Below are 230,686 nucleotides of genomic sequence, written 5' to 3' on the forward strand. Positions count from 1 at the left end.
GGGTCGCAATATTCGACTAAGTGGCGGTTCGCAGTTCCTGTCCGTGACGCAGGCGGGCAGGGGTGAGTCTATGATTGTGAATGCCACCGATCGCCTGATCGTCACCGGAGCCTCTGATCAAGGAAATAGTTTGCTGTATACGGAAACCCAAGCAAGTGGTTCTGCTGGCGACATTCAACTTTCTGCCAGACAACTCCAAATCAGCGATGCCGGGTTTATTACGTCTCTGTCGTCTGGAAGCGGCAAGGGCGGGGATGTGATGGTGAATGCCGTGGAGACCATTGAGGTGATTGGCAGACCCAGCAGCTTGGTAACGTTGGCCGATGGAGACGGAGCGGCCGGAGATTTACAGATTTCCACCCGACAATTGCATATTCTTGAGGGTGGCGAAGTGGGATCGATCGCCAGTGGTACTGGACGCGGCGGGAATGTAATGGTCAACGCTTCAGAGTCAGTGAATATCATTGGCATTTCTACTGCTCCTGAGTTGACCGATGACGATCGGGGGGGCAATTTGTTGGCCCAAACCCAAGCAAACGGTGAAAATGCGGGAGCCGCTGGAAATATTACCGTTACAACCGATCGCCTGTTGTTACAAAACGGTGGACAGATTGCATCATCGACTGTAGGCGGTGGGGATGCGGGACGGCTAACGGTACGGGCTAGAGACATTGAGTTAACGGGAATTGCGCTAGACGATGACGGGTCTCCGTTTTTGTCGTCGCTGGAAGATGGGAGTTTACCGTATCCCAGCGGTCTGTTTTCGGGAACCGGGCCGGGATCTACGGGCAGCGGAGGACAGTTGCGCGTGACAGCCGATCGTTTAAGCTTACGCAATGGGGCTGTGCTGCAAACTAACACCTTTGGCAGTGGCAATGCTGGCAATATGGAAATTCGCGTCAGAGAGTTTATTACAGTCAGCGGTCGTGCTCCGGGTAATTTAATCCCTACCGGAATTACCGCGATTTCTGGCGGATTTCCTGGATCGGGATTTCGAGAAGTGCGTCGTGCGACAGGCAGCAGCGGTAATATTCAGATTACAACTCAAGATTTGCGCCTTGAAGACGGGGCAGTCATTGCAACTAGTAGCATTAATCCGGCGGCAGCGGGGGCCGGACAGCTACAAATTCAAGCCCGATCGATCGCCCTCAGCAACAATGCCCAACTCAACGCTCGCACCGAATCGGGAGGTCGCGACAGTGCCACGATTGATCTACGCGGCTTAGAGCTACTGAGTTTGCAAGGCGGCAGCCAAATTACCACTCGTGCTGGGATAGAAACTGGCGGCGGCAATGGGGGCACCATTCGCATACAAGCCCGTTACATCGTGGCAGAACCTGTTGGTGATAACGATATTTCTGCGGATGCAGGTCAGGGGGATGGAGGAGATGTCGATATTACAGCAAACATTATTGGATTGGTTCAGCAAGATCGCCCCACCTCTCCGCAAAGTGGGATCACTGCCAGTTCCGAGCAAGGCGTCAGCGGCACAATTACCATCCGTTCACCCGAATTTGACCCCACTCGTGGATTACTAGAATTGCCAACGGATATTGTGGATAGGTCGCGGTTGATTGCTCGAACTTGCCGTCCAGCCAATCCGGATGCTCCTCAAAGCGCGTTTGTCATCACTGGGCGCGGTGGATTGCCCTCTAGCCCTCGCGATCCGGGCAGCAGCAACCCCGTAGAATCAGATTGGGTGACCCTTCCCCCTCAAACGGAACCGACGGAACTCTCCACAACAACAGCCATCTCTCCAGAAACTGCAATGCCAGAATTGGCAACGGGTTCACAGCCTCCTAACTCACAGACAATTGTAGAAGCCCAAGGTTGGCAAATCGGAACACAGGGTGAGATTGAGTTGGTGGCTTACTCTCAAAATCGCTCGATCGCTCCAGCAATCGAACAAAATCCTCCTTGCCCAACGCCCTAAGCTTGTCTATCTCGACTCAATAAAAAACCCCCGCAACGCCTTGCAGGGATTGATGAAGCAGTTAAACGTCTGTTGAATGAAGTTTGTAGAGGAAACTTGATCCTACATTCGAGTGACTGAAAGTGTCACTTCGCCTTCGTTGTCCTCTAAATAGGTATCGTAGAAGAAGGCGCAAACAGTAGCTGGTTCCAGCACATCCAGCAGTAACGTGTCACCATAACCATTCAGCGACGACCAAGTCGCCCCGACCGTCACACCTGTCTTACGATTGATCACGGTTCCGCCATAAATCCACAGCAGCACGATCGGCTCTCCGGCAAACCCAGAATTAGCGCGATAGCCAAATGTACCACTCTTGAGCCTAATCGCATAGGTTCCTGGTTGCAATGTCTTAGAAACCGAAACCTCTTGCTCTAATTTCCGCATCGAGTCTGGATCGATGAAGTAACAGTTGCGCCGGCTATCGATCGTCAAATCTTCACTGTAGGTAGGACCTTCGATCGTCACTACCACTTGTCCTTCGTTGTCCTCTAGGTAAGTATCAAAGAAGAAGCCGCAGAGGGTGACTGGTTCCAGTACCTCCAGTACCAATGAGTCACCAATTCCATTCAGAGTGGACCACGTAGCACCAACCTCAACGCCCGTCTTGCGGTTTACGACCTTGCCACCATAAATCCAAAGGAGAACCAAAGGTTCGCCTTCATGCCCCGACTCGATGCGATAGTCGAACGCACCGCTCTTGAGTTTGATCGTATAAGTACCAGGTTGCAGCACTCTAGACACTGACGTTTGATGCTGGAGGCGACCCATTGCAGCCGGGTCAATCAAGAAGCAGTTGCGCCGGCTATGAACAATCAGATCCTCTTCCGAAAAGGACGACTGATACTGCGGTGTCGATTGGGGGCTGGTGGAATAGCCTTCTACCGTAGCAGTTTGGTATTGAGCGACTGGCTGAGCAATGACTGGTTCAGGTCTAGGCTCATAGGTTGGTTGTTCCGTAGGCTGGTAGGAAACAGCCGGCTGAGTTGTCGATCGGTACGGTGCTGTGGGGTATGTAACCGTCTGATTGACAGTTGTCTGCGTCGTTGTGGACTGCTCTGTAAAGGGGTTAGACGACATAGTTTCGCTCGTAACGGGGCAGGAGAGTCCGGCATCGATCTCTTCTACTTTGCGAACCTTGCGAACCAGGGTAATTTCTTCTTCGCGGCGAATGACGGTGCGGATAGGAGCTAAGCACACGACATCGCGACGGGCATCCCGTCCAAAACTATCAAAACTCAGGGTGCTGATATCAGTGGGAATGATTGAGGGGTTTGACTGATCGCTCATATCTCTCTCCAATAGGGACGACTAGATGGCGGCGGCGGGCATAGGTTGGGTATGGGCAGTGGACTGTCCGGCTGGCTCAACTAAGGGATTGGTAGATAAGGGGGCGCTGCTGATAGGGCAGGAGAGTCCGGCATCGATCTCTTCTACTTTGCGAACCTTGCGAACCAGGGTAATTTCTTCTTCGCGGCGAATGACGGTGCGGATAGGAGCTAAGCACACGACATCGCGACGGGCATCCCGTCCAAAACTATCAAAACTCAGGGTGCTGATATCAGTGGGAATGGTTAAATCACTCATCGCAGAACAAAAAAGCATCAATCTTGAATCTGAAAAATGCCACGTATCTTGGTGGCATGGAAAAATGATGGTCAGGCATTCGAGATACAATCACCAAAATGCCTAAACCACCATTCTCAGCAACCAGCAGCAACCTGATAGTTCAAGTTGCTGTCTCTCAGTTGCTATTGCACAAACGGATTAGACGACATGGTTTCGCTCGTAACGGGGCAGGAGAGTCCGGCATCGATCTCTTCTACTTTGCGAACCTTGCGAACCAGGGTAATCTCTTCTTCGCGGCGAATGACGGTGCGGATAGGAGCTAAGCACACGACATCGCGACGGGCATCCCGTCCAAAGCTGTCGAAGCTCAGGGCGCTGACATCGGAGGGAATAACATAACCGTTTTGTTGTTCGCTCATGAGAGTCTCCAAGAATATTGCAAGAACTAAGAACTAAATTGCAAAAACTAAATCGTAGGCATTAAGCGATCGCCTTTCGAGGCGAAATCGATCGACTATTGCACAAACGGATTAGACGACATGGTTTCGCTCGTAACGGGGCAGGAGAGTCCGGCATCGATCTCTTCTACTTTGCGAACCTTACGAACCAACACGATCTCCTCTTCGCGGCGAATGACGGTGCGGATAGGAGCTAAGCACACGACATCGCGACGGGCATCCCGTCCAAAGCTGTCGAAGCTCAAAGCATTGATATCAGCGGGAACGACATAACCACTTTGCTGTTCGCTCATGAGAGTCTCCAAAAACTAACGTTGGCAACTAAATAAAACCGACTAAACAGAACCTGCTTAGAAAAGCTGAGACAGAACAGAGTTGCAACTCAAGTTGAACAGATTAACCAGTTCAAACCATTGAGCAGGATAGAAGTTGAACGAGCATCACCCTATTTGGCAACTTTAATTAAAACCAGTAATAGAGTAAATCAATCGTTAAAAATACCCCTTGAAATCTCTGTTCTTTGTAATACCTTTTGGTATTAACAACGATTTATAGACTACCCTTTATTTGCTCATTTGTAAACCCTAGTTTTTGATTTCATCTATTAATTTTTTGAGAAATTCCTGGTAGCTAACTTGATCAAATTATCTACATAAAAAACTAGATAACAGCGCAATTAATAGGCAATAAAGAGTATTGTGAAAGACGATCGTCAAACAATCAAGCATTCACTGAATCCTCAATATTACCCACACTATTTTATGGGTATTACCGCTATTACCCTTACCAAATGCCGCTTTTGACAACATTTAGTATGTTGAAACTTATGAAATTCCTTTTTACAAATTAACTAATCATGAGAATTAATGGCTGGATGAGATCGATTTATATGATCGCCTTCAATGAAGCAAAATATTGACCGTTTGAAGTACATGACAATCTGCTTAAAACCAGTCAACTGCCTACATGGCTATGTTTCTATTCTTCTTTAATCTCAAATTTTTCAATCTCATATCTATTTCAACCGACATAGCATGATCCACATTCAGTGATAATTCACAAGCACACCTTGATCACTCACCAAAGATCACTCACCAAACACCGCACAAACATCGAACTGGGAAATAACTTCGCAGTTCGCTACACACAAGCACATGGCTTGCCAATATTTCAACAATTCCTGAGATGTAAACTCTTAGGACAAGAGCTAGGAATGATAAGGAAAATTGACCTAATTATTAAAGTCAAACCCAAATACTATTGACGATCAACGTTGTTACAATCGCGACTATGTAACAGCCTACCAGGTGCACCTCCATAGAACTTGGAATCTATAGAGGCCATTCATAAATTCCTGCGATCTACAGCCTTTACAGTCTACAGTTTCGATTCACCACCAATTTTTGTAAGAGTTGTCGATCGAACCAATGAGAACAATGCTTGTCTGGAAACCCAACTTGATGATTCGCCAGTCAGTTTGTTGTTAGGAAACCCAATTTTCTCTGTCTACTCTGTCTGATGTCTAAGCTGAACCTCACACTCTAGGCGATGAGCCATGGCTCCAATTAGCGCAAAATCCAGTGAAGACATCCGGAGGAAGCTCGTCTATCTATGTACTGGCTACAGTATCAAATTTTGTTGCCCTTTTGAAGTTATCTGCTAGACATTTCCAATTTTCTTAATTTTTATCCGTCTAATAATTAGTTTCTGTCGTAAAATCCGTAATTTATTGGCGAGTCTTAGCAAAAACCTGGGTATTTATAATTGGAGCCTTATCTCTACTCTGTCTACCTATAGTGTGGTTTCGATCGGCAACCGCTTGATTTGGGTTTCGATCGCAATCTCTCCATGGTCAGCCATCGGGTGCTGTCGCGCTGACCTTTGACATTATTCATCCAAAAGGAGAACCGTCTCTATGTTCGAATTCAAGCCACTATTTCAGAGCCGCCATCGTTATCTTGTCAACTACACCGCCTACGCTGGACACAAGAACGAAATTGAGATTCAAGGCACTCGCTGCCGAGTGATTAGCGATCGGGCTTTAACTGGACAAGAGATTGCCGAAGAGGTTGCCTATCATATTCGTGAGCAAGATAGCCTGCCCGTTAGTCATATTGTGATCCATTCGCTAGCGCAGCTAGGAGCCTAATTTCGGGTTCTTGGTTTTCACGGGAATCATGACTCAAGCCGATCGGGAATGCCCTCGCACCCACCCGGAATTGTGCTGCGAGTTTTTGGCCCACCCCATGCGCAGCAGTAGTAGCGCTGAGCCGGTGATAGCCGTTTAGCTCCCGTGAAATCTGCCCCCTCGATCACGGCTCCGGTAAACTCACCATTGGCGTAATTGGGTTGATGGATGGCAGTGCGGGGGGTTGCAGTGGTTGACTTGCCATAGAAGAAGCGAACGCGGTGTAAGTCGGCTCCGGCAAAGCAGGCCTCAGACAAAATGCTACGGGCTAGGTTGGCACGAACTAGGTCACAATGGCTGAGATTGGCGCGGATCAGATTGATATCGCTGAGATCAGTCCACCGTAGATCGGTACCTGCCAAATCAGCGCCTGCTAGCATCACCCCCAAATGAATGACACGCAACCCAGCCTGCCGATCTTCTGAATAGACTCCCCTGCCGTCTAGAATTGGCCGTCCCAATAACTGATCGCGTTTGAGGGGAGTAATTAACCCCGATCGCGACAGAAACCGTAATACCTTCGCTTTGCCACTGGCATCGATACTACTCAAAATGGCAGCAGTCCGTCCCTCGGCGATGGCTCGTTCCATCGGAAAATCTTCTAACAGTCCATCCTCCGTCAACATGAGTTCTGCAATGCCATCAAAGTAAGCATCTATGGTTTGCTGTTGAGTGATAGTATTTGAGCGAATGGTCAAATCTTTAGAAATGACATATTGCTGCCAAGAGACATAGACGGCTAGCATAGCGATCAGAATTTGCCCTAATGCTCCCAAAATCGATCCGAGGGTGCTGACTTTTTGCCAATCTAGCTGCCAAAAAGTAGCGATCGCGCGCTGCCCAATTGGACTCATGAGGAACAAGCCGCTACTAGCGACAACAATTCCTAGGTGAGCGGCGGTCGATCGCCACTGTGATGGTGTCAGCACATTGCGCAGAGCCGGCAAGCCAACCCGTCCAATGACAGCGGTAGATAGGATCAGCGCGATTCCAGTCCCAATTAAGCTGACTCCCGTGTTGCCAGCCAGCCACCCCACTACCGTTAGCGCGATCGCAAACAGAATCGTTAACTCTACAGCAGCTTTCATAGCAAGGGGCGTATCCCGAATCGAGGAGGAGGTCTCTGCTAGGGCGATCGCTCCCTGAAACTGACTCAGAGAGGACAGCCGTAAGATTATGGAAATTTTGCCGACTGTTGCTCTGTGCCATCGGGGAGTACCGCTCCCACCAGCAGCGCATCAGTTAATTTGGCATCTTCAAGATTCGCTTCAAACAAAAATGCATGACTCATGTTTGCCTCCACCAACACCGCACCAACGAGCCGTGCCGAACTCAATTGGCTTTCGGTTAAATTGGCCTTCAGCATAAATGCCCGACTTAAGTCAGCCTCGGTCAAGTTCACCCTGGCCAGATTGGCTTCCTGAAAACTGGCTCCACTCAAGTTAGCGCGACTTAAATTGGCTTCCACCAAGTTGGCGCGATCTAGATTAATGCCGCTTAAGTTGGCTCCTGCCAGCGAAACCCTCGCCAAGTTTACCGCTTCAAAATGACGTTCACCAGCAGCATACCGCGCTAAAAGCTCTTCAGCGTTCATGTCGATCGTCCTCACAAAACCCAAGATTGAACTGCTAGCTAGAAGCTCTGGCGAAGTTCTGCTAAAAGTTCTGTTATCCGTTGCATTCGCAGAATGCGTCAATATTATCGAGAATGAGACGATGGCAGGTCAATAGTCTTTGTTTAAAGAGAATAAAGAGAATTATGCCTGGGTTCGTGCGATCGCGGCTACGACGGTTGCAAATTCTACTGGATGGACGTGTTTTGACAAGTAGACCTGAAATCCCATAGACAGCGCTTGCAGCCGTTCATCTTCACTGCTTTTAGTCGTTAAGGCAATCAATGGCAGCGGTCGCCCTTCAGCCGTTGATAGAGCCTTGACTCGCGCAATCAACTCCATATCGCGCTCCGTCAGCGTTGTGATGTTGATCAGCAGCACATCGGGGCTAAAGTGCTCAACCAGCCCAGCCGCATCGGACACAGAGGCTACTGCAATCACCTCGGCCCCATCGTTTTCCATCTGCACAGCCAAGGGGTCACGTGAATGAAATTTCGCATCGATCAATAAAACTTGCAGATTGTGTAAGGGGCAAAGCTCGATCATGCTATCGGTTATGGGATCTGGAACGTTACCTAGACTAGGGTCTGGGTTGCTATCGAGTGGCCCATTCTGATGATGGTTCATCAGTGGATTGGCGTCTGCATGAATTTTGGCTAGAGGGATTTCAACCGTGAAAGTGGCTCCTTGCCCTTCGCCGTCGCTGACCGCTGCTATCGTCCCCCCATGCAGTTCTACCAAGTGTCGCACCAGCGTTAAGCCCAGCCCCAACCCTTGCCCCGATCGGGTTGAACTGCCATCGGCTTGACGAAACGGCTCGAACACGTGGGGTAAAAATTCAGGCGTAATCCCCTGACCTGTATCTTGAATCTGGAGTTGCACCCGATCGTGGATCTGCTGAAGGTAGATGGTAATTTGCCCATGCCGAGGGGTAAACTTCATGGCATTCGACAGTAAATTCCATACGACTTGTCGCAGGTAGCGCAAATCTCCCCGGACGGGGCCAACGGTTGGGTCTAAATTGAGGCTCAGGTGCAAGTCCTTGGCATCCATCGCCAATTTCAGAGATTCCGCCGTCTCTTGAACGATCGAACTCAACCACAGAAAACTTGGTTTCAGTCGAAACTGTCCAGTAATTACCCGCGAAATGGTCAGCAGATCATAGACAATCTGCGTGAGTGCTTTCGCCTTGCGTTCGATTGCATCCAGGGCTTGATCCAGTGTGCGGGCATTGAAGGAACGCAACCGCAGCATTTGAGTCCAACCAACAATGGTATGCAAAGGTGTGCGGAGTTCGTGAGATAGGGTGGTTAAAAACTCATCCTTGAGGCGATTTGATTCTTGCAGTTGTTGGTAAAGACGGGCATTATCGATCGCCATCGCCGCCCGTTGAGATAAATCCGTTGCCACCGATAGGTCAAGCGGGTCATAGTCGCGATCGGACTCGGCAATGGCTAACACCATTGTGCCAAGCTTTTGTCCACGCGCAATCAACGGCACAATAATCAACGCCCGAGGAGCTAGTTCGACAGAAATTCTAATGACCCGTGGGTCTTGAGAAATGGGATGCAGTGTGAGCGGATCGGTCACTAACACCGGACCTGAGGTTTGCAGGGCCCGAGCTAGCAAGTTGTCAGGGGTCTGCATGGAGGTTTGATATAAATGGCTCAACTCATCCACAAGCGCCTGTTTGTCTGGGTGGCGATGGACGGCTGCCACCTGTTTCAAGACCCCATCCACTTCAAGCTTGTGAATCAAGCAAAAGTCTGCCAACACGGGCACGGTTAACCGCGCCACATTACTCAATGTCGTTTCATAATCTAAGGATGATGCCAAAATGTTGCTGGCCTCTGACAAAAATGCACATCGCTGATTTGCCAATTCTGCCCGCCGCCGCGCCATTTGCTCTTGTTGTAGCAGTTGATCACAAATGCGCTCGATTTGCTTGCGGGATGTGATGTCTTGGAAGTAGGCAGCAATCCCATCTCGGGCTGGATAGAGATTGATCTGAAACCAGCGGTTTAAGGTGGAGCATTCGTATTCAAATTGAGTTGAGACCCGACTACGAGCGGTTCGATCGCAGTGATAATACAACCGAGTATTCACTACGTGGGGGTACACCTCCCAAACATTTCGTCCTAATAATTCGCTTTGGTGGCGTTCTAGAATCCGTTCAGCCCGCTGATTGATGTATGTAAATCGCCATTGCCCATCAATCGCGCAAAAGCCGTCGGTAATGCTTTCAAAAATTTCGGCTAACTCTTCATTGGTAGCTCGCAGCGCTTCCTCGGCTCGGCGACGGCGCGAGGTTTGCTGTTCTAATTGAGTGTGCGTTTGTTGTAGCCTGGCATTGAGGGCAACTTCGGCTTGCTTCCACTCGGTGATATCTTCATACAGCACCAGCATGCCGATCGGCAAAGGATAGGCCCGTACCCCCAGCCAAACATTCAGTGGCTCGTAGAAAATCTGAAACCGTGTACTGTCTCCGGTCTCAAAAACAGACTGTAACTTCTGGTAGAACTCAGTTTTCAGCGCTTCCGGGTAAACCTCCCAGATGGGTTTGCCTAGCAGGTCGGTTGTAGATTGTCCGGCCAGTTGGGCCCCCCGTTGATTAATAAAGGTGATGCGCCAATCGCGATCGTAAATGGCAACACCATCGGTGATACTCTCCAGGATTGCCGTCATTGATCATACTCATCTGAAGGTTAATATGTGAAACGATAGTTTTAAATGGGCTAGGGGAAACAGTGAAACCCTAGCCTAGAATGAAACCCAGTTCCATATATGCCACATAGACCATTCGGGGCAGGTTGCGATCGCATCTCAAGGGAGAGCGTAATGAAGCAAATTCTAGAAAGTTTCGGAAGGACTGTGGATAGAAAGTTCTAGAAAAAGTTTCAACTAGTTCAGCGATTATGAATGAACCGCACCCGAATGTAAGCGTTACCCAAAAGCGCTTGACTCAAGCGGTTACAGGAACGCTGTCGCGTATACCAAAAGTTTTAATATTTGTCGGGGGATTTGCCATCATCCTCTAGAACGAGTCGAACCGTTGCCAGCCTCCTCCTTAGTAAGTACGACAAATTGTCCGAATTCAAACAAGATGAGAATAAATAACACACAAATCGCTCAGCTTTTTCCACGGTTCATTCCATCATTTCGCCATGGCTTTTAGGTACAGTTTCCAGGGTTTGTAAGATTGAGAGAGGGGAGGATCGTTAGAGGATGTGTGAACAGTATCAATGCTGGCTCAGATAGCCTGCACCCGCCGGAGAGACCCGGAACCTCGCTTCAAACAACCTCTTGTAGAGCGAGGTTAGTGAGAACGAGAGGCTAGTCTGTGGCTCGTGTTCATAACTTGGTCGATCGTGTGAATCAACTGATGCACCTCAACGGGTTTGGTAAGATGAGCATCAAACCCCGAAGCTAAGGCTTTCTCCTGCTCTGCTTCACCGGAATAGGCAGTGAGAGCAATGGCTGGTAACTGTGCTAGGTGCGGCTTCGATCGAATTTCCTGCATTAACGTGTAGCCATCCTGTCCGGGCATAGCAATGTCGCTAATCAACACATCGGGGTTAAATGCTGACAACAGAGTCAGCGCTGCTTGCACTGAAGGCGCAATCTCGATCGTAGCTCCATACTGTTGCAGCACAAAGCTGAGGAAATCACGAGCGTCTGCTTCGTCTTCCACCAACAAGATATTGATGCCGGATAACGAGACAGACTGAGTTTCTGCCGCAATCGGATCGACCGTGACAGCCGGTTGAAACGTTTGACGGATTGGTAATTTGACGGTAAAAGTGGCTCCTTGTCCCTCTCCATCACTAGCCGCTTCGACCGTGCCCCCATGCAGTTCGACTAGATGTTGCACAATGGCTAAGCCCAATCCCAGCCCATTGTGAGAGCGCGTGATGGTACTGTCAGCCTGGCGAAATCGATCGAACACATGCGGCAAGAACTCTGGGCTAATGCCAATGCCGGTGTCGGTGATCGTAATCTGCATATGACCAGTTTCTTGGACTGACGAGGAACGATCGGGCGGTGGAAGGGAGGCGGTGGTTAAGGCTGATTGAGTGTCTGGTGATGCGTTACTTAAGGAATCATTGGTTGCTGCTGGCGATGGGGACTGGTCTGAGGAGAAGCAGTCTAGCCGCACCGTCACCCGTCCCGCTTCGGGCGTGAACTTAATAGCATTCGACAGTAAATTCCAGACGACCTGCTGCAACCGCACCGCATCTCCCCAAGTGTGGTAAGCCGACTCCGAGGTTAAAAAGTTCAGATCGATCGATTTTGCTTCGGCTTGGGGGCGCACCGAATCGATGGCTGCTTCAATCACGGATACCAAATTCACAGGTAGCCAGTTCAGTTGTAGCTTGCCACGAATAATTTTTGACACATCGAGAATGTCTTCAATCAGTTGGGATTGGGCTGTAGCATTGCGCTCAATAGTCTCCAAGGCCCGATCGATGGTTTTTTGATCGAGCTTACGAGTTCGCAGAAGCCGTGACCAGCCCAGCATGGCATTGAGGGGGGTACGTAGCTCGTGGGATAGCACCGCTAGAAATTCATCCTTCATGCGGTTGGCGGTTTCAGCCTCGCGGCGGGCAATTTGTTCGCGCAGCATTTGTTCACGTACCAGATCTGCCTGTTTGCGAGCCGTAATGTCTTCGATCGTGCCCACATGGCCAATCAGTTCACCGTGGGCTGAATACATGGGAGAAGTGCGCACATGGGTCCAACGTACCGCCCCTGTGGGTGGTTGAAATCGATACTCATGGGTCAGTTCTTTCGACTCTTGAATGTACCGTTTCCAAGCCGCCACTGCCCGATCGCGATCGTCTGGGTGCAAAAACTGTAGCCATCCTTCGCCTAGCCCTTCTTCGGCAGTAAACCCACAAATTTCTTGACAGCGAGGATTGGTATAGGTGCATTGCCCATCGATATCCAGCAGAAAAATGCCAACTGGCGAACAACTGCTGAGCAGGCGAAATCGTTCCTCGCTTTGGCGAAGTTGGGCATTCATGCGCTTCAGTTGAGCCGACTGTCGCTCTACTTCTAGGCGCTGCTGTTTGATCATTTCGGTTTTACGGAACAGATCCACAAACACCGTCACCTTCGAGGAAAGAATGATCGGGTCGATCGGTTTGTGAAGATAATCGACTGCCCCCAACGAATATCCCTTAAACATAAGGTCATCGCTAGTGCTAAATGCCGTCAGAAAGATAATCGGGGTTTGTCGAGAGCGCGATCGATTGCGAATTAAGTTTGCCGTCTCAAAGCCGTTCATTCCCGGCATCTGCACATCTAGCAGAATGACTGCAAAATCTTGATGCAGCAAACAGCGCAGGGCTTCTTCCCCAGAATTTGCCTTCACCAAATTTTCTCCCAGGCTGCTTAAGACGGCTTCAAGGGCGAGTAGATTTTCGGGATGATTGTCAACCAGAAGGATGTTGACTTTAGGATCTGAGGACATGAGCTATCTCCGAACAGAAAAACAGAGATGCGTGAGGTAAGGCGCAATGTCAGACAACGGTAAGATTTGATCGACGGGTATCGATTGAATGGCGGCTTGGGGCATGGTCGCATTTTCAGCCGTTGTTGGATCTTGCACGATCGTATGGCCATTAACCGCTGCAATCCGGGCTAGGCCCTGAACGCCATCGCGGTTGGCTCCTGTGAGTAGCACCCCGACCGTCCGTTCATGATAGCTATCGGCGGCCGATTCAAACAGCACATCGATCGACGGGCGAGCATAAGACACAGGCTCGTCTGTAGACAAGGACAGATAGCCTGGCTCAACGAGCAGGTGATAATCGGGTGGTGCGAGGTAGACATGACCCGGATGAAGCAGGTCTTTATCTTCGGCTTCTTTGATGGGCATGGAACTGTGCTGTTGTAAAAATTGACTTAATTGGGCGTTCGACTCTTTGTGACGATGCTGAGCAATGGCGATCGCCGCTGGAAACTGGTGGCTTAAGTTGCGAAGGATGACCTGTAATGCCGATAGCCCTCCTAACGATGTTCCAATTACCACAATTTCAACGGCTTCCACTGCCATCAGTGCAACCTCCGATACAGCCGATTGTCCCGATCGAGTTCTTCGTAGTGCTGTTCAAACGGCGTGAGTTTCAGCGTTTCTTGCCGCCCTAAACCCAAGATCCCAAACGAGCACAAACTGTCATAAAACAATTGATGCACTCGTTTTTGCAGGGTGGAATTAAAGTAGATCAAAACGTTACGACAGAGAATAACGTTGAATTCATTGAAGGAGTTATCCGTGGCTAAATTATGTTGCGAAAACACAACGTTTTCTTTAAGAAACGATCGAAAAATGGCATTTTCATAAGCGGCTGTATAGTATTCCGAAAACGATCGGGTTCCACCCGCGCGAAGATACAAATGCGTATATTCCTGCATCAGCCTTAGGGAATATATTCCACTTTTGGCTTGTTGCAAAACATAGTCATTCATATCTGTGGCGTAGATGCGGCAGCGGTGATATAACCCTTCTTCGTGCAGCAAGATTGCCATCGAGTACACTTCTTGCCCCGTAGAGCAACCAGCATGCCAGATACGAATGAAAGGATAGGTACGCAAGAGTGGAACGACTCGTCGCCGAAAGGTGACAAAAAAACTGGGATCTCGAAACATTGCAGTGACGTGAACGGTTAACCCAATTAAAAACCGTTCTAGACAGTTAGCATCATGCAAAATCCGATCCTGCAAGGCAGAAATTGTGCTGACTTCCTCAGATTGCATAATTCGGCGCACCCGTCGTTTTAAGGAAGCGAGAGCATAATCGCGAAAGTCAAATCCATAGTACTGATAAATCCCCTCCAACAGCAGTTGAATTTCAATGTCCTCTAAGGTAGATTTAGCTGCTGGCATGACTGGAATGAGAGGAATGGACATGGAGAGTAACAGCAGTCAGGAGAACGAAACCAGTCGGATTGAGCACACCGATTTTCGCAAATTTAAAATCCCGGTTCGTTTAGCTTAATCCGTTAGAGTCTAGATAAAAACTATCAGAAGGCTGATTTTTGCGTTGAGGGTTTTATTCATTTTCATAGATCGGTGTTGATGGGTTGGTTTTAGTAGGGTTTGGTTGGAATGGAGATGGCGAGGGATAATTAATCCCATTAGTGATACAGCCAAACCCGCAGCAGCGATAATAATTGCTCGGTATCAACTGGTTTGGTGATGTAATCCGAGGCTCCGACGTCTAAACATTTCTCGCGATCGCCCTGCATCGCCTTTGCGGTCAGTGCCACGATTGGTAACGACTTCAATTCCTCCATTTGGCGAATGGCACTTATTGCTTCATAACCATCCATTTCCGGCATCATGATGTCCATTAGTACTAAATCAATATCGGGGTTAGCTTGCAGTAGACTAATGCCATCACGGCCGTTTTCGGCATATCGGACGTGCATTTGATATTGTTCTAGCAGACTTGTCAGGGCAAAGATATTGCGCACATCATCGTCTACAATCAACACAGTTTTTCCAACAAGGATGGGGTCTTGTTGCTGAGACTGTTGCAACATTTGCCGTTGTGAATCCGGTAAGTTTGCTTGAATACGATGCAAAAACAGTGCGGTTTCATCGAGGAGGCGTTCTGGTGACTGCACATCTTTTACGATAATGGTGTCTGAAAGCTGCCGCAGCCGTGTTTCCTCGGAGGCTGTCAGTTGCCGACCTGTGTAGATAATGATGGGCAAGTAAGCAAGATCTGCTTGTTGCTTGATTTGCTCAATTAGGGCAAACCCATCTACGTCCGGTAAACCCAGGTCTAACACCATACAATCAAACCGATCGGACTTCAGTGCAGCCAAGGCTTCGGCTCCGCTCCCCACGGCTGTACTTTGAACATCGCCGTTGCCAATCAATTCAACAATGCTGCGTCGCTGCCGTTCATCATCTTCAACAATCAGCAAGTTTTTGACCGGCCGCTCGACAAAATCTCGAAGCCCCATGAGGGTTTGGGTTAGTTCTTCACGGCTGATGGGTTTTTGCAAATGCGCGATCGCCCCCAGTTGCAGGCTGCGTTGTCGGCCTTCTTCTACCGACATGATGTGAACAGGAATATGGCGTAGCGTCGGATTATGCTTAAGTTGATCTAACACCATCCAACCGTCATAGTCTGGCAGGCGGACATCCAGCATAATCGCGTCTGGGTTAAACGCTTTGGCTAGCGCCAGTCCGTGGCTGCCACGAGTTGTGACGATGCCCTTAAAGCCCTGTTGACGAGCCAGATCCAGCAGCACTTGCGCAAACTTGAGATCATCTTCAATAATTAGCAGGATTTGATCGTTAGCGGTAATGGAATGGCGATCGTCTGGGATTTCAGCCGTTTCTTGCAGGGCTGTGGTTGGGTGAATTGGTTGGGGTGGAAGGGCAGGGGCCTCGGAGGGGACGGGCGAAACCGTTGCCAGCGGTTGTGGCAAATTCGACTGAGGCAAGTAGAGGGTAAAGGTGCTGCCCTTGCCTACTTCACTTTCTAGCCGAATTTCTCCTCCCAAGAGATGGGCAATTTTGCGGCTGATGGATAACCCCAACCCAGTGCCATCATACTTACGCGATGTGGTGCCGTCTCCCTGTTGAAAGGCTTCAAAAATGACCTCGTGTTGATGGGGCGCAATGCCGATCCCGGTATCCTGTACGGCGAAGGCAATTACCCGATCGGCCGATTGAAGAGAGTCTCGATCGGGACTCCACCCATCACGGGCTGGATAGACCCGCAACTGCACCTGTCCTTGTTCCGTGAACTTAAATGCATTAGCCAGTAGATTTTTCAAGACCTGCTGAAGCCGCTTTGAGTCAACATAAAGTGTTGAGGGCAAGTGGCTATCTAGATGGAGATGAAAGTCTAGATGACGCGCATTGGCAACTTCACGAAAGGTTCGCTCGAGTTGGGCACAGAGATCGGGCAATGATGTCTTGCTGGGTTCGATGATCATCGTGCCAGAATCAATTTTGGCTAGATCCAGCACATCGTTAATGAGTGACAGTAAATCGGTTCCTGCTTCATAAACCGTGCGAGCATATTCCACTTGTTTGTCAGTGAGATTGCCCTCATTGTTTTCTGACAGCAGCCGTGCCAGAATTAACAAGCTATTCAATGGCGTTCGCAACTCGTGCGACATATTAGCTAAAAATTCCGATTTGTATTTGGAACTAAGAGCTAATTGTTCGACCTTGAGTTCAATATCCTGTCGAGCTTGTTCTAGGGCTAGATTTTTCTGTTCAACTTCTCGGTTTCGCAGCGTCAATAATTCTGATTTCTCTTCTAGTTCCTCATTCAGTTGCTGTAACTCTTCGTTGCTTTGCCGCAGTTCTTCCTGTTGTTGCCGTAATAGTTCTTCTGAACGCTGAAGCGATCGGGTCTGCTCTTCTAGGCGTTGATAGCTCTCGGTGAGTTCTTCCTGTTGTACTTGTAGCTCTTCTGTGAATCCTTGGGATTGCTTTAATAGCTCTTCAGTTCGCATCGTTGCCGAAATTGAATTAAACAAAATGGCGATGCTATCTGCTAACTGATCGAGGAATTGTAGGTGAATTCGATCGAACACATATAAAGACGCCAATTCGATGACTGCAACGACTTGATCTTCAAACACCGCTGGTAAGACAACGAGATTAAGTGGAGTAGCTTCCCCAAGACCAGAACTGATTTTGATATAGTCTGCTGGCACTTGGGTAAGCAAGATCCGCTGTTTTTCAAGGGCACATTGCCCCACCAATCCTTCTCCAATTTGAAACCGATTCGCTAAGTGTTTGCGCTCTTGATAGGCATAGGTGCTGAGCAATTTCAGGTAAGCTGGTTGATCGGCATCTTCCATCATTAGGTAAAACAAGCCCTGTTGGGCATTTACCAAGGGAGCTAGCTGCGACAAAATCGATCGGGCTGCCGTGTCTAGGTTGCGCTGTCCCTGAAGCAATTGAACAAAGTGATTGAGGTTGGTTTTAAGCCAGTCTTGTTCTTGGTTTTTTTGGGTTGTTTCTCGTAAATTGATTAACATCTGATCAAAGGCTTGAGCCAATTGACCTACCTCATCGTGACGATTGGGTACAGGTAAACGCACCGAGAGATCGCCAGCGGCCACGCGCTCAGTAGCGGCGGACAATTTACGCAGGGGGTTCGAGATATTACGAGCCAACACCAAGCCAATCAAGCTGAGAAGGATGGCATACAGCGGAATTCCAATCGTGAGGGCATACACCATTCGTCGCGAGGATGCATTGGTTGCCTGCGATCGTTCTTGTAGCAATCGTTGTTCCTCGGCTCCCATCTCTTGCACAATTTGGCGGACAGAAGCCATGGCTTGCCGGCCTTGTTCTAGCAACGGGGCCAAGCTGTCAACCGAGTCAGTTGTGTTGCGAATTTCAATAGCGTCTTGCAGAATTCCCAGTCGCCGCTTGATTACCGATTCTAAATCGTTCAACCGCGCCTGTTGCTCTGGATTATCTTGAACCAATGGACGTAGATCGCGGATTTGCTCGTCAACGACCTCTACCGCTGTGGTGTACGGCTCAAGAAAGCGTTCATCTTCTGTGAGGAGGTATCCCCGTTGTCCCGTCTCGGCATTGATGACCGTTACCAACAAGCTTTCTAGCTTGGACAATACTTCATAGGTGTGGGTTTCCCAACGCGATCGGTTTACCAATTGCAGCGCACTGGTGTAAAATAGCAGCCCCAAGGCACTAAATAGCAATACGCCCAGAGCAACGCTCAATCCAATCTTAGAACCGATTTTTAACCGACGCAGCATGAGTAATACAAACGTGAGTGCTCCGTTGAGAGCAGGATTCAATTTTCTAGTTTATCGCTAGCGGTACAACCAAACTCGCATCAACGATAGCAGTTGCTCAATGTCTACTGGTTTAGTGATGTAATCGGACGCTCCTGCTTCAATGCATTTTTCGCGATCGCCCTGCATCGCTTTGGCCGTTAGAGCAATGATGGGAACTTCGGCAAACGCTTCCATCTGGCGAATTGCCTGCATGGTTTCGTATCCATCCATTTCTGGCATCATAATATCCATCAGCACCAAGTGAATGCCTGGGGTGCTTTGCAACATGCGAATGCCATCTCGACCATTTTCAGCATAAAACACCTGCATTTGATACTGTTCCAACATACTGGTGAGGGCAAAGATATTGCGAACATCATCATCGACAATCAATACCCGTTTGCCGACCAACACGGGGTCATTTTGCTGTAACTGCTCCAGCAGCGACTGCTTGGCTTCTGGTAAGTTAGCTTGAACGCGATGTAAAAACAGCGTGGTTTCATCGAGGAGACGTTCAGGTGACTGCACATCTTTGACAATGATGCTCTCTGATACGCGCCGCAACTGGGTTTCCTCTTGAGGCGTTAGTTCTTTGCCGGTATAAACAATAATGGGCAAATAGTTCAAGTTTGGGTCTTGTTTGATTTGCTCCAGTAGATCAAATCCATTCATATCTGGCAGTCCCAAATCCAGGACCATGCAATCGAAATGTTCCGATCGCAGTGCCTTCAAGGCGTCTGCTCCGGTTCCCACTGCCAGTGTTGAAACATCGCCATTACCAATCAACTCCATCAAGCTCTGGCGTTGTAGTTCATCGTCTTCGACAATCAACAGGTTTTTGACTGGACGTTCTACGAATTGTTTGATGGCATTCAGAGCATTCAAGAGGGCTTCATTGCCGACTGGTTTTTGTAAATAAGCAATGGCTCCTCGCTGTAAGCTGCGCTGAAGCCCTTCTTCCACCGACATAATGTGTACCGGAATGTGGCGAGTTGTCGGATTGTGCTTGAGCCGATCGAGCACCATCCAACCATCCATCACAGGTAAGCGAATATCTAACACAATGGCAGAGGGTTTGAACTCTTGCGCTAGTGCCAAGCCGACATCGCCCCGCAGCGCCACCAACCCCTTGAAGCCTTGTTCGCGTACCAAGTCCAACAGAATGCGAGCAAAGTTGAGATCATCTTCAATAATTAATAGCGATCGATCGCCAGGTTGAATTACAGCCCGATCATCCGCAAGCTCGTTCTGCATGAACTGATCTATTGGTTGAGACACAGGAGAAGTGGCAGAGGACGGTTCCACAGACGCTCGACGAAAGACGCGATGGGTTTCCGATCGGGCTTTTGAGGGTATCGTCAGTGGATAGGATTGCGGCAAATACAGTGTAAAGGTACTGCCCTGTCCTAGTTCGCTGGTCAGACGAATTTCACCGCCTAGCAGATGTGCAATTTCGCGGCTAATCGACAATCCCAAGCCAGTGCCACCAAAACGTCGGCTAGTGGTACCATCCGCCTGCTGAAAGGCTTCAAAAATAAGTTGCTGTTTGTCTGAGGCGATACCAATGCCTGTATCTTGTACGCTGAAGGCAATGACGCGATCGGCTTGGTTCAAGGTTTCTTGATCACGGGACCAACCGTGGGTGGCAAGGCTCACATCCAACGTTACCTGACCTTGTTCGGTAAATTTGAAGGCATTCGCCAACAAGTTTTTCAGGACTTGCTGAAGCCGCTTCGAGTCGGTTTGGATGGTGGGTGGTAGGTTAGGGTCAAACTGAAGCACAAACTCCAAGTGTTTATCGTGGGCAATTTGGCTAAAGGTGCGCTCCATTTGTTCTCGCAAGTCGCGGAACTGCACCGCACTTAGATCGATCGACATCGTGCCCGACTCAATCTTCGCTAGATCTAAAATGTCATTGATCAACAACAGCAAATCATTTCCAGCCGAAAAAATTGTGCGGGCATATTCGACTTGTTTGTCAGTTAAATTCCGATCGCCGTTCTCTGACAAAAGTCTTGCCAAAATCAATAAGCTGTTTAAAGGCGTTCGCAGTTCATGTGACATGTTGGCTAAAAATTCCGACTTATATTTTGAAGTCAGTGCCAACTGTTCGGCTTTTTCTTCTAGCGATCGTTTCGCATATTCAATCTCACGATTTTTCCGCTCAACTTCGCGGTTTTGTATCGCTAATAGTTCCGCTTTTTCTTCTAACTCTTCGTTGGTTTGTTGTAATTGTTCTTGCTGATTCTTCAATAATTCTTCAGATGCTTTCAGCGTTTGCGCTTGCTGCTCTAGGCGTTTGTTGGTTTCGGTCAGTTCTTTTTGTTGAGTTTGCAGTTCTTCTGCCAATGACTGGGATTGCTTCAGCAGTTCTTCGGTGCGCATACTAGCGGCGATCGTATTCAGCACAATGGCAATACTTTCAGTCAGTTGATCAAAGAAGGTGAGATGAATTTCGCTGAAGCGCTGAAACGAAGCCAGTTCAATGACGGCTGTCACCTGCCCTTCAAACAACACCGGCAACACAACCGCATTTAAAGGCGTCGCTTCGCCCAGTCCAGAACTGATCTTAATGTAGTCAGAGGGAACGTCTGTTAGTAGAATGCGCTCCTTCTCTAGGGCACATTGTCCCACCAAACCTTCACCCACGTGAAAGCGATTGGACAGATGTTTACGCTCTCGGTAGGCATAGGTGCTGAGCAACTTCAGGTAAGGAGCATGATCTTCGCTACTCTCCATCAAGTAGAAGACACCGTGCTGAGCAGATACAAGGGGAGCAAGTTCGGACAGAATCAACCGAGAGACCGTTTCAAGATCGCGCTGTCCTTGCAACATACGAGTGAATTTAGCGAGGTTCGTTTTCAGCCAGTCTTGCTCGGTATTCTTTTGCGTTGTTTCCCGCAAGTTAGCAATCATTAAGTTGACATTATCCTTGAGGATCGCCACTTCGCCCTGCGCTTCCACGGCGATTGATCGAGTCAAATCGCCCTTAGTAACAGCCGTCGCTACTTCCGCGATCGCCCGGACTTGGGTCGTCAAGTTGGCAGCCAGTTCATTGACGTTATCAGTGAGATCACGCCAGGTTCCAGATGCGCCCGGCACTTTCGCCTGACCGCCCAGCTTACCCTCAATACCCACTTCTCGCGCCACCGTCGTCACCTGTTCCGCAAACGTTGCCAGTGTTTCAATCATTTCGTTGATCGTATCTGCCAGCGTTTCAATTTCGCCCTTAGCTTCTAGCATTAGCTTCTGTTTCAAATTTCCGTTGGCCACTGCCGTCACCACTTTGGCAATGCCCCGGACTTGGGCTGTCAAGTTCCCCGCCATGAGGTTGACCGAATCGGTGAGGTCTTTCCAGGTGCCTGCCACGCCTTTGACATCGGCTTGCCCCCCCAAAATTCCCTCAGACCCCACCTCTCGCGCCACCCGGGTCACTTCCGAAGCAAACGAGTTCAACTGATCCACCATGGTGTTAATGGTGTTCTTCAACTCCAGGATTTCGCCCTTGACATCTACGGTGATTTTCTTCGATAAATCCCCATTCGCTACAGCGGTTGTCACTTCCGCAATGCCCCGGACTTGGGCTGTCAAGTTCCCCGCCATGAGGTTGACCGAATCGGTGAGGTCTTTCCAGGTGCCTGCCACGCCTTTGACATCGGCTTGCCCCCCCAAAATTCCCTCAGACCCCACCTCTCGCGCCACCCGGGTCACTTCCGAAGCAAACGAGTTCAACTGATCCACCATGGTGTTAATGGTGTTCTTCAACTCCAGGATTTCGCCCTTGACATCTACAGTAATCTTCTTCGATAAATCCCCGTTCGCCACGGCTTTTGTCACTTCAGCAATGTTGCGCACCTGTCCAGTCAGATTGCCCGCCATCGAGTTGACATTATCCGTCAGGTCTTTCCAGATTCCTGCTACGCCACGCACATAGGCCTGCACGCCCAGCTTGCCTTCCGACCCCACTTCCCGTGCCACGCGCGTTACCTCTGAGGCAAAAGCGCTGAGTTGATCCACCATGGTGTTAATGGTGTTCTTCAACTCTAGGATTTCGCCCTTGACATCTACGGTGATTTTCTTCGATAAATCCCCATTCGCTACAGCGGTTGTCACTTCCGCAATGCCCCGGACTTGGGCTGTCAAGTTCCCCGCCATGAGGTTGACCGAATCGGTGAGGTCTTTCCAGGTGCCTGCCACGCCTTTGACATCGGCTTGCCCCCCCAAAATTCCCTCAGACCCCACCTCTCGCGCCACCCGGGTCACTTCCGAAGCAAACGAGTTCAACTGATCCACCATGGTGTTAATGGTGTTCTTCAACTCCAGGATTTCGCCCTTGACATCTACAGTAATCTTCTTCGATAAATCCCCGTTCGCCACGGCTGTCGTGACGGTAGCAATGTTGCGCACCTGCGCCGTTAAGCTACCTGCCATAAAGTTCACTGAATCGGTGAGGTCTTTCCAGGTACCTGCCACGCCACGCACGTCTGCCTGCACGCCCAGCTTGCCTTCCGACCCCACTTCCCGTGCCACGCGCGTTACCTCTGAGGCAAAAGCGCTGAGTTGATCCACCATGGTGTTAATGGTGTTCTTCAACTCTAGGATTTCGCCCTTGACTTGAACTGTAATTTTCTTGGACAAGTCACCGTTGGCGATCGCCGTTGCCACTTCAGCAATGTTGCGCACCTGTCCAGTCAGATTGCCCGCCATCGAGTTGACATTATCCGTCAGGTCTTTCCAAGTGCCCGCCACACCGGGTACTTCTGCTTGTACTCCCAGCTTGCCTTCAGTGCCCACTTCCCGCGCCACGCGCGTTACCTCTGAGGCAAACGAGTTTAACTGATCCACCATGATGTTAATGGTGTTCTTCAACTCTAGGATTTCGCCGCGCACGTTCACCGTAATTTTCTTGGACAAGTCACCGTTGGCGATCGCCGTTGCCACTTCAGCAATGTTGCGCACCTGTCCAGTCAGATTGCCCGCCATCGAGTTGACATTATCCGTCAGGTCTTTCCAAGTGCCCGCCACACCGGGTACTTCTGCTTGTACTCCCAGCTTGCCTTCAGTGCCCACTTCCCGCGCCACGCGCGTTACCTCTGAGGCAAACGAGTTTAACTGATCCACCATCGTGTTAACAATATGAGTGGTTTGCAGGAACTCGCCCCGTAAGGGTCGCCCATCAATTTCGGTGGCGATCGTTTGCGTTAAATCTCCGTTGGCAACTGCCCGAATGACCCGTGTGGTTTCCGTCATCGGTTGCACCAGATCGGTGATCACCATATTCACTGAGTCAATGCAAGCCCGCCACGATCCCTTCGCACCGCTGCCCAACGTGGCACGTTCATTGATTTTGCCTTCCTTCCCCACCACCGTACTGATGCGCTCTAGCTCCGCTGTCATCTGTTCATTGCGTTCAATGATGTCATTGAGCGTATCAGCAATCTTGCCTGCAATCCCCACTTGGTCACTGGGCATTCGGACTGAGAAATTGCCTTTTTTAACGTCTGTCAACGTCCGTAGCAGTTGTTTGAGGTCAAGGCTATCGGTATCTGGAGTGGCTTGAGCGGTTGACATTGGAAAACCTTCAAAGGATAGGTTGACGCAGGGGATCGGTGTAGTGCGAGAGTGGAATCTCTAAAACTAAGCAAAGAAATTTAAGACGATCGCCATCACTCGATAGAGGTGTGCCTAGACAATGCCACAGCATAACCCTCTACTTATAGATAGATTCCTAAATAGTTCATTATATGAGTGATAAATCAAGCGCGGCTCTCTATCTTGAGATAGAGTCCTGTAATAGCCACAGCCTTGTAGTCTACCAACTGGTTCTATTTTGACGATTGTGAATGATGAATCATCCCTAGCATGTTCCTAAACGATTGCTTCCTTTGCTGGCGTTGTTCCCAAAAAAATCCTGCGACGTTCGCCACCTGAGACACAATGAACAGTATGCTGAGGAGTAAACGCGATTGTGACGTAGGCTGCGAGAACGGGTAGATTAGCAAGTGATAGTAAAACGACCACGGTTCCACGCGAATTTTGCCAGCCGATCGCTGGGCCCGCAGTTGATGAAAATGATAAGCTCCGCGTCCATAGTTAACGTGTTGTCGCCAAAATTTCTTCAGTGTTAACTCATGGGCATGGTGAATCTGTGCGGCGGGTACGTAGCGCATGGTGTGGCCGTGGTGCAACAACCGATCGCACAGTTCCCGATCTTCGCCGGCCGCTAGCGGAAACGTCGTGTCAAACCTGCCGATGCTATGAAACAGATGCGTAGGCAAGGCAAAATTGTTGGAGGCAAAAAACTGAGCCTGATCAACCTGAGCATTGTAATAGTCGTATAGGTAATCAATCAGCAATTGGCTTGCCGTTGAATAAAGGTTATGCGGCAGTGCATTCAACGCTCGTCCACCCACGATCGAGTCTGGATACTTTGTAAAATGAGCTTCTAATACTTGCAACCAGTCTGGCAACGGGGCACAGTCATCATCGGTAAACACGAGATATTGCCCTTGGGCCTGAGTTGCACCCACATTGCGGGCTGTAGCGGGTCCCGCATTGGCTTGTTGAATCAATGTGAGATTAAGCGATTCCTGAAAGGGAACGGTTGTTGGTTGAATCGGAGGATGACTGCCATCGTCTACGACCACAACTTCAAATCGATCGCGCGGATACTCTAACTGAGTAATGGCAGTTAAACACTTGGCTAAGCGATCGGGACGATTGTACGTGGGAATGACGATAGAGAAAAGCAGGTGATCTGAAATCATTGGTAAAGGCGAGTGAAACAATAAAGGTAATAGATAGTGAATCAAATGCCCGCATTCGCCCAAAATAACGAATCAGCTTGGCAACCCCAAGTGTGAATGGCTGACCCAATCATCACAACTATTTTGAATGACTAATCAAAGACGTGGTAGTCGTCTGAGAAGAGATATCATGCGATCGATACTTTTGGGTTTGCCTAGCGTGGCGATCAGTCAGATACCGATTCAGCAGATGCTCTAAGCGCATCAGTCCCTGTGATAGCAAGCCACTGCCAATTCCAAACGTTGCGCGTTTCACAAATGGATCAATAATTGTGCCATAGCGTCGCCAGCCTAGTTTTTTGTATTTTGCTTGAAAATAACCATCTTCTGCTAAATTCCATTTTTCGCGGAGGCGTTGCAAACTGCTCAGCGTCCAAGCATCACTCCAGCGCAGCATGTAATAGTGTAAATCGCTCCATTCTAGGGGCGGTCCCGGCACATAGGTCACTAAACTCGCGGGTTCAAAATAGACTGTGCCGCCCGCTTCCCGGACGGTCATACAAAAGTCTAAATGCTCTTTAGTGTTGAGCATTTGTTCATCTAGTTGTCCAATACGATCGAAAATCTCAGTGCGCACCAACACACAGTGAAATTCTGCCAGTTCTGTTTGTTGACGCTCTAAATCCTGGCGCAAGGCTGACACCTGCTGTCCTTGACTATACATCTTCTCGCGAATCCGTCGTCGCCCAGTATTATCTTGCCAAACGTGCGATTGTCCGCCTGCAAAATGCACAATTTCATGAACAGGTTCGTTTTGACACATCAATGGCCCAACGACAGTGGCACCAGTCTCTTCGGCACATTGTACTAATGCCTCTAACCAACCGGGGGACACAATCACATCATTGTCTACAAACACCAAATATTTTGTCTTCACCTGTGCCAAACCAATATTACGTGCCTGGTTCGGATAAAGGTAATATTCAGTACGAATTAAATGAAAGTTTTTTTCTTGGGATTTTTGTTTTAAATAGTGTTGAACGTTCGCAGGTGAATTGCCATCAACGTATACCAATTGAAACGGCAACGTTGTATATTGATAAATACTTTCGAGGGATGCTTGAGCACAGCTAAATCGTTCGCGTGGCACAACAACGAGGGTTACTAATAGTTCATTCATCGTTCTTACTCCTTGTAAAAGATTGATCTCACTATGTTCTTTAGTAGATTTCAAACTGAAGGTCACTGATTCATATTGGAATAATCCTATTGGTTAGAAGTAGATTGAAGTACCTGTTGGTAAATGGAAACTAGGCGATCGTTAAGGGACTGTAAATCAAAATGAGTTTCTACGTACCTGCGCCCCGCCTGCCCCATTGCCGCCCAGCGATCGGGGTGCTCCACTAAATACCCTAATGTTTCAGCTAGGGCATTGACATCACGTTCTGGAACCAACAGTCCTGATACACCATCTTCGACCAGTTCGGGAATGCCACCATGATATGTACTGACCACTGGTAAACCCATGGCCATCGCTTCTTTCAAGACATTAATCGGTGCATCTTGATCCCCGGTATCAGCGGTAATGCTGGGGGCAATAAAAAGGTGGGTTTGATCCAAAATCTCGATGATCTCTTGCTCGTTCTTCCACCCCACGAGTTTCACAACGGTGCTCAGGTTGAGGGCTTGAATCAGATGTTCCAACGAGTGCCGCAGCGGCCCGTCGCCAATAATGGTGTACTCCAAGTTGGGATACTGCTCTATTCGCTGAGCGATCGCTCGAATCACATACTCAATTCCTTTTTTTTCTACTAACCGCCCTGTAGTTGCTAGGCGAATCGGTTCGGCAGGTTGAAGATAGCGGGGCTTAAAGGTAAATTTATGTACATCCAGCCCAGAAAAATGCACCAAAATTCGGTCAGGATCACAACCTAACTGAATAGCTTTTTGTCGAAAGAATTCGCAGTTCGCTAAAAAGAAATCTCCTTGTTGGAACAGTTCGTGATACACTGTTTCGCCACGTTCTTTCACAAATTGACTAATATCATGCCCTCGAAACATCGTGATCAGTTTTGCCTGAGGAGCGTTCACTGCTCGAAACCAAAGGCCGCGAAATCCTTGTGTGCCAAACTGACAGTGAACAATATCATAAGGCTGTGTCATAGACGGTGCTATGCTGTAAAACAATCGCAGTGAAGCGGCTAACAGTCCATATTGAAACACATTGAGCGATCGCAGCCACCGTCTTGGAGTATAACCCTGGAACAGTAACAGAACACCCTTCAGAACTCGCACTAACCCGTGAGTCGGAATCGGTGTTAAGTAATAGGTTCGCTGCAACAACTGATACTTTTCTACATCGGGGTGCAGTTTCGCTGTTTCGCCTTCATATTCAGCGTAGATATCTACCTCATGCCCACGATCGATCAATCCTGTAATTTGATTGAGGATGAAAGTTTCTGATAGGCGAGGAAAATGACCAACGATGAAGGCAACTCTCATAATCACACAGCCATAATTACACAGCGCAACTAAAAGATAAGACAAATCGTGCAAACAGTAATGCTAACCACAATAGCAGTAAGACAATCAGCGGTTCTAAACTTATCCTCTGGTAGATATCCCTCCTAATTTCAGCCGAATCTTTTCAGCCGCTCGCACATAGCGGACAAACGAATTAATGAGATAGATATTGATTTTTTGATCGAAAGTGTCTAATTTTGGATCAAAAAAGATATCTGCTACCGATAACAGCGGTGTAGCCAAATCTTCCAACACGCTGCGCACAAACAACTTATTGCGCTGAACGGCTGTGCCGCATCGTTGAATTTGAGCATCATAAATGCCGCCTGCCAAACGCACGGTGCGTTTATAAAGCTGCGCAAATGAATGTCGGGCTGGATGGTCAATGCAAACATCATCGGCATACAGTTGCTTGTAACCGTGGGCATGAATGCGGCGTCCCCACTCAAAATCTCCATTCGATTTAAGCGAAGCATCAAAGACTCCGACGCGATCGATCACTTGCTTAAAGGTAAACACATTTGCCGTCGAGCCATAGTTGTACAGTTCCAGATGTTCCTTTTGCTGAAACGCCATGACCTTTTCATACTGTTCTACCAGCGTCAGTCGATCGGGGTTTTGAAAAAAGATATTGATGCGCCCTACCAACAGCCCGCAATCTGGGTGGTTTTGCAAATGGGCTACCCCTCTTTCCAACCAGTCTGGGGCGGGGATGCAATCGGCATCGGTGAAGGCAATGATTGCTCCTTTGGCTAGGGAGATCCCTTTGTTGCGAGCCGCATAAGACCCTGGTTGCGCTTCCTGAGCCACGATCGCCTGCCCGCATTCTGCCACCGCTGCCTGAACCGCCTCTGCTCGATCGGAGCCATTGTCTACGACAATCACCTCATAGTTTGCCCGAGGATAGGTTTGCTGTTCCAGCGCTCGCAAACAAAGCTGTAGGGAATCTGCGTCATTGAATACCGGAATCACTACCGACACAAACGGCTGCATTGGCTCCAGAGTCGGCTCCATGCTTCCTCTCCTTCAATCAATACAAACTGATGCATAATGATTCCTGCTTTTCTTGATTCAACCGCTCACCGAGAGCGAATCCTCCAACGAACCATTTCTCTCCGACTCCTATGGAACGCTTGCTCCCAATTGCCAAACTCCCAACCCCTAATCCCGCATGGACGTACCGCCCAGTTTCAAGCGGATCAGTTCACCCGCGCTGACATAGCGCACAAACACCATCACAGCAGATACTTGCAGCTTTTGCTTCCATCCTGGCAGTGGAGAATGGAAAAATATGCGTCGCACAAAGTTCACCGGAGGCACTAGGTTCTCGAGTAACTGCTTAGCATAGACGCGATTGCGATCGATCGCCGAGTCACCCTGTCGTTGATAGAGGTCATATAGTCCTCCTGCCAAGCGCACCGTTCGCTTAAACAATTGGCTCCAAGAGTACCGTGCCGGATGGGATACCTGGGCATCGTCAGCATACGCTAGTTGATAGCCATGGGCGGCGACGCGCTGACCCCATTCAATATCTCCGCTCGACTTTAAATCGGCTTCAAATCCGCCCACTTGTTCCAGCACCCGCTTGAAGGTAAAAACATTGGCGGTGGCCGCGTACTGGTGACGCTCTATGAGTTCCTGTTGCGGAAAGGCAGTGATACTTTCATATAACTCAACCGCCGTGGCACGATCGGGCTGACGAAAGAAAATTTCCACTCGACCGCCTACTAATCCACAGTTGGGCACCCTGAGGAGAGTATGAACTCCTGCTTCTAGCCAATCGGGCGCAGGTACACAGTCTGCATCGGTAAAGGCAATCACCTCACCAGTTGCCAGCGTAATGCCCTTGTTGCGAGCCGCAAAAGAACTGGGATAGCTTTCGTAGGCGGCGATCGATCGTTCAAATGTTTGCCTAAAGTCAGCGACCACCGCGGCCGTATCCTCTACCGCGTCCGAGCCATTGTCTACCACAATAATTTCATAGTAGGAGGCTGGATAAGTTTGCTGAGCTAGGGCCTGGAGGCAAAGCCGTAATCGTTTGGCGTCATTGAGAACCGGAATAATGACAGAAACGAATGGCACTGTTGGCTCTGATGGTGTATTGGCAGGAACCACCTCGGCACTTGGAGATGGATTATTCATCGTTTTTGCCTCATCAACGTATGAACATCCAGTAAAAATGAACTACGAACTAGCGAAGACATTAGAGTGTTAACTTAAGAGTGTTCACTTAGGATGCTGCTGGTTCTAACTGTGCCGCTTGGGTAGGGCTTTCCTGCGGTTTCATCTCGTCCCGGGTGAACTCTTCATGATATGAGCGTTCGGTGTTAACATCCCAGAGGTTGTGATCTTCGCCCAGAATGTTTTTCACCGCCAACATCGCTGTCAGCATCGAGTGATCTTGGTTATTGTATCGGTGCATTCCGTTGCGTCCCACCGTTTGCAAGTTCTCGAAGGTTTCCAGGTACTCTTGAATCACCTTCAAGTGCTTGCGATACTCACCGTCATATACAGGATAGGCTTTATGCTGCCGAATCACTGTGCCGTCTTGAATTAAAGAGAGCTTATCAACCAACCCTAAATCAACAGCTTCACGGCTGGCCAGTTTGATTAACTCAGGTTCCGTCATTTCCCACGTGGCATCCCCTTCGCTACAGAAATATTCCATTCCTAGACAAGTTTTGCCCTCATCGGGAACCATCGCCGGACTCCAATTCTTAAAGTTTTGAATCCGTCCCACCTTAAACTCTGGGCTATGGATGTAAATCCAGTTATCAGGGAAGAGATTGTCTTGGTCAATAATCAACGACACAATCAAAAAATCGCGATACTTGAGACCTTTCGCCGCTTCTAGTACAGGTGCCGGAGGAGCAGGGTGCATTTTACGCAGCAGCGCTGTGACGGGCAAACTAGAAATGAATTGATCGCCCGTTAGCTCAAGCATGCGATCGCCCTGTTTAGCAATCACTCGCGTGATGCGCTTTCCATCACGCTCTACCCGCACTACCTCTGTATGCAAGTGCACTGGCGATCCGTTGCTGTCTAGAATTTCTTGACAGCGTTCCCACATCATGCCAGGTCCCAAGATTGGATAGTCGAATTCCTTGATCAAGCTTTTGGCATTTTGGCTACCAAATACAGCATTAATGACTGCCCGCTTTAACGACATGCCTTGAATTCGCTGAGCCGCCCAATCGGCGCGAATTTTACTGCAAGGAATGCCCCATACTTTTTCAGTGTAGGTCTTGAAAAAAGTACGATACAGGCGCTCGCCAAAACAGTCAATTACCCATTCTTCAAAACTTTCTGGCTCACGTCTTAGCCCTAGTCTAGCCTTGAGTTTGGCTTCTAGATAACTCACCAGAATCAAAAAGCTTTGAGCAATCCCCAAGTTCCTCAATGTATTGAACAGCGATAGGGGATAGTCATAAAACTTCCCCTGATAGTAGATCCGCGAGAGCCGAGGGACCTTGATAAACTCATCGCCTAGAATCTCTTTCCAGAATTTTTGAACCGCATCCACCTTGGTGAAAAACCGATGTCCACCAATATCAAATCGATAGCCTTTATAAACTTCGGTGCGGGAAATACCACCAACTTTGTCTGCCTTTTCTAGGACGATCGACTGCATCCCTTGCTTAAAGAGTTCATAGGCAGCGGTTAAACCAGCCGGGCCAGCCCCAAGAACAACTACTGGATAATGATCTTTCACTGCGCCTCCCAATCTTTGCATAGATTAAGTATCAGGTAATGCTGCTAACCAGCGTTAAGGAAATTGTGAGCGTTAAACTCAAATAAACAAAGTGAGATCTACACTCAACTCGATGATTTATTCAGGGATTAGTTAGATGATTGAACTCGCAGTTGATGAAGACCGATCGACTGCATCCAGTGACGAATCAACCCAATGCCAAACGCCAAACCGCTATAGCCATAGTAAAGCCAGTGCCAAGGAACCACTTGTAGAGCAAATAACACCCCCCGCTTTCGATAAAAAAACTGATAAACAGGCCAATTAAGCACACCTAGCGCCACAAGCAACAGCAGGGCAATTGCCAAGGCCATTGGCAACCACCAAGCAACCATCGCGGTCAGAAGTGCACTAAACAACAAGAGAACGCTGACGCGACTGGAAACTTGTAGGTTTAGATCGTTAGTCATTTGACGCTCTTGCAATAACAAGGCTGTCCAGGGTAGGGCCCGGTAGAAAATATCTGCCCGCAGCATGGAAACAACATCCCAGCGCTTGAGATGTTTTACCTGAATAGACTTGTGCAGTTCAATTTTGTGCCCGGCTTTCCGTAACCGATAGCCTAATTCAATATCCTCAATGCAAGGTCGCCGATAGTGCTCATTAAACCCACCAATCGCCAGAAACACCTCACGACGAATAGCACCACAAGCACCCCAGAAGGTAAAAGCGTCGCGCTGTCCGGTTTGATGAACGTAGTGATGCAGCAAGTTGCGATATTGCGAAAGAAAATTCGCGGCTCCAGGAGCATCGTCGTAAGAGCCAATCAAAGCGGCTAGCGATAAATCCTGCTCAAAGGCCGAGGCTACTTGCTCGATCGTCTCTGGGCGGATTTCTACATCGGCATCCACAAAGAAGAGAATGTCTCCTTTTGCCACGCGGGCACCCACATTCCGCGCCTTAGCTGGCCCTCCAGAAACTGGCAATTGAATCACAGTCGCTCCAAATTGCTCAGCCAGAGAGCCAGACCCGTCGGTATCACCATCGGCTACGACAATAACTTCCAATGGGGCTGGTGAAGCCTGACGGATCTGAGTTAAACACCTTCGGAAACTCTCTCCCCCGTTGTATACGGGTATAACTACTGAAACACCTAATTGTGAAGTTTTGCCGAAGCTCATTGGTTACTTCTCAGCCCTTTCAGTATTTACGCTGCATTCTTCATGAATCGTAAAGGGAAATCCTGAAAAAAATAAGTGAACCTGTTTGTACTTCACTGGAAATTTAATCAGTCGCCCTCTTTCTAAGCTGGTATTCATGAGAAAATTCTCATCTTTTTCTCATGATTTTTCTGTTCAAATATGTGTCAAAACTCAATCACCACCTTGCTGATTTCAGTCTTTAGTGATGCCGGTCACAATCCCTTGGCTGCTGACAAGCATAGCAAGCGATCGCCTCTACTTACACCCCCAGATCAGCCGAGTAATTTGGTGCAAATATCTGTCTAACGGTAGATTGATTTATTGAGGTATTTAACTGTTTGAGCAGCTAAGTTTTTAATCTCACTCCTACGTCATTCAAGCTACTAATTAAACGAATCAAATCGTTGCGATCGCTTGAATCAATTTAGGATGAGATGTTGCGGTTTTTGGCATAGAAATCTGCGCTAAATGACTAAAGTTTCTGTTGCTTACACTACTTCAGTCCTATAAAGAAACTGTAAAGTTAGTCTGGAAGGCTGCTAAAATCCCTGGGGGCATTTATACTAGCAACGCGAAGTCGAAGCGAACTGCAACCCTTTCGGCTCTGGTCAACGCTTTGCTACCATTCGATACATTTGCCAGTAACCGGTATGTACACCGAAGTTTTGCCTGCCAAATGGCATGACACTAAGGTCTGACCACCAGACTTCTCTGATTTGGGTGAACTTGGTGCGTTTAAACTTGATGCCTTTGTAGCTCCATGCGTCTATGTTGTATTTCGCCACTATCTGGACTCTTCTATTACTTGTTTGTGGGGTCATAGGAACAGGATTGCGACACTGGAGCCGGAGCAATGCGTTTGTCCGTGTCGGCGATCGGCTCATAATCTCTCAGTGGCTTGGCGTCATTGTACTGGCTGTTACTTTGCTGGCGGTGTCATTGCTGGCTCCGCTTTCGTTGCCGATCGGCGTTCTTGTTGCCAGTGTTCTATGCAGCCTAGCCTTAATGTCTCCATCTGCTCGTCTAGAATTATTGGGTCAATTTCAGCAACTCAAAGGAGTTATTTTACTAGGCTACAGTGCCGTTGTTCTCTCCTTGGCAGCCTTGCTTACTCGTCCTGTCACTTGGTTGGACACAGGACTGTATCACTACAGTGCGATTCAGTGGTTGGCTCAGTATGGCAGCGTCACAGGCGTAGCGCTGATCTTCAACAACTTGGGGTTTGTTTCCGCTTGGTTTGCTCTCTCGGCTCCACTCAATCCAGCCATTTTGGGCGCACGAGGGGCGGCTGTACTAGGAGGATTTGTGCTGTTGTTGGCGGTTTTGCACTGGCTCGTTTGTCTGCTGCAATGGATTGACAATTGTGGTCAAGCTAGCGATCGATTTGGTCTCATTTTTTTGTCGCTGTTGTTACCGATTGTCTTGTTGTTTCGGTTGTTTACCCAAATTTTGGTGTCTCCTTCGCCTGACATGCCCGTGGCGTTTTTGATTGGCATAGTGCCATGGGCGATTTTGGTGATAGACAATGCCGAGATCAAACCAGAACCACCGAGGCGACGAACTAACCATGCGGCGATCATTCCATTGATTCTATCAGTGGGGGCTATGACCATTAAACTCACTACCTTCCCGCTGTTGGTCATTGGTAGCCTTTACTACTTGACGCGCAATTTTCGATCGGGTCGGCAGCTTGGAGTTGGAGGGGTCGTGGCGGGTCTCTTGCTGGCTCCGATGCTCCTAGCGGGAATTAAAATGTCTGGCTGTCCACTCTATCCGTCGTCGGTTCTCTGTTTCGACTTACCCTGGTTGCCCTCTCTAGAAAAAATTACTGAAGTAGAACGAGGAACCCACGGTTGGACAACGTGGTTTGGCTCTCCTCCAGACAACGAGAACCCGTGGCTCTGGCTATTGAGAAGTTGGCTACAGTCAGAGCGTAGCAACTTGGGCATCGTTCTACTGTCGCTGCTGTCAGCGACTGCGATCGTCGTCTCTCTAAAACCACTGCTTGAAAGCTCCGTTCGTGGTAAATATTGGGTGCTAGCAACTGGAACTCTGGGATTTAGTTTTTTGATGGCAACGGCTCCGTTTCTTCGCTTTGCCCTTCCCTACTTGCTGGTTTTGCCATCCCTAGTCTTGCTAATTTGGTATGAACGCATCTTTCCTCGCGCTGCATTGTCTGGCGATGAATCTGGTGTGGCTCTTCAATACTTTTTCGTTCCTCCCTCCGTTTCTTCCTCTTACCTATCCAGGCTGCTAGGGATTCCTCATCAAATCATCGTCAGTATAGCCTTAGCGGTCATAGCTGTGGTACTCACCATTTTTTTGCAACGAAATCCAATCGCTCACGTGTTTCTACCGCCGCCAATGAGAACTACGGCTTTCGTTACCAAACAAGTCAATGACATTACCTATTTCTCTCCTGAAGTTACAGGCGAAGTTTGTTGGGATATTCCGTTACCATGCGGCTTCATTATTGATCCGGATGTGCGATTGCGAAATCCCGATCGGGGTGTATCCAGTGGATTCGTGCGTGACCAAACTATTCGCGTTGAAGACTATTAGTGAAAGTAGTGAAAGACAATCTGGCGCTGACCAGGGGTGAATTACCCTCCCGTTGTCCTCCATTGCCGTCGTTCATTTGTTTTGATAGCTGAGACAGTATTCTTGGGCACTCTAGCTACAGAAACTACGGAAACGTGCTGGAGCGGCTGTCAAAGCAACATGCTGGCTAAAATTTGGAGTGCTTCGTTGATTGGCATTGAGGCCGTCAAAGTAGGGGTGGAGATTGATATTGCAGGCGGCTTACCCGGCATTGTGGTGGTGGGTTTGCCTGATACGGCCGTGCAAGAAAGCCGCGAACGAGTGAAAGCTGCTTTGAAAAATGCGGGCTATGCTGTGCCAATGCGGAAAATTGTCATTAACCTAACCCCAGCCGATCTGCGCAAAGAGGGTCCCAGCTTCGATCTTCCCATTGCTATTGGTATTCTTGCTGCTTCTGAACAAGTCAACACGCAACCACTAGAAGACTATCTGTTTCTTGGTGAAGTTTCGCTAGATGGTGGACTGCGACCAGTTGCAGGGGTGTTAGCCATTGCCGCAACAGCCCAACGGCTTGGTATCAAGAGTTTGATTGTTCCGGCAGATAACGCTGGCGAAGCCGCTGTTGTTCAAGGCTTGGCTGTCTATGGTTTTCCGCATCTGTTAGAAGTGGCTGATTTTTTGAACAATCCCAACCGCTATCAACCCATCCAAGTTAACGGAGTAGAAGAACTGCATCGATCGCGCTTCCCCAGTTTAGACCTCAAAGATGTGAAGGGCCAAAGCTATGCCCGTCGCGCCCTCGAAATTGCCGCCGCTGGTGGGCATAACTTGATCTTTGTCGGCCCGCCTGGCAGCGGTAAAACCATGCTGGCCCGCAGACTACCGGGGATTTTGCCACCGCTGACGTTCGAGGAGGCGTTGGAAGTAACTCAAATTCACTCAGTCGCGGGTTTGTTAAAGGATAAGGGATCGTTAATGGGCGATCGACCCTTTCGCAGTCCACACCATTCTGCCTCTGGGCCGTCGTTGGTAGGTGGAGGAAGTTTTCCTAAACCAGGCGAAATTTCTTTAGCTCATCGAGGAATCTTGTTTTTAGATGAACTCACAGAGTTTAAGCGAGACGTGCTGGAATTTCTGCGCCAGCCCCTCGAAGACGGACACGTCACTATTTCTCGTACCCGCCAGTCGGTTTCCTTTCCAGCCAAGTTTACCCTTGTTGCCAGCACAAACCCGTGTCCCTGTGGTTACTTTGGCGATTTGGTACAGCCCTGTACCTGTACCCCCCGCAGCCGAGAGCAGTATTGGGCCAAGCTGTCGGGTCCATTGATGGATCGTATCGATCTACATATTATTGTCAGTCGCTTGAAACCGGAGGAAATCACACAATCGACTGGGGGTGAAGATTCCCTAACAGTTCGACAACGAGTGGAAGCTGCTCGACAACGGGCGCACGATCGACTTCAAACGGATTCGCTACACTGTAATGCCGAAATGCAAAGTCGCCATATTCGCCAGTGGTGTCAACTGGACGACGCCACCCGCAATTTGCTGGAAGGGGCAATCCGCAAACTGGGGCTTTCTGCCCGCGCCACCGATCGCATTCTGAAAGTGTCGCGCACCATTGCCGATCTGGCTGAACAGGACACTATTCAAATGCCGCATGTAGCCGAGGCGATCCAGTATCGCACGATCGATCGCGTGCAGTAATGGCGTCTAGGGGTAGATTTGGAGCAGATGGGTGGACAGGTAGAACCTGACCTCAAAGACTGTTATGCAATCTTGACCAGCAAATTGCGCTGTTTGCTTCCATCTTCGGGAGGTTTGTTGGAAAATAGGAGATATCCTGAGGACAGTCCAGAGGATAACAGGACAACAATGGGCAACGGGGAGATCAATCGGCTACCTGTCAATCAATTAGCAGATCGATATAAAGTAGCGCGTAGTGCGATTTATACCAGACTGAACGCGCTAAACATTGAGCCGGAAAAAGTCGGCAATCGGGCTTACATCAATAGTGAGCAATTACAGCTATTGGACGATTTGCACCGCTATCTGCAAAGTGGCGGACAAACGGCAGAATTTTTGGAGATGAGGGGGCTTGAAAAAGCCGAAGACAAATCCGAATTGTCCTCTGGACTGTCCTCTGGACTCAATGTGAATCAACCGGACATTATCCGCTTAGTAGCGATGATTGCTTCGGAGATTGCCGCCAAATTTCAGCCACCTCCAGCAGAGCGCGATCGGTTTGCCTATTTTGAAACCCTGGAACGGGCGGCTCGTAACGGTTGGTTGTTACGATCGTCAGAAGTGGCGTATTTACTAGAGTTACCCGAATCTGAACTGCGACACTATGGCGATCGGTTCTCGGAAGCAGGCTTTATGTTCACCAAAGCGGGCTATCGATCGCGAGGAGAGGTAGCCTGGAGAGTCTCTAAACCCTTACAATGAAAAAAGCCAGCGGTGCAAGCTGGCTCGATAGGATGACATACGATTACTAAGTTAAATTGTGTTCTGTTTCGTTAGCGTCGTTGACGGTGATGTTGGTGTTAGCACTGGCATCACCTCAATTTTTGGGTGATGGACTGTTAGCCGCTCTGGCAATGTGCGCCAGCGGGAGTTTACCTACCAGCGGAAGCGTTTCTCCCTAGACCCTTCAGCCTTTCTGGATTTAGTTTAGCATGTCCACAGGACAATCCGCAGGACAATCCGCAGGACAATATAAATTTTTTTGCTTCTAGGGATTTCTTGCAGGTTAATCGTAGTAGCAAGTCCTTAGGGCGCGGCTTCTTCTGGAAAAAACTGGTCATAGCGATCTAGCCACAGTTTCAAACGAGTCAATAATCGGGTGGTTTGCCCAATATCAATCGCTCTCGATGGAGTAGGCTGCTCAAAGTTAGGTTCATCCTGCCATTGAGCAACAGATTCAACCTCGATCGCATGGGCTGGTGTGTTGCTTGAATTCGGTTCTAGATAGTTTTCCTCATTGTTGGTCGAACACGACCGAGCGGTTGTACAGGGAGTCGCTGAAGCAGAAAGGCTCAAGGTCGCAATGGGAGCTAGCCACACAACCAGCAACGTCAGTAGAAACCAGGGGCAAAAATAACGGCGAGCCATGAGTTAATAGGGTTGCTAAAAAATGAAAAAGAATGAAAAAAGAATAGTTGCCTAACACCAAATACTGAAGGGGGCTACCTTTAAACATCTACGTAACGGTTGCCAATTCCGCATAGCACTGATAGCAGGATTGCTTATTCACCTACATGTTGGTTTCGTTAGAGATTGGCAATTGGGGGTTGGGGGTAGGATAACATAAGCCATTAGCCGCGGAAGGTGCTGTTAGCGTCAGCAAAACGCACCACCGAGTCAGATGCCTTGAATGAAGACAACACGAATAAGAACTGGAACATGGTTTGTTAAAGAATTTTGAGCCAGTGGGCATACTGCTAGTACCCATCCACTAGCCGGATATTGAAGAATCAACCAGACGCCACTGAATAGGCACTATTTAACCATGTCCCAAGTTCTAACCTCTGTTATCCTGCAATCCGATCGGCTAGCTGAATATACGCTCCAGATTGTTGAAGATACGTGGCTGAAACAAACACCTGTTCACAGCGATCGCTTAACTGATTCACAAAAGCAATTTGTTAGAACTGGAACTGTCTATTCTGTCAGCAACGTCCAGTTGGTTGAGGACGATCACATCAAGATCACCTTTAATACCGATAAAACTGAAAGGGATGTCCAAAATCAGGGGTTAGACACGTGGTATGTGAATTGGCCGACTGTGCAACTCTGGAAAGATGGGCAAATTGTGTCACAGGAGCAACTGGCAAGTATGACCTTTTCACCGTCATCTCCGTCTGGGTCGATCGTCTCTACCTATACCCTGAAAATCGTTGAAGATACGTGGTTGAAGCAAAGTACAGCCCAGGGCGCAACGCTGCCAGATGATCAACGACAATTTATCAGAGCAGGGACGGTGCTTCCAGTTTCCAGTTTTCAGCAAGTCGAGAATGATCACTTGCGGGTGGCCTTTGGATTAGATGCGCAGGGAAACCAAATTTCCTTCAAGGGCCGCAACACCTGGTACGTCTATCGTCTAGCGGTGCAGCTTTTGAGAAACGGACAGGTAATTGTGGGAATTGCCAATCCGCCGCTGCCAACACCAAGACCAACCCCAACGCCTGCCCTAACTGCATCCTACAGCGTGAGGCTGCTTTCAGATACCTGGCTGAAACAAAGCACCGCTCAAGGATCAAGCTTGCCAGATGCACAACGTCAGTTTATCAGTGGCAGCACGATCTTGCCGATCGCCAGCTATGCTACAGCCGCAAACAATCACCTAAGAATCACCCTAGGACGCAATAATCAGGGGGAACAACTGCAATTTAAGGAGCGCAACACTTGGTATGTTTATCGTCCTGTTGTGCAGGTTTTGCGCGATGGCCGAGTCATTCTGGGCCCAACCAATCCACCGCCTACTCCCCGCCCCACCCCAAATCCCATCCCCAGCCCTAGCCCCGTCCCAATGCAATCACCCTACTCGTTCCGAGCCACGATCGATACGTGGCTGAAGCAAAGTACGGCTCAAAGCACGGCATTATCCGATGACCAAAAGCAGTTGATTAATGCGGGAACTGTCCTGCCGCTGGCAGCCTTTCAATCGGCTCCAGATAATCATTTGAGAATTACATTAGGAGTTGACACACAGGGCAATCAGGTGCAGTTTAAGGGCCGCAATACCTGGTTTGTCTATCGCCCGGCAATTCAATTACTTCAAAATGGCAGACCGATCGATTCCCCCACGCCTTCGCCTACCGGAAGACGCCAAATTAACGCAGACGGGTTGCGGCTGCTGAAATCGTTTGAAGGGCTGCGGCTAGAAGCTTATCAAGATCCGGTGGGGGTTTGGACGATCGGCTATGGCACAACCACAGGCGTTCGCCCCGGCATGGTAATTACTGAGGCAGAAGCAGAATCCTTATTGCGGCGAGATTTGGCACGATTTGAAAATGCGGTTGCCGATTTGGTCAATGTGCCGGTCAACGACAATCAATTTTCGGCGCTGGTGTCGTTTACTTACAACGTGGGCGAAGGAGCACTGGCCAGTTCAACCCTGTTGCGTTTGTTAAATCAACGAGATTATTCGGGCGCGGCTGACCAGCTTTTGCGTTGGAATCGGGCGGGTGGTGCTGAATTGCCTGGTTTAACCCGCCGCAGACGAGCCGAACGTGCCTTGTTTCTGGGACAGGACTACACTGTGTTTCTTTAATGGGGAATGGGGAATAGGGAATAAGGAGGGGTAGGCTTGGGAAAATGGCTGACTGAGGTGTGGAGGCATTTATCCTTTTTCTGGGCTGATTTTATATTTTCTGGGATAATTTGCTTACTGATTTCTCACGTTTAGGAGCTTTGCTATGTCTCTTCGCCAAACCCTAGAAGCGATCGTCGCCCAGAAGCATTTGCTCACTCATCCGTTTTATGTGGCGTGGACGGAGGGCAAGCTCGATCGCGATCACCTCAAAGAATATGCCAAGCAATATTTCCATCATGTGTTGGCATTTCCGACCTACATCAGTGCCATTCACTACAACACGCCTCATTTGGCGGTGCGGCAAGAACTGCTGGAAAACTTGATTGGAGAAGAACGAGGTGAGAAGAATCATCCAGCCCTATGGCGCAATTTTGCCTTGGCGCTGGGTGCAACCGAGGCAGAACTGGAGACGGGACCACTGCTGGATACCACAGCTAATTTGATTGAAACCTTTCGCGATCGGTGTTTAAACTCGCCGTTCTATGCCGGGTTAGCGGCTCTCTATGCTTATGAGTCTCAAGTTCCTGAAGTAGCGAAGGTAAAGATTGAGGGCTTGCAGCAGTTCTATGGCATGAGTAATCCGACCGATTACGAGTTTTTCACGGTGCACCAAGAAGCGGATGTCTACCACACGGAAGCAACAGTGCAACTCATTGAAGCTCATGCCACGACCGAGGCTCAACAGGCAGAAGCAGCGGCAGTCGCTCAAGCGGCGGTGGATGCGCTGTGGTCGTTCTTAGATGGCATCTATGAAACCTACTGTCAAGATGTCAAGGCGGAGGCAATAGCTGTTTAGAGAGGAGCGGTTTTCGAGTTGCCCTGATGGCTTAATTCAAGGAGTTAAAGCGGTTATCAATGTCAGGAGAAGATGAAAAAAGGGCTGTTGTTTGCAAGTAAGAATGGAATCCACAGCCCTCTCCTGACATTATCCTGCGAGAAATTCTTGATTCCGTCAAAAGACAGGCTGTCAAAGATCGTCGTTAGAAATCGTAACAGCCCATGGTTAAGCCGTAGGAACGAGAGCAGAGTCTAGGGTCAGGATTTCTACGCCATCGTCTGTCACCGCGATCGTATGTTCAAACTGAGCAGACAGCTTGCGATCTTTAGTGACAGCCGTCCACTTATCTGCCAACACTTCCACCTCCCAAGTGCCTTCGTTAATCATTGGCTCGATCGTGAAAACCATCCCCGATCGCAGCTTTTTGCCCTTGCCGCGAGTGCCATAATGAGGGATCTGAGGAGCCGTATGGAAAATTCGCCCAACTCCATGCCCAACAAAATCTCGCACGACCGAAAAGCCATGGGCTTCGGCATATTCTTGAATGGCTGCACCAATATCCCCCACTCTGGCTCCGGGTTTTACCTGCTTAATGCCGCGCCACAAACATTCCTCTGTCACCTCAACGAGTTTGCGCGCTAAGGGAGATGGTTCTCCAACAAAAAAAGTTTTAGACGTGTCACCGTGGTAGCCATCGAGCAAGGGCGTCACGTCAATATTGATGATGTCACCGTCGCGTAAAATTTGTTTAGCGTTGGGAATGCCGTGGCAGACGACTTCGTTGACGCTTGTGCAAATCGATTTGGGAAAGCCGTGATAGCCCAAGGGCGCGCTTTTAGCATTGTGTTGCTGAGTCCATGCCTCGGCTGCATCGTTTAACTCTAAGGTTGATACACCTGGCTTCACCATCGGTTCTAGGTACTTGAGGAGTTCGGCTGCTAAACGCCCCGCCTGCCGCATTTTTTCCAGTTCCCGCTTCGATAGCAGGACGATCGGTTCGTTGTCCATGTATGGCTATGTTGCTCTACGTTTCATTCTACTTCTACCTATACCTACTTTAGATGAAGTCAGGAAGTGTGCGTCGGTCTAATGACCGAGGGTAGCGCCAAGGGTTACAATCGCCTCTTAACCAAGTTCAGTGAACTCAAACACATCGTATGCGCTACCCCGCAGCACCGATTCCGTATGTTTTCCCTGCAATCGCTTATTTAGGATTTTTTCTAGAGCACCCCAAACGGCTCCTAGGGTAAACGTACATTGACGAGTAGATCCCTGTGGTTCGCCTGCCGAACAGATCGTCTCTTTGACATAGACTTTAATGCAAGTACCATCCTGGACGATTTTTTCAATAATCAGCAAGCGAGTTCCTTCAGGGCCCAAAGCCTGAGACAAAGCTTGTGTGACGGTTTCAAAGTCTGTTACTCCCACAAGCCCTAGAGACTCTGCTAATTTTTTGCCACGGGTACGACCAGCGGCAATTAATGAAATGGCGGTGGCTTTCTCACCTAGCGCATCTTCCATTCCCGTAATAATCGCTTTGAGGCAAACGATGCTGCTGAAGTCTCCCAACTGTTCGCGTAGTCGTTCAGACATTGAGAACTCCCTTGAGTGGATAGAAAAGTCCATAGAGACGCTTGATAACCAAGCTTCACCTACCTTGACAATGGACTCGGTCAACACTCCGGAGAAAAAATCTTAAGAAACCAATGAAACAATGGAGAAGACTTAATCTTTGTTAGTTTGTTGGAATATGAGTGGTGGGATGTGGTCGCTCTCTAGGTGCTCCGTCTTGACTTGCCAAAAGACACCCCGATCGAGGTGTCCTGTTTAGCTAACTCATTTTTGCTGTAACCGATTCAAGTGCCTCTCAGAAAGTGGGTGTGAACCACGATTGAGGACTTTAATACAGCTTTAAGAGGCTTTAACCAAATTCTCTGCACGAACCGCAGCAGTGGCGATATTTTCGGGAGTTGCCGCCATTGGATCTAGAGCCGTGAAGGCGGATGGTGCCAATAGGGATTGGGCCATGAGGCGTCGGTATAGGTCACTGAGTTGAACCGCAACGCCTGTCCAACTAAAGTTTTGCTGTACCCGTGCCGACGCCTGTCGCCGCACCTTGCGAACCCAAATGTCGTCCGTCAAAATTCGTTCGATCGCATTGGCAAAGGCAGTCCCATCTTGGGGAGGAACCAACAGCCCTGTTTCTTCCGGTACAACTGTAAACTTCAACCCACCCACATCCGAGGCAACAACGGGTGTGCCGCACGCCATTGCTTCAATGGCAACTAATCCAAACGGCTCGTAGTGGCTGGGAATAACACAGACATCGGCGGCTGTGTAGTACAGTGGCAGACGATCGTGTCCAATTTGTCCGGCAAATAAGGTTTGGTCTGTAAGGCCCAAATCTCGCACAATTTGTTCAATTCGCTGGCGCTCTTGACCGTCTGATTGGGCTGGGTCGCTACCTCCTACAATCACTAACCGCAAGGTTGGTAAAGGCAAGCTCGGATTGAGAATCAAGGTATCGAGATCCGTTGCCCAGTTGGCTTCTAATTGCTGCTTGACTTGAGCGAAGGCCCGTACCAGGGTCTCAATACCCTTACGCCGATCGAACCGTCCTACGTACAGTACAATTTTTTCGTGGGGCTGAAAGCCCAATGCAACTCTTGCTTCCGACTGAGGCATGACATGAAATTTGTCAATGTCTGTCCCACAGGGAATGACTTCGATATACCCCTGTTGGGATACGAGCGATCGCAAATGCTCTTTTTCTTGAGGGCTAGTTGCAACAATGCAATTAGCTTGTTCTAGAATTTGTTTCTCTACTGCCAACCGGGTTTCAGCGATCGCAGGCTTTTCAGCAACAGCGCGATACTTTACTGCCCCTAACGAGTGATAAGTATGCACTAATTGAATGTTGCTTTGCTGTCTAAGCTGTAAGCCAATCCAGGCTGACATCCAATAATTGGTATGAATGAGAGGATAATTCGTTCCTTCCTTCGCTTGAAACTTTTGAAAGGCTTCAACAAACTCTGGTAGATACTGAAATAACTGATCGCGAGGGACAAAGGATTCAGGTCCAGCCTGCAACCGAATCGTCCGACAATGGAGCGAGTGCTGGACAATCGCAGGGTCATCTGGATGACTTTTGCGGGTGAACATGTCCACTTGCCAGCCCAATTTAGCTAAGGCTTCTCCCACTTGACGAACATAAACGTTTTGTCCACCCGCTTCTTCTCGACCAATTTCAGCGGCTGGATCGCCATGATCGGAAATTAGGGCGATCGCCTGGCGATTTGGAATGGCTCGCTTACTGACTGCAAAAGAAGAGGATGGCAGCACAGAAGCCTTAGGGGTTGAAATAGATGCAAGGGACTGTGCATCAGAGTGTGACATATTCTTACCTCATTATGTTTGAGATCGGTATGCCATAGAGACACAGAGACTGAGTCGGGTTTAACCTTTCACTTGCTTTCAACGAAACTGGCTTACCACTTCCGTTGCAGAAGCTGCCATCAATCACAGAAAGCAGGACAAGATGGGTTAAACCATTAATTCGCTTGCAGGTCAAGTCCAGGGTCAAGTTGATGTCTAAGGTCCTACTGGCAAAGTCTGAACTGGATCTATGGACTAGCTGTGTTAGTTACTAGAGTTTCCGATACTGGGACATCTACGCAACAACCCTAGATACCAGATCAGGGAAAACCACCGAAAGAAAAACGTTACGCTACGGTTGCAAAATAACCGAGTGATGGAAATGACCATTCCGAGTGACGCGGTTTGCCAAAATCTGCTGATAAACAGCCTCATACCCTTTCACCATCTGTTTAACGCTGAAATGGTTGAGCACGTGTTCTCGGCAAGTGCGGCGATCGATCTCTGCAATGCGATGAACCGCAGCAATACATTCGTCAACGCTGTCACAGAGAAATCCTGTTTTTTCGTCATCAATGACTTCGGAAGCTGCCCCTAATCTCATCGCTACCACAGGAGTACCGGCTGCCATTGATTCGACCATGACGAGTCCAAATGGTTCGCGCCAAGTAATGGGAAACAGGGTGGCTACGGCCCGTCCCATAAGATTGTTCTTTTGCTCGTGGTTCGCTTCACCTAAAAACTGAATTTGCTCGCCATCAATATGAGGCTTCACCTCAGTTTCAAAGTATTCAACATCTACCACATCAACTTTGCCAGCCATCTTGAGCGGCAGCCCAACCGCTTTAGCGATCGTAATGGCATGGTGGGGGCCTTTTTCAGGTGACATTCGCCCCAAGAACGCCAAGTAAGGAGGCTCGTCTGGCTGTGGAAAGAACTTGTGGCTATCGACATCAATACCGTTGTAGACGGTAGCAACACAGTTCAGCCCTAGATTTAAGTCGCGTTGTGTATTAGAAATACTGACGTAAGGTTGCTCTTTAGCATGAGAATACAGCTTACGATTATCAGGTGTAAAAATTCCGTGTAAGGTATGTACCGTCGGCGTTTTTACCAGTTTAGAGTAGGGAAGCGCAGCGCAGCCCATGTGAGAATGAATCACATCAAATTCACTGGCTCGTTCGTACACTTGCGCTAATTGCAGCATTTCGTAAATTGCATACTCCTTGACCGACGGATCAAGTCGCAAAGCCCGAGGATGAACCGATTCTAGTTTAGCCAGCGTCAACGAATCTCCAGACGCAAAGAGTGTCACCTCATGACCTTGCCGGACTAACTCATCCGACAATAGGCTAACCACCAATTCAATGCCGCCATAGGCCGGTGGGGGAACTCTTTCCCACAAAGGAGCGACCTGAGCAATTCGCATACATTAACCTCCTAATTGAGAGGAAGATTCAAAAATGGATTTTTCTAAACTCTACGGGTTGCTTCCGAGTAGCACATCCCGCTTAAGAGTTACCTCTAAGTAACTAAATGACAAGAACTGAATGAAAATTTAAGAGAAGTTCACTTTTTTCGACAATGCGGATTTTTCACCAAAGGTATTAGGGATATCCCTACCTTTGGAAGCTAAAAAATGTATTTGATTTGACTGATTTTTATTACAAGCGTATATCCAACAAAATGTTTGCGTTCGCCTTTGCACAGCTTGCGCTTAAGGGGACGCTATGGTCACTGCTGCCTGCGAAACTCTCTTGTTACAAACGACTTACCTTGTCATAAAGAAAACCTTAACAAGGTTGAAACACGGGTTGGTTGCTTTACCCAGCTGCTATCTATGCAAACTGGCTGTTAGAAATGCTTCACTCTTCCTTGCCCCTACGGATCGGTAGGAAATTCTAATCATTACTATCAGCTTTTCCTAGGTGAAGCGATCGAGCCGATGATTCCAGGAGCCACTAGAAAAACAAGCAAACAGCATGTGATCGTCTGCCGCATTTGAGGGGCTTGCCGCTAGTTACTGCTCTTGAATGAGGCGTAAATAGTTCTGCTGTAATTGCACATGACTGGCAGCCATTTGTTCGGTGAATTGTCGTTCAATGTCGGAAAGCTGTTCCCAAAAACTTGCCGATCGACGGGCAGAGAGCATTTCATCCCACAACAGTTCCAGCATTTTCGCGGCTAAGGGGTCATCGGTTGCCAGTCGCTCTTTTAATTGGGTAAACGCCTGATTTGCTTCGGCATAACACGAGCGATCGATAACCAACGAGACACATTCTTGAAGATGAACGATCGGATCTGCGGTGACGGACTCAGTCATAGCTGAAAAATGAGGGTGTGTGCTGAAGTCAGCAACAGGTCATTGTGGATTACTTTGTTTGATTGTGCTGTGTCGAGTTTGATCCTGCCAAGCAATCATGGTCGAGATTAATCAAGTCTTTAAATCCTGCCCATGGTGACGCGAGATCAATTAACAGACAAGATAGTTTCAGGCAAAATGGTTACAATTGCTTGTGAAAAAACTAGCAACTACCTATGGGCAAGCCTCGTGTTCTTTCTGGAATTCAGCCAACAGGCGAACTGCATCTGGGCAACTATTTGGGTGCAATTCGGAATTGGGTTGAAATTCAACAGGATTATGACAGTTTTCTGTTTATGGCTGATCTTCATGCCATTACAGTTCCGCATGATCCCACCAAACTCGCCGACAATACTTATAAAGTGGCTGCCATGTATTTGGCTTGTGGTATCAGCTTAGAGCATGCCACTGTCTTTGTGCAGTCGCATATTCCTGCTCACACAGAACTTGCCTGGCTATTTAGCTGTATTACCCCGCTAAACTGGCTAGACGACATGGTGCAGTTTAAAGAAAAAGCCATCAAGCAAGGCGAGAATGTGGGGACAGGGTTATTGACCTATCCGGTGCTACAAGCGGCCGACATTTTGCTGTATCAACCTGACAAGGTTCCCGTAGGCGAAGACCAGAAGCAGCATTTAGAATTGACACGAGACATTGCTGCCCGGCTCAATTATCAATTTGGCAAAGAAGAACAGCCGATTTTGAAGTTGCCAGAGCCGATGATCCCCAAGCAAGGGGCACGGGTGATGAGCTTGACGGACGGCACTCGTAAGATGTCGAAGTCTGATCCGTCGGATATGAGTCGAATTAATTTGCTTGATCCACCCGACTTGATTGAGCGTAAGATTAAGCGCTGCAAAACCGATTCTGTGAGGGGTCTAACGTTTGATGATCCCGATCGCCCAGAGTGCAACAACCTGCTGACGCTGTACATGATTTTGACCAACCAACCGAAGGAAACCGTGGCGGCTGAAGCGGCTGAAATGGGTTGGGGACAGTTCAAACCACTGTTTACAGATGCTTTGATTTCGGTGTTGAAACCAATTCAGAAGCGTTACGACGAAATTATGGCTGACGAGCACTATCTAAAAACTGTGTTACATGATGGACGCGAAAAAGCAGAAACGATCGCTAATCAAACACTGGTGAAGGTGAAGCAAGCGCTGGGCTATTCCATGCCAGTTTAATCTGTAAGTTTAATCTGTACAATAGCCCCGCTACAGAGCAATTTCCTCGATTGTGTCTACATCCAGCCGGGCGAAAGTGGGTCGATCGCTATTCTCTCGCTGGCAACGCACCGCAAAGTTACATGTTTCACAGAGATGGTTCGACGCTGGAATTTGCGGGAAATCTTGCTCTGGATACTGCTGCTTCCAGGCGGTTAGCTGCTGGAGTAACCGCATTAGATCCTGCTTGGTTTGTTGATGCAAAATCGAACTATAGGTGAACGTCAGGCTGGTTGGTTGGTTGGTGCGATTGGGATCTGCCTCCACGAACCAGTAGATCATAGACAGTTGTTCGGGCGTATAGTCACTGGTTTCTGCTAGGACAAACAGGTAAAGGCGAGTTTGCCAATGTTGCGCTAGCCAGCGAGAATGGGGCGGACGGGCATAGGTTTTCCAATCAAGAATTTGCGCCTGCTGTGGCTGCAAAATCAGCAAATCATAGATAACGGTCAGCAGGTAGTTTTGGAGCGGCAAGGTGCGGCGATGTTCACTTTGGCGAACCTGTGCTTCGTTGGGTTCAAATAATTCAGGGGCGGCTTGAAAGAGCGCTGACATACTTCGAGACAAGGGTGGCTCGATACCGGATAGCTCATGGATGGGTAAGCCGAGTTCTCGTTGCTGCATCAGTCGATGAAAGCGATCGCCCCAGTTCAAGCGTGCTTGCTGCTCAAAAGACGTTGGAACGCTGAGTTGCTCTAGATAAACGTGCTGAAATTTGCGCGGACAGGTTTGCAATAGGTTGAGATGCCCTTGGGAAAGGTGAAACATGAAGGAAAGGCTAACGGAGAAAGGATGAGGTTAGTTCGCTTTTGTGAGCACAAATACATTACCTTCATTACCACGACCGATGCGCAGGTCGTCATCTAGATAGGTAATATCGAGCCAGCCTTTTTGGTCTCGATTGGTGATGTTAAAGTCGATCGCGGCGAATTTTTGTCCAGATTCAATTCGTTGTATGAACTCATTGGGCGATCGATACTTCACTAGTCGCTGTAATCCAATAATGCCCCGTTCAAAGTTAACCTTAACGCGCTGCTGTGACAGGGGTTCAAACCGAGCCGCAACGCTGACCAAACCTTCTAGGTAGGGTAATCCCGATACTTCTGCAATGTTATAAATCCTGGCAGCTGAAGCTTGAACGAATTGATAAATTTGTCCAAGTTTCAGGAATGGTAGGCGATCGATCTGTAGTAGCTCTTGGCTAGTGGTATAAAGAAGTCGCCAGTTCCCGTTCAATTTGTCCAACGCTTCAACAGGGTGCGGGGTTGGGTTTCGGTCTTCTAATTGGGCGATAGCAGACAGAATTGCCTGTTTCTCGGCTGCGGTTGCCGAAATCCCCCGATTTTTTCCGGCGATCGTCTCTAATAAAGTTGCTTTCCCCAACATTTTTGTCCACCTCGCCATACACTAAATACATAAGCCGTAACAGATCTTGAGGTTCAATCCAGAAAGATGCTTTTACACTAAACAGACGTTGACGGTTCGCTGTTTACACTCAAGCCAATAGATGTCAATCATTCTCTTGACATCGAATGGTTTCCACGCTATTACTATCCCGTGTTAGTTAGCTTCTGCCATTGGATTAACATCGGGTGGGCTGAAGCTAGCTCAATAGTTTTGATTCAAGCCTTATGGACTGGTTATCACCCCAACGTATTCCCTAATTGTTGTTTAACATAAGATCTGCTGCCGATTAGGTTTAGATCTGTTTACCTAGTTAGGTAGAGACAGCATCCAACTTTTACTACAACCAACACAAATCGGAAACCTATGCGTAATCCAGCCTTACATGAACAACCGCGTCATCAACCTGCTACGGTGATTCCAGTGCAGCGCGATGCTTCTATTCTCGATTGGTTAGAGGGAACGGGGCGATTGTTATCTCGTGAAGCCAGTGATTTTGATTTCTCAAACGACGAAGAAGAAATTACGGAACTGATGACGGGCGACGACAGTAGCTTTGATCTTGACGATGATGATGACGATTCTCTTGATTTAGATGAGTAATTTTTCTTATAGTGTCAGCAGTGGTGATGTGCGATGGCACTTTCTCGAAATCATCCGGAGATGAAGTGCGGGTTCGTGATTATTAGCGTTGAAGTCTGGGATGACATTCTCGATTTTGAAGGACTGCTTTGAAGCTCTAATTTATATGTGGTGTGGAGTGTAGGACGCTGTGGATGCAAAGTTAATCCCCGATCGGACGGTCGGTCTAACGGGCAATCAGCTTTTTATCGGATTGGGTGCTGGATTAAGTACAGCTGCATTGATTTTGGATTGGTGGGCAGGGCGATCGCTCCTGTCTAGTGTGAGCTTAACGTTACCATTAGTAGCCTGTTTCTTGCTGACAGCTGGGTTAGGCTACTGGGTGATTCCATTGCTGCGACAACTAAAGGCTGGGCAGGTGATTCGCCAAGATGGTCCCCAAGCTCACTTGAAAAAGGCGGGAACGCCGACGATGGGGGGCATTTTCTTTGTGCCAGTGGCGGTAATTATGGCCACGCTGTGGTCTGGCTTTTCTCCGATGGTTTTGGCGGTGGCTGCTTTAACAACGGCGTATGCAGCGATCGGTTGGATGGATGATTGGCAAATTCTGCGCAAGAAATCAAACAAGGGCATTTCTCCGCGCATGAAGCTGACCCTGCAAATTTTGTTTGGGTCAGTGTTCTGTCTTTGGTTGTTTTTAACTCAACCGATCGATTTTTCCACAATCGCGCTTCCCCTGGGCATTACGTTGCCGTTGGGTGGGCTGTTCTGGCTGTTGGCGGGGTTTGTGTTGGTAGCTGAAAGTAATGCAACCAACCTCACTGATGGCTTAGATGGGCTTGCCGCTGGTACGGGGGCGATCGCGCTCATGGGCTTAGCAGCGTTGATTGTCTCAAACTCTCCGGATTTGGCAGTATTCTGCGCTTGTATGGCGGGCGGCTGCTTAGGCTTTTTGTCGCACAACCACAATCCGGCTCGCGTGTTTATGGGAGATACCGGATCGTTGGCGTTAGGAGGAGCGCTGGCAGCCGTTGGCATTGTCAGTCATTCGCTGTTCGGGCTACTTGTTCTCAGCGGTATATTCCTCGCCGAATCGCTGTCGGTATTGGCGCAGGTTGGATACTATAAAGCAACCAAGGACGATCGCGGTGTTGGGAAACGCTTGCTGAAAATGGCTCCGTTACATCATCATTTTGAGCTAACTGGTTGGAGTGAGACCCAAGTCGTATTTCGGTTTTACTTGATTGGAGGGCTGCTGGCGTTACTGGGTTTGCTGGTAGCCTAATCGCCTCGGGTAAACGTCTCGATACGACCTCGATACCGCACAACTTGCACCAATATTGAGGAGGGCATGGATTTTATGTCTGTGCCCTTTTCTAGGGTCTTTTTAGATATTCTCTTTAGAGTCAAGGAACTTGGTTTAGCTGGCGGCTAATTGCCTCGTCCAACCCCGTCTGTAATTTGGCTCAAAAAGATGGAAAACAATCTTGACACTTCTACGACTTCAACTGCTAAGATAAGATGGCTGATGCGATGGGGTGTCGCCAAGCGGTAAGGCAGCGGGTTTTGGTCCCGCCATTCCTAGGTTCGAATCCTAGCACCCCAGTTAGAGACATAAAATATGCAATTGACGCCGCAAGAGAAAGACAAGTTGCTCATTTTTACGGCTGCACTGTTGGCCGAACGCCGCAAGAACAAGGGATTAAAGTTAAACTATCCGGAATCGGTCGCATATATCTCGGCAGCTATCCTTGAAGGCGCTCGAGAGGGGCGATCAGTCGCAGAGTTAATGACCTATGGTACAACGTTGCTATCTCGCGCTGACGTGATGGATGGTATTGCCGAAATGTTGCACGAAGTACAAGTAGAAGCTACCTTTCCTGATGGCACAAAACTGGTGACTGTGCACGATCCAATTCGGTAGCCACATAACATAATCTAGCTAGACAACTGATTGCTAGCAATGATGGTTTGAGGGGATGGATTTTGCCCCCCTCTCCCTCAAACCGCAAGAGGTTGTTTGATCGATATCAAGAAATTTCGCAAGAGTGCCTTACCAGAGTGAGTTAAAACGCTCTCTGGATGGAACTGTACGCCTTGAATATGGGGAAACTGGCGATGGCGAACCCCCATAATGGTGCCATCTTCTACCCAAGCCGTAATTTCTAGGATGGCAGGGCAGGTTGGGCGATCGATCACTAGACTATGGTAGCGTGTGGCTGTGAAGGGATTCTCCAAGCCTGCGAACACGCCTACACCTGTGTGGTGTACTGGTGAAGTTTTACCGTGCATCAGTTCAGGTGCAGCGGTAATTTTACCGCCAAACACATGTCCAATGCCTTGATGCCCTAAACAGACCCCAAGAATGGGTATGGTGGGTCCCAACTCGCGAATCACGGCTAGTGAAACGCCAGATTCATTCGGGTGTCCTGGTCCCGGAGAAATGACAATGCCATCTGGGTTCAGTTGACGGATTTGGTCTAGTGAAATCCGATCGTTTCGATAAACCTCCACCTCGGCAGCAATCGGTAGCTCTGTGCCAAGTTCTCCTAAGTATTGGGCTAGGTTGTAGGTAAAACTGTCGTAGTTATCGATAACAAGAATCATGGCAACCAGGGAGATAGGTTTCAAGCAAGATGAACAGCGCCCACAAGAGGCTAGTTGAATCGGCGCTTAAAACCAACTTGTCTGTACCCGCTCAATTAGCGGTGGAATCAACAGAAAGCAAGCGACGATCACCGACGCAAAGGCTGAAATCAAAACTGCCCCAGCCGCGCAATCTTTGGCGATTTTAGCTAGCTCATGGTAGGTTTGCCGAACCGTTAAATCTACAACAGATTCGATCGCCGTATTTAATAATTCCATGGTTAGCACTGCACCAATGGTTAAGCCAATAATGGCAACTTCTACCCGGCTCAGGTTTAAGAACACGCTCAGACCAATCGCAATTGTGCCCACAAACAGGTGAATGCGAAAGTTGCGCTGCGTTTGAAACGCATAGCTCAGTCCTGTCCAAGCATACCGAAAGCTGACAAACAGGTTGGATGCAACACGCCAAGATAGCGATCGACTGGGCTTGGCAAGGGCACTAGAACACCGTTGCGTTTCTTGTGGGAGTTCTTGAGTCGTTGGCGACATACTCGTACTAATGAAGGACTATTCTTGACAGCAGAAGCGATTGACGATCAAATCATAGAGGGAGAAAGAAGCAAGAGACCATTAGGCAGTGCTAAAGCGGCAGTGGACTACACAGGAGTTTAAGCATGAATGCATTACAGGTTGCATAAGTCTGTATCTGAAGGAGTGTCTAAATAGTCTTGCCGAATTAAATTTTCTATTTGATGGTAATCGATCGATAACCCAACAGTTTGTAGCAAAGTTTCCTGCTGTTTTAACATACGCAGCAGGCAGTCTTGATCTGGATGGTCCCAACCCAGCAGATGAAGAAGAGCGTGAGCAGCCAGCCATGCCAACTCCTGTTGCAACGAGTGCCCCAGTTGAGCCGCTTGTCTTTGGGCGGTTTCGACTGAAATCACGATATCTCCCAGATACAGAAAGTCATCTGCTGATGCTTCAAGGTCAAACGCTTCAAGTTGAGGATAGTCTACCTCTAGGGCAGCGAATGCTAATACATCTGTCGGTTGATTTTTGTGACGATATTGCGAATTGAAGGCTTGGATCTCATCATCGTCCGTTAGCCGTACTGTTAGTTCATAGCAATGTTCATCGCGATCGCCAGTTGGTAAATAGGAGTAAAGCTCGTTGAGCCACCGATTAAACCAATGCTTCCACAGGTCGGTAGAGATGGGAGCCGTTGATCGATCGAAACAGGGAACCAGTCGATGGGAGGCATCAGCTGCCTCAATAAAAAAGTGATCTTGTATTGTCACTTCAACTTCTAGGATCGAGTGGGGCATTGCTCTCTCCCTTAGCGTGTTAGATAGGCAAGACCAATCAGCACCGCTAGCAGCCCGATCGTCGTGAGCGCAAAGTGATAAAGTGATTTTCCCCGCTTGCGAACCATATTCCGCATAGCAAGCTTCACATAGCTGGGTTTGGGTTCTGAGAAATTGGACTCTTGAGGAGGCGATGATGACTCAGAAGCGTTGGGCATTGCAGGACTATTGGTGGGTAAACCCGGTGATGGCGATGGTTGAGTAGATTCACTCATAAAAAACTGGAGCTAGGAATATGTCCAGTTCTATGTTATTCCGAATGTAACAATTCGGTAATGGATAGATGATAAAAGTCCAGTGAAAGGGAATGATTCTTTGGCTGTTTTCTCTGGCAATCTCAACCAATTTTGTTGATCCATTCAACACGATCGATCGGACACAATAGAATGGCTACCCTCCATCTCAACGCTCTGCTGTATGTCAACCGATTCATCTGAGAGTTTTTCTGATAACTGGGCATATTTGAAAGCAGAACTGCGCTGGCTTGATCAGATTTTGATGGTGGCGGTGGCGCGGCAACGTAAAGAGAATCATGATCTAGAGCGAGTGACTCAATCGAAAGCCGATCGTGTCACGAGTGCTTGGTGGAAGGGCATTATCGTACCCGAAGGCAAGGTCTCTTATGATGAGCATCGTCAGTTGTCACCGGCTGGAACCGGAGGAGCCAAGGCAACCTACCAGCAGCAGCTAGAGCACAAAATTCAGGTTAGCCATCGACACGGCGTTCTGTTGGGTTTACCAGCTTTGCGCGATCGACTGGGACTGACGCTGTTTGAAAAAAATTTGGTGTTAATGAGCCTGGCTCCGGAAATCAATCGGCGCTATGCTCGGTTGTATCGCTATCTTCAGGGGGATGATGCTCCAGTTAAAACCGACTTGCCCACGCTCGACTTGGTGCTGCGGTTGCTCTGTCGGAATGATGAGGAATGGCGATCAGCACGGCATCGATTAGTAACGGCTTCGCCCTTGATGCAGTATCAATTGCTGCGGTTGCATCCAACGGTGGATAGTTTGTTGAACTGTCCGCTGAAACTGGTGGCACCACTGGTCAATTACTTGCTGGCAGCCCAGCCCAGTCTAGAAAACTTAGAGCAGTTGTTACGGCTCCCCACAGTTACGGCTGTCCCATCGTTCCCATCGTTCTCTATCCAACCGATTGAGTTCTTGCCGTCTCCAGTTCCCTCTCAGACTTCCAGCCTCGACTGGTCACGTCTGGTATTACCTGATGCATTAATTAAAACACTCCAGGGATTAGTACAACGGCAGCAGAACTATGCCAAAGCGGAAACCCACTGGGGACTCTCGTCTATTCAAATAGGAGCGCGACCGGGGACGATCGTTTTGTTTACAGGAACAACGGGAACTGGCAAGGGCACAGCCGCTACTGTGATAGCTCAGGCATTGGGGGAACCGCTCTACCGCATTGATTTAGCAACCATCAATCCAGATGATTATGAACGCTGGCTAGAGACGATTCGATCGGTGGCTCCGGCCGTGCTGCTGCTCAAATCAGCACAGATGTGGTTTGGGCGATCGGCATTGCTACTGGCTCATCAGCAACATCAGTTGTGGCAGCTACGACAACGAGAACAGGGGCCAGTCCTGACCATTTTGAGCACCCATTCCCTTTCAGCGATGCAAATTCAGTGGCGGCAGCAAGCGGATCAAGTGTTGAGCTTTCCCAAACCTAATGCCAGCGCTCGAATTCGGCTGTGGCAGAGGGCCATTCCACCCCAAGTTCCCCACAGTCCTGAGATTGACTGGCAAAGCTTGGCACAGTTGGCATTGAGCGGTGGTGAGATTGCGGCGATCGTGCAAAATGCCATTCTTCAGGCAGCTAGTGCCGAGGCAGACGCGCTGGAAATGCAGCATTTTCTGGAGGTGTTATCACAGCGGGGCACGTTCCTGGTAAACAAAGCAACGATTACAACAACTACAACCAAAACTCGTTCAGCCAAGACAGCCAAACCCTCAAAACCTCTGGTGAGGCGGCGAAAGACAACCCTGCCTGACAATGAGTGAGAGCAAAATGAGTGAGGGAAATGAGTGAGGGGTCTGTCCGTATTGCCATCCCCTGACAGTGGATCTGAATATAGAAAGGAAGGCTAAGCTGGAAGGGCGATCGACTCGGGTTTTATTACGATCGCCAACGGAAAACCTGATTACTATAACGGGACAGCGATTCGCTAATGGGTTCGATCTTAGCAGGGCATTACCACGTTGTTAGACCGTTGGGTAGTGGTGGATTTGGTCAGACATTTCTGGCGCGCGACAGCCACCTACCTGGACAGCCACTTTGTGTGGTGAAGCAATTTAAGCCAAGACTGAGTGCCTCCAAGTCGCTTGCGGTTGCCAAACGGTTGTTTGATCTAGAAGCGAAAACGCTGTATCGCTTGGGCAATCACGATCAAATTCCCCGTCTGTTGGCTCATTTTGAACAAGATGGCGAATTTTATTTAGTACAAGAATATGTTGAGGGCTGGTCGCTGGAACAGGAGTTCGATCGACAGCCGCGCCTTAGTGAAGCCGAGGTGGTGGAGCTACTGCAAGATATATTACAGGTGCTGGCGTTTGTCCATGAACAACAGGTGATTCACCGCGATATCAAACCCTCGAACCTGATTCGTCGCAAGCACGATCGCCGCATTGTTTTGATTGATTTTGGGGCCGTGAAGCAGGTTAGTGCCCACTATGATCCGAGCGCGGGACAGAGTAGCATTACGGTGGCGATTGGTTCTCCGGGATACATGCCTGTAGAGCAGCAATCGTCGATGCCCCATTTCAGCAGCGATGTCTATGCAGTAGGTATGGTAGCGCTCCAGGCGTTAACTGGTATCAACCCCAAAGAACTTCCTAAAGATGAGCGATCGGGCGAATTTAGCAGCGAGTCGTTGGGGATCAGTCTAGGATTAGCACAGGTGCTCGATAAAATGGTGCGCTATGACTATCGATACCGTTATCAAGATGCGTCGGAAGCGCTGAAAGCCTTGGCATCGGCCTTTTCTACGTCGGGGATCGATCCGTCTACCACCGCTGCTCTGATGGCGTTACCCTCTAGTACCGTGCTACAACCCGTACCCGCCGTCGTCGATACACATGACCAAGACGAAACGATGCCGCCGAAACGTGCACCGCAGTTGGTCAAGTCCTTAGCGCAGTTTAATCGAATGCCGCTGACTGGGAAGCACGATCGCCGCCGCAAAGTTGCCGTTGCTAGCCATTCTTCAGCTACCCCACTAACTCGGCAAGAATACCGCAATCGCCAAGCTCTGCTGACTAAGGTGAAGCACTACTGGGTACGGGGAGTTCTAGACACCTCGCTGCACGATCAGCTTCTAATTGTTCTGGGGTTAGAAGAACGCCCCGAGGCTGTCACCTCGCCTTGGAATTTGGCTTGGCAACCCCACCAACAAGAAATGCATACCCTGCCCCAGGGCACACCGGTCATTTCGTTGTTTGATCAGTTGGGAACGGGGCGCACGCTGCTAATCTTGGGAGAACCGGGGGCTGGTAAAACCACTACATTGCTGCAATTGGCGCGTGATTTAATCGATCGAGCAGAACAGGATGTTTCTCAACTAATTCCCGTAGTCCTGAGCCTCTCGTCCTGGACGGGCACAGATCAAAACATTGCGGCTTGGCTCGTGGAAGAACTCAACAAAAAATATCAAGTTCCAAAGAAAATTGCTCAACCTTGGGTGGAACAACAGCAGTTGTTGTTGCTGCTAGACGGGTTGGACGAAGTGCAGGCGGAATATCGAGAGTCCTGTGTGCAAGCGTTGAATCAGTTTCAGCAGCAATATAGCACTGAAATGGTGGTTTGTAGCCGCCTCAAAGATTATGAGGCGTTGTCCAATCGGCTCGATTTTCAAAGTGCTGTTTATTTGCGATCGCTGACCCAGGCCCAAGTTGATCAGTATCTCGATTGTTTAAATGCTGACCTTAGTGGCTTAACAACCCTGCTGCAAGACGATCCCTCCCTGCGGGAACTGGCCCGATCGCCGCTGATGCTCAACATAATGGTGTTGGCCTATCAGGGAGTGGCAGCTGAAGATGTCACGGAAATTTTGGTGATTGAAGAACGTCGTCGCCAGTTATTCAACGCCTACATTCAAAGCATGTTGCAACGGCGCAGCGATCGGCGCTACTCGGAGGTACAGGCAGTCGATTGGTTGTCGTGGTTGGCCAAGCAACTAATGCGGCAGTCGCAAGGAGTGTTTTTCATTGAGCAAATGCAGCCGTCTTGGTTGCAAACGGTTCGACAGAAGCGGCTATATCGTTTTGGCGTAGCGCTGTCTGGCGTGCTGATGGGAGTTCCTTTTGGCATCATCACGGGTGGGTTCACCAATGGCATTCTCGACGGTTGGCGCAGCGGAGTTGTCAAGGGGCTGATGAATGCGCTGATTTTTGGCGTGGCGTTTGGCGTAATTGCGATCGTCAGCAAACCAGATATTGAAACGGTGGAAACGCTAAAGTGGTCTTGGCGAGAAGCTCGAAAAAGCTTGCTACTGGGGCTGAAGAACGGCATTCCGTTGGGATTGGTGGCAGGATTCATTTTTGGCTTGCTCAGCGAATTGAATCCGGGAGTGACTCCATCGCAGATTAATCAGCAGGTTAGCAGCGGCATGTTTTTGGGAATGTTGGGTGGCACATGCGCGGGAATTGTTGGTGGTATTATCTATGGCTTAACGCATGGGCTGCGAGGTTCCACAATCGAAACTAAAACGATACCCAATCAAGGTATTTGGCGCACCATTAAAAGTGCTGGGCTGGGTGGCCTCATGGGTGGAGCAATTGATGCCGTTGTTATTATGGTGATTTATGGGCTTATCCTGGGCTGGAAGTTAGGCGCGCTCTACGGTCTCAGCTACGGCTTTTTTGGAGGCGCCATCGCCGGATTCATTTTTGGTGGTGGACAAGCTTGCCTTAAACATTTCGTACTGCGATCGATTTTGTATCGTAATGGCTATATCCCCTGGAACTATGCGCGATTCCTCAACTACGCGACGGAACAAGCTTTTCTCCAGCAAGTCGGGGGGGGCTATATCTTCATTCACCGTTTGCTATTAGAACACTTCGCCCGCATTCGCAGTTAATTGTTCCAAGCAACAACAAACCTCAGAAGACCTCGATCGCCTTTGTAAGTCGATGGACATACTTGACATACCTAAAATAAGTAAATACTTACATCTTAATCCCTTGCCTTCTGGAAGAGGGACTTTCGAACCAGCTTCCCCTCTCTTTTTCTGGGAACAGGGGCTGGGGGATGAAGGGGGTTCGGAAGGCAAAATCAAATAAATAAGTCTAGACAAATTTTCCTTTTATCTATAAAGTGCAACGAGAGACGATCGTTGTCTTGATAGTTTGCGCCGTCCGACACCAACAAGGTGACAAAAAGGATGGTGACAAAAAGGATATTTATATCTTCTTAGAACAATTGCTTGAAAAAAATAGCCGAGCCATTGTATATCTATCCTTTCTATATTCCATCCTTTCATCGTCTCCTTTCAATCGTTTCCTGTTCCCTTGCAGCTTTTATAGCAATCCGAGGGATAGTTAAGTCATTGTGTAATGTCTCCTACAGCGCTGGCCCTGTCCCAAGTACTTCATCCGTTGCCACGATCGATTTTGTTCTTGACCGATTCTCCCGGTTGTAATTGTCAAGTTTCGTAGATGCAATCAGAAATGGTGGACGAATTTACGGAATCTCTAGGGTAATTGATTTGGTTGAGAGGGATTCTGCCATTTCTAGTTGACGGTTCTATTCCACCAAGGAGACTTATGGTTAACCCCATGACAGCAATGTCCGCAGGGACAATCGTGCAATTAGCATTCCAGGCGTTTCTCAATCCGGAAGTGGGGAAAGCTAGCATCAGCAAAGCCTCTGAAATCCTAACTGAGAAAGTGCTGACCCAAATGGATGTCCTGCGCCAGAAAATTTGGGGGCGGTTGCGGTTCAAGTCTAGAAAAATGCAGGAATTGGAAACCACAATTAAGCGATCGCAACAGGTGACACCTAACCAACTGGAGAATATCGCTACTTATTTGCAGATGGAGATGAATCATGATGAGAAATTTGCCACTGAGGTAAAGCAGTTAGCGCAACAAATCCATCAGGAAATCAGCACGATGCAGCAGGGACAAAACGTGCGGAATGTGCCTGGTGGACAAGAACAGCCGTTCAATAACCAGAACATTAACAACCAGAGTACTAGTGACAAGACTTCAGCTCAACAAGGAACTCTGACAAACCACAATCATTCCGGTGCACCACCGCAGCCTTGACCACAGTCGCCCGATCGGGAACGGGCAAAGTTAACTCCCCCTACCAACCTGCCGCGCAGTAGAGCCGTCAAGTTTGTCGGGCGTGAAACCGACTTGAAACGGCTGCATTGGCTATTGCAACAAACCGATCGCGTGGCAATTACCGCTATCGCCGATATGGGCGGCATCGGCAAAACTGAGTTGGCGTTGCAGTATGCCCACTTTCACTATGAGCAGCAATCGTATGAAGGGGGAGTGTGCTGGCTGCGGGCAACAGCACCAGACATTGGCAGACAAGTGGTGAACTTTGCCAAAGTCCAGTTACAGCTAGAACTGCCAAAGGGACTGGATTTAAAGCAAGAGGTGGCGTTTTGCTGGCAACAGTGGCGCGATGGCGATGTCCTGATACTGTTAGATGATGTCAGAGATTACGACTCGATCGCCCCGTTTCTCCCCCCCGCCGATCGCCGCTTCAAAGTGTTGATCACTACGCGCCATCGGTTGGGTCGATCGGTGCAGTCGTTGGAAATTCACGTTTTAACCGAAGCAGCCGCCCTAGAATTGTTGCAAGAGCTAGCAGGCGCAGCGCGAATTCAGGCAGAACTACAGGGAGCCAAATCCCTCTGTGCTCAATTGGGCTATTTGCCATTGGGATTGGAACTGGTGGGACGTTTTTTGGCGCAGAAACCGGATTGGTCGATCGCCAAACTACAGCAAGAATTAATTAAAAAACGCTTGGATGCCCGTGCTTTCTATCGACCCGAACCGGCCATGACCACTAGCTACGAAAGCCTGGCCGCTGTTGTCGAGTTGAGTTGGCATGAGTTAACTCCAGCCGCGCAACGGTTGAGCTATTGGCTGAGCGTGTTTGCCCCTACCCCAATTCCCTGGAACTTGGTAAAGGTCTGCCTTGTAACCATGGATGCTAATGACTTGAAAGATGTTCGCGATGATGAATAAACTTGAGGGTTACCTAAGAAGCAACCCGCCACTCCCGTTGGATAGATTCCAGCCCAATTTGCTATGAATGAAGAACCAATCCCAGGGCTTGTGTTTAAAGTGACACATCAAGACTGGGGTGACTAACGTCTAGTGAATGGAGGTAAAGAGCTTTGAAAAAGGACTTAGCTGGTTGGGCAGCAATCATAGCAGCGATCGCAGCAGTGATGACAGCGATCGGTGCGCCTGTTCTTTTCCCCGATTTGGTGAAACGAATATTCCCTGAATCTCCCACGGAATCTGCTTTACAGACTTCGCAAGACAATACGCCTTCCGCGTCGGGGCCCAGTTCTGTTGACACATCTCCACTCCCCCATGCTGATTCCGTTCCTACGTCTCCATCTTCAACGTCTCCTTCCATGCCTGCTCCTGTCGATACTGACATTCCTCTAATTCGCTGGAGTGATACTATCAACGGCAAGTTGGGTTTGCGAGGAAGTATAGGGCAGCAATTCACATTTCAATGCCCTCCCAGTAGAGACCCAATCAATCGCCTATACGGAACTGACATCTACACAGGGCATTCTAGTGTTTGTGAGGCGGCAGTTCATGCTGGCGTCATCACCCAAGCAGAAGGTGGGAACGTCACGATCGAAGTGCATGGCGAGCAGCAAGCCTTTACAGCCAGCCAGCGCTCTGGAGTGGTGAGTAAAGGACACGGTCGATACTCTTCCTCCTTCACCATCATTCGCTAAGTTGCTCGCTCATTCCCAATTTCTACATCAGCCCTGCCAGCGATACACAAACTCAAACTTCCTCAACACCTTTACTCCTCCAACTGTATTGTTGAATTAACCACTGGATTAGTCACTGGATTAGCCACGATCGGCGGTGTCTCAGGGGATTGCCATTGGCGCTGATGTTGTATCCACTCAGGGCGCGGCTTGCCAACGCCATACGTCAGCGCATAACTTTGGGACAGCAACCAGAACCACAGCGCTGGATTTCGAGGTTCGAGCCAAGTTTGCAGCGATCGCACCCTATCCGGTAGCCAGCGCAACAGCCAGCTAATCATAGCACTGACGGTAAAGTTGATATAACTACCCACCCAACGAATTAGATCGCGCCTACCGGCCATATCCCAAATCCACAGCAGCAACGCCGGGTTTTTGGCCGCCGCTTTGATTGCCATACGATTAAAGGGCAACCAACCCGCCCGGTCTTTGATGAAGCGATCGGCCACCTGCGGCGACTCGCTGGCCAAAATGCCGAAGAATGTATTCAACATGGCATTCACTCGCTCAGGTGGCAGAGTGCGCCCTGTGGGAACCATCATGCCTTTGGAGAATAGCCAAGTGACGGCAATGTTACTTTGATAGGCACGAATTTGGTTCAGGTATTTAGCCTGGGTCAAGTTATGTCGCAAGGCCGTGTCCAGCAATTCAGTGAGGCGGGGCAAATTGCGTACCAAGGAACCAAATCCGGTAAACACCAGCGGTGATTGTAGCGAAGCCGCATCTCCTATGGCCACCAATCGATCGAAGGCAACGCGCCGATCGTTGCCCCGAATGCTGAAATGTCCAGGGATATAGCCAAAGGTTGCCTTCTTCCAACGCAGCTTCTCTACCTCACAGCGACGGTACTCTGGCAGAATAGTGAAGAAATCTTCGTACATTTCTAGCAGCGAACCGGGATTATCTGGATGCACCTGATGGTAATGGAATAGATAAAACGTTAGTTCTTCACCTTTGCCGGGAAACAGTTCCCAAATTAATTGCCGTCCTCGCGAAATGTCGCCATGACTGTTGAGCACATCCCCATAGCGCGAATCCCAAACACCCGGCTCGAATCCACCATCAATCACCGCCCCAACAGTAGGGCAAACGCTGTCAAACGCTCGACCATGATTGAGTTGCCAGGCGATCGGCGAAGCAGTTCCCATTGCGTCTACTAAAATGCGACCAATGGCAACGCGAGTGGTTTGGGTAGGCAGATGCACCGTTTCTACCGTGACGCTGTTGGGGCTAGTTTCTGCTTGGTTAAACTCGGTTTCATCCCAAATTTCCCCCCCCGCCGATCGCAACTTTTCGCCACATAGCTGCAAGAGCTTCTCGGCATCTAGAGCAATATTTAACACTGTAGGAGTATGTAATACGGGCGCTTTTGCCTGTGGTGGATTGTTGGCATCAAAAAATTTATTGAATCCGTCTTCATATTCGCAGGCGATGACAGTTTCAAATTCGGCTGGGGTAAATAATCCCAAGTCAATCAACGTTTGAAACTCTTGGCGCGAAATATTCCATTCTCGGTTCATGCGCCCAAAGGGCAACCGCTCAATTAGCAGCACCCGATAGCCCAACTGCGCCATCACCGCCGCATGAATCACACCTAGGGCACCGCCAATGTAGATCAGATCGTATAGATGGGACGAATCCAAAGATACGGGTGTAAGCCGATCGGCGGGGCTGCGCTCGTCAGCCTTAAAAATGACTTGTTTGGGCGATTGCGGCTGCTGGACTCCTGATCGCCAGCGCTGTTCCCACCAATAGACTCGTGTCAGGTCATATTCGCCATTGGGAATTGATCGAAAATATTTGGCGGTTTTGGGATAGTACGGAGCCAGTGCTTCAAAAATCGATTGCTTGGTTAAATCCAAAGTTGGCGGTGCAGGATAGCGTTGGGGAAACTGCGATCGTAGCTCTTGGGTCAATTGCGCTAAAAGCTGAGCTTCCTGTGCAACAGACTGCTCTGACCATCGAAACACCTTCAAATAGGTGGTGCGCTGAACCGACCACGTAAAAATAGAGAGTTCCTCCGGTGAAAGTTTTTCAGCTAACGGCTTCCGTTTCTCAGAAATTTGAGTAGACTGATGGGTATTTCTTAGAAACCTGAGCCGACAACCATCCGGTGTCACTTGCTTCTCGGTCGATCGAGACGTAAGGGCAGGTTGAAACTGCTGCTGTAGCCACTGGCGAACAGCCGCTGTATCTGGTGTTGGAACCTCGAGATAAAGAATTTGTTTCATCCCCGAATTCTAAAGCAACAATAAATTTTCTGTGGAAATAATTAAACTTCCGATAAAAACAGGGTTGACAATCCTCCAGAGTGCGTTAAACTTCCGAGTACATTGGAAGTTCTCAAAAAACTTTACATAGTTCTCATCTTATCTAGAGAAGGTTCTTTTATTCTGGTTAGCAATGAATTATCCTATTCCTGTAAACTCTCAAGAGATTGCTGCCTTGCGACAAAAACCGATCAACGAAGAGTTGATTGCCACGGCGATCGCGGGTGTTGTCCACATTGCCCGCTCCAAGGGACAATCGCTAGAAGATTTAACAGCCGAGGTGCTGGCCGACGACAGCTTGCTGGATTTTGAATCGCGGCGATGGCTTAGCGATATTGTCTCCGAAGCCTGGAAAACGCTCTAGCGTTTGGGCGTAATTAGGGAATTAATTTTAAGTTGAGTGAGCTTCTATTGTTAAGAGACAATTACAAAGGCAGGTGAGCAGGGCCCACCTTTGCCTCGATAATTTGATTGAACTAAAATTTGGTTGAACTAGGCTGTTAGATAATGGTTTTACACTCGCACTAATTGCTTTGTCTCAGTTTCGATCGGCGCGTTGAGGGCATCTTCTAGTTCTGCAACTCCCAGGCGCTCTTCTAAAATTTGCATGACCTCCCGACCAAAATCATCAGGGTTGCGCTGCCATGCTTGCAGACAGACCTCGCCGAAGAAAGAGCCAAGCGGTTCTGGATTCCACAAGAGCTTCTTCGCTACCCAGGGCAGATGAATATTTAGGGGATTATAGCCGCGCTTCAAGATGTTGTGTTTGAAGGCGTACTCTTCTAAATGGGTGTGTGGCTGTAGCCCAATGAAGAAAATGGCTGGCTCAACCTTGTCTGCTCCAAAAATTCGCTCTAGTTCTCGATGGTAAGCAATCGTTTGTCGCACCGTATCGAAGGTTTCGTCAATCACATTGAACGAGTAGTTAACTGACACCAAATCGTTGAATCCGGCAGCCTTGAGATCGCGGCAATTTTGCAAAACGGTACGTAAGTTATAACCCATGCGCATTTTTCGCACTAACGCTTGAGATCCACTGGTGATGCCAATCTCAAAATAATTCATGCCCGTCTTCACCATCAGGTCGCACAGTTCTGGCGTCAAATTGTCAGCGCGGATATAAGCTGCCCAATGAATATCTTGCATTCCATCTGCCAAGATCTTTTGCAGCAGTTCTACCACATCATCCATGAATCGCCGTGCCGGAATAAACTGAGCATCGGTAAACCAGAAATTACGCACTCCCCGATCGTATAGTTGGCGCATTTCCTTTACCACTTCATCGGCAGGATTAATCCGAACTTGTTTGCCTTCTACAACCGTATAGATACAGTAACAACAGTTATGGGGACAGCCACGTTTCGTTTGCACCCCAATGTAGAAGTCACCGTCTTGGATGTAGTAGTCTAAATCCGGCCAAATCTGGGCAATGTAATCATAATTACAAGCTGATTTCTCGAATGGTGTAGGCTGTTCGTGAATCATGCGCTCGCGAGGAGTCGTTTCGCCAACCACATAGCAGCGCTGATCGGAAAAATCTTGCCCCTGAACCAACCGCTCTAATAACGTCTCGCCTTCGCCCACCGACACAATCGTCCCCTTCGGCAGCATCGTATTGAGTTGTTCATAAAAGACGCTGACTGCCCCGCCCCCAACCACAAGTTTCACCGTTGGGCAATAGCGCTTGGCTCGCTTCAGTCCTCGCTTAATCAAGCTGAGGTTGCGCCACAGTTCATCGAGATAGGCTGTCACCATGCGCAGCCCGCCGAATGCTCCCCGCAGCCGCTTCAAGGGATTGCGAGCATATTGAAACTCAAACGCATTTTGTAACGGATTGCCACCACGCCCCCCCACCGGGGCAAAAATTTGAATGTCGCGCCAGGAAAATACAAGCAGAGTCGGGCGAAATTGATCAATACAGCGATCGAGCGCAGCAGCAAAATCAAGAGGAGGAACCGTACCCAAGTCAAAAATCTGCTGCTCAATGTGTGGAAAAAGCTTATGAATATGATCGGCAAGATAAACAACCCCGATGGGAAAAATTGGATTGCAAGGCAGGCGGACGTAGAGGATGCGATCGTTCATTGGACTAGAATCTCGTGGCGATTCAATCGAAGCTAGTGTAAGCGGCTTCAAAGATTTGAGAAATGATTTGTTTTTATATAACTTCACAATAGCATCGACGCTCAATCCCTGCATGGCGAGGTGAAGGATTCGTAGGCAATCGAGGTGAGATCGCGCCGCATTACCTGAGTATTTCTGCTCATCTAAATTAGAGGGATCATCTGGGTTGGTAATCGGGTTTACAGCTAGCAGGGATCAGGGAATGATAGGGTCGGATAAACCTCAGTCCAATTCATAAGGCTCCTCTACCATGGCTCAACTCTTTGATCCCGTTCCGTCTGATGCGTCTGATCCCATTCTCTGTTGCTATGTCAATGCCACCAGCAAAATTCAAATCGTTCGAATCACCAATATTCCCAACTGGTATTTTGAGCGGGTGGTTTTTCCAGGACAACGGCTTGTGTTTGAAGCAATGCCCCAAGCTCAACTGGAAGTTCATTGCGGCATGATGGCCAGTGCCATTCTGGCAGACACCATTCCTTGCGATCGCTTGCGCCTAGAGGCAGAGCTTGAAGCGGATTTGCAATTAGAAGTGGTAGCAGACATTCCAGACTGTGAAGTTCGAGAACCAGCGGTAACCACGATCGAATAGCCACTTGATTCGTTCAAACAGTTAACATTCCATCATTAAATTAAGCCGCTTAACATTTGGCGAGGACTAAGGCAACCGCCCTACTGCCTCTGTGGCAAAACAATCCTGATTCAATCTCCTTTAATCTCCTAACTATACGCAATCCGTCAAGCAGCCTAGGGTAAGTTCTAGGCTCCTGACGGCTTTCTGTTTGTGTGTCCTAACCCTGCATACATTTTGCCAGTTCACCCCATTGCTTGCGACAATAGGCAGTATGCCGCAAGTTGTTTTAGTTCACCCCCTCATCCCTCCTAATACAGGAAATATTGCTCGAACCTGTGCTGCAACAGGTACTCCTTTGCATTTAGTTGGGCCCCTAGGATTCGAGATAAGCGATCGCTATCTGAAACGAGCCGGACTGGACTATTGGCCCTACGTTAATTTGCACTATCACGAGACATTGGCTGATTTTCAAGCGCATCACCAAACGCAAGGCGGACGCTGGATAGGGTTTAGCACTTCAGGATTGTGTAGTTATGTAAAGTTTCAGTTTCGCTCGGATGATTGGCTTTTGTTCGGCAGTGAAACCAATGGGCTGCCGCGTGACCTCTTGCAAACCTGTGATGCCACCGTGCACATTCCCATGAGTCAACCTCAAGTGCGCAGCTTGAATCTCTCGGTGAGTGTGGCGATCGGTCTCTTTGAAGCGCGTCGTCAACTTGGATATTTTGCTTGAATACTGGCTGAAGGGACTAACCCCTATGGGGAATTGCCCATAAAACTCTTTATTTTCATATACATATCTAAGCATCAATTTAAAGAGGAAACTGATCCTGTTTTTCAACAATTGAGTTATCCTTTGGTGACTCTAAGAGTTAACTAATCAGCCGTTAAATTGGCTGCGATATTCTTCAGATCTTCAGTCTTCCAAACTACAAATTCTGTAGGAATCCTATAAAAAATTTATATAGAATGATTTCTACGGTTGAATTGGATGAGTAGGGTGCGATCAAACCCGTAATTTCACGATCGGGTGCCTCGTTTAAAAGCGACAAGACCGCTTAAAGTTGATATGTCAACCGTATCGTTCATCTCTTTACAGAGTTTTTGAAAAGTGGAATAACGGAGCCTTTTTGTGACATCTCTACGCTAGAGTTAAGTCCAAAAAATAATTAAGTTCAGGGATTTTTACACGCCAAAAGGCTTGACAGACAGCGGCTTGAAGGCTTATTAAATTTTTCTATGAAGGAACAAAGGCAGATTTGCTGTAACTTTCAATTGGTTCGCAGTTTAGTTACAATATCGCCTTGTCTGAGTCAATTCTCCTGCTCTTGGTTAGGAGTATTGCAGGCTACCATGTTAGCCATTCAGGTCATAGACTCGCCCAATCAACAGCACAGAAATATCAACTTGACATTAAGAACAATCTGATAGATTAGCTTTCCTTAATGGTCGAGCCTTGAAATTTTTGTTAGGTGGTGTAAGCTTGTCTAAGTCAAAAAAGCAGGGTATTGTTGCCTAGTCATGTCCAATGTATGTGATCTGGATCTCTGCTTAATGTGATTCGAGTCATTGATTGGCAATTGGCCAATAGGCAGAAGCCCAATAGATTCGAGGACAGTTGAACGCTGGTCATCAGGAGGTCATTCTTTGAAGCGAGCACGTTTGCGGAAGGAAAAGCCTGTGTCGCCTTTCCCAGGGGAAGCTGCCGATTCCCTCTCGGCTCAGTCCGAGCTTCCTCACCCAGGAATGAATCGTAGGACACGAACTTCTGCCGCCATGATAGGGCTAGCCCTCTCGATGGGCACAACTAGTCTGTTGCTCCCTCGGCACAATGATGGAGCCGCAGCGGCCGAACCGAAAGCGCCTGATACTATTTCAGCCGCTTTTTCTGATACCGCTCCCGAGTCAGACTCTCAATCTTCAGCACCCATTCCAACCGTCCGCATGGTTGAGCATATGGTGCAGGAGGGACAAACTCTTCAACAATTAGCCGATCGCTATCAGGTCAATGTTTGGAGCATTGCCGTTGCCAATGGGTTAACGCCTAACTCTGAGTTAATGGTTGGGCAAGTTTTGAAGGTTCCTGTCCGCGGTGAACTCAGTCCTGCGCAAGCAGTGGCAATAGAGAGTCTGGTAGGAGGCTCAGAGTCTGGTGATTTGGTCGCATCAGCTCATCTCAATCAAGTTGAGATGAACGGCCCCGTGGCTGCATCTGAAAGTTTGGGAACCGATCGGAACGATGCCCTCAATCGCTTGCGACAACAGCGCGATCGGTTGCGGGATAGTCTGGCGGAGTTGAGGGGTGAGGAGTCTGAACCTGCGGTTAATGTTCTTAAGCGCGACTTTACTGATTCCAGCCGCAGCGTCGTTGCGTCTACACTCGGTTCAGTGGTTCTAGAGGCCAGTTCGGAGCAATCGACCCTAGCTGCGTTGCCTACTCAGTCCTTGTCTGGAGAGGCTGTATCCGCAACTCAGGATACCGATTCTGTTCAAGTCGCTCGTGTTTCGGCAACCCAAGATGATGAAGCGGCTGTTCCCTCCCTGCCTGTAGGCGCAACAACCGCCCAAGTTTATCGCGTTAATCCTGGGGATACGGTGGCGGCGATCGCTCGTTCTCACAATATTCCTCAATCGCTGTTGATTGATGCCAACAATTTGAGCGATCCCAATGTAATTTTTGTGGGACAAACGTTAACGGTTCCAGCCATTCAACCAACCTCACCCGCCTCTCCAGTGCAGGTTGCCTCAGAAACATTATCGGCTGCCATTCTGCCGGCCATCCCCACAGGAGGAACAGCCCCAGGACTGAGCACTGTTGATACGTCTAACACCGTTACCACAGAGACCGTGAATACTGAGGCTCCTGCGGTTCCGTCGCTGTTGGCACAATCAACGTCCGAGAGCTTGCCCCATCCAATTGCTTCTCCAACGGTTCAGCAGCCTAGACCGCAGATTGCCGTTGCTCCGCTGCCTGAAGCATCAGTAGGTCCATTGGGTGTTGATTCAGAGCCAGGCCTAATGATGGAATCCAATCCAGGCTCTCAAGTTAACCCCTATGTGGCTAGCTTGCTGTCGGAAATTAAGACCTTGAGGCAGCGCAATCAACCTGCAACTGTTTCAGAAGCGCAATCAGTTCCAGCCCAAGAGCCACCGGAACGCGCTGCTGCTGTCGTTTCCCCATCGAGTGCCAGTGAAGTTGCAGTTTCGCCCCACTTCAACCCAGCGGCTGTCGAGCGTCAGGTTGGGGAAACTCGTCCCATTAGTAATGCCACGCAAACAACACCTGCATCACCAAATTTGGTGGCAGCGGCTCCGTTGGGGTCAGAAAGTTACGATCCATTGCTTCAACCCATTACAGGGCGGATGGTATCGCCAGATTTACCCCCACTGCCGGGCGCTGATACATTCTTGCCTGAAGATGGATTGTTCAACGGATACATTTGGCCATCTACGGGCTTACTAACGTCAGGCTATGGCTGGCGGTGGGGTCGGATGCACCAGGGCATTGATATTGCTGCCGATATTGGTACTCCAATCTATGCGGCTGCGACTGGAGTAATCGAATTTGCCGGGTGGAATTCTGGCGGCTACGGCAACATGGTTGAAGTGCGTCATCCCGATGGCAGTATGACTCGCTATGCCCATATGAACGCTGTTTATGTGCGGGTTGGTCAAGCAGTCAGACAGGGTGAACAACTCGGTGAAATGGGTAGCACTGGATACAGTACTGGCCCCCATCTACACTTCGAGGTACATCTGCCCAATCAAGGTACGGTCAATCCGATCGCTTACTTACCGCCTCAATAGTGTCTCAATAGCAGCCATTTTCCATGGATATCGTTTGGGGAGTCGTTGTTCTCCCCTTTTTTTGTGCCAAAATCTATTACAATGCCACTCAAGCCATATCATCAAGCAACCTAGGCGGCGCTATGATTCCTGGAGAATTATTGGTAGAACCGGGCGATATTGAACTGAACGCTGGGCGAGAAACTGTGACCCTTTCCGTAGCAAATACGGGCGATCGACCTATCCAAGTTGGCTCTCATTTTCACTTCTTTGAAGTAAACCAAGCCCTGATCTTTGATCGATCCCAGGCACGAGGGATGCGCTTAGATATTCCAGCAGGTACAGCGGTTCGGTTTGAACCTGGCGATGAGAAAACCGTAACGCTGGTACCATTGGTGGGCAAACGTGAAGTATATGGCTTGAACGGACTTGTGAACGGTGCACTGGATGATCTATCGAGCTTGAAAGAGAAGAAAAAAGCTGAAAAGACAGACAAAAGAAAGAAGAAATAGAAGCAAGAGATAGGAGTCGGACAGATGCGACTCGAAGATTTGCGCAAGTTAAACCTTGATATGCTGATTACGTTGAAAGGACTCGTTTCCTTAATGCGTGATCCAGAGCAAACCAATTCGGTGTTTGATGTTGAAGATGGGTTGCGCCACACCAAAGCGGCTCAACTAGCTACCGACTATGCCAAGTCCAAACCTGGTGTAGCTGACATTTTTGCGGAGCGGTATTTGGCTCCTCCACCCGATGTTCCATCCTTGCTCAAGCTGCCAGATGATTCGCTGGGTCATGCCTATGCCCTTTACATCACCGAAGCCGGGTTTGATCCCAATTTCTACCGCAAAACTGAGATCGAAGACGATGTGACGTATCTGTTTATGCGAATGCGGCAAACCCATGATATTTGGCATGTGGTTACAGGTTTTGGTGTTGATGTCAATGCCGAATTAGGATTAAAAGCCTTTGAAATTGCTCAAGTTCACCGCACTCTTTCGGCGATGCTAGTAGCAGGTGGGTTGCTCCGAACTCTCTTCAAAACCCCCGAAAATTTGGATGGATTACTAGAACAAGTGGCGATCGGGTATCGTATGGGTGCCAGAGCTAAGCCATTTTTGGCTCAAAAGTGGGAAGAGCATTGGGAAAAACCTGTGGCGGTTTGGCGCCGCGAACTGAACGTTGAACCCGCTACGACCTATATACCGTAGTGTACGCGCCCTAACTATGTATCGCATTACGTATCGCAATGTACCGTAACCGAAAGCAAGAGAGTTTCACGCAATACTGCCACGTTTTCGGGCTTCTTTATAGGAAGTCCCAATATTTTTAAGTCCAGCGCGAATCATTTGTTGCTCTAACAAGGCAAAGAACCGGGCCCGATCGCCCCCTCGCACCACGGCTTGATTGTGCGCCTCTGCCAGGGCAACTGGATATCCGTAGCCTTTCTGCACTTGAGTCAGCGTCAAGCTAAGGGCAATCGTCAGTAAGGTTGGATCGGTAGCTACCCATAACGGAAATTCTACTCGTGCAATTTCTGACCCCATATGGACGTAGCAGAAGCAAATGGTGTGGTCGCCGTAACACTCCAAAATTTTGGCTGAACTGCGCCAAATCGGGCCGCGCTGTCCTGGCTCTAGTAGCAGTTCCCACAACGCTGTGTCCCGCAGCGGAGCGAACACTTGGCAAGGAGCTTGATCGGTTGCGCCAGGGCAATGAGTGAGGCAATCAGGAGCCGAGTATGGGCAACTGTGCAATCGCAGAAAATTTAGAGCCTCGCCACTGCGGGCAACGCTGAGATATCCTACCAGCGGAATTCTAGCCGCCTGTAGCTGATTCCAAGCGTCCAGAATAGGAGGCAAAATTCGATCGCGGGCTTCCATGGGCAATGGTTCCAGAAACCAGTGAATCAGAGAACCATCGACCATGGCTAGACAGGGATGAGCAAGGAGCGACGAAGGAGCAAGAATACCATCCAGCGTTGTTTGTTCATAGGTTACTTCGGTGACTTCAGCGGGTTCACGTTGAGACCAATGGCGGGGATTGGGGGCAGACTGAAGATTCGATCGAACACTTGTGCCAAGTTCCGCTAAAACCACAGCCTCAGACACCGTGCGACGATACCCCATCCATTCCTCGGTGCGAATGCCCCACTGTCGAGATCCATATAAATCATCGGGACGATAGAACACTTCTGGCAGGCTATCTAGTATCGGATGGCGATTTTGCCCATAATGCAGCACCACACGCCCCACATTGATGAGATAACAGTAGGCAATTTCATGATGACTGGGGGCAATTTGGGAGCCGTCGGTAGCAATTACTGTGTGCACAGGCGGAGCGGCGGTTAGATCAAGGCGTGTGTCCAACGGTTCCAGTGGAGTAGCAGCCGTAAACCCCATCCGATCGCGCCATGCCTGTTGTTGCTCAACCAGTTCGGTTTGACGATCGCGGGCTTGCTGAAGCAAGGTTTGGGCCCGCTCTAGCCGTAATCGTGCTGCTGTCGCCTCATCATTAAGATGTTGACCAATATCTTGAAGTTGCCGAGCCAGTTTAATCAGATCGAGCATAGTTTGGCGGTAGGGGGTAAACGTGGGAACATCCTAGAACCGTTAATACCTACTTAAGTCGGAGAATGGATTGCCCGTTCCATCGCCTGTTGAATAGCCAGTCGTTGCTCGGCATCGTAGCCCCAACGATCGAGAAATGGTTGATAGGGCCCTGCGCCTGTAGAGGCACTTTGTTGTAACTGACTTGCTTTTTCAGCTACTTGCGGCAGTTGAACAAGCTGAATTAATTGCGTCGTGCGCTGCTGCACTCGATCGGAACCATTGGCCATAGTTTCATTGTGATTGCGACGGTGAGCTAGGCCCATCGCTGTAGACATAGCCAAGTTTTTCACCAGTAGCTCTGCCACAATCTCGGCAGACGTTTTGAGGGCATTAACAACCGCTGGTGAAGGTTGGTCGGCTAAGGGACGATCGTCGGTGAGATAGGTGACAAAGAAGCCACGTGCACCGTTTTCGCTGCTGACCAACTTTGCCAACGTGGCTTCAATAGCTGAGTCTGGCAAGCTTCCCGCTTCTATCTGTGCCAGCAACGAATGAGTTAAATCGATTGCTTGGTCAAAGGTAATGGCATCGGGGACAGCGAAATTGAAATCAGCATTTGAGTGCGTATGAGCATCAGACATAACAGCAACCCTTTCAATCGGCTCTTACTATTCTGCCTATTTTGCTGATTCTGTGACGGGTGGCGATGAGTCATTTGTTGTCAGTGGTGCCGTATCGTTGGGCGATCGACCCGTGAAAAGCTGGACAAATCCTTGAGTCGCAACATGGGACAACAACCCCAACGGCCCAGCAAACAAACAAAGCACCAGCGAATGCACGGTCCAAAGACCTGTGCGCTGCCCTTCCCAATAAATCCAGCGACCCACAAACAAATCTGCTACCAGAAAGTGTACCCAGCCCGTCAAGGTTACTTTTTCGTCGGCGAACAGACGAGCTAGCTCAGCAAGCTGGGGATTGGCAAACGATCCTGCCGTATCCGGATCAAGACTATTGATGAATAGATACAGATAAAGTCCTGCTAGCGCTACAAACGGCAGCAATGAACTCATGACTTTACGAGTGATGCCCCAGTTAGGCAACACAATCATCAGAACCCAGAAGGGTAGCACAAATAGATTTGCGGCACTAAACAAAAATTCAAGGTTCATAGCGCACTGTCTGTTCCAGAACGTGTCTTGCAAGCCAAATGGCTCTATTCTCTGTATTGTGACACAGGGGCTAGCTGGAGAATTTCCTCATTTTCTCGCTTCAGCCCTGCTCGGTGGTTCAAACTTTACCTGTGGGTTGGAATAATGGCGCTACGGTTTCACCACACCGAGATCAAGATTTATAGAAGCAAGATCAATAAAAGCAATAAAAGCAATAAATAGGTGAAAATTGCATCTCTTTATACAAAATTGTTGCCTACCCAAGCGAAATTTATCCTGTCTTGATGGTCTGTAGCCCGCAACGCTATAGATTTTTATCTATGTTCTCACATAAGTTTCGCAGTACAGAACGATGAGTGGTACGTATAATTTTTCCCTTGTTATTGTTTCGGCATTGATTGCGATCGTCTCTGCGTATATTGCCCTGGAGGTAGCTAGACGGTTACTTCACTCTAGACAAGACCAGCAGCAAATTTGGTTGTTTGGCGGTGGTGCTGTCATGGGAACGGGCATCTGGGCGATGCACTTTATTGCCATGCTTGCCTTTAACATCCCACTGTATGTTAGCTACAACCTACCGCTTGTCTTCCTGTCTTTGATACTAGCGATCGGAGCAGCAACTCAAGCATTTTACATCGTGAGTCGCCGCCATTCACCCATCTCGTTGCTAACCGGCAGCATCATTATGGGAATTGGCATTGCCCTAATGCACTACACCGGAATGGCAGCAATGCACATGCCAGCTAGTTTGCAATATCAGCCCATTCTGTTTGCCGTTTCAATTCTGGTTGCAATTTCAGTTTCCTATGTCGCGTTGCAACTGACTCGGCGATTTCAAGATGAACAACGATCGAAACAGGTGGGTAAAAAACTAGCAACGGCCTGCTTGATGGGAGGAGCTGTCCTGTCAATGCATTATACAGGGATGGCAGCGGCTGTATTTGTGCCGCAATACAACAAGGTAATTACGGCTTCTGGGTTAGATAATACCTGGCTAGCATTCATCGTCTGTGGGTTTGTGTTTTTGACCCTAGTACCAATGGCGGCCGCGCTCTTGAGTGACTCGCTTGAAACTCGAAGGTGAGGCACGCAGGCAGACAATGGGGGTGTATCTACCCACCTCACTCAGCATTCAGTTTTTGCTGAAGCAACTGATTCGTCAGTTTGGGATCGGCCTTGCCGCCCGTCTCCTTCATCACCTGTCCGACAAAAAAGCCCAACAGTTTAGTTTTGCCGCCGCGATATTTTTCTAACTCGTCGGGAAACGCCGCCATCACCTTGTCGATCGCCGCTTCAATCACCGTTGGATCAGAGACTTGTAGCAGCCCTTTCTTCTCGACGATCGCCTTAGGAGAACCGCCTTGGCTCAGCAAATCCGGCAAGATATCTTTAGCGATTTTGTTGCTGATGGTGTTGGCTTCAATCAGTTGAATCATCTCCGCCAATCCGTCTGGCTTCAGTGGAATATCGGTAATGCTTAGCTTTTCGTTGTTAAGGTGAGCGCTGATATCACCCATGATCCAGTTAGCTGCTAGCTTGGGATTAGCCCCGGCTGCTACCACTGCTTCAAAGTATTCAGACACCGATCGATCATCGGTTAGGACGCGGGCATCGTAGGCCGATAAGCCTAACTCGTTTTCGTAGCGATGACGCTTAGCGGCTGGTAGTTCCGGCAATTCAGACTTCCACTGCGCCAACTGCTCTTTCGAGACTTCGATCGGGCCCAAATCCGGTTCGGGGAAATAGCGATAGTCGCTGGAGCCTTCTTTCACCCGCATGGTAAAGGTGCGCTGCGAACCTTCATCCCACAGGCGTGTTTCTTGAACAATTTTCTCGCCCGCCTCAATAGCAGTGATTTGCCGATCGATCTCATAGTCGATCGCCTTTTGAATGGCGCTGAAGGAGTTCATGTTTTTGATTTCTACCTTCGTGCCAAATTTCTCGGAACCGACAGGACGCACCGAGATATTCACATCGCAACGCAACGAGCCTTCCTGCATATTGCCATCACTGACGCCCAGATAACGCATAATGCGGCGCAGTTCTTGGGCATATTCGGCGGCTTCTTGCCCCGATCGCATATCCGGCTCTGAAACAATTTCTACCAATGGCACACCTGCCCGGTTGTAGTCTACTAGCGAGTGCGTAGACCCCGATAGCCGATCGCTACCAGCATGAACCAGTTTGCCAGCGTCTTCTTCCATATGCAGACGAGTAATGCCAATCCGCTTGGTCAGAGCTTTGCCGTCTTCACCCACAATCGGCTTGCCTTTGTCGTCGGTGAGTTCAATCTCTAGCCAACCGTGCTCGGCAATTGGTAAATCGTACTGCGAGATCTGATAGTTTTTTGGCAAGTCTGGATAGAAGTACTGCTTGCGATCGAATTTGCTGTAGGGAGCGATCGTACAGTTGAGCGCTAGACCGGCTTTGACGGCATACTCGAGTACTTTTTCGTTTAGAACCGGCAATGTTCCGGGCAACCCCATACAAACCGGATCAATATTGGTGTTGGGATCGGCTCCAAACTTAGTGGAACTGCTCGAGAAAATCTTCGTTTCGGTGCTGAGTTGGCAATGGGTCTCCAGTCCAATGATGGCTTCGTATTTAGTTTTAGCCGGAGTCGCAGTAGTCATGGAAATTGCTGTAAGCGCTATAAGCAACGATCGAATGGCTCTATTGTAGTACTGATTCAAAGCGACATTGTTACGGACAACTCTACCGTCACGCTTGAATATGAGTGATTGACCGATCGCCCCTACGGCTGCAACGCCTCGATCGCTTCATCACACCAGGCAATCCAATCTTGCTCATTGCGGATGCCGCGCCGCAGTGTCAAGTATTGGCAGCGTTGCTCAAAGGTGAGTTGGTCGGGGGTGGGGAAATAGTCCGCGGCGATCGATTCATAAGTAGCCAACCGCTTTAGGTGTTGACGGCGATGATGCTCAAGCTGCCTCAGCAGCACTGGCGATGGCACCAAATGCCCTGCAAACACTTTCACCAAAATATCTTCCCGCAGCGGCCCCAGTTCGGTTTCCTCATCGATCCACTCGGCTAGTTTTTGCTGACCCAGCGGCGTCAGGGCATAGACTTTTTTGTCTAGCGACTTTTCTTGCGGAATCACTTCCACGCTGACCCACTGTTGTTCCTCTAGCTTTTTTAATTCCCGATAGATTTGCTGATGTGTCGCTTGCCAAAAATAGCCCACTGAGCCATCAAACGCTTTGGCGATTTCATACCCACTAGAGGGCTTGTGCGATAACAACGATAGAACTGCTTGCGCCAGTGCCATAGTCTCTCTTCCTGTATTCCGCCCCCTCTCTTGACAGGCGTTGTTCATTCACTATAGAGTAAAAGGTGTATGCAAAAAGTTGCATAAAACTAATGGAATTTACGCAGTAGAAATGAAAACTCTTGGAGGTGAAATGATGTCCTTTGTTTCAGTAACCCGGCTGAGATTACGATCGCCCCTCTACCTGCCTGCGTTTTTTACCCATGCCGTTTCCAGCTTCAGGCAAGCTAAGCAAGCAACAGGCAACCTGCAAACTACAATTCGGCGGCAGGGAATTCGGGTCTTTTGGACACTAACAGTCTGGCACGATGAAGCCTCAATGCGGGCATACATGACCTCTGGATCTCATCGCCAAGCGATGCCCAAGCTAGCTCAGTGGTGTGATGAAGCCTCTGTGACGCACTGGCAGCAGGAAAGCGCCGAGCTACCCTCCTGGCAAGAGGCAGAACAGCACTTACGACAGTTCGGTAGATTAACGAAATTGCCCCATCCCTCTCCAGCCCAGGCGGCAGGCATCATCGACGTATAATCGACTGACACGGCCATTCCTAATGAGACATAGCGATACAGGAAGTGGCGTGGCAAGGTTGCCATGAATCAAAGAAGGGCTGTTGTTTGAGAACCTTCACTACCAAGATCCACACATAGCACAACCGATCGCCACAAACTGTTCACCGCAAGTAATTAGCCTCGTCGAGTTCTCTTGCAGTAGGCGATCGGGCTTCGCTCAATCCTTCCGCCTCATGTCGAGGGTAACGGAGCTTCGTTGCGCAAAATTTGTCCAGATTCGTCAATTAACAGAGGCGTTACCGGGAAATCGCTTTCAATCAAATTGCGAATGAAGCTCACACTAGTGAAGTTGTCGTCAATATAGGGAATGCCTTGCCCATCTAAGCGCACCGGAATAATTCGACCCGTAAGAAACTCGCCCTGATTGCTTAACTGCGCATCCAAAATCAGCGAATAGCCCAACACGCCCTCGCTCGACAAGGTGCGATAGCCAACAAAATTTCCCAATGAGTAAGCAATCAGCCGACTGTTGTAAAGTTCTAAGGCGCGAGGTACATGCGGCCCATGCCCTAGAATTAAATCTGCTCCCTGATCCACCATTGCCCGAGCAAATTCCACCATATTGCCGCGATTTTCGCCAAAGAAAATTTCCGTCTCGTTGCGGGTACGGCTAGCGTCGGACCCTTCGGCTCCGGCATGAACTGAAATCACGACAATATCTGCTTCCTGTTTGGCTCGATCGACCAGTGCTCGGCCACTGTCTAAGTCCAGCAGAGAGTTGTGGTCGGGGAAATAGCTAAAGCCAATAAACGCCACCCTGACGCCATTGACTTCGGTGTAAACAATGTCATCTTTCTGCCCCACCGCTTCCATTCCAGCTTGACGAATATGGGTAACAGTATCGGCAAACCCCTGATCGCCAAAATCAAAGGAGTGATTGTTGGCCACGCTCAGGACATCGAATCCCAGTTGCTTTAATATATTGGCAAAGGCAGGCGGCGATCGAAACGCAAACGTTTGACCTTGGCTGATATCTTTGGCAGCATTGGGATGATCGGTCAGTGTACTCTCAAAATTGCCGAATAAAATATCCGCGCCATCAAAAAACGGCTTGACGTTGTCAAACAACCAAGCTCCATCGCCATCCGGCAGTCGATCGTTGGGAAAGTTGGTTCCTGGAATGATATCTCCTACAGCTTTGATGGTGAGAGCAGGCTGCGCTTGGTTCGGTACAGTGGAGACCAACGGGTTGACTGAAGATTCTACTGGAGCAATTGCTGACGGTGATTCCACACTGGGGGTGAGGGCAACCGAGGAATCAGCTTGCGATCGGGAAATGGCTGGATTCGCCGCCGAGGAATTCAGCGACGCATCTAAATCGGACTCAGATGGCGCCATGTCTGGCTGATCAAATAGCTTATTCCAACTAGCTCCAGCAACAAATCCAGCCGAAAAGGCTAGGGGAACCAACAAGCCTGCCCGCAATGCGGCTATTCGTTGCCACGGTGGAGCAGACGTTCGCCGCGTTTTGATCGGCGCGGGTTGGGGCACAGGCGCCGCTGGCGGTGGAGCAGTTGCCTCAGCCCGCGGATCGGGCGACTTCAAAGAGATAGAACGGGAGGGGACAGCTTGTCGTGGAGTTGTTGCTTGGGAGGCGGCCGACGGTACGATCGTGGGCGCCACCTCCGACTGCAATCGCCATTCCTGGGTCCAGGCTGGAGACAAAGTTCCCAGTTGCCGTCCGTATACCCGGAGTAGTTTGATCGACTGCGTACCCAAGCAAACAATTCCTCCCCGCACAAACCGGGCCAAATCGCGCTTGGGGGGTTGATCGGCTTCTAGCAATACATGCAAACAGGCTTGGTCGCGTCTAGCCCGTACCTGAATCCCTCTGGGCTGCAACGCCTGATTGATCAGAAAAGCAATGGCTTGAGCATCTCCTTGACGGGCTAACCTCAGTGCATCCTGGCTCATAACGTCCTATACCTCACACCACCAGAACAAATCGCTTAATCATAGTCCTTGCCCACGAATTTTTGTCACGCAAAATTTAAACCTTGACTCATTGACCCATTGCTGAAGGTTGAATGCGATCGCGTGGGGGACGATCGATTCAGTTAACCGGAGGCTTAATACCATCACGCCGAGAAACCATAACTGGATGAAGCTGTAAATGACTGACTTGAATGATTCAGTTGACAGTGCAAGGATGGCAACCCCTGCCCCTCTATTCAGACCTGACATCCCTATTTCTTGACAAATATGGACGCATCTAGCCAGAAATATGTGAAGAATTATCACATTCACGTCTGGCAGCGGATCTGCCTCAGCGATGGACTCTGAGTGACTTAATCAAGTTGCGTTGCGATCGTCGGGCATCGCTTCGTCATAGCCATTAGAAGTTGCTTACCAACCGCCGTTCAAAATAATGTGTACCCCCCCTAGTGCCGCGCCGCTCGCCACCAAAGTCAGCAGAATCGGAGAGCCGCTGCGAAACACAGCGCCCTGTTTTGTCTGAATCGTGTCCACATCGATCCAAACCTGTGCGCCACGACGGAACCAACCCGTTACGATGACAGAGTCGTGGAGTTTGAGCAACTCGGTGGGACGTGGTGCTTGCGAGACTATGCTGCCCACGAATCCGGTTCTGGAGGTGAAGTGCAGCCGAATCAATCCGGTTGTTGTTTGCAGCAGTAGATCTTGATACAGGCGATTTTGAAAACCACGTCGCCCCAGCAATGTTCCCTGTATTCGCACAGGCATACTGTCAATTGGCAGCGCATCAGCCTGACGCAATAACGTCTCTAGCGCCGGATCAGCCAAGCACGCCGATCGATGAATAGTTGGAAAATGGGGATTAATCGACAGTAGCAACCCTACCCCAAACCCTAGCCCCAGCCACCCCTGCCACAAAGAACCGCGCTCCAGCCACAGCCAATCTAGGCTAATCCAATTTGCTTGATAGGAAATCCAGCCAACTGCACCTAGCAGTAAGCTGATCCCAAGCCCGACCGCGCTACCCACCAACGGAGCCATTTGCAACAGCATGGTTTGAACAGATGGAGAACGAGGAGCAGAGGAGGTTGGAGGATCAAATTCCGAAGCTAGCTGCCAGCGGTTGGCATACCCAGCTAACTGCTTCAGTCGATCGCCCAGCAACGGATGACTGTGCCAAACAGCAAACCAACGACGATACGGGTGCAAGCAATCCCAGCCGAACAGGCTAGCAGTCGGCGATCGAGAATAAACACTGCCCACGCTAGTCGCTGCTCGTGCATCCACGGGTAATAGCAAGGCAAAACTTTCCAGTACAGCAGGGGTCTGTCCTTGGTGTTGTAGGGCTTCGGCCATGCCAATTGTGATTTTTAATAAAGCACGAATGCGCCCATTGGGATTACCCGTTCGCTCGGTGGCCCAGCGATCGCCGTAGTATTGCCGTCTCTGCGATAGCCACCGTCCTGCCCACGCGCAGCACCAGTACGCCCCATACCCAATTGACGAGACCAGCACCGCCATTGATTGCAAGACCCGATCGGATTGGCGATCGCCCCATATAGCCACTGTTGAATACATCCAGTAGGGGAGTTGCGCCACTAAAACCAGCCCAGAGAGCACGCTAATGCTCCAGGTGTCTATTGGCTCAAGTTCGGCGGCACACATCGTAGCAATTTCATCGTCGCTGAGTTGCTGCAAGAGACCTCGACTGATCGCAATGCGCCTATAGCGGGGTAGATGTCCATAGCTGAAAATTAGGGGGGCTGTAGTTGGCAAAATTCCTAATCTAGGCATGATTTGGGGTGAGCAGCGACGCTGAAACAAACGGGCCGACTCTGGGCTATGGATTGCCAGTTCTTGCAAACTCAACGGTTTGAGCCGATAGCAGCGCTGCAAAATTCGATCGAACAACCAAGGCGATACGCTAAACAAAATGCCAACTGTCAGCACCGCCACCCCGGTAGAATCAACTTCGACATAGAGCGATCGGACAAAGGGAATCCAAGCAAAGAAAAAGATTAGCCCATTAATTGTCGTTTGGGCGATCGTTAGTAGGGTTTGCAGGACCCAAATCAACAGCAGTACCGTTAAACCTTGTAAGCCCCACAGGGGCCAAGTTGGTTGAGGAGCTAAGCGCTTTGGTTGTCGTCGTCCTGCCTGCCGCCATTGCAAGCTGGTTGAAGGCGGGGCTGTCGTTACATGAGACTGACTTCGCTCGACCGAAGCAGTTGGCATCGGTGAATCTGTATTGGTATAGGTCAATAGTGCAGCAATGATTTCTTCGTCTGATTCCTCAGCCACCAATTCTTCAATGGCCTCTGAAATCACATCCGATTCAATTGCATAAGAGGGGGACAATCGCTGAATCCTCGTTTCCCGGTTGACATTAAGCTCGGTGGGTGGAGTAGATGGCTTCTTCTTAAGAGGCGAAATAGCAGAACATGCAGGGTTGGGTTGCTTGGGAACCGCTGCCAATGGAATGAAGCCCGTCTTATCTAATCGATCTTTATCTAATTGATCTAATTTGTCTAATTGGCTGGAATCGTTAGAACCAGCCGTTGCTGGCACAGATGGCGGTTGCAATCGCCGTTCCAATCGCTGTAGCTGCACTAGCGTTCGTTTGGCCCATGTTTGGATTTGCGGCTGTGGATGGTGACACAATGGATGACACTGAGCTTTAGCGCGATCGAGTTGCCCGGTAATCCCATAGGCTTTGATCAATCCCATCTGCGCTTTGAGCCGCTGGGCTGGATCAAGGGTCATCCGCTCAACCCTCTGCAAGTTCTCGATCGCAGTTTGGTAGTTTTTGTCCTGAAGGGCTACCAATCCAGCGTGGAGGACCGCCGTGCTTAATTCAGTCGGGGTTCGATCGGCAGTGGGGTCAGCAAAATTACTCATGAGGCGTCTGAGGCGTGGTTGAACTCCTGTCCAATCGGTAGAGTACCCGCGTTGGCTGGTTTCAATACCGCTGAAATCTTTCGCAGGTTCAACCCCAGACGATCGGGAATTTTCTAGGATAAAGATAGTGACGCAACTTAGGTGAACCGAATGGCGACAAATCAGCAATCGACACAGTGGGATCTAGGCAGATTTGTCAAAACCTTGTCCTACTTTGGTGCAATTCCCTTTCTCAGCGATCTAGACTGGTTCCAACAGTGGCTTGGCAGTCGTGCCCATCCCAGCGTAGACAGCACTGCTTTATCGAAGTCAAATTCCTCTATGCCTACTCACAAGCTGATTTTTGATTTCACCCAACCCAGTAGCGACTTAGGCGAAGTTTGGGGGGCACTCGATGATGTGGTGATGGGGGGGGTTAGCCAAAGTGGGCTGCAACTAGGAGCGGCTGGGGCTTTTTTCTCTGGCACAGTGTCTACAGCGAATTCGGGCGGATTCGCTTCGGTACGCACACGCAACTTTGAACCACCAATCGATCTATCTGGATTTGCCGGCATTGAACTACGCGTCAAAGGAGACGGCAACCGCTACAAGTTTATGCTGCGCACTGAAACCCGCTGGGATGGAATAGCACACTGTTATTCTTTCGATACCACACCAGATACCTGGATAACGGTACAAATTCCCTTTACAGCCTTTGTTCCAGTTTTTCGCGCGAAAACGGTCAACAATGCTCCTCTCGACCCTAGCCGTATTCACGCCATGCAGTTGATGCTCAGCAAATTTGAATATGACGGTGGCTTGAACCCTCACTTTGAACCGGGCTTCTTTCAACTACAAATCGAATCGATTCAGGCTTACTCAGGCTGAGTCAGGAGAGCAGGTTCAGAATTTGCCTCGCCACCGCTTCTGCAACGGGCATCACCGACAGACGGTTGCCTGGCCGCACAACCCACAGTTGTTCTGGAGTGAAGCTTTGCCGTAGTACGTCCAGCGAAATCGGTGTTGGAAATTCCTGCACAAATTTCACCTTCACGGTTTGCCAACGAGGATGATCTGGTGTAGATTTCGCGTCGTAATACTTGCTTTTCGGATCAAATTGGGTGGGATCGTCGAGGTTAGCCTCACTGATCTGCATTAATCCCACAATGGCCGGCGGTTTGGTGTTGGAATGATAAAAAAACGCTTGATCGCCTACAGCCATCGATCGCAGGAAATTGCGCGCCTGATAATTGCGAACACCATCCCAAATTGTGTGTTTATCGCGAGCCAAATCAGCAATGCTATAGACGCTTGGTTCCGACTTCATCAGCCAATAATTCATTGGATGGAGACTAAAAAACAACAAGCAAACCAACAAGTAAACTAATGCGAGTTTGAAGAATTGTGATTGTTGGGCAGCCAGGGATCGGAAGAAGCAGATTCAGGCGAAGGCGACTCCCCATCCCACTCAATGGCATCGAAGGATTGCAGATCCTCTTCATCTGTTGGATCGATCGATCGATCGCGGGGACGATCGCGGTGGGTTCCGCTTCCGAACGCATCCGACAACAAATCCTCCTCGACCTCAGATGACCAAGGGTCAGCTATCGAGTCTGAATCCATATAGCCCAGCAGATCATCATCCGCCATTCCACTACCTGCTTCTCCTATGTCCTCTAAACGGCGAATCAAAATCCGCTCTAATCGAGGGCCATCGGCCGATTCCACTGTCATTTCATAGCTGGCATAGCGCATTTGTTCCCCTTCCGTTGGAATCTTTTGCATCTGGTAAATTAAGAAGCCGCCCAACGTTTGATAGTCCTCTGCCAAAGGCAACTCTAAATCTAGTAGTTCATTGACTTCTTCCAAGTCTGTCTGCGCTTGCACCAGAAACGTGCGCTCGTCCAAAATTTGCAGTGTAGGTTCTTCGTCGTCTCCTTCAGATTCCCGCGTGTCGCCAATAATTTCTGCAACCAGATCCTGGAGCGTGACAAGTCCAGCAGTGCCTCCATACTCGTCTACCACTACCACCATTGCCTGCCCCGATCGCCGCATTAGCCGCAGTAATTCATCTAACGGCACCGTTTCAGAAACAAACTGAGCGGGTCGCACCCAGGGCAAGATGGAGCTATCCAACTTCAGTTGCTCTTGTACGACGGGTTCTGCTAACTCCTTGAAGTGAATAATGCCTTGAATATCATCTAACGATTCGCCCATGACCGGATAACGCGAATGGCCTGAACTAACAACCTCATGCAGTAAATCCTGAAAGGTAGCCTCCCCGGAAATGGCCACAATGCTTGTGCGCGGCACCATCACCTCACCAGCCGACACCTCAGCAAACTCAAACACATTCGTCAGTAATTCGCGCTTTTCATCTTCTAAACCAGGGGTTTCTGCGGAGGTGCTAATAATCAGTTGCAGTTCTTCAGGGGTCACTCGGTGGGCCCACCCCTGACCGGTATACTGCACACCCACCAATCGTAATAATAGCCGAGTTGATTGATTAAGAATCCAAATCAGCGGATTGAATAAACGGGCGATCGCCAGACTGGGCGCTCCCAAGATTCTGGCTAGTTGCTCAGGATACAGCAATGCCATCGACTTAGGGCAAAGTTCTCCTAACACAATTTGTAAATAGGCAATTAGCACAAAGGCCAGCGGAATGGCCAGCGAGTGGGCAGCAAACTGCTGATTGGTTGCCGATAAGGGTAGCCGCGACAAAACTACCGCCAGCAGCACCGCCATCGTGCCTTCTCCAATCCAGCCCAGTGCCAGGCTTGACAGCGTAATGCCAAGTTGCGTGGTAGACAACAGCCGATCGAGACCGCGCTGAAGATCTTGCACTGTTTTTGCCTGCACATCACCTGCCGATACCAGTTGAGCAATCCGCGATCGCCGCACAGAAACGATCGAAAATTCAGCCGCCACAAAGAACGCATTAATAGCAATCAAAACTAAGACCGCCAGCAGCCGTAGGAAAACATCTGACCCCGACAATAGAGGCACAGGAACAACCGCCAGAACACCAATGGCAAGGGAAATCATCTACGAGCAACAATAATTGGCAAATCCATTTAAGGACTAACTGGAGCCACATCTGCTGGAGGCACACCGCCCCCTTCAATTTGAGCTTTCACATTTGCCAAAATATCTTCTTCTTTTAGAAAAACCAATTCCTCGCGACGAAGATGATTTTCATCGCCATCAGAATTGTTAATCGGTCGTGTATTCGGCTGGGTCACGCCTTTAAGAGAATCGCGCCCCAGACTGTACCCCCAGATGGCGCTTGCCAAGCCAGCACCCATCATCAGGGTTAACAACACTAAGGTTAAAGCAACGGTTGAGTTTACTCTCATAGCTGCGGATTGGTACTGCCTCAAGATACAATAGGAGCCTAGCAATTAGAACTACCAGGGTTGGCCGAGCGGTTTAGGCAGCGAACTCATAATTCGCCTTAGGCAGGTTCAACTCCTGCACCCTGGACTTTTCCCTGTTGAACATTGCGGTCTGAAACACTGCTAGTAGGCTAGATACTAGCATTTTGCAGCCACAGTGGTACTCTTTCCGGGAAAGCGCGATCGAGCAATGGAAGCTAGATACTTTTCTCGCTTAAGGAAAATTAATGAATACATGGACTCTGGTATGGGAGCGCGGCTAGACTAGAGATCTGACCTAAACTGTGACTAAACTGTAAAAAGTTTAGTTGGAGAAGCAATTGGAGAATTTTGGAACACAGTCATGAGCCAAGACAGTAGAAATACTATCTTCATCCCCACTGATCCACGTTGTTTCTCCTGGTTTTTCCGCCTAAATTCTTATCAAGAAGGTCAAAATCAAGAATGTCAAAGCCATTTCCCAAAATGGAACTTTGAAAGCTAGGATAGGTCAAAGAAAAAACCAGCCTACCTTTCACTCTGTAAAAAGTTCATTAATCTTGATATTAAACTCCTTGATAGCAACCTCCAGTTCTAGTAATCCCAGTAATCCCAGCCCGATGACTTCAGCACCGCATCAAAGCCACCTACTGATCATTGAGGATGATAAGGGACGGCGGGAATATACCCTGGATAGCCCAGTCTATTCCATTGGTAGAGACCCCAAATGCGATATCCGGCTTGTATCTCAGTTTGTCTCTCGTCGCCATGCTACCCTAGTGCAGCTTCCCAACGAAGACGGAAGCTTCTACTATCGGATTGTGGATGGCAACCTAAAGGGAAAACCCAGTGCCAATGGGCTTTTAATTAATGGTCGCAAGTTACAAGCTCATGATTTGCAAGACCAAGACAAAATTGTTTTTGGACCGCAAGTTCAAGCCATTTACTATTTGCTAAAGCGAGATGCCATTACAACCGTGCCTCCAGACGAATATGACATCACATTGATTAGCCCCAATATGGTTGATGATCCGGAAGACGCCGATGGGAACGAATCGTCTCGCCCAACTCGTCCTGCCCCTAGTCCGCGTCCCTACGATTTGTAGAATGAATGGCAGGAGACCCAAGCGTAATCCTTGCAACGGTAATTTCAACGGCAATTTCTAATAAACACACAATCTCTTATTTTCTCTTTACAAAGAGGAAATAAAGAGGGGATTAGCATGAGTGTGCACCTTCTCCCCTCACCTGTATTCGTCTTGTATGGAGCGAACCGGCAATGCACCCGGTAGATGCAACAAGCTTGTGTAGGTTAACAAATCTTGCAACGATCGGTCGCTAACGTTGTGCTTGTGTTGGCAAGACTCCCGGCGCAACTGATAGACGTAGGGTCTCACCATTACGGCGAACTTCGATCGGCAAGTCTTGACCAATTTGACTACGCTCTACGGTTGCTTGAACCGTACCCACATCCGTCACAGTTTGATCTCCAATCCTGAGGAGAATATCTCCAGCGCGGAGTCCGGCACTGGCAGCTGGAGACCCTTCCGCCACCCGTACAATTAAAACGCCCTCATCGTCCGTTACGGTAAAATCCGTACTCGGATCAGCATTAATTTGCTCTTTCAGTTCTGGCGTCAGTGGCATCATTTCTACCCCTAAATACGGGTGATCCACTCGACCGTTGGCAACCAATTGATCGGCAATGCGCTGCACAGTGTTGATGGGAACCGCAAACCCTAGCCCTTGAGCGCCGCTAATAATGGCCGTATTCATGCCAATTACTTCCCCTTGCTGGTTCAGCAACGGCCCACCCGAATTGCCCGGATTGATGGCAGCGTCGGTTTGAATGAAGCCTACTCGGCGATCGCTAACCCCAATATCGGCACTCGAGCGTCCAGTGGCGCTGACAATCCCCACTGTGACAGTATTATCTAGTCCCAGAGGGTTACCAATCGCAATGGCCCATTCTCCCGGCTGCAACTGCTCAGAATCTCCTATTGGCACAGTGGGTAGATCGGTCGCCTCAATTTTGACAACCGCCACATCGGTGAGAATGTCTTGCCCAAGAACTTCACCATCAAAGCGACGCCCATCGGTGAGCACGACCGTCACCCGATCGGCCCCGTCAACCACGTGAGCATTGGTGAGAATAATGCCGTTGGCATCGATAATAAAGCCAGATCCGGTTCCTTCCTGTACCCGCGAGGAAGGGGGAAGGCTATCGCCAAAGAAGCGACCAAAGGGATCTTGCACACTAGGGCCACGTCTTAAAACTGTACGCTGCGAATCAATACGTACTACGGCCGGCCCTACTCGTTGAGCCGCGTCTGCAATGAAGTTTGAATTTTGGGGCACAGCTGCACTCGAGCGATTGTTGGGAACCTCGGTGCGGACGGCTGTTTGTTGTGGAGCAATGGGGGATGCTAGGGTAGATTGCTGAGGCGGCGGAGCAGATTGAGCATTGAGAAGACGATCGCCCACTACCACCCCACCTGCACCCAGTAGCAGTAAGGATAAATAGGTCAAGGTTTGTTTCATTCGGCTAGCCGAAGCGGGGCGTCTCGACTCACTTCGATTGAACTCACCGTCTGAAAACGAATCATAGGTAGAACGGGGATTGGTCTTCATACGCAGCTATCCTTGTCTCCAAGAATTATAAAACTATGGAAAAAGCTGAAGCAGCAATCAAAGCAACAATACAACAAAGCAACTATTCGGAACTCGGCAGAAAACCACTAGTAATTAACGTATGGTGAGAAAAAAAGAATCTATACGACTATCACCTACTTACAGTTGTCTACTTTCGTGTAGCCTCATTCATTGTCACCTTTCCTCAATAGTAGTCTTACATCTTTGAGTACTGTGCCCACTGCTACGTCGATATCTATAAATACAATTAGGAAATACGATTTTTAGAATAGCTAACCGATATGGCGCCTTAGTGACAGTCTCGTCACAGTATTATGAAATTCCTGGGTGATAAAATAGCGCTTTACGACTGTGTATTTCCTACTCCCGATCGCCCCACCTTTTTGTCACTGAAAGTTCATCTCAAGAAAACAGCATTGACAAACCCGGTTGATATCTTGAAATCACAGGTGAATGAATGCTGCGGAGGAGCAGTTCGCAAACAAGCTTTAGGAAGTCCGAATGGTTTTCCTTTCTGCGACTGTTCCTCTTTCCCATTTTAAACGCTCGTCAATCGACCCCAGTTTAACCTGGGCTTGTCTCAGGTACGAACAACAAAGGACGATCGAGCTTTACCACAAACCTTATCGCTAATCATGCCTTAACTAAGCTTTACACACTTTGGCACGGGTAAAGGAACCCACGAGTAGGTTTTCACTGTGTTCCTTCACCCGTTCAATGAAATTGATCACTGACAAGATTTAACTAGTACTGCGGCACTGAGGGATCAACCTCCTGGCTCCAAGCATTGATTCCACCCTTGACGTTGATGCCATCTACACCAGCCTCTTTGAGGAGAGAAATTGCTTTTGCCGATCGGCCTCCCATTTTGCAATGCACAATGAGTTTGTGCCCATTCAGCAGTTCTTTGATTTTGGCAATTCCGTCACCATTTTCAATCTCTGGTAGTGGCACCAACACTGTGCCTGGAATCTGGGCAATTTCATACTCGTTCGGGTTCCGAACATCTACAACGACGTAATCCTCAGCCCTACTATCTAAAATTTGCTTGAGTTCTTGAACTGTAATTTCTTCCATGGCAGCTTGTTGTTGGGCTTCAGCGGCTTTTGCTTGCGGAATTCCACAAAATTCTTCATAATCAACCAGCTTTTCAATCACCGGACGCACTGGATTAGGACGCAGCTTGAGTTCGCGAAACGTCATATTCAGGGCATTATAAAGCAACAGCCGACCGCTCAACGTTTGCCCTTGTCCTAGAATAATCTTCACCGTCTCAGTGGCTTGAATTACCCCAATGATCCCTGGCAAAATTCCCAATACGCCTCCTTCAGCACAAGATGGCACTAAACCAGGCGGAGGTGGTTCTGGATAGAGATCGCGGTAATTGGGTCCACCTTCATAGTTAAACACTGTTGCTTGTCCCTCAAACCGAAAAATGGAGCCATAGACATTCGGTTTATTCAACAGCACACAGGCGTCATTAACCAAATAGCGAGTTGGAAAGTTATCTGTACCATCGGCGACCACATCATAAGGCTCAAGAATGCTAAGGGCATTCTCTGATGAAAGCCGAGTTTCATACAAATCCACCTGGCAATAGGGATTAATTTCCAAGATGCGATCTTTGGCGGACTGAATCTTAGGTTTCCCCACCCATGACGTGCCGTGAATCACCTGTCGCTGTAAATTAGAGTAGTCCACTACGTCGAAGTCTACGATCCCAATACGCCCAATTCCAGCAGCGGCTAGGTAGAGCAACAACGGAGAACCTAGTCCTCCTGTTCCAATACACAAAACGCTTGCGGCTTTTAAGCGCTTTTGTCCATCTAAACCAACCTCTGGCAGGATCAGGTGACGGGAATAGCGTTCATATTCTTCTTTACTAAGCTGGATTTCATCCAGATTGGGATTTAGCATGGCAATCTTGACTAACCACGTGTAAGGTTTGAGAAATTTGAGGGGATGAGAGTGTGGCTTACTTCTATCTTATTAGAGCAGTGTGAGAGACGTTTGAGGTTATTAAATTTTAGGTTTCACTAAAATACTCTACTCAAGCGTCCCTCTCAATGCTAATCTGATTGAACAGCGTTGCTAAGTTCACTCTGTTTTTTGAGCAACAGGTTCTTTAGCAACAGGCTCAGTGTTATCTACCTGATCTGGACTAAGTCTGGGCTTGAATTCTAGATTAAGTTTAGTGTATGCTAGATAAGCGCTTGTTAAAAGACATGCCGGGATAGCTCAGTCGGTAGAGCAGAGGACTGAAAATCCTCGTGTCGGCGGTTCAAGTCCGCCTCCTGGCATTCAAAGTAAATCAAGAAAAGCTACGGCTAGTAGGGGTTTTGCTTACCCAAGATTTCTTTACCGGAGATCTTGGGTCAATTTTTTGGGGGCTTTTGGGGGACTTTGGGGCAAAAACTGGTGGAAAACTGGTGGAAGTGGTGGAGGTGCTATAACGTAACTAGCCACTAGGAAAAGGAGAGGATGATGTTCTCCAGAACGCCTACGGGTCGAGCCTCCAAAGGTTCTGTCTCTATCATCAATACCCACGATCGCCTCCAGCTTCGCTTCAGCTATGGCGGCAAGCGTCACTATGTAACGCTGGGACTACCTGATATCGCCACCAATCGAAAACTGGCTGAATTGAAAGCAGCGGAAATCGAAAAGGATATTCTTTACGAGCGGATTGATCCCACCCTCGAAAAGTACAAACCTCAATCTGCTCTCAGTACAATTACACCCACTACACCTACTACCAAAGCCAAGCCGCAGTTGGATGAACTGTGGGCAAAGTACAGCGAGTTTAAGAAGCCCCAGATCAGTCCTAGCACCTATGTCAAGGACTACATCAAGTGCCGTAACCACATTAACCGCCTGCCCGCTCGTTCTTTGGACGACGCTCTGCTGATCCGCGACTACCTACTCGAAAATCTCACGCTGGATGCGGCAAAACGCTGCCTGAATTACTTGAAAGCCTGCTGCAACTGGGCAGTAGAAGATGGGCTAATTGATACGAATCCTTTCGTCAGCATTGAAGATCAAGGCTCCCAAAGGCTTGAGTGAAGATGAGGATATCAATCCCTTTACCAAAGAGGAACGCGATCGCATTATTCAGGCGTTTGAGACCGATCGCTACTACAAATACTACGCTCCCCTGATTGAATTCCTATTCATGACGGGCTGTAGACCTTCCGAAGCCGTTGCCCTGCAATGGCAACATATTTCCGCCGATTGTTGTTCTATTCGGTTTGAACAGGCAGTTGTCGATTCCGAAACAGGGCTGGTTTTTAAGAAGGGACTCAAAACCCAGAAAAAGCGAGCATTTCCTGCCAACGACCGACTGGCTGCACTTTTAGCATCGATCAAACCCGCTCATGCGACTGGGGAAACCAAAGTTTTTCCATCGCCAAAGGGCACCTGGATCGACGTTCATAATCTGACAAATCGGGGATGGCGCGCTGTTTTATCAAAGTTAGAAGGCATTGAGTACCGCAAGCTTTACCAGACTCGGCACACCTTTATCACGGCTGCCTTAGAAACAGCAGTGACGATGCCTGATGGCAAAATTAAAATGCTGGATGCCAAAGATGTAGGCAGGCTGGTTGGTACAAGTCCTAAAATGATTTATGAGCATTATGCTGGACAGGCAAGAGAATTGTTTGTACCTGAGTTTTAGAGATGAGTTGAGGGACGATCGCATCCTAACTGGAAGTCATTTTCACAATTCACGTCACGTTTCGCTAGAGTTGGCTTCATTCTGTTGCCAGTCCCGAATCCAGGCTCGAACATAACGTACTACGCCAATATCATCGGTTGTCTGGCGTTGCTGCACAAACTCTGCTAAAACCGCTGGCGAAATCATTGGGAAGGTGGGGCTAAACTCGCACTCCACATACCCACCACCTGACCAGCGAGAAATCGTGATGCCTTGCTTGGTGTATCGCCACACTTCCGGCACCTGCAACTGCTGATAGATGCCCATTCGACGAGTTGAGGAACTGGTGATGTCCACCTCTACGGCTAAATCTGGAGGCAAATCCTCCGGTAGTTCCGGATCTAGCCCTTGCAGTCGATCGGCATTCTGAATAAAAAAGCAGGAGTCTGGCTCCACGCCCTTCTGCAAATCTTCGCGATCGAGCGTCGTTGAACCATAGCCCTTGATACTCAACCCCAGTTCCTCCACTAGTGCAGTAATAATCAGTTCCAGCAGCCGATTGATAATTTCATGCAGCTTCGACGGCATCTTAATTTCCAACGTCCCCTCGTCATAAGTCAGGCGGGATGCCCGATGATTGCCCAGATCTGCCAGCAATGCCTGATAAGTCTGCCAGCTTACGTTTTCTAGCACCACCTTCTGGGTCACTTTGCCTTGTAGATCGTCTACCTGGAGGTCATCAATTTGAGCCGGAGTTGTCACCATGCCGTTTCTCCATCGCCGTCAGCCTATTTCAACTTTAGCCGACTTGGGTAGTGTTCTAGACCTGTGGATGGTGCTACATAGAAAGACCAAATTCATAACGGTTTACGAATAATCCAATGACAATGTCGTGCATCCACTCCGACTTCGAAAAACATATCGTTTTACGTGCTAATCGTTTAATCCGAGTTCGTAGTGTTAGATGTTTCCGCTCAATCTTCTGGGTGTAATGCTTGCCGATCTCATGCTGGTTCTCCGCCAATATCCGAGTGTATCCACCCCAACCATCTGTGTAGAACCGCTTAATGCCAAAGGGCATCAACAACAGCATTAACGATTCCAGCGCAGCATCGGTGTGGGGAGCCAATACATAAGCCAAAACTTCTCCAGTCCTATGGTCAATTGCATGCCACAACCAGCGTTGCTGTTTCTTGTTGCCCACAAAGCTCCACATTTCATCCATCTCGACTTCATCGACCCGCTTAACCAAAACTTCGATTGCCTTTGACTGAGATGCTTGTTTTAGCAATGTTGGGTTAACCTGCTTCAAGTGCCGGGATTTTTTTTAATTCCTCGATCACCGTTGTCGGGCTAATTTTCAGCACCCGAGCTGTATCCCGGATACCACTGCCATTGACTGCCATGTCCACAATTTGTTGTTTCACCTCTGGCAGGTAGCCTTGGTAGCAATAGTGTCGAATGAAGGTGCTACGGGAGCACTGGGGATTACGACACTTGTAGCGTTGTTTGCCCTCCTGAGATTTGCCATGTTTGACCACATCAGAGCTATTACAAGCAGGACACAAAATAGGTTCTTGAACCATAAAGCATTTGCAGGTAGAGGCAAAACTACTCTATCTCAGTTCCACAGGTCTAGAACATTACCCACCAGTGCCAGAACGCTGATCCAAATTGGCATCGCTCCCTCAAAAATTTTCTCTTGGGCTTCAATGCCACGCCTGGCTCGTACTTGTGAAGCCACATCAACGTTCTTGAACTCGGTAGCACGATGCGTTGCGGTGATATTTTGCCGCGTGAGTCGTTGCAGAGTAATCCGGGTCATCATCCGGTCTGCGGCAGCTAGCTCGCACACCACCTCACAATCCGGAACATCTGAAAGCGCTTGCCAGAGGTAGTAAAGCTGGTGTTCTGGTGAAACAAAGCCAGTGGGTTTGGACCCAGGGCTAAAGCGCCTACAAACTTACCTCGCACTCGCACCCATTGGCGATCGGCTTTGGGATGAGAAGGATGACCGTGTTCGCCTCGAATCAGCACTGAAACGGCATGGAGATCTGCTTGGATCTCTTCTTCCAGGGAGAGACCACCCTTGTTATCCTGCAAGACCAAGCATTGAGGAGGAGGAGGGGGATGCAACGTGTTAAATTGCTGCCATAAGTAATTCCACAGATCATCAGCCGTCATTGGGGAAGCCTGAAGCCCCATACGGGAATTAATCAAATTCTCCCAATGCAGATAGCCGTAACTGAACGCGCGTTCTAGCATTTGCTGGTAGTGTTCATATTCCTTACGCTCCTTCATGCCTTTGAGCGTGTCGTACTGCTCAATCATCCAGGCAAGGAACTTCTCTAACCGATCGGAACTCATTCCTTTACCCGGTTCGATCGTGTATGTCGCAAAGAGGTAGAGCTGTTTCGTTTGTCGTTCACTATTTTCGGTTAGCGATCGCGTGGAACGCTGTTGCGCCAGAAGTAAAAATTGTGTTTCCAAGCTGTCAGTTGCATTGATTAGCGGTTCTAATTCCTGCTGACGCTCCCCATCATCCGCAAACGAATGTAGATGGATACGAAGCCGATCGCCTGAACGAAAGCCTTTCAGTCCAGCTTCGATTCGTGTCAGGGTTGCTTCGGCTTGTTCTCTGGAGAGCATGGTGTGAATGCCTGGTGCTTTAAAGCCAAACACAAAGCTAAATTGTTGTCCTCGTTTGAGCAGGTAAGCGCCGACATTTCGCCCTCGCAGAGCAAGTTTACAAATGCACTCCAAATGCGTTTCGTCTTCAAACGGCTTGAAGTGGTAGCGTTGATTTCCAGTCCGTGGTTTAGTTGTCATCATGGTTCAAACAGCGGGTGTAGCGAACGTGTCCTCGTTTCCAATCTGGGACAGCAACAAACTTGTTCGTGAACTTCCAGGTTTTCTCTCCCACCACAATCCACCAACTACTGATGCCCCAAGCACTCACGACCATGAACACCGCAAAGCCCAGATGTAAAAGGATTTGAGTCAGGAAATACGCGAGAACCAGAATGATACCGGATGGAGCCAGTAGGTTGGCAGGAAGGGGTCCTAGGGTGGGTTGTTGTCCCAGGCTTTGATTTACTAGTCGAAAGGATTGCTCATGTTGCTGGGTCATGATGGCTAGCTCCTGAGAAGGAACGGAAGCATAAGTTTAGCCACCGGCTCCCCCACCTGCACCTCCGCCTGCTCCCCCACCTGCGCCATCTCCAAAGAACAAGGCACTCAATCCCTCTACCAAGACAACAGCCGCTACAATGATGAAGGCATTTTGAGCCAGGGGTTGCCATTGTTCTCCCCGTTGAGCTTGGTAGATGGCAAAGAAGACAGAGCCCACAGCAGACACCCAAATGACAACACGGATTAGCCCAAATAGGAAGGTAATGATCTCACTGTCCAGATATTCCCCGAAGATAGTGTCTACCTCGTCTTCAGCCGTATCGAATATCTGAGCCAGAGCTGGATTGGCGTTAGCAGTGATGTCTAGGAATAGGAGTGTACCCAACAGAAGCCCCAGTGTTCTATACCCTCCCAAGCGTTGAAAACAAGGATGAGAAGCAATCGCTGCTATTCCTTGATTAACAGCACCTGGAAAGCGCAAGCAAAGACAACCGATAGCGACTGCAAAATGAAGTGCCAGTGGAAACTGAAATACCAGAAATAATCCACCAATTCCTAATGACATGAATGCTGGAAGAGACAGCGATCGAACAAAATATCTACCTTTGCTAGAAGGCTTGGGAGAAAAACGAGTATTAATCATATTGAAAATTCCTGAAACGAAAATCAACAATCAAGTTGAAAATCAACACGAATTCACACAAAGCAATGTGTAGCCTTGCATTGAACCTTGTATAGAAAATTCTCCTCACGACCTAACCCGAACTGGGTCGAGCGCAGTCAATCGCAGTAACGATTCAATTCCTCAACCGACAAAAACAAACAAGCTTTCTTTCTTGAGGCGGTCAGCAGCGTAGAGAATTGTACCGGAACACTCAAGATAACCTGCATAGCTGCTACCCCTTCAAATACTCAGATACTTAAAAGGTGGTAGATTGCGCCCTAAACGAAATCAGTCAAATGAGGATGCAGAGAAAAGATAGAATCACGAGAATCCTAGTCGTAACCCTTGAAGCAGTAGGAGCAAAAATCAATGTCCTACGAAAAGCTATTTATGTTGTACTTAAGGTAATAGTCCAACAATTTGCAGCAACCCGCAAGAGACTTTAAACTTACTTAGGAATTCGGTGTACTTTCTTAAAGTCTATGAGCTAACCTGTGGGTTACAGCATCAGTCATGGCTTGGAATATAGCTTCCTCATTCCGAGTTTATGGGGAACAAACGGATCGAGTATGCCAAGCAGCAAGTTTAATCTTGAAGTCTTCTGGTGTAACCAAGCTGGCATCTTTATCCTACGAAGTAGGACAATCCTACAATAAAGTCAATATAAAGTGACCTTAGCTTCCAATCCACGCACCATAGGGTTTCTATAAAATCGCTATCACGTTATTTACTTCCCCAGCAACGAGATTTACGATGACATCAGTTGCACTGATGGATATTCGGCTAGATGTCAAGCTCCAAGAGTAAAGATGGAGGAGCACCTTCCAATCCCAAGCCAGGACAAGATGAGAACCCAGAAGGGGCTTGTCGTCCTACTTTTTATATGAGTACGGATCTGTTAGCTGCGATCGAAGCCCAATCGGTGGCGGAGGATAAAAAACGATCGCCCTTTGTGGCTGAGGTATTAGAGTTCCTGCTGACTTCTCCGGTGGGTGAGCAATTGCGGGAGAATGCTCAGAAACATCGTCGTAGCCTGATGCATGAACTAGAGAGCAGCCTGGTGTTGTTCAATGATCATATTCCAACGGCTCGGATTGTGGAGTTGGCAGAAGCCAGTCAACGACATCCCGATCAGATGCTCGTTCGGCTCATATTGTTAGGACTGCGAGTGTATGAACGGGCGATCGATCGAATGGAAGCAGACATTGAGGGCAGCAACGAGTTGCCTTAATCTTGAAATTGCTTAATCTTTTTCAACAAATATTCCGGATAGTTAAGAATCTTAATGTATCAATAGACAAATGAAAACTACTGATACTCAAAGTCTCATTCATCTGTGAACTACTGACTGAGGTAATTTAGCTCCGTCGCAGAGCGGATTGCCTGATGTTTGCAATTTAAGACAAGTACAGTTTGACAATATCGCTGTGTTTAGCAATTGATACAGCTTGGGGCTTGAGAACTTTGCTTTTCAAGCAAGTTGTTAAGAATTCCGTTTTGCTTGTCTTCGACCGTTCGGATTTTAAACTACGATGGGTCGATATTTGACTAGGCGCTATGTGGCAGTCGATTGGGATGAGGTAGTCAGGTTAGCAGGTCTCGACCAAACGCCGATCGCAGAGATTCGTTACACTGCTGACGCGGAACTGATTCATCGCACTGAGTGGTGGGCATGGTGGTCGGATGAGTTGTTGACAATAGCGATCGGGCTACCAGAATCGCTCCAGCCTGAAGGATTGTCTCCAGATGCAGTAGAGTTGATTACCGACGTTTGGGAAAGTAATTCTCTAGCCCCTCAATGTGAATGGACACTGCTAGCACAGGTGCAACGTATCTTCAACATAGAGTTGGTGGTGCCATCCAGCCAAGGAAGTGATCGATCGCAAACTTGGGAGCGGCTAACAGTTGAACTGGGTAATGGGCAACAGAGAATACTATACCGGGTCTGGATGCGAGCGGATGAAGGGTATTCGTGTCAGATTCGTACAGAACCACCAGAATAACAGAGTGAGTTAGTCAAACTTCTCCAACAGCATAGGCATGACACGCGATCGGGTTGAATGCCAAGATAGTGGAAATTCTAGACCTATCTTCCCTACCCGATTTTTGAAGGAGTTTAAGCATCTTGCTGCCGTCTATTTTTGATACCTGTATTCCCAGAGAAGAGATTCTGGCTGGAGAATTGTCGCTTGATCTCTTTGCCGCGAAACTCCGACTGGTTGTGGAGGGGAGTGCTCCCAAAGTTTATCAAGATCCTCAAGTCTTCTTTGCCAATACGTTCCCCACCGATGGCTTAAAAACCTTGATTTCAGAGGTGTTTGGTCGGTTGATGGGAGCATCCGTTGGTTCCCCGATCATCCGCTTGGAGACTAGCTTTGGGGGTGGGAAAACCCATGATGAAATTGCGCTGTGGCACATTGCCAAGCATGGACGGCACATTGCAGGATTAGAGCGCTTTGTCGAGCATTTGCATTGGATTCCAGACCATCCGATTCAAGTCGCGGCGATCGCCTGTCAGGATCTTGACCCCGTGAATGGAGTTTATCACTCTGAAACCGGCATCACAACTTATACGCTGTGGGGTGAGATTGCCTATCAAATTGGTGGAGTTGAGGGCTATAGCCTGTTGCGGGGATCGGACGAGAAACGGGTCAGCCCTGGCACCGTTGTATTGGAACGATTGACAAAAGGACAACCAACTCTGATTGTGCTCGATGAGATTGCTCGCCATTTACGTGCCGCAAAAGCAACCCCGGTGGGAAATAGCGACTTGGCAGCCCAGGTCGTCGCCTTTTTGTTCTCGCTGATGGATCTGGCGGCAGCTTGCAACAACCTGGTTTTTGTCTATGCCCTGGCTTCGTCCTCCGATAGTTTTGGAGAAGAAACGATCGAGATTCGAGAAGCCATTCAAGCCTCTGCTCGGCAGGAGCGTGTCCTTAGTCCGAGTACAGACGTAGAAATTTACAACATCGTCAAGCAACGAATTTTCAGCAGCGTTAACGATAAAGCAGCAGAAGCAGCGGCACGGGAATACCTGGGAACCTATCGAGCCAGTCGCCTCACGTTGCCAGATGGTTGCAAGGATAGTCATTACGCTCAGGTGATTCAGGACAGTTACCCCTTTCACCCAGAGCTATTCAGCCTGCTGACGAAGAAGATTGCATCCATCCCCAACTTCCAGCGCACGAGAGGGGCTTTGAGACTGTTTGCCAGAGTTGCCCGCTTTCTCTGGAGAGACCCATCTGTGTGGACTCCGTTGATTCATCCTCATTGTTTGCCGGTTGGAGTTGACGAGGAGATCACGAGCGACTTAACCTCTCGCTTGGAGCGTCCTTTGATGCGGTTGCCCATTCAAGCAGATATTTACAATCCAGATGGACGAGAGGCCCACGCTCAACTTCAGGATCAGGAATGGTTGGCGGCAGGCAAACCTCCTTTCTCTAGTTGGGTGAGCAGAACGATTTTCTTGCACTCGATCAACCAGGGAATTACGGCTGGGATTCGCCGTCCTGAATTGAACTTGTCCCTGCTGATACCAGGAGTTGAAGTTGGGTTTATGGATATCGCTTTGGAGCGGCTCAGTTCTGTGGCCTGGTATCTGGACAATGACCCGGTGACTTCGATCGCCCGCTTCAAGGAAGAACCTTCGATCAACAAAATTATTGCTGAAGAAAAGGAGCAAGTCGGGCGCAGTGAGGCAAAGGATGACTTGCGATCGCGCCGTGACACCATCTTTGCTGATAAGTTCTTCAAGCTCATTCCGGCTCCAGAGAGTCCAGGAGATGTGGATGATGTGGCTGAACCCGTTGCGCTTTGTCTGATTGACTTTGACGAGGATACCGTCAAGAGTTCCACCGATGAACCACCTGGAGTCGTAGAGCGCATCTTCAATAACACCGGAGATTCTGGCAAGTTTCGCACGTTTCGCAATCGGCTGCTGTTTCTGGTGGCGAATCGGTATGAGTTGGAACGGGCGATCGAGAATGCCAGGGAGTACCGCGCCGTTAAGAACATCCTCAACTCTGCCAATCGACTAGAAGACCTCTCAGAAAGCCAGCAGAAGCAGCTTAAGGATAAAGCGGGCAGCATGGATCTGAGCGTGCGAGTGTCGCTTACGAATGCTTATCGCCATTTGTTCTACCCGTCCAATGATCCGGTTAAAGCAGCAAAGGGACTGATGCACTATCCCCTTCCAGCTCAAGATGTTGGAGATGTGAAGGGCAAGAATAACCAGCAAGAAGTGATCCTGAAAGCCCTGAAGGATTGCCAGAAGGTGCGCTCGGAGGATGCCCTGCCTTTTGCTCCTGCCTATGTGCTGCAAAAGGTTTGGCCGTCTGGATTGGACTCCTGGACGACAAAGGCACTGCGGGAGGCGTTTGCCAAAGATTTGGGGTTGAATATTTTGCTGGATGCCGAAATCTCAAGACTACGAGATACGATTCGGCAGGGTTTGCAGACGGGGCAATGGGATTTGAAAGTCGGTGAGCGGGTGTTCATCAAAACGGATGAAGGCTTGCCTGCATTGCCAGAGACGATCGAATTTTCCGAGCGCATGGTGCTGTACCGTCGCGGTATTTTGGAACCTCCCAAACCGAGGGAAATTGAATTGAGTGCCCAGGTGATGCCCAGTACCGAAGCGACCAAACCTGTGCGAGTACGTTGGCGGGCACAGGGAGCACTGACCGTTAGTTTGTACCAGGATGGTAACTTGTTGGGGCAAGCTTACCGACCTTCTGATGAGTACGAAGGGACGATCGCTCAAACCACTGTGTTTCGGGTTGTGGCAGACTACGGCAATGGTGAAACCGCACAAGCAGAGACAATGGCAAAGGTTGTGGTTTATAACAACGGCGGCACGGGTGGTAGTCCAACGGTTAGCAACGGTTCCACCCTTTTCGCCATCAAGCCAGAGCAGTTTGATTTGGAAGGAACCCCGAACAGTGTGTTTAGCGGATTAGGCGATCGTGTCCACGATCACAAGGTCAAGGGGATTACGGCGTTAGAACTCTCGGTCAGTCAGGTGATGGATTACCGGAAGCTCACAACCGCCCTGCCTTTACTAGCAAAATTCCCCATCCAGATTGATCAAACCGTCACAATTCAAACCGGAGATCAGTTTGTCCGGCTGGAGTATCAGGGAACGATGCGAGGCTTTCAGAGTTTTTTGACTCCGACCAATGCTTTGTTGAGCAGTCCCGATGTGCAGGCAAATGTCATGCTGAAGCTAGTAGTGGAGTTTCCATCCCCTGTGGAGCCAGAAGGGCAGGAAATTCGAGCGATCGCTCAAACATTGAGTCGAAATCCAGTCGATCGCGTAAACTTGATAGCACGAGTAACATATTAGTTCTGTAGGGCTACTGCCCATTGTCTGTCTGTTGTGTTGCCTCCCGTCTATGCAGGAATTTCAGCTTCGCGTTGTTCCAACTGACAATAACAACTTTGCCCTGGAGTTGTATCAGTGTGCCTATAAGAAGGCAGGCGAGAAGAAGCGCCCTGCGGCGAAGCGGATTGGGCGACTGAGGGGGCAGGCATTAGTACAGGCACGACAGGCAGTTTATGACTGCTTAAAAACAAACGGCTATGATCCAAAAACGTTGACCAGTTCCCGACAGACCCCTTATACCCTGAGTGAGGAATCGGGGGTGAATTTGGCTTTACTGTTTCAGACCTTGCAACCACTCTCGAAGCCTGAGCGAATTGCCAATATTGCTGCTGGGGTGCGATCGATGAGCAATGAGGAATCGCACTATTGGTTTGCGAAGGTATCGAATGGCAAGCGGAGCCAAGCATTAAGAGCAATTCGGGTATTGCTAGGAGATTGAGCCATCAACTACCGTCGTATTCTGTCCAAGTAGACTTCAACGAATGGCATATTCTTTCCAGGGAATAGCGTGAATTGGCACTCTTGCCAGAAAACGAGTAATGTCTTTACGTCCGTAGTAGGTTGGAATTCCCACGGAATCCTGTGCCATCAGCACTATGGGTATTCCTGGGAAATAGGGTTGAAAGGATCGAACCATCCGCTCTGCCTCAGATGATTGATTAAGGATGTGTCTTTTAACGATCACGATAGCAAAAGTAACCCCTTGCTCTTTAAGCATCGCACCTTGAAATTTCATTCATACCTCCTTGACAAAAACATTCCATAGTGGCGGCTGGAAACTTTTGACGACTATTGAGTAGAGGAGTGGCACGAGTTCAAAAAGTTGATGCCACTCCTCCACCGACCAATAATCCAATCTGAGCTATTTAGAGCCTTTGTGTTTTGTTGGATCAACGAGACGGTAACGTTGACCTGCCTGTGGAGTGGGAGGCAAAGGTTCACCCTTAGTGACCGTCCTTTCCTCTCCGGTGCCACCACCACGGGAACCCGTAATCTCGTATTGCCCGGAGCGTTGAGCAATTTCGCCAGGACGCTTCAGTTCTTCAGGCATCGTAATTCTCCTAAATTGAGAGTAAGTTATCAAACTAAACAAATTTTGTCTCGTTCGATATTCATACGCTAGCATAGAAAAAAGAAAAGTTGTCAAATTCGGATAGGATGGTTTTGGATGCGTTTGATTATCGAAAGTCAGGAGGGTCATGAATTATGCAGAACTAGGTCGCCGGATTCGCCAAGCTAGAGAGGAGGCTACCTTGTCTCAAGATGTTGTGGCACAGCATCTTGGATTGACTCGTTCTGCTGTGTCGTTAATTGAAAGCGGCAAACGGAAGGTAGATAGTCTAGAGCTTCGTTCTTTTTCTCAGTTAGTTGGTAGGAGCGTTGCCTTCTTCCTGGATGATGAAACAGCTACAGTTAAGGCTCAGTCTTTAGATGACGAAGATCCAACCCAGATTCTTTTCAGCGCCAATCAGGTTGTAGATATTTCACAGGATCGTTCTCAAATCGAACGATTCGCACAGTTTCATCGAGAGTTCGTGCATCTTGCTCGAATGCTAAACCGAATGCCAGGTCAATGTTCTACTCAGCCGCGTTATAACGTCTACAAGCCGACTCCAGCGGCTGCAAGATGGATGGCAAATCAGGAACGTGCTCGGTTAGGATTGCCGCTTTCTAGTCCTATCCAGGATATGCGGAGCATCCTGCAAAGCCAGGGTGTGAGAGTCATGGGATGGGAGCTGGTCACACCAAAGCTCGGAGGATGTTTTATTTTTTCGCCAACGCTTGGTTCATTTGTCCTGGTTAAACGCAATCTGAGAGACTATTCAGCCAATATGGTCAACTTTGTATTGGCTCATGAGTATTGCCACGACCTGATTCATCGGCAGCAGAAGGGGATTACTTGTGATCCCAGCAGGCATTATCGTAAGCCTGAGGAGTATTTTGCTCAATGGTTTGCCGCCAATTTTTTGATGCCAGAAGAAGCTTTGGTTCCTCGTCTACAGAGATATCTGGAGCAGGGTGAAGGGGTGATTACGCCTGAAACTGTGATGAACTTGGCGCTTGACTTTGGTGTGAGTTATACAGCGATGTTGAATCGGATGTCGAGTAAGGGGGTGGAACTGATTGATGCAGAGACTCGTAAGCAATTAGAAAAAGCAAAAGTGACCAATCTACTCGTTCAGATAGGGCGTACTATTCCACGCTTTGAAATCAATCAATTTCCTGTGGAGTATGTGGACATGGCATTTGAAGCATATAGCCTGGGGCAGATTAGTTTGGGTAAGTTGGCAGAATTGTTAGACGTACCGATCGAGGAGGCAAAGGCGCAATTAGAGAAACGTGGCGTGCCAATTGATCTAGGTGTGAGCAGTGAGGATGATTTGTTCCGTGACATCGAGAACGCCTGAACCTGAATCGTCACCCATCATTTTTGATAACACTGTCCTGAGCAACTTTGCTCTGGCGCAGTCTTTTGAAATATTACGGAGGCTCTACGAAGGTAGAGCCTTTATTTGTAGAGCGGTGTTGCAGGAAATTCAAGCAGGGATAGAAAGTGGTTGGAAATATCCTCAACTGCGGAGTAGAACCCGACTACAGGCAGTTAATCAGGCGATCGAAGCAGGTTGGCTACAATTTCCGGATAATGATGTAGATCCCAGTGATGAAGTTTTAGAGTTGAGACTGGCTTTGGAGTATGGTCAACGGTTTGGGGCAGGAGAAGCAGAGGCAATGGCGATCGCTCGTACTCGTGGTTGGGTATTGGCAACGGATGACGGTGCAGCAAGAAGATTTGCTCAAGAGCGAAGTATTCGCCTTACGGGAAGCTTGGGCATTCTGATCAAGGCGGCTCAGCAAGGAGTTGTTCGGTTAACCGAGGCGGATGCACTCCATGCTCGAATGATTGATGAAGGCTATCGCTCGCCTCTCCCCTACGAAAACGGTATTTCTGGCTATCTCAATCGGCAACAAACAAGGGATAACTGACCCATGACTGACTCCACTCCCAAACGCAAACCCGTCTTCATCGAAAAAATTATGCCTGTGACGCTGCTGAATGAGCAGGTGTATTACGAGCATGGGGGCAATCCCTTCAAAGGCTTGCATCGGTGGTATTCACGGAAGCCGTTGTCGTTTAGTCGAGCGAGTGTGTTGGGATCGCTGCTACCTCTGCGGATGTGACGATCGAGGAGTTTGAGTATCTGCTGGGGCTGAATCGTCGGGTGGCGGGAATGCAGGACAAGACGACGAAGCTGTATAAGACTCCGCCTTCGCCCGATCGCATCCAGAAGGTGCAGGAACTCTGTGAGCAAATGTGGGGCACGAAAACGCCAACGGTGTTGGATGCGTTTGCGGGGGGCGGCAGCATTCCGTTTGAGGCGGCGCGGTATGGGTTGAATGTGCTGGCTTCGGATCTGAACCCGGTGGCAGTGGTGACAATGAAGGCGGCGATCGAGTATCCGCTGAAGTTTGGGGCAGATCTTCAGGTGGAGATTGATAAGTGGGTGAAGTGGGTGGGGGATGAGGCAGAAAAACGTCTTGCCCCGTTTTTTCCATCATTGCCAGGGGAGAAAGTTCAAGCTTACTTCTGGGCACATACAGTCATGTGTCCTAACTGTCAGTCTGTTGTTCCTTTAAGTCCTACCTGGTGGGTTGATAAATCTCCTGCCTCTGCAAAAAAAGGTGAATGGTGTGCTGTTTACCCCATTTCTGATCTAGAAAACAAACGAGTTTGTTTTGAAATGATTCGAGGTAAAAAGGGTTCAGCAACAACCATACAAACATCTACTGGAGAATATGATCCATTAACACAAGCAACAATTAGTCGAGGTACTGGAAGATGTTTGAACTGTGGAAATATTATTGAGGACGAGGCTATTAAATCATTTGCTCAGTCTTGCGGGTTGGGTGATCAATTATATGCAGTAGCTTTTAAGAAGAGTAATGGGTCTCTTCAATTTAGAATTCCCGTAGACCTAGATTTTGAAGGTATCCAAAAAGCTGAAGAGTCTCTATCTAAAAAAAGGATTGAGTGGGAGTTATCTGGTTTCATTCCTACCCAGGAAATTCCTTCTAATACTCACAGGGGTACAGATATGTATCTCTATGGAATCTACCATTGGCAGAAATTATTCAATGACCGCCAACTTCTGACATTAGCAACCTATGTAGAGCTTATTAACGAAGCAAAGGAAGAAATTCAAAAAAGTTATGAATCTGGAGTAGCTCAGGTTTTGTTAGCCTATTTAGCCCTTGCTTTTGATCGTTGCGTTGACCGCAATTCTCGTTTGGGACATTGGAGTTCTGCTTCTAATATGTCTTTTCATGGTGCTTTGGCACAGCATTCCCTGAACTTAATGTGGAATTATTATGAAACTACAGGAAGCTCTAGATTGTGGCAATCGTATTCTCAGAGCATAAGAAATGAATATAGTGATCTATGCTCTTTATTAGATGTCAGTAGTCAGTTTAATATTCTTGTTGATAAAGACTCTGCTGTTGATATTCAGGTTTCTCTAGCGTCTGCTGATAGCTTAATTCATATTGCTAACAAATCTATTGATGTAGTTGTAACTGATCCTCCTTACTATGACGCAATTAGGTATGGTGAAATTTCTGATTTCTTCTATGTCTGGCTGAGAGCAAATCTGTTAGATATTTTTCCAAATCTATTTTTCAATGAATTAACTGATAAAGATAATGAAGCGATCGCCAACCCTGGACGATTCCGCAACATGGGAGCCTCGCCCGAAGAACTTGCCAATCAGGACTATGAAGCAAAAATGGCACTCGCCTTTGCCGAATACTACCGAGTCCTGCGCGACGATGGCGTGATGACCGTCCAGTTCAACCATAAAGACTCCGGCGCATGGGATGTTCTCGCCAAATCCCTGATTGATGCCGGGTTTGAAATCACCGCATCCTGGGCAGTCAGCACCGAAAACCCACAAAACCTGCACCAGGCACAGAAAAACTCTGTCTCTAGCACCGTCCTCCTCGTCTGCCGCAAACGCGCCCCCAACGCCGGACAAGCCTGGTGGGATGACCTCCGCCCCGATGTCGCCAACCTCGTCGAACAACGCGCCCCCGAATTTGAAGCCAACGACATCACGGGCATCGACCTCTACCTGAGTGCTTTCGGTCCCGCCCTCAACGTCTTCTCCCGCAACTATCCCATCCTCGACTCCTCCGGTAACGAAGTCCGCCCCGAAGAAGCCTTTGCCGAAGCCCGTCGCGCCATTGCCAACTACCGCTTCCGCAAACTCGCCCAAACCGACACCGCTGGATTCGACCCCCTCACCACCTGGTATATGCTCGCCTGGGATGCCTTCCGCGCCCGCGAATTCCCCTTCGATGATGCCCGTCAGCTTGCCTTGGCAGTCGGAGGCTTCAACGTCGCAGACCTGGCAAAAACCTACAAACTGCTCGACTCCACCAGCGGCACCTGCAAATTCCTCACCCCCCAACAACGCCACAAAAAACGCGCCTTCTCCCTGGTCGAAGAAGAATTTTCCGCCCGCTATCTCATTGATGCCCTCCACGCCATCATCACTCTGTACCTGGAAGAACAGGCGATCGAACCCGTCCGCCGCTTCCTCAAATCAACTGGGTTACTGAGTAATGACTTATTTATGCGATCGTGGGAAGTCGCCCTCAAAGTCATCCCCCGTATCGGCGACGAACGCAAACGTATCCCCGAAGAAAAAGCTCTCGCGGATTTGTGGTTGGCAATGGATGAGATCAAAGCCAAAGTCGTCTACGTTCAGCCCGAACTAGACTTAGGGTACGGGCAGCAAACCCTGAATTTTGATGCGATCGCGGAGGATACCTAAGATGAAATCTCCTGTATTTCAAAAAAGAGATTTTTCTCAGGTCAATCTGAAAGAGGCATTTGAGCGGCTTCAACTCACTCGCCTCATTCCCTGGAAGATTGATTGTTCGGCAATCACTCCTACTGATTTCTTTTGGCAATATCTCGATCGCTTGCAGTGTTTTAGCCTTCATGAAGGAAGAGAGGCAAAACAACCCTTCATTGATGCAATCTGCCAGGAGGCACTATCGGGGTTCACTAGTCTTAAATGTTGGAAGGGTGCAGTCCTAAAGAGCAACGACTTACGCTGCAAGCTTCAATATTTGTTTACTTCAAAGAAAAGTGGCTTAGAACCCCCCTTTCTTCTTTCTATTGCTGAAGCCTATCAGGATGACTTTGAGCAGGGTTTAGCTCGATGCCTGGTTGAGATGCAAGTCTGTCAATGGCAGAACCGTCAAGCCAATCATGAAATTGATGTGTTTGGAATCGTCACCAATGGCGAAGGTTGGCGATTCTATCGACTGACTATCACTGGAGAGGTTTACGAAACCCCAGTTTATTCGGTTGGCGACATGGATCTTTTACTTGGGCGATTACGCCACATTTTTGAACGTTGTGAGCAAAACTTGCTTCAAGACATCACGCCGTAAAAACTGACTTTACTATCTGAGACTTCACATGACTAATATCATTGCGATCGCAGAAGGCATTACAACATTTCGACAGGTTGAAGAAAAATTAGGGTTAACCCTGAGTGATGCCCGTGAGTTTTTTACTGAATGGATGGATGAACAACCTCAATTAACGGAATACGAACAAACTCGTGTTGACCAGATACGTTCTAATTATCTTTATCAAGTCTCAGAAGGGATTCTTCTAGAAGAAACGATTAAGATGGTTGTTCTTTCTCCCGTACTGGAACTTGCTGGCTTCTACCAAGCTCCCTACCGATTTCGGGCAGAAGTACCCGTCGAAATTGAAGCGCTGGGTGATGACGATGAAGTTTTACGAGGTCGGATTGATGCCCTGGTGCTGCAAAATAAGCTGTGGATTGTTCGAATTGAATCAGAGAAAACAACGTTTGATTTGGAATTGGCACTTCCTCAAACCTTAGCTTACATGGCAGCAAATCCAAAGCTCGAACAAGTTCTCTACGGCATGATCACCAACGGAAGCAGCCATTTGTTTGTTAAAACTTCAGGCAAACAATATGGAACCTCTGATGTGTTCTCAACGCGATCGCAGTATCGCAACACACTTGGCGAAGTCTTGAAAATTCTGCGACATCTAGGTCGTTTAGTGGTGAGTTAAATTGCAGGAGAAATTATATGAAAGTCAGAGGCATTAAGCGTGGACAAATTATTGAATTAGTTGAGGCGATCGATATTCCCGATGGCACAGAGGTTTCTGTTGAGATTGACGATCGCCAGTTGTTAACACCTGAGCAACTTCAGAGAAGAATTCAAGAGTTTTTCAACTCACCTAAAGATCAAGCAGATCTCAAAGACTTAGCGACAACAATCGCCAAAATGGAAGCGGAAGAACGAGAAATGCTGGAACTCTACTACGGCAGTCGTGACGAGCTAGCTGATGGCGATCAGCGCCCTTTGACCAGCTTCATTGGATCTGCCAAAGGCAGTTTTGCTACTCCCGAAGACGTTGATCAGTTCATTCGTCAGGAACGTGATGCATGGGAATCTTGACGGCAATTCAAAAGTCTGTCGAATCTCCCTATTGTGATTCTGTCTGAGGTCACTCCGTGATGATTAATTTCCCCAATTGTGCCTAGGCTATGCCCTATCTCCTGCGTAATCACCCCTGGAAAATCAGCTACTCGAACGACGAAAACAATCCCGTCGCGGACTTCTACATTCCTGCGTTGGAATGTGCGATTCAGTACGATCGCAAATCTGGCTTCTTCAACAGCACCATTCTCAGCAAAGTAGCACGAGGACTGGGAGCCATGTTGCAAAACCAGGGACAGATACGGCTAGTTATGGGTTGCCAGTTCAGCCCGGAAGATTTGCAGGCAATCAAGCAGGGATACCAATTGCGAGAGGTACTGACTCAACGACTGGATGCCGATCTTCAGCCACCTAAAAACTTTGCCCAACTCAAACATTTCGAGATTCTCAGTTGGCTAATTCAGAATCAATACCTCGATATTCGCATCGCCATTTCCCTCAAGTCAGACGGGACACCCGAAGAGAGCGAACGCCAACTTGATCCTAACCGTATCTTCCACGAAAAGGTTGGCATCATTACCGACGCAAACGGTGATCAGCTTGCCTTCAGTGGCTCTAATAACGAGTCGATCGGCGGCTGGCAAGCGAACATTGAGTCTTTCCACGTCTATCTCGCTTGGGAAGGTGGGCGAGATCTAGAACGGGTGCAGCTTGAGATTATCCGGTTCGAGAAACTTTGGACGAATCAGATGCCAGGTGTGCGAGTGTTTGAAGTGCCTGAAGCCGTCAAACATAAGCTCCTACGTTACACCCCCTCTACTCAGCCTACTTGGAACCAACAAGTCGAATTTGATACCCGCCCTTTGAAGGACGTGGAGAAGGGGAGCGCAAAGGACACTGAGAGTGAGGAAGAGCAGATCCCCGCGTCTCCGTGTCTCCCTGTCGCCATGTCCTCTGAGGACTGGGAACGGGAGCATTCAGCTTTCGTGAAACTTGCCAACCTTCATCAAGAAGCAGGCTGCCTTGATTTCTCAATCAAATCTATACCCGTCAACCCATGGCCCCATCAACTCAAAATTCTTCGTCGTGTTGCTCAAGACTTTCCTCGTAGCTATCTGATTGCCGATGAGGTTGGTTTAGGAAAGACGATCGAAACTGGGCTAATTCTCCGCTACCTGCTGCTTGCCCAAAAGGTCAAACGAGTATTAGTCTTGGCTCCTGCTAGCGTTCAACCTCAATGGCAAACTGAATTACGAGAGAAATTTAATCTCCATTTCTGGTCGTTGATTCAAGGTGAACTGAAAGATCCTTACGGTTATTCGTCAATCGTCAATCGTCATTTGTCGTTTGCAGATAGCCAAGGTCAAGTGACAAATGACAATATCTGGAATACCCAAAATCTGATTCTTGCATCCAGCCATCTCATTCGTCGCAAAGAGCGGATGCAAGAACTCCTCCAAGCCGAACCTTGGGATCTCATTGTTCTTGATGAAGCCCATCATGCCCGCCGCAAAAGTCCTCAAGCTCGAAAAGACACTCCCAACCGCCTACTCGAACTGATGCGCCAACTGCGGAAAAGAACGAAAGCATTACTGCTCCTCTCCGCCACTCCCATGCAAATTGATTCGATCGAAGTCTTTGATCTACTCAGCCTGTTAGGACTAGAAGGACACTGGCAGTACAGCGACAACTTCTGCAACTACTTTGCTGCCCTGACCGATAAACCCGACCGTTTCATTCTAGAGTTCTGGCAGCAAATGTCTACGGATTATTTTGCTCTTGGTGGTCAAGCCTGTCCTCGATTACAACAGCATTTAGAAAAGAAAGACCGTCTGCTGACCTATCGCCTGCAAGACATTTGGAAAGACGGACGAAAAATCATCAATAGTAAACAGCTACTTGAAGATGAACCGTTTCTCGCAACCTCCCGCCAATACCTGACCACCAACACCCCACTGAAGGACAAAATGTTTCGCCACACCCGCGATACCCTGCGGCAATACTATCGTCGGGGACTGCTAGAGCGCGATATTCCTGTGCGGGAAGTGTGGGACAACGCAATTGTGCTGGAACCCAACCGAGAAGCAACACTTTACCGCGCTGTCAGTGATTACGTTCGTCACTTCTATCGATTGGCACAGAAAGAGAATCGCAAAGCGTTGGGCTTTCTCATGACCCTCTACCGCAAACGCCTGACCAGTTCTTTCTACGCCGTGCAACAATCTTTGCAACGCCGTCTAGATGCGCTACTCACTCAACAAGGGAACGGACTCACCGCTGATGATCTTACGGAACTGGATGATGCAGAGGATGCCGTCATTGAAGGATTAGAGTCTTATCTGGAACCGATTGACCCAAAAGAAATTCAATATCTTGAAGACCTACTGCGTCAGTTTGACAACACCGGAGAAGATACCAAATGTGCCCGCTTCATCACCATGCTACGGCGAGAATTGAACGAACGAGAAAGTGCGATCGTTTTCACCCAATACACCGACACAATGGACTACTTGCGGGACTTTCTCAGTTCTAGTTTCGGTAGCTTAATTGCCTGCTACTCTGGTCGCAGTGGCGAACTGTATCGAAACGGGAAATGGCAGACCGTGCCCAAAGAAGACATCAAACATCGCTTCCGAGAAGGAGACATTAAACTTCTACTATGCACCGAATCTGCCAGTGAAGGCTTAAACTTGCAAACCTGTGGGGTGCTGTTCAACTATGATATGCCCTGGAACCCGATGCGAGTCGAGCAGCGGATCGGACGAATCGATCGAATTGGGCAGCGGTACACTACTGTAAGAATTCATAACTTTTACTACGACGGTACAGTAGAGGCAAAGGTGTACAAGAAACTGCGCGATCGCATCAATGCCTTTGCAACGGTTGTTGGCAACCTGCAACCCATCCTGGCAACAGTGCCAACCTTCCTAGAACGTGCGGTCATGAGCGCTGATCCGCAAGAAGAAGATGTCCTGCTCTCCGAATTTGATCACACTTTAGATACCCCACTCCTTCGTCCTGCCTTGGATGAAATGGTAGTTATGGATGTAGAGGCTGATCTGACCGCAATCAGAGAACCCATTCCTCCTACACCCACAACCCCTGAGGCGATCGAACACCTGTTCACCACTTTGGCTCTGGCGCAAGCCGTTGGAGCAGTCTTTGAGCGACAAAGCTCCAATACTTGGAAACTTATGTACAGGCAGCAAACCTACGCTGTCACCTTTTACCCCGATCGCTTCGATGAGTTTCCCTCACTACGACTCATGAGTTTTGGTGAACCGTTATTTGAAGAATTGCTTCAGCACATCATCTGTTACACACCGACATCAAGCTCTGACCTTCCCTAAAGCCGATCGCCTTCTACCTGGAAAAAATAAACCCAGCAAGGTTCGCATCTGCTCTACTCATTGACATTCACTTATCCAGATCAGCCATGCGGACGAGCAATTCCAGCAATGGCATTTCCAGAACTTCGACTGGCGTGAGATTCAGTTTTGCCAAAGTTTCAGGACTCATGAGCTGCTTCACGGGTTGACGTAAATCGATCGCCCCTCGCCCCAAAGACTCGACTAGTTCGCTAGCCGATAGTCCCTTAGCACCCGTTCCCCGTGCTCCATCCGCAAGTGTCTGAAAGCCTTTCCAACCATCATCGGTAACAGTAATAGCGCGAGTTTTCTTCGGCTGGTCATACGCGAGTGGCCTGCCCTCGTGGGTCAGGTTTGCTAGGGAACGTGGATTCGTTTGGGGTTTCTTCCCTCGACGATCATCCGGATCTTTTTGCTTGGGGGTCATGACATTGCCTATTAGGATGAGCTTTCTACATTAAGCTTCTGTCCTCAGCAGATCAAGCAAGCACTCTATTTTCTATATAGAAAGTCGATAAAGAATTGTGAAATTACTGGTTTTTTAGAAGCAAACCCTTCCCTTTTATCTATTATACACATATAATATAGATAAAGCGATAGATGGATGCCGGAGCCGACAAAGTACGGGGAACCTGCTGTTACCGCAGAACTGGAATCCGGAGCAAGCCGCCCACTTGGGAGAGCCGCTATCAGGTCGATAGGAACTCCGCCAGCCGTCACGAGGAGTGTCAATAGTTTGAACTGCCCTAAAAACGCAAATGCCCTGGACGAGCTACCAACTTCCCCAGGGCAGTTTGCCTGTTCACAACAACACAGGAGGTTGTTATGACCCCATTTGAACTTGATTGTATCAGAGCCGAATCGGAAGCGAAGACCGATGCAGTCTGCCAGGATCTCTACCTAGATGGTTTAACTGATGGGGCAATGGGAGCGAAACCTCAGCGGAACGAGGAGCCTTACGTTCTAGGGTATGCCGAGGGTATCCGCCGTACCAGAGACCAGGGAATCGGTGAGATCCGCTGGAGCAGTCCCTATCAGAAGTTTGCCTTTGGCTTTGTCGATGGCATTGGCAACGGCACCGATGGCGAGAGCAACTACGAGTTTTAGACCTTGAATATTCGATTGCAACGGGGTTAAGAACAGAATCTTAGCCCTTTTTCTTTTATCTCACTACATCTACAAGGACACTCACTATGGCAACGACAACACTTCACGACAACGCTCAACAGAATGGACATCAGCGCCCCGCAACACCCATTCAACCCTCCACCACTGCTCCTTTGCCCCAACGCGATGAGTTTGATTCAGAAGCGTTTGAAGCCCAACGAGAATCCCTGCCCTATCTGCAACTGCTGAATTCTCAAGACCCTGATCAATCTGGATTCTTCATCACCACTGAAAACAAGGAGTTGGTGAATTTCACTCCCACTGAGGAGTGGACACCCCACACAGCCACGTTTCAAAATGGCACGATCGCAGAAGGCTACCGCTCTTTACTGGCGCGGTTTTTGATCCTGCACAAGTCCAAGCTGATGATGTTCGATCGCGATAACAGTGAGTTCATCGGGGTGTACCGCAAGTCTCAATACGATCGCAGCATCATGATTCTCAAGACCCGCTATTTGGTCTATGCCATCAGCAAAGACAAGCGCTTGCTCCATGATTCGCCCCTACTCCTGACGACCAAGGGTTCGTTCTCCGGTAGCTTTGGCGAGACGGTGGAGCAATTCCGCAACGACATGAGCAAAGCCTATGGTGCGGCTACTGGAGCCAAGAAGCCGAGGGGCGATCGGTTTATGGCACTGAGCATTCTCGCCGTTCGAGTCCAGCCCGAACTCAAGGGACAGTCGAAGAAATCCTGGGTCTGTTCTGTGGCGGACTATGGCGTTCCAACCGTTGAGAACTGGAAGTCCTTCTTCATTGGCTACAGACCCGAACTCAAGGAACGGATTCTAACCCAGTTCGATGAGTGGGCTGGTTTTGGCAACCCGGAACGAGAGCTTGAGGCACAAGCCCAGCGGCAACCTTCCCCTCACTCTGCCCAAGCGGAGAGCGATCAGGAGCATGAAGAGAACTTTGACGACTTTGACTACGGCTATCCAGAGGAGATTTAGCGTTTAGCAGCCGTAGTCTATCCCCAGGCTCTCCCGCTTGGGGGTTTCTTGTTCCAAGCAGCTTCAACTAGCGAGTTCAACTACCGCAAACGGCTCTACCGCAATGAAATCTGTTTTCTCTTGAGAGGTTTGACCTATGACATCCACTCCGCTTTTCATCGATCGATCCCACCCATCCGCCAGCTATCAGCAAGCCCTTTGCGATTTTGGCATCGCTGAGCTGATTGAGGCGCTGAGCAACTTCTGTGATCCAGACTTCGATGTGGGACGGATGCATTTGGAGGAGCAGGAACTAGAGCATCTCGCCACCCTCCTCATCCAACAACTCTGTGTCAGTCTCAATGGCAAGATGATGGCTGGCTACCTCAACGTCGTGAGAAATGCGGATGCTTGGACAATCACAGATTTACCCAGGCTGGAGCTAAAACCACTGCAACATCTGCTTGTCCTCCCTAAAAGCTTTCCCCACCAAACCTCAGCCCCCCGATTTCTTGATGGCGACTCGGTGTGCTGGCTATCCTTGCCAAACTGTTCCCAAACCGATCGTGGTATCGTCATTGGACGATTTTTTGCCTTTGCTTCCCATCATGGGCAGTGGGAGTGGAAGTATCTGATTTGGCTCAAAGACACTTCCAGTGGAGTCCTTGCTGATACGGCTTGGGAAGAAGATTTGGAATCACTGGAGGAGGAGAAATACCCATGACTCGTCCTCGTCCCTTGAGCGATCGCGACCTGGCACTAATCAACCTCTATGCCAACTGCCAACTGGGACTTTCTCCTCGTCGCTTCTATGCCAAGCGGGAAGTGAGCCATGAGGCGATCGCCAGCATTTGTTCCCGTTCTCCCTCCACGGTACGTCGCTGGTTTGGCAAAGGCAAACACTACCGTGCCCCAAGTTCTGATGATTTGCGACATCTGGCGCTGATGGACTTTTTATTGGAACACTATGACGAAGTTCCGCCAGACCTATTCGATCGCTTGTGTGGTTCTCCTCAACGTATCCAGCCACAGAATCCAGACTCTTCCAGCACATAAGTCGAATTTTTTCAATTGCCAGTGGCGCTGTCTTTGACAGGTACGCTACCAGTAGGCTGGCAAGTTGTGTTTTCTACAGCTCTATGAACGCTCAACCTTCCCTTTCCACTTGCGCGATCGAGGCTCGTCCTTGGGTGATCGTTTTGATTCAGCCCAATGCCCAGCGCTCAGATCTGGTTCGTTTTCGCAATCGCTCCGATGGCGAAGACCATTTGCGAAAATTGCGGCGATTTATGCCCAAGACTCAATTCGAGCTAGTGTTCGATCCGCCTGCTCAGTCACCCTTGAATTAATTGGAAGAGGTAAGCCAAATGACTCCAGTTTTGATCCGCCTGTGTGCTGCCCTATGGGTTTGCCAAGAAGCCGAGCAGAAGCGACCAGAATTTGTGGATGATTTGACGTGGCTGCGGGAGTTAGATGGCACGATTACTGCCCTCTCGCATGTTCCCGCCCCCAACACCACGATTGTTCTGAAGAGCAACTACGGTGATATTCCGACACGGGTCATCACGGTGCGAACAGAGGCGACCTCTAATGAGTTAACAGGTAGCGTCATGCCTGTTATCTTCGTTATTCCTGAAGATCACCTTTAGGAATCTACCCCTAATCTTCCAGAGTTGTTTGATCGGTCAATCCGAAAGAAGGAACCTGGATATGCGCGATCGCTCCTGCATAATGCTCCTCAATGACCGCTACTGAAGTACCGCACCAATCTGCCACTCGCCTGGATATAATCCCACTTTCCAAACAAAGTGTAATAAATGTGTGCCGACAGTTGTACTGAGGCAAATATTCCTTCACCTTGCCTGCTTCCACCAATTTTTCCACCACGGGTTTCCACACCCGGTTGAGGAAGTTGTGGGTGTCAAGCTCCTTGCCCCTTCTAGCCGGAAATACGAGGGAATTTGGATCGGGATGCTCTGGTCTGACTGCCTCAAAGATAGCTCTTAGCTCCTCATTGATGGGAAAATTGATGGGAAAGTAGCGAGGTGTGTCGGTTTTGGTTGTTTTCCGAATGCGAACATCAGTGGCGACAGCTTCGCAGATGTAGATCTGGTTCTTCTCAACATGCTTCCACTTAAGGGCGATCGCTTCTTCAGGTCTGCAACCCGTATGAAACAGAAATTTGACATAGGGAGCATAGTAGGAATGGGAAATCGGAGAGTATTTCGAGCAGTAAGTGTTATGTTCAAACGCTGAAATAATTGCCGCTACACACTCTTTGGAAAACGGTTTGCGAGACACTTTGCTCGCCTTTTTCGTCTTCACTTCCTGAGCCAGTTCTTTGAATGGATTCTCGGAGATCAGTTTTTTTCGGATTGCCCAGTTGCAACAAGCACTAAGCTGCTTCAGGGTTCGCTTGGCTGTTTCTGCGGCAAACTCACTCAGCAAGTGAGCTTGAATGGCAATGGCATCCTCTAAATAGGGCTTGGGGAACTTCCGGATGCGTTTTTCAATCTTGCCGTAGTCTCTAATAATTGTTGTCTCTTCCAAATGCGCCTGCTGAAACTGGGTGTATTTCTCCCACAGGTCAAGCAGTGATGTTTTGGGGACGGGAAGCGGTGCAGCAGTGTTGGCAACACTCAAGGCATTTTGAGGCTTGTACTTCTCCAGGGTTGGATCAAAGCGCTCATAAATGATGTCTGACTCAATAAGCTTGGCTTTTGCCTCTGCCACTTTCCGATTAACTTGAGTGTCTGCCAAGCCGAGTGTTAAATAATAACGCCTACCCCCGTAATGAAACCGAAGTTGTAACCGATCGTGGGTGGAAATGACAGAAACCATTCCCTTGCTTTGGCGTTTCCTGGGTTGCATAATAGCGCCTCCGAAGTAGTCGGGTTATTAGCAATCTACAAAGTCCATTTGCAATTTCAGGCTGGGTTACCATCATAGTAGTTCATCTGTACTGATTTTTTCCACCAAACTTCCACCACTTTTTACCCCAAACTCCACCGTTTTACCCTAAAAAAATTTCAGGAGGTCTTGGAATGACCTCCTGAAATGCCTTTCAGAACTTGATTTGGTTGATGGCTCAGGCGGGATTTGAACCTGCGACCTTGGGCTTATGAGTCCCCTGCTCTAACCACTGAGCTACTGAGCCAAAAGTTTTAATGTGTACTTATGCCATAATTAATTGTAACTAAAAGTTTAACTAAATACAAGCTTCACTTGAGCAAATCAGCTATTCTCATTTTCAGGCACCAAGGAAATCACCTGAGCCTGCACAAGTTCTTCAAGGTTGCAACTGACAGTAAAGATTGGTATTGCGTCAATGATTATTCCACCGTGACTGACTTCGCCAAATTGCGCGGCTGATCCACATCTAAGCCCCGATGGGCAGCAATGTGATAGGACAGTAACTGTAACGGCACAACCGCTAGGATTGGAGACAATAATTCTTCTACATCCGGCACAGTCAATACATCATCAAAAATTTCAGTTGCGTGTGGATCATTGACGGGTGTAACTCCAATTAGGCGAGCGTCACGGGCTTTGGCTTCTTGGGCGTTGGAGAGTACTTTTTCATACACGCTGCCAGGCATTGCGATCGCCACCACCGGAACTTTTTCATCTAATAGAGCGATCGGCCCATGCTTCATTTCACCAGCCGGATAGCCTTCCGCATGAATGTAGCTGATCTCTTTGAGTTTTAATGCTCCTTCAAGTGCAATAGGAAAGTTGATACCACGTCCTATAAAAATGAAATCTTGAGTTTCTGAAAATTCGTGTGCCAATTCCTCAATTTGTTTCTCTTGAGTTTCCAGAATAGCTTCAATCTGTCCTGGTAATTGTCGCAATTGCAGAATGATCTGTTCCAATCGATCGATCGACAAGGTTTGCCGTCGATAGGCTAAATCAAGCGCCAAGCCGTAAAACGCCATCAATTGAGCAGTAAATGATTTGGTCGCTGCCACGCCAATTTCAATTCCTGCATGCATATCAATTGCATAATCTACCAAACGAGCTAATGTGCTTTGCATACGGTTGGTAATGCCTAGCAAACGTGGTTGAAACCGATCGTCCAAATCGGCACGACGCTGTTTTTCCATATTCAAAGCAGAAATGGTATCAGCGGTTTCTCCCGATTGCGTTACACCAATGGTTAGGGTATTCGGTGTTAAGGGCGGCGGCGCATAGCGAAACTCTGAAGCATATTGGACTTGAGCGGGGATTCCAGCTAATTGTTCAATCAAGTATTTGCCAATTAAACTGGCGTGCCAACTAGTCCCGCAAGCAATAATTTGCACCTGTTCCAAATTGGTATAGAGTCCGACAGGTAAGCCCAGGTTAATGGGATTTGTCGATCGATCGGTCACCCAATCAAGATTGAGGTAATGATCCAAGCATGTTCGTACTACGCCCGGTTGCTCATAAATTTCCTTCAACATGAAGTGGCGGAATCCATGCTTTTCGGTGGCAGTTGAAACACCGCTAAGCAGATAGGGATGTTTGCGTAGGCGCGTTCCCTCAAAGTCATAGACCGATACACCCAGCGGCGTCAGCGTGGCCATTTCGCCGGTTTCCAGCGTCACTACCGCTTGCGTGTGCGGCAGAATTGCCGGAATATCCGAAGCGCAGAAAAACTCTCCTTGCCCAAAGCCAATCACCAACGGGGCCGACTCCTGTCGGGCAATCACAATTTCATCGGGATAGTCTGTACAAATGAGAGCAACCGCAAACGAACCTTCCAGTTGATGTACTGCACGGCGCACCGCTTCTGTGAACGGAGAAAGATACTGCTCCAATTCACAATTGGCTTGCATTTGGTCAAGTTGATTAGCAACTAAGTTGGGAATGACTTCGGTATCTGTTTCGGTAACAAATTCATAACCTTTTTGCTTCAAATCTTCCCGCAATTCTCGGTAGTTTTCTATGATGCCGTTTTGTACGACCGCCACTCGTCTAGACATATCGAGGTGTGGGTGCGCATTGTGTTCTTCAGGCTTCCCGTGTGTAGCCCAGCGCGTATGCCCAATACCAATCCAACCGGGATAATCATGTCCTACTAGTTTAGTTTGCAGATTGTGCAGTTTTCCCTTCGCCCGCACACAGTCAATTTTCCCCTCAAACAGTGTGGCAATTCCGGCCGAGTCGTAGCCTCGGTATTCCAGCTTCCGTAGCCCCTCCAAGAGAATTCCGCTAGCTGGCTGTGTTCCGATGTAGCCGACAATTCCACACATAGGGGCAATACCTCCACTCAGGACTGAAATTGAGACCGAAATTGACTGACCCTTATTCTAGTCCCTGATCGTTTTGAAAACCATGTCACGGCAAACCGATTGTATCCCGATCGACCTCCGTTCGTTCTTATCCCTTCATCACTCACCACGTGGGACTCACTGCACTCTGGACATTGGTTGACTGGAAAATCTTTTCCGGCGTTGCTGAATTCAAGTCGGATTTGCCTTCATCCCCGTATTTCTTCTCCTACACGAGGCGAAGGGACTTCAACTCCAAACCCCGATCGAAAGCCCCTTGTCTGCTCTGGACGGGATCGAAATGAGGGCAGTTTGAGGGTTGTTAGTCAATCAACTCCAGGACTTGATTTTCAATCTACTGTAATTTCTCATAAGCAATTACATGAGATGGTGAAGCATTCGATACCATAGGAAAGCAAATTTGAATGTTTGTTCATGCCAGTTGGACATAAAGATCGTAAAATCGCAGCCCTGCTTGCTCTCATCAGTACCATTCCGCCGTTGCCTTCCGGACTGCACAAGTTCTACCTAGGGCAAATGCGTTGGGGCGTTGTCTACTTGCTGCTGTCTTGGACTCCTGTCCCCAAGATAGCTAGTGCGCTAGAGGCATTCTGGTATTTATTTCAAGATCCAGAGGAATTCGATCGTTACTTTAATTCCAACTTACAATCGATGGACACCATTGATGTAGCGGCTGTGTCAGCACAGTCAGTTACCACGGTGGTTCCTGCTCACGTGAATGCGGTAGCTGAGGCTCTACGCCAACTCGAGCAACTGCGCCAAGATGGACTGATGTCTGAATATGAGTTCGAGCAGAAGCGCCGGCAACTACTCGATCGACTGTAAGAAAGGATGAAGGATGAAGGACAAAGGATTTCTGGGGCGATGGCGTCCATCTCGATCGCGGCGATTGACTGATCCCTACTATCGGTTTCAATCGCTAGAGGAAGTGCAGATCGCAGCTAAGCAAGGCGTGCGAATTGATGTCAATCAGGCGAGCGTGGACGATTGGTTGCGCTTACCAGGGCTATCGATTCATCAGGCTCGAACGTTGGTCGAATTAGCGCGATCGGGGGTAGCATTTCACTGTACCGATGATGTAGCCGCGGCGCTGAGTGTGCCAGTTCAGTCATTGCGCCCATTGGAACCGATTCTGCAATTTTGCTACTACGATGCGGAGAGTGTGAGCACCTTTCAGACGGTGAATCCCAATACCGCTTCGATTGAACTGCTGCTCCAGGTTCCGGCGATCGATTTGTCTTTAGCCCAGGCAATTGTGCAAAATCGGCAGCAACAAGGAGCCTATCGATCGCTGTCGCAATTCCAACAGCGTCTTGGACTAGCGGGGACACTCACCGCAGAAATAATGCATTATCTTCGGTTTTAAGGGGTCCAAGGCGATTGAGTGGAAAAAAGCGAAACACGGCTCGACCGATGATATTTTCTCGAGGCAAAAAGCCCCAAACATGAGAATCGTTACTATTGTTGCGGTTGTCTCCCATGACAAAATACTGCTGGGCTGGCACGCGAACTGCTGGCATGTCATAAGCCGGAGGCTCTGCTACATATGGCTCGACTAGGGGGTGCCCATTCAAATACACACATCCAGTTTGAATTTGCACGACATCGCCCGGTGTTCCAATAATGCGCTTAATAAAGGCCTTGTCGGGAGCATAACCAAATTCTTGCAATTGCAGCGGTGGATCGAAAACAACAATGTCACCGGTTTGAGGCGATCGCAGGTAATAGCTTACCTTCTCCACCACCAACCGATCGCCAATTTCCAGCGTTGGCACCATCGAATCAGAGGGAATGTAGCGCGGCTCGGCAATAAACAGCCGCAGAATTACAGCCAATACCAAGGCGATCGCTAGAATTTGCAGGTTCTCGCGCTGCGGTTTAGACAATCGCGACCACCAACGACCCGGCAACCTTGACTCAGCTTTAGCCTGATCGGGGGAAGAACCCGAAGGATTAGTCAATGAAGGCAATTCAGTGGATTGCTGGGTGCCTAAATCTGGTTGTTCAGAAGCCATAGCTGCGCGAAATGTGAACCATGATGAACGGACAAATACTGTTCCCTGCTGATCTTGCCATGAGACGGCGAAATTGGCGATCGACTTAGGGCGCGTCATTAATTGAAATGAGACCTTTGAGAAGTCAGAGTTATCGCGCCCAGTCTAACAAACCAAGCTAGGGACCCCCTTAACTAGCCATTGGGGTTCTAGCTTGAATTGATGGTAGCCCCTAGTAGCCTTCCGGAAAGCGTGACAGTGCGTTTGGTCTTTCTAGAATAGTTGTATTCAATTTAGCGTGGAGCAAATGTCCTATGATGACTAATTCAGACGCTTGGTATGTGGTGAAGCAACCAGACGGGCACTGTGAGATCGTGCGATTGGATGCAGGTCAAGCGCTTTCCGCGGCTGCCCAATCAGATCAGCCGGAGCAAACCGAACCAGAACACTGGGGCCCGTTTGATTCTCAAGGACAAGCGATCGCCCGTCGAGTGGGTCTGATTCGCGCGGGCAAATGTCAACCACTTTAGGAGTCTATCAGGTTGGAAAGTGCTGAGAAGCAAACTCTAAGCAATGAACGATGGCTCAATTCTTAGATGATTCCACTCAGCACTCTCTCAATTGACAATTGATAAATAAGTAGCGGAACTATTGAGAGGCCTGTCTGCGGTTCTGCTGCCCAGCAATCAACTGATCTAGTTCTTGCAAGGCACGAATGTATTGCAGATCTTCATCGGTCCCAATTTCATTGTTCACTCCAAACAGGTTTTGCCGCTGTTCATCTGTGAGTTCGACGGCAATATCCGGTGAAATGCCCTGATGGTTAATATCTGTACCGTTTGGCGTCAAATACTTCGCCACCGTTACGGCTAAACCCGAACCATCATTCAAACCACGCACAGACTGCACAAGTCCTTTGCCAAAGGTTTGGCTACCCACCAGTACAGCACGGCCGTTATCTTGCAAAGCACCGGAGAGAATCTCGCTGGCGCTGGCCGAGCCGCCATCGATGAGCACCACTAATGGCTTATCGGTCAGGGCTGTACCATTGGCAGTTTCCTGCTCAGACACTCCCTGGCGATCGACTGTAGAGACAATTACGCCCTCATTTAACCACATCCGCGCAATGTCAATGCTGGCATAGAGCAATCCACCCGGATTAATCCGCAGGTCTAGCACATAGCCATCCACCGCTTGTGACTCTAAATCTTGAATTGCTTCCCGCATTTCATCCGCTGCATTGGCGCTGAATTGACTAAGGCGAATGTAACCAACTCTAGTGCCGTCTGCTTCAGTTTGCAGAGAGTACCGCACCGGATGCAGTTCAATCAAGGCACGCTTCAAGGTATAGTCCAACTCTTGATTGCCACGCCGAATGGTAATATTGACCTCTGTGCCCACCGGACCGCGAATTAGCCCTACTGCCGTATTAGTATCCATGCCTTCGGTGCTTTGACCGTCGATCTTGATAATGACATCGCGAGCTAAAATGCCAGCTTCAAAGGCAGGAGTATCTTCAATTGGAGACACCACCACGAGTTCCTTAGTCTCTTCATCTTGGGCCAATTGAATGCCTACCCCCGTCAACTCGCCCGATGTATCAATCTGCATGTTGCGGAACTCTTGTGGGTCCATGAAGCGGGTGTAGGGATCGTCCAAGCGTTCCAGCATCTCGCGAATCGCATCATAGGCCTGTTCGCGGCTACTATAAGCCCGTCCAAGATATTCCTGCCGTACGGCCCTCCAATCCACTTGATTAAACGAGCCATCAACGTAGTTGCGATCGATTAACTGCCAAACCTCGTCGATTAATTCTTTGGGACTCTCTTGAAAAAAGGCTTGTCCTTGAGAAGAATGCAAGCCTACACCAGTCACAGCAACCGCAGTAACAGCGACCGCAGTTGCGCCTAAAACGAGTCCACGCTTTGTCATACTCATAGTTCGCTTGAATCAGAGTGGAGGAAATAAATTACAAGGCAGGTACGCCCAATCTAACACAGGCTACAGGAAACAACCGTTAAATTCGACGTAACAAACAGCCGAGAGAGCATCAGAACCCTTGAACGAATCCTTGCCATGCCTAAGGATCAACCCAACGTCCATCTGCCTTAATTAAATTGATCAACTCCTCAACTCCCCTATCTTCGGGAACCTTTTTGATTTCTTCGCGCCCCCGATACAGCGCGATGTAGCCCGCTTGCTTGCCCACATAGCCATAGTCGGCGTCGGCCATCTCGCCTGGGCCATTCACAATACACCCCATAACCGCAATATTCAACCCCGTAAGGTGGTTTGTGGCGGCCCGAACCTGATGTAAAACTTCTTCCAAGTTAAACAGCGTTCGACCGCAAGATGGACAAGCCACATATTCCACCATTGTGCGTCGAAGTCCTAGAGCTTGCAAGATGCTATAGCAAACTGGGATTTCTTTTTCAGGGGCTTCGGTCAGTGAAACGCGAATCGTATCACCGATGCCTTCTGCCAGTAATGTGCCAATCCCGGCTGTAGATTTGATGCGGCCATATTCTCCATCTCCTGCTTCTGTTACTCCTAGATGCAGCGGATAATTCATACCCAGTTCATCCATGCGCTGCACCATCAGGCGGTTGGCAGAGATCATCACAGGTACATTGGACGCTTTCAAGGAAATTTCTAAGTTATAAAAATTCAGCGATTCGCAGATACGAATAAATTCCAGCGCCGACTCTACCATGCCTTCAGGCGTGTCTCCGTAGGTAAACAGCATCCGTTCAGCCAGCGAACCGTGGTTAACGCCAATACGCATCGATTTATTTTGATCTCGCAGAGACACGACCAACGGTTCTAGAGTTTCGCGAATGCGATCGCCAATTTCATCAAATTCCGCCTGGGTATATTCCGTGCGATCGAGCTTGGGCTTCTCAAACACATAGAGACCCGGATTAATTCGCACATTATCAACATGTTTGGCTGCTTCTAGCGCAATTTTCAGACCATTATGGTGAACATCTGCCACCAGGGGAACAGGCTGATATGTAGTGAATACACGGTGGCGAATTTCTTCCATGGCCTTAGCATGGGCCATGCTGGGCACTGTCACCCGCACAATTTCACAGCCAATCTCATGCAATCGCCGAATCGCTGCCACTGACGCATCAATATCCAGCGTATCTTCATTGATCATTGACTGGACCGCTACCGGATGACCACCGCCGATCGTAATGCTGCCGACAGGAACGGGGCGCGTTTGGCGACGTTGAATTTTGCCGTCGGTAGCGAGGCAAATAGAGGAAACTTTCGTTGTAACAGGAGTCGGAAGAGTCTGCATACCCTATCAAATGAGTGGTGCGATATAAAACACGAAACCGGAAACCAAGGGAATCAAGTCGCTACGATTGAGCGGTTGAGTCTTAAATACAAGAGCGAAAACAGGATTGATGAAACGAACAAATAACTGAGGTAATTGCCACAGTTTTCAGCGTCCATCGCTGCCTTTCTACGACCATCATGGCAAAAATTAGCCATTTTATTAAATCTTTTATCCAGGTACCCTGCTTATGTTCCAGAGTGCCACAGAAGCGGGATCATGGAACGAGAACCTAGAACACAAACTTTGTTGAGAATTAAGAAGAACTTTCCTGGGCAACTTTTCCTGTCAATTCCTCAGCTTCCTGCTCCCAACCCTTGGTGCTCAATTCCCCTTGCCCCCCAAATTTTGTTTTTGCAAAATTCGGATACGCCTGTACCATAATGTCATGGCAATCATATCCTCGAAACAACCGCCAGAACCAAACCCACCGAAGCAAGCGGCTGCCCTGTCTAAACAGGGGCGGAAAGCCCGTCGTGGAACAGAACCCGGCTTGCTCGAATCGGCTGCCACGTTAGAGGAAACTAACAAACAAGAAGAGACGCTACGACCGCAGCGATTAGCAGAATATATTGGGCAAAAAGCCCTCAAAGAAGTCCTAGATATTGCTATTCAAGCTGCCAAGTTTCGCAATGAGACGCTGGATCATCTACTACTTTATGGCCCACCAGGGCTAGGCAAAACGACGATGGCACTCGTTCTGGCTACAGAAATGGGGGTGAATTGCAAAATCACAACTGCTCCAGCCCTAGAGCGTCCGAGAGACATCTTGGGCTTGCTAATCAGCTTACAGCCAGGCGATCTGTTGTTCATTGATGAAATTCACCGCTTGCCTCGCGTTACCGAAGAAATTTTGTATCCAGCAATGGAAGATTATCGGCTGGATATTCCCACTGGAAAAGGACAAGCTGCCCGTACATGCAGCATTCCGTTGCAGCGATTTACGCTAGTGGGGGCAACGACTCGCGTGGGGGCATTAACTTCGCCGTTGCGCGATCGCTTTGGCATTATTCAACGCTTACGGTTTTACGAACTCGATGAACTGACGCAGATTGTCTTGCGCACCGCTGCTATTTTGACCACTGACATTACCGAAGCAGGAGCCGCTGAAATTGCCCGTCGTGCTCGAGGAACACCGCGCATTGCGAACCGCTTGTTGCGACGAGTGCGAGATTACGTAGCAGTCAAAGCTGGCGGAGTCACCATCACCGAGTCGATCGCGGCCGAAGCCCTGGAACTGTTCAGTGTTGATCCTTGCGGGTTAGACTGGACCGATCGTCGCCTATTGGGAGTAATGATTGAAAATTTTGGTGGTCGTCCGGTGGGGCTGGAAACCTTAGCCGCCGCCACTGGAGAAGACGCCCAAACCATTGAAGAAGTGTATGAACCCTATTTGCTGCAAATTGGCTATCTCCAGCGAACTCCCCGTGGACGAATTCCCACCCCCGCCGCATGGAAGCACTTGGGCTATGGCGATCCCCCTGACAGCCAGTTATCGTTGTTACGATAGTGACTGATAGATGGAATAGGGACTGAATAGGGACTGAATAGGGACTGAGCAAGCTAACCCTACTAGGGACTGTGTTCTAACAGCACCTTTGAGTCACTACAGCAAGTCCTAGCGAATGATGCGGGTTAGCACTAGATAGGCAGCAATGAAGGTGGCAGAAAATTCTGAATCTGCTCAGCCAGCACACCAAGCAACCTCGCTTAGCATGAGGCCATGTATGTAACGACAAGATTATAACAAGGTTGTATTGTGGCAGAAACCCTGTCATGATCACAGTATGCTGAAATTTTTATTTGTCCTGCTTCTGTCCATTGCCTTCTGGTTTACAGCTACTCCTATCCGTTCGATCGGGCTAGCGCAGCCCCTGATGGGCCAAATTCCTGCCTCTGATGCTTCACCCTTCAGTGAACAGCAAATTCAGGATATTGAAGCATGGCGACTTGCGGCCTTTTCTGCCACCAACCAAGGTGATTTTGCAACGGCCGAAGCCTATTGGACAAAGCTGTTAGAGTTGCTGCCCGGCGAACCCGCCCTCTGGAGTAATCGCGGTAATGCCAGAGTGAGCCAGAACAAGCTTGCCGAAGCCATCGCCGACTATAATCGTGCGATCGAACTAGCTCCCACGGCCCCCGATCCCTACCTCAATCGCGGCACGGCCTTGGAAGGGTTAGGAGAGTGGGATAAAGCCATTGCCGATTACAATCGCGTTCTGGAGTTAGATCCCACCGATGCAGCCGCTTACAACAATCGCGGCAACGCCAAGGCTGGTCTGGGAGATTGGGAGCAGGCGATCGCCGATTATCAACAAGCTGCCAAGCTAGCACCGGATTTCGCCTTTGCCCGGGCTAACTATGCCCTAGCTTTATATCAAGCGGGGCAAGCTGACTCAGCCATCCGAGAAATGCGTAACCTTGTGCGCAAGTATCCACAATTTGCCGATATGCGGGCTGCCTTAACGGCTGCGTTGTGGGCAGCAGGAAATCGTGGTGAAGCGGAAAGCAACTGGGTTGCCGTGATGGGGTTAGATAACCGCTATAAAGATATCAATTGGGTCAGCCACATTCGCCGCTGGCCGCCAGCTATGAGCAGCGCCCTCGAAAAGTTTCTGAAGCTGAACTAAGCCAAGAGTGTCCTACTAGGGGTTGGCAAATCTTTATGAGATCTTGTCTTTTTTTAGATCAGTGTTAAGATTTTGCAAATAGCGGGCATCTACCAAGTCATGCGGGAATAGTATAAGGTAATACATGCTGGGAGCTTGGGGAATGCAGACAGGGTTGTTGTTGCAGATTTATGGTTTCAATGTCTTGATTGTTGCTTCAATTCTTTGCTTGGCATTTTTCTCCGATCGCTCTACACCCAAGCATCATGTTATTTCTTGGCTCGTTGTTGCGCTGGCCTCGATCTTTTGGTTTATTGCACTTCCACTTTCCTTCCTTGAGATTATGCGCAAAGTTTGGAAGCAACAGCGGGCCCTTTCCAAGCGGAATCCCAGCCGCAATTTAGGTTAGTATTGGCTCTTGCAGTTTTTCTTGACTCTCGTTAGAAAGAGCCGTTCTACTAGGCTCCTCTAGGCTCAATTCATACAAGTGAGCCAATTAAACCGTCATTATCGCCCCACGGATCGGACGGGTTTGTGTTGGTTCAAAATTCGCTCTAAGCTGAGGGCTGCAATTCCCATAGTGAGAATCAAAATTCCGATGATTTGTCCCAAGCTCAGAAAGTTTTGGGCATTGGGAAGAATCAAGAAAGCTAACAGAGCCGTGAGCGCAGGCACACTAGCAGTAATCAGTGTGGCACGGGCGGCTCCTAGAATGCGAGAGCCAACGTCATTGAGAATATAGCTGACGATCGTTAGTCCGCCTAAGATCAGCCCACTGATAATCAGTCCTGACCAATTGCTCGGCGCTGCACTGGAGCCAAACCCAATCAAAAATAGGCTGCTGAACACAAAAATTGTGGCATTTTGAATCAAACTAATTGGGAGCGGATTCAGCTTGCGACGATTAATCAACATCATTGACACTAGGTATAGCCCAAATGTGACACCAGAGATGACCGCCGCCAACATGCCCTGATCAGATAACAGCGATCGGGCTGCAAACACAGTGAAAGCAATTCCTAACGCGATGGCAAACACAGCCAACATGCGCAATCGTGAGGGGCGCTCTCCAAACAATAGCCACATCAGCGGTAATGTCACTAGGGGATATAGCGACGAAATCGCAACCCCAACCGCCGGGCCCAGTTCGCCGATTGCTACATACAAAAATACTTGCGACAGCATTAGAAAAATGCCGCTGCCGATAAGACTCCACAGCAATCGTCGCTCTCTGGATACAAAGAACGAGCGAAAGTCTCGCCAAACGGGGCGGTAGAGCAATCCCGATAGCCAAGCCATCAGCGGCACAATTGCCACCATGCGCACCCACAGCACCAATAGCGCACTACTGAAAGTGCTGAGTTGAATAAAACCACCTACTTGCAACGCTTCGCTGCCAAATAATCGCCCTGATGTGCCAATGATTTGCACAATCACATGATGCAGGGCCAAGGTTGCTGTAGAAAATAAAATCAGCAGAAAACCGGCTTGAAAGGGCGATCGTCGCGCCGGAGTCGATCGAGTTGGAGTGGTAGGAGGAGTAGGGACCACCGCCGCTAGTTCAGGAGCTTCTGCTGGTGTCGGGCTATCTGAGGCGGCTTGCTCAGAGGACTGACTAGAAGGTTGACTGGAAGGCTGATCCATAGGCGCAGGCAGAAATGGTTCTGCAACAGGCGCAACGGAAGTGGAGGGAGGAGTCAGTGCTGGCGGTTTAGGCAGAGGTGGAACGATCACATCGGACGGAACAATTTTTGGAGCAGGGGGAGAGCCAAGAGCCGATCGCGCCGTAGAGTCTGGAGTGGAACGCTCGCTGCGATTTTTCAAGGTTTCTGCCTGAAGTTGTTGGCTGATGCGGCTGACCAACACATCGAGAATCGCCTCCCCTTGTTGTCCCAAATCGTGCATCCGGCTAATTTGTTGAGACAAAGCGCTCTGATAACTGTTTAAGTCGTGGCGCAGCGAAGCCAAGGCATGGTTGATGGTTTCATCGATCGAGGCTAGCACCCGATAGGTGTTTTCTGGATCGATTGGAGCACCCCCTTGAGCAGACCCGGCAATTTGCGGCATATCGTCCGATCGCGGCATCGGCTGAGTACTGAGGGTTTGGCTTAAGCGCTGCATTAAGGCAGTGTGCAAATGATTAGCTAACGCCAACGCTAATTGCTTCGCCCAAGCTTGTTGCTGGGCCAACTGCTGCCGCGACAGCGTGACTTCATGCTGCGACTGGAGCGTTTGTTGCTGAGTTTGCAGTTTCTCAATGTCATTCATTAAGCGCGATTTTTCAGCCTGAAGCCGCCGAATATCTTGATGTAGCTGAGCGACTACATCTTGCTGCAATGTCTTCAGGTCATAGGTCATTGTCCGCAGCAGTTCTTGCGGCGTGTTGAAGTCTTCAGACTCCATGTTGTCGGGTAGATTGTCCAGTTGCCCCATCCGTATGCAACCTCGAGTGTATGAGTCGTATGCGCCAGCTAAGCTAGTCAATAATGGCCCTTGGCATGTGCCGAGAAAGCGCTTTCATTTTATACCTTGATATTTGAAATGTGCGTTACGAAACGCCGTAGTTTTTTCCCCGATCGCAACGCAAACGGACACCATTCGTCATTCTTTAAATAACAAGCGCTTTTTGGCGTGCTCCGCTGTCTTCTTCAAAGTTTACAGAATTACAGAATTGTAGAGGGTTTCTCTCTAGAAGCAGCGGCTGCATGGTAGTGTTCAAGCGATGAGCGTGAATGTATGTAATGAGTGCGAACCCTAAAATCATTGTGTTAGACGATGACCCCACTGGCTCCCAAACGGTTCATAGCTGTTTACTGCTGATGCGGTGGGATGTGGAAACATTACAGATGGGGTTAACCGATGCATCGCCGATTTTTTTCGTGTTGACCAACACCCGTGCCCTGCCGCCTGACCAAGCCGTAGCAACGGTTCGATCGGTCTGTCAAAATCTGAAGCAGGCGATCGCAGCGGTGGGAATTCAGGAATTTTTAATCGTCAGTCGTTCTGATTCCACCCTACGGGGACATTATCCAATCGAAACCGATGCGATTGCCGAAGTGTTGGGACCCTTCGATGCTCATTTTCTTACCCCTGCCTTTTTTGAAGGGGGACGCTTCACCAGCGACAGTGTGCATTACCTGATTGTCAACGGTATTCCGACCCCAGTTCACCAAACCGAATTTGCTCGCGATTCTGTGTTTGGCTATCACCACAGCTATTTGCCAGCTTATGTGGAAGAAAAGACTCAAGGACGCATCAAAGCGAGTGAGGTAGAACAATTGTTACTCGCCGAGGTGCGATCGGGCTGTTTCGATCGCCTCATGCAACTACAAAATAATCAGTGTGTGGTGGTGGATGCAGAAACGCAGGCAGATCTGAATCAATTTGCCACCGATGTATTAGCCGCAGTTTCGCAAGGCAAACGCTTCCTTTTTCGTAGTGCTGCCAGTTTACTGACGGCGTTGGCTAACCTACCACCTCAGCATGTGGCTCCTGAAGACATGGCTACCTACACCCGCAACGGCAAACCCGGTGCTGTCCTGGTGGGATCGCATGTCAAAAAAACCACTGAACAACTAGAAGAACTGTTGAATGAGCCGACGATTGTGCCGATCGAAGTGGATGTGGTGCATTTGCTGGAAGAGTCGGAGACTCAGCGAGCCGAACTACTGCATCAGGTGCTCGCTCGCGTACAAGCCGTTCATGCGGAGTTGAACACGCCAGCTATTTTTACCAGTCGGCAGGAATTGACCTTTGCCGATATTCAAACCCGCTTGGCGTTTGGGGCAGCAGTGTCAAGGCTGCTGATGGACATTGTGCGCGGTTTGCCCTCGGATCTGGGCTTCCTCATCAGCAAAGGCGGCATCACATCCAATGACGTGCTCAGCACCGGATTGGCGCTGCAATCGGCGCGGCTGTTGGGGCAGATTCTGCCAGGGGTCTCGATTGTGCGCACACCCTCCGATCACCCACAATTCCCAAATTTACCAGTGGTGTTGTTTCCAGGTAATGTGGGCGATCGCTACGCTTTGGTGCAAGCCTACCAGCGGCTGATGGGTGAACCGTAGCTATAACGTAGCGCTTCAATCAAGGTTAAAAATTGTATCTAAAGATACGGTTTGATAGTCTGCTCAATAGAAAAAACTTAGAATTAGTATCAGAAGATACTATTTACCTAGGATTGATCGGCGGCTATGAAATTTCACAGGGTAGATGTGGACTGGGATGAAGCAGTTGTATATCGTCCGGGGCAACGGGTAGAACTGAAGTCTAACCCCGGTACAGTTGATACGATCGTGCAGTACGATCCCATGATGGTTCCTCCGATTTGGTTGGAACATGATCCGCGTCCGCGCTATCCTCACGAGTTACAAGTAGTTTCGCAATCATGGCATCCAAGCCGCACGATGTGGCGGGAAGTATCAGCCCAACCAGCCTGTTTTAACCGAAGATAAAAGGAAGCTAGAAAAGCAAAACAGGGGGCATAAATCGCTCCCTGTTTGTTTTTTTGCCGGCTGCATTTTCCTAGTCGCAGGTTTACTTCCATGCTCTAGAGCAATCCCAGCCTTTTCTAAATAATCGTTCCATCAGGGATGACAGCATTCTTGATGACGACAATGATGCCGCTGCGAATGTGGAATCCTTGGTCTTCTCGTTGAGCTTCTTCTACTCGATCTTTATTAATTAGTTGCACATCGCGGCCGATGCAGGCATTTTTATCAATGATTGCTCGACGAACCACCGAATTTTCGCCAATGCCCAACGGAACTTTCTTATCTTCCAATTCTATCTGCCGTTGTTCTACAGGTTGGTAAGCATCAGCCCCCATAATTAATGTGTCTTGAATGTTGCAACCTGACTCAATGCGAGTACGAATCCCCAGCACTGAATGGTGGATTTGGCAGTTCTTGAGAATGCAACCGTCGCCAATCATTGAATCGGTGATGCGGCAATTTAGCAGCTTAGTTGGCGGCAAATATCGACCCCGAGTATAGATGGGTGCATCTTCGTCGTAGAAGCTAAACGGCGGCATGGGTTGCTGAGTCAGTGCCAAGTTTGCCTCATAGAACGCTTCGATCGTTCCAATATCTTCCCAGTACCCATTGAACAAGTAAGCCTGAGTGTTGTAGTTTTTGGCAGCCGCTGGAATAATCTCCTTGCCAAAATCCGTGAAATCGGAATAGGAGTTGAGCAAATCGAGCAGTACCTGGCGCTTAAACACATAAATGCCCATTGAAGCGATGTATGGATTTTGCTTAGCCTCTTCGGCCGACAGCCCCAAAATTGTGGTGTCTACCGCCATTTGCTTCAGAGCATCTCCTTTGGGTTTTTCGCTGAAGGTTGTAACTTGGCCACTGCTATCAATCTTAATTAACCCGAAGTCAGAAGCGCGCTTCTCATCGATCGGCAATACCGAAAGCGTGATGTCAGCGTTGGTTTCTCGGTGGCGTTCAACAAATTCCGTATAATCCATCCGGTACAGATGATCCCCAGACAGAATTAAGTATTCATCTACGTCCCATTCTTGAAACAGCCGCATATATTGGCGCACTGCATCGGCTGTTCCTTGGAACCAGTTCGAGTTTTCAGGCGTTTGTTGCGCAGCTAATACCTCCACAAACCCTTCGTGAAATCCAGAAAAGGCATAGGTGCGAGAGAGGTGGCGATTAAGCGAAGCAGAGTTGAACTGCGTTAGTACATAAATCTTATAAATTCCAGAGTTAATACAGTTACTCACAGGAATGTCAATAAGGCGATACTTACCTGCCAGAGGCACCGCAGGCTTTGCCCGAAGTTTCGTTAGAGGATACAGACGGGTTCCGGCTCCCCCACCTAGAATGATGGCTAATACTTTCTTCACAGTGACCTCTCTTAACTGCTTCTTAACGACCGATCAACTCCCAACTACAGTGTCCGACTGTAAGTGGAAGTTGGCAAGGGGCTAGGACTACAAGATTGACAAATTGGGATCAAAAACGCGAGATTGGGATCAAGACGATCGGGAGCCATTAGGATCGGGAGCTAGAGGAGTTAGTTTCAGCAGCCAAAACAGGCTAACACCATGAATCATTTTCCAGCGCAGCTTAACCCAGACGAACTACGCGAGTGGCAATTAAAGATTGAAGTTGCCAATCGACATAATATTTGGTGCCACTGTCGGCAGTGCGATCGCGAATGGATTGCATCCAAGCCCAGTGTCTGCGAGTGTGGCAGTGCTCAAGTGGAATCCATTGCCTGTTGGCAATTTCCAGATGATTAGGGCAATGATTTTTGCGTAGAAAACTCGATTTTTGCGTAGAAAACTCAGGTCCTTAACTCACAAATATTGCTGGCAACCAGCAATAAGAGAGCAACAAAGCAGCGGATTCACAAGGCATCGACCGTCATGGCTCCACTACTTCATCACTCTCGGTCGTGGCAGGCTCTACTTCAATCGCACGATCGGCGTTGAAACTCACACTCAAGCAAGCGCTCCTACAAATCATTGATAGAGCCAACGCTGGTGACAGAACCTACCCTTGTCCAGCCGTCATAAACACGCCCTGAACAAACGGAGGATTATTCCCATCGCGATACTACTGTACTTGCAAATCTGGAGGCAGTAGTACTTGGTCAATCGCATGCACGACGCCATTGCTGGCAATGATGTCAGGCTCCACTACATTTGCACCATCTACAGTAATTTGACCAGCGGCATCGTCGATCGTCACTGAGGGACCAGCCACCGTTTCTACCTCACCCGGTGTGATGCTCGGAGAGGTGATACTGCCGGGTACAACATGATAGGACAAGATCTGCCGTAACACATCCTGATTTTCGGGCTGAAGCAACTGTTCCTGAACTTCAGGAGGCAGGGCTGCAAAGGCTTCGTCAGTCGGTGCAAAGACGGTGTAAGGGCCTGGTTCGCTCAGGGTTTGTTCCAGTCCTGCCGCCTGAATGGCTTGGCTTAACGTACTAAAGGAGCCATCGCTTTCTACAGTTTCTAGCAGGGTTTCACTGCCAGCCAAAGTCTGACCAGCAGGAGCAGCCGGATCGGTGCCAACGGCGGGAGTGTCTTCGCCAGGAAGGGGAGATTCAGCCGTAGCTGGAGCATCTGTGGTCGGTGATTCGGCTGTTTCAGGCGGAGTGCAAGCTGCTAAAGCTCCAACTAATCCAAGCCCTGCAATTCCAGCTAACAGTTTCTTCGAGATTGTGCTGTTTCGGAGCATTACCATTAAGCCTCCTAGACTTGTACAGAGTTCATCGAGAAACTAAGTTGGTCAAGTGCAATAAGCAGTCAAGCTTATGTCGTATCAACCTTGTTTAGTTAACTCAGTTATCCTCGTAACAGCCTACGGCGATCGCCTGGGATGTGCCGTCAATCAACAGGCAGAGATCTGTAAGAGGCAGAATCTACCATTAGACTGTCCCAAAACCTCACCCACGTCTGTTAAGAAGCCGTAACAATCCAAGGAGCGCTAAGATTGAAGTCTGAAATCAATCCGGAGTTATATAGACCAGCATTCGATGACTAGTCTTCCGAAATTGTAAGCGTAATTGTTGTATCACTAGATAGTCAGGTAGTAAGAGCACAATGCTCTGAATGGTTCCTATGAAGCTAAAAGTTATTCTAATGGTTCTATCTGCGATCGCCCTCAGCGCGGTAGCAGGAATCTATGGTGTCAATTTTGCAGCAAAGCAAGATCACGTTCAACGGCTATTGCAAACGCGAGAATGTCGAGGCTGTAATTTGGAAGGAGCCAACCTCGATCGAATGAACTTGGAAGGGGTGAACCTAGAAGACGCCAATCTAGAGGGGGCAAGCCTGCAAGGAGCTAAACTGGGCAAGGCCAACTTGGAACGGGCCAACTTACGTCGGGCCAATTTAAAGCAAGCTGATTTGGGCTGCACTGCCTTCAGCTTCAGCCTTCGCGCCAATGAGAACGCATCCAATTTAGATTTCAATGTAGACGAAAATCCAGAAGCCAGCAATCCACAAAACTTTCCCTATGGCTTCAATATTAGTACTGACAACAACAGTGCTACATTTAGCGTCAATCTAGGAGGATGTGCCAACTTGAGGGGAGCGACCCTACAGGGCGCAACCATGCCGAACGGCACTATTCATCCCTAGTGGCTAGTCAAGCAATAGTTTCAGCAGCGTGACTTCTGGGTCGCAGTGGTCTTTTTCTAGTTTGCTGCTGGTGTCGTCACCTCCTCAAGCAACGGTGGAATGGTCGTAGGATTGGCTGGCGCTTCAGGCTCCGAAGTAGGCAACAGTCGATCGAAAAACCGCCGTGCACGCCTCAGCAACTTATCGTTTTCTGGAGCCTTCTCGCTGATAGGTGCAGGCGGAGACAGGTCTGGAGGGGCGATCGACTGGGTTGGGGCAGGCTCCACAGGGGAAATCTCAAAACGATTATCGGGGCGAGTGTCCAGTGGCTCTACTGTAGTATCTGAAACTGGGGCAATTGGAGCTATCTCTGGAGGCGCTCCAACAGAGGGACGTTCCAAAGTCGAGGATTGCAATTCCTGAAGTTGCTCCTCCACTTCGTCGGTCAGGGTCTTTTTCACGGTAGTCGGTTGGGCATCAGGAGATGGGGATGGCGGTATGGACTGTTCGATCGACTGTTCTGAATTCGGCAGGTCTAGATCAGGCAAGCGATCGGGCTTGGAGAAGGTATTTTCGTTGGAGTGAAATTCGGGTACATCGAGATTGGTGAAGTCCTCGAAGTCCTCAGTGGGTCTATCTGGAACAACAGGGCTGAGTTCTGTTGATTGATCGGGCAATACCTCTGGTAGTTCACCCGGACTCACCTCTGGAACGGGTACAACAGGTACATCAGTAGCAGAGGGAGATTCAGATGGGACAGTGATTTCCGGTTCTGGTTCTAGCTCTGGCTCTGGTTCTGGCTCTGGTTCTGGTTCTGGTTCTGGGGCCGGTGGCACATAGTTTGGATCAACCATGTACATCGCTTCTGTGATGTCCAGTTCGCCTCGCGTGAGTTTGGAGAGGGCATCGGTACCGCCCGGCTGGTAGTCGATGAGACGCACGGTGTTGTTGAAGGCGTTGGGATAGGGATTCCCTTGTTCATCGAGTAATTCTAGCTGTACCCAGTTCCGTCCTGGCTTAAACCCCTTAAGGTAAATTGGTTCCCAGCGATCGAACGTAAAGCTTTCACCGTTGATGGTGCAGCGAATTTTCCAATCGTGAATTTCATCATCTGCCTTTTCTTGGGCAACCAAATGCAGGGGAGCATTGGTCAGATAAAAATCTAGCATGATGGGTTCTGCCCCATAGTCGCCCTTAGGACGGCTATAGGTGAGGAGGGGTTGATTGGCTTGAGGGGAATTGTCTGGCGTTTTGGCAAAGATGTGAAAAGTGGTTTGGGCGTAAGCGCCTTCATTTTTGAAGCTTTCGTGCCAGGGACGCGACGCGAAGACTCGAACGGTGTGGGTTCCAGGCGTTAAGTCTTCCAGAAGGATCGGTTTGCTGACATCATACACAGCTTCGTAGGGCTGATTGTCTAGGATGAAATGCAGGTGCGGCCCAAGCTTCAGCGTGTCATCTTGAAACAGAGGCAGGTCATTGACGCGCAGTTGTACCGAAACCGTAGTGTCCTGTACAATCTCATCGGCGCGGGGGCTGAGGATGGTCACTTGCGGTTGATACTTATTCAGCACGTTTCGAAGCTCTTGAATCATGGCTGGAGGCGCAACCTCTGACAGGCGGCTGGAGGGTTTAAGACGCCCTGGAAGCGTGGGTGCACTGGGTTGACTACAACTGATTAGACCTAATCCAGTGATGACAACTAGTAGGACGGTCATCAGCCATTTCACGGGCTGTCGCCACCGATTTCTTGTTTCAATGCCTAACTTTATCCCTAACACAGAGAAAACTCCTGAGCGATCGCCAATCCAATCGTAAAAAAGTCTGTCCAGTAGGAACTATATCGAATTAATGACCCTCTCGCCTCAACCCGTCAGCTTTGTTCAAATTTACTGAAACCCTAGAATAAGATTAAAAACTTATACTTTCTTGATGAACTTGATTAGAATGTGCCTTAAGAAATAAGATATCGAGAACCATCTACCGTTTCCGCTGATTTCTGCGTTTCTTATCTAATCTAATCTGGGTGTTTTTTAGCAAGAGCAATGCAAATCGAAACTCGGGAATACCAACTGCTGAAGGAGGTTACACAGCTTCGTGAAGAGATGGCGAGACTGCAACAAACCAATTGTGAATTGCAAACAGCGCTAGCGGCGGCAGCTGAGCACAGAAATCTAATGGCGGCGCAACTTCACAACACAATCAGGCAGCATCAAGCAGAAACTGAAAAGCGAAAACAAGCAAAAATACCGCTGGAAACGCTCATAGAATTTGCTACTGAACACCGGGAAGATTTAGAAGTTATTTTACAAATAATCAATAAAAATAACGATCAAGGAACTCATCTTCAGCAACAAGAACCACCGCCAAGCGCTCCGCCGTCCTCCATTGCAGAAAATTTGGCTCAATTAGACAACCGTCATCACTTCGATCGATATTTAGCACAGCAATGGCAACAGATGTCCATTGAGCAATCATTTCTAACGGTCATCTTATGTAGCATTCGCGGGTTGCAATCGTTTCAATTTATGAAGGAAAATGTCATCGACCCGGTTGCTGCAATGCCCACAATCTATCAACAAATCGCTGCAATTTTCGATCGCACAATCAAACGCTCTGCGGATTTAGTCATTCGCCATAGCGCTACAGAATTTGCCATTGTTTTACCCAAAACACCGGTAGAGGGGGCACGATTGCTTGCCAAACAACTTCAAGCTGGAGTTGCCGCATTGCCATATCTCTATTCCACCAACAATGATTGGACTGTAAATCATTCGTGGTTGACACTGATCGCCAGCGTTGCCAGCACTAAACCTACTGTGGATCGATCGCCCAACATATTGGTTAATGAAGCAGCACGATTGTTGCGCATAGCAGAGCAATGTGATTCTGATCAGGTTCTCCACATTGTTCTAGAGTAGGTAAAAGAGGAGTAATTTTTCTTTTGCCTACTCTTTACAGCAGCATCCCTAGCGTTTATCGCACCAACACCGTCATGTACTTGCCTGTGGCAAACGGAGCCGGAACGATCGGCGTAAACTGCACCCGGTCGGTGGCAATCCGCTTGACATAAAACTCATTCATCAAATGTGTCACCTGCTCACGATTACCGATAATCCAAACCTGTGCTCGCTCAGTCTCCTGAACGGGCAATTCACTATTCCATTCTCCAGTCATGGTGGTATTCCTCTTCGTTTCCTTGCTGATGTTTTCTATTGGGTTAAGAACGGCCCAAGGCATGGGGGTCACCCAACCATGCATCAGCAAGGTGTGCCGATCGCAGACACCTGGTCTACAATCAACACAGCCTAGCCTCCTGCTACCCACAGGAAGTTAGGTTAGCTGGTTAGGGTTGCGGCCAAACTTCCCTAATCAGCGCCAGTACCTTGAGCCGTTCAGCCGTTCCTCTCGTCCTGCGAAAGAACCAGCATCGCCATAGCATAAACCAACTCGATCGGTCTGCACAAGCGTATCGAGCCTTTTTTTGTCAGAAAGTTTTGATGATGAGGCAGGAGAGGGCGATCGGGCTTCACGCACCGCGATTGAGCACATGGGTATAAATCATCGTGGTCTTCACATCTTTGTGCCCAGCAACTCTTGTACCGTGCGGATGTCGTAGCCATTCTGGAGTGAATGCGTGGCAAAACTATGGCGAAAGGTATGGCACCCCACTCGCTTCGCAATGCCAGCTACACGAACCGCTTGCTTTAGCGTTTTCTGTACCCCACTTTCATGCAGATATGGAAGAGACTGTACCTGCGAATCCAGGCAACATAACTTTGCTCGGTTCGATAGGAATAATGTTTCAGACGAATCGTATCGCGAACTTGGTCAAGCAGCTTTCTGGGTCGGGATGCCATCGCGAGGCGGGTAGATATCAGCAGTGTTTGTGTGCTAAATGCCACATCTCTTGCCTGCCTACTGACTTCGAGTAAGTAGCTCGATAGAGTTCTATATAACATTCCGATTTGGGCAGTTATGCGGATAGTATTCGGTATAACTACCCCCAGAGGAGGTGATATGCAACTCTGATTCTGGCTAACTACCTTGCTACAGGGTGTTAGACGGAATTTAGGCAGGGGAATCAGCATAAACAGTAGTTAGCCTGCTGAGTCAACGGTGAGGCTACAACCCAAAGCATACCCGTTAGCAGCTAGAGCAAAGTAGGCATGAAAGCAGCATGGTTAGATTACATCTCAAAACTGTTAGTAGGACTACAGTTAGGGATGACATGATAAAGCTGAGGCATACAAGATTTCTAGATGTGCATCAATTCAAAGCTGGTGAGTACAATTACTGTAGGTGAAAGTGCTGAAAACTAGGTATGCCCAGAAAAGAGATCCCTGACAGTGCCATTGAGTTAGTTGCTAAACATATCAACACAAGAAGCAACAAAAATTATAGTATTCCCGTAGTTGGGCACAAGGAGAATATAGAGACTCCCCAAATCTTTGAGATTATTTCATTCGATCAAATCGATGATAGCGATCGCCGGTTCTACGCGATTGATGGTAGCTATAACAGTGAGCAGTTTTACAACGGTTTATGTATTGCTATCTATGCGGCGGGCTATATCTGCTTTCATAGAGGTCAGCAGATCCGGATGAACTCTCTGGATGATCCAGTCATATTGGGTAAAGCGTATTATCCACAAAATATTCTAATTACCCATCAAGAACATCTAGATGTTATCTATGATGAGTTTTTAACTTTAGAACCAGTAAAAAAATTACTTGATTTTCTAGATGAGAACCCAGAAGAAATATTTCCTTATAAGAAGGAACAAATTTGCACAAATCTGTCAACGCTATTGGGATTTTGCCAAGAAGTACTAGAAATTTCACTTGTCTTAGAAATTGTCAACTTAACAGAAACAAAGCCAGGGGATTTCATTTTACGAGATGGTACGCTACGTCCCTTGCAAATTAAGCAAAAGTATTTAGTAAAACTAGGAAAATATGCTCACGAAAAAGGGGTAAAAATAATTGCTGTCACAAAGCAATCCCCCATTAAGATGGAACTTGCTTATACATTTAAGCAAATAGATAATTACCTGCAAGATCAGCTTAAACACGAGTATCCTTTTGTGGAAACAGATCCAAAACGTAAGAAGCTCTGCTGTTGGCTTGAGGTTCCTGATGTAGTTCTCAAGTCAGCATATCAAGGTGATATGTTTATCAAAAAGTCTACTCATGGAGGAAGAGGATTTGGTTTGTTTTTTGCAGCCAGATTGGACTATGTTGAAAAGCTTCAAAATTATGATTGGCTCATTGTTGATGTAAATATCTTTGATGCAATTCCACAGATTGAGTCTAACAACTCTGAGCGAGATGCTGCTGAATTAGGTTCTATATTTAAAGAATTAACCCGTCTCACTCAGGAACATTATATCCTTGGCTATCCCTATCCATTATGTGAAGTTCACAACTTCATATCATTAAAAAAGCACTTTAAGGAAGAAATTATAGCTCGCCTGAAATACTCTCTTTATAGAGATCAAAGAATGGACAATGTTGATATTGAGAATCTCTTTTTAAATATACATGAAAGGTTTTAGGAAAGACTAAATTATGGGAAAGGTTGACTTTGGTGTTCTCTACGGTCAGAAAACTACTGAAGATGCATTGCTAATTTATTCCTCTTACGAGGATGCTAAAGCCAGCCCACAAACTGGTGATTTTATAGTGCTAACCCCCAAAGATGAGGGAAACACAAAATATCTTGCAAGGGTTGAAGCTGAAATTTACGATGAAGACCCGATCTTTAAATCTCAGGATAAGACGTTAATTGCTGTGCATTATGCCCGTATTGCAGAGAGAGAGCTTTCTGAACGGGATAAGCAAAAAATGTTCAGCTATACCTACAAAGTACGAATTCTAGGCACGTTTACAGATAGTGGCTCTAAAATTTCTTTTACGACGGCTGTAAGAAAGCTGCCAGTCGTTTCGTACATTGCAAGACATCTAAATAAACGCGAAATAGAATCAATCCTCAACAAGACTAATGAAAATGGCGTTGAGATTGGATATCTTTGTGTAGGAGAAACAGTATTTGAGGATAAGGGGCCAATCCTGTTTGATATTAGAAAGCTCCGTAATAAGCGGACAATAGTTTTTGCTCAATCAGGCTTTGGCAAAACCAATCTCGTCAAGGTGCTTCTTTACCATATGACTCGCGACACATCATATGGCAAATTAATTTTCGACCTCAATGGTGAGTATTTCTTGCGCGGCACTGCCACATACGGGTTGGGCGATATTAACGAAAATCCAATTCGAGATAACGTAGTTGTATACACTGATAAAAAACTACCAGAAATTTATACGAAACAGAATAGATTTGTTTTTGGTGGCAAAGTCGCTCTCAATATGCACAAACACTTGGCAGTTGGTGACATTTTAAATTTTGGCACAGGCTTTTCTGAAGTAATGAAATCTTTTCTCCTATATCTTGATGAAGATGGAGTATCTAACTTTATTGAGAATATCGATGAGTATGTTAGAAACCCAAGCCGCCTTCATATTGATTTTTCTGACTTCTTTGGTGAGCAGAAGAAAGATTCAAAAGGCAACGTCAAGGAAGATGTTTCTGCCAGAAAAACAAGGTAGTGTTCTAGACCTGTGGATGGTGCTACATAGAAAGACCAAATTCATAACGGTTTACGAATAATCCAATGACAATGTCGTGCATCCACTCCGACTTCGAAAAACATATCGTTTTACGTGCTAATCGTTTAATCCGAGTTCGTAGTGTTAGATGTTTCCGCTCAATCTTCTGGGTGTAATGCTTGCCGATCTCATGCTGGTTCTCCGCCAATATCCGAGTGTATCCACCCCAACCATCTGTGTAGAACCGCTTAATGCCAAAGGGCATCAACAACAGCATTAACGATTCCAGCGCAGCATCGGTGTGGGGAGCCAATACATAAGCCAAAACTTCTCCAGTCCTATGGTCAATTGCATGCCACAACCAGCGTTGCTGTTTCTTGTTGCCCACAAAGCTCCACATTTCATCCATCTCGACTTCATCGACCCGCTTAACCAAAACTTCGATTGCCTTTGACTGAGATGCTTGTTTTAGCAATGTTGGGTTAACCTGCTTCAAGTGCCGGGATTTTTTTTAATTCCTCGATCACCGTTGTCGGGCTAATTTTCAGCACCCGAGCTGTATCCCGGATACCACTGCCATTGACTGCCATGTCCACAATTTGTTGTTTCACCTCTGGCAGGTAGCCTTGGTAGCAATAGTGTCGAATGAAGGTGCTACGGGAGCACTGGGGATTACGACACTTGTAGCGTTGTTTGCCCTCCTGAGATTTGCCATGTTTGACCACATCAGAGCTATTACAAGCAGGACACAAAATAGGTTCTTGAACCATAAAGCATTTGCAGGTAGAGGCAAAACTACTCTATCTCAGTTCCACAGGTCTAGAACATTACCAAAAACAATTATGGCTATTCGTAAGAGAATTCGTCATCTAATTGACGAGGGTAATTTACACTCTGGCTCTTCAAAACTTATAGAAGATGTTTTCAAGTACTTAAAACAAGGGAAAACCGTCATAATTGACTTGTCACTAAAAGATAATATGGATGCCAGTATTATTTCGACTATTCTGGTTCGTAAATTATTTGAAAGCAATAAAGAGAAATTCACCTCTGATGAGCCAGAGGAAGTTGTCAATGCTGTCATCTTTGTAGAAGAAGCTCAAAACGTTTTATCCCAAGAATTCGTTAAATCTAATGCAAATCCATTTGTCAGAGTAGCAAAGGAAGGACGTAAATTTGGACTTGGCTTAGTTGCAGTAACTCAGCGCCCTTCTGCAATTTCTGATGAGATCCGAACCCAAGCAGAAAATTTCTTTGCTTTCCACATGGGTAACTCTGATGATATTAAAGCCCTCGTAAAGTCCGATATCAACTATGATGGAGTGATCTCCAACTTCATTCAACGTGAGACGATTGCAGGTAATCTCTATATGGTTTCTTCAGATCAAGCTTTTGCCCTTCCTGTTCGAGTCACTGAATTTGAAAAGCTGGTAGGAGAGAAGGTATACCCAGAAGCTAGATTTAAAGATTGATTTAGCTTGAGGATAACAGTTAATCAATTCTCAGGCAAAACATGATGGAAGAAAAGCAAAAACAAGCTCTTAAGCGAAAGCTTCTTAAAAACCTAAGAGATTATGGAGTCATCTGGAATGAGAAAAAGCATCAAGTTATTGTTGAGGATTTTAGAGAAGTCCAGCGAAAACTAGCTGAGCGGACAAATTCAAAGGGACAAGATTATAAGAGTAAAGTTCAAAAATATCTTGCACAGTCATCAGATATAGATATATCTAAAATTAGTCCTTATCTTGTTATGGTTGAGTCTAGAGACGAACATCAACGTCTTTGGGCTTATGCTACATCCCATTGGTCTGTCCCTGTTACGGTCGGCTATGGCAGACGTGTTCGATATTTCGTCTTTGATCATCAGAATGATAAACTCATTGGTATTGTCGGTCTTTGTGATCCTGTTATTGGTTTGGGTGTTAGAGGGTGTTTGAAAAGATTTGAGGTGTCAAATTTATGCCAACCGCCTCACCATAATCCGAATCATGGCAAGGTAGATCAAGGTTTCTGATGTCTCTGGTAATAATTCATAGTCTCTGACCAACCGTCTGCATCCCATTAGCCAACCAAAAGTTCGTTCTACCACCCACCTCTTTTTGAGCAAGCTAAAGCCTTTGGTTTGCTCAGGTCGCAGTACAACTTGCACAATCCAACGACAAACATCCATCACCCACATCAGAAAAGGGGCGCCATCGAACCCGCCGTCTACCCAAATGGTGATTAAGCGTGAAACCTTTTTCTTCATCCGTTTGACTCGTTTGAGGACACGTTTGCCCCCTTCGCGTTCCCCCAGGTTTGCCGCACTCACAAACACCCGCAAAACCAGTCCTAACGTATCCACCGTTAAAAATCGTTTGCGTCCTGTAATCAGCTTGCCTCCATCAAAGCCAACTTGTTGATGAACTCCTGCTGCACTCTTGATGCTTTGGCTATCGATGATCGCTTCTGATGGACTAGGATAGCGTTGCGCATCGATGCGAACCCACTGGTGCAACTGGTCATGAATGGAAATCCAGGTGCCGTCCAATCGCCAGTTGCGGAAGTACGTGTACACCGTCTGCCAGGCTGGGAAATCACCAGGTAAAGAACGCCAACGACAGCCTTCAACCAGAACATAGAGCATGGCATTGAGCACCTCCCACAGGTCAACGCTGCGAGGACGACCACCTGGCTTTGCTGCTGGAATTAATTCACTCAAAACCTCATATTGGGCGCGGGTTAGGTTACTGGGATATGCTTTACTCATCTGACTCACTCAGGGCTGTAGATATTTGCTATTCGCAGCCTACACTGAGTGAGCTTTTTTACGACCTTCCTGGCTTCTCAAACACCCTCTTAGAGACGATAAATCTATTGGATGGACGAAAGAGCAAAAGATGCAGCGCTTATACAACTGCATGACCGCTTATATTCTTGGGGCAATACCACCTTACAATTGCATACTTGCCTCTAAGTTGGTTGCCCTTACTTTAATGTTTCCAAAAGTTCGCAAGGACTTTTATCAAAAATATAAAGATAGTCCTTCTATCATTTCTGGTAAAAATAAAAAATCCCATCTTATTTATATCGACACTCTGGGGGCGTTTGGAAAATCTGCGATTTATAATCGGCTGCTTAACTGGGAATTCATAGACTATACCAAAGGACAGAGCCATCTACATATAACAGCTAATGGTAGTTGGGAGCTTATTAGGCAAGTTGTCTCAGAAGATGCCTTTGAAACCTATGAATTTGGTCAAGGGCCAAATTGGAAAATGCGTACCTTGAGAAAAGCTTTACATGAACTTGGCTTATCAGAAGAAATGCTGAGTATTGGATGGCAGCGAGGTTACTACCGTTGCCCACTAGCCGAGAACTGGCAAGAGTATCTACTAGGAGATACCAACCGGGTAGTTTGGAAAAGCTTTAGCCAGACGGATTTAGTGAGTTACTGGCACGAAAGGTGGGTCACTCCTAGACTTGATAATTTGCAAACCAGACTGGAGTTGTACCCTGACCAATAAGAGTCTGACATATACTTGGTTTATGCCCAAACTAGACATTATCCACAATGCCGTAAAAAATGCACTGATTAAGGATGGATGGCTGGTTACAGATGATCCTTACGTCATTCAATACCGCAGAACCGTGCTGTATGCTGATCTGGGTGCTGAGCGTCCAATTGCAGTTGAACGAAATGGGCAGAAGCTAGTTGTGGAGGTAAAAAGCTTTGTTGGAGCATCTAAGATACAAGATTTGAAAGAGGCTCTCGGTCAGTATGACATATACCGCTATCTTTTAGAGGAAATAGCCCCAGACCGTAAGTTGTACGTTGCCGTCAACAAAGTTGCATACAATACCTTTTTTACTCAAGATGTGACTCAACTCATTCTCAATAAACATCGACTTCCCATCATTGTTGTAGATATAGAAATGGAGGAAATTTTGCAATGGATAAATTGACTGAGTATCCAAAGCTAATTCAGCGCATTTTGACTGAGTACGTGGAGTTGAGTAAACGTCACCCTAATCCAGACATTGAAACGTTTTTGATTGTAGATGAGGCTAAAGCCAACTATATCTGGATGAACCTTGGTTGGCAGAATGGGGAACGTATTGCTGGGATGACAGTCTATGTTCGGATTCGGGATGGTAAATTCTGGATCGAAGAAGATTGGACTGAAAACGGTATTGCGACTGATTTAATTCGCGAAGGTGTTCCCAAAGAAGATATCGTGTTGGCATTCCATGAGCCTAAGATGAGGCAGTATACGGAGTTTGCTGTAGCATCGTAGTAGCGGCGCAGGCTAACACTGCGTTGGTGCGGACGGGCGAGAGATCTTGGTGAGAGTTCGAGGTTATCTGCCGCCGCACAACTTCACCGTTATGCTGCTTAGCTTTGGTAGGGGCGTAGCTGAAAGCTTTTCTGTTCGTATCCAAAGTTAAAGCTGAAAGTCTTAAGTTAGAGGGTGTTTGAAAAGATTTGAGGTGTCAAATTTATGCCAACCGCCTCACCATAATCCGAATCATGGCAAGGTAGATCAAGGTTTCTGATGTCTCTGGTAATAATTCATAGTCTCTGACCAACCGTCTGCATCCCATTAGCCAACCAAAAGTTCGTTCTACCACCCACCTCTTTTTGAGCAAGCTAAAGCCTTTGGTTTGCTCAGGTCGCAGTACAACTTGCACAATCCAACGACAAACATCCATCACCCACATCAGAAAAGGGGCGCCATCGAACCCGCCGTCTACCCAAATGGTGATTAAGCGTGAAACCTTTTTCTTCATCCGTTTGACTCGTTTGAGGACACGTTTGCCCCCTTCGCGTTCCCCCAGGTTTGCCGCACTCACAAACACCCGCAAAACCAGTCCTAACGTATCCACCGTTAAAAATCGTTTGCGTCCTGTAATCAGCTTGCCTCCATCAAAGCCAACTTGTTGATGAACTCCTGCTGCACTCTTGATGCTTTGGCTATCGATGATCGCTTCTGATGGACTAGGATAGCGTTGCGCATCGATGCGAACCCACTGGTGCAACTGGTCATGAATGGAAATCCAGGTGCCGTCCAATCGCCAGTTGCGGAAGTACGTGTACACCGTCTGCCAGGCTGGGAAATCACCAGGTAAAGAACGCCAACGACAGCCTTCAACCAGAACATAGAGCATGGCATTGAGCACCTCCCACAGGTCAACGCTGCGAGGACGACCACCTGGCTTTGCTGCTGGAATTAATTCACTCAAAACCTCATATTGGGCGCGGGTTAGGTTACTGGGATATGCTTTACTCATCTGACTCACTCAGGGCTGTAGATATTTGCTATTCGCAGCCTACACTGAGTGAGCTTTTTTACGACCTTCCTGGCTTCTCAAACACCCTCTTAATTACCTGTCTAGATATCACAAGATAAACTGTTACAAAAAGGGAGTATATAATGTCTCTTTTAGTGAATTAATGAAAATTATAGGAGTGTCAATAGGAGTAGAAGTAGGTGCGACTCTTACGAAATCAGTCATGATAAGTATTGCCAATAAAATTCTTGTTCAGGGTAAACGCGTCAAAATCGAGGGACAAACTATGCCTCATCCAACGCTAGGAGTGGGGTGAGAATTTGCACCATAAACTGCTCATCCAGTCCGGCTTTGTAGCGTTTCATCGCCAAACTGCCCTTTGAGGTATCTTGGCGCAACAAGTTGAGGGCAAACCGTCGCAGGACGCTGAAGTTGCGAGGGGCATGATCTTGACGAATGCGAGAAGCATCTTCGTTGAAGACGACATCAAGACACCAATGCAGTTGGTTCTCAATGCCCCAATGTGCGCGAATATAGCGAGCAAAAGTAGCCTCATCAACGGCAAGGGAACTGAGGAAATAGCGGGTTTCTAAGGAGTCCTTGTTCCAGAGCCGACGCTTTGATTGCACAACGACCAAGCTTTGTAACCCTGCCCAATCTTGGCATTGCCATAGGTTTCGATGGCAACCCAACTGTCTACACCCGCTAGAACAGCAAACAAGGCAATCGCCAGGATATCGAGCAATTGATGGGCACGGGTGCGTTCGACTCTAGGGTCAGCAATCTCACCAAAGCATTGTTCCAGGCAGACAAGCTCTCTCGGCCAACAATTGGAGGCATAAGGGAGGGGAAGGCTCTCTATCTTACACCCCTGTCTACTCTCGTTTAGATGCATTTACCCTGCGCCTAATACCGAAGCTTGGAAATTTTTTGAGCCTGAAGAGCCGATTTGATACCTGTGCAAAACTACAACAGGAGCAACGAAAAACGGATGAACGCTTAATTGTATTTTGTCGGTCAATGACAGATGAGCCTGGCTGCCTGACAGAAGTGGTTAAAAGCTAATAGCAGTGGGATGCGTACAAAAAGGTAGAGAGCATGAGAGGCTAAAGTTACCACACCAAAGCCGAGCATCATGACAAACTCTACCCACCTGTATGGTCAATTATTCGCCTTCCTGCGTCAATACAGTCATGCCCGTGATCTGCGCCATCTCAAAGCATTGGCATGCAGGGTGAGTGCCTTGCTCTGTAGTGGAGAACTGAGCTTGAGTGCCTGGGAACCTTATGTGCAATGTGTCAGGCAGTCAGGATTATTGGTTAGTTCTATCGATCAATCGATCAATGGTTTCAGGTACTTGCCCAGCCTCGCGCTTTTGTAGATTCATGTGTGACATCATGGGCAAGCCTTTTCACCGCCATGATATTTGAGCAACGGGTTGTAATCTTTCGCGACAAAATTGCAGCATATGCAGTACATATAGCAAGTTGAATAGCACAACAATCGAGTTGATTAAACATCTATAAATACTTGCAAACTCCCTTCATATCAGTTTCATATTTTATTGCTCTACGATGGAAAACAAATTATTTTAATCACTCTCGAACCCTTTGCGCTATGTTCAACGATGACTCTCAAATTAGTCGTGTTGAAGTTGCGATCAATGTTTTAAACCGAGCTAAACAGCAATTAAACGAGCATGACTATGCTTCTGCACAAGTTATGGTCGCTCTTGCCAGACAAGTGTTAGAGGATCTGCAACTCAACTTCGATCTTCATTTTCAAGCTGAAACCATGCTTGAACAGCTTTTGAGGCAATTTCCAAGGTGAACAAGCATTTTGAACCAGATTGTTCCCTTGTTTCAGTAAAGGGAACGTTATTCATGTTTAGTAAATCGATTCTGTTGATTGAGCATGAGCCTACAATTGGTGAAGTTTTATGTAGCTGCTTGAGTGAATTTGGCGGTTGGGGGATCACGCTATCAAACTCAATTCAAGAGGGGGTTGATTTATGTACGATGACTCATCCTGATGTCATCTTGCTGGATGCATCGATTTCAGAAACCGATGCGCTGATTTTTGTTGAACAGTTGAAGTGCCATTCTGTAGCTCAATCAATTCCTATTGTGCTCATTACAGCTAGAGCTAGTTGGTTTACCAAAAATCAACTTCAACAAATGGGATTTGCCGGAGCTATTACTAAACCGTTTAATCCTTCTACCTTGCCGACTCAGATATCTCATTTATTGGGATGGAATGATTAAAACTTGCAATGTTTCTATTGCAGAAGTTAGCTCATTTCAAAGCTAAAAACATTGAACGTAGCTAAAGCATAGCTAACTGGAATATCTCGTAACCAATAACTAATTGAGGAGAGCGTTATGTCAACATTAACTGTTTGGAAATTCAACACATCCGACGGTGCAGATAAGGCCCTAACTAAGTTAGAAAATTTGCAAAAACAGCAGCTAATTCAGGTGTTGGATGCGGCGATCGCGTCTTGGCCCCAAGGTCGCAAGCGCCCCAAAACCTATCAAGCCATGAATACCGTAGGAGCAGGTGCATTAGGTGGGGCATTCTGGGGCATGTTATTTGGATTGATTTTTTTCGTTCCATTATTAGGAATGATTGTGGGTGCAACAGCAGGTGCACTATCGGGTAAGTTTACGGACTATGGCATCAATGATGATTTCATCAAAGAGTTGCAGAATAAGGTAACAGAAGGAACGTCTGCGTTGTTTTTGCTCACGGGGCAAGTGACCCTAGATAAGGTCGAGGCAGCCTTCACAGCCGAAGAAAAGGGTGAACTGATTCAATCCAATCTATCGGCCGAGCAAGAAGCTAAGCTGCGGGAGGACTTTGGCGCTGAGTTAGATGCTGAATTAGATACCGAGAAGCAACCGACGTAGCAGTGCATTGATTGTAGGATTTCGTCATTTATCAGAAATGTTGCATTATGTCCCCCCTCGTAGGCGCACCATCAGAGGTCCATCGTACTTAGGTGCGATCGTTCCGTTGCTTTCGTTAGTTATTTGCTTCTGCGAGCAAAAACCACTGGTCTTATGTTTGCAACCGCGATTGTGGCAGCCGTCGGGTTAAATAGTGTGACGGCCGATCAATTCATTGTGCCAGTGATGCCTGCCCGTAATAACTAGAACCACAGATTGAACGTGTTTGACCTTGAATCAACATCAATCAAACGGAGTTGTCATGACTGTTGCTACTGATCCTGTTGCTACTAATCAAACCTCTGTTGCTTATGGCGTTCACTCAGAAGTAGGCAAACTGCGCAAGGTAATGGTTGTTCACCGGGTTTGGCCCATTCTCGTTTGACCCCCTCCAACTGCGATTGATTTTTAGCCGATCGTATCGTTTCTTGTTCTCTTTCCAACTCATTTGGATCGTTTTTTGAAAGTAGTCGTAGCTGATATGAACATTAAAAAAATCATGCTCTCAATATTGTCCTTGTGATTGGTTTGACAATTCCCATTGCTCTGTTCAAAGGAGAGACAAAGCAGTTAAAGGAAGCAGGAGCACTGACTGACGCCGAGTTTCAACTTGCCAAAGCCAGACTGTTGAGTTAGTTGTATTTGTCTTCGTTTCTAAATGTAACGGGAAGGAAAACTGCTTAGGTATCGCTAGGGATATCAACGGTAAGATGAGTGAGTGTGTAAGAGTGTGTAACGCTGACCCAGCTTTACAAATCGACAAATCGTCAGAGTTATCAGGAGTATGCACTATGAGTACTGAGTCGAAACCAGGCGCTTTGGTTATCATTGGCGGCGCCGAAGATCGAGACGGTGATTGTATTGTCTTGCGAGAATTTGTTCGAGCGGCAGGCGGTGTTAATGCTCGCATTGCCGTCATGACAGCGGCTACTAGTTTACCGAAAGAGGTGGGAGAAGATTATATTCGCGTCTTTGAGCGGCTAGGAGCAGCGTCGGTGGATGCAATTCATACCGAACATCGCGATGATTCGGAGCGGGAAGCTTCGATTCGCATCGTTGAAGAAGCGACAGGAATTTTCTTTACAGGCGGCGACCAGTCGCGGATTGTGGATTTCATTCGAGGCACTTCTCTGGACAAGGTCATTCACAAGCGGCATCAACAAGGCACCGTGATTGGGGGTACCAGTGCTGGGGCTGCTATGATGCCTGATGAGATGATTGTAGGTGGCGCGTCGGTTGCCAACCCTAGTGTCGATGCGGTCAGCATGGGGCCGGGAATGGGCTTTTTGCCCGGTATTGTAATCGATCAACATTTTGCCCAGCGGGGACGGTTGGGGCGTCTCCTGGCGGCGCTGGTGTTGCAACCGGCCGTATTGGGATTGGGCATTGACGAAGACACGGGTATCATTGTCAACGGTGATGAGTTTGAAGTAGTTGGGCAAGGTAGTGTCACCGTTGTCGATGAAACGACTGCAACCCACAATAATCTGGAGGGCTTATTGAAAGACGAGCCGATCGCTCTGTGTGGCGTCAAGCTACACATTCTGCCGCATGGCTATCGGTTTAATCTGAAAACACACCAACCGCTGGTGTGATATTCATCGGGTGTAGTATTCATTTTGAACCGTGGACTTGCTGATGAGTGAAAGGGGATGAACGATCGTTTGTTCCCAAAATAGTTGATTGTATTGAAGGTAGAATGCGAGCGTGAATTATGACAACTCTAATTGATACCGCAGCAGTGACTTCAGTGCAGACAACTTACACAGGCGATCGGCTCCAGGGCGTCTCGGTAATCAGTGAATTAAATGTGAACGATTTGGGAGTGGGAAAGCACCGCTTTTTCTTTCAGGGCGTACAGATGGGAACAGGACAACACTGGTATTTGCCAGTCGTGGTGGCAAAGGGTGCACCGGGCAAACGCATCGTCCTGACGGCCGGTGTACATGGCGATGAGTTGAGTCCGGTGAATGCGTTGCAACGCATCATGGCACAACTTGACCCGTTGCAAATGACAGGTACGGTGATGGCAGTCTACGATCTCTCTCGTCCAGCGAAGGAATATACTCAGCGGAATTGGCCGATCGCGCAGAAGGGCGGAGCCTTAATTGACCTGAACCGAGTTTGGCCCGGTGATGAAGCGGGTGATCATCCTCCCATCCGTCATGCTGGGTTATTGTGGAACCGACTGTTCCAACCGAATGTGGATGTGGCGCTTGACTTTCATACCGCCTCAACCGGAGGCGACTTCACCATGTTCATCTTTGCTGATTTCCGCAACCCAGAAACTCGTCAACTTGCAGAGTTGTTTCCAGTCGAGCAGATCAAAAATGATCCGGGGGAAGGTGGCTCTTTGGAACTGGCGTTTGCGCAAGCAGGCATTCCGGTAATGACGATCGAAATTGGTGGCCCTCGAGTTTTTGATGCCCGCAAGATTGCCATGGCGATTGAAGGCAGCCTGAATGTGCTGAAGCACTATCAGGTGATTGAGGGTTCGATCGGTCGCACCTCCAGAGAGGCAGGAACATTCTTCGGGGATGAGATGGAAACCATTCGCGCGACTACAGGTGGCTATCTAGAAATGCTGGTGGATCTAAAAGACAAGGTGACACCAGGACAAACAGTGGCAATTCAGCGCAATTCCTTTGGTGACATTGTGGCAGAGTACACTGTCAGTGTAGCGGGGGAAGTGGCGACAATTGCACGTGATGCTTTGACAGAACCTGGTTCCCGTATCCTTCAGATTTTGTACAATCGTGCGAACTCAACAGTGACTTGACTGTTCACCTCTTGACTGTATCTTGGCTGATACACACACGCTAAAAACGATTTCAATTCAGGTGAGTGCTATGACAACAGATTTTCAATCGGAAACCAATATCAGAAAATCGATCGGTTGGGTAATTGCTCTCAGTATTGTGCTAATCATTCTAGGAATTGTAGCCATTCTGTTACCAGGCATTGCTTCTGCGTTTTTCACTTCTGTGATTGGCTGGATTACGCTATTCAGCGGAGTTGTCATGGTTGTGCAGGCGTTTCAGTCGCGTCCTCTGCGAGGGTTTTGGCTGAATCTGTTGGTAGGTCTTTTCTATGTCATTGCCGGAATTTACATTGTCTTGAATGTTGGCACCGCCGTTCTGGCGTTGACTTTCGCTTTTGGTGTCTTGTTCATCGTTGAAGGAATTTTCACAATCATCATGGCGTTCACCAATCGAGCAGGCAGTCGCGCTTCTTGGTTGGTGGCTTTAAACGGTATCGTTACCCTGATTTTAGGAATTATGGTGCTCAATCGCTTTCCCTCTAGTGCCATTTGGTTGATTGGATTATACGTAGGCATCAGTTTGCTGATGAGCGGCGTTTCGCTGCTGACAGCGGCGTTGGTGGCACGACGAACCGTGACCCATTACTAGTAACATATTATCGTGATACCTTATTGAAGGCTGAGTTGACCATCAATCGTTCAGGTAGACAATGCCTACACTGCATTGCTAGTTTCGGCTGTGTTACCCATGAACTATGCCGATCGGTCACTGAAAAATAACTGGAGACTAAATTCTAGAGATCCAGCGATGAAACGCGATCGAGTTTTTGGCGAAATTTATACGATCGATCAAGATACCGGACTTTACATGATCGAGATTGCGCTGGATCAATATGGAGATATCTTCAACGAATGGGACCCTGCCCCCTTTAAACGTCGCGCTCTCGATCCTGACTTAGAGCTTTATTTAGAAGGAAGTTCTGAAGAAATTCCGCTGCGTCATCCAGTGGAGTTGTATTTTCTCCTGCCCAAGGGCAGTCGAGATGAACGGCTTGAAGAAGAAACACGACACGGTCTAAAGAACAGTTTTATCTTCAAACGATACCTACTCCGAAAAGAATTGGAGAAGACCAATACCCAGATGCTGCGCTGTGTTGTTCTCGGTTTTGCATTTTTGGCTTTTGGAACGTTGTCGTCAGAGCAGTTGGGGGAAGGATTACTGTCCTTGCTGTCGGAGGCGCTATTGATTGGAGGATGGGTGTTTTTGTGGGAAGCCGTTTCTCTGTTCTTCTTTACAAATCGTGAGCTATATCATCGTTACCAACTATACAGACGGTTGCAGAATGCTCCCGTGATCTTTCGAGAAACCGAAGAATCTTAAGTTTTACAGTAGATCTATGAGACAAGCGATAGAACAGTGACCGTTATTGCTAATCTTGATTGTATCAATCCTGGGATTTTTGGATGACCGCTGTTGCCCTACCTGTGGTTCCCTCTAACTTCAACAGTTTGGCTCTATGGCTAGTTTTATATGTTCAAACTACTTGACTCGGAAACGGCTAATCCATCTCCTCATCAAATTGCTCGTTCTCTGCGATGGCTGGGGTGGAGCGGTTTTTGGTTACAAGCTCTGTTGGGGTTTATTCCAATTCTAGTGGTCGTCACAAGAACACTGTTTGGGCCAGGACAGCAGCCACGCGGACCTTCTTTCGGAATTGGATTATCCATCGCTTGTCTGATTTGCCTGGTTTTCAGCATTTACTGGTGCTTTCGCTATACCCTATTAGGGCATAAAATGGAAAACCGAGATCTGCGTCCTGCCAAAGCTCAGGTGAAACGCGATCTAAAGCTGGGGTTATTGATCAATTTGGGAATTATGGCGATCGCCATCCTCATTGCTCTGGTGCGTGTTGGTTCGTTAACCTTCCGGATGCTGACGCTGCCACAAGGTTCAACGGTGATTACTCCTAATCAGATTGGAACCACCGTCGCCCAAGGCGCGTTGATTACGCCATCCAACATGATTGCCATTCAAGCCATGATTAATGCCATTGCGGCTGGTTTAGTGGGGGTCGTGGTAGCTTTGTTGCTGCTGCGTCAGGTGGGGCAACACCGCAGCGCTCAAGATTGAGGATTGGTCAAGTTTAAGTCGAGACGGCATGATGGCTGTCCTGAAAACCGCTGTTTTTAATCTGTGGGTTCGTTTCTCAAACGTTGTTTTCGCGCTAAGGAATTATAAGGTAACAATGATGACATGGTTGAGACGTTCGATCGTCACTGGATTCGCAGGACTGAGCTTTTTGATGACCGATGCCATCTTCTCTCCGGTTCAGGCAACACAGCAATTGTTCTGCACGGGGCGCATGACGAACGGCTGGGCATATACGGCGGAGTTTTTGGATGGACGGTTCACTCAAATTCGTTGGGAGCGTTCGGGACAGCCGCCACAAGTATCGCAACTGACCTTTGCTTCCACCAACGCCCTAGGACAACCTATCTATCGCGGATCACTGATGGCGGCCGTAGCAGTGACGCTGGTGGATCTGTCGGCAGGAGATGTGCGCCCTAGCTCAGAAATCTCAGTTGGCGTGGAAGAGTGGGGTTGGTCGAGAGGAACCTGTGGACTCTCCAGCACAGGCCCGGGTGGGGGGACAGGGTCGTCCGGTTCGGTGGCTGCCCTGCGCCAAGATTTGCTGGGGGTAGATGCTACGCGGGCCCGGGAATGGCTCAGACAAAATGATTTCTTTTTCACTCAGACCATTGAGCAAACTACAACCCGTGTGGTGGAGCAATGGCATCGGGACACCGATCGCGCCATTGTGCAGGTTATTTTCAACAATAGTGTCGTCTCGGATGTTGTACAAATGCGCTAAAGCTAGGGATTGAATCAGTTAGCGAACGAATATCCTCCCGGTAAAGTCTATGTCTTTTGTCACACTCGATCGTATTTGGGAAGTCCTGGGCTGGGTCTTTGGATTGAACGGTGAGGTGTTCAGAGAAGTCGCCGCTGCTCCTAGAGGAGGACTGTTGGCGCTGCTTGTGGTGTTGTTGGCTGGGCTGTCGCTAGCGATCGGTCAAAGCATTATTTTATTTATTAATCGGGTGAAACCGATCCGCTTTGTCTTCAGCCTATTCATTAGCGCTATTCTCTATCTGTTCGAAGTACTGTTTCTGGTCTTTAGTACTTGGTTAATTGGTCTGCTGCCGCGATCGGTTCAGTTACCATTACCTACGCTGTTTATTGTTCTGGGACTCAGCTATGCACCGCTGCTGTTCAGCTTTCTGGGAGCGTTGCCGTATCTAGGGTTTCCCTTATTGAGAATTCTATCAATCTGGCACTTGTTGGCCATGGTGGTCGGCTTCAGTGCAGTAACCAATCTTGGCATGAGTTCAGCGTTTGGCTATGTCGCGTTCGGCTGGTTTGTCAAAGAACTATTGGGAAACACAATTGGACAACCGCTCTCTCAGCTAGGACGGCGTTTGGCTGAACGAGTGGCCGGAGGACATCTGGCACTACATCGGAAGGAACTAACTGAAATTCTGCAATCTGGCTTTGACACTCGATTTTTTACCGGTACTACCGTAGCGGCTCCATCCGTTCAACTAGACATCGCAACGCCCGATCGCCAAGCCTCGATTTCAACGTCACAGTCTGCTGAATCTTTGTTTGCGAACGCCTCAGTGGGTGCCGCCACCCTGCCAATGGACGCTCTCAACCCTGACGAACCGATCGCAGCGCCACCTCGAACCCCAGCCATTCCGCAATCCATTCGCTTGGGCATCATGTTACTAGGCATGGTGCTGTTGTTTCTGGTGATTGCCCTGCTGTTGCGCCCCGTTCGCCTCAGCTTATTTAGCTGGTACGACAGCTTGCCATGGGTGTTGCGTCGAGTGTTGGATCTATCGTGGATTGGATTCGTGGCACTCGTGTTTGCGGGGCTATTAGCTCCCCTAGAAACCTTGGGCTGGTGGGCTGGTTGGTACAACGACGATTTAGATACTACCCGCTCTCGACCGACAACCTCAGCTCAGTTATCTCGTCAGAATCACGATTCAGACTCTCCGTCTCGCTATGTTGTTTATGTGGATGGTGTGGGTCAATCCAGCGACGCTTATACGCCCGATGTAGCAGAATTTGTCGAAGCACTTCAGGAGGTTTTGCCAGACGATGTGGAGTTCATCCAGGGGTTAATGATGTACTCGGTGTTCAACAAACCCCTCAATCAAGATCGACCGCTGGCCTGGCTGTGGCGATTGGCAGACAAAATGCGTTGGGAAAACCCGACGGCGCTGTTGGGTTTTATGGTGAATGTCCGCAATGCCTGGATTGTAGCAATCTCTGCGGACAAACGTTATGGCCCAATTTACAACCAGGGAATCGCTCAAGTGCTCTACAACGGGCTGCTGAACCGGGGCTATCAGCCAGGCGGCGGCATTCCCATTACCCTAATTGGCTACAGTGGCGGTGCGCAGATGTCGATCGCGGCGGCTCCTTATCTCAAGCGCGTGTTGGGCAGTGAAATTGACGTGATCTCCTTGGGAGGCGTCATGAGTGCCAATATCAATGTATTGAAATTGGGGCATCTTTACCATCTAGTGGGCACCAAAGATGGAGTAGCGAAGCTAGGGCCGTTGCTGTTTCCGGGACGACGCCAATGGTTTCCGTTGTCCTATTGGAACCGAGCCATGCGCAAGGGCAAAATCAGCGAGATTGCGTTGGGCCCAGTGGGACATCAGGTCCCCGGCGGCATTATGGACCCTCACGCCTTACTGCCTACGGGTGAAAGCCATTTGCAACATACGATCGCCCTGATTCTGTCCATTCTGGACGGTCGGCTGCTGGATACTGTCCCTCAACCGCATCGCAAACTCAGCAATTATGAACTGTATAAGCAGGCCGACTTTAACAACCACACCTACTATCCCCTGATGCAGACCGTGAATGCCCACTGGTATCGCCCGATCGCACCGTGGATGGGACGATTGATTTTACCGCAACCATCGGAACGACGACTGGTGCGTGGTGTCTGGTTAGAAGTGCATCATGCCGATCGAGGTTATGAGAATCTGGTGGGGCAACGAGTGATGCTGCGTTGGGCCGACGAGCCGAGGGTGAAAAACTTGGTGCGGGCTGTCACTCAAGACGTGCACTTCAGTGTTGATGCTACCTATTCCAGTCAATACGACGGCACAATTCATCCAGAACGACTCAACCATTGGCAGCAGGTGGGGCCCTTAGAATCGCTGGCGGGGTCTCATCCCACCGATGATTTGATCGTGATGTTGACGGGAACCGTAGACGTTCAGGCAGCCAGTAGCACCGATCGCTCCTCCCTTCCCACCCTCTACATTCGCCACCAACCGATCGAAATCACGGGACGCTATTACGGACTGGTGCGGTTTGAAGCGCCGATTGCCAACACCGATCGGTTTCAGGTCAGCCATTTCAACACTATTTCTCGTCAGTTTGATGGTGGGCAAGAAGTGGTGCGATTGCCGCCAGTCGTCCAGGCAAAGAATTACGGTAGTTTTCCTTCAACCACCCACCAGCTAGAGCAAAGCCCGCTCAATGAGACAGGTTGGTATATCTATGGCGCTCAGGATGCCAATGGGGAGTTTGTGGTGCAGTCGTTGGCTCCCCGATCGCTGTTTCGGCTCCAACCCGATCGCGTTGTGTTTGGCAGTCAAGCATCCTATCGCTATATTCGACGGGAATCTTGGGCCGATGTAGTGGCGCAGAAGGGCAGAATTTCGTCAGTGCTGTGTGTGGGCGGCCGCAAACCCAGCCAGGAACGCTCCGATTCTATTCAGGCCGCGATTGATGAGTGGCAAGTGGGCGATCGGGCGCTGTTGCTGCATGTCTATGGCGGCATTGGCGGCAATAATAAGGAACCAGCGGCGGCTACCCCAATCTTCTTTGGCCATTTTTCCTATGGGCTGGCCACAGTGATTCATGATCCAATTAGCGATGAACGACGGTTTGATATTTGCTATTACCAGGTGTACTCCCACAACACCGATGGACTGACGGCGGGAACGCTGCACTGGTCACGGTATATGGGCGATCGGCAATTTGGGTGGGTGGGAACGCGCCCGGTTTGCGATATTTTGATCAAATTTGACCCCTTCACGGGCGAGTTTGATATCAACGGCGATCGGCGATCGGCACTGACAACGATGGTGAAGCAACTGGAAGCGATGACGGCTCGCTATCGAATTGGCGATGGCACGGGGGCAACCTATGTTGGACCGGCGAATAATTGTGCTCAAGATTCCAACCAAGCCCTATTTGCTAGCCTGCGTACACTGTCGCAGATGATCGATGCCAATCAACCTCTGTTGCAAACTTGGCTAACTCATCAACCCGACCAAGTTCAGCGCTATCAACAGCTTTTGCAAATAAAAACCAAACTGTATCAACGCTTGCAGCCGTTTGGTTCGCCCCGCACCGATTGGGAAAGTAATGAGTTTAATTTGGGTAGGAGTTTAGAAGATGAACCGCTCCGCAACTTAATCACGGGCTTGGGCAGTTGGCGCACCCTGTTGCCGCGTAAGTCCAGTGATATGGTAGTTCAAGTTTTTCTAGAGCAGGGGGCATCGGTTTGGGTACTGCGCACGAACCAAGTTGGAGGTTACGATCCAGACATTGAGCCGATTTCACCGATGACGATTTAGTCAATGATAAACCGATCATTCGATCGTTAGTTCCTCAGTCAGTGCTATACATGTGTTCATTTAGGAATCAAATTGTTGTGTCATCAACAATTCCAGTTTGAGCAGCCACCGTGCCTTCTTCCTTTCTTTCTCAATCCTGGAAATCATTCAATAACTCCATTCTTCTATGCTACCTGTCATTGTTTAGCTGCGGCCGGGTTACGATTTTATTCATCAATTACTTCCACAGCACAATTGCCCTGAAGGTATCAGATTGCTCCAACGTTTCAGCTATCTCCTGTTCCCCACTCCCAACTTCCGACTCCCGACTATAACGAATTCATACACTGCTGCACCTTTTCCAGCAGCGGCGGATGCTCAATTTGCTCTACCAATTTTTGTGCAGTGGAGTAACACGATCGGGCAAGTTTCTTTTGACGACGGCTACGATACAGGCTGCCCATATTCAGCAGCGTTGTAATTTCACCGAGCCGATCGCCCAACTCTTGGTGAATGCTGATGGCTTGTTTATAGAACTTCAGCGCTTGCCGTTGCTCAGACAGCAGGCTGTACATATAGCCCATGTTGTGAAGCGTCGTGGCTTCCCCAGCGCGATCGTTCAAAACCCGGCGAGTTAGCAACACCTGATGATAGAGCAAAAGCGCCTGTCTGGGTTTGCCCAAATCGCTATACACCGACGCAATGTTATTGAGCGTAATGGCCTCTCCCGCCAAATTTTTAACTGCCTGCTGAATCGGCAGCGCCGCCTGAAAAAACTCTAGCGCTTGCTCAAACTGCCCAAGGGTGCTGTAGGCAAAGCCAATACCATTGAGCGTGGTAGCTTCCCCCGAAAAATCACCCAACAAGCGCCGCATTTCCAAGATTTGACTCTGCAACAACAGTGCTCGCTTTGGCTCCCCCAGTTTGGTATAAATCAGAGCCACATCATTCAGAGTGGAAATTTCGCCTTCGGTATCTTGCAAGGCTCTAAACATCGGCAGGGCTTCGTTAAAATAAGCCAACGCTTGCGAGAATTGACCGAGGCGGCTGTAGGCAGAGCCAATATTGCTGAGGGTAATTGCTTCAGCCCGCTGATTGTTCAGTTCTTTTGCCAACTCTAAGGCTTGCTCAAAACAGTCTAGGGCTGGTTGTATTTGCCAACAGCTAAGGTAAGCTAAACCAACGTCGTTGAGTGCTCGGCCTTCTCTACCGCGATCGGGCAACGTTCTGGCTAAAAGCAAATTTTCAATGGCGTGATCAAGATATTCTTGGAATCGCCCTTGCTTATAGCAGTGGTTGGCCTCGCTGCGACGTTGCTCCCATTCCTCAATGCGGTTAAAAGACAGTGTCATCTTACCTCAGTTAAGTTAGCGCTAAATTTGCAGGACGCTCCAAGGGGTAGTTCAAACTGGTGTGTGAAGAATCCTGCAATAGATTAACCAACATTCTCTACCTTTCGGTACAAGACGTAAATAGAAAATCATGCATCTTTTAACCTATTTTTAATTTGTATTAACGGAATAATTCCCATTGGCTTAACTTGCCGCTCTATGCTCAAACATTTGTCACGCAAATCAAATATTTGTCACACAAAACGTGTTAAACAGTGAAAATGTGTTAAATATCGATCCTAAATCTAAGTAGACTAGTCGAAATTTAACGTCAAGGTGCAAGAGCACTAGGCATGGCTGAATCGAGCTACGAATCGGACTTCCTCTCCCTTCCCCTCCCCCTCTCCCAATTGGCGAGGAAGCGATCCGGCTCTCTGCTCTTGGAGGAAGAAGGGGCAGGGATGCGGGCAACTCCAACGTGAATACAGCCACACCAAGCACTGATGACGCTGTCCACCAATTTCGTTGATGTCCGATCGCAGTTAGGGATTACAAGCAAACCCAAGAATGAAAACTCAGTACTATACAGCCACTAGCCTTGACGGATTCATCGCAACCGAAGATGATTCATTGGACTGGCTGTTTTCGCTTGGCGACCTGACTAACTCTAGCTACCCAGCGTTCATTGCCGAGGTCGGTGCCTTGGTTATGGGAGCGTCCACCTACGAGTGGATTGTTCGCAATGCCGATCAGGTTGCTGCCGAAACCGGAGCCGCGTGGCCCTACACTCAGCCTGTCTGGGTATTCACCAGTCGTAAGCTCCCGCTCATCGAGGGTGCAATCATTCGATTTGTCAAAGGAGATGTGCAACCAATTCACAAGGAAATGCGGGAGGCGGCGGCAGGCAAAAACATCTGGATCGTGGGAGGGGGTGACTTGGCCGGACAATTCTACGATGCTGGGCTTTTGGATGAGCTAATCGTCCAGATTGGGTCGGCTACTCTGGGCAGAGGAAAGCAATTGTTTCCGCGGCGGGTGCTGAGTCCAACTTTACGTCTGGTGTCGGTTCGTCAAATGGGCGCTGGTATGGCCGAACTTCGTTATGACGTGAGTAAAACCCAGGGTAGATAAACCCATGTGGATAAAACTATCCAGAGAGCGATGCCTCGTTGTTTGCTGTTGCCCATGATAAGAGACTAACGATAGAAACTATTAGCCGTCCCTTGGGCGATCGAACTTTTATCATGTTTAAGCAATCGGGTGTCGTTCCATACCGTTTCCAGCAAGGCAGGCTTGAGTTGTTATTAATCACCTCGTCTAAGCGCAAGCGCTGGGGCATTCCCAAGGGATGGATCGAGCCGTGGATGAGTGCAGCCGAATCAGCCGCGAAAGAAGCCCGCGAAGAGGCAGGCGTATTAGGAAAGGTGCAGTTACCGGCGATTGGGTTTTATGAGCACCGCAAATTAGGAGTACCTTGTCGTGTCGAAGTATTTCTGATGCGAGTAGACACGGTCCTTGAAACTTGGGATGAAGCCGATCGACGGCAGCGAGAATGGGTTAGCCTTGCCAAAGCCATGAAACGGGTGAAACAAACAGAATTACAGCAACTCTTGCAACGCATGCACCGGTTAGACGAGCGTTACACCTTGATGGCGTGATGAAGGTTGCTCGATGTAGTGATAAAAGGGGATGGGCTTAAGTTAGTTTTTCTCACCTTCAATGCGATCGACACAAGGACTGTTCTGTCCAGCCTGGTATTGCAGCAAGTCTCCAGGCTGACAGTTGAGAGTTGCACACAATTTGTCTAGTGCTTGCAGCGTCAAGGATTTCGCTTGCCCATATTCAATTTTTTGCAGATTTTGCAGTGTCATTCCTGCGGACTGAGCCAGCTTGTTTTGGGATAGCCCGCGCTGCTCTCGAACTTGCTTAAGGGTAATCTTCACCACCATACTGCTGTTCTACGCTACACAACACTTCAATGCACCACCGTTATTCCCTCTTCGCCAATTAACAACCAACTCGTAGTTGGTAAATTTTTGGCCAGATCAGCTTTTGTTTAGTACAATAGTACTATATTGAGTGTACAACGATGAGAGTACATCCAGCGCGATTTGTTGGTGCATTGCGGTGCGCCACTCATCGGGCATCGATTCGGTTTCTAATAAAAACCCGCCTCTATCTAACGCTCAGCAAGCAACCTAGACAGAAGCGGGAAATCCATTCCAAAAAGGATAGTTCCAATGGTAAATCAAACTCCGGATCTTTTAACTCCTTACGAAGCAAATTGTCACACTGAGATATCTACAGTGCTGGTGCTGGCTAGCGATTTGCAGGAGGGGCAACAGGTTCTTTATCACGGCACGCGGTTAAAAGTTCGTCGCGTGATTCCAGCTTTTACGCGATCGCAAGCTTGTCATGTGCATTTAGTTCCGCTGAACTGGCAACCGCCCACTGGGGTGAGTCAGCAATTAGCCGATCGAGAAGAAGCGGCTGTACTGATACGGGTAGCTTGCCCGGTGCTGAAACCATTTCAGGTAGTGGCTGAATCACTTCATTCAGCGCGTTAAATAGGCTGCCACCCAACCCTCAGAGGACGCATGAATTCATTAACTTCAACGCCCGATCGTCCCCGATCGACGGCATCGTATCTGTCAGTAATTGTGCCATCCTGCTGTAGTTGTGCTGAGTTTTTACCTTCCGATCGTACTCCAGCAGTGGGGCTTTGCCTGCTCCATGCGACGCGGGTTCTGTCCCACGATAAAGCTTGCTCTCAGTACGACTGGGACGATCGATTGGAGCCGATTGGTGATGATGACGAATTTTAATCACTAAATTCTTAGCACTTCTTTCCGAGCACTTGTCAGATAGGCACTGTCTATTTTGTGACCCATTATTAATTGACGATTCATCCACTGGTTGATCCACGATGACCATCATTTCTACTTGTCCGTCAACTTCCGCTTCGCCGTTTCCTCCCCATCTTCGCGCTGAGGTGATTCCTATGTTTAAGAAAGCTACGAAAACCAAATCTCGCTTGCGGCTAGCCTTAATTGGCCCCTCTGGATCGGGCAAAACCTATTCGGCGTTGGCGATCGCTGCCCATTTAGGTCGTGTCTCTGGCGATGGAAGCAAGCCCCGTATTGCCGTGATTGACTCGGAGCACGGCTCGGCCAGCAAATATGCTGACTTGTTTGAGTTTGACACCTGCGAACTGACGAGTTTTCATCCTCAAAACTACATCAGCGCTATTCGTGCCGCCTCTGACTACGATGTTTTGATTATTGATTCCCTGTCTCATGCCTGGATGGGCAAAGATGGAACCCTGGAACAGGTCGATCGCGTAGCGAAACGGCTACACTACAACAACACCTTTGCCGCTTGGCGCGATGTTACTCCCTTACACAACCAACTGGTGGAGACTATGCTGGCTTGTCCCAATCACCTAATTGTCACCATGCGCAGCAAGACGGAATATGTTATTGAAACCAACGACAAGGGCAAGTCGGCTCCGCGTAAGGTTGGCTTGGCTCCCATTCAGCGAGATGGCTTGGAGTACGAGTTTGATGTGTGTGGCGAATTGAACTTAGATAATGAACTAATCATTTCGAAGTCTCGCTGCTCAGCATTATCTGGTCAAGTGATTGTTAAACCCGGTGAACAGTTCGCCTCGGTTCTGAAAGATTGGCTCAACGACGGGGCCCCCGCTCCAAAGCACATTGATCGCGATTTCTTACTGGCTCAAACGGAACAGGAGATGGCACGGTTGGGCTGGAGTGCAAAGGATGGCAAATCACATCTAGAGCAGACCTACGGCAAGAAGAGTCGTCATTTTCTTACCGACGAAGAGTTGATCGAATTTTCCGCCTATCTTCAAGCTCAACCTGATGCCATGCTGCAATTAGATTTGGCTGATGTGAACGGTCGATAATCCCCTTCGTCCCCAGCCCTGCTCCTACGCCTGAGAGAAGGGAGCCAATCTGCTTCTAGCTCCTCCTGTCCCAGGTTAAGGAAAGGAGGGTTGGGGAGGTGAGGGACAGGTAAAGGAATTGCCCCCACTAAAGCTGATTGCGCAGTTCTCGCACAATTTCCTGAGTCAGGTTTCTTGAGCAAACCGATGTAAAGTAGGCATCTTGCCCGCCTAGTCAATAAAGCAGAACGATCGCACAGACATGTAGTGCACTACCTTTATGATGAATGGCAGAGGAGGTGATGATACGCTTCGATCGTTTGGTAAGCGATCGCCTGCCAACTGTAGTGCTGAGTCGCATAAGCTTTGGCATTTTCACCCCGCCGTCGGCGCTCATGGACATCTTGCAAGGCCAGACGCAGTTGATGAGCGAGGGCTGGAATTTGGCACGGGCTAATCCATCCCGCTTGGGCTTGCTCGATCGCAGACCAGATATGCACCTGATCAGAAATTACTACCGGAACTCCCGCCGCCATTGCTTCTGCCACTGCAATTCCAAAGTTCTCGTAGTAGGACGGCAACACAAACACATCGGCGGCTTGTAATAGCGCAGCTTTGGCGTCCCCTGTGACAAATCCGGGCATTCTCGTGCAGTGAGCAAGCGGAGAGGTTTGAATACGATCGCGAATGCGCTGCTCATAGGCGGGATCTTGAGGGTTAGCGCCTGCCAGAACGAAGCGAAACTTCAGCCCAGACTGTAAAAGATCTTCCAAAGCTGGCAGTAACAAGTCCAATCCTTTTTTGGGGTCAAGGCGCGACATAAACAAGATCGTTGGTGTTTCTGATGGTGATGAAAGTGCCCAGGCAGGTTCCGGTTGAAACGGTGAAACCCCCAGTGGAATCACCAAGTCGCGAGTGATAACCCCAAATCGTTCAGAAATCTTGGCCTCTTGCTCGCTGGTAAAATGAACAGCAGCAGCATGAGCCAGATTAGCACGTTCAAACAACGCCGCATAAAGCTGTTTACCTCGGCGTTTTTTTTGTAAATCGGCTGGATCGAGAGTACCTAGGGGTCGCAGGATGTAAGGCAGGTGTTGCAACCGGGCCACGGTAGCTGACAAGGTACTAACTGGAGAAAACAGGGCGTGAATGTGGGCAATATCAAACTCCTGAGCATGGATTGCTAGCCACTGCAATAGATCGATCGAGAATTTGTAGCGATGAAAAGGAGCACAGCGAAAATAGCGAATGTGATATCCGTCCTGTTCAACGGGACGATCGAGCGGCACCGTCAAGGGGGGTTGGCCAGCATCACCGTTGGCATCGGTGGTTAGGACGGTTACATCTTCGCCCCAAGCTGCTAAGCCTTGAGATAATCCCAATACCATCTGGCTAGGACCACCATAGACAAGCGCGATTGAGGGAACAATTTGAAGAATTTTCAAAGACATGAAGAATTAACTTTAGTGTGAATAAATTTAGGACGTTTAATTTAAGACTTTTGATCGGTAGTCAGTAGGAATAACAAATTTAGTAAACGCTTGCTTGGTCAAGCATTATTCTTCCCACAGACAGAGGCAACGACAACAGTCAGCCCAATGACGTAATACAGCTTACATCCGACCTGTCTACGGGAAGATGCACAGCGCTAGAGGAATCTTTACAGTTCTAGTAAATCTATAAAGGAGAAAAGTTATGAATTATCGCAGAATTGAAGACATTAACCCAAATTATCGCGATAGTTTTTCTGGCCGTGAGATTAAGGGGCTACCCGTGGTATCAGATTTGACAGCAGGAATGCTGACGGATGACACGCGCGAACGAATTGGTACTGTTAAGGATGTATTGGTTGATCAGCAAGGTAGTATTCAATACTTTGTAGTCGATCTAGGAGCGGCACCGACAGGTCGCCAAGTGCTACTACCCGCTGAACAAGCTCGGTTTGATGCTAAGAGCGATCGGGTATATGCTGCTGGAATGACCAAGGAACAAGCGGAGATGTTACCGGCGTTTAATGAAAGCGTTCTGCTTTAACTAGCTGTTCCTAGCAGTTCAAAACAGTTTCTATTTAGAATTCCTACCTGAAACCTAAACGTTTGAGGTAGGATTTTAGCTTTATGAACATTAATCATCGTGTTTCAGCAACTCTTGATAGAAAGTAAACTGCTGCTGAGCAATCGCTCGATTGGTGTAGTATTTCATCGCACGTTGATATCCTCGCTTTGAAAGCTCGATCGCCAGTTCCGGTTGATGCATGAGCGTTAGGAGGGAATCTCGGAGAGCCGTCACTTGCCCTTCGGGGAAGACCAATCCGGTATCGGTAATCACATGGGGAATTTCCCCCGAATCTGAGCCAATGACCGGTACTTGGCAGGCCATCGCTTCAATTAGCACGTGTCCAAATTGTTCCTTCCAGCCAACAGAGGTGAGTGTCTTAAATTGATAGGTTGTTTGAGAAGGCAATACCAATGTGCTCATTAAATTGATGTAGTTGGGTACGGTGTCATGGGGTACACTTTCTATCCAAATTAAGCGATCGGAGATGCCCAATGCCGTCGCTTTTTCCACCAAGGCGTCTTTTAAGGGTCCACGTCCCAATAGCAGCCACTTCCAAGGGCGATCGCTGTGGTGTTGCAACTCACCCAAAGCATCACAAAGCGTTAGTAACCCTTTTTCTTCTACAAATCGCCCTACAAATCCGATGACAAAATCATGGGGTTGAATGCCAAGCTGAGCGGCTAGTTCTGGCTGTGATTGTGGACGAAAGCAACGCTCATCGACTCCCAACTGCGGCAGAACTTGAATTGGCCCGCCATAGCCACGCTGACGCAATATATCTGATCCATCTTGGTTGCCTGTAATAATGCCATGGGTTTGACGCAAGTTGTACGTCTCTAATAGAGAAACTGGAAATTGTAGTGTGTAGGGCAAATTCCACCAAGTGAAGAAGATATTTTTGGCCTTGAGTCCCAGTAATCGATTGAACGTAATTAGTTCTGCATAGCCCAGCGATTTTGAGCCTTGTTCAACTTGAATAATCTGTGGACGAAATTGACGCAATAGGGGGAAAAGCTCAGTTCCAAACGCAAGCAATCCTTGGTTGTTATAGCTAAAGTTGGTCACTGGAACAACGCGCAACGATCCATCTTGCCAACCGTGCGATTCGATTGCATCCTTTTGCACGCCACCAGGTTGCCAGTATTTGGGAACGACAATCGTGACTTCAATATCAGACCCTAAGGTTGTCATCGCCCGATACTTTTCGCAATTTAGATCGACAATATAAGTATGACTGGCAATGAGAATTTTCATGGTAATACTTTTATAAACTCAAAATAGAGCCGAGTAAAACGCAAAGATAACTTATAGAATTAACGATGGGATGTTTGGGATGATATGAGTCTGTCCAACTGTGTATATTGCTGACCATCATTCCATATCGATCGAATTAACGTGTTCAGGGCTGCAAAAAATCCGATCGTGTAGAACAGGGCGCGAGTCAAGATTTTGATGGGAGAACCACTTTTATAGCATGGAGGATGTCCCAACACATGACAGTCAAATAGTTTGGCGCAAAGACGAGCCAGTTGAAAGGGAGTAAGGTTTTTCAACGCCATCAAAAAATGATTGTGATAGAACGTCACTTGATACTGAAGCGATCGAGTGCTGATGTCGTGACAGCCTCCGGTTTCTTCGCCGAGGTGAATTAAGTTCGCATCTGGGTCGTACCAAATTTTCAAACCCGTTCGTCGCAGTCGCAAACAAAAGTCAGATTCTTCACGCACTGCACTGCCGCAAAACCGCTCGTCAAACCAAATGCCATGCTGCTCAAAAATCTCTCGCCGGAATGACATATTGCAGCCACGCGCTGTTAACACTTGCTGGGGTTTGGTTGTATGTACCAAGTCAATGTGATACCAAGCAATTCCAGGGTTCATAGCCTCTGGTGGTAAATAATCAATTTGTAGCCCAGGAATGGCATCGGCTAGTTTCATGCGATCGAACACCCGCCCAGCTACGGCACCTATGTCAGGACGATCGATGTAGTTTCGGGCATGAGCACTGAGAAACCCAGGTGGTAATTGCACATCGTCATCTAAAAACAGCACCACATCTCCCTTTGCCCGCCGCACTCCATAGTTGCGAGCACCTGGTAAACTAGCCCAACTGACTCGAAACAGACGGATGCGTTCTTCTCTCTCTAGCTGATCGAGATAGCGTTGAGTGGCAGGTTCATGGGTAATTGTTTGATCAATCACCAGCACTTCATAGGGATAATAGTCTTGCTGAAGCACATTCGCGATCGTATCCCGTAGCACTTCATCACGACCGTATGTTGGAATAATAATTGAAACAAAGATTACCATGATAGGTTGATTTTGAATGAGTAGCTGAATAGTTAATTTGTTTACACTATCGTTTCTTCTTTCTTTTCTGTTTTCTTTTCTTCTTATTGAATTTTCCTTTACTTTTGGATTTTTCCTCGACTTGTGGCTCTAGTTTAGCTAATCGTTCTATTTCTGGTAATTTCAAAATTACGCCTGCAAAAAACCAGTAATATACGGCGACCGGATCAACATCAAGTGGATAGTAATAGGTGTTGTAACTAATAAACAGCACAAATAGCCACAGCGATGCTCCGTAGCTACGAAGATTACGATCGCGCAACGATCGATAGGTTTTAAATGTCACATGGGTCAGAACCGTAACAACGCTCAGAAACGCTAATACACCAATAGGACCAATTTCATATAGCAGCTTGGGGTAGTAGGTTTCTACCAATTCAGTTCGTCCTAAAGCCCGCGCAGAGTTCGTTGCACGTCCAACCCCATGCCCTAAAATGTTGTATCCCTGCATAGCCCAGCCAAACTGACCAAAGATAAATTGATAGGGTGGTGATGCATTCCAACGGCTGATAAAACTATCAATGCGCTCTTGCACCGTCTCCGGATTTTTTAGAGCAGCCGCACTGAGAATTATGCCTAACCCTACCACGATCGGAATAAAGCGTTTGAGGTTGGTAACTTGTCCAGTAAATACCAACAACAGCGCAGCGATCGACGGAACCAACGCTAGAGCAATGCGCTGCCCCGAAATCACAGCTAAAACAAAAACGGCTCCTAGAGACAGCAAGCCCATCAGACGCCACAGTGGTTTAGGATCACTGAAGGCAGAAGCGAAGGTGAGAAAAGCCCCTGAAATGAGAAACCATCCCCATTGCCACGGAGCCACAAACGTACCAGGTAGACGAATTACTCCTTGCTGCGGACTGTACAGCAGCGCTCCACCCACAAAACATCGAGCCTGCAAAGATGCCTTGAATAGATCACTACCAGATTCAAACCGAGTTCCCGGACAAACTCCTGTCAGTAGCATTAGATACTGAACGAATGCTAATCCACAAGCAACTAGAAATAAAACCGATGTTAATCGAACTAGAAACAATAAATCTTTTTGATTGCGAATGAGATAGTAGGAACAAATAATCAGAGGAGCATAGCCAATCAACACTTTTAATCCCAAAATCCCCATTGCGATTGGCTGTTCACCCGGTGTTCCAAAAAACTGCTGGAATCCATTCACGAACAAAATGGTGAAACTACAGGAGGTTAATAAGAAAACCAAGGGTGTAGTTAGTTGCTTAGGGATAAGAATCGGTAATCGCTCGCGTTGGCACCGTTGCGCTAACCCAATCAAAGCAGGTAGATAAAACCCATCTTTTGCGAGTTGCAATAGGGGACTGTTGCCAATCGCGTAGGTAATTGTGCCACCAAAGGGAACATAGAGAAAAAAGCCCCACATAGCATAGCGGGGATACTTGAAGGAAAGTGCTAGCACCAAAATGCCAATCCCACCTGCTGCGGCTGCTTTAATGCCACCGATGAATCCTAGCAAGAATCCCACAAATACCGCAATGAATACCACGGCCGTAGTAAAGCGAATCATCTCCTTTCGAAGGCGATCGGCTTTGCGTTTTTGGGTCATGCGCTCCTTCAAGCTCAGCGATGACTCTGGGCTGGATGGAACGGTCGATTCAGTCGCTAGCTGCTCCGATCGAGATCTTGTGTTTAGCAGCATCCTGTTGATGGCAGATAATGACTGGAAGTTCACACCAGTCTTTCCACTTCTAGTTATTCCCCATCGCTGTTAAGACTTAACAGACAGCCGCAGATTTGTTGCAAGATGCAGAAGGAATCGGAAGCTATTTTGGCTCGGTTCCACCTATATGAAAACCGCTGTGGTAACGTTGAGAACTTGGTTGGTGGCTCGAAATAGTGAGTCAAGAGTGTTCGTGGCTTAACCAATAAAACCGCTGCTTGCCTACTACACTACATAGTATTTAGCGATAATACTGGCCGATTTCTCAAGGGTTTTCAAGGTTTTATTAAACCCCTAACTGTTGATGATTATTAGCGATCGGGTATGTAAACCTTTTTTCAACGTGGAGAAAAGAACATGGACATTACAACAACTATGAATTGGGAAACCCTACTCGACCTCCTACTTGGAATTGGACTGAGTGCGGCGGCTGGTTTTCGAGTATTTGTGCCGTTGCTGGTGATGAGTGCGGCTGCGGTTTTGGGACATTTCGACTTGCCAGCTGATTTTGATTGGATCGAGACCGATCAAGCCCTAATTGTGTTTGCCATAGCTAGTTTGGTAGAAATTGTGGGATACTACGTCCCGTTTTTAGATGTTTTGTTAGATACGATCGCCACACCTGCGGCGATTATTGCCGGAACCCTGATTACCGCGTCTCTGGCTTCGGATTTAAATCCCTTCTTACAGTGGACAGTCGCTATTATTGCAGGAGGTGGCACGGCTGGATTAACCAAAGGAACCACGGCTGTTATTCGCGTGATTGCAACGGCTGTGTTTGCAGGGTTGTCTAATCCAATAATTGCTACGATCGAATTAGCTTTGGCGATTCTCTTGACCGTATTAGCGATTACCGTTCCAGTACTGACAAGCGTTTTACTAGTAACTGGATTTGTGATTGCTGTACAGCGAATTCGCAAATTCTTTCGTCGAGAAGCTCCTCCAACCTCTCCAGATGTGGTTGCATAGGAGAACAGAAGAGGAGTCTATATTTTGGAAACCCTACTCAGTTTACTGCTTGGAATTAGTTTAAGTGCCGCCTGCGGCTTCAGAATATTTGTGCCATTTTTGGTGATGAGTATTGCCGCACTCAGTGGACACCTTACCCTCGATTCAGGTTTTGCCTGGATTGGTAGCCCCGCCGCTCTGCTGATGTTTGCGATCGCGACAGTCTTGGAAGTAGGAGGCTATTATATTCCTTGGTTGGATGAAATTCTTGACGTAATTGCCACTCCCACTGCGGTTGTTGCTGGAACCTTGACCACCGCCTCTACTATTACCGAGATGAGTCCCATGCTTCAGTGGACGTTGGCGATCGTGGCTGGTGGCGGAGCAGCGAGTATTATTCAGGGCTTAACAGATATAACGCGGCTGACATCTTCCCTGTCTACTGGGGGAGTGGCCAACCCTTTGCTGGCCACCATGGAACTGATTACCTCAACGTTGCTGTCAATCATGGCAATTGCCCTACCGCTGTTTACAGGCGTGATTGTGATCGGCGTATTGGTTTTCGCAGCCCAAAAGCTTTGGATATTCTTCAGACGCCGATCGCTCTCTAAAGCCAGGAATAACCACTCACTGGAATAATTACCCACAAATCAACCATCTCATGCTTCGATCCTTTTTGTTTCACCTCACTCAAACAGCAATTGCCAACCATCGCGAACAAATATAACAATCTCTAAACTGAGTCGAAAAAGGGCTTGACTTCTTTGGAATCTATAGTACATTAGTTCTAGGTTCGATTGTACTACGTCAATCACCTCTAACTACCCCAAAGTATCATGTCACAACAATTGCACCTGTTCTCCAGTCAATCTTCCTCAGCCGATTCCCCCGAACTTTCCGGCTCTATTTTGGATCAAACTCGTCAACTCTTCCACCATCAAGGTTCTAACGCCGAATTAATTCAGCGGATTCAATCTGTCATTAAAGTCATCGATGAGCGCTGTGCTACACCTGTCACGAAATAGCCGCGCTTGCTTGAGAGCAGATGTATCTATGAGGAAAACCTGTCAAGGGTGTCGCCCTTACCCTCAATGCTTCTTCCATAGAACGAGGAACTTCAATCTGGCTCTCCTTCTCCCCGCTTGGGAGCAAGGATGGGGGAATAAGGGTGAGACTGGCAACCGTGTCACGTCCCCTCTGTAAGAGCATCGGACTCTCAACGTTCAAGTTTTCCTTCGCAAACCGACCTCTTGATCGATCGCTTCTTCATTGAGGCGATCGTTTTCTGTCATAAATCATAAATGGGTTCAACCGTCGGCTTACGTCAGATTCAGTTCCTATTGATTTGCCGATCGCAGTTCCTCCTGGAGCATCTCCTCATAAATTTCGGGAAGATAGCTGGTCATATCATTGGTTTCAATGCCATAGCCTAAGCTTGTCCAAGTGGGGGAAAGAATATACAGCACTTCATCTAATCGACCTGCTTGTAACAATTGAGATAGATCGGCTCCCCACGCAGACGGATCGCTCAGCCAACGATAAACCACTTCATCTTGATACTGCGGCTCAAAGCTGTAATCTTGCCAAAAGAAAAACATTGGACTATTGGGGTGATAAAGCTGGGCTTGCCGCATCCAGGTTGTTGTCAGCATTTGATAGCGACCAGCCGCCGTAGTACAGTCTCCCCGATTGGGGCCTGCCACGATCGTGACGCACTTATCTGGATGGCGACTCAAATCATAAATGTGTTCACCGCCGTAGAGTAGAGAATAGGGACGGGTGCTATTGGACTCGCTCGCCGAAATGGTTCGCATCAATGCCCGAATATAAGGATCACCTCCCTTCATCACCAGGGGGGCAGGAGTTTGATTCCACACAGGATCGACAAAGGGTTTGAAACGAAATCGCCCCTCTTGAAACCAACTGATCGTCGCCCAAACTAAGACGGCGATCGTGATACTCCACCAAAATTGTGAAGAATTGCGGGTCATTCGCTCAGTTCGATCGGTTGTGCGAGATTCATTAATGTTAGGAGTCACAGCGCAGCTAATCAGAACAACGGCAAGAGCATCGATCAAGCTGACCCATGCGATTTTCTCTCATTCATAATAGTGCGCCTAGAGAAATTAAGCTTAAAGTCGTTGAATCGATCGCGGATTCGCCAAGCTAGCAACCTAGAACAGAACGCCCCCAGTTGAAGCAAGAGACAGGGTTCGACCGCGTTCACTACATCAATAGTCTTGTGCGGTTGAGCGCAGCCGAATCAATGCCTCCCGTTAGCTCAACTCTAGACCAAATCAGCAAATACTTCTCGCACGGCCGGATGAACCAGCTTGTGGTCTGCAACGTTTAATCCTTTGGCCAGCGATGGATCAGCATCTAATGCTTTGAGACCTTGGTTTGCTAATTTGAGCACATAGGGAAAGGTGCTGTTGTTTAAAGCTTGTGTAGCCGTCCAAGGCACAGCCCCCGGCATATTAGGAACACCATAGTGGACAACACCTGCCTCGACATAGGTAGGATGCGTATGAGATGTAGGATGCAGCGTTTCAATGCAGCCTCCTTGATCAACGGCCACGTCTACAATGACAGAACCCGATCGCATTTTTGCCACAAACTCGCGAGACACCAGTGTAGGAGCTTTACGACCCGGCACAAGAACTGCACCAATCAGGAGATCGGCGTCAGGAACGACTCGCTCTATTTGAGCGGCATTGCTATATAACAGTTCTACCCGCGAACCAAACAAGGTCTCTAAGTAAGCAAGACGCTCCAAATTAATGTCTAGAATTTGCACCTGTGCGCCCAACCCCACCGCCATCTTAGCTGCTTCTGTTCCCACCACACCACCGCCCAAGATGACAACGCGCCCAGGACTGACCCCTGGAACCCCGCCCAACAGAACCCCACGTCCTCCTTGTTGCCGTTCTAAATACCGTGCCCCAAACTGTACTGAGAGCCGGCCAGCAATAATACTCATTGGGGTCAACAGTGGCAGGCTATGGTTTGGTAATTCTACTGTTTCGTAGGCGATCGCCGTTACTCCCGCCTGAATCAGATGTTCTGTTAAGGGGCGTGCGGCAGCTAAATGCAGGTAAGTAAATAAAATTTGTCCTTTTTGAATCAAGGGAAATTCGGGCGGCAGAGGTTCCTTCACCTTGACTACCATGTCGCGATTCCAAGCATCTTTTGCCTCGGCTACAATCTTGGCACCTGCTTGAAGATAGTCCTCATTGGTAAACCCGGCCCCCAGTCCAGCGTCGGTCTCCACAAACACCATGTGCCCACTGTCGCACAATCCTCGCACACTGCTGGGGCTTAACCCAACCCGAAACTCTTGATCCTTTGTCTCCTTTGGCACACCAATTTCCATTACTTCCTCTACTTGCCAGATCAAACAATGAACAAACCCTGGCTCTACCTCTAGCTTAATTCGACGAATTCAATTAGGTGGTAGTGAGTTCATCTTTTCGAGAGCACTGCAACTTTTGTTGCAACTCCGCAGTAGTTCACCCGTTAATCTCAAAAGAATTCCCGGATGTTTTTTCCAGGTCTATCCCCTATTCTGGTTGTCTCATTAGATTAAGCGATCGAACTCACTATGGAACTGCTAGAGTACCAAGCCAAAGAACTATTTCGCCAGATGGGAATTCCGGTTCTTCCATCTCAGCGTATTTATCAACCCAGAGATTTACGCAGTCTCACAGTTCCGTATCCGATCGCGCTGAAATCGCAAGTACACACCAGTAGGCGCGGAAAAGCAGGCGGCATTCGCTTTGTGGAAAATACGATTGACGCCATGGCTGTTGCCCAGACGATTTTTCACCTACCGATCCAGGGCAATTACCCAGAGCTATTGCTAGCTGAAGCTAAATATGATGCCGAACACGAGTTTTACCTGGCTGTTGTTCTAGATAGCTCTAGCCGACGCCCAGTACTACTTGGTTCTCAGTATGGCGGCGAGGATGTCGAGGCTCACCTAGATCAAATGCAACAGGTAATTGTAGAGCGCGAATTTTCTCCATTTTATGCGCGGCGATTGGCACTCAAGATGGGGGTAGAGGGGACTCTGATTCAGTCGGTCAGCGCTATTGTTGAGAAAATGTACACGCTATTTATTCACTACGATCTCGATCTTATCGAGATTAACCCACTGGGAATCAATGTCACGGGTGACTTAATGGCCCTCGATGGTAAAGTCACCATCAACGATGCCGCGTTGGGGCGACATACCGGGTTGGGGCAATTATTTCCTAGCTTGTTAAGCCAGTCCTCCCTGCAAACACCCAGTGGAGGGCTGAATCGAGTAGAACTAGAGGGCAATATTGGAGTGTTATGTAATGGGGCGGGTTTAGCCATGGCTACCCTAGATTTAATTCATCAAGCCAAGGGCAAACCGGCTGGGTTTGTTGATGTAGGAGGAGAGTATCGGCAAAGCGGGTCGAGGCTGTCGTTGCAAGAAAGCCTGCAACACGGACTCGATTGGATTCAACAGGTTCCTGAAGTGACTGTGATCTTGATCAATTTAATTGGCAGTACCTTTTCTTGCTTGGAAGTTGCCAATGCGATCGCCGACAGTTGGAACACTCGGGTGTTTGCCAATGGTTCTTTGGTGGCTTCCCCGCAGTTGGTAGTGCGGTTGGTCGGTGACGATTTTGCCTTAGCCCAAGCACACCTATCTTCGCTGCATGTGCCTGTTTTCGATCGCCTAGATGATGCCATTGCCTATGCCATTAAACTAACGATTTGATGGTGATTCAATCTTCTACAACACGCCTAACTCTGCCATGATGAATTTTTCCTCCAACAGCAACGTGCTGATTCAGGGTATCACCGACCCTTTGGGACGGATCTATGCACCTCGGATGCAGAAGTATGGCACCCGAATTGTGGCAGGGGTAGATCCGGGACAAGGCGGACAAATCATCCAAGGCATTGCAGTCTATGACATGGTAGAGCAAGCCATAGCCCAAGTTGGCACAATCGACATTACTGTTTTGTTCGTTCCGCCTTACGCGGTTTTGGATGCTGCGTTGGAGGCAATAACCGCAGGAATTCGGCAACTGGTTATTATCACCGAAGGAGTGCCTCCCCTCGACATGGTGCATCTGCTGCGACAGGCCGAAGCCACCGAGACATTGGTCATTGGCCCCAATGCCCCTGGACTAATTATTCCAGGTCAATTGTTGCTGGGTATTCATCCCCCCTTGTTCTATCAACCCGGCTCAGTAGGCATTGTCAGCCGCAGCAGCACCTTAACCTATGAAATTGCTTGGGAACTTACGCAAGCGGGGCTGGGGCAATCGATGGTGATTGGCATTGGCAGCGATCGGATTGTAGGATCGTCGTTTCAGCAATGGTTGCAAATTTTAGAAGAAGACGATCGTACAGAAGTCATTGTGTTAATCGGGGAAATTGGCGGTGACAGTGAAGAAATGGCGGCTCAATATGTGTCAGAAGTAATTGACAAACCAGTAGTCGCCTACTTAGCTGGCCGAACCGCCCCCAAAGGCCAATCCATGGGGCATGCTGGAGCGATTATTGCCTCCTTGATTGCCGATATGGGCACCGACATTGGCACCGCCGAAAGCAAATTGGCGGCATTTAAGCAAGCTAAAATTCCTGTGGTTAACCGTCCTTCGCAAGTGCCAGATTGGATAAAAAAGGTGAGCAACAAAATCAATAAAGGCTAAATGCAGGCTGAATGAATGCTATCTATTGGGGCGTGCCCACAGCCACAGCTACTGCAACTGACGCAACGCCAAGGCGCTAAACAGTACAGCCGCTAACCCCAAGCGATACCAGACAAAAATCCAGTTGCTATGCCGCTGTAAATAGCGTAATAGCCATGCGATCGACAGATAGGAAAAAATAAACGTGGAAACAATGCCAACCAACAGCACAATTAAATTGTCTGCATTTCCCATGGCCTTGGTAGATTGATAAAGCGTCGCAATCGTCAACGTAGGAATACCCAGCAAAAATGAGAAGCGGGCTGCCGTTTGACGTTCTAAGCCCAAAAATAAGGCAGTGGTTAAGGTTGATCCCGATCGTGATGCACCCGGTAGCAAGGCAATCATTTGCCCCAAGCCCACCAAAAACCCATCCCGAATGGTCAACGCATCAAATTTTCGCGTGCGCGTTCCAATCAGTTCAGCCACTGCTAACAACAGAGACATCACCAGAGACATGGTGGCAATAACCAAGGTACTTTCGGGCAGCACGTCCCTCACCAAAAAACCAACGACTAACGCCGGAAGCGTGCCAACCGCAATCCCTACCAAGATTTTCCATTCTTCCCGTTTCCAATCTTGTTGACGTAACGCCGTCCAACCACCGCTCAACAGTTGCCTGATGTCAGACCAGAAATACATCAGCACAGCAACAACACTACCAAACTGAATGGCATCGACAAAATATTTTTGTCCTACTAAATCCGTCCAACCGAAGGCTTTTGTGAAAACCAGCAGATGCGCCGTACTGCTGATCGGCAAAAACTCGGTAATTCCCTGGACAATGCCCAGCACGATGGCCCGGAATAAGTCTTGAATGATAGTCACGTCAACACCTAATTGCTTTGGACACTAACAGCTAGCTGTCAATACTAGCTGACGACCTGTTACTAACCGTTCTCTACAGTAAAAGTTCAACCTACAGCTTAGGAGGTCAGTCGAAATACCGCCCAATCTTTGAGCCGCTCTTTAGAAAACTTTTATAGTTGGTTGACTATGGCCAGATTTCTCTGTCTGAATTATATTTCCTTGCCTACAGCCACTTTCCGATCGCACAATAGCTGATCAGAAATGCCCCCCTAGGGCATTTATCTATGCTATGTTAAAAAAATTGAAGTAAATTCTTAGAAAACCGTTGTCTTCCTTAACGCCTTTTCCAAAAGAAGTTTATTCCGAGCCGTTGGGTGCACCGCTTGAAGACTTGCCTACCGTACCAGCAATCTGGGGTTGGATGCGGCTTCACTGGCTGTTTTTCCTGGTCGCTGCCTTTTTAGTCTCTGTTCCGGTCGTTGCTCAGGCCGCGTTAGTGCGATCGTTTCCCTGGTTGAGCCTTGGTTTAACCACCGGATGGCTGTGGCTGAGTCAATCGTTGCGATCGCGGCACGCAACCCATCTGTGGGGCGATTTACTGTTGGGGTTCAGTTGGACATGGTTGGCGGGTTCAATTTATTGGGGATGGCTGCGTTGGGAACCATTTTGGCACCTGCCCATCGAGGCGATCGGGCTGCCGTTCGCGATGTTCAGTCTCAGCCGAGGATTGGACAAGATCGGTAATTGGTTTTATCTAGGATCGCTGTTCGGTACAGCTGTAACCGACTTGTATTTTTACTTAGTAGATTTAATTCCGCATTGGCGGCAAATCATGCTTACCGATCCCAGCTTGGTGCAACCGATTTTCCAGAGTGCCCTGACTCGCGTAGAGACGCCGTGGGGCATTAGCTGCGCAATTAGCCTAGCTCTGCTGCTGTTGGTAACTGGCTGTTGGCCGCTGCGGTCTTCCCATGTGCACGGGTGGGCGTTTAGTGGTGCTGTTCTCAGTACGGTGTTAGTGGATGGATTATTTTGGTTGGCTGCCAAACTGTCCTAGATGCAGAATGTCCTTCGTCCTTCGTAGCAGTTTCAGGGCAACTGAGGATATGATCAAGGTCAACCCAGACGCATGACAAGAACCATTCCACTCCACCCTAGCCATCCTCTCTGAGGTTGTTGCTGTATCAATTAGTTGGGCTGAGTTGCTAAGCTAATTTTAGGAAAAGTTAATGGTTCACGCGGAGTTCAGGTCGAGCAGAAGCTTTCTATAATTCTGTGGTTACGAACCTGCGTCCGCTCACATTGGGTGCGTTGGGTGCATGATAATCAGGAAACATCTATGGTTGCTTAGCCTGTGGTGACTGCACAATCCACTCCTCAATTGATACTGAGAACTGAGTCGGGTAGTCGTTATCTTTCTCTGATTGGCGGCAATTGCTGGACTGTTGGCCGAGGAGATGATAACAATTTTGTTTTACCCGATCGCTGGATCTCCCGAAACCACGCGATGCTGCAACGCATGGAGACTGGAGAATATTACCTCATTGATCTGGGTAGTCGAAATGGTTCCTTCGTAAATGGTCGTCGAGTGAGTGTGCCTGTGACCCTCCAAAACGGCGATCAATTGACATTTGGACAAACAGAGCTAGAGTTTTTTGCTCCCAATGTCGAGCAGGTGCCAGACAATCTCAGCAGCGATTCACAAGAATTTACTGCTACTGCTACGCTGCATGTACGCCGATTAATTTCAGTCTTGGTGGTAGATATTCGTAACTTTACGGGAATGACGCGCCAAATCGATGAAAAAATTCTGTCTGAAGTGATTGGGACTTGGTTTCGCTGCGCTGGTGACATCATCCGCGAGTATGGCAGTTGGGTTGATAAATACATTGGCGATGCGGTCATGGCCGTTTGGATTCATGGAGCACAGGGGGTAAGTCCTAAAGAAATGATTTGTATTATGCGTGCGCTTAATGCTCTCCAAAAGATGACAAGTCGCTTACATGAACGCTATCCGTTGCCTTTTCCCCTACAGATTGGAGCCGGATTAAATACGGGATATGCCATGGTCGGTAATACGGGCACGGGCGATCGCCCTGACTATACGGCATTGGGGGATACGGTGAATGCGGCTTTTCGTTTAGAGTCTTGCACCAAGCAAATTGGGATGGATGTCGCGCTAGGAGAAACGACCTACGAATATTTGACAAAGTCTGGAATAGACGATCGCTTGTTTCAACAGCAAACAGTGAGTTTAAAGGGATACGATACTCCTACAATCACTTATGCAGGCACGTTTGACGATTTGGAAGGATTTCTGACATTGGTCAAAGAAAGTGAAGGTTAAGTTCTACCAATCATGATTCACTTGACTACGTAGGGAAACTCAACAAAGACAAGAAAATAAAAAGATAAAAAATAGAGGACAGTTCAAGATTGTCCCCTACTGAGCAAATTGAGCAATTAAGATAACAGGCAGAAGCAACTAAGCCGTCTCAGCCACTGTATAGACACTGACTTTCTTACGACCTTTGCCTTTGCGCTCAAATGTGACAACGCCATCAATGAGGGCAAATAGGGTATCATCACTGCCGCGTCCAACATTGTTACCTGGATGAATTTTTGTACCGCGTTGCCGCACCAAGATATTGCCTGCTTTTACAACCTCACCGCCATAGCGCTTCACGCCAAGACGCTGAGCATTAGAGTCCCGTCCGTTTCGAGTGCTACCCGTGCCTTTCTTGTGAGCCATTGTCGTCTCCTTTATCCGTCAAGCTGATTTATCCACCAAGCCACTAAGTCTTTAGATTTTATCTCTATTCTTCCGTTGCTTCATCGTCGGCTGTTGGCGCTACCGACTCTGTAGCAGGGGCAGAAGAGTCTGTGGATGCAGTCGATGCAGCAATCAAATTACCATTCACAGAAATAGAGTTAATCATCACTCGAGTGAGTTCTTGCCGATGGCCTTGCTTCTTGCGGGTCTTTTTCTTAGGACGCATTTTATAGACGATGATTTTACGTCCTCGCAAGTGGCTTAATACCGTTGCTTCCACGGTTGCGCCCTCTATCAAGGGTTGACCCACGTGAGACTCACCATCGTTGTCAATGAATAAGACCCGATCGATGGTCACAGCATCTTCTTCTTCAACTGCCAATCGCTCTATATCATAAAAGCGACCGGGTTCAACTCGTAACTGCTTGCCACCCGTTTCAATAATCGCGTATGCCATATCAATATGCCTCGATCGCCGTACAGGTAGTTGGACAGCCTTGAGCCACGAGCATCTAAACAGAGGAAAAAGTTCTGCCTAGTCCTGCTCCTTACCACTCAAAACCGTTCATGCCTTTGAAGACCTGATCCGAGCGGGGTAAATGGTCAGAGATTCATTGTCGCGAATAATTAGGGAAAGTGTCAACTATATGAAACCAGACTTGGTTATTCAATCGAGCCATGGCCTCGAACACCCCTTCACTGTGGCTTCACAGGAGGCAGCGTTGAAGGTAGTCCTCGTTCCTCTAGAGGGATTTGATGATTAGAAAGCTCACTGACATAAATTCCAGCAGTGAGCTACAGCTTCATCGTATCTTGATTTACTAGAAAAGAATAAAAAGTCTCATGCCGTCGAATTGACAAAGGAGGCTAATAAATTGGTCAATAAATCAGTCAATTGTATCAATCACCTAAGTCAACTATTGATACAGGGTGATTGGTTTGACTGCTCATCGAATCTTCTGCATCTTATCTATTTTGAGGTATTCCCATGAGACCAGACTATGTCCTGATTGTTGGACAAGGTCGTTCTGGAACAAATTGGTTGCTTGATCTGTTGGATTTAAGTACTCAAACCTATTGCCGGAATGAAGCAAATAAGTTGCCTCCGTCACCATTGACCGAGTTACCATCCGCCACTGTTCGTAACACCTTGGAACCAGAGTTTGCGCAAGCGTGGGATAGTGCCATTGCGGCGGCGGCAATGCGGATGGGCGATCGCGATCGATTGAATTTAGAACATAAATTTTATATCCATCAGCCTCGTGTTCCAGGGGGGCTGTTTTTATTAGCAGGCAGGCAACGACGACAATGGTTAACAAGCCTAAATCCAGAATTTCGGCAATTAGATTGGGCAGTTCCCAGTTGGTTACTAGATTTACAAAAACTAAAGCAGGCACTTCCAGTTTTTAAATTAAATCAAGTTCCAGGTTGGGCAAGTTGGGTATTACAAAACCGACCTAACGTTCTAGTGATTCACATTGTGAGGCATCCTGGCGGATTTTTGCATTCTTGGAAAAGCCGCTATTCTAAAACTCAAGATCCTGAACAGTTAAAACAAGATAATCATCAACGCCTGCACCGGGTTGCAGAATTTGATACCCATTGGCGCTCCTTACTCAATCACATCGACATCATGACCGTTGATGAATCGGAGTTGTGGTACTGGCGATATACTAGCGAAACGATCGATTCAACTGGGGCTGGACGTTCAAATTATGTGCGTGTCATCTACGAAGACTTAGTGAGCGATCCAGTGGCGGTGACAAAGCTACTCTATCAAAAATGTCAATTACCTTGGACAGATGAGATTGAACAAAAGGTGGTGCAAGGGTCATCTCAGTCTAGTTCAATTGCAAGTACCTGGCAAAGTAAGCTAAGCGCTGATCAATTGGACGCAATTAAGCGGGTTGTAGACGGTAGCTTTGTGTGCCATTGGTGGGAAAACTACGACCATCTACGATTGCTATCAGTTGTCTAAATTATTGACACAATATCTTGTTGTGTCTTGTTGTGTGGATAGTGGTGTCGCTTCAATCCATTGAAAAGCACGGGGCAAGGTTCGATCGATGATCGGGCCTTGTTTTTCTGTGGCATCTGCTCAACCAACCTTCAACCAAAGCGGATGAAGAAACAAGCCGATACCTATTCAGAATCACACTACAAAACTTCCGGCCTCGCCTTGAATCGCTTGCCAACTGCGAGCATCGTAATAGAGATCTTCTAGAGTAATACTGTATAAAGCTTCCTTGAGTTTTTGGTGCAACCGATACCAGACCGTATACGTTACCCAATCTTCGGCCTGGTCAGCCTCAGGAAAATGCTTTGGTAGCGGATCAATTGTTTCACCTACTGCTTCTAGAATTTGTCCGAGGGAAATTTGATTGGGCGCTTGAGCTAACCGATAACCACCTTGTGCACCTCGAATTGATTCAACTAATTTCGCTCGTCTCAATTCAATCAAAAGCTTCTCTAGATACGGTGCAGGCAGGTCTTGCCGTTGCGCGATCGCTTTTACAGAAGTAGGGCCATAGTTTGGTTGCAGGCTTAAATCCAGCAAGGCTTTTACACTGTAATGTCCACGAGTTGTTAATTTCATCGGTGCTTAGGGTACTAACCCCCGTTTAATTTTGGTTGGAGCGTTTCCTAGTAGTCTTCTAGCTGATTTTTGGTGCACTGGATCAATTGACTGGTTTGCATTTCAACGACCTTTCAATGACCTCTTATTTACTTGTCAATCCTTGAGCAACGATCGACTCGTTTGGAGTATCAAGAATTGAGCGATTTTCAGTAACGCTTTACCTGTGATCAAACTAACTTGATTGGCGGTGATTGATCAACCTTTCATGACAAACAGTCAACGATGACGCGGTAACCTAAACAGTGATCACATATCTTAGTTGCAAACAACTGCCTCTAAATGATTCTATTGATGGTGACAAAAAAGATGAAAAAAGTATAATTGTCGAGGTAGTATAAGCTTAAAGCTGAAATCAAGCAAAAGATAGACATCTTCGTAGCAATTATCAGCCGCTCAATACTCACAGATTTTCAGTGATTTACTTGATTCGATGATGACTAAGAAGAAGAAGAATGAACCCCTCACCGGTGATGCGCTTCTAGCTAAAGTGAAGGAGTTAGAGCATCTAAGCAAAGAAGAAAAAGCCAAAGAATGTGGTTACTATACCATCACAAAGGGAGGTGTAGAGCGTGTTAACATGATGAAGTTTTACAATGCCCTTCTCGAAGCGAAGGAAATTGAACTAGATGGTAAACAGTCAGGCAATGGTCGCGGCGGTAGAAGTGCCAGTTATCGGATCACCGTTCAAGCGAACGGCAACTTGTTAATTGGCGCTGCCTACACTAAGCAAATGGACTTGAAACCAGGAGATGAGTTTGAAATTTCCCTAGGGCGTAAGCACATTCGCCTCAGGCAACTGGATTCCGAAGAAGATACCGATTAGAAAACAACTCCGATCGAGAGGATACGTCGTTACCGAACCCAGTTAATATTTTCTAAACAGCTTTTGCTTTTTTCTAACGCTCCGTCCTTAACTGGGTCAAGACATTGACACTGAACGAAGATCAAGACCTAACCATCACAACAACGGCAATCTCCCGTCGAGAATTGCGCGAGTTAGTGCGCTCGCAGCTAGAAATGCTCTTGGAACAAAACAACTTTCCAGGGGCGAAAGCGTTGTTGATCCCAGTGCAACCCGCCGATGTGGCCGAAGCGATCGAAGGGTTGCCAGAACCCATGCAGGTAATTGCCTTTCGTTTGTTATCTAAAGGGGAGGCGATCGAAGTCTATGAACATCTTGATTCAACGGTTCAACAAAGCTTAATTGAGGAATTCAAGCGTCAGGATGTATTGGACATTGTCGATAAGATGTCACCTGACGATCGAGCACGGTTGTTTGACGAACTGCCTGCCAAAGTCGTCAGCCAGTTATTGGCTCAGTTAAGCCCCGAAGAGCGAACTGCAACCGCATTGCTGCTGGGGTACGAAGCTGGAACCGCCGGGCGAATCATGACGCCCGAATATATTTCACTGAAAGAAAACTGGACAATTGCTCAGGCACTAGAGCGAATCCGGAGACTGGCAAATGCCAGTGAAACCATCTATTACCTGTATGTCACTGATAGTGCTCGGCGGCTGACTGGGATTTTGTCGTTGCGAGCGCTGGTGACAGCCCAACCTGATCAAACGATCGGTGACATCATGGTCAGAGAGGTGGTGTCTGTTCAAACTGATACCGATCAAGAAGAAGTCGCTCGGCTCATTCAACGCTATGATTTTTTGGCAGTTCCAGTAGTAGATACCGAGCAGCGATTTGTTGGCATCATTACAGTCGATGATGTCATTGATGTACTAGAAGAAGAAACAACAGAGGATATTTACACCCTGGGAGGAGTACAGTCCGGAGCCGATAGCTACTTCCAAACAAGTTTGTTGACGGTCGCTCGGCGGCGTGTAGTTTGGCTATTTGTACTTCTGATTACAAATACAGTCACTTCAGCCGTGATTCGCAGTCAAGAGGACGTTTTGCAACAAGTAGTAGCATTGGCGGCGTTTATTCCTCTATTGATTGGCACAGGTGGCAATGTGGGGGCCCAATCCTCAACGGTGGTAATTCGCGGGCTAAACACTGATGAAATTGGCAGGAAAACAACCCTAACGATCGTAGGGCGTGAGACGATCGCGGGCCTACTCCTAGGACTGATGTTGGGAATTGTGGTATTTGTGTGGGCCTATGTGCTACAAGGCAATTTGGTGGTGGCGATCGCGGTTGGCATCAGCTTAATTGCCATTGCGGTGCTGGCCTCGGTGGCAGGATCGGCCTTGCCGTTTCTGTTTCAATTTTTGGGTCTTGATCCGGCTCTGATGTCGGCTCCGTTCATTACCACAGCGGTGGATGTGTTAGGAGTGTTGATCTATCTCAACACGGCTCGGCTCATTTTAGATATTCAGTAATTAGATATTCAGTAACCACCATCAGTAACCACAACAGACACAATTGCGATCGGGGACTCTTTAAACCTCCTCATCAGTCACCATCCGCGCTCATCTTTCCCTGTCTCTACTTCTTAAAGTAGAAATCAAGGACGATCGATCGAGATTTGAATCTCTCCATTGATTGATGCTTTTTGCAGGGTAAATCTGGTCCACTAAGGAGTGGAGCGATTGGAGAAGATTAAACATCATGCGAACCATTAACATTGGTCTTTCCGAAGAACAACGCCAAGGCGTTATTGAATTGCTGAATCGCGACTTGGCAGACGCTTATTTGTTATTGATTAAAACGAAGAAGTATCACTGGGACGTTGTTGGTCCTCAGTTTCGCAGCCTCCACGAGTTGTGGGAGGAACAGTACCAAGCACTCACCGAAAACATCGATAGCATCGCAGAGCGTGTTCGAGCGTTAGGTGGCTACCCGGTAGGAACGGCAGAAGGATTCCTAGAACTAGCCAGCATCAAGGAGCATGGTGGGGATATTCCTATGGCGACCGAGATGGTCTCCCGCTTGGCAGACGATCATGAACAGGTGATCCGCAACTTGCGTGAGCATGTTGATCAGTGCAGCGATGATTTCCATGACGAAGGTACGGCTGATTTCCTCACAGGTTTGATGGAACAGCATGAAGAGATGGCTTGGATGCTTCGTTCTTTCATTGAAGGTGAGGATCTGAAAGCAGATGGGAAACTATCTACTGGCAAGTCCAAAGTACCAGTGAAGGCGTAGTTCTAGACTCATTAGTAGTCTGACTGCGTGAGGATTACTTACCTTTTAGAAGACCAACCCGAATAAGAATAGGCAGCGGGAAGAGTAGCATTCTGTTTCCTGCTGCCTGTTGTTAGTTGAATTTGGATTTGTTGATTGGATTTATGGTGCTAAATCGATTTCATCAGTACGGGTTTGTGTAGTTTGGCGATCGACTTCAACCAGCGCTGGTCGAAATCAGCTATCCAAAATCTGCTTCGTAACAACCTGACCCTCGGCGTCGATATCATACACGATCGGCACACCAGTTGCCAGTTCCAGCTTCACGACTTCATCCGGACTGAGTTCATCTAAGTACATGATGATTGAACGCAACGAATTACCATGGGCGGCAATCAATACATCATCTCCTTGCTTAAGGTGAGCCAAAATTCGATCGCGAAAAAAGGGAACCGATCGATGCATCGTATCTTCTAAACTCTCTCCACCGGGAGGTTTTTCTGAAAAAGATCGTCGCCAAATGTGCACTTGTTCCTTGCCATACTTTTCGGCAGTTTCGGCTTTATTTAAACCTTGAAGTTCCCCATAGTAGCGTTCATCGAGAGCCGGAGTTGGAAAGATAGGAATTTCCTTATCTGGATCGCTGTAATACTTGTTCCAACCGTGCCAATTGGGATCATCGGTGGCGTGTTGGACAATGGGGATTTTGCCTTGGCGAATTTCATCGCATTCGGTCATAACCACAATCGCGGTTTCCATCGCGCGAATCAGCATACTGGTAAAGCAAACATCCACAGTCAATCCGGCATCTCGAATTTTGCAGGAGGCGATCGTCGCTTCAGCCCGGCCGCGTTCACTCAACGGTACATCCACCCATCCAGTAAAGCGATTGGCTGCGTTCCACAGACTTTGTCCATGGCGCAGCATAATAAGTTTAGACATGGTAGCTTCCTTGTTTTGAATTAGGAATATCGTTAATTTGGACGATCGCCAAATCCTTGAAGACGTTTGTAGGCAGTATGCGATCCTTAGCAACTAGGAAACCTGGTTTCAAAGCGCCTGTTAAGCAAGCTGCTTCCGCTTAAACGCAGCCATGCCAGCATACTGGGCTTTGCTACCCAATTCTTCTTCAATGCGCAGCAGTTGGTTATACTTAGCAAGACGCTCACCTCGACAAGGTGCACCCGACTTAATTTGTCCAGTGGCTGTTGCAACAACCAAATCGGCAATGAAATCATCAGGGGTTTCGCCCGATCGATGGCTGACCATGCAGGTATAGCCTGCTTCATGGGAGATTTTGATGGCGTTCAACGTCTCGGTAACAGAACCAATTTGATTCACCTTGATTAGCGACGAATTGCCCACGCCATCGGCAATTGCTTGTTTGATAATGCTGGGATTGGTGACAAATGCATCATCGCCCACTAGCTGAATCCGATCGCCCAACCGTTTAGTTAAGCGCTGCCAGCCATCCCAATCTTTTTCGCCTAACCCATCTTCAATTGAAACGATCGGAAATTGGTTGACCCAGCTTTCCCACAAATCAATTAGTTCATCTGACGACTTTTTGCTTTGGTCAGACTTGTAGAACAAATAGCTACCATCTTCCTGATACAGTTCGCTGACAGCAGGATCAAGTACGAGAGCCACCTCATCACCGGGTTTCAGTCCCGTTTTAGTGATACCTTCCATGATCACATCGAGGGCTTCCTGATTCGATGTTAGGTTCGGGGCAAACCCACCCTCATCGCCAACCCCTGTGGCATAGCCCTTTTGCTTCAGAATCGACTTAAGCGCGTGATAAACTTCTGCCCCCATCCGCAAAGCCTCCCCAAACGTAGACGCTCCTACGGGTGCAATCATGAACTCTTGAAAATCAACGCTGTTGTCGGCATGAGCACCGCCATTCAGAATGTTGAAACAAGGCACAGGCAGTAAATAGGCACTATCCCCCCCTAAATATTGATACACTGGCAATCCTTTGGACGTTGCTGCCGCCCGCACTACCGCCATGGAAACCCCCAGAATTGCATTTGCGCCCAATGTGGATTTGAACTCAGTGCCGTCCATTTCCAGCATTTTGTCATCCACAGCCGCTTGATTGGTGGCGCTCATACCTTTGAGGGCTGGGGCGATCGTTTCATTGACATTGGCTACCGCCTTCAGCACCCCTTTACCGCCATAGCGGACCGAATCCCCATCTCGTAATTCTACGGCTTCGCGAATACCAGTCGATGCACCAGACGGAACCGCCGCCCGACCTTTGCTGCCGTCCTCTAACACCACGTCTACTTCCACAGTGGGGTTGCCCCGTGAATCTAAAATTTCTCTAGCGTGAATTGTTTGAATAGCGCTCATAATTCTTTTCCTACTGATTGAGTGAGTAAAGGATTAGCTGGTGAAATTGGGTGAGAGCGTAACCGATGGACTGAGTACACTCGCTTCATACACTCGCTTCAGGAAACCCACAGCCCAGCCATGGCAAAATCGCCACATTCATGCAAACCCTAGCGGTCTATGGCGCATGCAGGTGTTTTAGTCACTACTTTTTCTTCGGCTTTAATCTGATTGCAACAAACCCGCCCTTGTTCAATGTCAGTGATGTTAGCAAGGGTCGTTTCCGCGATCGCCTTCAGGGCATTGCGCGTAAAGAAACCTTGGTGTGCTGTGATCACCACATTAGGAAACGACTGCAACAGTTGAAACACGTCGTCTTGAATAATGGTGCTGGATAGATCTTCAAAAAACAGATCGGCTTCTTCCTCGTACACATCCGTGCCAAAGTAGCCAATCTGTCCCGACTTGATGCCCTCAATTACTGCACGAGTATCGACTAGTCCTCCCCGGCTAGTGTTAATTAGCATGACGCCCGGCTTCATCTGCTGAATTGAATCGGCGTTGATGAGGTGATAGGTGTCTGGTAACAATGGGCAGTGTAAGGAAACAACGTCCGAATTGGACAACAATTCCGGTAACGTTACATAGGTCAAACCCAGTTCAATGCAGGCTGGGCTTTCGTACACGTCATAGCCCAGTAAGTGGCAGCCAAATCCTTTCATAATTTGGGCAAAACACTGTCCGATTTTGCCTGTTCCCACTACTCCGATCGTCGAACCATGCAAATCAAAGCCCAGCAATCCATCTAGCGCAAAATTATCATCTCGAACTCGGTTATAGGCTTTGTACAGCTTGCGGTTTAACATTAGCACCAGCCCTGCCGCAAATTCCGCAACAGCATAGGGAGAATAGGCAGGTACCCGCACAACAGTTATGCCTAGCTCCTCGGCTGCCACCAAATCAACGTTGTTAAATCCAGCCGAGCGCAGCGCAACCAAATGTGTGCCATTAGCGGCTAAGGTGCGTAGAACATCTGCATCAACTTTGTCGTTGATAAACACACAAACAGCCGGATGGCCAACCGCCGACGGGGCTGTTTCAGGCGTGAGGTGGCATTCAAAAAAAGTAAATTCGTGACCGTGGCTGGCGTTTGCGGCCTCAAAAAACTGGCGATCGTAGGGTTTTGTGTTGAAAAATGCAATTTTCATTGGTTTTGAGTTGTGGGGAATTGGACACAAAAACGGGTAATGGGGGATGGGTAATGGGTAATTCATCCGAATCACTCCGAGCGAATCCCCAGTCCCCGATCCCTAATTCCCAACCCCCACTTACCCGCACTAGCTTAGTAGGGCCACTGCCAATGGGTAATTTCATCGCGATCGTTGCCATGCTCGTAAGCATAGCTACAGCTATCGATAATGGCGTTTTTCATCCGTTCGCGTACATGGGCCCCTCTCGACCCCAATGACGGCACCCGATCGATCACATCAATGACTAGGTTGAAGCGATCGATTTGGTTGTTGATGGCCAACTCTAAGGGCGTGTTGATGTTGCCTTTTTCCTTGTAACCCCGCACATGAATGCGCTCTTGGTTGCTGCGCCGATAGCACAGCTTGTGAATCAACCAGGGATAGCCATGGAAGTTGAACATCACGGGCTTATCAGGAGTAAACAGTGTGTCAAACTCGCGGTTCGACAAGCCGTGGGGATGCTCGGTCTCTGGCTGGAGGGTCATCAAATCGACCACATTAATGAACCGTACCTTTAACTCCGGAAACTCTTCGCGCAGAATGGCTGTAGCCGCCAGGGCTTCCTTGGTAGGAATATCACCACAGCTTGCCATAATCACATCAGGTTCGTCGGGTTCAACCCCACAATCGTCATTACTGGCCCAATCCCAAATGCCGATGCCCTTGGTGCAGTGTTTGATCGCTTCTTCCATGTTCAAATACTGCAAATGCTTCTGCTTGTCAGACACGATGATGTTGGTATAGTCTGTGCTGCGCAGGCAGTGACTGGCCACCGACAGCAAGCAGTTAGCATCGGGTGGGAAATAGATGCGCACCACTTCAGCACTTTTGTTGGTAACCAGATCAACAAATCCGGGATCTTGGTGAGAAAAGCCATTGTGATCTTGCCGCCAGACCGTCGAAGAGAGCAACACATTCCAAGACGAAACAGGCGCACGCCAAGGAATCTCGCGCTTGCTGATGTCCAGCCACTTAGCATGTTGGTTAAACATCGAGTCAATAACATGAGCAAAGGCTTCGTAGGTGTGGAAAAATCCATGCCGTCCCGATAGCAAGTATCCTTCCATGCAGCCGAGCAGCGTGTGCTCGCTCAACATTTCCATAACGCGCCCATCCGTGGAAAGTTCGCTACCGTCCAAGTCTTCGGGGAACATTTCTGCCATCCAGGTTTTCTTGCTGACCTCATAGACAGCTTGCAGGCGGTTAGAAGCAGTTTCGTCTGGGCCAAACATGCGGAAGTTGGTCATGTTGTACTTCATTACGTCCCGCAGCAGCGCCCCCAAAGGACGAGTGTTCTCGGACTCAACTTTGCCGGGTTGCGGTACATCCACCGCGTAGTTGCGGAAGTCGGGCATTCTGAGTTCCCGCCGCAACAAGCCTCCGTTGGTGATCGGGTTGGCTCCCATCCGGCGATTTCCTGTGGGTGCAAGGTCTTTGAGTTCAGGAACCAATGTGCCGTTTTCGTCGAACAATTCTTCAGGCTTATAACTGCGCAGCCAGCTTTCCAGCATCTGTAGATGCTCTGGATTATTGTGCATTCCCGCTAAGGGAACCTGGTGCGATCGCCAAAAATTCTCTGTTTTGTGACCATCTACGGCTGCTGGACCTGTCCAACCTTTGGGCGATCGCAGCACAATCATGGGCCACATCGGGCGCTTGGCAACGCCAGTGCTGCGGGCTTCTTGCTGAATTTCTCTAATTTCGGTAATGACCGTATCCAGGGTAGCAGCCATAGCTTGGTGCATGTATTCTGGATCAGCCCCTTCGACAAAGTAGGGCTTATAGCCATAACCTTTGAACAACGACTCTAGTTCCTCATGGCTGATGCGCGCCAGAATGGTGGGGTTGGCAATTTTATAGCCATTGAGGTGCAGAATTGGCAACACAGCACCATCGCGAATCGGGTTGAGAAACTTATTGGCGTGCCAAGCGGTGGCTAAGGGGCCAGTTTCTGCCTCGCCATCACCAATGACACAGGCGACGATCGTCTCTGGATTGTCAAACGCGATGCCAAACGAGTGAGAGAGGCTATAGCCCAACTCGCCACCTTCATGAATTGATCCGGGGGTTTCGGGTGTGCAGTGGCTACCAATGCCACCGGGGAAGGAAAACTGCTTGAAGAATTTTTTCAGCCCTTCGGTGTCTTCGCTTTTATCAGGATAAACCTCTGAATAGGTGCCTTCTAGATAAACTGGACCTAGGATGCCAGGCGCACCATGACCGGGGCCAGCCACATAGACCATACTTTGGTCGTATTTTTTGATGATGCGATTGAGGTGAACATAGATAAAGCTGAGGCCCGGGCTAGATCCCCAATGCCCCAAAAGCCGCTTTTTAACATGCTCAGGCTTCAAAGGCTCTTTTAAAAGCGGATTATCTTTCAAATAAATCATGCCAACGGCTAAATAGTTGCAGGCTCGCCAAAAGGCGTGCATTTTCTGCAATTCTTCGTTTGATAAAGCTTTGGTTTCAGGGGGAATTGCAACAACCATGATGTCAGTATTACCTTTGTCAATAGTTTCGTTCGCGGCTGATGTGGACGAATCTAAAATACTTTCCAAGGAGTTAGCAAGTACATGGGAAACCTTCTTAAGGATTTCGCAAGAATTCGACGTTGAAGGCGCTTTTTCCTGACCAAATTTTTTGAGCAGAGAACGTAAACATTAATAATCATTTAAGAGGATTCGCTCTGCTAACCAATTGTGACGGTTTAGGAAAATTGCTTCAACTTAGAGCAATCGATCGAGCAACTCAAGCGCATTAAAACTAGACCTATATAAATTTTACAAGCATGAATCAAAGGGTATACTGCACTTGTTTCACTGATCGAACCTTACGACGAATCCAAACCTATGATCGTCTTACCCAAATCAGAAGGATGCGGACTGCAAGCGAACAGTGCCAGCGTCAACTAAAATTTCTATCGTTAGGAGGGGCGAAATTAGTATCAAACAATACTGAGAAAAATAGAATTAAACTGCTAGTAGTAGCAAGGAATCAATCACTAGCATTGATACAATCAAATATTTAGAAATCAAATACCTAGAAAAACCTATCGAACCGTAACCAAGTGGAAATCAATCAATTGAACAATAAACTGGATGAGGTATGAAATTAACTACCGAGGAATATAACAGTTGACTATAGCCTAGCACGATCGTTTTGAACTGGTTGTTGTCTGGCTAACAGCTTAATAACCAGATGTTGTTCTCATTAGAAACACCGTATATCCAAACTGCGCTACAACAACGATAACAATCTAGAGCCAAACCCTCAAATCCTATCGTTTTGTTTTACTTGTTTTAAAAGACCGTGCCATCGCTGATGATTTGAATGGGAGGTCTGCCATCGGCTCGGCGATCGGCGGCAATGGCTCGGCCTGCTGCCCAAGTTCCGCCTTCTAACACCTTAGCAAGGGGTAGCGTTTCTGGCGTCATGCTCAATTTCTGGCGTATCGTCTGGGCTAGGCGATCGATCAATATCACGGTCAAGGCTCGCCACTCTACAATCACCTCCGAGTCAACCGCATGGGGCTGAGTAACAATCGCCTCTGACTTTGGCTGTAAGAGACCCAGATCCACGCACAGACCGCCATTGCGATATTCTGGTAAGCCTGTGAGTTCGTCTAGTCCTACGATGGTTAAACCCAAGGCTTGCAGCGGTTCTAGCAATGAATAGGTAAGCCACTGCGATAGTTTATGAAACGGCACAAGCTGAGCGCCCATTGTACCTTTGGGCAGGGCAGAGTGACGCCAAACATCTCCTAAATTGACAGAAGCCAGTCTCGATCGACCAGGCCAGATCTCGCTGAACCCAGCTAGTACTACTTCAAACACAGTGTGTGCGCTCAAAATTCCGTCTCCGGATTGCTGCATCAAATAATCTACTAGATATCCCGGGCGCGGATTGTCGGCTCCAAACAACAGCGGTGATTGCTGTAACACTTGTCCCAACTGTTGCATTAACTGCACTCGGCCAGAAACCCCAACCAGCGGGTTATGTTCAGAAACCTGGAACCCTTGTTTCAGGGTTGATTCAGTGAAATTTTGCAGCCCGTGCGCGTTCGCTTGAAGGGGGCAGTTCGGATCGCTAGAAAATCCTCCCTGCAAAAATAGATGAAAACTGGCGATCGCTAGTCCCTCCGATCGTCGAAATACTTGGTTGGTATTTGGTTCCACGTACTGCCATGAGAGGCCGGCTCCAGCGTCAAGCAACACACTAACGATGACTAAATCAAACTGAGTGCGCGCTTGCTCCAGGGGGGACAGTCCTGCCAACACGGTGTTGAGGTAGGCGATGCGATCGGAGTTGCCCGCTTCAAAATGCCGCCAGCGGCTGTGAAAGGGAATTTGCCAATCGGGATAGCGCTGTTGCATGACCTTAAGCACATAGGTTGCCGCTCGATCAAGTTGATTCAAATTGCAGCGAAACGACTGGAGTTTGTCCTGACAAGCCAGATCAAACAGAAATCCGCAGCGATCGCGAATCGCTTGGGTTGAGCGGAGATAGGCAAGAGCTTGCTGCTCTGCTACAGAACTCTGAACTATTGGATCTGGCTGATTCGCTTGATTCGCTTGAATCGATGACACACCCCTGACCTCATACAGTACTAACCAATGCTGATCATTATTGATTCCAATGGGACAAATCGCGATCGAGGAACTTGGACAACGCCTGATTTGGTTCCATGAACTTTTCGACTAACATCTGGCGTGTTTCGAAACGCATGGGATGGGGCGAATACTGCTGCTTTAAGCCTTTAGCGTAGGTCGTTTTTTGCAGGAAGTTATAGGCCTGATCTCGCCAACCTTGAGGCAATCTTGTAGCCGTAGCTGCTACTAGAGGAATAGATTTTAGTGGAGCCGTAATTTTACTGCGAATGGTATCGTCGAAATGTTTTTTGCCTTGGTTGGCTGTAATCACTTCTGAGGTGCAGTCAACCCGATCGTCAATTGTCAAAAACTGGCAGACTTGCTTAACAACAGCCGCAGGTTGTTGAATCAGATCTTCCATGAATAGAAACAGGAAGGCGTCTCTGGAAAAATATTTCAAATATTGCTCAATTTGCAGCATATAGTTGCTGGCATCGAGGGCTTCGGTGGTTCGACAAATATAATCCTCGAAGGTTTCTTCAACAGGTCGATTGCGGTTGATGTGCACATAGTAGGAATAGGCACGATCGACCGGGTTGCGCATCACATAAATCAGCTTCACCTGCGGTAGGGTCTGAGCAATGCGCGAGGCTGCTTCTGGAAACTTTGGCCATTTGGCATAATCAGTTGAAGCTTCGCCACAAATCTGGTGAGGTTGGGCATCTGCAAATAACGAACTGTAGTAATCTAGCCCTCTCGCATATTTTTCATCTAATCCAAAAAAATTGGGTTCTTTATTTCTGCGATCCCTAGGAACAAATACTTGCGGATGTTTACTGAGATATCGAAATAATGTTGTTGTACCTGATTTGGCTGCACCGATAATAAGAAAATCCGGTAGACGCATGGCGATCTCCTTGAGTAGGCTTGCGATATCTTTCAATGTATAAAAAGGCATGGTGAAGGCTAGCTCAACCGTCACCTCAAAGCTCAAGCTTGGGGTTAATCTGTTTGTTTCCCTGCTCAAACAACCGCAAAATTACGGTTATCTTCTTAAATCCGCGATAAAGATTAGAGGATCTACCCTGCAAGATCCTAAGTGTCGATAGTGTTTTTGTATTTTCTTTACAATACACTGTGTTTTTGTAGTTCCTGCATGAAGTTACGATAGCTAGTTACCGAGTCCCATACAGCCGATCGCCCGCATCGCCCAATCCAGGAACAATGTAACCGTGGCTATCTAAGCCCCTGTCAATAGCAGCCGTATAGATCGGTACATCTGGGTGTTGTTCGTGAAAGTGCTGAATGCCTTCAGGAGCCGCCAACAAGCAGACAAATTTGATCGAAGTAGGATTGGTTTCTTTGAGCCGATCGACCGCCGCTACGGCTGAATTGCCCGTTGCCAACATGGGATCAACCACGAGCATATCTCGATATTCCACATCGATCGGCAGCTTCAAATAATACTCGACCGCCATCAGCGTCGTGGGTTCACGATATAGCCCAATGTGCCCTACTTTCGCTGTGGGAATCAATTCCAGCATACCGTCTAGCAAACCTTGTCCAGCCCGCAGAATCGAGACAATCACCATTTTTTTATCGGCTGCCAAGATGGGGGCTTCCATTTCAGTTAGTGGTGTTTGAATTTTCTCGTACTTTAACGGCAAATCGCGAGTAACCTCGTAGGCCAACAGCATCGAGATTTCCTTCAACAGTCTGCGAAAATCTTGAGTGTGGGTGTCTGCCTGCCGCATCAAGGTTAACTTATGCTGAACCAAGGGATGCTTAATGACCGTAACCTCTGCCATAGGGTCTTGGAAGATAGATTGGTAAATTACGATACCATCGAAGAACGCTCGGGTGCGCTATGCTCAAGTACCCGATTTGCATCCTCTGGGCATGAGGAACAACAGCCATGCTCAAGGTTGGTTTCAAATTTGCGGTTTCAAACTTACGAGAGCGTTAGGTACTAAAATACAATACCATCGCTTCATGGGGTGCAACTGTCGGGTATGACCAATCACTCAACCAATCATTCGGGCAATCACCACTTAGATCATCAGCCTCACCATCACCCGCTGAGCCAGCCGCCGGATCACCTGCAATCGGGCAGCTTTCAGTCCAATACGCTTTCGTCGGGGCAGTCTCATCCTAAACATATTATCCTGACCTCTCATCAACATCGGGGAGGCGCAACCGTCGTACCGATTCAGTGGGGAGCGATCGATCCATATCAGCGAGGACCGATCATTGGCTCGCTGCGCAGCTTGAAGCACCGGAATGTCATTGGGACTCATGCTGGGTCCTATGGGCTGTATCGAGCCTTAGCTGTGGCTAGTGGGGTGCTAGACCCAACCCATAAGGCTGACTTAACTGACACGGCTCCGATTATTCCGATCGGTCCCCATCCCAGTTGGGGTGATCCCGATAAAATTGTTTCGCTAGATCCATTCGGAGCAATGGCGGGTGAAATCTTTACCGACTATTCTCAAGAAGATTATGACATTCTGCCGACAATCGCCATTACCAAAGCGCATATCAACATCCCAGAAATTAAAGATGAAATCGAGCAAGGGCGATTGCAGGTCGATGGCGAGATTCTCAAAGCTGATGCTAGTTTGGTTGTTACCAAGGCGGCGATCGATCCCGTTTGGTATCTACCAGGTATTGCCAAGCGTCTCCACATTGACGAATGGACACTGCGCCGCACTCTGTTTCAACAAACCGGCGGCATGTTCCCCGATTTAGTCACCCGTCCCGATTTGCATGTGTTCTTACCTCCGATCGGTGGCACAACCGTTTATATCATTGGTGACGTACAAGCAATCGCCGATCCTAATCGACCATTGGCAGTGCGGGTGCACGACGAATGTAATGGCTCGGATGTATTTGGTTCCGACATTTGTACTTGTCGCCCCTATTTAGTGCACGGCATTGAAGTGTGTATTCAAACAGCCCAAGCCGGGGGAGCCGGAATCATTATCTATTGCCGTAAGGAAGGCCGGGCCTTGGGTGAAGTCACCAAGTTTTTGGTCTATAACGCCCGCAAGCGCCAAGAAGGAGGCGATCGGGCCGATGCGTACTTCCTGCGGACTGAATGTGTAGCTGGCGTGCAAGACATGCGCTTTCAAGAACTGATGCCGGATGTGTTGCACTGGTTGGGCGTCACCAAAATCGATCGGCTGGTTTCCATGAGCAACTTGAAGTACAATGCCATCACGAATGCCGGGATTGAGGTGGTGCAGCGAGTTCCCATTCCCAAGGAGTTGATTCCTGCCGATGCCTCGGTCGAAATTGAAGCGAAAAAAGCCTCTGGCTATTATTCGGAAGACGACATTTTGGCTGCCGAAGCGTTGGCACAAGTTAAGGGAAGACGGTATTAAAAGCTAGAGGCTGAAGGATAAACCTCAGAAGCTGAGTTTGATAGCTTGATACTTGAGCCTTGATACGTCAAGCATTAACCCTCCTGCCAACCCTAACCCCCAATTTCCACCTTTCGTACTTGCTCCAAGGCTTCCTGTACGATGTCCGCACCAGCCCCAAGCTGACAGGATTTTTCGGTTAAGATGCGTTTCCAGATGCGGCTGCCCGGTTGTCCGGTAAACAGTTGCAACATATGGCGAGTGATTTTGTTCAGCTTCAGGCCTTTACCAGTCCAATGATCGATATACGGCAGCATTGCCTGTACTACCTCATGGCGAGTGGGAATGGTTGTTTCTTCGCTGTAAATTAGGCGATCGACTGGGGCAAACAGATAGGGATTGTCGCAAGCGGCACGTCCGATCATGACCGCATCCACAACATTTAATTGCTGCTGGGCTTGTTCCAGGGTGGTAAATCCACCATTAATTTCAATCCATAGATGAGGAAATTCCTGCTTCAGTCGATGGACATCGCCATAGCGCAAGGGGGGAATGTTGCGGTTCTCTTTGGGGCTTAATCCTTGTAACCACGCTTTGCGAGCATGAACCGTGAATCGCCGACAGCCTGCTTCAGACACAATTCGCACAAACTCTACCATATCTTCATAGCGATCGCGATCGTCAATACCAATGCGATGTTTCACCGTGACAGGGAGATGAGTTGCCTCCATCATGGCCGCTACACATTGAGCAACCAGGGCAGGCTGAGCCATCAAACAAGCTCCAAAATTGCCATCCTGTACACGACTACTAGGACAACCCACGTTCAGGTTAATCTCGTCATAGCCCATTGCCTCTGCCACTCGTGCACATTCAGCCAAGTCAGTTGGATGATCGCCGCCCACTTGCAAAGACAACGGCTTTTCGTCAGGCGAGAACCCTAATAACCGATCGCGATCGCCATACAGAATCGCTGCACTTGTCACCATCTCGGTGTATAGCAACGTGCGACGAGTAATCTGCCGCATGAAGTAGCGAAAGTGGCGATCGGTGCGATCCATCATTGGGGCAACACTCAGAGGATGTTCCCGAGAGGACGGTGGCACAGATAGCGAATTCAACGGAGCAGCTTTCAAACGACTCATGAAACAGGTTGACGCCTAACTTGGAATAGACTTTAGAACAGACTGAGGATCTGATTCGATCAGGGTGTTACAGCCGTTCAGACATTCCAGTGTAGCAAGTTGCAGTTCTCTCCTTGACAACAGTGCGCGATGCAAATCTTGTGAGCATGATGACAAGGCTGTCAAAGTTAATAGTCAGCAAAAGGCAAAAGTTAAATCCCTAAAACCATTGGCTTCTGTAGGTTTCAGGGATTCAAGGAGTAAGCCCGTGGCGAGGATTGAACTCGCGACCTCACCCTTACCAAGGGTGTGCTCTACCACTGAGCCACACGGGCAAATTCAAATCTGTAGGAAGATAAAAGCCAAAAGCAATGTACCGTTACCTTCACTTTGCGTGGATGGGCCGGGCTGGATTCGAACCAGCGTAGGCGTAGCCAGCGGATTTACAGTCCGCCCCCATTAACCACTCGGGCACCGACCCGCCCTGTCCACGGATATTGATATTAGCACATCTATGGGGACAACTAGCAAATTTAATTCAACCAAATTTTCGAAGATTTCCCAAAGAGCGATTTCGCAGGCTTAGTCGGGACGGAAAATCGCTTTCGTCGTAAATTTCCCCCACAAGTTCTTCTAGGATGTCTTCTAGAGTGACAATTCCCACTGTGCCGCCATACTCATCCACCACGATCGCCAAATGGAGACGCTGTTGCAACATTTCCTTCAACAAATCGGCTACTCGTTTTACCTCAGGGACAAAGACCGGAGCATCCATGGCTTGTGTAACTGGAGCATCGACTTCACAACCCTGTTCACGTAAGGTTTTGAGTTCTTGCAGTGCCCGTTTCAAGTGAACAATTCCAATAATTTCATCCTTCGATTCTTCCTGAACAGGAATGCGAGAGTATCCGGTTTCTAGGCAGAGATCAACTAAGTCCTGTAGAGTGGCTTCGTGGGAAATGGTGCGCATGTCCACCCGTGGTTTAACCACATCATAGGCGCGGATACGATCGAGCATTAATGCTTTATTGAGCAGTTGCCGCCTATCGAGATCTAACTGTCCTTTACCACCCAACACTTCAATCATCAGTTGCAAATCTTGCACCGATTCACCTTGTTGTGTCACATTGCTTTGAAAAAGGCGAATGGCGGTTTGGGCGATGGCTTCCATCAATGGCACGATGCCTAGCCACGTCAACAGTTTAGAGAGCCAGTAGATGGGGCGTACCACCGCTCGAAAAATGGGCATCACGTTGTTAATAGCCAGGGATTTAGGCGTAATTTCACCAAAAATCAACACTAAAACCGTAATTACCACTGTGGCTGCCAGAACGGCTTCACTGCTGCCAAACCAAACAGCAAATAAGTTGCTGGTGAGGATGGCAGAAAAATTGTTGACTAAGTTATTACCAACGAGCAACGTTGTGATAAATCTGGCTCTTTTTTCGAGCACAAGCGAAAAAAGTCCTCCTCGATCGCCCTGTTCCTTGATCAAGGCTCTTAGCTTTAAATTGTCAAGTGCTGTGATGGCTGTTTCAGAGCCAGAGAAAAAAGCAGACAGCATCAACATCAAGATGAGAACACTGACATCCACCCAAAGGTTTCCCAAGATAGGGGTTGTTTGTGCCATCAGCGGTTGCAGTGAACTAGGCGACAATGAAACAGGTAGAAAATTCACAGGAGCAGTTGAGAAAAGAGGGAATCAAGACCAACGAGTAGAGGGTCATCTTGAGATAATACCCCTCCACTCTAGTCTCACAAAGTAAACTCAAGCATGATGTATTTCGCCGATCGACTGAAAGCTAATCTTGCTCTAGTCCGCTAAATCCTAAGGATCGAGCGTGCATCCCACGTTGATATTGGGAGTCTGTATCTACCCTCATCTCCCTGCCCAGCTTCCATCCTTGGGCGACGAAGAGTCAGAGTACCATCCCGCGGCTTCAGCAGCGCCTATTCTTCCCGATCGCAGCTCCACTGGCATTGAGAGGAAAATTGAGAATGAGGCCTGCATCAGGGGATACACCCAGTAATCGTCGCAAAGTTTTGGTATTAATGAATACAAGGATTGAGAGGCGGTCATGCCAGCGATCGTTTTATGGCTCCTTTACAATCTGAATCTATTCTTTACTCTTTCTGGTTCTTGCAGCATTGTCTCAAGCCTTGTGAATCCGTAAAACTAGGATTACGCACCTTGAAAACCCGCCGAGAACGTTACGAAGGTAACAAGTGCGAACGCAACAAGCGGTTTTCGGTGACGGTGTGGGTTACGCTTCCAATCCAAACCTATTTCCATCACAATTGCTCAGAAAATGGCTACTTTGTTTGATAGGGGTGCCTTAACTTCATACTGTTCCCTGTTTCCGCTGAGTTTCGTGAATTCTGCGCAAAGATTAGCAATCGTTTCTGAAGCCATTCCTTCGGAAGATGGGTTCTTCTGAAGAGTAATGCCGTTACCAAGTGCAGCCATTGAACTCAACTTTACGCTTTAACTGGGGAGGTTTATGAAAGCAGTCCTGATTGGTAAGGCAAGCTTTAAAGATCCAGATATAATTCCCGCTTCTCAACTCTATCCGTTCTTCAGTCACCGAGCGGTTTTACGTCGCGAACTTGGACTAGAGGTTCAACACATTCATGCCCATACGTTTGCTGAAATTGAGCAGGTGACTGACGGGCTGTCCGCAGATGTTTTTTTCATTCGTCCGGCTTGGCAAGAAAGCCCTAGCGAAGCAGAACGGGTGATGGCTAAACTACGTCGTCACAACCCCACGGCTAAAATTATCTTCATTGATCCGTTTGATCAAACTAGCAGTCGGTTCTTCAATGTGCTGCCCTATGTCGATCGACTGTTGAAGTATCAGCGCTTAAAAGACGTTAGTACTTACACAAAAGCACTGGTGGGGGGCACCTTTCTCACCGATCGGCTGACGCAGGAACTTGGCTATGATCTCAACCATTGGCATGTCGGCTCCGACGTGCCCAGTGGCTATGAATCTCGAATTGATACAGGTTGGTATCTATCACTGATTCCTCGCTTTAAGCGCGAGTTGTTTCATCGTCCCTTGCCGTGGGAGCGAAGATCGCGCCAAAAAGATATCGACATCTTTTGCCATGTCTCTTACGGGCCTAGAAATAATTTGGAGTGGTATGGTCAACACCGCATGGCAGCAATCGAATTACTTAAACCGCTAGCGTCAACCTATCGGCTAGCAGTCAGTGGCGAATATACAGGTGAACGCGCAGTTTCTACTCGGCAATATTTTAATGAGATCAAACGCAGCCGCATTGCCTTTAGTCCATTTGGTTGGGGAGAAATTACCCTACGAGATTATGAAGCGGTTTGCTATGATTGCCTTTAGTCCATTTGGTTGGGGAGAAATTACCCTACGAGATTATGAAGCGGTTTGCTATGGCTGTCTATTGGTCAAACCTTCTGTAGACCATATTGATGTAGAACCTAATATCTTCATTCCTGGAGAAACCTATGTGCCCGTGCGCTGGGATTATGCCGATCTAGTCGAGAAGTGCCGCTATTATCTAGACCATCCTGATGAAGCCAATCGCATCATTCATAATGCCCGTACCGCATACAAAGCGTACTTTCAGCAAAATCAGTTTGTGCGCAAAATTGAGTCCTTGGTTCAGCCTACCTCTGACGCGGTGGCGATCGCTTCTCTGCCACTTCAGCAGGCAATCGCTACCCTACCCTAGTCACCGAATTTCCCTGTAGTCAAATCAGCCGTTCTCTATACATCTATCGCTTCAACGCATCTCATGCAAGTGCTTTTTCGTAAGTCTAAACAACAGTGTTCATTTTGAGTTGATCATGAAAAAACAGATGTTGCTGATTTTACTGGAGACGCTCTCTCACTTCATCAGATCTTAATCAAATCATTCCGCTTCTTTACCGGATAGATCACCTAGAGTATTGATCGCAAATTACTGTTCAAGGTAGAACATTATTAACGGGTGCAAACTCAGTAGATTTAACGACAAGACAATGTTGCTTTTACCTTCTACAACCATTGACGATTGGGCTGAACATCGTACGAATTTATCTTAAACAAAGTCTCAAGAATAGCAGCATCACAGACATAGGGTTTGTTCAACAGGGGTGTGCGATCGCAAAGATAAAGTTGCTCTAGCCAGGAGTTGAATTTACAAAATTTCAAGCCAGAGCAACCGAGTTTTTACCGTAGCGATTGTGTTGAACGTTACTTAGTTAGAGACATAACACGAACAATACTTAGATTAATGCCAGGGACTCGTTGCATCTTTCAGCCAAGTCAACCGTTTGTGGAAAGTAGTTGTGCAAAAAGCAATGAATTTAGCTGCCTGATTAGACACTTTCCCTTATATTGAGGGTTATAGGAGGAGCTTTGAAATATCACGTTGTTTTAAGCAAACCGGTTGACTTAGCAAGCTTCAATCAAAGGGCTGAAGCTGACCATTGCCCTCGCCATATTATGTGGAATTTGAGCCAGCAGTTGAATGCTACCGTGCATAAGCCAGAGCACCATCCCATTACAGCGATCGATCGAATTTGTGCTCGAATTGCCGGACAGCCGGAGCATTGGGCTTTAGGACGAGCGTTGGTTTCTCAACTCGACGAAAACGATTTTGTTTACTGCCAGGGTGAAGATGTTGGGCTACCGTTAGCAATTCTCTGCAAGCTAAGGGGGAAACGACCCAAGCTAGCTATGGCCGTGATGGCTCCCGATCGTCCGCGTGTCCGAGGCGCTCTGCAACTATTTGGGCTAGCTAATCAAATTGATTTATTCTTAACCAATACCAAAGTTAAGTCAGATTCTCTCTGTCGCTATTTGGGGCTGACTAGCGATCGGGTATTTATTTTCAGTGAGCAAACCGACGTGAAGTTCTTCACCCCCGGCGAGCCTTCCCCTCAGAAAACTCGTCCGATTGTAGCTAGTGCTGGTCTGGAGCAGCGCGATTATCACACCTTGGCGGAAGCAACCCACAATCTTGATCTGGATGTCAGAATTTGCGCTGTTTCGCCCAATGCCACCGCGAAGCAATCACGCTTCCCGAACCCAATGCCTAGTAACATGACGGCTCAGCATTACGATTGGACTGATCTACGACAGCTTTATCGCGACGCCAATGTCGTTGCCATCAGTCTTTTGCAAAATCAGTATTCGGCTGGCTTAACAGTGCTGATGGAAGCGATGGCCTGCCGTCGTCCTGTTGTTATGACGCGCACAACGGGTTTAGCTGAACAACTAATCGATCGGGGCGTTGTCCTGGGGGTTGAGCCAGGCGATGCGGTTGGAATGCGGCAAGCTATTATGCAGTTGCTGAATCACCCTGAACAAGCAGAAGCCCTAGCCCAGCAGGGATATGATCTGATTCAACAGGAACATACTAGCGAGTTGCACATAGAACGAATCATTACTGCCTTTAAACTGGTGGCAGAATGGGAACCAGTGATTGCCCCTCAATGGTCGTTCCCCTTCCATCTACGCCGAGCTTCAAGCGAACTAACCTAAGGAAGAGCAAGCCGACCTCTCACCCAGACGATTGGTTCAATCTGGGTGAGATCACAGCAAGCATGGGGTCTCAACGGTGAAGTCGTGTGTTCCCATAGATTTGGCTCTACAGCCCTCCCGGCTGATTCCCGTATCCTCTCTTTGACTCGTTGACCTTTACCTCTACCCCTTCAAGAGGCAGGGGATAAAGGATACCGTAAGGGCAGTATTCAGTCTGTCGGAAGTGAAGGGGATGAGGAATGAAGGATGAGTCTGTAGAACAAGTGATTCTGCCAGCAATGACCCAAGTGTGGCAGCAGACGTTAGGTTGGCAACCCGATGTCAGGCAATACGCGCAATTTCAGCAGTTTTATGAGTTGATTTTAGAGAGAAACCAACAGCTAAACCTAACGCGAATTACAGAACCTCAAGAGTTTTGGGAGAAGCACCTGTGGGATTCATTGAGCGGGGTGAAGCCGTGGTTGTTGCCAGGGTCGGGAGTTGCTAGTTGGGAAAAAGCCCATGAGCCGAGCGCGGCCACCACCTCTGCCGCTTGGCACGTGCTTGATATCGGCACAGGAGCAGGCCTTCCAGGTGTGCCCGTGGCTATTGGCTTTCCTTCATGGACGGTGACCTTGCTAGATTCAACGCGAAAAAAGCTGGTGTTTCTGGATGAGGCCTTGTCAGTGCTAGGGCTAGCTAATGCGAAAACAATCGTCGATCGGGCGGAGCAGATAGGGCATAATCCCCAGTATCGAGCAGCTTACGATCTGGTGTTGATTCGGGCCGTCGCTGCCGCAACAGTTTGTGTCGAATATGCCCTACCCTTGCTGAAGGTTGGTGGAATAGCGGTGTTGTATCGTGGGCAATGGACGGAAGCCGAAGCGATCGGGTTATCCTCGGCTTTAAAAAAGCTAGGGGGTACCCTAGAACAGGTGGAGGCACTCTCCACGCCTCTGTCGCACAGCCTACGTCATTGCCTTTATGTGAAAAAGCAAACGCAAACGCCTTCTACCTTTCCACGGGCGATCGGTGTTCCGGCTCAGAAGCCTCTGTAAAGGTTGATTGTAGAGTGTCAGTTTTGGTAGCGGACTGTCTTAAGATGCAGGTTGGCATTGTGTTTTTGTACTGACAGTTCTCCAACCGCGCCTATGATCGCTGCAACTGATACCCCGATGGCTTCCCGCCTTGTCAATGGTGTTTTATCGATCAAACCCCTTGCCAATCTAGCCAAGCATCAGGCCCGCTCCATGATGATTAAACGAGCGGAGTCAATGGGTGTGTATTGGCGACAGGAAGTAGCAACCTTGCGATCGCGCGGTGGTGATGCAGCGTTTTCCCACGAGTGGGAGGCTGATCTAGAGCGGATCACGAATACCGAGGTTATATATCCCGATTACTACAGGCGATCGTTCCATGCCTACGAGCAGGGCAATTTGAGTTGGGATGCGGCAATGGAGGTAGAAGTGGCGGCTCATGCGGTTCATGCTCGCCTCTGGCCAAAGGCTGGCAGAAACGGAGACGCTATGCTGCGACAGAGCTATCACACCGTTCTTCAACAGCAACTTTCACGCCCCCCTCACACAATTCTCGATATTGGCTGTAGCGTTGGCATGAGCACCTTTGCTCTGCAAGCCATGTATCCCGATGCCCAAATCACGGGTGTAGATTTATCCCCCTATTTCTTAGCGATCGCCCAATATCGCTGCCAACAGTTTCACCCTTCATCCCCCCACTCCCCCACTTGGCGACATGCTCCTGCCGAAGCCACCGGACTGCCAGACGCCTGCTGTGATCTAGTCTCAGCCCATTTAATTTTTCACGAACTGCCTCAAGTAGCGGCGATCGGCGTCTTGCAAGAAGCTCGACGTCTGTTGCGATCGGGTGGATACCTTGCCATTATGGACATGAATCCTCGGTCAGAAGTCTATGCCACCATGCCGCCTTACATTTTGACGTTGCTGAAGAGTACCGAGCCTTACTTAGACGACTATTTCGCGTTCGATCTAGAGCAAGCTATCTATGAAGCGGGGTTCGATCGACCGACTGTAACCTGTAATAGCCCACGTCACCGAACTGTTGTTGCTCGGACTCGTTAAGGAGATACCTGTGCCGTTGCACCTGAGCCAAAATCGTCGCTATTTTGTTCAATCAGACGGCACACCGTTTTTCTATTTGGGTGATACCGCCTGGGAACTATTTCACCGTCTCGATCGCAATGCCGCTAAGGTCTACCTAGAAAACCGAGCCGCCAAAGGGTTTACCGTCATTCAAGCCGTCGTTCTCGCAGAACTTGATGGTCTCAATACTCCGAATCCTTACGGACATACCCCCCTACAAGACAACGATCCAACTCGACCGCAAGCGGCGTACTTTCAGCATGTCGATTATATTGTGGATCTGGCGGCGCAGTTGGGCTTGTATATAGGACTGTTGCCAACTTGGGGAGATAAAGTCGATCGCAAGTGGGGAATTGGGCCCGAAATCTTTACGCCAGAAAACGCCCGAATTTATGGCGAATTTTTGGGCAGACGCTATCGCAATCGACCGATTATTTGGATTGTGGGCGGCGATCGTGATCCGGCCACTGAACAACAACTGGTCATCTGGCGAGCAATGGCAGCAGGGCTGCGGCAGGGGGATGAAGGGCAGCACCTGATGACGTTTCATAGCCAAAGCAACTCGGCCACTTGGTTTCATCAGGAGGATTGGCTGGACTTTAATTTGTTTCAGTCGGGACACGCCGCCAAGGATTTTCCCAATCATCAAACCACCGCGCACAACTATCAGCTATTTCCGGTCAAACCCACCCTTGATGGTGAGCCGCGCTACGAAGATATTCCAGTCCGATTTTGGGAAATTGATCAACCCAGCAACCGATGGCAAGGGTTGCCAATCGTTAAGCAACTGGCGCAGTATCAGCGGGGCGTGTTTGACGCCTATGATGTGCGACAAGCCGCTTATTGGTCGCTGATGGCCGGGGCGGCAGGTCATACCTACGGCAACAACAGCGTCTGGCAGATGTGGCAACCCGATCGTCCTTCCTTTGTGCCAGCCCAGATTGCGTGGCAAGAGGCCCTCGATCGACCGGGAGCGGTGCAAATGGGCTATGTGCGACGGTTGTTTGAGTCGCGGCCGTTCACTCGATTGGTTCCCGATGCAGCGGTGTTGATGAGTCCAACTGAAATCGGAGCCGCCTACACCAACGCAATGCGGGCAGAAGACGGCAGCTTTTTGTGGGTCTACACACCCATGGGAAATCCTGTGACGGTGAACCTTCAAGCCATTGCTGGCAACTTGGCAACGGTTCATTGGTACAATCCGCGCACGGGTGAAGCGCAGCGAATTGACGGACAGTTTGGCACGATCGCACCCCAGGGATTTGTTCCTCCCAGTCAGGGGCGCGGCAATGATTGGGTTCTAGTGGTCGATCGAACCGATTGTCACTTTCCACCCCCTGGACAAGCTCGTTATGAATTTTCGGATAGCTCTCCAAATTGCGAACGATAGCATTCTCATTGTTCTTAGGCAGGGCTATTGCAGCAAAAATGGGGCGATTGTGCGAATGGTGCGGCGAATTTGTAGCAGGAAGATTAGTTGACGAATTTGCGGCGACAGGGTGTTGTACAGTTCGGGTTCACGCTGCAACCGAGCTTCCAGTTCGGCATATTCGGCAGCCGTTAGAGGCCGACCGTCTACGGGCGATCGAGCCTCGGTGATAATTTCAGTACGCAGAATCTCTTCAGGAATATCATCAGGCGGCGGAAGTGCCAAAGCAGGAACTCCAGCGGTAGCAATCATACTGCTTAGCAACAGCCCAGCGCCAAGCCGACCATAGCTTGATCGACTAGGTTGAGCGGCGATCGGTTGGATCGCAGACCGTGAGATAGTTATTATATGCTCACTTACCAATGCTGACCTCGCTTTCTATATCAGCGTTGTTGGTTGCCTGAATTCCAAACAATCTACCCCAAAATCAACCAAGATGAACAGCTTACAGATCGCTAACCCGTAGGCACCCTAGAAGGCATCCCTGGTGGCCTTGAAGCATCCGTAAGCTGTCATTAAAACGTGTTAATAAAGGCAAAGGAACAACAGGTAAACACAACAGATATACAACAGGTAAATAAACGCTGCGCCCAAACTAGACGGTTCAGGTTGTTAAACCTATGGAGATGGAGACTCAGCCGGAGTCTCGACGGGGGACTCAGCCGGAGCATCAGCCGGAGCATCCGTTGTGCCGCCGCCACAAGCCGCTAACACAGACGACAGTCCTAGAACCAACAATAAACCGATTGCTTTCTTAGTCATGGTGTTTCCCTCTTAAACAGGTTGCAATCAAAAGGATAAACAGGTCGACGAGGAGCTAAACGACTAGAGGCAACAAAATCCCATAGTCAAAAAGTTGATCGCTAGCAAGCCGACTTCCAAATCCAGAAGATTTTAAAGGCATTTTTGCTTTACGTCCAACCTTGTGTTACGAGAAGCTGCGTGCTCATAAACACTTAGATAGTTTTAGCAGATTTAGAGATTCTTAGCGCATCTACACAAAGATAGGCTTACTTCACAAAATCTTGATAATTAATGCTGACGTTTTCTGAATTGCCATGGAAGCCTGATTCGCTCGGCACGATTCTATTGACCCAGGATACGCTTGAGGACACACTTGAGGTCAAAAACGAATTTACAATTATTCATGGATGGTGTTGCAGCGTAGAGTAACAGCGGCAGACATGAAACGAATTGTGTTGATTGCAGGATTTGAGTCTTTCAACGCCGATCTGTATCGGCAGGCAGCGGCCGCTGCTCAAGCTCGCTGTCCAGATCTGAACATTCATGTATTCAGCGATCGAGATTTAGCGGCGAATCCCGATGCCGTTGAGGCCGCCTTACACCGGGCCGATGTGTTTTTTGGCAGCCTGTTGTTTGATTATGACCAGGTGCTGTGGCTGCGATCGCGCATAGAATCCATTCCAATTCGGCTTATCTTTGAATCAGCGCTGGAGTTAATGAGCTTGACGCGATTGGGAAAATTTTCCATTGGAGATAAACCCAAGGGAATGCCGAAGCCCGTGCAGTTTATTCTCAGTAAGTTTGGAGGTAGCCAACGCGAAGAAGACAAACTGGCGGGCTATCTTAGCTTTCTTAAAGTCGGACCAAAGCTGCTCAAGTTTGTTCCAGTGGGCAAGGTGCAAGATCTGCGCAACTGGCTGATTATCTATGGCTACTGGAATGCAGGCGGTTCAGATAACGTGGCAGCGCTGTTTTGGTTTTTAGCCGAAACCTATTTAGGCTTAAGCATTGGAGACATCCCAGCGGCGATCGACACTCCCAACATGGGGCTGCTTCACCCAGATTACACCGGCTATTTCACCTCACCCAAGGCGTACTTGGAGTGGTATCGAAAGCAGAAGAAAATAGGGCAGGTAGGGGGGGTAATTTCTGCATCTTCTGCATCTTCTGCATCTTTCTCATGCTTTCATCCGCCCATTATTGGCATCCTCCTCTACCGTAAGCATGTCATCACTAAACAGCCCTACATCCCGCAACTGATTCGCGCCTTTGAAGAAGCTGGGTTAGTGCCATTACCCATTTTCATTAATGGCGTGGAAGGGCATGTTGCTGTGCGCGATTGGTTGACGACAACCTATGAGCAAGCCCAACGGCAACAGGGCACTGTGGAAACACCATCGCTGTCAGCCGAGGCGGTTACGGTTGATGCCATCGTGTCTACGATCGGGTTTCCGTTGGTGGGCGGTCCGGCTGGCTCGATGGAAGCAGGACGACAGGTGGAGGTGGCCAAGCGCATTCTTAGCGCCAAAAATGTGCCCTACTTTGTCGCGGCTCCGCTGTTAATTCAAGATATTCACTCGTGGACGCGGCAAGGCATTGGCGGGCTGCAAAGTGTGGTGTTGTATGCGCTGCCAGAATTAGATGGGGCGATCGATACGATTCCTTTGGGGGGGCTAGTGGGCGACACAATTTACCTAATCCCAGAGCGGGTCAAACGTCTGACGGGGCGGGTCAAACGTTGGATTCATCTGCGGCAAACGCCACCCTCTGAACGCAAAATTGCTGTAATTCTCTACGGGTTTCCGCCAGGCTACGGAGCAACCGGAACAGCGGCGTTGTTGAATGTGCCCCAATCACTCATCAAGTTTCTCAACGCCCTTAAAGAAGCGGGCTATACCGTAGGAGACATTCCTACCGACGGGGAAGCTTTAATTCGTCAGGTGAAGGAAGCGGATGAAGCGTATGTGGGTCACACCCCAGACACCAGTCTAGACGAAGCAGGCATAACCACTGTCACCGCGCAATCGTTAGAACAGTGGCTTGGTTATCTGCTTACTCATCGCATCAAAAAACAGTGGCATTCGTTAACAGCTAGCGGCATTCGCACCTTAGTGAATGGCGATCGACCGGAAGCATCTCAGTATTTGCTCGGAGGGGTAAGACTGGGTAATGTTTGGATTGGAGTACAGCCACCGCTAGGGTTGGCGGGTGATCCGATGCGGTTGATGTTTGAGCGCGATTTGACCCCCCATCCTCAGTATGCAGCTTTTTATCAGTGGCTACAAAACGAGTTTCAAGCCGATGCGATCGTTCATTTTGGAATGCATGGCACCGTTGAGTGGCTACCGGGGTCTCCCTTGGGCAACACGGGTTATTCTTGGTCAGATGTACTGCTAGGCAATTTGCCCAATCTTTACCTCTATGCTGCCAACAATCCTTCAGAGTCGATTCTGGCGAAGCGACGGGGCTATGGCGTGTTAGTGTCTTACAACGTTCCCCCCTATGGTCGGGCTGGATTGTATAAAGAACTGGTAGCGCTGCGCGATTTAATTAGCGAATATCGCGAAGATCCAGAAAAAAACTATGCCTTGAAAGAGGCAATTTGCAAGAAGATTTTAGATACCGGGCTAGAAGCAGACTGTCCTTTTCTCGATGCCAAACGGCTAGGCATAGAGTTCACCCCCGAAACGGTGCAGATGTTCAGCCAACAAGCGTTTGAAAACTACCTGGTGCACCTCTACGACTATCTGCACGTGTTGGAAAATCGCCTATTTTCATCGGGCTTGCACGTGTTGGGTGAACCGCCGAATCAGGAGGAGGTACAAAGCTACCTGCAAGCGTATTTGGGTGATGCCTGTCCCGATAGTGCAACGATCGCCGATTGGCAGTCATCGAGTCACAGCGGCAATCACCCCAACTTGGCTGAGGTCAAAGATATTTGCGATCGGCTCCAGCAAACCACCGATGAACTTACTAATTTGCTGCGGGGTCTCAACGGTGAATACATCCCGCCTGCACCCGGGGGGGATTTGTTGCGAGATGGACCAGGAGTGTTACCCACCGGTCGCAATATTCACGCCCTTGACCCCTATCGGATGCCCTCTCCAGCTGCCTATGAACGCGGCCGAGAAATTGCTCGAAAAATTCTAGCCCAGCATCAGCAAGAACATCACACCTATCCTGAAACCGTGGCCGTTATGCTGTGGGGGTTGGATGCGATTAAAACACGCGGCGAATCGATCGGAATTTTGCTGGAACTGGTAGGAGCAGAACCTGTCAAGGAAGGGACTGGAAGGATTGTCCGCTATGAGCTAAAACCGTTAGCTGAGTTGGATCATCCCCGCATTGATGTATTGGCGAATCTATCTGGTATTTTTCGCGATAGTTTTGTCAATATTATTGAATTACTAGATGATTTATTTCAACGAGCCGCAACGATTGACGAACCTATTGAGCAGAACTTCATTCGCAAACATACCTTAGAACTTCAAGCCCAAGGAGTTGAGAATGGAGCATCCCGATTATTCTCGAATCCATCTGGTGATTTTGGTTCGCTAGTGAACGATCGGGTTGTGGACTCTAACTGGGAATCGGCTGAAGAATTGGGTGATACCTGGAAAGGTCGTAACACCTTTAGCTATGGACGAACCGATAAAGGCCAGTCCCGTCCTGAAGTATTACAAGCATTGCTGAAAAGCACCGATCGAATTGTGCAACAGATCGATTCGGTGGAATATGGTTTGACAGATATTCAGGAATACTACGCCAACACGGGTGGGTTGAAGAAAGCCGCAGAGACACAACGCGGGAAAAAAGTCACGGCAAGTTTTGTGGAAAGCTTCTCCAAGGACACAACGCCTCGTCCGTTGGAAGCCTTGTTGCGTATGGAGTATCGCACCAAACTGCTGAACCCTAAATGGGCAGACGCCATGGTCAATCAAGGTTCTGGAGGGGCTTACGAAATCTCTCAACGAATGACGGCACTGATGGGCTGGGCGGGAACCGCCGACTTTAAGGAAAACTGGGTCTACGATCAGGCGGCTGATACCTATGCGCTAGATGCAGACATGGCTGAAAAACTGCGCAAAGCCAATCCGGAAGCCTTCCGTAATATCGTCGGCAGAATGTTGGAGGCACACGGTCGCGGCTTCTGGCATCCAGACTTGGAGAAACTAGAGAAACTTCGTGAATTGTACGAATTAGCTGATGAGGAGTTGGAAGGTGTAACGGCTTAACCACAAACATCTATACAGAAATACAACCAACAAGCGCACGGCTTGCTCAGTGCTCAACGTACACTGACGCAATATACCAATACTTTCAAGTATCCCTAGACACCCCATGTTACTTGAAAGGTGAATCGATTCCGCACAAAATCACGAGGTAACTTTCATACAAATTACCCAGAAAGGTGAAAACAAAAAGAATGCATCTTTCAAGCTGAATAGAAATTTCAATGATTTTGTGAATACCTAAACAAGAACGAGTGATTTAGAATTGAGTAAAAACTCACTCAATTTTAGATAGTAAAGAGTCAAATAGGACGGAACTAAATTCCAACTAACAAATAATACACATAGGTCTAATAACAGAATCAAACAATGATTAAGTTTTTATAAATTTAATTCTTAGCATAGAGAAATATTGATACTTGTTTATTGGAATTGTCCTGAGTCAGTAAACATTTCAATGAACTAGGAAGTGATTGAAGTAGATAACTAAAACCCCTAGTATAGTAGCAGCGCATAACCAGGTATGTATAACCTCACCAACTTTAGCCAGGACGACATGCTCAAGTGCGCGATCGCCTTGCGAAACATTGATTTAGGCGCTAAGAGCATGGAGGAAGTTGCTGATCGCATGGTGCGTTATCTTTATGAAAATCTTATTGATCAACAAACTGGAAAACCTGCTTGTGCGCTGGTGCGCTTTTTCAAAACTCACTCCTATCGCGATCTCCATCAATCGCTTCAAGAAGCAGCGTGTGATATTTTAGGGAGCCGTTCCATTATTCCAGCAACCAAATGTCTAACCCTTTTAGCCACAGCAGGCGATGAGCCACACTGGAATTCTCGTCATCACTCCACTGGGCACAAGGCAATTCCATTGATCGATCGCGATTTTATTGAAAGAGCACCTATGATTTCGCAGCTTATTAAACAATTTGGGCTTGAGGCTGAGGCCATTTTGAAGCCTGATCCCAAATTAATCCTTGATTTGCAGCGCACGAAGTTTAATGTGTTTTATGTACCCGATGCGTTAGGTAGTGCTCACATTCCTACTCAAAAAGACTTCGTAATTCCCTATCAAATTAAATCGGTGCTGGGGTTTGGTGGCATGTTACCGTCTGGAAACATTTTTGCCATCATCTTATTTAGCAAGACTTGGTTTCCGTATGACACCGCAGAACTATTTAAGTGGGTTTCTGCTTACGCTAGAATTGCTGTTGTTTCGTTCGATCGAGGCGCAATTTTCAAGGCTTAATTGAAATAGCTTCCTCGTATCGTTACAGTTATTGTCGCTTCCAACCAACAAAATTTAAACCTTTGAGTTTAGTGTTCCGGACGTTGGACAATTGTCTCCATGATTCGTCGTCTTGCTCCAGGTTCAATTCCAAACAAGCGAATATATTCGTCTCTGTGCGCCGCCAGGCAAGCTTCTAGGGTTGCAATCGCCTCTGACTCACTGTGAGTTTGAATGGAACCACAGCTTTGCCAAGATCCAGTTTTAAAGCGACGGCGATCGACATGTTCCATCCCAATTCGATACCCTTGTGCTACTAATTGACGTACTTGCTCAATCACCTCTGCACTTAATGGTTTTGTTGCTAGATGAGAACGATCGAACCTAGATGTAAACTCAGGTGAATAGCTGGGCTGCGTGTCTTTAAAGTGAGCTTCAAAATGAGCGTCTTTTGGCTGAGGTGTTTGAGAGTGAGACGAGTGTTGAACCCTGTGGTTTTGACTCAACCCGTTACTTTCAAAAGCGCGAAGGGACGGAGATGTGTCTAACTGAGCGCCATAGCGCTGTGCCGTTTGAGCTTCTGCCAAAGAACGATTGTAAGCGGCTGCCAGACGCAACTCTTGAATGCGTTGCTGTTCTCTGACCATTGCTTCTCCTTTTTCAAACAGGTGTTCCAAGCTGAAATCTGGTTTCTGGAAATTAGGCTTCTCTTTGAGATTTGCCAACTTCATTCCTACCTTGTCAAACCCTGTTTGTTCAATGAATGCTAAAACTTGTTCATCATAAATACTCGATCGCAGTGCTCCAAAGAAGTCGATCGATTGTCCTTCAAAATGATTGACTAACTGTTCCACCTGGGCGGCTGTTAATCCATCAGGTTCAAAAATGCCGCCCACAATTCCCAAGCGATCGTCTCGAGTGGGTTCCCAATAGAATTTCTCCATACGTCCATCTCGCACCAAGGGAGCATACAAAGTGCCAAAGTCATTACCAGTGACGATAATTGGCACACGCGGCAGGGGTTCACTGTCATAGCTACCCGGCAGTTGAACATTCGTTGGATTATCGGCAATATTCATCAGCGTGGCATTTACCAACTGGGTATTGACGGTGTATTGCGTCCCTCCGTCAATGCGACCTGCTCCCGCATCAATATCATTCACCATCAAGACAGACATTTTGCCATGCTTACGAATAATATCTGCCGCTTCTCGATAGCGTAAACGCACCAACCGCGAGGGATCACCTGCATCAGGGCTTTCCATTTCTCCAGCCGACATATGAACCGCTTCAACTTTCATTAAATTGAATACTAATTCACACTGAAAGGATTTACCTTCTCCCTTGTGTCCATGAATGCCTAAGAGGGTGTTTGAAAAGATTTGAGGTGTCAAATTTATGCCAACCGCCTCACCATAATCCGAATCATGGCAAGGTAGATCAAGGTTTCTGATGTCTCTGGTAATAATTCATAGTCTCTGACCAACCGTCTGCATCCCATTAGCCAACCAAAAGTTCGTTCTACCACCCACCTCTTTTTGAGCAAGCTAAAGCCTTTGGTTTGCTCAGGTCGCAGTACAACTTGCACAATCCAACGACAAACATCCATCACCCACATCAGAAAAGGGGCGCCATCGAACCCGCCGTCTACCCAAATGGTGATTAAGCGTGAAACCTTTTTCTTCATCCGTTTGACTCGTTTGAGGACACGTTTGCCCCCTTCGCGTTCCCCCAGGTTTGCCGCACTCACAAACACCCGCAAAACCAGTCCTAACGTATCCACCGTTAAAAATCGTTTGCGTCCTGTAATCAGCTTGCCTCCATCAAAGCCAACTTGTTGATGAACTCCTGCTGCACTCTTGATGCTTTGGCTATCGATGATCGCTTCTGATGGACTAGGATAGCGTTGCGCATCGATGCGAACCCACTGGTGCAACTGGTCATGAATGGAAATCCAGGTGCCGTCCAATCGCCAGTTGCGGAAGTACGTGTACACCGTCTGCCAGGCTGGGAAATCACCAGGTAAAGAACGCCAACGACAGCCTTCAACCAGAACATAGAGCATGGCATTGAGCACCTCCCACAGGTCAACGCTGCGAGGACGACCACCTGGCTTTGCTGCTGGAATTAATTCACTCAAAACCTCATATTGGGCGCGGGTTAGGTTACTGGGATATGCTTTACTCATCTGACTCACTCAGGGCTGTAGATATTTGCTATTCGCAGCCTACACTGAGTGAGCTTTTTTACGACCTTCCTGGCTTCTCAAACACCCTCTAAAATTAGCGGTACCTTAATACCTGGCAAATCCAAAAAGTTTTTAGTGATATGAACAGCTAGTTTATTGAGAAAACGAGGAGCAATGTAGTAAGCCATGGATTAAACACCAGCAGAAGAGCAAATAAAAATTGAAATCAGAGAAATGTTCAAGGCCAACAATGATAAGTTTCTTTCACACTAGGATTCACAACAAAATTTCATTTCAACAACTACGACAAACTCTATTTCTGGGTCATTGCTTTGAGATGCTCATAGGCAAAAGCTACTCTTAAGTAAGGTTACACAAGGTGTAGCCCGTCCTCACCGTTCAATGAACAACCAAGTGTTGACCAATTCGTTACCCAATTCTTCCAGTTTTGTAATGACGAACAAATCTAGTTCGATCAACTCTAGAGAATCTATTAGAGAATCCGTTCGTCTATTCTTTATCTACATAGCTTAATTTGTGGCAGTCTATGAAATAATCAGTCATACAGTTCTTAGCCTATCACGAATATGAAGGAGGAACGATCGCTTTCTGAGTCGGATCGGCATTGTTGCGAATTTAAACTATGGCTGGATGCGGCACATTATTTCTCAGCTACTGTTGACAAATTGCTTCACTTTGGGGAATCATAGAAAACGCGATGCGGGGCTATAGCGCAGTTGGTAGCGCACCTCAATGGCATTGAGGGGGTCAGCGGTTCGAATCCGCTTAGCTCCATTGAACGAGACGTTGGCGGAGACAGATCTGCGTGTAATTGGAAGCAGCGAGACGTGTTTGAGACATGTTTCAGAGTTGCTTTACACAACCACTTTGTCAAGACAAAGTGGTTGTGGCTCAGAAGTCGATGAACCCGATCGACAACGCGCGCAGTTTTTCTAAATCCTGATCGCTAGCCTTTATCCTGTCTCCTCACCGCCTACCTCTGGAGAGGGTTGTGAAAAATCGCAAAATCGCTTTAGAGTTTTCTGTTAGTTTTGGGAATTTGCTTTTACTGAAACTTCTTTCACCCCTCTATTGAAGCTATGCAACTAGGTTCTTGGTATTTGGGCGATCGGCAAACGCAGTTTACGGTGTGGGCCCCTCTGAAACAGGAAGTGTCCTTACACCTGGTTGAACCAGCAGACAAACTGGTTCCCATGCAGCGGAACGAACAAGGCTATTGGCAAGTCACGACAGAAGCAGAACCGGGAACGCGCTACGTCTATCAATATGATGGCGACCAAGAATTTCCTGATCCAGCCTCCTACTTACAGCCTGAAGGCGTTCATAAAGCCTCAGAAGTAGTGGATCAAGGGGCATTCAACTGGACAGATCAGGCGTGGCAGGGCATTCCTCTCGAAGGGATGGTGATCTATGAACTACATGTGGGTACTTTCACAGCAGAAGGCACATTTGAGGCCATTATCGATCGCCTGCCAGACTTGAAGGAACTAGGCGTGAATACCATCGAAATTATGCCAGTGGCTCAATTTCCAGGCGATCGCAACTGGGGGTATGATGGCGTTTTTCCCTATGCAGTACAAAATTCCTACGGCGGTGTGAATGGGCTGAAAACATTAGTGAATGCCTGCCATGAAGCAGGAGTTGCTGTAATACTAGACGTGGTCTATAACCACTTAGGTCCAGAGGGCAATTACCTCTGGTTCATGGGCACTTATTTTACAGACAAATATAAAACGCCTTGGGGCAGCGCTATTAATTACGATGATGCCTACAGCGCTGGGGTACGAGAGTATATTGTCCAAAATGCCCTCTATTGGTTTGAGCATGTGCATATTGATGCCTTGCGACTAGATGCGGTGCACGCTATTTATGATTTTGGTGCACGGCATATCATGCGAGAAATTTCCGAAGCCACAGCGCAACTTTCAGGTACGATCGGCCGCAAATTTTACTTAATTGCCGAGACTGATCTGAATGATCCCCGCCTGATTCGTCCTATCAGTGTGGGTGGCTATGGCATTGATGCGCAGTGGTGCGATGATTTTCATCACATCATTCATGTACTGCTGACCGGGGAACAGCATGGCTACTATGAAGACTATGGCGCATTCAACCAACTGGTCAAAGCCTACGAAAAAAGCTACATCACCACCTGGGACTATTCGCCCCACCGCCAGCGCTACCACGGCGATGATCCCAGCGATTGCCCCCCAAAGCAATTTGTGGTGTGCATTCAGAACCATGATCAGGTAGGAAACCGCATGTTGGGCGATCGATTCTCGACCTTAATTTCCTTTGACGCGAAAAAGCTGGCGGCGGCAGCCCTGTTACTGTCTCCGTTTGTACCCATGCTGTTTATGGGCGAAGAGTACGGCGAACCCAATCCCTTCTTGTATTTCGTTAGCCATAGCGATCCCGCTCTTGTTGAAGGGGTGCGCCAAGGCCGCAAGCAGGAATTTGCAGCCTTCCATGCTGATGGTGAAGCCCCCGATCCCCAGGCGGAGGATACCTTTCAACGGTCTAAGTTGCAGTGGCACAAGCGACACGAAGGACACCACAAAACGCTGTGGCAGTTCTACCAAGCTCTGCTGAAGCTACGGCAAACCTCACCAGCTCTAGCTCATGCAGCGCTCGATCGCCAAAGCTACGAAGTGACCGGGATAGAAGAGCAGAAACTATTGCGACTGCGACGTTGGCAGGGAAGTCATCAGATGTTAGCTTTCATGAACTTTAATCAGCAGCCAGTTGAGATGACGATGGCGTTGCCACTGGGAACTTGGAAAAAAGCGCTTGATTCGGCTGATGCTCGTTGGCAAGGACAGGGGTCTACCTTGCCTGATGTGATGCCAACCACACGAGACGCCACCGTGTCCCAACAATCCTTTTCGATCGCGCCGCACAGTGTAGTAGTCTACCTGAGTGAGTTATAAAAAAACGGGGTGGAATGAACCATGCCCACCCTCCGCAACTGAGTGCAAGTGGCGGCCCTCGGAGATGTTTTTATAATGACATCTCCATTTTTGCTACAAACTTGAATCAAGGTTGCACAGATTTGCTTCAGTTTCTTCTAACTGTGCGCTAGACTACTAGAAATTCTGTTTGAGTCAGTGCTTTTCTAAACATTAACACAGCTCGATCGAGTGTTTCCTGCATCTGTGGCTTGCTGAAGAAGGGTGCTGATGGGTTCGCGGCTATTACCGTGCATCTTTCATAGCTAGGGGCAACGTTACGATATCTGATAGTGAGTCAATTTGAGTTTGAACATCCTGGATTTGAACGATCGTCTGTTCCCTGCAATTAGAGATTAGCTATGCCCCAACAAACCAGACTTTTAGAAATGGGGTTCGACTCCATGCTAAAAATATTAACGAAACATTAGCAAAATATTAAGTAAGAACTAACAAAGGGGTGACATCCCTCTTGCCGAAGCGATCGGCTTCAGAGCGACAATATAGCGACTCTAGCGACTCTTATGCAGATGAGCTTGATCAAAGCCCAAAGACAACGATTGAGAGCGATTGGCAGGTTGCTCCAACGTCTCATTTTCTACCGTCAAACGGGTGAGCCAGAGTATTTGAATGACCTCGATCGACGTGGGGTTTGTAACAAAGGTGGCAACCTCAGCAACCTAGTGTTTTACAAACTGTTGCGTTACGCTATCCCTAATCTGCTCAATTCAACTTGATCCAGACCTACCCCCCAATCCCATCATGATGCAAATTCCTCTCGCAACGTACCGGATTCAGTTCAATGCAGGCTTTAACTTTCAAGACGCAACAACCATCATTCCGTATTTAGCCGAGCTAGGAATTTCTGACCTTTATGCGTCCCCAATTCTCACAGCCCGCAAAGGCAGTACTCACGGCTATGATGTCGTGAATCCTCAAGAGATTAATCCAGAATTGGGAGGAACAGAAGACTTTGAGGGACTGGTGGCGACACTAAAGCGCTATGAGATGGGCTGGGTGCAAGATATTGTGCCAAATCATATGGCGTTCAGCAGCCAAAATCATATTTTGGTCGATGTGTTGGAAAATGGGCCAGACTCACAATATCGCAATTTCTTTGACATTGACTGGAACCATCCCTATAACGGCATCAACGGTCGGGTTCTAGCTCCGTTTTTGGGTAAGTTTTGCGGTGATTGTTTGGAAAGCGGTGAACTGAAACTGCGCTATGACCAAGCAGGAATTTCTATCAATTACTACGATCAAAGTTTTCCCTTGCGAATTGAATCCTACAGCCACATCTTGATGTATGACTTGTCCCGGCTGCGGGAGCAGTTAGGGCGCAATCACCCTCTGTTTATCAAGCTGCTGGGGGTGCTTTACATGTTGAAGTACATTCCTTCAGGGGCAGAAGGACGAGAGCGCTACGATCAAATTACCTTCATCAAGCGCATGTTGTGGGAGCTTTGGAACGAAAGCGCTGAGGTGAAGGCGTTTATTGAACAGAATATCGAAACGTTTAACGGAGAAGTGGGGAAGCCGGAAAGCTTTAATCTGCTTGACAGTCTTCTAAATGAGCAGTTTTTTCGCTTGGCCTATTGGAAGGTGGGAAACGAAGAACTGAACTATCGGCGCTTTTTTACAGTCAATGATTTGATTTCGCTGCGAGTGGAAGACCAGAAGGTTTATGACACAACCCATGCCTTCATTTTGCAACTGGTACAAGAAGGTAAACTGACTGGACTGCGAATTGATCACATCGATGGACTCTATGATCCCGCTCAATATCTCAGCCGGTTGCGCGATGGTGCGCCTGATGTGTACCTCATCGTCGAGAAAATTCTGGAAGCGGACGAAGAACTGCCCCTGAACTGGCCGATTCAGGGAACTACAGGCTACGACTTCATGAGTCAGGTGAATGGTTTATTTTGTCAGCAAGCGAATGAATCAGAGTTTGATGCAATCTATCACCAATTCATTGGCAAGTTTGTGGATCTGGAGAAGTTAATTGATGAAAATAAACGCCTGATTATTGGCAAACACTTGGCGGGTGATATTGATAACTTAGCCCACTTATTGAAGCAAATTGCCGATCGCCATCGTTATGCTAGTGATTTCACCATGTATGGTTTGAAACGGGCCTTAGTAGAAATTTTGGCGGTGTTTCCGGTCTATCGTACCTACATCAGCCGTGAAGGAGCCAGCAAAGCCGATCAAGAGTGTATGCAGTGGGTAGTGCGTCGAGCTAAGGAGAATCTGCCCGATTTTGGCAACGAGCTTTATTTCATCGAAAAATTCTTGTCGCTAGATTTTGATGATCACCTCAGTCAGGAGGACGAGAAGCTGTGGCTGCATTTCATCATGCGCTTGCAGCAGTTTACGGGGCCATTGATGGCGAAGGGCGTTGAAGATACGGTGTTTTATGTCTATAACCGTTTAATTTCACTCAACGAGGTAGGGTCTTCACCGGCTCATTTTGGTCTGTCGATCGATGATTTCCATGCTTTCAATCAGATGCGATCGTCTCACTGGCCCCACGCCATGAACGCTACGGCCACTCACGATACCAAACGCGGCGAAGATGTGCGGGCTAGGATTAACGTGCTGTCGGAAATGCCGCAAGAGTGGGTAGATTGCCTGAAACAGTGGCATGAAATCAACGCTGTGCATAAGGTAAAAGTCGGCAACATGAGTGCACCCAGCCGCAATGATGAGTATTTCTTTTATCAATCTTTAGTAGGAGCCTTCCCCTTTCATGAGGCTGACTATGCCAATTTTGTGCAGCGAATGAAGGAATACATTATTAAAGCAATTCGCGAGGCGAAAACCCACACCGCCTGGATTCGCCCCAACGCAGAGTACGAAGATGCGTTTATGCAGTTTATCGATCGCACCTTGGATAATTCAGCCAAGAATCCGTTTTTGGAAGCGTTTCGCCCGTTTCAACGCAAAATTCAGCACTATGGGGTTTTCAATTCGCTGTCTCAAACCCTGCTGAAACTGACAACGCCCGGGGTTCCTGATTTTTATCAAGGGACGGAACTATGGGATTTAAGCTTAGTCGATCCCGATAATCGCCGTCCTGTGGATTTTGATCGTCGGCTAGAATACCTTAAAGAAATTAAAACTAAGGCGCGATCGAAATCCAAAAAAGGCATTTTGACCTACATTGAAGAGTTACTGAAAACCCCAGAAGATGCTCGCTTAAAGCTATTCTTGATCTATCGCACCCTGCAAGCTCGTCGCACCTATGCTGAGTTGTTTCAACGGGGCAGCTACGAAAAATTGACTGTGTTGGGCAGCTTGAAGGGACATGTAGTCGCTTTTACTCGGGAACTAGGAGACCTGCGGGCGATCGTGGTGGTGCCGCGGTTGCTCACAGAACTGGTTAAAGCAGGGGAATATCCGCTGGGCGAACAAGTTTGGCATGAAACCCGAATCTTGCAACCACCTGGCTCTTCGGCTGTGCTGCACAACGCGATTACGGGTGAAGAAATTCAAAGTGAGGAAACCCTGTGGCTCAAGGAAATCTTTGCTCAATTTCCAGTGGCGTTGCTGGTAGGTAAGGTGGAGCAGCCAGCTTAATTTAGGTTATCGTGTCAGATCTCACTGGCATCAACCAAAGATCCCCGCTAGGGCAGTTCGCGAACTGCCCTAGCCCGTGACTTTGGCTCATCTCTGGAATAGCTATAAACCTAGCTGCAAATTTTGTGAGCAGCAGGTTAGCCGAAACGCAAACCTCGGACAACCTGCCTTAATTGGAAATCAGACCAGTGTAGTCATACCCCGGTTAATGATCTCGATCGCCCGATCGATTTCAGCCGCGCTCACCGTCAGTGGAGGCACAAACCGTACCACCTTTGGTCCGGCTGGTACCAGCAACAGCCCTTCTGCCGCCGCTGCTTTAACAACATCCGCCGATACAAGTTCAGTGTCGCCACTCAGCACCAAGCCGTTGATAAGTCCCCAACCCCGAACTTCACTGAAGTGCTGAGAATACTGCTGCACGATCGTTCCCAAACCCGATCGCAGTTGCTCGCCCCGTGCTTGCACATTCGCCAACAGCCCTTCCTGTTCCAACGTTTTGCACACTGCTAGCGCCACCCCAGTTGCAAAAGGATTGCCACCAAAGGTACTCGCGTGATCACCTGGTTGAAACACATCACAAAACGACTTACACAACATAGCGCCGATGGGAATACCGCCGCCTAGTCCTTTTGCCGAAGTGAAAATATCAGGTTCAATGCCCAAATTTTCGTAGCCCCAATAGTGCCCGGTACGGCCCATACCTACCTGCACCTCATCAGCAATCAACAAAATGCCCTTCTCGTTGCAGATATCGCGGATGCGCTGGAAATACTCTAAGTTCCCTGGACGCACACCGCCTTCACCCTGCAACGCTTCCAGCATAATTGCCGCCACTTGCCGTTCATTGCCATCTAGCAGCGCGATCGCCGCGTCTAGGGCTGTAATGTCGTTGTACGGAACATAGTAGAAACCCGGCATCAGCGGATCAAAGTTCTTCTGGTACTTGGGCTGTCCAGTGGCGGTGATGGTGGCTAAGGTGCGGCCGTGGAAGCTAGCATGTGCCGTAATGATAATCGGGCTTTGAATTCCCAATACAGTATGCGCATACTTCCGAGCTAGCTTAATGGCACCTTCGTTAGCTTCGGCTCCAGAGTTGCAGAAAAACACGCGATCGGCACAGGAATGCTCTACCAGCCATTTGGCCAGTTCTCCTTGCTCTTGGGTGTAATACAGATTGGAAACATGGTGCAGCTTCTGAATTTGCTGCGTCACTGCTGCAATCATAGCCGGATGCGCATGTCCCAAGGTGCAAGTGGCAATTCCAGCTACAAAGTCTAGATACTCTCGCCCATCCGTATCCCACACGCGACAGCCCTCTCCCTTTTCTAGGGTGATGGGATAGCGTGCATAGGTTGACATGACATAGTGATCAAAATCTGCTGGCGAAATTTGTAACGGAGCAGTTTCTAGAGTGGGTGGTTGGACAAGGGTTTCTGGACTCACGAGATACGCCTCCAAACGGGAAGTCGAAACAACAGGTTGCAATATAGAGAGCTACCGGAATCTAAAAAATTGTTCAAGTTCAGCGACGATCGACAGGAAGTTATGGCTTTTTTTGATTGAGTATTTGATTTTACGCCAGCTTTCCTATGGGTGTTGTAAATAATCAAAGAAGTTTTGGCATCTCACTCGCACCATTTGCAAGTTAGGCTCAATGTGAACCATTTCTGATCATAGAAAAATCCTAATTCCAAAATGAAGATATTTGGAGGAATGTCAGGATTTGATTAACAATCCTTCGGGCAGTGGTTGTGAGAACGCTGCTCTCGCCATGCCGTTGGGTTTAGCCCTCACCCTCAATCCCTCTGTTTCCTCTAGCCCTTATCCTTTGCTGCTTGCTTCTCATGCTTTTCCTGAAGCCACTGCCCGATCGCTCTCGGTAAGGGGGCGCGGCGACGGCTTTGGCGATCAATACAAACATGCACGGTTGTGGCTTGGGCGCTGGGTTTGTCTAATGTAGGCCGATTGGCCAGGGAGTCATCGATCGGAAATAGAGTATAAGACAACTGAAATTTAGTGTCTGTGACGACGGTAGGCGTCAGATGAATAGCATATTGTTCACCGCAAAACATCGGGCGCAAAAAATCCACGTTGGCGTGAACGATCGGAATGGCTACAGGGTTTCCACTGAAAAACTCCTGCAATTTAACTCCTGCGGCTACCAACCCTGCCTCATAGGCTTCGTGACACATTGATAAAACATTGGCAAAATAGACAACGCCTGCTGCATCCGTATCTTGAAACCGAACTGTGCGATGATAAACAAAAGGAAACTGGTACATTTGATCTTAAAAAACTACTCGCTCATTGATTGTTGTTCTTGAGTCTTCATTCGTTAGCCTTTTCTGATCTACTCATCTCGTTTCTCCTATCCTAGAGTCTTCACGCACCCGAACGAAGTCACCATGTCTTCCACTCCAGAATTAGCTGCGCGATCGCGCCTTGCCGAACTACGGAAGCTGCTGCAAAAAGCCAGCTATGAATACTATGTGCTGGATGCTCCCACAATGCCCGATTCTGTCTATGATCAGCTTTATCGAGAACTGCAAAACCTGGAACAGCAGTATCCAGAGTTGATTACCCCCGATAGCCCCACGCAGCGAGTCGGCGAAAAGGCAGCGACGCGGTTTACCTCCGTTCAACACAATATTCCCCTTTACAGTCTGGAGAATGCGTTTAATCTCGATGAGTTTGCGAGTTGGCAAGAGCGCTGGCGACGGGTAGCCCCAGAGGTGGAGTCATTTGAGTACGTCTGTGAACTCAAAATAGACGGCAATGCTTTGGCGCTCACATATGAGCAGGGGATTTTAGTGAGAGGGGCGACGCGAGGAGACGGCATGACCGGAGAAGAAATTACCCAAAATGTCAAAACTATTCGATCGATTCCCCTGCGGCTCAATTTAGAGAATCCACCGTCGATCGTGGAAGTACGGGGCGAGGCGTTTCTGGAGTTGGATGTGTTTAAACAAATTAACCAAGAACGCGAGCAATCCGGAGAATCGTTGTTTGCCAATCCGCGTAACGCTACAGCGGGAACCCTGCGACAACTGGATTCACGGGTGGTGGCTAAACGGCGGCTAGCTTTTTTTGCCTATACCCTGCATGTAGTGGATGAGGCGATGGGGGTTGAAAACCGGGAATCGGAAGGTGGGGAGACTTTACAGGATACTGAAGCGCAGCTTTCCCTGTTAACCACCTTCGCGTCGCCTCAGCACACGGTTCTAAAACCAGAACATGCCACACGCCAAACGCCGCAAACGCAGTGGGATTGTCTGGAACTTTTGCAAAACATGGGCTTTAAGGTCAATCCCCATCGTCAACTCTGTCGATCGCTGGAGGAGGTGGCTGCATACTACGATCGTTGGTCTACGGAGCGGTTGCAGTTGCCCTATCTGACCGACGGGGTGGTAGTCAAGCTCAACTCCCTGACGCTGCAAGAGCGGCTTGGCTTTACGCAAAAGTTTCCACGCTGGGCCATTGCCCTCAAGTATCCAGCCGAAGAAGCGCCAACAGTAGTTGAAACGATCGATGTCAACGTGGGTAGAACTGGGGCAGTGACACCGATGGCGTTTTTGCGACCAGTGCAGTTGGCGGGAACTACGGTATCACGCGCAACCCTGCATAACGCCGATCGCGTAGCAGAACTAGACATTCGCATTGGCGATACGGTGGTGGTGCGTAAAGCTGGAGAAATTATTCCCGAAGTGGTGCGGGTGCTGCCTGAATTGCGTCCAGAAGCTACGCAACCCTACCAAATGCCGACCCATTGCCCAGAATGCGGTCAACCGCTGATACGCGAAACCGGAGAAGCCGTGATTCGCTGCGTCAATTCCTCCTGTCCGGCAATTTTGCGCAAGGCGATCGAACATTGGGCTAGCCGAGACGCCATGGACATTCGCGGCCTAGGAGAAAAGTGGGTGCAACAGTTGGTCGATCGCAACCTCATACACACCGTCGCCGATCTGTATGACCTCACCGTAGAGCTACTGATGCAGATCGATCGTATGGGGCAAAAGTCTGCGCAGAATCTCGTAGACGCGATCGATCAATCCAAGCATAAGCCTTGGGCGCGAGTGCTGTATGGCTTGGGCATTCGCCACATTGGCAGCGTCAATGCGCAGGTCTTAGCTGATCACTTTCCGACGGTTGAGGCACTGGCAGCCGCAGAGATTGAAACGGTCGCCTCGGTGTATGGCATTGGCACAGAAATTGCCCAATCGGTGCACCAGTGGTTTCGGGTTCCGGCCAATCAAGCGTTAATTGAGCGGTTGCGATCGGCAGGGGTGCAGCTAGCGGGTGAATCTCACCGATCGAGTGCGTTAGAACCACAGCCCCTCAAAGGCAAAGTGTTTGTGATTACTGGAACGCTGCCTAACTTGACCCGCGACGAGGCTAAAGCCCTAATTCAAAAAGCAGGTGGCAAAGTTACTAGTTCTGTTAGCGCCAAAACTAGTTATGTAGTCGTGGGAGCAGAGGCCGGATCAAAATTGGCCAAGGCAGAAGAGTTAGGAATCACCCAGTTGACCGAAGCCGATTTGCAAAAACTCATCGCATCGTTAGAAGAGAGATCACCCTAGCCTGGATGGTTGACAGCTAGAGTGGACTTAACTCTCCTACCTTGGTGACATCCGGTTATGAATTGCGAACCCTTCGCTGTGTCCCGGACTCGACGATCACCTGTCTCTCATCGATCGAGCGATCGATCCGTACAACCTCTGTGCCCTCCTGGCATTTTTGCACAAGGCACGGTCAAACAATCCCAAAATGGGAACATATCTACCAAAGCTGGGTTCAACTTCCAGCGACTCTTATCGCGACTGGTCAGCATTGGAATTTTGCCCATCATTCTCACGGCTGGTTCAGCGTTGGGAGCCGAACGCATTACGTTGTCCTATGGCGCTGTTGAACGATCGATTGCTGTCAAATCCCTAGCTGCGTATGCTGAAGAGGGCACAGTATCTAGCGACCTCAAAGCCTACACTCGTTTTTTCAATGATCAGCAGCTTGCTACTCTGCGGCAATTTCTCTCGACTCGTGCGGATCTTTCAGCAGTGGCGGTGGCGCAGTTTCTTTACACTGACCAAGGCGAGATGCTGCTGGAACGCTTGGGCAATGTGGTACGCACCGAGTCTAATCTTTCTGGCTTCTATGCCATTCGATCGGCTTTGATCTTGGCGGCGGCCGACGAAACCGAAGGATTAACTGTGCTGAATGTGCTGAAGCAATTTCCGTTATCCCGGGTTCGGGTAGATTTGGTACAAACGCTACGAATTGTCGGAGATTTAGAAGAACTGATTCGCCAAACGCAAGATGCCGTGGCGTTAGTTAAAGAGCAGTCTGCCGCAGAGGCCTACCTCACGTCGTGGATTGATTTTTCGTCTTTGCCAGATTTGCGCCAACCTGGTTCGTTTCCTTGGCAGCGGCGAACCCTTGGGTTGTATGATCCACAGCGCAATCGATCGTTTCCCGTTGATATTTATTGGCCGCAACTGAACACAGCGTCCGAGCAAACGCCCGCGACAGCAGCCCCAGTCATTGTTATTTCCCACGGACTTGGCTCCGATCGAGGAACATATGCCTACTTAGCGCAGCATCTAGCTTCCTACGGCTTTGTGGTAGCAGTCCCTGAACACCCTGGCAGCAATGCCCAGCAGCTTCGAGCGCTGATTTCAGGACAAGCGAGCCAAGTGACGGAACCGAATGAATTTATCAATCGCCCCTTGGATATTCAATTCCTTTTAAATGAACTCGCTGAGTTGTCACAAACCGACCCAACCTTAGCAGGGCGGCTCAATTTGAACCAAGTGGGCATCATTGGACAATCCATGGGTGGATATACCGGCTTGGCCTTGGCCGGAGCACAAATTAACGTGGAGCAGTTAGAGGCAGATTGCACCACTGACACCTTAAA

At 48.5% G+C, this 230,686-nt stretch carries 200 protein-coding genes, 7 tRNA genes and 6 pseudogenes (2 of these 213 running past the window's edge); 110 read left to right on the forward strand and 103 right to left on the reverse strand.

Translation table 11 applies throughout. From position 1 onward, the window contains the following. Positions 1–1,933, forward strand: the 3' portion of a protein-coding gene (locus OXH18_RS03765; protein ID WP_268611081.1) for a beta strand repeat-containing protein. It extends 917 nt beyond the left edge of the window; 1,933 of the gene's 2,850 nt are visible here — the last part of the coding sequence; the start codon falls outside the window, past its left edge; it ends in the stop codon at positions 1,931–1,933. 102 nt (positions 1,934–2,035) lie between these two features. On the opposite strand, the gene OXH18_RS03770 is transcribed toward OXH18_RS03765, so the two are convergent. The 4 genes from OXH18_RS03770 to OXH18_RS03785 all read right to left on the reverse strand — a co-directional run bounded on the left by OXH18_RS03770 (position 2,036) and on the right by OXH18_RS03785 (position 4,292). Further along, positions 2,036–3,262 (reverse strand): hypothetical protein, encoded by a 1,227-nt coding sequence (locus OXH18_RS03770; RefSeq protein ID WP_268611082.1) that lies wholly within the window; start codon positions 3,260–3,262, stop codon positions 2,036–2,038. Between the two features lie 21 nt (positions 3,263–3,283). Next, positions 3,284–3,559, reverse strand: a complete 276-nt coding sequence (locus OXH18_RS03775) for a hypothetical protein (protein WP_268611083.1) — start codon at positions 3,557–3,559, stop codon at positions 3,284–3,286. Between the two features lie 164 nt (positions 3,560–3,723). Beyond that, positions 3,724–3,960, reverse strand: coding sequence for a hypothetical protein (locus tag OXH18_RS03780; RefSeq protein ID WP_268611084.1), 237 nt, complete (start codon positions 3,958–3,960; stop codon positions 3,724–3,726). A gap of 95 nt (positions 3,961–4,055) precedes the next feature. After that, positions 4,056–4,292, reverse strand: a complete 237-nt coding sequence (locus OXH18_RS03785) for a hypothetical protein (RefSeq protein WP_268611085.1) — start codon at positions 4,290–4,292, stop codon at positions 4,056–4,058. A gap of 1,622 nt (positions 4,293–5,914) precedes the next feature. On the opposite strand from OXH18_RS03785, the gene OXH18_RS03790 reads away from it, so the two are divergent. Then, positions 5,915–6,148 carry a hypothetical protein gene (locus tag OXH18_RS03790; RefSeq protein ID WP_268611086.1) on the forward strand — a complete coding sequence of 78 codons (234 nt, stop codon included), beginning with the start codon at positions 5,915–5,917 and terminating at the stop codon, positions 6,146–6,148. Between the two features lie 26 nt (positions 6,149–6,174). Here the strand turns inward: OXH18_RS03790 and OXH18_RS03795 are convergent, their stop codons facing one another. From OXH18_RS03795 to OXH18_RS03865, 15 genes are all read right to left on the reverse strand, one after another. Beyond that, positions 6,175–7,275, reverse strand: coding sequence for a pentapeptide repeat-containing protein (locus OXH18_RS03795; RefSeq protein ID WP_268611087.1), 1,101 nt, complete (start codon positions 7,273–7,275; stop codon positions 6,175–6,177). 86 nt (positions 7,276–7,361) lie between these two features. Then, complete coding sequence (locus OXH18_RS03800) at positions 7,362–7,781, reverse strand: pentapeptide repeat-containing protein (protein ID WP_268611088.1); 420 nt, start codon at positions 7,779–7,781, stop codon at positions 7,362–7,364. A gap of 162 nt (positions 7,782–7,943) precedes the next feature. Next, positions 7,944–10,484: a hybrid sensor histidine kinase/response regulator gene (locus OXH18_RS03805; protein ID WP_268611089.1), complete on the reverse strand. Its 2,541-nt coding sequence runs from the start codon at positions 10,482–10,484 to the stop codon at positions 7,944–7,946. A 631-nt stretch (positions 10,485–11,115) separates the two neighbouring features. Beyond that, complete coding sequence (locus OXH18_RS03810; RefSeq protein WP_268611090.1) at positions 11,116–13,272, reverse strand: hybrid sensor histidine kinase/response regulator; 2,157 nt, start codon at positions 13,270–13,272, stop codon at positions 11,116–11,118. A 3-nt stretch (positions 13,273–13,275) separates the two neighbouring features. Next, positions 13,276–13,857: a chemotaxis protein CheB gene (locus OXH18_RS03815; RefSeq protein WP_268611091.1), complete on the reverse strand. Its 582-nt coding sequence runs from the start codon at positions 13,855–13,857 to the stop codon at positions 13,276–13,278. After that, positions 13,857–14,711, reverse strand: coding sequence for a CheR family methyltransferase (locus OXH18_RS03820; RefSeq protein ID WP_268611092.1), 855 nt, complete (start codon positions 14,709–14,711; stop codon positions 13,857–13,859). The genes OXH18_RS03815 and OXH18_RS03820 overlap by 1 nt, the downstream gene beginning before the upstream one ends. Positions 14,712–14,938: 227 nt before the next feature. Beyond that, entirely contained in the window at positions 14,939–18,610 is a 3,672-nt protein-coding gene (locus tag OXH18_RS03825) for a response regulator (RefSeq protein WP_268611093.1), read from the reverse strand. A gap of 15 nt (positions 18,611–18,625) precedes the next feature. Beyond that, the gene (locus tag OXH18_RS03830) at positions 18,626–24,160 is read right to left on the reverse strand and encodes a HAMP domain-containing protein (protein WP_268611094.1); all 5,535 of its coding nucleotides are present in this window, start codon (positions 24,158–24,160) and stop codon (positions 18,626–18,628) included. A gap of 254 nt (positions 24,161–24,414) precedes the next feature. Then, positions 24,415–25,356, reverse strand: a complete 942-nt coding sequence (locus OXH18_RS03835) for a glycosyltransferase (RefSeq protein WP_268611095.1) — start codon at positions 25,354–25,356, stop codon at positions 24,415–24,417. Between the two features lie 118 nt (positions 25,357–25,474). After that, on the reverse strand, positions 25,475–26,515 hold the full coding sequence (locus OXH18_RS03840) for a glycosyltransferase family 2 protein (RefSeq protein ID WP_268611096.1): 1,041 nt from the start codon (positions 26,513–26,515) through the stop codon (positions 25,475–25,477). Between the two features lie 86 nt (positions 26,516–26,601). Next, positions 26,602–27,837: a glycosyltransferase gene (locus OXH18_RS03845; RefSeq protein ID WP_268611097.1), complete on the reverse strand. Its 1,236-nt coding sequence runs from the start codon at positions 27,835–27,837 to the stop codon at positions 26,602–26,604. Between the two features lie 102 nt (positions 27,838–27,939). Continuing rightward, positions 27,940–28,872: a glycosyltransferase gene (locus tag OXH18_RS03850; protein WP_268611098.1), complete on the reverse strand. Its 933-nt coding sequence runs from the start codon at positions 28,870–28,872 to the stop codon at positions 27,940–27,942. 147 nt (positions 28,873–29,019) lie between these two features. Beyond that, positions 29,020–30,000, reverse strand: a complete 981-nt coding sequence (locus OXH18_RS03855; protein WP_268611099.1) for a glycosyltransferase — start codon at positions 29,998–30,000, stop codon at positions 29,020–29,022. Positions 30,001–30,088: 88 nt separating this feature from the next. Next, positions 30,089–31,591 (reverse strand): NAD(P)/FAD-dependent oxidoreductase, encoded by a 1,503-nt coding sequence (locus tag OXH18_RS03860; RefSeq protein ID WP_268611101.1) that lies wholly within the window; start codon positions 31,589–31,591, stop codon positions 30,089–30,091. A 107-nt stretch (positions 31,592–31,698) separates the two neighbouring features. Next, positions 31,699–32,730, reverse strand: coding sequence for a glycosyltransferase family 2 protein (locus tag OXH18_RS03865; protein WP_268611102.1), 1,032 nt, complete (start codon positions 32,728–32,730; stop codon positions 31,699–31,701). 852 nt (positions 32,731–33,582) lie between these two features. On the opposite strand from OXH18_RS03865, the gene OXH18_RS03870 reads away from it, so the two are divergent. The 3 genes from OXH18_RS03870 to OXH18_RS03880 all read left to right on the forward strand — a co-directional run bounded on the left by OXH18_RS03870 (position 33,583) and on the right by OXH18_RS03880 (position 37,740). Further along, positions 33,583–35,313, forward strand: a complete 1,731-nt coding sequence (locus OXH18_RS03870) for an LIC_10190 family membrane protein (RefSeq protein WP_268611103.1) — start codon at positions 33,583–33,585, stop codon at positions 35,311–35,313. Positions 35,314–35,472: 159 nt separating this feature from the next. Beyond that, positions 35,473–36,999, forward strand: a complete 1,527-nt coding sequence (locus tag OXH18_RS03875) for a YifB family Mg chelatase-like AAA ATPase (protein ID WP_268611104.1) — start codon at positions 35,473–35,475, stop codon at positions 36,997–36,999. A 168-nt stretch (positions 37,000–37,167) separates the two neighbouring features. Continuing rightward, positions 37,168–37,740, forward strand: a complete 573-nt coding sequence (locus OXH18_RS03880) for a hypothetical protein (protein WP_268611105.1) — start codon at positions 37,168–37,170, stop codon at positions 37,738–37,740. Between the two features lie 324 nt (positions 37,741–38,064). Here OXH18_RS03880 and OXH18_RS03885 read toward each other — a convergent pair whose 3' ends face one another. Continuing rightward, the gene (locus OXH18_RS03885; protein ID WP_268611106.1) at positions 38,065–38,406 is read right to left on the reverse strand and encodes a hypothetical protein; all 342 of its coding nucleotides are present in this window, start codon (positions 38,404–38,406) and stop codon (positions 38,065–38,067) included. 397 nt (positions 38,407–38,803) lie between these two features. Between OXH18_RS03885 and OXH18_RS03890 the strand changes: the two genes are divergently transcribed. Next, complete coding sequence (locus tag OXH18_RS03890; protein WP_268611107.1) at positions 38,804–40,567, forward strand: lysozyme; 1,764 nt, start codon at positions 38,804–38,806, stop codon at positions 40,565–40,567. 145 nt (positions 40,568–40,712) lie between these two features. Then, on the forward strand, positions 40,713–41,405 hold the full coding sequence (locus tag OXH18_RS03895) for a CADD family putative folate metabolism protein (protein WP_268611108.1): 693 nt from the start codon (positions 40,713–40,715) through the stop codon (positions 41,403–41,405). Between the two features lie 207 nt (positions 41,406–41,612). Here OXH18_RS03895 and map read toward each other — a convergent pair whose 3' ends face one another. The 5 genes from map to OXH18_RS03920 form a co-directional block, all read right to left on the reverse strand. Further along, positions 41,613–42,395, reverse strand: coding sequence for a type I methionyl aminopeptidase (gene map, locus OXH18_RS03900; RefSeq protein WP_268611110.1), 783 nt, complete (start codon positions 42,393–42,395; stop codon positions 41,613–41,615). Positions 42,396–42,512: 117 nt separating this feature from the next. Further along, the gene (locus OXH18_RS03905; protein ID WP_268611111.1) at positions 42,513–42,980 is read right to left on the reverse strand and encodes a hypothetical protein; all 468 of its coding nucleotides are present in this window, start codon (positions 42,978–42,980) and stop codon (positions 42,513–42,515) included. A gap of 318 nt (positions 42,981–43,298) precedes the next feature. After that, the gene (locus OXH18_RS03910; protein WP_268611112.1) at positions 43,299–44,783 is read right to left on the reverse strand and encodes a glycosyltransferase family 4 protein; all 1,485 of its coding nucleotides are present in this window, start codon (positions 44,781–44,783) and stop codon (positions 43,299–43,301) included. A 331-nt stretch (positions 44,784–45,114) separates the two neighbouring features. Beyond that, positions 45,115–46,191, reverse strand: a complete 1,077-nt coding sequence (locus tag OXH18_RS03915; RefSeq protein WP_268611114.1) for a glycosyltransferase family 4 protein — start codon at positions 46,189–46,191, stop codon at positions 45,115–45,117. Positions 46,192–46,782: 591 nt separating this feature from the next. Beyond that, entirely contained in the window at positions 46,783–47,085 is a 303-nt protein-coding gene (locus OXH18_RS03920) for a hypothetical protein (RefSeq protein WP_268611115.1), read from the reverse strand. A gap of 215 nt (positions 47,086–47,300) precedes the next feature. On the opposite strand from OXH18_RS03920, the gene trpS reads away from it, so the two are divergent. Beyond that, positions 47,301–48,311 (forward strand): tryptophan--tRNA ligase, encoded by a 1,011-nt coding sequence (gene trpS, locus OXH18_RS03925; RefSeq protein WP_268611116.1) that lies wholly within the window; start codon positions 47,301–47,303, stop codon positions 48,309–48,311. 30 nt (positions 48,312–48,341) lie between these two features. On the opposite strand, the gene OXH18_RS03930 is transcribed toward trpS, so the two are convergent. Next, on the reverse strand, positions 48,342–49,118 hold the full coding sequence (locus OXH18_RS03930) for a PD-(D/E)XK nuclease family protein (RefSeq protein ID WP_268611117.1): 777 nt from the start codon (positions 49,116–49,118) through the stop codon (positions 48,342–48,344). Between the two features lie 30 nt (positions 49,119–49,148). After that, positions 49,149–49,736 (reverse strand): PAP/fibrillin family protein, encoded by a 588-nt coding sequence (locus tag OXH18_RS03935; RefSeq protein ID WP_268613122.1) that lies wholly within the window; start codon positions 49,734–49,736, stop codon positions 49,149–49,151. A gap of 384 nt (positions 49,737–50,120) precedes the next feature. Between OXH18_RS03935 and OXH18_RS03940 the strand changes: the two genes are divergently transcribed. The 4 genes from OXH18_RS03940 to ureA all read left to right on the forward strand — a co-directional run bounded on the left by OXH18_RS03940 (position 50,121) and on the right by ureA (position 52,260). Further along, complete coding sequence (locus OXH18_RS03940) at positions 50,121–50,357, forward strand: DUF3134 domain-containing protein (protein WP_268611118.1); 237 nt, start codon at positions 50,121–50,123, stop codon at positions 50,355–50,357. A gap of 169 nt (positions 50,358–50,526) precedes the next feature. Beyond that, positions 50,527–51,621 (forward strand): phospho-N-acetylmuramoyl-pentapeptide-transferase, encoded by a 1,095-nt coding sequence (gene mraY / locus OXH18_RS03945; protein ID WP_268611119.1) that lies wholly within the window; start codon positions 50,527–50,529, stop codon positions 51,619–51,621. 249 nt (positions 51,622–51,870) lie between these two features. Then, a tRNA-Gln gene (locus tag OXH18_RS03950) sits at positions 51,871–51,942 on the forward strand. Positions 51,943–51,957: 15 nt separating this feature from the next. Further along, a complete protein-coding gene (ureA, locus tag OXH18_RS03955; protein WP_268611120.1) occupies positions 51,958–52,260 on the forward strand; it encodes an urease subunit gamma in 303 nt (100 codons plus the stop codon). Between the two features lie 77 nt (positions 52,261–52,337). On the opposite strand, the gene OXH18_RS03960 is transcribed toward ureA, so the two are convergent. The 4 genes from OXH18_RS03960 to OXH18_RS03975 form a co-directional block, all read right to left on the reverse strand. Continuing rightward, positions 52,338–52,943 (reverse strand): anthranilate synthase component II, encoded by a 606-nt coding sequence (locus tag OXH18_RS03960; RefSeq protein ID WP_268611121.1) that lies wholly within the window; start codon positions 52,941–52,943, stop codon positions 52,338–52,340. 66 nt (positions 52,944–53,009) lie between these two features. Next, positions 53,010–53,474: a diacylglycerol kinase family protein gene (locus tag OXH18_RS03965; RefSeq protein WP_268611122.1), complete on the reverse strand. Its 465-nt coding sequence runs from the start codon at positions 53,472–53,474 to the stop codon at positions 53,010–53,012. A gap of 134 nt (positions 53,475–53,608) precedes the next feature. After that, on the reverse strand, positions 53,609–54,253 hold the full coding sequence (ybeY, locus tag OXH18_RS03970) for an rRNA maturation RNase YbeY (protein WP_268611123.1): 645 nt from the start codon (positions 54,251–54,253) through the stop codon (positions 53,609–53,611). An 11-nt stretch (positions 54,254–54,264) separates the two neighbouring features. Further along, a complete protein-coding gene (locus tag OXH18_RS03975; protein ID WP_315874669.1) occupies positions 54,265–54,450 on the reverse strand; it encodes a DUF3285 domain-containing protein in 186 nt (61 codons plus the stop codon). A 259-nt stretch (positions 54,451–54,709) separates the two neighbouring features. On the opposite strand from OXH18_RS03975, the gene OXH18_RS03980 reads away from it, so the two are divergent. The 5 genes from OXH18_RS03980 (at position 54,710) to OXH18_RS04000 (ending at position 62,250) form a co-directional block, all read left to right on the forward strand. Further along, positions 54,710–56,314 carry an AAA family ATPase gene (locus OXH18_RS03980; RefSeq protein ID WP_268611125.1) on the forward strand — a complete coding sequence of 535 codons (1,605 nt, stop codon included), beginning with the start codon at positions 54,710–54,712 and terminating at the stop codon, positions 56,312–56,314. A gap of 167 nt (positions 56,315–56,481) precedes the next feature. After that, entirely contained in the window at positions 56,482–59,388 is a 2,907-nt protein-coding gene (locus tag OXH18_RS03985; protein ID WP_268611126.1) for a protein kinase domain-containing protein, read from the forward strand. A gap of 685 nt (positions 59,389–60,073) precedes the next feature. Further along, positions 60,074–60,577 (forward strand): hypothetical protein, encoded by a 504-nt coding sequence (locus OXH18_RS03990; RefSeq protein WP_268611127.1) that lies wholly within the window; start codon positions 60,074–60,076, stop codon positions 60,575–60,577. 93 nt (positions 60,578–60,670) lie between these two features. Beyond that, the gene (locus OXH18_RS03995; RefSeq protein WP_268611128.1) at positions 60,671–61,516 is read left to right on the forward strand and encodes an NB-ARC domain-containing protein; all 846 of its coding nucleotides are present in this window, start codon (positions 60,671–60,673) and stop codon (positions 61,514–61,516) included. A gap of 152 nt (positions 61,517–61,668) precedes the next feature. Beyond that, positions 61,669–62,250: an LCCL domain-containing protein gene (locus OXH18_RS04000; RefSeq protein WP_268611129.1), complete on the forward strand. Its 582-nt coding sequence runs from the start codon at positions 61,669–61,671 to the stop codon at positions 62,248–62,250. 71 nt (positions 62,251–62,321) lie between these two features. Here OXH18_RS04000 and OXH18_RS04005 read toward each other — a convergent pair whose 3' ends face one another. Beyond that, the gene (locus OXH18_RS04005) at positions 62,322–64,520 is read right to left on the reverse strand and encodes an NAD(P)/FAD-dependent oxidoreductase (RefSeq protein ID WP_268611130.1); all 2,199 of its coding nucleotides are present in this window, start codon (positions 64,518–64,520) and stop codon (positions 62,322–62,324) included. A 172-nt stretch (positions 64,521–64,692) separates the two neighbouring features. On the opposite strand from OXH18_RS04005, the gene OXH18_RS04010 reads away from it, so the two are divergent. Next, positions 64,693–64,923, forward strand: a complete 231-nt coding sequence (locus OXH18_RS04010) for a hypothetical protein (RefSeq protein WP_268611131.1) — start codon at positions 64,693–64,695, stop codon at positions 64,921–64,923. 149 nt (positions 64,924–65,072) lie between these two features. Here the strand turns inward: OXH18_RS04010 and OXH18_RS04015 are convergent, their stop codons facing one another. Further along, positions 65,073–66,644 (reverse strand): photosystem II high light acclimation radical SAM protein, encoded by a 1,572-nt coding sequence (locus OXH18_RS04015; protein ID WP_268611132.1) that lies wholly within the window; start codon positions 66,642–66,644, stop codon positions 65,073–65,075. Positions 66,645–66,933: 289 nt separating this feature from the next. Here OXH18_RS04015 and OXH18_RS04020 point away from each other — a divergent pair, with 289 nt between their 5' ends. The 5 genes from OXH18_RS04020 to OXH18_RS04040 all read left to right on the forward strand — a co-directional run bounded on the left by OXH18_RS04020 (position 66,934) and on the right by OXH18_RS04040 (position 72,254). Next, positions 66,934–67,275, forward strand: coding sequence for a DUF1830 domain-containing protein (locus OXH18_RS04020; RefSeq protein ID WP_268611133.1), 342 nt, complete (start codon positions 66,934–66,936; stop codon positions 67,273–67,275). Positions 67,276–67,528: 253 nt separating this feature from the next. Continuing rightward, positions 67,529–67,990 (forward strand): tRNA (cytidine(34)-2'-O)-methyltransferase, encoded by a 462-nt coding sequence (locus OXH18_RS04025; RefSeq protein ID WP_268611134.1) that lies wholly within the window; start codon positions 67,529–67,531, stop codon positions 67,988–67,990. 914 nt (positions 67,991–68,904) lie between these two features. Next, the gene (locus OXH18_RS04030) at positions 68,905–71,064 is read left to right on the forward strand and encodes a peptidoglycan DD-metalloendopeptidase family protein (protein WP_268611136.1); all 2,160 of its coding nucleotides are present in this window, start codon (positions 68,905–68,907) and stop codon (positions 71,062–71,064) included. A gap of 122 nt (positions 71,065–71,186) precedes the next feature. Further along, entirely contained in the window at positions 71,187–71,555 is a 369-nt protein-coding gene (locus OXH18_RS04035; protein WP_268613123.1) for an urease subunit beta, read from the forward strand. 24 nt (positions 71,556–71,579) lie between these two features. Beyond that, positions 71,580–72,254 (forward strand): Coq4 family protein, encoded by a 675-nt coding sequence (locus OXH18_RS04040; RefSeq protein WP_268611137.1) that lies wholly within the window; start codon positions 71,580–71,582, stop codon positions 72,252–72,254. A 66-nt stretch (positions 72,255–72,320) separates the two neighbouring features. Here the strand turns inward: OXH18_RS04040 and OXH18_RS04045 are convergent, their stop codons facing one another. Genes OXH18_RS04045 through OXH18_RS04055 form a run of 3 tightly spaced genes read right to left on the reverse strand, consistent with a single transcriptional unit; the run spans position 72,321 to position 74,764 of the window. Further along, positions 72,321–73,613: a DNA double-strand break repair nuclease NurA gene (locus OXH18_RS04045; protein ID WP_268611138.1), complete on the reverse strand. Its 1,293-nt coding sequence runs from the start codon at positions 73,611–73,613 to the stop codon at positions 72,321–72,323. Positions 73,614–73,666: 53 nt separating this feature from the next. Further along, positions 73,667–74,236 (reverse strand): hypothetical protein, encoded by a 570-nt coding sequence (locus OXH18_RS04050; protein ID WP_268611139.1) that lies wholly within the window; start codon positions 74,234–74,236, stop codon positions 73,667–73,669. A 36-nt stretch (positions 74,237–74,272) separates the two neighbouring features. Continuing rightward, entirely contained in the window at positions 74,273–74,764 is a 492-nt protein-coding gene (locus OXH18_RS04055) for an ABA4-like family protein (protein ID WP_268611140.1), read from the reverse strand. A 352-nt stretch (positions 74,765–75,116) separates the two neighbouring features. On the opposite strand from OXH18_RS04055, the gene OXH18_RS04060 reads away from it, so the two are divergent. Then, positions 75,117–75,848 carry an MHYT domain-containing protein gene (locus OXH18_RS04060; protein ID WP_268611141.1) on the forward strand — a complete coding sequence of 244 codons (732 nt, stop codon included), beginning with the start codon at positions 75,117–75,119 and terminating at the stop codon, positions 75,846–75,848. 37 nt (positions 75,849–75,885) lie between these two features. Here OXH18_RS04060 and gatB read toward each other — a convergent pair whose 3' ends face one another. Both gatB and OXH18_RS04070 read right to left on the reverse strand, forming a co-directional pair. Next, on the reverse strand, positions 75,886–77,397 hold the full coding sequence (gatB, locus tag OXH18_RS04065; protein WP_268611142.1) for an Asp-tRNA(Asn)/Glu-tRNA(Gln) amidotransferase subunit GatB: 1,512 nt from the start codon (positions 77,395–77,397) through the stop codon (positions 75,886–75,888). A 122-nt stretch (positions 77,398–77,519) separates the two neighbouring features. Beyond that, entirely contained in the window at positions 77,520–78,053 is a 534-nt protein-coding gene (locus OXH18_RS04070) for a PadR family transcriptional regulator (RefSeq protein ID WP_268611143.1), read from the reverse strand. 112 nt (positions 78,054–78,165) lie between these two features. Between OXH18_RS04070 and OXH18_RS04075 the strand changes: the two genes are divergently transcribed. Further along, complete coding sequence (locus tag OXH18_RS04075; protein ID WP_268611144.1) at positions 78,166–78,582, forward strand: DUF3291 domain-containing protein; 417 nt, start codon at positions 78,166–78,168, stop codon at positions 78,580–78,582. A gap of 212 nt (positions 78,583–78,794) precedes the next feature. On the opposite strand, the gene OXH18_RS04080 is transcribed toward OXH18_RS04075, so the two are convergent. Then, positions 78,795–80,537, reverse strand: a complete 1,743-nt coding sequence (locus tag OXH18_RS04080; protein ID WP_268611145.1) for a CapA family protein — start codon at positions 80,535–80,537, stop codon at positions 78,795–78,797. A 432-nt stretch (positions 80,538–80,969) separates the two neighbouring features. Beyond that, positions 80,970–83,624 carry a M48 family metalloprotease gene (locus OXH18_RS04085; RefSeq protein WP_268611146.1) on the reverse strand — a complete coding sequence of 885 codons (2,655 nt, stop codon included), beginning with the start codon at positions 83,622–83,624 and terminating at the stop codon, positions 80,970–80,972. On the opposite strand from OXH18_RS04085, the gene OXH18_RS04090 reads away from it, so the two are divergent. Continuing rightward, positions 83,607–84,323 (forward strand): CIA30 family protein, encoded by a 717-nt coding sequence (locus OXH18_RS04090; RefSeq protein WP_268611147.1) that lies wholly within the window; start codon positions 83,607–83,609, stop codon positions 84,321–84,323. The genes OXH18_RS04085 and OXH18_RS04090 overlap by 18 nt on opposite strands. Position 84,324: 1 nt before the next feature. On the opposite strand, the gene OXH18_RS04095 is transcribed toward OXH18_RS04090, so the two are convergent. Genes OXH18_RS04095 through OXH18_RS04105 form a run of 3 tightly spaced genes read right to left on the reverse strand, consistent with a single transcriptional unit; the run spans position 84,325 to position 86,794 of the window. Further along, positions 84,325–84,777 carry an EVE domain-containing protein gene (locus tag OXH18_RS04095; protein WP_268611148.1) on the reverse strand — a complete coding sequence of 151 codons (453 nt, stop codon included), beginning with the start codon at positions 84,775–84,777 and terminating at the stop codon, positions 84,325–84,327. A 41-nt stretch (positions 84,778–84,818) separates the two neighbouring features. Further along, positions 84,819–86,483 carry a hemolysin family protein gene (locus OXH18_RS04100; protein ID WP_268611149.1) on the reverse strand — a complete coding sequence of 555 codons (1,665 nt, stop codon included), beginning with the start codon at positions 86,481–86,483 and terminating at the stop codon, positions 84,819–84,821. A gap of 29 nt (positions 86,484–86,512) precedes the next feature. Beyond that, the gene (locus tag OXH18_RS04105) at positions 86,513–86,794 is read right to left on the reverse strand and encodes a hypothetical protein (protein ID WP_268611150.1); all 282 of its coding nucleotides are present in this window, start codon (positions 86,792–86,794) and stop codon (positions 86,513–86,515) included. Between the two features lie 54 nt (positions 86,795–86,848). On the opposite strand from OXH18_RS04105, the gene OXH18_RS04110 reads away from it, so the two are divergent. After that, a tRNA-Ile gene (locus OXH18_RS04110) sits at positions 86,849–86,921 on the forward strand. 511 nt (positions 86,922–87,432) lie between these two features. Next, complete coding sequence (locus OXH18_RS04115) at positions 87,433–87,918, forward strand: FHA domain-containing protein (protein ID WP_268611151.1); 486 nt, start codon at positions 87,433–87,435, stop codon at positions 87,916–87,918. Positions 87,919–88,150: 232 nt separating this feature from the next. On the opposite strand, the gene OXH18_RS04120 is transcribed toward OXH18_RS04115, so the two are convergent. Then, positions 88,151–89,443, reverse strand: coding sequence for an HhoA/HhoB/HtrA family serine endopeptidase (locus OXH18_RS04120; protein WP_268611152.1), 1,293 nt, complete (start codon positions 89,441–89,443; stop codon positions 88,151–88,153). Positions 89,444–90,208: 765 nt separating this feature from the next. Continuing rightward, positions 90,209–91,381, reverse strand: a complete 1,173-nt coding sequence (moeB, locus tag OXH18_RS04125; protein ID WP_268611153.1) for a molybdopterin-synthase adenylyltransferase MoeB — start codon at positions 91,379–91,381, stop codon at positions 90,209–90,211. A 310-nt stretch (positions 91,382–91,691) separates the two neighbouring features. Here moeB and OXH18_RS04130 point away from each other — a divergent pair. The 4 genes from OXH18_RS04130 to OXH18_RS04145 all read left to right on the forward strand — a co-directional run bounded on the left by OXH18_RS04130 (position 91,692) and on the right by OXH18_RS04145 (position 93,137). Next, positions 91,692–91,764 (forward strand) — tRNA-Phe (locus tag OXH18_RS04130). Further along, on the forward strand, positions 91,735–91,917 hold the full coding sequence (locus OXH18_RS04135) for a hypothetical protein (protein WP_268611154.1): 183 nt from the start codon (positions 91,735–91,737) through the stop codon (positions 91,915–91,917). The genes OXH18_RS04130 and OXH18_RS04135 overlap by 30 nt, the downstream gene beginning before the upstream one ends. A gap of 28 nt (positions 91,918–91,945) precedes the next feature. Then, a complete protein-coding gene (locus OXH18_RS04140) occupies positions 91,946–92,524 on the forward strand; it encodes an Arm DNA-binding domain-containing protein (protein ID WP_268611155.1) in 579 nt (192 codons plus the stop codon). Continuing rightward, the gene (locus tag OXH18_RS04145; protein ID WP_268611156.1) at positions 92,517–93,137 is read left to right on the forward strand and encodes a site-specific integrase; all 621 of its coding nucleotides are present in this window, start codon (positions 92,517–92,519) and stop codon (positions 93,135–93,137) included. Before OXH18_RS04140 ends, OXH18_RS04145 begins: the two co-directional genes overlap by 8 nt. A gap of 54 nt (positions 93,138–93,191) precedes the next feature. On the opposite strand, the gene OXH18_RS04150 is transcribed toward OXH18_RS04145, so the two are convergent. The 6 genes from OXH18_RS04150 to OXH18_RS04175 form a co-directional block, all read right to left on the reverse strand. Continuing rightward, positions 93,192–93,881, reverse strand: a complete 690-nt coding sequence (locus tag OXH18_RS04150; RefSeq protein WP_268611157.1) for a Uma2 family endonuclease — start codon at positions 93,879–93,881, stop codon at positions 93,192–93,194. Positions 93,882–93,954: 73 nt separating this feature from the next. Then, a protein-coding gene (locus tag OXH18_RS25595) for an IS1 family transposase (RefSeq protein WP_449369399.1) occupies positions 93,955–94,702 on the reverse strand; the annotation gives its coding sequence in 2 pieces (ribosomal slippage) (positions 93,955–94,429 and positions 94,428–94,702; 750 coding nt in all). 35 nt (positions 94,703–94,737) lie between these two features. Beyond that, the gene (locus OXH18_RS04160; RefSeq protein ID WP_268611158.1) at positions 94,738–94,944 is read right to left on the reverse strand and encodes a hypothetical protein; all 207 of its coding nucleotides are present in this window, start codon (positions 94,942–94,944) and stop codon (positions 94,738–94,740) included. Positions 94,945–94,958: 14 nt separating this feature from the next. Next, positions 94,959–95,948 carry a hypothetical protein gene (locus OXH18_RS04165; RefSeq protein WP_268611159.1) on the reverse strand — a complete coding sequence of 330 codons (990 nt, stop codon included), beginning with the start codon at positions 95,946–95,948 and terminating at the stop codon, positions 94,959–94,961. Continuing rightward, on the reverse strand, positions 95,935–96,246 hold the full coding sequence (locus OXH18_RS04170) for a hypothetical protein (RefSeq protein ID WP_268611160.1): 312 nt from the start codon (positions 96,244–96,246) through the stop codon (positions 95,935–95,937). The genes OXH18_RS04165 and OXH18_RS04170 overlap by 14 nt, the downstream gene beginning before the upstream one ends. Positions 96,247–96,282: 36 nt before the next feature. Further along, positions 96,283–96,891, reverse strand: coding sequence for a hypothetical protein (locus OXH18_RS04175; RefSeq protein ID WP_268611161.1), 609 nt, complete (start codon positions 96,889–96,891; stop codon positions 96,283–96,285). Between the two features lie 808 nt (positions 96,892–97,699). On the opposite strand from OXH18_RS04175, the gene OXH18_RS04180 reads away from it, so the two are divergent. The 4 genes from OXH18_RS04180 (at position 97,700) to OXH18_RS04195 (ending at position 102,734) form a co-directional block, all read left to right on the forward strand. Further along, positions 97,700–98,143, forward strand: coding sequence for a hypothetical protein (locus OXH18_RS04180; RefSeq protein WP_268611162.1), 444 nt, complete (start codon positions 97,700–97,702; stop codon positions 98,141–98,143). Positions 98,144–98,444: 301 nt separating this feature from the next. Beyond that, positions 98,445–98,915: a hypothetical protein gene (locus OXH18_RS04185; RefSeq protein WP_268611163.1), complete on the forward strand. Its 471-nt coding sequence runs from the start codon at positions 98,445–98,447 to the stop codon at positions 98,913–98,915. Between the two features lie 122 nt (positions 98,916–99,037). Next, positions 99,038–102,256: an ATP-binding protein gene (locus OXH18_RS04190; protein ID WP_268611164.1), complete on the forward strand. Its 3,219-nt coding sequence runs from the start codon at positions 99,038–99,040 to the stop codon at positions 102,254–102,256. Positions 102,257–102,305: 49 nt separating this feature from the next. Beyond that, the gene (locus OXH18_RS04195; protein ID WP_268611165.1) at positions 102,306–102,734 is read left to right on the forward strand and encodes a DUF7680 family protein; all 429 of its coding nucleotides are present in this window, start codon (positions 102,306–102,308) and stop codon (positions 102,732–102,734) included. Between the two features lie 36 nt (positions 102,735–102,770). Here OXH18_RS04195 and OXH18_RS04200 read toward each other — a convergent pair whose 3' ends face one another. Continuing rightward, positions 102,771–102,932: a hypothetical protein gene (locus OXH18_RS04200; RefSeq protein ID WP_268611166.1), complete on the reverse strand. Its 162-nt coding sequence runs from the start codon at positions 102,930–102,932 to the stop codon at positions 102,771–102,773. A gap of 225 nt (positions 102,933–103,157) precedes the next feature. Further along, on the reverse strand, positions 103,158–103,346 hold the full coding sequence (locus OXH18_RS04205) for a YjzC family protein (RefSeq protein WP_268611167.1): 189 nt from the start codon (positions 103,344–103,346) through the stop codon (positions 103,158–103,160). Between the two features lie 202 nt (positions 103,347–103,548). Here OXH18_RS04205 and OXH18_RS04210 point away from each other — a divergent pair, with 202 nt between their 5' ends. From OXH18_RS04210 to OXH18_RS04245, 7 genes and pseudogenes are all read left to right on the forward strand, one after another. After that, positions 103,549–104,703, forward strand: coding sequence for an ImmA/IrrE family metallo-endopeptidase (locus OXH18_RS04210; protein WP_268611168.1), 1,155 nt, complete (start codon positions 103,549–103,551; stop codon positions 104,701–104,703). A gap of 115 nt (positions 104,704–104,818) precedes the next feature. After that, complete coding sequence (locus tag OXH18_RS04215; RefSeq protein ID WP_268611169.1) at positions 104,819–105,280, forward strand: hypothetical protein; 462 nt, start codon at positions 104,819–104,821, stop codon at positions 105,278–105,280. 3 nt (positions 105,281–105,283) lie between these two features. Continuing rightward, positions 105,284–108,126 (forward strand): annotated as a pseudogene (locus tag OXH18_RS04225) (DUF1156 domain-containing protein). 1 nt (position 108,127) lies between these two features. Beyond that, positions 108,128–108,754 carry a hypothetical protein gene (locus tag OXH18_RS04230; RefSeq protein WP_268611172.1) on the forward strand — a complete coding sequence of 209 codons (627 nt, stop codon included), beginning with the start codon at positions 108,128–108,130 and terminating at the stop codon, positions 108,752–108,754. A gap of 28 nt (positions 108,755–108,782) precedes the next feature. After that, positions 108,783–109,415 (forward strand): PD-(D/E)XK nuclease family protein, encoded by a 633-nt coding sequence (locus OXH18_RS04235; RefSeq protein WP_268611173.1) that lies wholly within the window; start codon positions 108,783–108,785, stop codon positions 109,413–109,415. A gap of 17 nt (positions 109,416–109,432) precedes the next feature. After that, positions 109,433–109,807, forward strand: a complete 375-nt coding sequence (locus OXH18_RS04240; RefSeq protein WP_268611174.1) for a hypothetical protein — start codon at positions 109,433–109,435, stop codon at positions 109,805–109,807. 89 nt (positions 109,808–109,896) lie between these two features. Continuing rightward, a complete protein-coding gene (locus OXH18_RS04245; protein WP_268611175.1) occupies positions 109,897–113,139 on the forward strand; it encodes a helicase-related protein in 3,243 nt (1,080 codons plus the stop codon). A 67-nt stretch (positions 113,140–113,206) separates the two neighbouring features. Here OXH18_RS04245 and OXH18_RS04250 read toward each other — a convergent pair whose 3' ends face one another. Next, positions 113,207–113,584 (reverse strand): hypothetical protein, encoded by a 378-nt coding sequence (locus OXH18_RS04250; RefSeq protein WP_268611176.1) that lies wholly within the window; start codon positions 113,582–113,584, stop codon positions 113,207–113,209. A gap of 398 nt (positions 113,585–113,982) precedes the next feature. On the opposite strand from OXH18_RS04250, the gene OXH18_RS04255 reads away from it, so the two are divergent. The 6 genes from OXH18_RS04255 to OXH18_RS04280 all read left to right on the forward strand — a co-directional run bounded on the left by OXH18_RS04255 (position 113,983) and on the right by OXH18_RS04280 (position 116,899). Next, on the forward strand, positions 113,983–114,264 hold the full coding sequence (locus OXH18_RS04255; protein ID WP_268611177.1) for a hypothetical protein: 282 nt from the start codon (positions 113,983–113,985) through the stop codon (positions 114,262–114,264). A gap of 86 nt (positions 114,265–114,350) precedes the next feature. Then, entirely contained in the window at positions 114,351–115,271 is a 921-nt protein-coding gene (locus tag OXH18_RS04260; RefSeq protein ID WP_268611178.1) for a DUF5895 domain-containing protein, read from the forward strand. 136 nt (positions 115,272–115,407) lie between these two features. After that, on the forward strand, positions 115,408–115,974 hold the full coding sequence (locus OXH18_RS04265; protein ID WP_268611179.1) for a hypothetical protein: 567 nt from the start codon (positions 115,408–115,410) through the stop codon (positions 115,972–115,974). Further along, positions 115,971–116,306, forward strand: a complete 336-nt coding sequence (locus tag OXH18_RS04270) for a helix-turn-helix domain-containing protein (RefSeq protein ID WP_268611180.1) — start codon at positions 115,971–115,973, stop codon at positions 116,304–116,306. Before OXH18_RS04265 ends, OXH18_RS04270 begins: the two co-directional genes overlap by 4 nt. Positions 116,307–116,389: 83 nt before the next feature. Further along, positions 116,390–116,599, forward strand: a complete 210-nt coding sequence (locus tag OXH18_RS04275) for a hypothetical protein (protein ID WP_268611181.1) — start codon at positions 116,390–116,392, stop codon at positions 116,597–116,599. Positions 116,600–116,617: 18 nt separating this feature from the next. Continuing rightward, entirely contained in the window at positions 116,618–116,899 is a 282-nt protein-coding gene (locus tag OXH18_RS04280; RefSeq protein WP_268611182.1) for a hypothetical protein, read from the forward strand. Positions 116,900–116,909: 10 nt separating this feature from the next. On the opposite strand, the gene OXH18_RS04285 is transcribed toward OXH18_RS04280, so the two are convergent. The 3 genes from OXH18_RS04285 to glmS form a co-directional block, all read right to left on the reverse strand. Further along, positions 116,910–118,121 carry an Arm DNA-binding domain-containing protein gene (locus tag OXH18_RS04285; RefSeq protein ID WP_268611183.1) on the reverse strand — a complete coding sequence of 404 codons (1,212 nt, stop codon included), beginning with the start codon at positions 118,119–118,121 and terminating at the stop codon, positions 116,910–116,912. Between the two features lie 213 nt (positions 118,122–118,334). Further along, positions 118,335–118,407, reverse strand: a tRNA-Met gene (locus OXH18_RS04290). 175 nt (positions 118,408–118,582) lie between these two features. Continuing rightward, entirely contained in the window at positions 118,583–120,487 is a 1,905-nt protein-coding gene (gene glmS, locus OXH18_RS04295; RefSeq protein WP_268611184.1) for a glutamine--fructose-6-phosphate transaminase (isomerizing), read from the reverse strand. Positions 120,488–120,940: 453 nt separating this feature from the next. On the opposite strand from glmS, the gene OXH18_RS04300 reads away from it, so the two are divergent. Both OXH18_RS04300 and OXH18_RS04305 read left to right on the forward strand, forming a co-directional pair. Continuing rightward, positions 120,941–121,351 (forward strand): SHOCT domain-containing protein, encoded by a 411-nt coding sequence (locus OXH18_RS04300; RefSeq protein WP_268611185.1) that lies wholly within the window; start codon positions 120,941–120,943, stop codon positions 121,349–121,351. Positions 121,352–121,364: 13 nt separating this feature from the next. Beyond that, positions 121,365–121,892, forward strand: coding sequence for a ComEA family DNA-binding protein (locus tag OXH18_RS04305; RefSeq protein ID WP_268611186.1), 528 nt, complete (start codon positions 121,365–121,367; stop codon positions 121,890–121,892). Here OXH18_RS04305 and lepB read toward each other — a convergent pair. Further along, positions 121,858–122,541 carry a signal peptidase I gene (lepB, locus tag OXH18_RS04310; protein WP_268611187.1) on the reverse strand — a complete coding sequence of 228 codons (684 nt, stop codon included), beginning with the start codon at positions 122,539–122,541 and terminating at the stop codon, positions 121,858–121,860. The two genes, OXH18_RS04305 and lepB, sit on opposite strands and share 35 nt — an antisense overlap. A gap of 296 nt (positions 122,542–122,837) precedes the next feature. Between lepB and OXH18_RS04315 the strand changes: the two genes are divergently transcribed. Continuing rightward, positions 122,838–123,050 carry a DDE transposase family protein gene (locus OXH18_RS04315; RefSeq protein WP_315874670.1) on the forward strand — a complete coding sequence of 71 codons (213 nt, stop codon included), beginning with the start codon at positions 122,838–122,840 and terminating at the stop codon, positions 123,048–123,050. A gap of 118 nt (positions 123,051–123,168) precedes the next feature. Here OXH18_RS04315 and ctpC read toward each other — a convergent pair whose 3' ends face one another. Together ctpC and ispG are read right to left on the reverse strand one after the other, a co-directional pair. Further along, on the reverse strand, positions 123,169–124,458 hold the full coding sequence (gene ctpC / locus OXH18_RS04320) for a carboxyl-terminal processing protease CtpC (protein ID WP_268611189.1): 1,290 nt from the start codon (positions 124,456–124,458) through the stop codon (positions 123,169–123,171). A gap of 142 nt (positions 124,459–124,600) precedes the next feature. Beyond that, positions 124,601–125,827 carry a (E)-4-hydroxy-3-methylbut-2-enyl-diphosphate synthase gene (ispG, locus tag OXH18_RS04325; RefSeq protein WP_268611190.1) on the reverse strand — a complete coding sequence of 409 codons (1,227 nt, stop codon included), beginning with the start codon at positions 125,825–125,827 and terminating at the stop codon, positions 124,601–124,603. A gap of 427 nt (positions 125,828–126,254) precedes the next feature. Between ispG and ruvB the strand changes: the two genes are divergently transcribed. The 3 genes from ruvB (at position 126,255) to OXH18_RS04340 (ending at position 128,884) form a co-directional block, all read left to right on the forward strand. Continuing rightward, entirely contained in the window at positions 126,255–127,376 is a 1,122-nt protein-coding gene (gene ruvB, locus OXH18_RS04330; RefSeq protein WP_268611191.1) for a Holliday junction branch migration DNA helicase RuvB, read from the forward strand. A 277-nt stretch (positions 127,377–127,653) separates the two neighbouring features. Then, positions 127,654–128,496, forward strand: a complete 843-nt coding sequence (locus OXH18_RS04335; protein ID WP_268611192.1) for a tetratricopeptide repeat protein — start codon at positions 127,654–127,656, stop codon at positions 128,494–128,496. Between the two features lie 124 nt (positions 128,497–128,620). After that, positions 128,621–128,884, forward strand: a complete 264-nt coding sequence (locus OXH18_RS04340) for a hypothetical protein (RefSeq protein WP_268611193.1) — start codon at positions 128,621–128,623, stop codon at positions 128,882–128,884. 98 nt (positions 128,885–128,982) lie between these two features. Here OXH18_RS04340 and OXH18_RS04345 read toward each other — a convergent pair whose 3' ends face one another. Continuing rightward, positions 128,983–130,908, reverse strand: coding sequence for a DMT family transporter (locus OXH18_RS04345; RefSeq protein WP_268611194.1), 1,926 nt, complete (start codon positions 130,906–130,908; stop codon positions 128,983–128,985). Positions 130,909–131,216: 308 nt separating this feature from the next. Between OXH18_RS04345 and OXH18_RS04350 the strand changes: the two genes are divergently transcribed. Together OXH18_RS04350 and OXH18_RS04355 are read left to right on the forward strand one after the other, a co-directional pair. Continuing rightward, positions 131,217–132,542 carry a four-carbon acid sugar kinase family protein gene (locus OXH18_RS04350; protein WP_268611195.1) on the forward strand — a complete coding sequence of 442 codons (1,326 nt, stop codon included), beginning with the start codon at positions 131,217–131,219 and terminating at the stop codon, positions 132,540–132,542. Positions 132,543–132,668: 126 nt separating this feature from the next. Continuing rightward, positions 132,669–132,929, forward strand: coding sequence for a hypothetical protein (locus OXH18_RS04355; RefSeq protein ID WP_268611196.1), 261 nt, complete (start codon positions 132,669–132,671; stop codon positions 132,927–132,929). Positions 132,930–133,045: 116 nt separating this feature from the next. Here OXH18_RS04355 and OXH18_RS04360 read toward each other — a convergent pair whose 3' ends face one another. Then, positions 133,046–134,335, reverse strand: a complete 1,290-nt coding sequence (locus tag OXH18_RS04360) for a glucose-1-phosphate adenylyltransferase (RefSeq protein WP_268611197.1) — start codon at positions 134,333–134,335, stop codon at positions 133,046–133,048. A gap of 201 nt (positions 134,336–134,536) precedes the next feature. Here OXH18_RS04360 and OXH18_RS04365 point away from each other — a divergent pair, with 201 nt between their 5' ends. Next, entirely contained in the window at positions 134,537–134,734 is a 198-nt protein-coding gene (locus OXH18_RS04365) for a hypothetical protein (RefSeq protein WP_268611198.1), read from the forward strand. A gap of 316 nt (positions 134,735–135,050) precedes the next feature. Here OXH18_RS04365 and OXH18_RS04370 read toward each other — a convergent pair whose 3' ends face one another. Next, a complete protein-coding gene (locus OXH18_RS04370; RefSeq protein ID WP_268611199.1) occupies positions 135,051–135,683 on the reverse strand; it encodes a fasciclin domain-containing protein in 633 nt (210 codons plus the stop codon). 383 nt (positions 135,684–136,066) lie between these two features. Here OXH18_RS04370 and OXH18_RS04375 point away from each other — a divergent pair, with 383 nt between their 5' ends. Continuing rightward, positions 136,067–136,588: a pentapeptide repeat-containing protein gene (locus OXH18_RS04375; RefSeq protein WP_268611200.1), complete on the forward strand. Its 522-nt coding sequence runs from the start codon at positions 136,067–136,069 to the stop codon at positions 136,586–136,588. A 56-nt stretch (positions 136,589–136,644) separates the two neighbouring features. On the opposite strand, the gene OXH18_RS04380 is transcribed toward OXH18_RS04375, so the two are convergent. Then, the gene (locus OXH18_RS04380; RefSeq protein ID WP_268611201.1) at positions 136,645–138,345 is read right to left on the reverse strand and encodes a hypothetical protein; all 1,701 of its coding nucleotides are present in this window, start codon (positions 138,343–138,345) and stop codon (positions 136,645–136,647) included. 264 nt (positions 138,346–138,609) lie between these two features. Between OXH18_RS04380 and OXH18_RS04385 the strand changes: the two genes are divergently transcribed. Continuing rightward, positions 138,610–139,485, forward strand: coding sequence for a diguanylate cyclase domain-containing protein (locus OXH18_RS04385; protein ID WP_268611202.1), 876 nt, complete (start codon positions 138,610–138,612; stop codon positions 139,483–139,485). Between the two features lie 55 nt (positions 139,486–139,540). Here OXH18_RS04385 and OXH18_RS04390 read toward each other — a convergent pair whose 3' ends face one another. The 4 genes and pseudogenes from OXH18_RS04390 to OXH18_RS25430 form a co-directional block, all read right to left on the reverse strand. Then, positions 139,541–139,741: a hypothetical protein gene (locus OXH18_RS04390; protein ID WP_268608008.1), complete on the reverse strand. Its 201-nt coding sequence runs from the start codon at positions 139,739–139,741 to the stop codon at positions 139,541–139,543. Positions 139,742–139,936: 195 nt separating this feature from the next. Then, positions 139,937–140,116 carry a hypothetical protein gene (locus tag OXH18_RS04395; protein ID WP_268611203.1) on the reverse strand — a complete coding sequence of 60 codons (180 nt, stop codon included), beginning with the start codon at positions 140,114–140,116 and terminating at the stop codon, positions 139,937–139,939. Continuing rightward, a pseudogene (locus OXH18_RS04400) lies at positions 140,094–140,332 on the reverse strand (tyrosine-type recombinase/integrase). The gene OXH18_RS04395 and the pseudogene OXH18_RS04400 overlap by 23 nt, the downstream one beginning before the upstream one ends. Then, complete coding sequence (locus tag OXH18_RS25430; protein ID WP_390904348.1) at positions 140,272–140,655, reverse strand: phage integrase N-terminal SAM-like domain-containing protein; 384 nt, start codon at positions 140,653–140,655, stop codon at positions 140,272–140,274. The pseudogene OXH18_RS04400 and the gene OXH18_RS25430 overlap by 61 nt, the downstream one beginning before the upstream one ends. Before the next feature lie 233 nt (positions 140,656–140,888). Here OXH18_RS25430 and OXH18_RS04405 point away from each other — a divergent pair, with 233 nt between their 5' ends. Together OXH18_RS04405 and OXH18_RS04410 are read left to right on the forward strand one after the other, a co-directional pair. Next, complete coding sequence (locus OXH18_RS04405) at positions 140,889–142,121, forward strand: DNA double-strand break repair nuclease NurA (RefSeq protein WP_268611204.1); 1,233 nt, start codon at positions 140,889–140,891, stop codon at positions 142,119–142,121. Between the two features lie 13 nt (positions 142,122–142,134). Continuing rightward, entirely contained in the window at positions 142,135–143,172 is a 1,038-nt protein-coding gene (locus OXH18_RS04410; protein WP_268611205.1) for a helicase HerA domain-containing protein, read from the forward strand. Between the two features lie 22 nt (positions 143,173–143,194). On the opposite strand, the gene OXH18_RS25600 is transcribed toward OXH18_RS04410, so the two are convergent. Then, positions 143,195–143,942, reverse strand: a protein-coding gene (locus OXH18_RS25600; protein ID WP_449369399.1) for an IS1 family transposase whose coding sequence is annotated in 2 segments (ribosomal slippage) — positions 143,195–143,669 and positions 143,668–143,942 — 750 coding nt in all. Because the reading frame shifts where the segments join, the coding sequence is not laid out codon by codon here. A 72-nt stretch (positions 143,943–144,014) separates the two neighbouring features. Between OXH18_RS25600 and OXH18_RS04420 the strand changes: the two genes are divergently transcribed. After that, positions 144,015–144,644 carry an ATP-binding protein gene (locus tag OXH18_RS04420; protein WP_268611206.1) on the forward strand — a complete coding sequence of 210 codons (630 nt, stop codon included), beginning with the start codon at positions 144,015–144,017 and terminating at the stop codon, positions 144,642–144,644. A 41-nt stretch (positions 144,645–144,685) separates the two neighbouring features. Then, positions 144,686–145,186, forward strand: a complete 501-nt coding sequence (locus OXH18_RS04425; RefSeq protein WP_268611207.1) for a Druantia anti-phage system protein DruA — start codon at positions 144,686–144,688, stop codon at positions 145,184–145,186. On the opposite strand, the gene OXH18_RS04430 is transcribed toward OXH18_RS04425, so the two are convergent. Further along, positions 145,130–145,921: an IS5 family transposase gene (locus OXH18_RS04430; protein WP_268607476.1), complete on the reverse strand. Its 792-nt coding sequence runs from the start codon at positions 145,919–145,921 to the stop codon at positions 145,130–145,132. The two genes, OXH18_RS04425 and OXH18_RS04430, sit on opposite strands and share 57 nt — an antisense overlap. A 130-nt stretch (positions 145,922–146,051) precedes the next feature. Between OXH18_RS04430 and OXH18_RS04435 the strand changes: the two genes are divergently transcribed. The 3 genes from OXH18_RS04435 to OXH18_RS04445 are packed head-to-tail and all read left to right on the forward strand — an operon-like array spanning position 146,052 to position 147,449. Beyond that, complete coding sequence (locus tag OXH18_RS04435; protein WP_268611208.1) at positions 146,052–146,678, forward strand: Druantia anti-phage system protein DruA; 627 nt, start codon at positions 146,052–146,054, stop codon at positions 146,676–146,678. 22 nt (positions 146,679–146,700) lie between these two features. After that, positions 146,701–147,117, forward strand: coding sequence for a XisH family protein (locus OXH18_RS04440; RefSeq protein ID WP_268611209.1), 417 nt, complete (start codon positions 146,701–146,703; stop codon positions 147,115–147,117). Continuing rightward, positions 147,105–147,449, forward strand: a complete 345-nt coding sequence (locus OXH18_RS04445) for a XisI protein (RefSeq protein ID WP_268611210.1) — start codon at positions 147,105–147,107, stop codon at positions 147,447–147,449. Before OXH18_RS04440 ends, OXH18_RS04445 begins: the two co-directional genes overlap by 13 nt. A gap of 202 nt (positions 147,450–147,651) precedes the next feature. Here OXH18_RS04445 and OXH18_RS04450 read toward each other — a convergent pair whose 3' ends face one another. From OXH18_RS04450 to OXH18_RS25445, 3 genes and pseudogenes are all read right to left on the reverse strand, one after another. Further along, a complete protein-coding gene (locus tag OXH18_RS04450) occupies positions 147,652–148,443 on the reverse strand; it encodes an IS5 family transposase (RefSeq protein ID WP_268607476.1) in 792 nt (263 codons plus the stop codon). A gap of 284 nt (positions 148,444–148,727) precedes the next feature. After that, positions 148,728–149,111 (reverse strand): annotated as a pseudogene (locus OXH18_RS04455) (ISAs1 family transposase); the annotation flags it as partial. Then, the gene (locus tag OXH18_RS25445; protein WP_390904349.1) at positions 149,033–149,338 is read right to left on the reverse strand and encodes a transposase family protein; all 306 of its coding nucleotides are present in this window, start codon (positions 149,336–149,338) and stop codon (positions 149,033–149,035) included. The gene OXH18_RS25445 and the pseudogene OXH18_RS04455, both read right to left, overlap by 79 nt. 722 nt (positions 149,339–150,060) lie before the next feature. On the opposite strand from OXH18_RS25445, the gene OXH18_RS04460 reads away from it, so the two are divergent. The 11 genes and pseudogenes from OXH18_RS04460 to OXH18_RS04510 all read left to right on the forward strand — a co-directional run bounded on the left by OXH18_RS04460 (position 150,061) and on the right by OXH18_RS04510 (position 160,827). Further along, positions 150,061–150,273, forward strand: a complete 213-nt coding sequence (locus tag OXH18_RS04460; protein ID WP_268611211.1) for a hypothetical protein — start codon at positions 150,061–150,063, stop codon at positions 150,271–150,273. 53 nt (positions 150,274–150,326) lie between these two features. Continuing rightward, positions 150,327–150,707 carry a response regulator gene (locus OXH18_RS04465; protein WP_268611212.1) on the forward strand — a complete coding sequence of 127 codons (381 nt, stop codon included), beginning with the start codon at positions 150,327–150,329 and terminating at the stop codon, positions 150,705–150,707. A gap of 117 nt (positions 150,708–150,824) precedes the next feature. Then, entirely contained in the window at positions 150,825–151,352 is a 528-nt protein-coding gene (locus tag OXH18_RS04470; protein WP_268611213.1) for a DUF1269 domain-containing protein, read from the forward strand. 301 nt (positions 151,353–151,653) lie between these two features. Continuing rightward, positions 151,654–151,793: pseudogene (locus tag OXH18_RS04475) on the forward strand (arginine deiminase); the annotation flags it as partial. Between the two features lie 389 nt (positions 151,794–152,182). Beyond that, positions 152,183–152,986: a cyanophycinase gene (locus tag OXH18_RS04480; RefSeq protein ID WP_268611215.1), complete on the forward strand. Its 804-nt coding sequence runs from the start codon at positions 152,183–152,185 to the stop codon at positions 152,984–152,986. A 119-nt stretch (positions 152,987–153,105) separates the two neighbouring features. After that, entirely contained in the window at positions 153,106–154,170 is a 1,065-nt protein-coding gene (locus OXH18_RS04485) for a M14 family metallopeptidase (protein ID WP_268611216.1), read from the forward strand. A 70-nt stretch (positions 154,171–154,240) separates the two neighbouring features. Then, positions 154,241–154,801 (forward strand): HdeD family acid-resistance protein, encoded by a 561-nt coding sequence (locus OXH18_RS04490; RefSeq protein WP_268611217.1) that lies wholly within the window; start codon positions 154,241–154,243, stop codon positions 154,799–154,801. Between the two features lie 159 nt (positions 154,802–154,960). Then, positions 154,961–155,533 carry a hypothetical protein gene (locus OXH18_RS04495; RefSeq protein ID WP_268611218.1) on the forward strand — a complete coding sequence of 191 codons (573 nt, stop codon included), beginning with the start codon at positions 154,961–154,963 and terminating at the stop codon, positions 155,531–155,533. A 150-nt stretch (positions 155,534–155,683) separates the two neighbouring features. Next, positions 155,684–156,283, forward strand: coding sequence for a DUF3611 family protein (locus OXH18_RS04500; protein WP_268611219.1), 600 nt, complete (start codon positions 155,684–155,686; stop codon positions 156,281–156,283). A gap of 202 nt (positions 156,284–156,485) precedes the next feature. Next, positions 156,486–156,785: pseudogene (locus tag OXH18_RS25265) on the forward strand (hypothetical protein); the annotation flags it as partial. Positions 156,786–157,074: 289 nt separating this feature from the next. After that, on the forward strand, positions 157,075–160,827 hold the full coding sequence (locus OXH18_RS04510) for a CAAX protease (protein WP_268611221.1): 3,753 nt from the start codon (positions 157,075–157,077) through the stop codon (positions 160,825–160,827). A gap of 308 nt (positions 160,828–161,135) precedes the next feature. Here the strand turns inward: OXH18_RS04510 and OXH18_RS04515 are convergent, their stop codons facing one another. Beyond that, entirely contained in the window at positions 161,136–162,158 is a 1,023-nt protein-coding gene (locus OXH18_RS04515) for a tetratricopeptide repeat protein (protein ID WP_268611222.1), read from the reverse strand. Between the two features lie 546 nt (positions 162,159–162,704). Between OXH18_RS04515 and OXH18_RS04520 the strand changes: the two genes are divergently transcribed. Beyond that, positions 162,705–163,268, forward strand: coding sequence for a dihydrofolate reductase family protein (locus OXH18_RS04520; RefSeq protein ID WP_268611223.1), 564 nt, complete (start codon positions 162,705–162,707; stop codon positions 163,266–163,268). 113 nt (positions 163,269–163,381) lie between these two features. Continuing rightward, positions 163,382–163,795, forward strand: coding sequence for an NUDIX hydrolase (locus OXH18_RS04525; protein ID WP_268611224.1), 414 nt, complete (start codon positions 163,382–163,384; stop codon positions 163,793–163,795). A gap of 42 nt (positions 163,796–163,837) precedes the next feature. Here OXH18_RS04525 and OXH18_RS04530 read toward each other — a convergent pair whose 3' ends face one another. Further along, positions 163,838–164,080, reverse strand: coding sequence for a helix-turn-helix domain-containing protein (locus OXH18_RS04530; protein WP_390904350.1), 243 nt, complete (start codon positions 164,078–164,080; stop codon positions 163,838–163,840). 297 nt (positions 164,081–164,377) lie between these two features. Here OXH18_RS04530 and OXH18_RS04535 point away from each other — a divergent pair, with 297 nt between their 5' ends. The 3 genes from OXH18_RS04535 to OXH18_RS04545 all read left to right on the forward strand — a co-directional run bounded on the left by OXH18_RS04535 (position 164,378) and on the right by OXH18_RS04545 (position 166,065). Then, on the forward strand, positions 164,378–164,704 hold the full coding sequence (locus OXH18_RS04535; RefSeq protein WP_268611226.1) for a hypothetical protein: 327 nt from the start codon (positions 164,378–164,380) through the stop codon (positions 164,702–164,704). 30 nt (positions 164,705–164,734) lie between these two features. Then, the gene (locus OXH18_RS04540; protein WP_268611227.1) at positions 164,735–164,962 is read left to right on the forward strand and encodes a hypothetical protein; all 228 of its coding nucleotides are present in this window, start codon (positions 164,735–164,737) and stop codon (positions 164,960–164,962) included. Positions 164,963–165,063: 101 nt separating this feature from the next. Then, positions 165,064–166,065, forward strand: coding sequence for an ATP-binding protein (locus OXH18_RS04545; protein WP_268611228.1), 1,002 nt, complete (start codon positions 165,064–165,066; stop codon positions 166,063–166,065). A gap of 257 nt (positions 166,066–166,322) precedes the next feature. On the opposite strand, the gene hpsP is transcribed toward OXH18_RS04545, so the two are convergent. Then, positions 166,323–167,489 carry a hormogonium polysaccharide biosynthesis glycosyltransferase HpsP gene (hpsP, locus tag OXH18_RS04550; RefSeq protein WP_315874671.1) on the reverse strand — a complete coding sequence of 389 codons (1,167 nt, stop codon included), beginning with the start codon at positions 167,487–167,489 and terminating at the stop codon, positions 166,323–166,325. Between the two features lie 250 nt (positions 167,490–167,739). On the opposite strand from hpsP, the gene OXH18_RS04555 reads away from it, so the two are divergent. Continuing rightward, a complete protein-coding gene (locus OXH18_RS04555; protein ID WP_268611230.1) occupies positions 167,740–168,078 on the forward strand; it encodes a PRC-barrel domain-containing protein in 339 nt (112 codons plus the stop codon). A gap of 90 nt (positions 168,079–168,168) precedes the next feature. On the opposite strand, the gene hpsO is transcribed toward OXH18_RS04555, so the two are convergent. From hpsO to hpsL, 3 genes are read right to left on the reverse strand one after another with little or no spacing between them, the layout of a single operon-like run. Beyond that, entirely contained in the window at positions 168,169–169,356 is a 1,188-nt protein-coding gene (gene hpsO, locus OXH18_RS04560; protein ID WP_268611231.1) for a hormogonium polysaccharide biosynthesis glycosyltransferase HpsO, read from the reverse strand. 59 nt (positions 169,357–169,415) lie between these two features. Continuing rightward, complete coding sequence (gene hpsN, locus OXH18_RS04565) at positions 169,416–170,411, reverse strand: hormogonium polysaccharide biosynthesis glycosyltransferase HpsN (RefSeq protein ID WP_268611232.1); 996 nt, start codon at positions 170,409–170,411, stop codon at positions 169,416–169,418. Between the two features lie 46 nt (positions 170,412–170,457). Next, positions 170,458–172,122: a hormogonium polysaccharide biosynthesis protein HpsL gene (hpsL, locus tag OXH18_RS04570; RefSeq protein WP_268611233.1), complete on the reverse strand. Its 1,665-nt coding sequence runs from the start codon at positions 172,120–172,122 to the stop codon at positions 170,458–170,460. A 378-nt stretch (positions 172,123–172,500) separates the two neighbouring features. Between hpsL and OXH18_RS04575 the strand changes: the two genes are divergently transcribed. The 3 genes from OXH18_RS04575 (at position 172,501) to OXH18_RS04585 (ending at position 174,116) form a co-directional block, all read left to right on the forward strand. After that, complete coding sequence (locus OXH18_RS04575; protein ID WP_268611234.1) at positions 172,501–173,112, forward strand: DUF4126 domain-containing protein; 612 nt, start codon at positions 172,501–172,503, stop codon at positions 173,110–173,112. Positions 173,113–173,136: 24 nt separating this feature from the next. Beyond that, on the forward strand, positions 173,137–173,730 hold the full coding sequence (locus OXH18_RS04580) for a DUF4126 domain-containing protein (RefSeq protein WP_268611235.1): 594 nt from the start codon (positions 173,137–173,139) through the stop codon (positions 173,728–173,730). A gap of 197 nt (positions 173,731–173,927) precedes the next feature. Further along, complete coding sequence (locus OXH18_RS04585; RefSeq protein WP_268611236.1) at positions 173,928–174,116, forward strand: hypothetical protein; 189 nt, start codon at positions 173,928–173,930, stop codon at positions 174,114–174,116. A gap of 312 nt (positions 174,117–174,428) precedes the next feature. Here OXH18_RS04585 and OXH18_RS04590 read toward each other — a convergent pair whose 3' ends face one another. Together OXH18_RS04590 and ald are read right to left on the reverse strand one after the other, a co-directional pair. Beyond that, entirely contained in the window at positions 174,429–175,082 is a 654-nt protein-coding gene (locus OXH18_RS04590; RefSeq protein WP_390904376.1) for a glycoside hydrolase family 24 protein, read from the reverse strand. Positions 175,083–175,378: 296 nt separating this feature from the next. Then, the gene (gene ald, locus OXH18_RS04595; RefSeq protein ID WP_268611238.1) at positions 175,379–176,464 is read right to left on the reverse strand and encodes an alanine dehydrogenase; all 1,086 of its coding nucleotides are present in this window, start codon (positions 176,462–176,464) and stop codon (positions 175,379–175,381) included. A 228-nt stretch (positions 176,465–176,692) separates the two neighbouring features. Here ald and OXH18_RS04600 point away from each other — a divergent pair, with 228 nt between their 5' ends. Beyond that, positions 176,693–177,841, forward strand: a complete 1,149-nt coding sequence (locus tag OXH18_RS04600; RefSeq protein WP_268611239.1) for a succinate--CoA ligase subunit beta — start codon at positions 176,693–176,695, stop codon at positions 177,839–177,841. 40 nt (positions 177,842–177,881) lie between these two features. Beyond that, on the forward strand, positions 177,882–178,784 hold the full coding sequence (locus OXH18_RS04605; protein WP_315874672.1) for a succinate--CoA ligase subunit alpha: 903 nt from the start codon (positions 177,882–177,884) through the stop codon (positions 178,782–178,784). A 48-nt stretch (positions 178,785–178,832) separates the two neighbouring features. Here the strand turns inward: OXH18_RS04605 and OXH18_RS04610 are convergent, their stop codons facing one another. After that, the gene (locus OXH18_RS04610) at positions 178,833–179,651 is read right to left on the reverse strand and encodes an undecaprenyl-diphosphate phosphatase (RefSeq protein ID WP_268611241.1); all 819 of its coding nucleotides are present in this window, start codon (positions 179,649–179,651) and stop codon (positions 178,833–178,835) included. 403 nt (positions 179,652–180,054) lie between these two features. On the opposite strand from OXH18_RS04610, the gene OXH18_RS04615 reads away from it, so the two are divergent. Together OXH18_RS04615 and OXH18_RS04620 are read left to right on the forward strand one after the other, a co-directional pair. Next, positions 180,055–180,690, forward strand: a complete 636-nt coding sequence (locus tag OXH18_RS04615; RefSeq protein ID WP_315874673.1) for a DUF3120 domain-containing protein — start codon at positions 180,055–180,057, stop codon at positions 180,688–180,690. A 297-nt stretch (positions 180,691–180,987) separates the two neighbouring features. Then, complete coding sequence (locus OXH18_RS04620) at positions 180,988–181,980, forward strand: adenylate/guanylate cyclase domain-containing protein (RefSeq protein WP_268611243.1); 993 nt, start codon at positions 180,988–180,990, stop codon at positions 181,978–181,980. Positions 181,981–182,118: 138 nt separating this feature from the next. On the opposite strand, the gene rpmA is transcribed toward OXH18_RS04620, so the two are convergent. Next, on the reverse strand, positions 182,119–182,385 hold the full coding sequence (gene rpmA, locus OXH18_RS04625; protein WP_268611244.1) for a 50S ribosomal protein L27: 267 nt from the start codon (positions 182,383–182,385) through the stop codon (positions 182,119–182,121). A 64-nt stretch (positions 182,386–182,449) separates the two neighbouring features. Continuing rightward, positions 182,450–182,863, reverse strand: a complete 414-nt coding sequence (gene rplU, locus OXH18_RS04630) for a 50S ribosomal protein L21 (protein WP_268611245.1) — start codon at positions 182,861–182,863, stop codon at positions 182,450–182,452. Positions 182,864–183,394: 531 nt separating this feature from the next. Between rplU and OXH18_RS04635 the strand changes: the two genes are divergently transcribed. Continuing rightward, entirely contained in the window at positions 183,395–184,384 is a 990-nt protein-coding gene (locus OXH18_RS04635; protein WP_268611246.1) for a sulfotransferase, read from the forward strand. A gap of 174 nt (positions 184,385–184,558) precedes the next feature. Here OXH18_RS04635 and OXH18_RS04640 read toward each other — a convergent pair whose 3' ends face one another. Beyond that, a complete protein-coding gene (locus OXH18_RS04640) occupies positions 184,559–185,002 on the reverse strand; it encodes an Rrf2 family transcriptional regulator (protein WP_268611247.1) in 444 nt (147 codons plus the stop codon). Between the two features lie 475 nt (positions 185,003–185,477). Here OXH18_RS04640 and OXH18_RS04645 point away from each other — a divergent pair, with 475 nt between their 5' ends. The 3 genes from OXH18_RS04645 to OXH18_RS04655 all read left to right on the forward strand — a co-directional run bounded on the left by OXH18_RS04645 (position 185,478) and on the right by OXH18_RS04655 (position 188,147). Continuing rightward, on the forward strand, positions 185,478–185,867 hold the full coding sequence (locus OXH18_RS04645) for an AbrB family transcriptional regulator (RefSeq protein WP_268613124.1): 390 nt from the start codon (positions 185,478–185,480) through the stop codon (positions 185,865–185,867). A 110-nt stretch (positions 185,868–185,977) separates the two neighbouring features. Next, positions 185,978–187,378, forward strand: coding sequence for a magnesium transporter (gene mgtE, locus OXH18_RS04650; protein WP_315874674.1), 1,401 nt, complete (start codon positions 185,978–185,980; stop codon positions 187,376–187,378). A gap of 229 nt (positions 187,379–187,607) precedes the next feature. Beyond that, positions 187,608–188,147 carry a Dps family protein gene (locus tag OXH18_RS04655; protein ID WP_268611248.1) on the forward strand — a complete coding sequence of 180 codons (540 nt, stop codon included), beginning with the start codon at positions 187,608–187,610 and terminating at the stop codon, positions 188,145–188,147. 216 nt (positions 188,148–188,363) lie between these two features. Here the strand turns inward: OXH18_RS04655 and OXH18_RS04660 are convergent, their stop codons facing one another. From OXH18_RS04660 to upp, 7 genes are all read right to left on the reverse strand, one after another. Then, positions 188,364–189,068: a 2,3-bisphosphoglycerate-dependent phosphoglycerate mutase gene (locus OXH18_RS04660; protein WP_268611249.1), complete on the reverse strand. Its 705-nt coding sequence runs from the start codon at positions 189,066–189,068 to the stop codon at positions 188,364–188,366. A gap of 120 nt (positions 189,069–189,188) precedes the next feature. After that, positions 189,189–190,484, reverse strand: coding sequence for a phosphopyruvate hydratase (gene eno / locus OXH18_RS04665; protein WP_268611250.1), 1,296 nt, complete (start codon positions 190,482–190,484; stop codon positions 189,189–189,191). A gap of 149 nt (positions 190,485–190,633) precedes the next feature. Continuing rightward, a complete protein-coding gene (locus OXH18_RS04670; protein WP_268611251.1) occupies positions 190,634–191,671 on the reverse strand; it encodes a 2-hydroxyacid dehydrogenase in 1,038 nt (345 codons plus the stop codon). A 134-nt stretch (positions 191,672–191,805) separates the two neighbouring features. Continuing rightward, positions 191,806–194,205, reverse strand: a complete 2,400-nt coding sequence (locus OXH18_RS04675) for a phosphoketolase family protein (protein ID WP_268611252.1) — start codon at positions 194,203–194,205, stop codon at positions 191,806–191,808. Between the two features lie 810 nt (positions 194,206–195,015). Then, positions 195,016–196,293 carry a URC4/urg3 family protein gene (locus tag OXH18_RS04680; RefSeq protein ID WP_315874675.1) on the reverse strand — a complete coding sequence of 426 codons (1,278 nt, stop codon included), beginning with the start codon at positions 196,291–196,293 and terminating at the stop codon, positions 195,016–195,018. A 46-nt stretch (positions 196,294–196,339) separates the two neighbouring features. Beyond that, positions 196,340–197,212, reverse strand: a complete 873-nt coding sequence (locus OXH18_RS04685; protein ID WP_268611254.1) for a sulfotransferase domain-containing protein — start codon at positions 197,210–197,212, stop codon at positions 196,340–196,342. Between the two features lie 268 nt (positions 197,213–197,480). Continuing rightward, positions 197,481–198,113, reverse strand: coding sequence for a uracil phosphoribosyltransferase (gene upp / locus OXH18_RS04690; protein ID WP_268611255.1), 633 nt, complete (start codon positions 198,111–198,113; stop codon positions 197,481–197,483). Positions 198,114–198,317: 204 nt separating this feature from the next. Here upp and OXH18_RS04695 point away from each other — a divergent pair, with 204 nt between their 5' ends. Next, on the forward strand, positions 198,318–199,688 hold the full coding sequence (locus OXH18_RS04695) for a GTP cyclohydrolase II (protein WP_268611256.1): 1,371 nt from the start codon (positions 198,318–198,320) through the stop codon (positions 199,686–199,688). 92 nt (positions 199,689–199,780) lie between these two features. Here OXH18_RS04695 and dusA read toward each other — a convergent pair whose 3' ends face one another. From dusA to OXH18_RS04715, 4 genes are all read right to left on the reverse strand, one after another. Beyond that, complete coding sequence (gene dusA, locus OXH18_RS04700) at positions 199,781–200,812, reverse strand: tRNA dihydrouridine(20/20a) synthase DusA (RefSeq protein WP_268611257.1); 1,032 nt, start codon at positions 200,810–200,812, stop codon at positions 199,781–199,783. A gap of 242 nt (positions 200,813–201,054) precedes the next feature. Then, positions 201,055–201,126 (reverse strand) — tRNA-Thr (locus tag OXH18_RS04705). Positions 201,127–201,190: 64 nt separating this feature from the next. Next, a tRNA-Tyr gene (locus OXH18_RS04710) sits at positions 201,191–201,272 on the reverse strand. Between the two features lie 57 nt (positions 201,273–201,329). Continuing rightward, on the reverse strand, positions 201,330–202,421 hold the full coding sequence (locus OXH18_RS04715) for a hemolysin family protein (RefSeq protein WP_315874676.1): 1,092 nt from the start codon (positions 202,419–202,421) through the stop codon (positions 201,330–201,332). Positions 202,422–203,292: 871 nt separating this feature from the next. Here OXH18_RS04715 and OXH18_RS04720 point away from each other — a divergent pair. From OXH18_RS04720 to OXH18_RS04745, 6 genes are all read left to right on the forward strand, one after another. After that, positions 203,293–204,147 (forward strand): hypothetical protein, encoded by an 855-nt coding sequence (locus OXH18_RS04720; protein WP_268611259.1) that lies wholly within the window; start codon positions 203,293–203,295, stop codon positions 204,145–204,147. After that, positions 204,119–204,499: a glycosyltransferase gene (locus OXH18_RS04725; protein ID WP_268611260.1), complete on the forward strand. Its 381-nt coding sequence runs from the start codon at positions 204,119–204,121 to the stop codon at positions 204,497–204,499. The genes OXH18_RS04720 and OXH18_RS04725 overlap by 29 nt, the downstream gene beginning before the upstream one ends. A gap of 668 nt (positions 204,500–205,167) precedes the next feature. Then, positions 205,168–206,295: a glycosyltransferase family 4 protein gene (locus OXH18_RS04730; protein ID WP_268611261.1), complete on the forward strand. Its 1,128-nt coding sequence runs from the start codon at positions 205,168–205,170 to the stop codon at positions 206,293–206,295. A gap of 239 nt (positions 206,296–206,534) precedes the next feature. Continuing rightward, the gene (gene rsmG / locus OXH18_RS04735; protein WP_268611262.1) at positions 206,535–207,332 is read left to right on the forward strand and encodes a 16S rRNA (guanine(527)-N(7))-methyltransferase RsmG; all 798 of its coding nucleotides are present in this window, start codon (positions 206,535–206,537) and stop codon (positions 207,330–207,332) included. A 93-nt stretch (positions 207,333–207,425) separates the two neighbouring features. Continuing rightward, complete coding sequence (locus OXH18_RS04740; RefSeq protein WP_268611263.1) at positions 207,426–208,373, forward strand: class I SAM-dependent methyltransferase; 948 nt, start codon at positions 207,426–207,428, stop codon at positions 208,371–208,373. A gap of 10 nt (positions 208,374–208,383) precedes the next feature. Beyond that, positions 208,384–209,784 (forward strand): glycoside hydrolase family 140 protein, encoded by a 1,401-nt coding sequence (locus OXH18_RS04745; protein WP_268611264.1) that lies wholly within the window; start codon positions 208,384–208,386, stop codon positions 209,782–209,784. Positions 209,785–209,808: 24 nt separating this feature from the next. On the opposite strand, the gene OXH18_RS04750 is transcribed toward OXH18_RS04745, so the two are convergent. Both OXH18_RS04750 and OXH18_RS04755 read right to left on the reverse strand, forming a co-directional pair. Continuing rightward, on the reverse strand, positions 209,809–210,186 hold the full coding sequence (locus tag OXH18_RS04750; protein WP_268611265.1) for a hypothetical protein: 378 nt from the start codon (positions 210,184–210,186) through the stop codon (positions 209,809–209,811). A gap of 255 nt (positions 210,187–210,441) precedes the next feature. Further along, positions 210,442–210,585, reverse strand: coding sequence for a hypothetical protein (locus OXH18_RS04755; RefSeq protein WP_268611266.1), 144 nt, complete (start codon positions 210,583–210,585; stop codon positions 210,442–210,444). 422 nt (positions 210,586–211,007) lie between these two features. Between OXH18_RS04755 and bchH the strand changes: the two genes are divergently transcribed. Beyond that, positions 211,008–214,802: a magnesium chelatase subunit H gene (gene bchH / locus OXH18_RS04760; protein ID WP_268611267.1), complete on the forward strand. Its 3,795-nt coding sequence runs from the start codon at positions 211,008–211,010 to the stop codon at positions 214,800–214,802. A gap of 520 nt (positions 214,803–215,322) precedes the next feature. Next, positions 215,323–216,051: a hypothetical protein gene (locus OXH18_RS04765; RefSeq protein ID WP_268611268.1), complete on the forward strand. Its 729-nt coding sequence runs from the start codon at positions 215,323–215,325 to the stop codon at positions 216,049–216,051. A gap of 68 nt (positions 216,052–216,119) precedes the next feature. On the opposite strand, the gene OXH18_RS04770 is transcribed toward OXH18_RS04765, so the two are convergent. From OXH18_RS04770 to OXH18_RS25605, 3 genes and pseudogenes are all read right to left on the reverse strand, one after another. Continuing rightward, positions 216,120–217,430 carry a ribulose bisphosphate carboxylase small subunit gene (locus OXH18_RS04770; RefSeq protein ID WP_390904378.1) on the reverse strand — a complete coding sequence of 437 codons (1,311 nt, stop codon included), beginning with the start codon at positions 217,428–217,430 and terminating at the stop codon, positions 216,120–216,122. After that, entirely contained in the window at positions 217,427–218,218 is a 792-nt protein-coding gene (locus OXH18_RS04775; RefSeq protein WP_268607476.1) for an IS5 family transposase, read from the reverse strand. The genes OXH18_RS04770 and OXH18_RS04775 overlap by 4 nt, the downstream gene beginning before the upstream one ends. An 89-nt stretch (positions 218,219–218,307) precedes the next feature. Continuing rightward, a pseudogene (locus tag OXH18_RS25605) lies at positions 218,308–218,406 on the reverse strand (AAA family ATPase); the annotation flags it as partial. A 534-nt stretch (positions 218,407–218,940) separates the two neighbouring features. Between OXH18_RS25605 and OXH18_RS04780 the strand changes: the two are divergent. From OXH18_RS04780 to treY, 4 genes are all read left to right on the forward strand, one after another. Then, positions 218,941–219,013 (forward strand) — tRNA-Ala (locus OXH18_RS04780). Between the two features lie 305 nt (positions 219,014–219,318). Next, positions 219,319–221,169 carry a malto-oligosyltrehalose trehalohydrolase gene (gene treZ, locus OXH18_RS04785; protein ID WP_268611270.1) on the forward strand — a complete coding sequence of 617 codons (1,851 nt, stop codon included), beginning with the start codon at positions 219,319–219,321 and terminating at the stop codon, positions 221,167–221,169. Positions 221,170–221,717: 548 nt separating this feature from the next. Continuing rightward, on the forward strand, positions 221,718–221,924 hold the full coding sequence (locus tag OXH18_RS04790) for a hypothetical protein (RefSeq protein ID WP_268611271.1): 207 nt from the start codon (positions 221,718–221,720) through the stop codon (positions 221,922–221,924). A gap of 28 nt (positions 221,925–221,952) precedes the next feature. Next, positions 221,953–224,772 carry a malto-oligosyltrehalose synthase gene (treY, locus tag OXH18_RS04795; RefSeq protein WP_315874677.1) on the forward strand — a complete coding sequence of 940 codons (2,820 nt, stop codon included), beginning with the start codon at positions 221,953–221,955 and terminating at the stop codon, positions 224,770–224,772. Between the two features lie 180 nt (positions 224,773–224,952). Here the strand turns inward: treY and OXH18_RS04800 are convergent, their stop codons facing one another. Then, entirely contained in the window at positions 224,953–226,218 is a 1,266-nt protein-coding gene (locus tag OXH18_RS04800; RefSeq protein WP_315874626.1) for an aspartate aminotransferase family protein, read from the reverse strand. A gap of 371 nt (positions 226,219–226,589) precedes the next feature. Continuing rightward, positions 226,590–227,057, reverse strand: coding sequence for an acyl-CoA thioesterase (locus OXH18_RS04805; protein WP_268611273.1), 468 nt, complete (start codon positions 227,055–227,057; stop codon positions 226,590–226,592). Positions 227,058–227,180: 123 nt separating this feature from the next. Here OXH18_RS04805 and ligA point away from each other — a divergent pair, with 123 nt between their 5' ends. Both ligA and OXH18_RS04815 read left to right on the forward strand, forming a co-directional pair. Next, entirely contained in the window at positions 227,181–229,352 is a 2,172-nt protein-coding gene (ligA, locus tag OXH18_RS04810) for an NAD-dependent DNA ligase LigA (protein ID WP_268611274.1), read from the forward strand. 78 nt (positions 229,353–229,430) lie between these two features. Then, positions 229,431–230,686 carry the 5' portion of an alpha/beta hydrolase gene (locus OXH18_RS04815; protein WP_268611275.1) on the forward strand. Its footprint extends 613 nt past the window's final position, so 1,256 of the gene's 1,869 nt are visible here — the first part of the coding sequence; its start codon is at positions 229,431–229,433; its stop codon lies beyond the right edge, outside the window.

Source organism: Thermocoleostomius sinensis A174, assembly GCF_026802175.1.
In the GTDB taxonomy this organism is placed as follows: domain Bacteria; phylum Cyanobacteriota; class Cyanobacteriia; order Elainellales; family Elainellaceae; genus Thermocoleostomius; species Thermocoleostomius sinensis.

What these genes read in the sequence shown, in the direction of transcription:
- OXH18_RS04185 (WP_268611163.1), top strand. Translation starts at nt 98,445, where the DNA reads ATGGGTCGATATTTGACTAGGCGCTATGTGGCAGTCGATTGGGATGAG.
- OXH18_RS04490 (WP_268611217.1), top strand. Translation starts at nt 154,241, where the DNA reads ATGACAACAGATTTTCAATCGGAAACCAATATCAGAAAATCGATCGGT.
- OXH18_RS04640 (WP_268611247.1), bottom strand. Translation starts at nt 185,002, where the DNA reads ATGAAATTAACAACTCGTGGACATTACAGTGTAAAAGCCTTGCTGGAT.
- OXH18_RS04335 (WP_268611192.1), top strand. Translation starts at nt 127,654, where the DNA reads ATGCTGAAATTTTTATTTGTCCTGCTTCTGTCCATTGCCTTCTGGTTT.
- OXH18_RS03815 (WP_268611091.1), bottom strand. Translation starts at nt 13,857, where the DNA reads ATGGCAGTGGAAGCCGTTGAAATTGTGGTAATTGGAACATCGTTAGGA.
- OXH18_RS04590 (WP_390904376.1), bottom strand. Translation starts at nt 175,082, where the DNA reads ATGACCCGCAATTCTTCACAATTTTGGTGGAGTATCACGATCGCCGTC.
- OXH18_RS04515 (WP_268611222.1), bottom strand. Translation starts at nt 162,158, where the DNA reads ATGACACTGTCTTTTAACCGCATTGAGGAATGGGAGCAACGTCGCAGC.
- OXH18_RS04500 (WP_268611219.1), top strand. Translation starts at nt 155,684, where the DNA reads ATGTTCAAACTACTTGACTCGGAAACGGCTAATCCATCTCCTCATCAA.
- OXH18_RS03775 (WP_268611083.1), bottom strand. Translation starts at nt 3,559, where the DNA reads ATGAGTGATTTAACCATTCCCACTGATATCAGCACCCTGAGTTTTGAT.
- OXH18_RS04575 (WP_268611234.1), top strand. Translation starts at nt 172,501, where the DNA reads ATGGACATTACAACAACTATGAATTGGGAAACCCTACTCGACCTCCTA.
- OXH18_RS03920 (WP_268611115.1), bottom strand. Translation starts at nt 47,085, where the DNA reads ATGACTGAGTCCGTCACCGCAGATCCGATCGTTCATCTTCAAGAATGT.
- OXH18_RS04585 (WP_268611236.1), top strand. Translation starts at nt 173,928, where the DNA reads ATGTCACAACAATTGCACCTGTTCTCCAGTCAATCTTCCTCAGCCGAT.
- treZ (WP_268611270.1), top strand. Translation starts at nt 219,319, where the DNA reads ATGCAACTAGGTTCTTGGTATTTGGGCGATCGGCAAACGCAGTTTACG.
- OXH18_RS04050 (WP_268611139.1), bottom strand. Translation starts at nt 74,236, where the DNA reads ATGTCTGATGCTCATACGCACTCAAATGCTGATTTCAATTTCGCTGTC.
- OXH18_RS03805 (WP_268611089.1), bottom strand. Translation starts at nt 10,484, where the DNA reads ATGACGGCAATCCTGGAGAGTATCACCGATGGTGTTGCCATTTACGAT.
- ybeY (WP_268611123.1), bottom strand. Translation starts at nt 54,253, where the DNA reads ATGCCCCACTCGATCCTAGAAGTTGAAGTGACAATACAAGATCACTTT.
- map (WP_268611110.1), bottom strand. Translation starts at nt 42,395, where the DNA reads ATGGACAACGAACCGATCGTCCTGCTATCGAAGCGGGAACTGGAAAAA.
- OXH18_RS04485 (WP_268611216.1), top strand. Translation starts at nt 153,106, where the DNA reads ATGACAACTCTAATTGATACCGCAGCAGTGACTTCAGTGCAGACAACT.
- OXH18_RS04635 (WP_268611246.1), top strand. Translation starts at nt 183,395, where the DNA reads ATGAGACCAGACTATGTCCTGATTGTTGGACAAGGTCGTTCTGGAACA.
- eno (WP_268611250.1), bottom strand. Translation starts at nt 190,484, where the DNA reads ATGAGCGCTATTCAAACAATTCACGCTAGAGAAATTTTAGATTCACGG.
- OXH18_RS04405 (WP_268611204.1), top strand. Translation starts at nt 140,889, where the DNA reads ATGCCCAGAAAAGAGATCCCTGACAGTGCCATTGAGTTAGTTGCTAAA.
- OXH18_RS04445 (WP_268611210.1), top strand. Translation starts at nt 147,105, where the DNA reads ATGGATAAATTGACTGAGTATCCAAAGCTAATTCAGCGCATTTTGACT.
- OXH18_RS03845 (WP_268611097.1), bottom strand. Translation starts at nt 27,837, where the DNA reads ATGAGAGTTGCCTTCATCGTTGGTCATTTTCCTCGCCTATCAGAAACT.
- OXH18_RS04345 (WP_268611194.1), bottom strand. Translation starts at nt 130,908, where the DNA reads ATGGGGCAACTGGACAATCTACCCGACAACATGGAGTCTGAAGACTTC.
- OXH18_RS03905 (WP_268611111.1), bottom strand. Translation starts at nt 42,980, where the DNA reads ATGTCTGAACGACTACGCGAACAGTTGGGAGACTTCAGCAGCATCGTT.
- OXH18_RS04765 (WP_268611268.1), top strand. Translation starts at nt 215,323, where the DNA reads ATGTATAACCTCACCAACTTTAGCCAGGACGACATGCTCAAGTGCGCG.
- OXH18_RS04170 (WP_268611160.1), bottom strand. Translation starts at nt 96,246, where the DNA reads ATGACCCAGCAACATGAGCAATCCTTTCGACTAGTAAATCAAAGCCTG.
- OXH18_RS04160 (WP_268611158.1), bottom strand. Translation starts at nt 94,944, where the DNA reads ATGATGACCCGGATTACTCTGCAACGACTCACGCGGCAAAATATCACC.
- lepB (WP_268611187.1), bottom strand. Translation starts at nt 122,541, where the DNA reads ATGGCTTCTGAACAACCAGATTTAGGCACCCAGCAATCCACTGAATTG.
- OXH18_RS04675 (WP_268611252.1), bottom strand. Translation starts at nt 194,205, where the DNA reads ATGGTTGTTGCAATTCCCCCTGAAACCAAAGCTTTATCAAACGAAGAA.
- OXH18_RS03780 (WP_268611084.1), bottom strand. Translation starts at nt 3,960, where the DNA reads ATGAGCGAACAACAAAACGGTTATGTTATTCCCTCCGATGTCAGCGCC.
- OXH18_RS04660 (WP_268611249.1), bottom strand. Translation starts at nt 189,068, where the DNA reads ATGTCTAAACTTATTATGCTGCGCCATGGACAAAGTCTGTGGAACGCA.
- OXH18_RS04435 (WP_268611208.1), top strand. Translation starts at nt 146,052, where the DNA reads ATGCAGCGCTTATACAACTGCATGACCGCTTATATTCTTGGGGCAATA.
- OXH18_RS04615 (WP_315874673.1), top strand. Translation starts at nt 180,055, where the DNA reads ATGCGGCTTCACTGGCTGTTTTTCCTGGTCGCTGCCTTTTTAGTCTCT.
- OXH18_RS04520 (WP_268611223.1), top strand. Translation starts at nt 162,705, where the DNA reads ATGAAAACTCAGTACTATACAGCCACTAGCCTTGACGGATTCATCGCA.
- OXH18_RS04285 (WP_268611183.1), bottom strand. Translation starts at nt 118,121, where the DNA reads ATGCAACCCAGGAAACGCCAAAGCAAGGGAATGGTTTCTGTCATTTCC.
- OXH18_RS04430 (WP_268607476.1), bottom strand. Translation starts at nt 145,921, where the DNA reads ATGAGTAAAGCATATCCCAGTAACCTAACCCGCGCCCAATATGAGGTT.
- OXH18_RS03975 (WP_315874669.1), bottom strand. Translation starts at nt 54,450, where the DNA reads ATGCCCAACGCTTCTGAGTCATCATCGCCTCCTCAAGAGTCCAATTTC.
- upp (WP_268611255.1), bottom strand. Translation starts at nt 198,113, where the DNA reads ATGGCAGAGGTTACGGTCATTAAGCATCCCTTGGTTCAGCATAAGTTA.
- OXH18_RS03985 (WP_268611126.1), top strand. Translation starts at nt 56,482, where the DNA reads ATGGGTTCGATCTTAGCAGGGCATTACCACGTTGTTAGACCGTTGGGT.
- OXH18_RS04495 (WP_268611218.1), top strand. Translation starts at nt 154,961, where the DNA reads ATGAAACGCGATCGAGTTTTTGGCGAAATTTATACGATCGATCAAGAT.
- gatB (WP_268611142.1), bottom strand. Translation starts at nt 77,397, where the DNA reads ATGACTACTGCGACTCCGGCTAAAACTAAATACGAAGCCATCATTGGA.
- hpsO (WP_268611231.1), bottom strand. Translation starts at nt 169,356, where the DNA reads ATGAAAATTCTCATTGCCAGTCATACTTATATTGTCGATCTAAATTGC.
- OXH18_RS04250 (WP_268611176.1), bottom strand. Translation starts at nt 113,584, where the DNA reads ATGACCCCCAAGCAAAAAGATCCGGATGATCGTCGAGGGAAGAAACCC.
- OXH18_RS04370 (WP_268611199.1), bottom strand. Translation starts at nt 135,683, where the DNA reads ATGCTCCGAAACAGCACAATCTCGAAGAAACTGTTAGCTGGAATTGCA.
- OXH18_RS04200 (WP_268611166.1), bottom strand. Translation starts at nt 102,932, where the DNA reads ATGGTTCGATCCTTTCAACCCTATTTCCCAGGAATACCCATAGTGCTG.
- OXH18_RS04465 (WP_268611212.1), top strand. Translation starts at nt 150,327, where the DNA reads ATGTTTAGTAAATCGATTCTGTTGATTGAGCATGAGCCTACAATTGGT.
- OXH18_RS04315 (WP_315874670.1), top strand. Translation starts at nt 122,838, where the DNA reads ATGACTAATTCAGACGCTTGGTATGTGGTGAAGCAACCAGACGGGCAC.
- OXH18_RS04140 (WP_268611155.1), top strand. Translation starts at nt 91,946, where the DNA reads ATGATGTTCTCCAGAACGCCTACGGGTCGAGCCTCCAAAGGTTCTGTC.
- OXH18_RS04025 (WP_268611134.1), top strand. Translation starts at nt 67,529, where the DNA reads ATGCCGCAAGTTGTTTTAGTTCACCCCCTCATCCCTCCTAATACAGGA.
- OXH18_RS04725 (WP_268611260.1), top strand. Translation starts at nt 204,119, where the DNA reads ATGAAGCGGTTTGCTATGATTGCCTTTAGTCCATTTGGTTGGGGAGAA.
- OXH18_RS03930 (WP_268611117.1), bottom strand. Translation starts at nt 49,118, where the DNA reads ATGTTTCACCTTTCCCAAGGGCATCTCAACCTATTGCAAACCTGTCCG.
- OXH18_RS03990 (WP_268611127.1), top strand. Translation starts at nt 60,074, where the DNA reads ATGGTTAACCCCATGACAGCAATGTCCGCAGGGACAATCGTGCAATTA.
- OXH18_RS04090 (WP_268611147.1), top strand. Translation starts at nt 83,607, where the DNA reads ATGGCGACAAATCAGCAATCGACACAGTGGGATCTAGGCAGATTTGTC.
- OXH18_RS03935 (WP_268613122.1), bottom strand. Translation starts at nt 49,736, where the DNA reads ATGTTGGGGAAAGCAACTTTATTAGAGACGATCGCCGGAAAAAATCGG.
- OXH18_RS04165 (WP_268611159.1), bottom strand. Translation starts at nt 95,948, where the DNA reads ATGATGACAACTAAACCACGGACTGGAAATCAACGCTACCACTTCAAG.
- OXH18_RS04020 (WP_268611133.1), top strand. Translation starts at nt 66,934, where the DNA reads ATGGCTCAACTCTTTGATCCCGTTCCGTCTGATGCGTCTGATCCCATT.
- OXH18_RS04645 (WP_268613124.1), top strand. Translation starts at nt 185,478, where the DNA reads ATGACTAAGAAGAAGAAGAATGAACCCCTCACCGGTGATGCGCTTCTA.
- OXH18_RS04260 (WP_268611178.1), top strand. Translation starts at nt 114,351, where the DNA reads ATGGCAACGACAACACTTCACGACAACGCTCAACAGAATGGACATCAG.
- OXH18_RS04695 (WP_268611256.1), top strand. Translation starts at nt 198,318, where the DNA reads ATGACCAATCACTCAACCAATCATTCGGGCAATCACCACTTAGATCAT.
- OXH18_RS04120 (WP_268611152.1), bottom strand. Translation starts at nt 89,443, where the DNA reads ATGAAGACCAATCCCCGTTCTACCTATGATTCGTTTTCAGACGGTGAG.
- OXH18_RS04035 (WP_268613123.1), top strand. Translation starts at nt 71,187, where the DNA reads ATGATTCCTGGAGAATTATTGGTAGAACCGGGCGATATTGAACTGAAC.
- ald (WP_268611238.1), bottom strand. Translation starts at nt 176,464, where the DNA reads ATGGAAATTGGTGTGCCAAAGGAGACAAAGGATCAAGAGTTTCGGGTT.
- OXH18_RS04280 (WP_268611182.1), top strand. Translation starts at nt 116,618, where the DNA reads ATGACTCCAGTTTTGATCCGCCTGTGTGCTGCCCTATGGGTTTGCCAA.
- bchH (WP_268611267.1), top strand. Translation starts at nt 211,008, where the DNA reads ATGAAACGAATTGTGTTGATTGCAGGATTTGAGTCTTTCAACGCCGAT.
- OXH18_RS03790 (WP_268611086.1), top strand. Translation starts at nt 5,915, where the DNA reads ATGTTCGAATTCAAGCCACTATTTCAGAGCCGCCATCGTTATCTTGTC.
- OXH18_RS03965 (WP_268611122.1), bottom strand. Translation starts at nt 53,474, where the DNA reads ATGTCGCCAACGACTCAAGAACTCCCACAAGAAACGCAACGGTGTTCT.
- OXH18_RS04450 (WP_268607476.1), bottom strand. Translation starts at nt 148,443, where the DNA reads ATGAGTAAAGCATATCCCAGTAACCTAACCCGCGCCCAATATGAGGTT.
- OXH18_RS04015 (WP_268611132.1), bottom strand. Translation starts at nt 66,644, where the DNA reads ATGAACGATCGCATCCTCTACGTCCGCCTGCCTTGCAATCCAATTTTT.
- OXH18_RS04670 (WP_268611251.1), bottom strand. Translation starts at nt 191,671, where the DNA reads ATGAAAATTGCATTTTTCAACACAAAACCCTACGATCGCCAGTTTTTT.
- OXH18_RS04175 (WP_268611161.1), bottom strand. Translation starts at nt 96,891, where the DNA reads ATGATTAATACTCGTTTTTCTCCCAAGCCTTCTAGCAAAGGTAGATAT.
- OXH18_RS03785 (WP_268611085.1), bottom strand. Translation starts at nt 4,292, where the DNA reads ATGAGCGAACAGCAAAGTGGTTATGTCGTTCCCGCTGATATCAATGCT.
- OXH18_RS04510 (WP_268611221.1), top strand. Translation starts at nt 157,075, where the DNA reads ATGTCTTTTGTCACACTCGATCGTATTTGGGAAGTCCTGGGCTGGGTC.
- OXH18_RS04300 (WP_268611185.1), top strand. Translation starts at nt 120,941, where the DNA reads ATGCCAGTTGGACATAAAGATCGTAAAATCGCAGCCCTGCTTGCTCTC.
- dusA (WP_268611257.1), bottom strand. Translation starts at nt 200,812, where the DNA reads ATGAGTCGTTTGAAAGCTGCTCCGTTGAATTCGCTATCTGTGCCACCG.
- OXH18_RS04410 (WP_268611205.1), top strand. Translation starts at nt 142,135, where the DNA reads ATGGGAAAGGTTGACTTTGGTGTTCTCTACGGTCAGAAAACTACTGAA.
- OXH18_RS03875 (WP_268611104.1), top strand. Translation starts at nt 35,473, where the DNA reads ATGCTGGCTAAAATTTGGAGTGCTTCGTTGATTGGCATTGAGGCCGTC.
- OXH18_RS03890 (WP_268611107.1), top strand. Translation starts at nt 38,804, where the DNA reads ATGTCCCAAGTTCTAACCTCTGTTATCCTGCAATCCGATCGGCTAGCT.
- OXH18_RS03880 (WP_268611105.1), top strand. Translation starts at nt 37,168, where the DNA reads ATGGGCAACGGGGAGATCAATCGGCTACCTGTCAATCAATTAGCAGAT.
- OXH18_RS04275 (WP_268611181.1), top strand. Translation starts at nt 116,390, where the DNA reads ATGAACGCTCAACCTTCCCTTTCCACTTGCGCGATCGAGGCTCGTCCT.
- OXH18_RS04115 (WP_268611151.1), top strand. Translation starts at nt 87,433, where the DNA reads ATGACTTCAGCACCGCATCAAAGCCACCTACTGATCATTGAGGATGAT.
- OXH18_RS04385 (WP_268611202.1), top strand. Translation starts at nt 138,610, where the DNA reads ATGCAAATCGAAACTCGGGAATACCAACTGCTGAAGGAGGTTACACAG.
- OXH18_RS04105 (WP_268611150.1), bottom strand. Translation starts at nt 86,794, where the DNA reads ATGAGAGTAAACTCAACCGTTGCTTTAACCTTAGTGTTGTTAACCCTG.
- OXH18_RS03850 (WP_268611098.1), bottom strand. Translation starts at nt 28,872, where the DNA reads ATGGAGCCGACTCTGGAGCCAATGCAGCCGTTTGTGTCGGTAGTGATT.
- hpsN (WP_268611232.1), bottom strand. Translation starts at nt 170,411, where the DNA reads ATGGTAATCTTTGTTTCAATTATTATTCCAACATACGGTCGTGATGAA.
- OXH18_RS04655 (WP_268611248.1), top strand. Translation starts at nt 187,608, where the DNA reads ATGCGAACCATTAACATTGGTCTTTCCGAAGAACAACGCCAAGGCGTT.
- OXH18_RS04755 (WP_268611266.1), bottom strand. Translation starts at nt 210,585, where the DNA reads ATGACTAAGAAAGCAATCGGTTTATTGTTGGTTCTAGGACTGTCGTCT.
- OXH18_RS04230 (WP_268611172.1), top strand. Translation starts at nt 108,128, where the DNA reads ATGAAATCTCCTGTATTTCAAAAAAGAGATTTTTCTCAGGTCAATCTG.
- OXH18_RS03830 (WP_268611094.1), bottom strand. Translation starts at nt 24,160, where the DNA reads ATGTCAACCGCTCAAGCCACTCCAGATACCGATAGCCTTGACCTCAAA.
- OXH18_RS03810 (WP_268611090.1), bottom strand. Translation starts at nt 13,272, where the DNA reads ATGTCCTCAGATCCTAAAGTCAACATCCTTCTGGTTGACAATCATCCC.
- OXH18_RS04355 (WP_268611196.1), top strand. Translation starts at nt 132,669, where the DNA reads ATGAAATTTCACAGGGTAGATGTGGACTGGGATGAAGCAGTTGTATAT.
- OXH18_RS03980 (WP_268611125.1), top strand. Translation starts at nt 54,710, where the DNA reads ATGTCAACCGATTCATCTGAGAGTTTTTCTGATAACTGGGCATATTTG.
- ligA (WP_268611274.1), top strand. Translation starts at nt 227,181, where the DNA reads ATGTCTTCCACTCCAGAATTAGCTGCGCGATCGCGCCTTGCCGAACTA.
- OXH18_RS04685 (WP_268611254.1), bottom strand. Translation starts at nt 197,212, where the DNA reads ATGCGTCTACCGGATTTTCTTATTATCGGTGCAGCCAAATCAGGTACA.
- OXH18_RS04180 (WP_268611162.1), top strand. Translation starts at nt 97,700, where the DNA reads ATGTCAAGCTCCAAGAGTAAAGATGGAGGAGCACCTTCCAATCCCAAG.
- glmS (WP_268611184.1), bottom strand. Translation starts at nt 120,487, where the DNA reads ATGTGTGGAATTGTCGGCTACATCGGAACACAGCCAGCTAGCGGAATT.
- OXH18_RS04040 (WP_268611137.1), top strand. Translation starts at nt 71,580, where the DNA reads ATGCGACTCGAAGATTTGCGCAAGTTAAACCTTGATATGCTGATTACG.
- OXH18_RS04460 (WP_268611211.1), top strand. Translation starts at nt 150,061, where the DNA reads ATGTTCAACGATGACTCTCAAATTAGTCGTGTTGAAGTTGCGATCAAT.
- OXH18_RS04010 (WP_268611131.1), top strand. Translation starts at nt 64,693, where the DNA reads ATGAATTATCCTATTCCTGTAAACTCTCAAGAGATTGCTGCCTTGCGA.
- OXH18_RS04425 (WP_268611207.1), top strand. Translation starts at nt 144,686, where the DNA reads ATGATGGAAGAAAAGCAAAAACAAGCTCTTAAGCGAAAGCTTCTTAAA.
- OXH18_RS04265 (WP_268611179.1), top strand. Translation starts at nt 115,408, where the DNA reads ATGACATCCACTCCGCTTTTCATCGATCGATCCCACCCATCCGCCAGC.
- OXH18_RS04740 (WP_268611263.1), top strand. Translation starts at nt 207,426, where the DNA reads ATGATCGCTGCAACTGATACCCCGATGGCTTCCCGCCTTGTCAATGGT.
- OXH18_RS03915 (WP_268611114.1), bottom strand. Translation starts at nt 46,191, where the DNA reads ATGCGAATTGCTCAGGTCGCTCCTTTGTGGGAAAGAGTTCCCCCACCG.
- OXH18_RS04255 (WP_268611177.1), top strand. Translation starts at nt 113,983, where the DNA reads ATGACCCCATTTGAACTTGATTGTATCAGAGCCGAATCGGAAGCGAAG.
- OXH18_RS04195 (WP_268611165.1), top strand. Translation starts at nt 102,306, where the DNA reads ATGCAGGAATTTCAGCTTCGCGTTGTTCCAACTGACAATAACAACTTT.
- OXH18_RS04235 (WP_268611173.1), top strand. Translation starts at nt 108,783, where the DNA reads ATGACTAATATCATTGCGATCGCAGAAGGCATTACAACATTTCGACAG.
- OXH18_RS04720 (WP_268611259.1), top strand. Translation starts at nt 203,293, where the DNA reads ATGAAAGCAGTCCTGATTGGTAAGGCAAGCTTTAAAGATCCAGATATA.
- OXH18_RS04790 (WP_268611271.1), top strand. Translation starts at nt 221,718, where the DNA reads ATGAGCTTGATCAAAGCCCAAAGACAACGATTGAGAGCGATTGGCAGG.
- OXH18_RS04545 (WP_268611228.1), top strand. Translation starts at nt 165,064, where the DNA reads ATGACCATCATTTCTACTTGTCCGTCAACTTCCGCTTCGCCGTTTCCT.
- OXH18_RS04480 (WP_268611215.1), top strand. Translation starts at nt 152,183, where the DNA reads ATGAGTACTGAGTCGAAACCAGGCGCTTTGGTTATCATTGGCGGCGCC.
- OXH18_RS03860 (WP_268611101.1), bottom strand. Translation starts at nt 31,591, where the DNA reads ATGCAAAGATTGGGAGGCGCAGTGAAAGATCATTATCCAGTAGTTGTT.
- OXH18_RS04305 (WP_268611186.1), top strand. Translation starts at nt 121,365, where the DNA reads ATGAAGGACAAAGGATTTCTGGGGCGATGGCGTCCATCTCGATCGCGG.
- OXH18_RS03910 (WP_268611112.1), bottom strand. Translation starts at nt 44,783, where the DNA reads ATGTCACACTCTGATGCACAGTCCCTTGCATCTATTTCAACCCCTAAG.
- OXH18_RS25445 (WP_390904349.1), bottom strand. Translation starts at nt 149,338, where the DNA reads ATGCATCTAAACGAGAGTAGACAGGGGTGTAAGATAGAGAGCCTTCCC.
- OXH18_RS04395 (WP_268611203.1), bottom strand. Translation starts at nt 140,116, where the DNA reads ATGTGCTCAATCGCGGTGCGTGAAGCCCGATCGCCCTCTCCTGCCTCA.
- OXH18_RS03795 (WP_268611087.1), bottom strand. Translation starts at nt 7,275, where the DNA reads ATGAAAGCTGCTGTAGAGTTAACGATTCTGTTTGCGATCGCGCTAACG.
- OXH18_RS04150 (WP_268611157.1), bottom strand. Translation starts at nt 93,881, where the DNA reads ATGGTGACAACTCCGGCTCAAATTGATGACCTCCAGGTAGACGATCTA.
- OXH18_RS04525 (WP_268611224.1), top strand. Translation starts at nt 163,382, where the DNA reads ATGTTTAAGCAATCGGGTGTCGTTCCATACCGTTTCCAGCAAGGCAGG.
- OXH18_RS04005 (WP_268611130.1), bottom strand. Translation starts at nt 64,520, where the DNA reads ATGAAACAAATTCTTTATCTCGAGGTTCCAACACCAGATACAGCGGCT.
- OXH18_RS04205 (WP_268611167.1), bottom strand. Translation starts at nt 103,346, where the DNA reads ATGCCTGAAGAACTGAAGCGTCCTGGCGAAATTGCTCAACGCTCCGGG.
- OXH18_RS03835 (WP_268611095.1), bottom strand. Translation starts at nt 25,356, where the DNA reads ATGATTTCAGATCACCTGCTTTTCTCTATCGTCATTCCCACGTACAAT.
- OXH18_RS25430 (WP_390904348.1), bottom strand. Translation starts at nt 140,655, where the DNA reads ATGCTGATTCCCCTGCCTAAATTCCGTCTAACACCCTGTAGCAAGGTA.
- OXH18_RS04470 (WP_268611213.1), top strand. Translation starts at nt 150,825, where the DNA reads ATGTCAACATTAACTGTTTGGAAATTCAACACATCCGACGGTGCAGAT.
- ruvB (WP_268611191.1), top strand. Translation starts at nt 126,255, where the DNA reads ATGGCAATCATATCCTCGAAACAACCGCCAGAACCAAACCCACCGAAG.
- OXH18_RS03855 (WP_268611099.1), bottom strand. Translation starts at nt 30,000, where the DNA reads ATGAATAATCCATCTCCAAGTGCCGAGGTGGTTCCTGCCAATACACCA.
- hpsL (WP_268611233.1), bottom strand. Translation starts at nt 172,122, where the DNA reads ATGCTGCTAAACACAAGATCTCGATCGGAGCAGCTAGCGACTGAATCG.
- OXH18_RS04555 (WP_268611230.1), top strand. Translation starts at nt 167,740, where the DNA reads ATGAATTATCGCAGAATTGAAGACATTAACCCAAATTATCGCGATAGT.
- OXH18_RS04605 (WP_315874672.1), top strand. Translation starts at nt 177,882, where the DNA reads ATGAATTTTTCCTCCAACAGCAACGTGCTGATTCAGGGTATCACCGAC.
- trpS (WP_268611116.1), top strand. Translation starts at nt 47,301, where the DNA reads ATGGGCAAGCCTCGTGTTCTTTCTGGAATTCAGCCAACAGGCGAACTG.
- moeB (WP_268611153.1), bottom strand. Translation starts at nt 91,381, where the DNA reads ATGCTAAATCCCAATCTGGATGAAATCCAGCTTAGTAAAGAAGAATAT.
- OXH18_RS04055 (WP_268611140.1), bottom strand. Translation starts at nt 74,764, where the DNA reads ATGAACCTTGAATTTTTGTTTAGTGCCGCAAATCTATTTGTGCTACCC.
- ctpC (WP_268611189.1), bottom strand. Translation starts at nt 124,458, where the DNA reads ATGAGTATGACAAAGCGTGGACTCGTTTTAGGCGCAACTGCGGTCGCT.
- OXH18_RS04095 (WP_268611148.1), bottom strand. Translation starts at nt 84,777, where the DNA reads ATGAATTATTGGCTGATGAAGTCGGAACCAAGCGTCTATAGCATTGCT.
- OXH18_RS04060 (WP_268611141.1), top strand. Translation starts at nt 75,117, where the DNA reads ATGAGTGGTACGTATAATTTTTCCCTTGTTATTGTTTCGGCATTGATT.
- OXH18_RS04365 (WP_268611198.1), top strand. Translation starts at nt 134,537, where the DNA reads ATGAATCATTTTCCAGCGCAGCTTAACCCAGACGAACTACGCGAGTGG.
- OXH18_RS03940 (WP_268611118.1), top strand. Translation starts at nt 50,121, where the DNA reads ATGCGTAATCCAGCCTTACATGAACAACCGCGTCATCAACCTGCTACG.
- OXH18_RS04540 (WP_268611227.1), top strand. Translation starts at nt 164,735, where the DNA reads ATGAATTCATTAACTTCAACGCCCGATCGTCCCCGATCGACGGCATCG.
- OXH18_RS04245 (WP_268611175.1), top strand. Translation starts at nt 109,897, where the DNA reads ATGCCCTATCTCCTGCGTAATCACCCCTGGAAAATCAGCTACTCGAAC.
- OXH18_RS04535 (WP_268611226.1), top strand. Translation starts at nt 164,378, where the DNA reads ATGGTAAATCAAACTCCGGATCTTTTAACTCCTTACGAAGCAAATTGT.
- OXH18_RS04350 (WP_268611195.1), top strand. Translation starts at nt 131,217, where the DNA reads ATGAGTGCGAACCCTAAAATCATTGTGTTAGACGATGACCCCACTGGC.
- OXH18_RS04270 (WP_268611180.1), top strand. Translation starts at nt 115,971, where the DNA reads ATGACTCGTCCTCGTCCCTTGAGCGATCGCGACCTGGCACTAATCAAC.
- OXH18_RS04045 (WP_268611138.1), bottom strand. Translation starts at nt 73,613, where the DNA reads ATGCTCGATCTGATTAAACTGGCTCGGCAACTTCAAGATATTGGTCAA.
- treY (WP_315874677.1), top strand. Translation starts at nt 221,953, where the DNA reads ATGCAAATTCCTCTCGCAACGTACCGGATTCAGTTCAATGCAGGCTTT.
- rpmA (WP_268611244.1), bottom strand. Translation starts at nt 182,385, where the DNA reads ATGGCTCACAAGAAAGGCACGGGTAGCACTCGAAACGGACGGGACTCT.
- OXH18_RS04715 (WP_315874676.1), bottom strand. Translation starts at nt 202,421, where the DNA reads ATGGCACAAACAACCCCTATCTTGGGAAACCTTTGGGTGGATGTCAGT.
- OXH18_RS04775 (WP_268607476.1), bottom strand. Translation starts at nt 218,218, where the DNA reads ATGAGTAAAGCATATCCCAGTAACCTAACCCGCGCCCAATATGAGGTT.
- OXH18_RS04600 (WP_268611239.1), top strand. Translation starts at nt 176,693, where the DNA reads ATGGAACTGCTAGAGTACCAAGCCAAAGAACTATTTCGCCAGATGGGA.
- OXH18_RS04420 (WP_268611206.1), top strand. Translation starts at nt 144,015, where the DNA reads ATGGCTATTCGTAAGAGAATTCGTCATCTAATTGACGAGGGTAATTTA.
- OXH18_RS03885 (WP_268611106.1), bottom strand. Translation starts at nt 38,406, where the DNA reads ATGGCTCGCCGTTATTTTTGCCCCTGGTTTCTACTGACGTTGCTGGTT.
- OXH18_RS03865 (WP_268611102.1), bottom strand. Translation starts at nt 32,730, where the DNA reads ATGAGCTTCGGCAAAACTTCACAATTAGGTGTTTCAGTAGTTATACCC.
- OXH18_RS03800 (WP_268611088.1), bottom strand. Translation starts at nt 7,781, where the DNA reads ATGAACGCTGAAGAGCTTTTAGCGCGGTATGCTGCTGGTGAACGTCAT.
- OXH18_RS04240 (WP_268611174.1), top strand. Translation starts at nt 109,433, where the DNA reads ATGAAAGTCAGAGGCATTAAGCGTGGACAAATTATTGAATTAGTTGAG.
- OXH18_RS03770 (WP_268611082.1), bottom strand. Translation starts at nt 3,262, where the DNA reads ATGAGCGATCAGTCAAACCCCTCAATCATTCCCACTGATATCAGCACC.
- ispG (WP_268611190.1), bottom strand. Translation starts at nt 125,827, where the DNA reads ATGCAGACTCTTCCGACTCCTGTTACAACGAAAGTTTCCTCTATTTGC.
- ureA (WP_268611120.1), top strand. Translation starts at nt 51,958, where the DNA reads ATGCAATTGACGCCGCAAGAGAAAGACAAGTTGCTCATTTTTACGGCT.
- OXH18_RS04100 (WP_268611149.1), bottom strand. Translation starts at nt 86,483, where the DNA reads ATGATTTCCCTTGCCATTGGTGTTCTGGCGGTTGTTCCTGTGCCTCTA.
- rsmG (WP_268611262.1), top strand. Translation starts at nt 206,535, where the DNA reads ATGAAGGATGAGTCTGTAGAACAAGTGATTCTGCCAGCAATGACCCAA.
- OXH18_RS03820 (WP_268611092.1), bottom strand. Translation starts at nt 14,711, where the DNA reads ATGTCCATTCCTCTCATTCCAGTCATGCCAGCAGCTAAATCTACCTTA.
- OXH18_RS04375 (WP_268611200.1), top strand. Translation starts at nt 136,067, where the DNA reads ATGAAGCTAAAAGTTATTCTAATGGTTCTATCTGCGATCGCCCTCAGC.
- OXH18_RS04080 (WP_268611145.1), bottom strand. Translation starts at nt 80,537, where the DNA reads ATGAGCCAGGATGCACTGAGGTTAGCCCGTCAAGGAGATGCTCAAGCC.
- OXH18_RS03960 (WP_268611121.1), bottom strand. Translation starts at nt 52,943, where the DNA reads ATGATTCTTGTTATCGATAACTACGACAGTTTTACCTACAACCTAGCC.
- OXH18_RS03895 (WP_268611108.1), top strand. Translation starts at nt 40,713, where the DNA reads ATGTCTCTTCGCCAAACCCTAGAAGCGATCGTCGCCCAGAAGCATTTG.
- rplU (WP_268611245.1), bottom strand. Translation starts at nt 182,863, where the DNA reads ATGGCATACGCGATTATTGAAACGGGTGGCAAGCAGTTACGAGTTGAA.
- OXH18_RS04070 (WP_268611143.1), bottom strand. Translation starts at nt 78,053, where the DNA reads ATGGCACTGGCGCAAGCAGTTCTATCGTTGTTATCGCACAAGCCCTCT.
- OXH18_RS03840 (WP_268611096.1), bottom strand. Translation starts at nt 26,515, where the DNA reads ATGAATGAACTATTAGTAACCCTCGTTGTTGTGCCACGCGAACGATTT.
- OXH18_RS04390 (WP_268608008.1), bottom strand. Translation starts at nt 139,741, where the DNA reads ATGACTGGAGAATGGAATAGTGAATTGCCCGTTCAGGAGACTGAGCGA.
- OXH18_RS04075 (WP_268611144.1), top strand. Translation starts at nt 78,166, where the DNA reads ATGAAAACTCTTGGAGGTGAAATGATGTCCTTTGTTTCAGTAACCCGG.
- OXH18_RS04340 (WP_268611193.1), top strand. Translation starts at nt 128,621, where the DNA reads ATGCTGGGAGCTTGGGGAATGCAGACAGGGTTGTTGTTGCAGATTTAT.
- OXH18_RS04805 (WP_268611273.1), bottom strand. Translation starts at nt 227,057, where the DNA reads ATGTACCAGTTTCCTTTTGTTTATCATCGCACAGTTCGGTTTCAAGAT.
- OXH18_RS04440 (WP_268611209.1), top strand. Translation starts at nt 146,701, where the DNA reads ATGCCCAAACTAGACATTATCCACAATGCCGTAAAAAATGCACTGATT.